Origin of the sequence: Granulicella pectinivorans, from assembly GCF_900114625.1 — a bacterium.
Classification (GTDB): domain Bacteria; phylum Acidobacteriota; class Terriglobia; order Terriglobales; family Acidobacteriaceae; genus Edaphobacter; species Edaphobacter pectinivorans.
Genome location: NZ_FOZL01000001.1, coordinates 1,723,867 through 1,954,552, shown reverse-complemented (window position 1 = coordinate 1,954,552; position 230,686 = coordinate 1,723,867). Strand labels below are relative to the sequence as shown.

194 protein-coding genes, 2 tRNA genes, 1 pseudogene and 1 CRISPR repeat array (2 of these 198 running past the window's edge) are annotated in these 230,686 nt (G+C 60.6%); of the genes and pseudogenes, 101 read left to right on the top strand and 96 right to left on the bottom strand.

Annotation, left to right across the window (positions count from 1 at the left end; translation table 11 throughout):
- A protein-coding gene (locus BM400_RS07890) for an energy transducer TonB (protein ID WP_245781748.1) crosses the window boundary here: on the bottom strand, window positions 1-627 show its 5' portion. It extends 321 nt beyond the left edge of the window; 627 of the gene's 948 nt are visible here — the first part of the coding sequence; it begins with the start codon at window positions 625-627; its stop codon lies beyond the left edge, outside the window.
- Entirely contained in the window at window positions 624-1,142 is a 519-nt protein-coding gene (locus BM400_RS07885) for an RNA polymerase sigma factor (protein WP_245781747.1), read from the bottom strand. Before BM400_RS07885 ends, BM400_RS07890 begins: the two co-directional genes overlap by 4 nt.
- Before the next feature lie 137 nt (window positions 1,143-1,279).
- Here BM400_RS07885 and ggt point away from each other — a divergent pair, with 137 nt between their 5' ends.
- Together ggt and BM400_RS07875 are read left to right on the top strand one after the other, a co-directional pair.
- Complete coding sequence (gene ggt / locus BM400_RS07880; protein ID WP_245781746.1) at window positions 1,280-3,064, top strand: gamma-glutamyltransferase; 1,785 nt, start codon at window positions 1,280-1,282, stop codon at window positions 3,062-3,064.
- 417 nt (window positions 3,065-3,481) lie between these two features.
- Window positions 3,482-6,715: an outer membrane beta-barrel protein gene (locus BM400_RS07875; protein ID WP_175528922.1), complete on the top strand. Its 3,234-nt coding sequence runs from the start codon at window positions 3,482-3,484 to the stop codon at window positions 6,713-6,715.
- Between the two features lie 76 nt (window positions 6,716-6,791).
- On the opposite strand, the gene BM400_RS07870 is transcribed toward BM400_RS07875, so the two are convergent.
- The gene (locus tag BM400_RS07870; protein ID WP_089838234.1) at window positions 6,792-7,508 is read right to left on the bottom strand and encodes an SGNH/GDSL hydrolase family protein; all 717 of its coding nucleotides are present in this window, start codon (window positions 7,506-7,508) and stop codon (window positions 6,792-6,794) included.
- Between the two features lie 103 nt (window positions 7,509-7,611).
- Here BM400_RS07870 and BM400_RS07865 point away from each other — a divergent pair, with 103 nt between their 5' ends.
- The gene (locus tag BM400_RS07865) at window positions 7,612-8,469 is read left to right on the top strand and encodes a sugar phosphate isomerase/epimerase family protein (protein ID WP_089838232.1); all 858 of its coding nucleotides are present in this window, start codon (window positions 7,612-7,614) and stop codon (window positions 8,467-8,469) included.
- Window positions 8,470-8,526: 57 nt separating this feature from the next.
- Here BM400_RS07865 and BM400_RS07860 read toward each other — a convergent pair whose 3' ends face one another.
- Window positions 8,527-9,591, bottom strand: a complete 1,065-nt coding sequence (locus BM400_RS07860; RefSeq protein WP_089838229.1) for a glycoside hydrolase family 76 protein — start codon at window positions 9,589-9,591, stop codon at window positions 8,527-8,529.
- 27 nt (window positions 9,592-9,618) lie between these two features.
- A complete protein-coding gene (locus BM400_RS07855; protein WP_089838227.1) occupies window positions 9,619-11,487 on the bottom strand; it encodes an acyltransferase family protein in 1,869 nt (622 codons plus the stop codon).
- A 169-nt stretch (window positions 11,488-11,656) separates the two neighbouring features.
- On the opposite strand from BM400_RS07855, the gene asnS reads away from it, so the two are divergent.
- The 3 genes from asnS to BM400_RS07840 all read left to right on the top strand — a co-directional run bounded on the left by asnS (window position 11,657) and on the right by BM400_RS07840 (window position 14,246).
- Window positions 11,657-12,979, top strand: coding sequence for an asparagine--tRNA ligase (asnS, locus tag BM400_RS07850; RefSeq protein WP_089838226.1), 1,323 nt, complete (start codon window positions 11,657-11,659; stop codon window positions 12,977-12,979).
- Between the two features lie 483 nt (window positions 12,980-13,462).
- Window positions 13,463-13,666: a hypothetical protein gene (locus tag BM400_RS07845; RefSeq protein WP_089838224.1), complete on the top strand. Its 204-nt coding sequence runs from the start codon at window positions 13,463-13,465 to the stop codon at window positions 13,664-13,666.
- Window positions 13,659-14,246 carry a hypothetical protein gene (locus BM400_RS07840; RefSeq protein WP_089838222.1) on the top strand — a complete coding sequence of 196 codons (588 nt, stop codon included), beginning with the start codon at window positions 13,659-13,661 and terminating at the stop codon, window positions 14,244-14,246. The genes BM400_RS07845 and BM400_RS07840 overlap by 8 nt, the downstream gene beginning before the upstream one ends.
- Here the strand turns inward: BM400_RS07840 and BM400_RS07835 are convergent.
- Complete coding sequence (locus BM400_RS07835; RefSeq protein WP_089838220.1) at window positions 14,243-14,497, bottom strand: FliM/FliN family flagellar motor switch protein; 255 nt, start codon at window positions 14,495-14,497, stop codon at window positions 14,243-14,245. The genes BM400_RS07840 and BM400_RS07835 overlap by 4 nt on opposite strands.
- Complete coding sequence (locus BM400_RS07830; RefSeq protein ID WP_089838218.1) at window positions 14,497-14,877, bottom strand: FliM/FliN family flagellar motor C-terminal domain-containing protein; 381 nt, start codon at window positions 14,875-14,877, stop codon at window positions 14,497-14,499. The genes BM400_RS07835 and BM400_RS07830 overlap by 1 nt, the downstream gene beginning before the upstream one ends.
- 91 nt (window positions 14,878-14,968) lie before the next feature.
- Here BM400_RS07830 and BM400_RS07825 point away from each other — a divergent pair, with 91 nt between their 5' ends.
- The 4 genes from BM400_RS07825 to BM400_RS07810 all read left to right on the top strand — a co-directional run bounded on the left by BM400_RS07825 (window position 14,969) and on the right by BM400_RS07810 (window position 19,919).
- Window positions 14,969-15,940 carry a flagellar motor switch protein FliM gene (locus tag BM400_RS07825; protein ID WP_175528921.1) on the top strand — a complete coding sequence of 324 codons (972 nt, stop codon included), beginning with the start codon at window positions 14,969-14,971 and terminating at the stop codon, window positions 15,938-15,940.
- A gap of 94 nt (window positions 15,941-16,034) precedes the next feature.
- A complete protein-coding gene (locus BM400_RS07820) occupies window positions 16,035-17,396 on the top strand; it encodes a TonB family protein (RefSeq protein WP_089838214.1) in 1,362 nt (453 codons plus the stop codon).
- A 36-nt stretch (window positions 17,397-17,432) separates the two neighbouring features.
- Window positions 17,433-18,608 carry an acetate/propionate family kinase gene (locus BM400_RS07815; protein WP_089838211.1) on the top strand — a complete coding sequence of 392 codons (1,176 nt, stop codon included), beginning with the start codon at window positions 17,433-17,435 and terminating at the stop codon, window positions 18,606-18,608.
- 114 nt (window positions 18,609-18,722) lie between these two features.
- Window positions 18,723-19,919 (top strand): Gfo/Idh/MocA family protein, encoded by a 1,197-nt coding sequence (locus BM400_RS07810; RefSeq protein WP_141223843.1) that lies wholly within the window; start codon window positions 18,723-18,725, stop codon window positions 19,917-19,919.
- Window positions 19,920-20,319: 400 nt separating this feature from the next.
- On the opposite strand, the gene BM400_RS07805 is transcribed toward BM400_RS07810, so the two are convergent.
- From BM400_RS07805 to BM400_RS07795, 3 genes are all read right to left on the bottom strand, one after another.
- Entirely contained in the window at window positions 20,320-23,583 is a 3,264-nt protein-coding gene (locus BM400_RS07805; protein ID WP_089838208.1) for a TonB-dependent receptor, read from the bottom strand.
- A 125-nt stretch (window positions 23,584-23,708) separates the two neighbouring features.
- Entirely contained in the window at window positions 23,709-24,608 is a 900-nt protein-coding gene (rbsK, locus tag BM400_RS07800) for a ribokinase (protein WP_089838206.1), read from the bottom strand.
- A 16-nt stretch (window positions 24,609-24,624) separates the two neighbouring features.
- Window positions 24,625-25,617, bottom strand: coding sequence for a GRP family sugar transporter (locus tag BM400_RS07795; protein ID WP_089838204.1), 993 nt, complete (start codon window positions 25,615-25,617; stop codon window positions 24,625-24,627).
- Between the two features lie 112 nt (window positions 25,618-25,729).
- Here BM400_RS07795 and BM400_RS07790 point away from each other — a divergent pair, with 112 nt between their 5' ends.
- Window positions 25,730-26,767, top strand: a complete 1,038-nt coding sequence (locus tag BM400_RS07790) for a LacI family DNA-binding transcriptional regulator (protein WP_245781745.1) — start codon at window positions 25,730-25,732, stop codon at window positions 26,765-26,767.
- Between the two features lie 11 nt (window positions 26,768-26,778).
- On the opposite strand, the gene BM400_RS07785 is transcribed toward BM400_RS07790, so the two are convergent.
- The 6 genes from BM400_RS07785 to BM400_RS07760 all read right to left on the bottom strand — a co-directional run bounded on the left by BM400_RS07785 (window position 26,779) and on the right by BM400_RS07760 (window position 34,678).
- Window positions 26,779-27,525: a glutamine amidotransferase gene (locus BM400_RS07785; RefSeq protein WP_089838202.1), complete on the bottom strand. Its 747-nt coding sequence runs from the start codon at window positions 27,523-27,525 to the stop codon at window positions 26,779-26,781.
- Between the two features lie 32 nt (window positions 27,526-27,557).
- Window positions 27,558-29,435, bottom strand: a complete 1,878-nt coding sequence (locus BM400_RS07780) for an adenine deaminase (RefSeq protein WP_089838199.1) — start codon at window positions 29,433-29,435, stop codon at window positions 27,558-27,560.
- 45 nt (window positions 29,436-29,480) lie between these two features.
- Window positions 29,481-31,232, bottom strand: coding sequence for an ArnT family glycosyltransferase (locus BM400_RS07775; protein ID WP_089838197.1), 1,752 nt, complete (start codon window positions 31,230-31,232; stop codon window positions 29,481-29,483).
- A gap of 38 nt (window positions 31,233-31,270) precedes the next feature.
- Window positions 31,271-32,215, bottom strand: coding sequence for a PfkB family carbohydrate kinase (locus tag BM400_RS07770; RefSeq protein WP_089838195.1), 945 nt, complete (start codon window positions 32,213-32,215; stop codon window positions 31,271-31,273).
- Window positions 32,216-32,299: 84 nt separating this feature from the next.
- Window positions 32,300-33,163 carry an S-methyl-5'-thioadenosine phosphorylase gene (mtnP, locus tag BM400_RS07765; protein WP_089838192.1) on the bottom strand — a complete coding sequence of 288 codons (864 nt, stop codon included), beginning with the start codon at window positions 33,161-33,163 and terminating at the stop codon, window positions 32,300-32,302.
- Window positions 33,164-33,184: 21 nt separating this feature from the next.
- Window positions 33,185-34,678 (bottom strand): hypothetical protein, encoded by a 1,494-nt coding sequence (locus BM400_RS07760; RefSeq protein WP_089838190.1) that lies wholly within the window; start codon window positions 34,676-34,678, stop codon window positions 33,185-33,187.
- 93 nt (window positions 34,679-34,771) lie between these two features.
- Between BM400_RS07760 and ygfZ the strand changes: the two genes are divergently transcribed.
- Genes ygfZ through ribF form a run of 4 tightly spaced genes read left to right on the top strand, consistent with a single transcriptional unit; the run spans window position 34,772 to window position 38,147 of the window.
- Window positions 34,772-35,737, top strand: coding sequence for a CAF17-like 4Fe-4S cluster assembly/insertion protein YgfZ (ygfZ, locus tag BM400_RS07755; RefSeq protein WP_089838188.1), 966 nt, complete (start codon window positions 34,772-34,774; stop codon window positions 35,735-35,737).
- 28 nt (window positions 35,738-35,765) lie between these two features.
- Window positions 35,766-36,410: a DUF1844 domain-containing protein gene (locus BM400_RS07750; RefSeq protein ID WP_089838186.1), complete on the top strand. Its 645-nt coding sequence runs from the start codon at window positions 35,766-35,768 to the stop codon at window positions 36,408-36,410.
- Window positions 36,400-37,212: an MBL fold metallo-hydrolase gene (locus tag BM400_RS07745; RefSeq protein ID WP_342714566.1), complete on the top strand. Its 813-nt coding sequence runs from the start codon at window positions 36,400-36,402 to the stop codon at window positions 37,210-37,212. Before BM400_RS07750 ends, BM400_RS07745 begins: the two co-directional genes overlap by 11 nt.
- The gene (gene ribF / locus BM400_RS07740; protein WP_089838181.1) at window positions 37,209-38,147 is read left to right on the top strand and encodes a bifunctional riboflavin kinase/FMN adenylyltransferase; all 939 of its coding nucleotides are present in this window, start codon (window positions 37,209-37,211) and stop codon (window positions 38,145-38,147) included. The genes BM400_RS07745 and ribF overlap by 4 nt, the downstream gene beginning before the upstream one ends.
- 15 nt (window positions 38,148-38,162) lie before the next feature.
- On the opposite strand, the gene BM400_RS07735 is transcribed toward ribF, so the two are convergent.
- From BM400_RS07735 to BM400_RS07715, 5 genes are all read right to left on the bottom strand, one after another.
- The gene (locus BM400_RS07735; RefSeq protein ID WP_425432388.1) at window positions 38,163-40,682 is read right to left on the bottom strand and encodes a penicillin-binding protein 1A; all 2,520 of its coding nucleotides are present in this window, start codon (window positions 40,680-40,682) and stop codon (window positions 38,163-38,165) included.
- Window positions 40,683-40,853: 171 nt separating this feature from the next.
- The gene (locus BM400_RS07730) at window positions 40,854-42,083 is read right to left on the bottom strand and encodes a S41 family peptidase (protein ID WP_089838179.1); all 1,230 of its coding nucleotides are present in this window, start codon (window positions 42,081-42,083) and stop codon (window positions 40,854-40,856) included.
- A gap of 206 nt (window positions 42,084-42,289) precedes the next feature.
- Entirely contained in the window at window positions 42,290-43,630 is a 1,341-nt protein-coding gene (argG, locus tag BM400_RS07725; RefSeq protein WP_089838177.1) for an argininosuccinate synthase, read from the bottom strand.
- 178 nt (window positions 43,631-43,808) lie between these two features.
- Entirely contained in the window at window positions 43,809-45,602 is a 1,794-nt protein-coding gene (locus BM400_RS07720) for an APC family permease (RefSeq protein WP_245781744.1), read from the bottom strand.
- Between the two features lie 258 nt (window positions 45,603-45,860).
- A tRNA-Met gene (locus tag BM400_RS07715) sits at window positions 45,861-45,937 on the bottom strand.
- Window positions 45,938-46,078: 141 nt separating this feature from the next.
- Here BM400_RS07715 and kdsB point away from each other — a divergent pair.
- Window positions 46,079-46,804: a 3-deoxy-manno-octulosonate cytidylyltransferase gene (gene kdsB, locus BM400_RS07710; protein ID WP_089838174.1), complete on the top strand. Its 726-nt coding sequence runs from the start codon at window positions 46,079-46,081 to the stop codon at window positions 46,802-46,804.
- Window positions 46,805-46,813: 9 nt separating this feature from the next.
- Here the strand turns inward: kdsB and msrB are convergent, their stop codons facing one another.
- The 7 genes from msrB to coaD all read right to left on the bottom strand — a co-directional run bounded on the left by msrB (window position 46,814) and on the right by coaD (window position 53,349).
- Window positions 46,814-47,392, bottom strand: coding sequence for a peptide-methionine (R)-S-oxide reductase MsrB (msrB, locus tag BM400_RS07705; RefSeq protein ID WP_089838172.1), 579 nt, complete (start codon window positions 47,390-47,392; stop codon window positions 46,814-46,816).
- A gap of 77 nt (window positions 47,393-47,469) precedes the next feature.
- On the bottom strand, window positions 47,470-47,673 hold the full coding sequence (locus BM400_RS07700) for a hypothetical protein (protein ID WP_089838170.1): 204 nt from the start codon (window positions 47,671-47,673) through the stop codon (window positions 47,470-47,472).
- A gap of 82 nt (window positions 47,674-47,755) precedes the next feature.
- Window positions 47,756-48,418, bottom strand: coding sequence for an HAD-IA family hydrolase (locus BM400_RS07695; protein ID WP_089838168.1), 663 nt, complete (start codon window positions 48,416-48,418; stop codon window positions 47,756-47,758).
- A complete protein-coding gene (locus tag BM400_RS07690) occupies window positions 48,419-49,864 on the bottom strand; it encodes a phosphoglucomutase/phosphomannomutase family protein (protein ID WP_089838165.1) in 1,446 nt (481 codons plus the stop codon).
- A 347-nt stretch (window positions 49,865-50,211) separates the two neighbouring features.
- A complete protein-coding gene (locus BM400_RS07685) occupies window positions 50,212-51,372 on the bottom strand; it encodes a mannose-1-phosphate guanylyltransferase (protein WP_089838163.1) in 1,161 nt (386 codons plus the stop codon).
- Window positions 51,373-51,478: 106 nt separating this feature from the next.
- Window positions 51,479-52,711 (bottom strand): pyridoxal phosphate-dependent aminotransferase, encoded by a 1,233-nt coding sequence (locus BM400_RS07680; RefSeq protein WP_089838161.1) that lies wholly within the window; start codon window positions 52,709-52,711, stop codon window positions 51,479-51,481.
- Window positions 52,712-52,860: 149 nt separating this feature from the next.
- A complete protein-coding gene (coaD, locus tag BM400_RS07675) occupies window positions 52,861-53,349 on the bottom strand; it encodes a pantetheine-phosphate adenylyltransferase (protein WP_089838159.1) in 489 nt (162 codons plus the stop codon).
- A gap of 215 nt (window positions 53,350-53,564) precedes the next feature.
- Between coaD and BM400_RS07670 the strand changes: the two genes are divergently transcribed.
- The 3 genes from BM400_RS07670 (at window position 53,565) to BM400_RS07660 (ending at window position 55,473) form a co-directional block, all read left to right on the top strand.
- On the top strand, window positions 53,565-54,134 hold the full coding sequence (locus tag BM400_RS07670; RefSeq protein WP_089838157.1) for an RNA polymerase sigma factor: 570 nt from the start codon (window positions 53,565-53,567) through the stop codon (window positions 54,132-54,134).
- Between the two features lie 5 nt (window positions 54,135-54,139).
- Window positions 54,140-54,634 carry an anti-sigma factor gene (locus BM400_RS07665; protein WP_089838155.1) on the top strand — a complete coding sequence of 165 codons (495 nt, stop codon included), beginning with the start codon at window positions 54,140-54,142 and terminating at the stop codon, window positions 54,632-54,634.
- A 197-nt stretch (window positions 54,635-54,831) separates the two neighbouring features.
- Window positions 54,832-55,473, top strand: a complete 642-nt coding sequence (locus BM400_RS07660) for a Spy/CpxP family protein refolding chaperone (protein ID WP_089838153.1) — start codon at window positions 54,832-54,834, stop codon at window positions 55,471-55,473.
- Window positions 55,474-55,674: 201 nt separating this feature from the next.
- Here the strand turns inward: BM400_RS07660 and recA are convergent, their stop codons facing one another.
- From recA to fabG, 3 genes are all read right to left on the bottom strand, one after another.
- A complete protein-coding gene (gene recA, locus BM400_RS07655) occupies window positions 55,675-56,745 on the bottom strand; it encodes a recombinase RecA (protein WP_089838151.1) in 1,071 nt (356 codons plus the stop codon).
- Window positions 56,746-56,997: 252 nt separating this feature from the next.
- Entirely contained in the window at window positions 56,998-57,642 is a 645-nt protein-coding gene (locus BM400_RS07650; RefSeq protein WP_089838149.1) for a DsbA family protein, read from the bottom strand.
- Window positions 57,643-57,740: 98 nt separating this feature from the next.
- A complete protein-coding gene (fabG, locus tag BM400_RS07645) occupies window positions 57,741-58,490 on the bottom strand; it encodes a 3-oxoacyl-[acyl-carrier-protein] reductase (RefSeq protein ID WP_425432387.1) in 750 nt (249 codons plus the stop codon).
- 135 nt (window positions 58,491-58,625) lie between these two features.
- Here fabG and BM400_RS22910 point away from each other — a divergent pair.
- A pseudogene (locus tag BM400_RS22910) lies at window positions 58,626-59,576 on the top strand (GNAT family N-acetyltransferase); the annotation flags it as partial.
- Between the two features lie 267 nt (window positions 59,577-59,843).
- Here BM400_RS22910 and BM400_RS22465 read toward each other — a convergent pair.
- Genes BM400_RS22465 through BM400_RS21990 form a run of 3 tightly spaced genes read right to left on the bottom strand, consistent with a single transcriptional unit; the run spans window position 59,844 to window position 61,347 of the window.
- Window positions 59,844-60,629, bottom strand: a complete 786-nt coding sequence (locus tag BM400_RS22465; RefSeq protein ID WP_245781743.1) for a YqjF family protein — start codon at window positions 60,627-60,629, stop codon at window positions 59,844-59,846.
- A 40-nt stretch (window positions 60,630-60,669) separates the two neighbouring features.
- Complete coding sequence (locus BM400_RS21605) at window positions 60,670-61,182, bottom strand: hypothetical protein (protein WP_141223841.1); 513 nt, start codon at window positions 61,180-61,182, stop codon at window positions 60,670-60,672.
- Between the two features lie 21 nt (window positions 61,183-61,203).
- Window positions 61,204-61,347 carry a hypothetical protein gene (locus BM400_RS21990; protein WP_175528919.1) on the bottom strand — a complete coding sequence of 48 codons (144 nt, stop codon included), beginning with the start codon at window positions 61,345-61,347 and terminating at the stop codon, window positions 61,204-61,206.
- A gap of 75 nt (window positions 61,348-61,422) precedes the next feature.
- Here BM400_RS21990 and BM400_RS07625 point away from each other — a divergent pair, with 75 nt between their 5' ends.
- The 3 genes from BM400_RS07625 to BM400_RS07615 all read left to right on the top strand — a co-directional run bounded on the left by BM400_RS07625 (window position 61,423) and on the right by BM400_RS07615 (window position 64,927).
- Window positions 61,423-62,970 carry an FAD-dependent thymidylate synthase gene (locus BM400_RS07625; protein WP_089838140.1) on the top strand — a complete coding sequence of 516 codons (1,548 nt, stop codon included), beginning with the start codon at window positions 61,423-61,425 and terminating at the stop codon, window positions 62,968-62,970.
- 181 nt (window positions 62,971-63,151) lie between these two features.
- Window positions 63,152-64,456, top strand: coding sequence for a collagen binding domain-containing protein (locus BM400_RS07620; protein WP_141223840.1), 1,305 nt, complete (start codon window positions 63,152-63,154; stop codon window positions 64,454-64,456).
- Window positions 64,457-64,927: a GNAT family N-acetyltransferase gene (locus BM400_RS07615; RefSeq protein WP_089838137.1), complete on the top strand. Its 471-nt coding sequence runs from the start codon at window positions 64,457-64,459 to the stop codon at window positions 64,925-64,927.
- Between the two features lie 92 nt (window positions 64,928-65,019).
- Here BM400_RS07615 and BM400_RS07610 read toward each other — a convergent pair whose 3' ends face one another.
- Entirely contained in the window at window positions 65,020-65,553 is a 534-nt protein-coding gene (locus BM400_RS07610; RefSeq protein ID WP_089838135.1) for a hypothetical protein, read from the bottom strand.
- Window positions 65,554-65,780: 227 nt separating this feature from the next.
- Between BM400_RS07610 and BM400_RS07605 the strand changes: the two genes are divergently transcribed.
- Window positions 65,781-66,170: a helix-turn-helix domain-containing protein gene (locus BM400_RS07605; RefSeq protein WP_245781972.1), complete on the top strand. Its 390-nt coding sequence runs from the start codon at window positions 65,781-65,783 to the stop codon at window positions 66,168-66,170.
- Window positions 66,171-66,274: 104 nt separating this feature from the next.
- On the opposite strand, the gene BM400_RS07600 is transcribed toward BM400_RS07605, so the two are convergent.
- The 9 genes from BM400_RS07600 to BM400_RS07560 form a co-directional block, all read right to left on the bottom strand.
- Window positions 66,275-67,126: a rhomboid family intramembrane serine protease gene (locus BM400_RS07600; RefSeq protein ID WP_245781742.1), complete on the bottom strand. Its 852-nt coding sequence runs from the start codon at window positions 67,124-67,126 to the stop codon at window positions 66,275-66,277.
- A 36-nt stretch (window positions 67,127-67,162) separates the two neighbouring features.
- Window positions 67,163-67,627: a hypothetical protein gene (locus BM400_RS07595; RefSeq protein ID WP_089838133.1), complete on the bottom strand. Its 465-nt coding sequence runs from the start codon at window positions 67,625-67,627 to the stop codon at window positions 67,163-67,165.
- A gap of 168 nt (window positions 67,628-67,795) precedes the next feature.
- Window positions 67,796-68,854, bottom strand: a complete 1,059-nt coding sequence (locus BM400_RS07590; RefSeq protein ID WP_089838130.1) for an MBL fold metallo-hydrolase — start codon at window positions 68,852-68,854, stop codon at window positions 67,796-67,798.
- A gap of 276 nt (window positions 68,855-69,130) precedes the next feature.
- Window positions 69,131-69,808: a MarC family protein gene (locus BM400_RS07585; protein WP_089838129.1), complete on the bottom strand. Its 678-nt coding sequence runs from the start codon at window positions 69,806-69,808 to the stop codon at window positions 69,131-69,133.
- 138 nt (window positions 69,809-69,946) lie between these two features.
- On the bottom strand, window positions 69,947-70,177 hold the full coding sequence (locus BM400_RS07580) for a hypothetical protein (protein ID WP_089838127.1): 231 nt from the start codon (window positions 70,175-70,177) through the stop codon (window positions 69,947-69,949).
- Between the two features lie 271 nt (window positions 70,178-70,448).
- On the bottom strand, window positions 70,449-71,366 hold the full coding sequence (locus BM400_RS07575) for an alpha/beta hydrolase family protein (protein WP_089838125.1): 918 nt from the start codon (window positions 71,364-71,366) through the stop codon (window positions 70,449-70,451).
- A gap of 8 nt (window positions 71,367-71,374) precedes the next feature.
- Window positions 71,375-71,827, bottom strand: coding sequence for a MaoC family dehydratase (locus BM400_RS07570; protein ID WP_089838123.1), 453 nt, complete (start codon window positions 71,825-71,827; stop codon window positions 71,375-71,377).
- A 16-nt stretch (window positions 71,828-71,843) separates the two neighbouring features.
- Window positions 71,844-72,899: a hypothetical protein gene (locus BM400_RS07565; RefSeq protein WP_141223839.1), complete on the bottom strand. Its 1,056-nt coding sequence runs from the start codon at window positions 72,897-72,899 to the stop codon at window positions 71,844-71,846.
- Between the two features lie 29 nt (window positions 72,900-72,928).
- Window positions 72,929-73,780 (bottom strand): 3-hydroxybutyryl-CoA dehydrogenase, encoded by an 852-nt coding sequence (locus BM400_RS07560; RefSeq protein WP_089838119.1) that lies wholly within the window; start codon window positions 73,778-73,780, stop codon window positions 72,929-72,931.
- A 232-nt stretch (window positions 73,781-74,012) separates the two neighbouring features.
- On the opposite strand from BM400_RS07560, the gene BM400_RS07555 reads away from it, so the two are divergent.
- Window positions 74,013-74,306: an ArsR/SmtB family transcription factor gene (locus BM400_RS07555; protein ID WP_245781741.1), complete on the top strand. Its 294-nt coding sequence runs from the start codon at window positions 74,013-74,015 to the stop codon at window positions 74,304-74,306.
- Window positions 74,287-74,796, top strand: coding sequence for an SRPBCC family protein (locus BM400_RS07550; protein WP_089838114.1), 510 nt, complete (start codon window positions 74,287-74,289; stop codon window positions 74,794-74,796). Before BM400_RS07555 ends, BM400_RS07550 begins: the two co-directional genes overlap by 20 nt.
- A 96-nt stretch (window positions 74,797-74,892) precedes the next feature.
- Here BM400_RS07550 and BM400_RS07545 read toward each other — a convergent pair whose 3' ends face one another.
- Both BM400_RS07545 and BM400_RS07540 read right to left on the bottom strand, forming a co-directional pair.
- Complete coding sequence (locus BM400_RS07545) at window positions 74,893-76,275, bottom strand: outer membrane beta-barrel protein (RefSeq protein WP_245781740.1); 1,383 nt, start codon at window positions 76,273-76,275, stop codon at window positions 74,893-74,895.
- Window positions 76,276-76,495: 220 nt separating this feature from the next.
- Window positions 76,496-77,317: a PP2C family protein-serine/threonine phosphatase gene (locus tag BM400_RS07540; protein WP_089841597.1), complete on the bottom strand. Its 822-nt coding sequence runs from the start codon at window positions 77,315-77,317 to the stop codon at window positions 76,496-76,498.
- A 76-nt stretch (window positions 77,318-77,393) separates the two neighbouring features.
- Between BM400_RS07540 and BM400_RS07535 the strand changes: the two genes are divergently transcribed.
- The 4 genes from BM400_RS07535 (at window position 77,394) to BM400_RS22460 (ending at window position 79,787) form a co-directional block, all read left to right on the top strand.
- Window positions 77,394-78,305, top strand: coding sequence for a DNA-methyltransferase (locus tag BM400_RS07535; RefSeq protein WP_089838110.1), 912 nt, complete (start codon window positions 77,394-77,396; stop codon window positions 78,303-78,305).
- Window positions 78,306-78,655: 350 nt separating this feature from the next.
- Window positions 78,656-79,096 (top strand): hypothetical protein, encoded by a 441-nt coding sequence (locus BM400_RS07530; RefSeq protein WP_089838108.1) that lies wholly within the window; start codon window positions 78,656-78,658, stop codon window positions 79,094-79,096.
- Between the two features lie 71 nt (window positions 79,097-79,167).
- On the top strand, window positions 79,168-79,422 hold the full coding sequence (locus BM400_RS07525; RefSeq protein ID WP_175528918.1) for a hypothetical protein: 255 nt from the start codon (window positions 79,168-79,170) through the stop codon (window positions 79,420-79,422).
- The gene (locus BM400_RS22460) at window positions 79,419-79,787 is read left to right on the top strand and encodes a site-specific integrase (RefSeq protein ID WP_245781739.1); all 369 of its coding nucleotides are present in this window, start codon (window positions 79,419-79,421) and stop codon (window positions 79,785-79,787) included. Before BM400_RS07525 ends, BM400_RS22460 begins: the two co-directional genes overlap by 4 nt.
- A gap of 403 nt (window positions 79,788-80,190) precedes the next feature.
- Here BM400_RS22460 and BM400_RS21985 read toward each other — a convergent pair whose 3' ends face one another.
- The gene (locus BM400_RS21985) at window positions 80,191-80,334 is read right to left on the bottom strand and encodes a hypothetical protein (RefSeq protein ID WP_175528917.1); all 144 of its coding nucleotides are present in this window, start codon (window positions 80,332-80,334) and stop codon (window positions 80,191-80,193) included.
- Window positions 80,335-80,579: 245 nt separating this feature from the next.
- Between BM400_RS21985 and BM400_RS07510 the strand changes: the two genes are divergently transcribed.
- The 7 genes from BM400_RS07510 (at window position 80,580) to cas2 (ending at window position 88,346) form a co-directional block, all read left to right on the top strand.
- Window positions 80,580-82,811, top strand: coding sequence for a CRISPR-associated endonuclease Cas3'' (locus tag BM400_RS07510; RefSeq protein ID WP_089838102.1), 2,232 nt, complete (start codon window positions 80,580-80,582; stop codon window positions 82,809-82,811).
- A 103-nt stretch (window positions 82,812-82,914) separates the two neighbouring features.
- Entirely contained in the window at window positions 82,915-83,574 is a 660-nt protein-coding gene (cas5c, locus tag BM400_RS07505) for a type I-C CRISPR-associated protein Cas5c (RefSeq protein ID WP_089838100.1), read from the top strand.
- Window positions 83,571-85,403: a type I-C CRISPR-associated protein Cas8c/Csd1 gene (gene cas8c, locus BM400_RS07500; RefSeq protein WP_089838097.1), complete on the top strand. Its 1,833-nt coding sequence runs from the start codon at window positions 83,571-83,573 to the stop codon at window positions 85,401-85,403. Before cas5c ends, cas8c begins: the two co-directional genes overlap by 4 nt.
- Window positions 85,400-86,377 carry a type I-C CRISPR-associated protein Cas7/Csd2 gene (gene cas7c, locus BM400_RS07495; RefSeq protein ID WP_089838095.1) on the top strand — a complete coding sequence of 326 codons (978 nt, stop codon included), beginning with the start codon at window positions 85,400-85,402 and terminating at the stop codon, window positions 86,375-86,377. The genes cas8c and cas7c overlap by 4 nt, the downstream gene beginning before the upstream one ends.
- On the top strand, window positions 86,370-87,014 hold the full coding sequence (gene cas4 / locus BM400_RS07490; RefSeq protein WP_245781738.1) for a CRISPR-associated protein Cas4: 645 nt from the start codon (window positions 86,370-86,372) through the stop codon (window positions 87,012-87,014). Before cas7c ends, cas4 begins: the two co-directional genes overlap by 8 nt.
- Before the next feature lie 3 nt (window positions 87,015-87,017).
- On the top strand, window positions 87,018-88,049 hold the full coding sequence (gene cas1c, locus BM400_RS07485; RefSeq protein WP_175528916.1) for a type I-C CRISPR-associated endonuclease Cas1c: 1,032 nt from the start codon (window positions 87,018-87,020) through the stop codon (window positions 88,047-88,049).
- 6 nt (window positions 88,050-88,055) lie between these two features.
- A complete protein-coding gene (cas2, locus tag BM400_RS21980) occupies window positions 88,056-88,346 on the top strand; it encodes a CRISPR-associated endonuclease Cas2 (RefSeq protein ID WP_175528915.1) in 291 nt (96 codons plus the stop codon).
- Between the two features lie 233 nt (window positions 88,347-88,579).
- Window positions 88,580-92,190: a CRISPR direct-repeat array (repeat unit 32 nt; unit sequence GTCGCTCCCCTCGTAGGAGCGTGGATTGAAAC).
- A 685-nt stretch (window positions 92,191-92,875) separates the two neighbouring features.
- Here the strand turns inward: cas2 and BM400_RS07480 are convergent.
- The 6 genes from BM400_RS07480 to BM400_RS07455 form a co-directional block, all read right to left on the bottom strand.
- Window positions 92,876-93,451, bottom strand: a complete 576-nt coding sequence (locus tag BM400_RS07480) for a hypothetical protein (RefSeq protein WP_089838090.1) — start codon at window positions 93,449-93,451, stop codon at window positions 92,876-92,878.
- A 106-nt stretch (window positions 93,452-93,557) separates the two neighbouring features.
- Window positions 93,558-94,820, bottom strand: coding sequence for a hypothetical protein (locus BM400_RS07475; protein ID WP_089838087.1), 1,263 nt, complete (start codon window positions 94,818-94,820; stop codon window positions 93,558-93,560).
- Window positions 94,821-95,330: 510 nt separating this feature from the next.
- Window positions 95,331-96,491, bottom strand: a complete 1,161-nt coding sequence (locus tag BM400_RS07470) for a tetratricopeptide repeat protein (RefSeq protein WP_175528914.1) — start codon at window positions 96,489-96,491, stop codon at window positions 95,331-95,333.
- 333 nt (window positions 96,492-96,824) lie between these two features.
- Window positions 96,825-99,500: a serine/threonine-protein kinase gene (locus BM400_RS07465; protein ID WP_089838084.1), complete on the bottom strand. Its 2,676-nt coding sequence runs from the start codon at window positions 99,498-99,500 to the stop codon at window positions 96,825-96,827.
- 8 nt (window positions 99,501-99,508) lie between these two features.
- Entirely contained in the window at window positions 99,509-100,090 is a 582-nt protein-coding gene (locus tag BM400_RS07460) for an ECF-type sigma factor (protein WP_175528913.1), read from the bottom strand.
- A 695-nt stretch (window positions 100,091-100,785) separates the two neighbouring features.
- Window positions 100,786-101,640, bottom strand: a complete 855-nt coding sequence (locus BM400_RS07455) for an IS30 family transposase (protein ID WP_141223837.1) — start codon at window positions 101,638-101,640, stop codon at window positions 100,786-100,788.
- 247 nt (window positions 101,641-101,887) lie between these two features.
- Between BM400_RS07455 and BM400_RS07450 the strand changes: the two genes are divergently transcribed.
- Window positions 101,888-102,985, top strand: coding sequence for an ABC transporter permease (locus tag BM400_RS07450; RefSeq protein WP_089838077.1), 1,098 nt, complete (start codon window positions 101,888-101,890; stop codon window positions 102,983-102,985).
- A complete protein-coding gene (locus BM400_RS07445) occupies window positions 102,978-103,664 on the top strand; it encodes an ABC transporter ATP-binding protein (RefSeq protein WP_089838075.1) in 687 nt (228 codons plus the stop codon). Before BM400_RS07450 ends, BM400_RS07445 begins: the two co-directional genes overlap by 8 nt.
- Before the next feature lie 54 nt (window positions 103,665-103,718).
- Here BM400_RS07445 and BM400_RS07440 read toward each other — a convergent pair whose 3' ends face one another.
- Together BM400_RS07440 and BM400_RS07435 are read right to left on the bottom strand one after the other, a co-directional pair.
- Window positions 103,719-104,657, bottom strand: a complete 939-nt coding sequence (locus tag BM400_RS07440) for a metallophosphoesterase family protein (RefSeq protein WP_089838073.1) — start codon at window positions 104,655-104,657, stop codon at window positions 103,719-103,721.
- Window positions 104,658-104,761: 104 nt separating this feature from the next.
- Window positions 104,762-105,679, bottom strand: coding sequence for a metallophosphoesterase family protein (locus BM400_RS07435; RefSeq protein WP_175528912.1), 918 nt, complete (start codon window positions 105,677-105,679; stop codon window positions 104,762-104,764).
- Window positions 105,680-105,720: 41 nt separating this feature from the next.
- Between BM400_RS07435 and BM400_RS07430 the strand changes: the two genes are divergently transcribed.
- The 3 genes from BM400_RS07430 (at window position 105,721) to mqnC (ending at window position 107,825) form a co-directional block, all read left to right on the top strand.
- A complete protein-coding gene (locus BM400_RS07430) occupies window positions 105,721-106,200 on the top strand; it encodes a vitamin K epoxide reductase family protein (RefSeq protein ID WP_089838072.1) in 480 nt (159 codons plus the stop codon).
- A 114-nt stretch (window positions 106,201-106,314) separates the two neighbouring features.
- Window positions 106,315-106,695: a hypothetical protein gene (locus BM400_RS07425; RefSeq protein ID WP_089838070.1), complete on the top strand. Its 381-nt coding sequence runs from the start codon at window positions 106,315-106,317 to the stop codon at window positions 106,693-106,695.
- Between the two features lie 83 nt (window positions 106,696-106,778).
- Complete coding sequence (gene mqnC, locus BM400_RS07420) at window positions 106,779-107,825, top strand: cyclic dehypoxanthinyl futalosine synthase (RefSeq protein ID WP_089838068.1); 1,047 nt, start codon at window positions 106,779-106,781, stop codon at window positions 107,823-107,825.
- Window positions 107,826-107,827: 2 nt separating this feature from the next.
- On the opposite strand, the gene BM400_RS07415 is transcribed toward mqnC, so the two are convergent.
- On the bottom strand, window positions 107,828-108,154 hold the full coding sequence (locus BM400_RS07415) for a hypothetical protein (RefSeq protein WP_245781736.1): 327 nt from the start codon (window positions 108,152-108,154) through the stop codon (window positions 107,828-107,830).
- A gap of 398 nt (window positions 108,155-108,552) precedes the next feature.
- Between BM400_RS07415 and BM400_RS07405 the strand changes: the two genes are divergently transcribed.
- Together BM400_RS07405 and BM400_RS07400 are read left to right on the top strand one after the other, a co-directional pair.
- Window positions 108,553-110,193: a cellulose synthase family protein gene (locus BM400_RS07405; RefSeq protein WP_089838063.1), complete on the top strand. Its 1,641-nt coding sequence runs from the start codon at window positions 108,553-108,555 to the stop codon at window positions 110,191-110,193.
- A gap of 23 nt (window positions 110,194-110,216) precedes the next feature.
- Entirely contained in the window at window positions 110,217-110,609 is a 393-nt protein-coding gene (locus BM400_RS07400) for a hypothetical protein (protein WP_089838061.1), read from the top strand.
- 73 nt (window positions 110,610-110,682) lie between these two features.
- On the opposite strand, the gene BM400_RS07395 is transcribed toward BM400_RS07400, so the two are convergent.
- The 7 genes from BM400_RS07395 to mreC form a co-directional block, all read right to left on the bottom strand.
- Window positions 110,683-111,654 carry a porin family protein gene (locus tag BM400_RS07395; RefSeq protein WP_141223836.1) on the bottom strand — a complete coding sequence of 324 codons (972 nt, stop codon included), beginning with the start codon at window positions 111,652-111,654 and terminating at the stop codon, window positions 110,683-110,685.
- Between the two features lie 200 nt (window positions 111,655-111,854).
- Window positions 111,855-115,826: an Rne/Rng family ribonuclease gene (locus BM400_RS07390; RefSeq protein WP_089838057.1), complete on the bottom strand. Its 3,972-nt coding sequence runs from the start codon at window positions 115,824-115,826 to the stop codon at window positions 111,855-111,857.
- Between the two features lie 660 nt (window positions 115,827-116,486).
- Window positions 116,487-117,587, bottom strand: coding sequence for a rod shape-determining protein RodA (rodA, locus tag BM400_RS07385; protein WP_089838055.1), 1,101 nt, complete (start codon window positions 117,585-117,587; stop codon window positions 116,487-116,489).
- A gap of 107 nt (window positions 117,588-117,694) precedes the next feature.
- Window positions 117,695-118,000 (bottom strand): YciI family protein, encoded by a 306-nt coding sequence (locus BM400_RS07380; RefSeq protein WP_089838053.1) that lies wholly within the window; start codon window positions 117,998-118,000, stop codon window positions 117,695-117,697.
- Between the two features lie 3 nt (window positions 118,001-118,003).
- Window positions 118,004-119,938 (bottom strand): penicillin-binding protein 2, encoded by a 1,935-nt coding sequence (gene mrdA, locus BM400_RS07375; RefSeq protein WP_089838051.1) that lies wholly within the window; start codon window positions 119,936-119,938, stop codon window positions 118,004-118,006.
- A gap of 51 nt (window positions 119,939-119,989) precedes the next feature.
- On the bottom strand, window positions 119,990-120,514 hold the full coding sequence (mreD, locus tag BM400_RS07370) for a rod shape-determining protein MreD (RefSeq protein WP_089838049.1): 525 nt from the start codon (window positions 120,512-120,514) through the stop codon (window positions 119,990-119,992).
- Complete coding sequence (gene mreC, locus BM400_RS07365; RefSeq protein ID WP_089838047.1) at window positions 120,514-121,695, bottom strand: rod shape-determining protein MreC; 1,182 nt, start codon at window positions 121,693-121,695, stop codon at window positions 120,514-120,516. Before mreC ends, mreD begins: the two co-directional genes overlap by 1 nt.
- A gap of 122 nt (window positions 121,696-121,817) precedes the next feature.
- On the opposite strand from mreC, the gene BM400_RS07360 reads away from it, so the two are divergent.
- Both BM400_RS07360 and BM400_RS07355 read left to right on the top strand, forming a co-directional pair.
- Complete coding sequence (locus BM400_RS07360; RefSeq protein ID WP_175528911.1) at window positions 121,818-122,687, top strand: alpha/beta hydrolase; 870 nt, start codon at window positions 121,818-121,820, stop codon at window positions 122,685-122,687.
- A 2-nt stretch (window positions 122,688-122,689) separates the two neighbouring features.
- Window positions 122,690-123,340 carry a trimeric intracellular cation channel family protein gene (locus tag BM400_RS07355; protein WP_089838042.1) on the top strand — a complete coding sequence of 217 codons (651 nt, stop codon included), beginning with the start codon at window positions 122,690-122,692 and terminating at the stop codon, window positions 123,338-123,340.
- Window positions 123,341-123,342: 2 nt separating this feature from the next.
- Here the strand turns inward: BM400_RS07355 and BM400_RS07350 are convergent, their stop codons facing one another.
- On the bottom strand, window positions 123,343-123,900 hold the full coding sequence (locus tag BM400_RS07350) for a hypothetical protein (protein ID WP_089838039.1): 558 nt from the start codon (window positions 123,898-123,900) through the stop codon (window positions 123,343-123,345).
- A gap of 235 nt (window positions 123,901-124,135) precedes the next feature.
- On the bottom strand, window positions 124,136-125,188 hold the full coding sequence (locus tag BM400_RS07345) for a rod shape-determining protein (RefSeq protein WP_089838037.1): 1,053 nt from the start codon (window positions 125,186-125,188) through the stop codon (window positions 124,136-124,138).
- A 197-nt stretch (window positions 125,189-125,385) separates the two neighbouring features.
- Between BM400_RS07345 and ald the strand changes: the two genes are divergently transcribed.
- The 4 genes from ald to BM400_RS07325 all read left to right on the top strand — a co-directional run bounded on the left by ald (window position 125,386) and on the right by BM400_RS07325 (window position 131,976).
- Entirely contained in the window at window positions 125,386-126,498 is a 1,113-nt protein-coding gene (gene ald, locus BM400_RS07340) for an alanine dehydrogenase (protein WP_089838035.1), read from the top strand.
- 91 nt (window positions 126,499-126,589) lie between these two features.
- On the top strand, window positions 126,590-128,182 hold the full coding sequence (locus BM400_RS07335; protein ID WP_141223835.1) for a bifunctional metallophosphatase/5'-nucleotidase: 1,593 nt from the start codon (window positions 126,590-126,592) through the stop codon (window positions 128,180-128,182).
- Window positions 128,183-128,212: 30 nt separating this feature from the next.
- Window positions 128,213-130,621 carry a sensor histidine kinase gene (locus BM400_RS07330; RefSeq protein WP_089838032.1) on the top strand — a complete coding sequence of 803 codons (2,409 nt, stop codon included), beginning with the start codon at window positions 128,213-128,215 and terminating at the stop codon, window positions 130,619-130,621.
- Entirely contained in the window at window positions 130,618-131,976 is a 1,359-nt protein-coding gene (locus BM400_RS07325) for a sigma-54-dependent transcriptional regulator (RefSeq protein WP_089838029.1), read from the top strand. The genes BM400_RS07330 and BM400_RS07325 overlap by 4 nt, the downstream gene beginning before the upstream one ends.
- Window positions 131,977-132,101: 125 nt before the next feature.
- On the opposite strand, the gene BM400_RS07320 is transcribed toward BM400_RS07325, so the two are convergent.
- Together BM400_RS07320 and era are read right to left on the bottom strand one after the other, a co-directional pair.
- Entirely contained in the window at window positions 132,102-133,652 is a 1,551-nt protein-coding gene (locus tag BM400_RS07320) for a GGDEF domain-containing protein (protein WP_089838027.1), read from the bottom strand.
- Between the two features lie 276 nt (window positions 133,653-133,928).
- Window positions 133,929-135,011: a GTPase Era gene (era, locus tag BM400_RS07315; RefSeq protein ID WP_089838025.1), complete on the bottom strand. Its 1,083-nt coding sequence runs from the start codon at window positions 135,009-135,011 to the stop codon at window positions 133,929-133,931.
- Window positions 135,012-135,063: 52 nt separating this feature from the next.
- On the opposite strand from era, the gene BM400_RS07310 reads away from it, so the two are divergent.
- Complete coding sequence (locus BM400_RS07310; protein ID WP_089838023.1) at window positions 135,064-135,795, top strand: TIGR03435 family protein; 732 nt, start codon at window positions 135,064-135,066, stop codon at window positions 135,793-135,795.
- Window positions 135,796-135,865: 70 nt separating this feature from the next.
- Window positions 135,866-137,338 carry a SulP family inorganic anion transporter gene (locus tag BM400_RS07305; RefSeq protein ID WP_245781734.1) on the top strand — a complete coding sequence of 491 codons (1,473 nt, stop codon included), beginning with the start codon at window positions 135,866-135,868 and terminating at the stop codon, window positions 137,336-137,338.
- Window positions 137,339-137,350: 12 nt separating this feature from the next.
- Here the strand turns inward: BM400_RS07305 and BM400_RS07300 are convergent, their stop codons facing one another.
- The 5 genes from BM400_RS07300 to BM400_RS07280 form a co-directional block, all read right to left on the bottom strand.
- Complete coding sequence (locus BM400_RS07300) at window positions 137,351-137,827, bottom strand: RidA family protein (protein ID WP_175528910.1); 477 nt, start codon at window positions 137,825-137,827, stop codon at window positions 137,351-137,353.
- A gap of 29 nt (window positions 137,828-137,856) precedes the next feature.
- Window positions 137,857-139,230 (bottom strand): hemolysin family protein, encoded by a 1,374-nt coding sequence (locus tag BM400_RS07295; protein ID WP_245781733.1) that lies wholly within the window; start codon window positions 139,228-139,230, stop codon window positions 137,857-137,859.
- Window positions 139,231-139,235: 5 nt separating this feature from the next.
- Window positions 139,236-139,694 (bottom strand): rRNA maturation RNase YbeY, encoded by a 459-nt coding sequence (gene ybeY / locus BM400_RS07290; RefSeq protein ID WP_089838019.1) that lies wholly within the window; start codon window positions 139,692-139,694, stop codon window positions 139,236-139,238.
- Window positions 139,695-139,748: 54 nt separating this feature from the next.
- Window positions 139,749-140,789, bottom strand: a complete 1,041-nt coding sequence (locus BM400_RS07285; protein WP_089838017.1) for a PhoH family protein — start codon at window positions 140,787-140,789, stop codon at window positions 139,749-139,751.
- A gap of 313 nt (window positions 140,790-141,102) precedes the next feature.
- Window positions 141,103-142,386, bottom strand: coding sequence for an MFS transporter (locus BM400_RS07280; RefSeq protein ID WP_089838015.1), 1,284 nt, complete (start codon window positions 142,384-142,386; stop codon window positions 141,103-141,105).
- Between the two features lie 297 nt (window positions 142,387-142,683).
- Between BM400_RS07280 and rpsT the strand changes: the two genes are divergently transcribed.
- Complete coding sequence (gene rpsT, locus BM400_RS07275; protein WP_089838013.1) at window positions 142,684-142,956, top strand: 30S ribosomal protein S20; 273 nt, start codon at window positions 142,684-142,686, stop codon at window positions 142,954-142,956.
- 354 nt (window positions 142,957-143,310) lie between these two features.
- Here the strand turns inward: rpsT and BM400_RS07270 are convergent, their stop codons facing one another.
- Window positions 143,311-144,861 (bottom strand): hypothetical protein, encoded by a 1,551-nt coding sequence (locus tag BM400_RS07270; RefSeq protein ID WP_089838011.1) that lies wholly within the window; start codon window positions 144,859-144,861, stop codon window positions 143,311-143,313.
- Window positions 144,862-145,004: 143 nt separating this feature from the next.
- Here BM400_RS07270 and BM400_RS07265 point away from each other — a divergent pair, with 143 nt between their 5' ends.
- The 18 genes from BM400_RS07265 (at window position 145,005) to BM400_RS07180 (ending at window position 168,725) form a co-directional block, all read left to right on the top strand.
- Window positions 145,005-147,071, top strand: a complete 2,067-nt coding sequence (locus BM400_RS07265; RefSeq protein WP_089838009.1) for a M13 family metallopeptidase — start codon at window positions 145,005-145,007, stop codon at window positions 147,069-147,071.
- A 74-nt stretch (window positions 147,072-147,145) separates the two neighbouring features.
- Window positions 147,146-148,066 (top strand): DMT family transporter, encoded by a 921-nt coding sequence (locus BM400_RS07260; protein WP_089838007.1) that lies wholly within the window; start codon window positions 147,146-147,148, stop codon window positions 148,064-148,066.
- 33 nt (window positions 148,067-148,099) lie between these two features.
- Entirely contained in the window at window positions 148,100-150,256 is a 2,157-nt protein-coding gene (locus BM400_RS07255) for an FUSC family protein (protein ID WP_089838005.1), read from the top strand.
- A gap of 76 nt (window positions 150,257-150,332) precedes the next feature.
- Window positions 150,333-152,471, top strand: a complete 2,139-nt coding sequence (locus tag BM400_RS07250; RefSeq protein WP_175528909.1) for a chemotaxis protein CheA — start codon at window positions 150,333-150,335, stop codon at window positions 152,469-152,471.
- On the top strand, window positions 152,468-152,902 hold the full coding sequence (locus tag BM400_RS07245) for a chemotaxis protein CheW (RefSeq protein WP_089838001.1): 435 nt from the start codon (window positions 152,468-152,470) through the stop codon (window positions 152,900-152,902). The genes BM400_RS07250 and BM400_RS07245 overlap by 4 nt, the downstream gene beginning before the upstream one ends.
- A 31-nt stretch (window positions 152,903-152,933) precedes the next feature.
- Window positions 152,934-155,735: a methyl-accepting chemotaxis protein gene (locus tag BM400_RS07240; protein ID WP_089837999.1), complete on the top strand. Its 2,802-nt coding sequence runs from the start codon at window positions 152,934-152,936 to the stop codon at window positions 155,733-155,735.
- 15 nt (window positions 155,736-155,750) lie between these two features.
- Window positions 155,751-156,866, top strand: a complete 1,116-nt coding sequence (gene cheB, locus BM400_RS07235) for a chemotaxis-specific protein-glutamate methyltransferase CheB (RefSeq protein WP_089837997.1) — start codon at window positions 155,751-155,753, stop codon at window positions 156,864-156,866.
- Window positions 156,863-157,708: a CheR family methyltransferase gene (locus BM400_RS07230; RefSeq protein ID WP_089837996.1), complete on the top strand. Its 846-nt coding sequence runs from the start codon at window positions 156,863-156,865 to the stop codon at window positions 157,706-157,708. Before cheB ends, BM400_RS07230 begins: the two co-directional genes overlap by 4 nt.
- A gap of 48 nt (window positions 157,709-157,756) precedes the next feature.
- On the top strand, window positions 157,757-158,017 hold the full coding sequence (locus BM400_RS07225; RefSeq protein WP_089837993.1) for an STAS domain-containing protein: 261 nt from the start codon (window positions 157,757-157,759) through the stop codon (window positions 158,015-158,017).
- A complete protein-coding gene (locus BM400_RS07220; RefSeq protein ID WP_089837992.1) occupies window positions 158,014-158,373 on the top strand; it encodes a response regulator in 360 nt (119 codons plus the stop codon). The genes BM400_RS07225 and BM400_RS07220 overlap by 4 nt, the downstream gene beginning before the upstream one ends.
- A 32-nt stretch (window positions 158,374-158,405) precedes the next feature.
- Window positions 158,406-159,443 carry an Hpt domain-containing protein gene (locus BM400_RS07215; protein ID WP_175528908.1) on the top strand — a complete coding sequence of 346 codons (1,038 nt, stop codon included), beginning with the start codon at window positions 158,406-158,408 and terminating at the stop codon, window positions 159,441-159,443.
- Window positions 159,440-161,203, top strand: a complete 1,764-nt coding sequence (locus BM400_RS07210) for a hypothetical protein (protein WP_089837988.1) — start codon at window positions 159,440-159,442, stop codon at window positions 161,201-161,203. Before BM400_RS07215 ends, BM400_RS07210 begins: the two co-directional genes overlap by 4 nt.
- 56 nt (window positions 161,204-161,259) lie before the next feature.
- The gene (locus BM400_RS07205; RefSeq protein WP_089837986.1) at window positions 161,260-162,675 is read left to right on the top strand and encodes an alpha/beta hydrolase family protein; all 1,416 of its coding nucleotides are present in this window, start codon (window positions 161,260-161,262) and stop codon (window positions 162,673-162,675) included.
- A 452-nt stretch (window positions 162,676-163,127) separates the two neighbouring features.
- Window positions 163,128-164,513, top strand: coding sequence for an NAD-dependent succinate-semialdehyde dehydrogenase (locus BM400_RS07200; RefSeq protein ID WP_089837984.1), 1,386 nt, complete (start codon window positions 163,128-163,130; stop codon window positions 164,511-164,513).
- A gap of 124 nt (window positions 164,514-164,637) precedes the next feature.
- On the top strand, window positions 164,638-165,771 hold the full coding sequence (locus BM400_RS07195) for an NAD(P) transhydrogenase subunit alpha (protein ID WP_217644089.1): 1,134 nt from the start codon (window positions 164,638-164,640) through the stop codon (window positions 165,769-165,771).
- Between the two features lie 34 nt (window positions 165,772-165,805).
- Window positions 165,806-166,138 carry an NAD(P) transhydrogenase subunit alpha part 2 gene (locus BM400_RS07190; RefSeq protein WP_217644088.1) on the top strand — a complete coding sequence of 111 codons (333 nt, stop codon included), beginning with the start codon at window positions 165,806-165,808 and terminating at the stop codon, window positions 166,136-166,138.
- Window positions 166,139-166,146: 8 nt separating this feature from the next.
- Window positions 166,147-167,595, top strand: coding sequence for an NAD(P)(+) transhydrogenase (Re/Si-specific) subunit beta (locus BM400_RS07185; protein WP_089837978.1), 1,449 nt, complete (start codon window positions 166,147-166,149; stop codon window positions 167,593-167,595).
- A gap of 53 nt (window positions 167,596-167,648) precedes the next feature.
- The gene (locus BM400_RS07180) at window positions 167,649-168,725 is read left to right on the top strand and encodes a zinc-dependent alcohol dehydrogenase (RefSeq protein WP_245781732.1); all 1,077 of its coding nucleotides are present in this window, start codon (window positions 167,649-167,651) and stop codon (window positions 168,723-168,725) included.
- Between the two features lie 80 nt (window positions 168,726-168,805).
- Here the strand turns inward: BM400_RS07180 and BM400_RS07175 are convergent, their stop codons facing one another.
- Entirely contained in the window at window positions 168,806-169,711 is a 906-nt protein-coding gene (locus tag BM400_RS07175) for a DUF3034 family protein (RefSeq protein ID WP_175528907.1), read from the bottom strand.
- Window positions 169,712-170,070: 359 nt separating this feature from the next.
- Between BM400_RS07175 and BM400_RS21975 the strand changes: the two genes are divergently transcribed.
- The 6 genes from BM400_RS21975 (at window position 170,071) to BM400_RS07150 (ending at window position 181,942) form a co-directional block, all read left to right on the top strand.
- Window positions 170,071-170,238, top strand: a complete 168-nt coding sequence (locus tag BM400_RS21975) for a hypothetical protein (protein WP_175528906.1) — start codon at window positions 170,071-170,073, stop codon at window positions 170,236-170,238.
- Between the two features lie 189 nt (window positions 170,239-170,427).
- A complete protein-coding gene (locus BM400_RS07170; RefSeq protein WP_089837974.1) occupies window positions 170,428-173,412 on the top strand; it encodes a sensor histidine kinase in 2,985 nt (994 codons plus the stop codon).
- Window positions 173,413-173,435: 23 nt separating this feature from the next.
- Window positions 173,436-174,038: a response regulator gene (locus BM400_RS07165; RefSeq protein WP_342714603.1), complete on the top strand. Its 603-nt coding sequence runs from the start codon at window positions 173,436-173,438 to the stop codon at window positions 174,036-174,038.
- A 163-nt stretch (window positions 174,039-174,201) separates the two neighbouring features.
- Window positions 174,202-178,044: a TonB-dependent receptor gene (locus BM400_RS07160; RefSeq protein ID WP_089837970.1), complete on the top strand. Its 3,843-nt coding sequence runs from the start codon at window positions 174,202-174,204 to the stop codon at window positions 178,042-178,044.
- A 331-nt stretch (window positions 178,045-178,375) separates the two neighbouring features.
- Complete coding sequence (locus BM400_RS07155) at window positions 178,376-181,426, top strand: glycoside hydrolase family 2 protein (protein WP_245781731.1); 3,051 nt, start codon at window positions 178,376-178,378, stop codon at window positions 181,424-181,426.
- 90 nt (window positions 181,427-181,516) lie between these two features.
- Window positions 181,517-181,942, top strand: a complete 426-nt coding sequence (locus tag BM400_RS07150; protein ID WP_089837968.1) for a nucleotidyl transferase AbiEii/AbiGii toxin family protein — start codon at window positions 181,517-181,519, stop codon at window positions 181,940-181,942.
- A gap of 75 nt (window positions 181,943-182,017) precedes the next feature.
- Here BM400_RS07150 and BM400_RS07145 read toward each other — a convergent pair whose 3' ends face one another.
- The 4 genes from BM400_RS07145 to arsM form a co-directional block, all read right to left on the bottom strand.
- On the bottom strand, window positions 182,018-182,419 hold the full coding sequence (locus tag BM400_RS07145; RefSeq protein ID WP_089837966.1) for an arsenate reductase ArsC: 402 nt from the start codon (window positions 182,417-182,419) through the stop codon (window positions 182,018-182,020).
- A 97-nt stretch (window positions 182,420-182,516) separates the two neighbouring features.
- Window positions 182,517-182,702 carry a low molecular weight phosphatase family protein gene (locus tag BM400_RS22955; protein WP_245781730.1) on the bottom strand — a complete coding sequence of 62 codons (186 nt, stop codon included), beginning with the start codon at window positions 182,700-182,702 and terminating at the stop codon, window positions 182,517-182,519.
- A 100-nt stretch (window positions 182,703-182,802) separates the two neighbouring features.
- Window positions 182,803-182,952, bottom strand: a complete 150-nt coding sequence (locus BM400_RS22950) for a low molecular weight phosphatase family protein (RefSeq protein WP_245781729.1) — start codon at window positions 182,950-182,952, stop codon at window positions 182,803-182,805.
- A 91-nt stretch (window positions 182,953-183,043) separates the two neighbouring features.
- Window positions 183,044-183,964 carry an arsenite methyltransferase gene (arsM, locus tag BM400_RS07135; RefSeq protein ID WP_089837964.1) on the bottom strand — a complete coding sequence of 307 codons (921 nt, stop codon included), beginning with the start codon at window positions 183,962-183,964 and terminating at the stop codon, window positions 183,044-183,046.
- Window positions 183,965-184,036: 72 nt separating this feature from the next.
- Here arsM and BM400_RS07130 point away from each other — a divergent pair, with 72 nt between their 5' ends.
- Window positions 184,037-184,447 carry a metalloregulator ArsR/SmtB family transcription factor gene (locus tag BM400_RS07130; protein ID WP_089837962.1) on the top strand — a complete coding sequence of 137 codons (411 nt, stop codon included), beginning with the start codon at window positions 184,037-184,039 and terminating at the stop codon, window positions 184,445-184,447.
- The gene (gene arsB / locus BM400_RS07125) at window positions 184,447-185,568 is read left to right on the top strand and encodes an ACR3 family arsenite efflux transporter (RefSeq protein ID WP_089837959.1); all 1,122 of its coding nucleotides are present in this window, start codon (window positions 184,447-184,449) and stop codon (window positions 185,566-185,568) included. The genes BM400_RS07130 and arsB overlap by 1 nt, the downstream gene beginning before the upstream one ends.
- Window positions 185,569-185,831: 263 nt before the next feature.
- On the opposite strand, the gene BM400_RS07120 is transcribed toward arsB, so the two are convergent.
- From BM400_RS07120 to BM400_RS07100, 4 genes are all read right to left on the bottom strand, one after another.
- Window positions 185,832-187,133: an aminotransferase class V-fold PLP-dependent enzyme gene (locus BM400_RS07120; RefSeq protein WP_089837958.1), complete on the bottom strand. Its 1,302-nt coding sequence runs from the start codon at window positions 187,131-187,133 to the stop codon at window positions 185,832-185,834.
- Between the two features lie 56 nt (window positions 187,134-187,189).
- Window positions 187,190-187,729 carry a PepSY domain-containing protein gene (locus BM400_RS07115; RefSeq protein WP_089837956.1) on the bottom strand — a complete coding sequence of 180 codons (540 nt, stop codon included), beginning with the start codon at window positions 187,727-187,729 and terminating at the stop codon, window positions 187,190-187,192.
- A gap of 55 nt (window positions 187,730-187,784) precedes the next feature.
- The gene (locus BM400_RS07110) at window positions 187,785-190,298 is read right to left on the bottom strand and encodes a TonB-dependent receptor (RefSeq protein ID WP_089837953.1); all 2,514 of its coding nucleotides are present in this window, start codon (window positions 190,296-190,298) and stop codon (window positions 187,785-187,787) included.
- Between the two features lie 864 nt (window positions 190,299-191,162).
- Entirely contained in the window at window positions 191,163-191,543 is a 381-nt protein-coding gene (locus tag BM400_RS07100; RefSeq protein ID WP_089837948.1) for a hypothetical protein, read from the bottom strand.
- Window positions 191,544-191,836: 293 nt separating this feature from the next.
- Between BM400_RS07100 and BM400_RS07095 the strand changes: the two genes are divergently transcribed.
- On the top strand, window positions 191,837-194,257 hold the full coding sequence (locus tag BM400_RS07095; RefSeq protein ID WP_089837946.1) for a TonB-dependent receptor: 2,421 nt from the start codon (window positions 191,837-191,839) through the stop codon (window positions 194,255-194,257).
- Between the two features lie 530 nt (window positions 194,258-194,787).
- Here BM400_RS07095 and BM400_RS07090 read toward each other — a convergent pair.
- From BM400_RS07090 to BM400_RS22940, 8 genes are all read right to left on the bottom strand, one after another.
- Complete coding sequence (locus BM400_RS07090) at window positions 194,788-195,366, bottom strand: cytochrome d ubiquinol oxidase subunit II (protein ID WP_089837944.1); 579 nt, start codon at window positions 195,364-195,366, stop codon at window positions 194,788-194,790.
- Window positions 195,367-195,986: 620 nt separating this feature from the next.
- Window positions 195,987-199,061, bottom strand: coding sequence for a sensor histidine kinase (locus BM400_RS07085; RefSeq protein ID WP_175528905.1), 3,075 nt, complete (start codon window positions 199,059-199,061; stop codon window positions 195,987-195,989).
- A gap of 288 nt (window positions 199,062-199,349) precedes the next feature.
- Window positions 199,350-199,646, bottom strand: coding sequence for a hypothetical protein (locus BM400_RS21600; protein WP_141223834.1), 297 nt, complete (start codon window positions 199,644-199,646; stop codon window positions 199,350-199,352).
- A gap of 99 nt (window positions 199,647-199,745) precedes the next feature.
- Window positions 199,746-200,264 carry a Dps family protein gene (locus BM400_RS07075; RefSeq protein ID WP_089841585.1) on the bottom strand — a complete coding sequence of 173 codons (519 nt, stop codon included), beginning with the start codon at window positions 200,262-200,264 and terminating at the stop codon, window positions 199,746-199,748.
- Window positions 200,265-200,390: 126 nt separating this feature from the next.
- Window positions 200,391-200,759: a hypothetical protein gene (locus tag BM400_RS07070; RefSeq protein WP_089837939.1), complete on the bottom strand. Its 369-nt coding sequence runs from the start codon at window positions 200,757-200,759 to the stop codon at window positions 200,391-200,393.
- Between the two features lie 127 nt (window positions 200,760-200,886).
- A complete protein-coding gene (locus tag BM400_RS07065) occupies window positions 200,887-201,657 on the bottom strand; it encodes an alpha/beta fold hydrolase (RefSeq protein WP_089837938.1) in 771 nt (256 codons plus the stop codon).
- Window positions 201,658-202,240: 583 nt separating this feature from the next.
- Window positions 202,241-202,711 carry a helix-turn-helix transcriptional regulator gene (locus BM400_RS22945; RefSeq protein WP_425432402.1) on the bottom strand — a complete coding sequence of 157 codons (471 nt, stop codon included), beginning with the start codon at window positions 202,709-202,711 and terminating at the stop codon, window positions 202,241-202,243.
- Window positions 202,712-203,178: 467 nt separating this feature from the next.
- Window positions 203,179-203,619, bottom strand: coding sequence for a helix-turn-helix domain-containing protein (locus BM400_RS22940; protein ID WP_425432401.1), 441 nt, complete (start codon window positions 203,617-203,619; stop codon window positions 203,179-203,181).
- A gap of 780 nt (window positions 203,620-204,399) precedes the next feature.
- Here BM400_RS22940 and BM400_RS07045 point away from each other — a divergent pair.
- A complete protein-coding gene (locus BM400_RS07045; protein ID WP_089837932.1) occupies window positions 204,400-205,023 on the top strand; it encodes a response regulator in 624 nt (207 codons plus the stop codon).
- A gap of 162 nt (window positions 205,024-205,185) precedes the next feature.
- Window positions 205,186-205,821, top strand: coding sequence for a response regulator transcription factor (locus BM400_RS07040; RefSeq protein ID WP_089841582.1), 636 nt, complete (start codon window positions 205,186-205,188; stop codon window positions 205,819-205,821).
- An 80-nt stretch (window positions 205,822-205,901) separates the two neighbouring features.
- Here BM400_RS07040 and BM400_RS07035 read toward each other — a convergent pair whose 3' ends face one another.
- Window positions 205,902-206,678, bottom strand: coding sequence for an alpha/beta fold hydrolase (locus BM400_RS07035; protein WP_089837930.1), 777 nt, complete (start codon window positions 206,676-206,678; stop codon window positions 205,902-205,904).
- A 460-nt stretch (window positions 206,679-207,138) separates the two neighbouring features.
- Between BM400_RS07035 and BM400_RS07030 the strand changes: the two genes are divergently transcribed.
- From BM400_RS07030 to BM400_RS07015, 4 genes are all read left to right on the top strand, one after another.
- A complete protein-coding gene (locus tag BM400_RS07030; RefSeq protein WP_089837928.1) occupies window positions 207,139-208,248 on the top strand; it encodes a DUF5700 domain-containing putative Zn-dependent protease in 1,110 nt (369 codons plus the stop codon).
- 413 nt (window positions 208,249-208,661) lie between these two features.
- Entirely contained in the window at window positions 208,662-210,590 is a 1,929-nt protein-coding gene (locus BM400_RS07025; protein ID WP_175528903.1) for a M13 family metallopeptidase, read from the top strand.
- Window positions 210,591-210,661: 71 nt separating this feature from the next.
- On the top strand, window positions 210,662-211,324 hold the full coding sequence (locus tag BM400_RS07020; protein ID WP_089837924.1) for an HD domain-containing protein: 663 nt from the start codon (window positions 210,662-210,664) through the stop codon (window positions 211,322-211,324).
- Window positions 211,325-211,409: 85 nt separating this feature from the next.
- Window positions 211,410-212,123: an MBL fold metallo-hydrolase gene (locus BM400_RS07015; RefSeq protein WP_089837922.1), complete on the top strand. Its 714-nt coding sequence runs from the start codon at window positions 211,410-211,412 to the stop codon at window positions 212,121-212,123.
- A gap of 111 nt (window positions 212,124-212,234) precedes the next feature.
- Here BM400_RS07015 and BM400_RS07010 read toward each other — a convergent pair whose 3' ends face one another.
- Complete coding sequence (locus BM400_RS07010; protein WP_425432400.1) at window positions 212,235-213,188, bottom strand: TolC family protein; 954 nt, start codon at window positions 213,186-213,188, stop codon at window positions 212,235-212,237.
- Between the two features lie 380 nt (window positions 213,189-213,568).
- On the opposite strand from BM400_RS07010, the gene BM400_RS21965 reads away from it, so the two are divergent.
- Window positions 213,569-213,988: a hypothetical protein gene (locus BM400_RS21965; RefSeq protein WP_089837917.1), complete on the top strand. Its 420-nt coding sequence runs from the start codon at window positions 213,569-213,571 to the stop codon at window positions 213,986-213,988.
- 16 nt (window positions 213,989-214,004) lie between these two features.
- On the opposite strand, the gene BM400_RS07000 is transcribed toward BM400_RS21965, so the two are convergent.
- Window positions 214,005-214,080, bottom strand: a tRNA-Ala gene (locus tag BM400_RS07000).
- Between the two features lie 245 nt (window positions 214,081-214,325).
- Between BM400_RS07000 and BM400_RS06995 the strand changes: the two genes are divergently transcribed.
- The 10 genes from BM400_RS06995 to BM400_RS06950 all read left to right on the top strand — a co-directional run bounded on the left by BM400_RS06995 (window position 214,326) and on the right by BM400_RS06950 (window position 224,359).
- Entirely contained in the window at window positions 214,326-214,985 is a 660-nt protein-coding gene (locus BM400_RS06995; protein ID WP_425432386.1) for a sigma-70 family RNA polymerase sigma factor, read from the top strand.
- Window positions 214,982-215,695, top strand: coding sequence for an anti-sigma factor (locus BM400_RS06990; protein WP_089837914.1), 714 nt, complete (start codon window positions 214,982-214,984; stop codon window positions 215,693-215,695). Before BM400_RS06995 ends, BM400_RS06990 begins: the two co-directional genes overlap by 4 nt.
- Before the next feature lie 44 nt (window positions 215,696-215,739).
- Window positions 215,740-217,515, top strand: coding sequence for a hypothetical protein (locus tag BM400_RS06985; protein WP_089837912.1), 1,776 nt, complete (start codon window positions 215,740-215,742; stop codon window positions 217,513-217,515).
- A gap of 51 nt (window positions 217,516-217,566) precedes the next feature.
- Window positions 217,567-218,442 (top strand): TIGR03435 family protein, encoded by an 876-nt coding sequence (locus BM400_RS06980; RefSeq protein WP_175528902.1) that lies wholly within the window; start codon window positions 217,567-217,569, stop codon window positions 218,440-218,442.
- Window positions 218,443-218,453: 11 nt separating this feature from the next.
- Window positions 218,454-219,338 carry a TIGR03435 family protein gene (locus BM400_RS06975; protein WP_089837908.1) on the top strand — a complete coding sequence of 295 codons (885 nt, stop codon included), beginning with the start codon at window positions 218,454-218,456 and terminating at the stop codon, window positions 219,336-219,338.
- Window positions 219,339-219,387: 49 nt separating this feature from the next.
- The gene (gene rnc / locus BM400_RS06970) at window positions 219,388-220,182 is read left to right on the top strand and encodes a ribonuclease III (RefSeq protein ID WP_089837906.1); all 795 of its coding nucleotides are present in this window, start codon (window positions 219,388-219,390) and stop codon (window positions 220,180-220,182) included.
- A complete protein-coding gene (gene lepB / locus BM400_RS06965; RefSeq protein ID WP_089837905.1) occupies window positions 220,179-220,970 on the top strand; it encodes a signal peptidase I in 792 nt (263 codons plus the stop codon). The genes rnc and lepB (BM400_RS06965) overlap by 4 nt, the downstream gene beginning before the upstream one ends.
- Before the next feature lie 29 nt (window positions 220,971-220,999).
- Window positions 221,000-221,815 carry a signal peptidase I gene (gene lepB / locus BM400_RS06960; protein WP_089837903.1) on the top strand — a complete coding sequence of 272 codons (816 nt, stop codon included), beginning with the start codon at window positions 221,000-221,002 and terminating at the stop codon, window positions 221,813-221,815.
- A 61-nt stretch (window positions 221,816-221,876) separates the two neighbouring features.
- On the top strand, window positions 221,877-222,698 hold the full coding sequence (lepB, locus tag BM400_RS06955) for a signal peptidase I (protein WP_245781728.1): 822 nt from the start codon (window positions 221,877-221,879) through the stop codon (window positions 222,696-222,698).
- Window positions 222,698-224,359, top strand: a complete 1,662-nt coding sequence (locus tag BM400_RS06950) for a DUF748 domain-containing protein (RefSeq protein WP_175528901.1) — start codon at window positions 222,698-222,700, stop codon at window positions 224,357-224,359. The genes lepB (BM400_RS06955) and BM400_RS06950 overlap by 1 nt, the downstream gene beginning before the upstream one ends.
- Before the next feature lie 323 nt (window positions 224,360-224,682).
- On the opposite strand, the gene BM400_RS06945 is transcribed toward BM400_RS06950, so the two are convergent.
- Window positions 224,683-226,692, bottom strand: a complete 2,010-nt coding sequence (locus BM400_RS06945; protein ID WP_089837897.1) for a M1 aminopeptidase family protein — start codon at window positions 226,690-226,692, stop codon at window positions 224,683-224,685.
- The gene (gene rlmB, locus BM400_RS06940) at window positions 226,689-227,477 is read right to left on the bottom strand and encodes a 23S rRNA (guanosine(2251)-2'-O)-methyltransferase RlmB (protein ID WP_089837895.1); all 789 of its coding nucleotides are present in this window, start codon (window positions 227,475-227,477) and stop codon (window positions 226,689-226,691) included. Before rlmB ends, BM400_RS06945 begins: the two co-directional genes overlap by 4 nt.
- Before the next feature lie 178 nt (window positions 227,478-227,655).
- Between rlmB and BM400_RS06935 the strand changes: the two genes are divergently transcribed.
- The 4 genes from BM400_RS06935 to BM400_RS06920 are packed head-to-tail and all read left to right on the top strand — an operon-like array spanning window position 227,656 to window position 229,965.
- Window positions 227,656-228,258 (top strand): RNA polymerase sigma factor, encoded by a 603-nt coding sequence (locus BM400_RS06935; protein WP_089841580.1) that lies wholly within the window; start codon window positions 227,656-227,658, stop codon window positions 228,256-228,258.
- Window positions 228,255-228,608, top strand: coding sequence for a hypothetical protein (locus BM400_RS06930; RefSeq protein WP_089837893.1), 354 nt, complete (start codon window positions 228,255-228,257; stop codon window positions 228,606-228,608). Before BM400_RS06935 ends, BM400_RS06930 begins: the two co-directional genes overlap by 4 nt.
- On the top strand, window positions 228,609-229,148 hold the full coding sequence (locus BM400_RS06925; RefSeq protein ID WP_089837891.1) for a zinc ribbon domain-containing protein: 540 nt from the start codon (window positions 228,609-228,611) through the stop codon (window positions 229,146-229,148). It begins immediately after the preceding gene.
- The gene (locus BM400_RS06920; protein WP_245781727.1) at window positions 229,141-229,965 is read left to right on the top strand and encodes a LytR/AlgR family response regulator transcription factor; all 825 of its coding nucleotides are present in this window, start codon (window positions 229,141-229,143) and stop codon (window positions 229,963-229,965) included. Before BM400_RS06925 ends, BM400_RS06920 begins: the two co-directional genes overlap by 8 nt.
- A 73-nt stretch (window positions 229,966-230,038) precedes the next feature.
- On the opposite strand, the gene BM400_RS06915 is transcribed toward BM400_RS06920, so the two are convergent.
- Window positions 230,039-230,686, bottom strand: the 3' portion of a protein-coding gene (locus BM400_RS06915) for a hypothetical protein (RefSeq protein WP_089837886.1). It continues 51 nt past the right edge of the window; the window shows 648 of its 699 coding nt (coding positions 52-699); the start codon falls outside the window, past its right edge; it ends in the stop codon at window positions 230,039-230,041.

Sequence of the window (230,686 nt, the reverse complement as noted above, 5' to 3'; positions counted from 1 at the left end):
AACACCGGCACCATCGCCTGAGCCGATCCCGGTCCCACGCCCGTTGCCCAGTGATCCCGTACCCACGATCGGCGAGTTCGGCATGCCCAGGTTTGGCATATCGTTGTTCGCCATCTTCAAATCCCTCTGCATCACCACCGTCGGCTCCACGGCGATCTTCGGCTGCTCCATCGGAGGCGCTTTCGGTGGCGTGATCTGTGTCTCGGCAAACTTCGGCATGCGTCCCTGAGCCGCGGGCGTCGGATTCGCCTGCCCCCCGCCACCGCCCGCCGTCAAAGCCTTCGGCGTCATCTTTATCGGCATAGGAACCTCCAACGTCGCCACCGCCACCGGGCGCAAAACCTGAACGACATGGCTCTTTGCCGCCCACCCGAACCCAACCAGAAGCAGCACCGCCGCGTGAGCCGCCATCGCCCATCCAAATGGACCAAATCCCCGCTCCTTGCGCACCAGCAACCCAAACGAGCCGCCGAACGCAGTCACTGACCCCCTGGGGCTGATGCCCACCACATCACTCTCGTACGCCGTCATCATCCGCATCGCGAAACCCTCCTTGACTTCCACGTCCGCCATCTCCCGCAAAACCCCGTCCAGCAAGACCTCAAAGTCGTCCGGCCGATTCGTCATCGCGCCACCTCCGCCCGTAGCCTCTGCATGGCCTCGAACCGCCGCTTCAGCTCCGCCCGCGCCCGCATCACGCGCCCTCGCACCGTCGCCTCGGGAATCCCCATCGCCACCCCCACCTCGCGGGACGTCATCTCCTCGATCGCCGACAGCACCAGCGGCCTTCGCAACTCCTCCGGCAAACCCTCGATCAACCTCCTCAGCACCGCGCGCTCGCCTTCGCCCACCATCGCATCCTCGACCGTCTCGCCCGTCGCGGCGACCTCCATCTCCGTCACATCCATGTGCACCCTCCGCGCCGCAATCCGATCGAGCCCAACACGCCAGACGACCCGCGCCAGAAACGCACGTTCGTCCGACATCTCCCGCCATCCCTCGCCGCGAAAGAGCTTTAGGAGTGCCTCCTGCACGACATCCTCCGCGTCTTCGGGGTTCCGCATCAGCCCAAGCGCAACCCGGTACAGGAACCGTCCCTGCCGGTCCACCACCGCACCGAAGGCCATCTCGCGATCCGTCACGTTTCCCGTCACACTCCTAAGACCGGAGCCACCGCAAAACCGTTCACTTTTCTTTCCACGCCTGAAATTCCAGATACGCTATCCTCCAAACACACCCACCCCACAGGGGAAATCCACTCCAAGAAGGTCCAAGCCGAGTGATCTCGATCGCCGCCATCCGTCGCCCCCTCCCGTTGGTCCTCGTCTCCCTCGCCGTCCCTCTGTTTGCGCAGACAGCAGCTCCCTACACCCCCACGACCGCGAAGCACGCCATGGTGGTCACCATCCAGCACGACGCCTCCGACGCCGGCCTCGAGATCCTTAAGCAGGGCGGCAATGCCGTGGACGCGGCCGTGGCCGTAGGCTTCGCCCTCGCCGTTACCTATCCCGTGGCCGGCAACCTCGGCGGCGGCGGCTTCATGCTCGTCCGCATGCGCACCGACAAGCACGGCAAATTGCTCAAGACGCCCGAGGCCCACTTCCTCGACTACCGCGAGCGCGCCCCCGGCGCAGCCACCGCCGACATGTACCTCGATAAGGACAAGAACGTCATCAAGGGCATGTCCACCTCGGGCTACAAGGCCATCGGAGTTCCCGGCACAGTTGCCGGACTCACCTACGCCCAGAAGACCTACGGCCGCCTCACGCTCGCGCAGGACATGGCCCCTGCCATCCGGCTGGCCACCAACGGCTTCGTCCTGTCGGCCGAAGAGACGAAGTTTCTTCAGACCAAGTACATCGAAAAGGACCCCGAGTCCCACCGCATCTATCAACGCAACGGCGACTTCTACAAACCTGGCGAGACCTTCGCACAGCCCGAACTCGCCAAGACCCTCACCATCATCGCCACGCACCCCGACGACTTCTATCACGGCGACATCGCAAAACGCCTGGCCGCCTTCGTCCAGGCCGGTGGCGGCCTCATCACAGAGGCCGATCTCGCCTCGTACCAGGTGAAGGACCGCACGCCGATCTACGGCAAGTACCACGGCTACGACATCATCACCTCCCCGCCGCCGTCGTCGGGTGGCATCGTCCTCGTCGAGATCCTCAACATCCTCTCCACGTACGACCTGCCCAAGCTTGGGCCCGACCGCTCCGCCGCCCAGATCCACATCATTACGGAGGCCTTCCGCCGCGCGTACATGGATCGCTCCGACTATCTCGGGGATCCCGACTTCAACACCATGCCCCTGGCCCAGATGGCCGACATGAAGTACGCCGACGCATGGCGTGCCTCGATCGATCCGGTGAAACCCACACCGTCCGATGTGCTCAAGCGCCCGGCCGGCTTCCTGCCTCCACCGCCCGCCGTCCTGCCCGCGCATGAGTCGCCCCAGACCACCCACTTCTCGGTCGTCGACAAGGATGGCAACGCAGCCTCCAGCACCTACACGCTGAACGCCTTCTTCGGCGCGGGCATCACCGCCGGCAACGGCCTCGGCTTCGCGCTCAACGACGAGATGGACGACTTCACCTCCAAGGTAGGCGTGCCCAATATGTTCCGTCTCATCCAGGGGCCGGCCAACTCCATCGCGGCGGGCAAGCGTCCGCTCTCGGCGATGACCCCAACCATGGTTCTCAAGGACGGTAAGCTGATCCTCGTTCTCGGCTCACCCGGCGGTTCGACGATCATCACCACCGTCGCAAACGACATCATCTCGATCCTCGACAATGGCCTTCCGGTCCAGCAGGCCGCCGACGCACCCCGCTTTCATCACCAGTACCTGCCGGATCGCCTTGACCTCGAGAAGAAGTTCCCCCGCACCGTCGCCGAACAGCTCAAGGCGGAGGGTTATGTCGTGAATCAGGCGGCCGAGTTCGACGAGAAAACCTCCGGCGTGTGGGGCGACTCCGAACTCATCGCCATCGACCCCAAGACCGGGGTTCTCACCGGCGGTCAGGATCAGCGGAGACACTTCGGCAAAGCCGCCGGATACTAAATCCTCAAGCCATCCAAGGCCCTGGCGCGACAGAACCCTGTCTGGCCGGGGCCTTTTCTTATGAACTTTTTTCTTGCAATCTTCACAGATCTCCTCTACGTTGGTTCAAATCCTTGTCCCAATCGACGGTTTTCAGGCCCTTGCCAGGCCGTCGGTCTCAGCTACGGCGGCTCACCATCCCGCTTATGCCGGCCAATGGACCCATAGTTCAACTCCTGTTTCCACAAGACTTTGCGCCTCCCAGCGCAGTGTTTTCGCTAAACATCTGTACAAACTCACGGTCCGGCAACACGTAACAAGGTTCGCTTCACAACCAGATTGAGCTTCGCCCAAAACAGGGCGATGCCCCCTTGCGTCCGCACATCTTCCCCTTGTGCGGAGATAACCCCGTTTTGCCTCATTTTTCGGAGACCATCTATGAGAAACATCCCCAAAATTCTTCTGGCGTTACTGCTCTTCGCCACAGCATCGGTACTCTCCGCGCAAACCTTCCGCGGAGGCATTAACGGTACAGTCCTCGATCCCTCCGGTGCTGGTATTCCGGGCGCTGCGGTCGTCGCCACCGCCGTCGCCACCGGCGTAGCCCACAATACCGTGACCTCCTCCTCAGGCGACTTCCTCTTCCAGGATCTCCCTCTCGGCAACTACTCCGTCACCGTCACCTTCGCCGGCTTCTCCACCGCGAAGTACGACAAGATCGCCGTCTCCGCGGGATCCATCTATACCCTCCCGGTCAAGCTCGCCCTCTCGAGCACCGGCACCATCGTCGAGGTCACTGCGTCAGCAATCGCGCTCGACACCACCACCGTCACACAAAACACAGTCGTCGACGCCAAAACCGTCGAAGACATGCCTCTCAACGGACGCGACTTCACCCAGATGATCTCCCTCAGCCCCGGCTTCGGTGGCTACTCCGGCGGCGGCTTCGGATCGCTGAACGGCACGCGCGCCAACCAGGTAAACTGGCAGATCGACGGCGTCGACAACAACGACCTCTGGCACAATGTCCCCGCCGTCAACCAGGGCGGCGTCTCCGGCATCGCCGGCATCATCCTGCCCATCGACGCGGTCGACCAGTTCTCCGCCCAGACACAGTCCGGCCCCGAAGGCGGCCGCAACCCAGGCGGCACCGTCAACCTCACGCTCCGCGCCGGAACCAACTCCCTTCACGGAACCGTCTACTACTTCAATCGCAACGAACTCTTCGGTGCCAAGAGCCCCTTCTCCGACACCAAGCAGAAGGTCCGTAACTACAACACCGGCTTCTCTGTCGGCGGCCCCTTCATCAAGGACAAGCTATTCGGCTTCCTGACCTTCGAACATCAGCGCTTCGTCATCGGCCAGTCCGGCACCGCGACCGAGCCCTCCATCGGCTGGCAGAATCAGGCCAAGGCGCTCCTGGCCGCCAACAACGTCGCCGTCAACCCGGTCATGCAGAACGTTCTCAACACCCTGTGGGGATCGAGCGTGCTCGCGCAGGATACCGTCGGCACGGTCAACAACTTCCACTCCTCCGACCCCGAGTTCGGCTATAGCTGGAACGGCCTCGCCAAGGTCGACTACAACCTCACCCCCAAGGACACCCTCAGCGCCCACTGGTTCGTCGGCCAGGGTAACCAGGTGGCGCCCGTTGGCTCGCAACTGCTCGCCTACTACGAGGTTGCTCCAATCCATGTGCAGAACATCGCCATTGTCTACAACCGCGTCATCTCCAACTCCATCACCAACCAGCTCCTCGCAGGCGTCAACTACTTCAACCAGGTCTTCAACGACTACCAGACCAACCAGAATGTGCAGAGCATCGGCTTCGTCACCGGCGCCACCTTCCCCAACGCGCCCAACATCACCATCAAGGGCTTCGATCCCGTCGGCCTGACGCCTCCCGAAGGCCGTAACGACATCACCGGACACCTCACCGACCAACTCTCCTGGGTGAAGGGCAAGCACCAGTTCCGCTTCGGCGGCGAATACCGCAATGCCCGCCTTGACGAGTTCTACCACCGCCACGCCACCGGATCCTTCACCTTCGATGGCAGCCGCGTCAGCAGCGGCTCCGGTCGCGTCAACGCCCTCGCCGACTTCCTCGCCGGTCAATCCTCCGCCGCCAACATCACCATCGGCGACCCCGAGCGCAAGGTGCTGGTCAACACCTGGTTCCTGAATGCCGGCGACTCCTGGCAGCTCAGCCCCAAGCTCAACGTCAACTACGGTATCCGCTACGACTATGAAGGCCCGCTCCACGACGGCCTGAAGGACATGTCCGTCTTCCGTCCGGAGCTGACCTCCACCCAGGGCCTCGCCTTCCAGGGCGCGCAGATCGACTCGCTCTATCCCAAGTACTACAAGAACATCAGCCCACGCATCGGAGCCAGCTACTCGCTCGACGACAACACCGTCGTTCACCTCGCCTATGGCTGGTACGCCGACACCCCGAACCTGAATCCCTTCCTCGACAACCGTCCCGGCAATCAGGCCCCCAACGGCGTCGAAGGAAACCCCGGAGGCCCGAACCCGGTCTACTCGGTAAGCGCCAATCCTGCCGCGCAGGTCGCGATCCAGTCCGGCGTTCCGATCTTCCCCTCTTCCATCGGCTACCCCTGCGCTCCCACCTCCACCTGCGGCGTCTTCTCAGTCGCGCCTAACTTCCGTCCCTCGTACAACGAGAACTACAGCCTCAATGTAGAGCGCACGCTGAACAAGTTCACCATCGCGCAGGTCGGCTACGTCGGTTCGAGCGCTCGTCACCTGCTCAGCCTCCTCGACATCAACCAGGCGAAGACGGCATCGGCCAGCCAGCAACCCGGCGGTGTCTATGCCAACGATTTCCTGCGCCAGCAGACACGCCCCTACTTCAGCACCTACGGCCAGTACAACAACATCAACCAGATCTCTTCGATCGGCACGGCCAACTACAACTCGCTGCAGGCTCAGCTCCGCATCAACGGCTGGCACCACATCACCACCCAGGCCGTATACACCTGGGCGCACAATCTCGACGAGGTCTCGCAGTACCGCGGCACCCTCCCGCAGGACAGCACCAACTTCAAGGGCGACTACGGAAACTCCGACTACGACACCCGCCACAACTTCACCGCCTATGCGAGCTATGAGATTCCAGGCTCCATCCACGTTCCTCTGCTCACACGCGGATGGCAGGTCAACGCGCTGGCCAACTTCCACGGCGGCCAGCCGTTCCAGATCTTTGCCGGCCTCGACAACAGCGGAACCAATGAAGGCCTCGATCGCCTGAACCAGGTATCGAAGGCCACCACCGGCATCCAGGGACAGAAGCCCAACGCCACTTGGATTGATCTCTCCCACTTCGTCCTGCCCGCCGCCGGCACCTTCGGCTCGCAGCGACGCAACCAGTACTACGGCCCTGGCTACTCGGATGTTGACCTTTCGGTCTTCAAGAACACGAAGATCTACGAGCGCCTCACCCTCCAGTTCCGCGCCGAGCTCTTCAACACCTTCAACCGCATCAACTACGCGCCACCCAATGTCAGCTTCGCTTCGCTGCCCAACGGTCAGTTCGACCCCTCCAACGGCAGCGCAACCCTCTTCGACACCATCGGCGACTACAACGGAGCCCCCGGCATCGGAGCAGGCGAACCCTTCAACGCGCAGTTCGGCGTGAAGATCATCTTCTAACGAAGGTGTTTCTCAAACTGGAAGCCCCTGCCCAGGTCACCGGGCAGGGGTTCTTTTTCTACCGTAAAGCTTCTGTCTACTTCGCCGCGATCCCAGCCAGCGCCAAAGGTTCCATCAGCGTATAGCCCTCTGCCGTGGGATGAACACCGTCCTTCGTCAGCCCTGCCTTCGCCGCTCCCGTGCCATCGTCCATGGCAGAGTAGTAATCCACATAGGTGAATCCTGACTTCTTCGCATACGCCTTCATCCACGTGTTAATCGCCTGGATCTTCGGCGACGGCTCCATGCCGCGCCTCCATGGATAGTCCAGCACCGGCATGATGGAACACAGCACCACCTTGATGTGGTTCACCTTGGCGAGTTCGGCCATCGACATGAAGTTCTCTTCCGTCTGCTCCACCGTCATCGGCCCGGTGTTGCCCGCGACATCATTGGTCCCGGCGAGGATCACAACAGCCTCGGGATGCAGATCGATCACATCCTGCCTGAACCGGACAAGCATTTGCGGAGTCGTTTGACCGCTGATACCGCGACCGACGAAGGGCTTGCCGGGGAAAAAGACCGCCGGATCCTTGGCCCACGCGTCGGTGATCGAGTCGCCGTAGAAGACCACGCGGCCAGCCTCATGCGCCGGCAGCGTCGCGTTCGCGTCCTTGTACCGTCCCAGCTGCGCCCAGTCCGGGTTTGGCTTCGGAGCCGCCACCGGAGCCGGTGCCGCCGTTGGAGCCGTTTGGCCGAACGCACTTCCCACACCCACCATCAAGACACACCCAAGCAACATCCTTCGCGTCATCCCAAATCCTCCGAAAAACATCGTCGCCAGTCTAACCGATCTCGCGTATCCGCTATCCTGTCGGTACAAGCAAAATCCCTAGCGACACCGGACCCCTATCACCATGCAACTTGGAATCTCGTCTCACGTTCTTCTTCAGCAGCGCCTGCACCCCACGCACCTTGACGCCTTCGCCGCCGCCGGCGCGCGTCACATCGAACTCTTTGCCGCACGGAACCACTTCGACTACACCGATCGCAACGCCGTCAAGGAGATCGCAGCTTGGTTCCGCTCCAGCGAGATCAAGCCGAGCCTGCACCAGCCCACCGACGCCGAATCCCGCTGGACCCGCCACTCCGCGCCCACACTCAACCTCGTCGCGCCCGACAAGTTTCGGCGCATCGAGGCCCAGGACGAGATCAAGCGTGCCCTCGAGACCGCCGAACAGATCCCCTTCACCACCCTGACGCTGCATCTCGGCCTCAACCACGACGCCTGGGACGACACCATCCTCGAGCACTGCCTCACCACCGTCGAACACCTCAAGGCCTTCGCTGGCCCCCTCGGCGTAAAACTTCTCATCGAAAACCTCTACAACGACGTGGCCACGCCCGCGCACCTGATGAGCATCCTGAAGATCGGCCACTTCGACTCCGTCAACATCGCCTTCGACCTCGGCCACGCACACCTCGCACCCAACCAGCCCCTCGACGGCATCGAGCCCGCCCTCAAGCTCATCAAACCCCGCATCGGTGCCCTCCATCTGCACGACAACGACGCCAACACCGACCAGCACCTGTGGCCTCTTACTATGGAGAAGGGAGGCATCGACTGGGCCAAGGTCCTGCCGCAGCTCCCCACCAACGTCCCCGCCATCGTCGAGATCGCCCACGACCCACCCCTCGACATCGACACCATCGTGACGAAGTTCACAGCCACCTTCGACACCATCCGCAGCCTAGAAGACGCCGCAAGCGCCTAGCAGAAAAGTCGGGCATCCCACATCTCGCTGCTGAGATGTGGGATGTCGCCTCGAAAACTACCGTTTCTCCGACTGTTGCGCGGCCACCAACACATCCAGCCCCGAACTCGTCGTCGAAGCATCCCCCGCAGCATAGGGACCCGCCCAGTCGACCCCTAACACCCCGCCCTCGCCGCGAGCCTTTCCCCAGACCGCATCCGCGTTCCGTCTGATGAACCGTTCATACGCCTCCTCCGGATGAGTCCTATCCAGCTCCCCCAGGTTTCGCGCGAAGATGCCCTTAAACTGCGTAGCATCCTCTCCGCACTTCGCCGGCTCGCACCCATCCCGCATCACACCGTCCTGATCCGAAAGTCCCGCAATTGCCGCCAGAGCGATCCTCTTCGCCGAAGCCTTCAGCCACGCGTCCGGATTTATCTGCGCAAGCTCAACCAGCCCACCCAGCACCACACCCTGGTTATAGCTCCACGTCTTCTGCCCATTGCTGCGGCAGACCTTCGTGGCGGGATCGATCGTCAACCCATCATTGACCAGCCCTTTCTCGTTGATCATCCCCGAAGCCGCAAACCACGCCCACTCCCGGTCCGCCCATTTGCGATACTCATCCTTCTTCCCGGGGACTCGATTCGCCAGATGCGCCGCGGCCGAGAGAAACAACTCATTCGCAATCGCGTTCTTGTACTTCTTCTCCTTGCTCCACCAGATCCCACCCGAGCAGGTGTCATCCCAGGACGCCGCCATGTCCGCGAAGATCGACTCCCCCATCGCCAGATACGCCTTGTTCCCGGTCAGGTCATATGCGTCGATCCACGCCAGCGCCCACCATCCCTCATCGTCGTAGTACTCGTTCAAGAAGCCAGGAAACTTGTTCTGTGCCATGACAAACGTGTTGGTGAGAACCGGCAAATACTCCTTCGATCCGAAGACGCGGCTGTAGTCGACCAGCGTCGTGGTGGCGTTGGCAGAGTTCCACCAGCCCGTGGTCTTGTAGAGACCAGAGGGCGTGTCGTACCAGCCCTGCAGGGTCTTGATGCTCTGCGTCGCACGCGCGGTATCGCTCTGTGCCAAACCACTCGCTCCACTGGCAAGGAGCACCAAAATAAGCCAAAGTCCACGACGCATGAAATCCCTCCGGTTCCGAAGATCATCCTAACGAATCTCCCCGCTCGTCTTTACGTCCGCGAGAAACACCTTCGCTCCGGCTGCGGTCAGGTGGTTCGCATCAAAGCCCATCGGCATCCCGGGCGCAGCGTAAACTGGACAGCCTCCCGCGCAGACATCGTCGAAGAACGAGATGTACTCCACGCCCCAGCGATCCTTCGCCATCTGCTTCATCCGCAGGTCCATCGCGCGCGGCCATCCGACTTCCTGCTCGTGAGCATCCGCGCCCATGGCCAGCAGACGAGGCAACGCGATAGCGTACTCCACACTGGGACCGAACAAGATCACGTTCACATGGTGCGCCCTTCCGTAGGCCACCAGCGCCTCCGCATCCGGCAGGCTGCCCTCGGTCCAACGATACGAGACCAGCAGCGCGTCCACAGGATGGTGCGGGAGCCAGTCTTCGAAGATGAAGCGCGACATCGCTCCGCATGCCTTGGGAGCAGTATCCATCCCGGCGAGGATGGGGCACTCCGACATGTTGACCTGCGACACCTCGAACTCCGGAAAGACAGCGGCAAACCCAGGCCAGAGATGCGCCGCGTGACTATCGCCGACCAGAAGAAGATGCTTCTTGCCCTCCGAGTAAGGAAGACAGGCCGTCCGATCGAGCATCGACACCGTGGTCAGCAGAGGCCCAAACGCGCATCGCCCCCAACGATCTTCGTCATGGTTGTCATAGTCCAGATACCGGGCCATCGCGACGGTTTCAGCGGAGAACCGCTTTGGCGCACCCTCGCTCCTGACAACACCCGCCGCAAGCAGAAGGGCCACTCCCGCGAACGCTCCGCTACCAAGAAATAGCCTCCCCCGCGAAGGCCAAAGCCGCCCCGCGCGCACTGGCCTTTCGACAAATGCCCAGGAGAGAACGGCCACCACAAACGAGATCGTGAAGACGAAGCCGACGGCGCGCCAGTCATCTTCGTGCCTTCCCGTCAGCAGGTGCGCGTAGTCATAGAAGACCTGCACGGGCCAGTGCCACAGGTAGAGCGAGTAGGAGATGAGACCGACGAAGACCATGGGGCGCAGGCTAAGGAATTGCCCGACAAACGACGTGCCTGTCTCACCCGCCGCGATGATCAGCGCCGCCCCCAGGCATGGCGGCAAGGCTCCGAGGCCGGGAAAGGAGGTCTTCGCGGTGTAGAGCAGGCCCGTCGCCAGGATCATCGCAAGACCTGCACAGGCGGCAACATTGCGGCCCGCGCTGGTGCGGATCGAAGGAACGTAGGCCTGCGAGACGAGGATGCCGAGAAGAAGCTCCCAGGCGCGCAACGGAGCGAAGTAGAAGGCGTCCGAGGGCAGATACAGCGTCATGCCACATGCGGCCACGAAGCTCACGACCGTCAACCCACACACCCATCGTTTGAAGGCCGTCACGCCCAACCGCCGGCCCGCCAGAAGAAGTAGAGGAAAGCACAGGTAGAACTGTTCCTCCACGCCCAGCGACCAGGTATGCAGCAAAGGCTTCAGCTCGTTCGGCCCGTCGAAGTAACCCACCCAGTTCCAGAAGACCACGTTCGAGAAGCCGAACAGGGCTCCAACCATCGACCGCGCATACCCCACCATCTCCGACGGAAGAAGATACTTCCACGCGAGCAGAGAGGACACCGCGAGCATGACCGCCAGAGCCGGGAAGATGCGACGGATTCGCCGCTCGTAGAAGCCTGTGAGCGAGAACGTCCCATCCAGAATCTGAGGCATGATGATCGAGCTGATCAGGTACCCCGAGATCACAAAAAAGACATCCACACCGACAAACCCGCCGCTCAGCCAGCTCACCCGCAAATGCCGCCCCACCACTAGCAGTACGGCCACCGCACGCAACCCATCCACATCCGGTCTGTAGCCCCGCGCCATCCGGCGAGTCTACCAGCCTGTCCTGCCGCCTGCGGCAGAACCGTTGGTCAAGAACAAAATTCCACGCCGACCAACGGAAGGCCCACGCGAAGCAGTAAAAAAGCATGTGAACGCCCGCCCCGCGCACAGCGGGCCCGTCCGGCAGGACAGGCAGTAAACTAGCAAGGCTATGTCAAACCTAACCACCATCGCCACCATTGGCTCCCACGAAGGCCAGACCATCACCCTCCGCGGCTGGCTCTACAACCTCCGCGCCTCGGGCAAGCTGCTCTTCCCCATCTTCCGCGACGGCTCCGGCACCATCCAGGGCATCGTCCCCAAGGCCGCCGTCCCCGAAGAAGTGTTCGAGACCTTGAAGAGCCTCACCCTCGAGTCCAGCGTCATCGTCACCGGCAAGGTCCGCGCCGACAGCCGCGCACCCTCCGGATACGAGATCGACGTCGAGAACGTCGAAGTCATCCAGCGCGTCGCCGACGAGACCCCCTTCCCCATCCAGCTCAAAGAAGCAGGCGTCGACTTCCTCATGGAGCACCGCCACCTCTGGATCCGCACCCCCCGCCAGTCCGCCATCCTGCGCGTCCGCGCCACGATCATGCGCGCCGCCGCCGAGTACTTCGACACCAACGGCTTCACCCGCACCGATCCGCCAATTCTGACGCCCGCCGCCTGCGAAGGCACCAGCGAGCTCTTCGAGATGGACTACTTCGACGAGAAGGCCTACCTCACGCAGTCCGGCCAGCTCTACATCGAGAGCACCGCCCTCGCCCTCGGAAAGGTCTACAGCTTCGGCCCGACGTTCCGTGCCGAAAAATCCAAAACCCGCCGTCACCTGACCGAGTTCTGGATGATCGAACCGGAAGTCGCCTTCTGCGAGCTCCCCGAGCTCATGGAGCTCGCCGAAAACTTCATCTCGCACATCGTCCAGACGGTCCTCAAGCATCACCAGGCCGACCTCAAGGTCATTGGCCGCGATGTCACCAAGCTCGAGACCATCCAGGCCCCGTTCCCCAAGATCAGCTACGACGAAGCCCACCAGATGCTCGAAGACGCCTTCGAAAAGGGCCTCATCGAGAACCGTCACACCTACGGCGACGACTTCGGTTCACCCGACGAGACTTACATCTCCAACCAGTACGACCGCCCGGTGATGGTCCACCGTTACCCGGCCGCGGTGAAGGCCTTCTACATGCAGCCCGACGCCGAAGATCCGACAAAGGCTCTTTGCGTGGACGTGCTGGCCCCCGAGGGCTACGGCGAAATCATCGGCGGAAGCCAGCGCGTGGACTCGTACAACCTCCTCCGCCAGCGCATCCTCGACCACAACCTGCCCCTCGAAGCCTTCGAGTGGTACCTCGACCTCCGCCGCTACGGCTCCGTCCCACACTCAGGTTTCGGCATGGGCATCGAGCGCGCCGTGGCCTGGATCTGCGGCCTAGACCACGTCCGCGAAACTATCCCCTTCGCCCGTACCCTCAACCGCATTTATCCTTAGCCCGATGAATCGCTATGAACAGCAAGGCGACCCAAACCGCATTGATGAAAGCCAGCCCCCGCCCACCCCGGTCCGAGGCTGGCTGCTTTTCTTTTGCATCCTTTTCGCAATCGTCCAACCAGCACTTGTCATCCGTTCCTTTTCCTACCCTGTGATCTCCTCATAACTGTCATTCACGTCTTTCTGCTCCTTGCTGTCTTCGCGAGCGGATTCTTGACGTGGTCCAAATCACCATACGCCTTTCGCGGTCTCCAGCTTATGCTCGGAGTTCGCACGCTACATGCCTGTTTCCAGATATATTTGGGCGTGCTTAGCCTGAGCGAGCGTATGCCGTCCGAGTTCTACATGCAAAACTTCATCTCTTCCGCCACAAACCTGGCTTCAGTCTTGCTCATCTACTTCTACTTCCACCTCTCCACACGGGTCCGTGAAACTCTCGGGCGCAATCTCTAATCTCTTGACGCCCAGTCGTATAATTTCTCTATGGCAGAGCCGAAGAAAAAATTCGAGCGCATTCTTCTCATGACGGATGCTGATCGCGCCCACCTCGCCGACTGGGAGCAGGCTGCTGACGCTCACATGGCGCGCATCATGGTCTCCAAAGAAACCGCGCTTCAAGACCTCGTCGATGCAGGAATCTGTGATCCCGACGGCCAACTGAGCGAGCGTTACCGCGGCGTTGCATAACCTATCGGCCTCATTCATCCTCGGCTATCATGGCTGCGACGCCGCAGTCGCTGAGAGGCTTCTGCGCAACGAGCCTTTCCTTCCCTCAACCAATCAGTACGACTGGCTGGGCACCGGCATCTATTTCTGGGAAGCCAACCCCCTTCGCGGTCTGGAATTCGCCACCGAAACTGCGGCTCGGCGTCCCGATCAGATCGAGACGCCAGCCGTCATCGGAGCTGTCATCGATCTGGGATATTGTCTCGACCTGACCACAAGCCTAGGACTGCGGGAAGCTGGGTCCGCCTTTCTCCGCCTTCGGTCGGCCCTCGAACAGGCCGACTCTACCATACCGAAGAACCGCCCGGAGCTCTTCCTTCACGACCGCGACTGCGCCGTCCTCAACTATCTCCACTGGATCCGCAAAGAAGAAGGCCGCCATGCCTTCGACACTGTCAAAGGCATCTTCATCGAGCAACCACTCCTCTACGAGGGCTCCGCCTTCGGCACCAAGAACCACATCCAGATCGCTGTCCGCAATCCCGCCTGCATCAAAGGCGTATTCCGCGTGCCCGATATGCACCTCGACCCACGCGTTTAGCCCTCCCCCGGCAGATGCATCGACATCCCCGAAACCTCCGTCACCTGCACCGCAAAGCACCCATCCACCAGCACCAACTCCCCGGTAGCCACCGTCCGTCCCCCAGCGATCACCTCCACTGTCCCCACCAGAGGCCGGTCCAGCGCCACCACCTCGCCCACCTTGATATTCAGAATGCTCCGCAGCGGAAGCGTCGTCGCCCCGATCCGCAGCATCGCATCAACCGACAGATCCTCCAGCGCATGTTCCATCACAGAGCCCCCGCCGTCTGATCGAATCCGTTGATCCTCACCCCCAGCCTGTCCCCCGCTGGCTCGCAGCTCACAAACGCCAGGAACACATCCCCCACCCGCAACGACACGTCCTGCGAGATCTGCCAGTCCGAGCGCAGCAGCGTCCCCGGCTTCATCGCCAGCAGCTCCTTCAGCGACATCCTCGGCAACGGCACCTCCACCGAAAGCCTCGCCTCCACCTCCGCATACGCTCCCCATCGCTCCTTCGAGAGCGGACTCCCCAGCGCAGGCACCGCCTCCCCCTGCAAAGCCAGTGCCATCCTCCGCACCTCCGACGTATCCAGCCCATTCGCCGGCCACGCCGCGTCTTCGTTCCCAAGCCTCATCTCGTCGCTCATACTCCTGCCTATGCAACTCCCCTGCCAAACCTCTCAGACCTGTCTAAGAACTCCCTCACCCGTTTGGCAGACAAAATGCTTCCCCCTCGACATGGCCGAAGAACTGGACCAAAACGCAATCAACAACCTCTTCCGCGCCGCCGCCGCCGAAGCCGAGGCCGCCCGAGCCGCCGCCCCAGAATCCAACGCCATCAACTTCGGCCGCCGCGCCTCCATCTCCGCCGAACAGATGCAGATGCTCGTCTCCGTCAACCAGATCTTCTCCCAGTCCCTCGGCATCACCCTGTCCGCGCGCCTCAACGCGCCCGTCACCCTCACCATGGTCGCCACCGAGCGCTCGCTCTACCACAACCTCCTCGATACCATCGACCTCGACGCCTCCTACCTCGCCCAGTCGCGCTTCCGCGCCCCCGACGCCCGGTCCCTCATCGCCATGGACCTCGCCCTCGTAGAGCCCCTCGTCCACCTCGCCCTCGGCGGTCTCACCACCATCCCCCCCACCCGAACCCCACGCGAACTCACCCAGATCGACACCGCCATCATGGAGATTCTCATGGGCATCGTCTGCACTGAGATGAACCTCATGTGGGCGCCCTTCGGCCTCCAGGCGCTCTACGACGGACGCGTCGTCCCCATTCACGCCCGCCGCTTCTACCCCCAGTCCGAGTACGTTCTCTCTTTCACGTATGAGGTCCACGTCGGCGACCGCACCGGCTCCCTCCAGATCGCGCTCGCCACCGTCATCGCCTCCGCTCTCCTCCGCGAGGTCGACCGCCGCGACCACGAACGCGTCCAGCCGCCCGCCACCCGCAAACTCCTCCAGGACCGCATCGCTGCCCTCGGCGTCCGCACCACGCTACGCCTGCCGCCGTTCAAGGTGCTCGCCTCCGAAATCCTCAACCTGCAACCCGGCCAGCTCCTCGAATCCTCACTCCCCACCACCACCCCATGCCTCCTCGGCATGTCCGACGGGCCCCTCTGGGAGGCGCAGCCCATGCTCGCAGACGAGCGCATCGCCGCCAAACTCATCCGCCCACACCCCCCGTCGCTCCCGCAGCGTTAGCCACCACGTCTTGGGCATCAATTTTCGCTGCGTTAATGTGTCTCATCGTGTAGCCTCGTCGAGAAGGGCACGGCAGGAGAGATACGATCTAAGCATGCTGCAGCCACTGCAACTCCAAGAGGTGTCGGACCGCTATCCCAGTGAGATCGCGGAACTGCGCGACTTCCTCCTCAAGGCTGGCTCCGTGCCGGCAACGGAGCAATCCCTCCCGGCCATCGTCCTTCGCCTCCAGCGCGACCGCGCCTTTCATCGTGATCTCACCTCCCACCTCTGGGTCGTCATCCATCTCGCCGACCGCACGATCAGCTACGCCGACCTCCTGGGCATACTGGCCATTGCCTCTGCCGGTCCACAGTTCGCAGCCCACGCGCACGAAGACGATGCCCACGCCCTTCTCAAATTTGTGATGGAAGCCCGGCGCGCCCTCGACCACGGCGCAGGCCCGGGAACGGACCACGCCGTCGTTCCATCCCTCGTCGATCCAGTGCCTCTGCGTCAAACTCAGCCCGTCCACCCCCCTCCCGTCTTCATCGCGCCAGTGCCGCCGGCGCATCCAGCCCAGTTGGCGATTGCACGCGAAGAAGAAAACGGCGTCTGGCAAACCAGAACGTCACCGATCCGGTTCTCCTCTCTCGACAACGAAGAACCGGAGAACGCGCGAAGGCCAGTCCTTTGGATTGCTGCCGTGTGCGTCCTCGTCGCTCTGTCCGTCGGCCTTTACCACTTCCGCGCCGCACTGTACCGATCAGCCTCAACCACTCCTGAACTCAGCCCCGCACCGGTCGCAAAAGAAGCAAATCCGACCCCCGCCCCCAGTGCCACCGTGTCTCCAGCCATCCCCCAGGTGATACCCGCGCCCCCCACCACCGCCGCTCACCATCACCCCGCCAAGAAGCATCTCCCCGCCCGATCACACGTCGCCACAGCTTCCCCCGCGCCAGCGCCTCCTTTCACCGCCGCCGCTCCCCCACACCCCGCCACCAGCCAACCTCCCCCGCCACGGCCAAATCCAGCAGCAATAGCCAAGACCACGCCTAAACCTGCTCCGGCCGCAGCGAACTCCTCGGAGTCGGACCGCAGTCACATCGCCCTCACCACCCAGCCTCCTCGTCTCGAGCGCCGAACCCCGGAGCAGCGGGCAGAGCTGAATCCAGGCACCCTCAACAGCACGATCCATGCCACTACCCTGGGAGCGGGTGCCTCCAGCGTCCTCTACAGCCCCGTGCCAGCCTACCCCCAGGCCGCCTCTGACGCTCATGTCCAGGGAGAAGTGAAGGTCCAGGCCCACGTCGACCCCCAGGGCAACGTCGCCTCCGTCCGTGTCATCAGCGGCCCCCCGTTGCTGCGGGAGGCTGCGCTTGAAGCCGCCCAACGCTGGCGCTACCGTCCCAACATGGAAGACGGAGAACCGAACTCCATGAGTGTCATCACCGTCTTCGCCTTCCATCTCCCCTGACCCACCCCGTTCCCCCTTTCCGACATCCAACCTGCCATGATCGTCCTGGCCCTTAACCCCGGTAGCAACTCTCTCAAATTCGACCTCGTCGACGTGTCCCCCCACCAGACCCACGCCGCCGAAGCAAAGAAACTCCTCTCCGGAACCATCGACAACATCGGCAAGCCCACCACACTCGTCCTCACAGAGGGCGACCGGACTCGCGAGATAGAAGGCGACTTCAAAGACTTCACCGCCGCAACCCAGGAATCCCTCAAAGCCCTCGCCGATCGCACATTCGAACTCGCCGCAGTCAGAGTGGTCCACGGCGGCGACACCTTCACCCAAGCCGTCCCCTACGACAGCCATGTTCGAGCCGAAATAGAGCGCCGCGAGCCCCTCGCCCCCCTCCACAACGCCAACTCGCTCAAGGTCATGGATGCGCTCCACGGCGAGTTCCCTGTATCGGTAGCCTTCGACACCGCCTTCCACCACACTCTCCCTGAGATCGCATGGCGCTATCCCATCGACCGCGCCCTTGCCGATCACCTCGGTATCCGCCGCTTCGGCTTCCATGGCCTCTCACATCGCTTCCAGCTCGAACGCTACGCCCACCTGCGCGGCAAGCGCCCCGAAGACTGCATCCTCATCACCACCCATCTCGAAAGCGGCTCCTCCGCCTGCGCCATCCTCAACGGTCGCTCCATCGACACGTCCATGGGCTTCACTCCGCTCGAAGGTCTCATGATGGGTACGCGGTCGGGCTCCGTCGACCCCGCCATCCTCCCCTTCCTGATGAAGCAGCTCAACCTATCCGCCAAGGACGCCCTCAACATCCTCGAAAAGAAGTCCGGTCTCCAAGGCCTATCGGGCATCTCGCTGGACACGCGCATCCTGCGCAAAAGCGACGAACCCGCCGCAAAGTTCGCGCTGGAGCTGTTCGCCTACCGCGCCCTGCACTTTGTAGCGGCCTACCTTGCCGTCCTGGCTTCCACCGGCACACCGGCGGAGGCCGTGATCTTCGGTGGAGGCATCGGGGAAAACACGCCCGAGGTGCGAGCCGGTATCGCTGCAGGCCTCGCTCCGTTTGGCCTGCACTTCGATCCAATCAGGAACGGAAGCGCCACGTCCGGCGACAACCCCCTGCACAGCGAAGCCTCTCTGCTGCAGGCATGGTCCATGAAAGTGGAAGAGGGGCTGCAACTTGCCTACGAGTGCGCCCAAACACTCTGAGCCTCTGCCGCTCCGCATCCGCCCGAGATAAGAGTTTTCCAAACCATAAATCCGCAGCATGACATCCGTACCATAGAGCATCTAGACTGATCCGGCAGCCTCACAGGAGCTTTCATGAATAAGATCGACGCCGTCAACCGCCGCGCCTTCCTCAAAACCGCCGGTCTCGGAGCAGGCATGCTCGCAAGCCTCCCCGCTTCGTCGTTTGGTGAGGGGCATATCATCCACGAGACCGTCGCGCCCTCACAGGACATTGCCCCGACCGCGACGCTCAACTTCGCTGTCTGCGGCATGAGCCACGATCACATCTACGGCATGGTCGGTGCCATCCAGCGCGGAGGCGGTAAATTGGTCGCCTGGTTCGGCGAGGAGCCGGACAAGATCGCGCTCTTCAAGTCACGCTTCCCCGACGTGAAGCAGGTGATGAGCGAACAGGCCATCCTCGACGATCCCAACATCCAGCTCGTCCTCTCCTCCACCGTTGCCAGCCACCGCGCCCAACGCGGAGTCCGCGTGATGAAGCACGGTAAGGACTATCTCTCCGACAAGCCCGGCATCACCACGCTCGCCGACCTCGCCGATATACGCGCCACCATCGCGTCGACCAAACGTATCTACGGCATCATGTACTCCGAGCTGCTCGAGGTGAAGGGTGCCATCAAGGCCGGTGAGCTCGTCCGCGCAGGTGCGATCGGCAAGGTGATCCAGACCATCAACATCGCGCCCCACCAGATCGAGCAGGGAGCCAGCGGCGACAAGTTCGCTGGCGGTGCTTCGAAACGGCCCGACTGGTTCTGGAAGCCGGAGCTCTACGGCGGCATCCTCTGCGACATTGGCTCGCACCAGGTCGAGCAGTTCCTCTACTACACCGGCTCCACGTCGGCTGAGATCGTGGAGTCGCAGGTCGCAAACATCAACCACCCTGGACACCCCGCGTTCCAGGACTTCGGCGACATGGTCCTTCGCGGCGATAAGGGCTTCGGCTATGTCCGGCTCGACTGGTTCACGCCCGATGGCCTCGGCACATGGGGTGATGGACGCCTGTTCATCCTCGGCACACAGGGCTATATCGAGGTGCGCAAGTACACCAACGTTGCCGTCAACAAGTCGGGCAACAACCTGTTCATCGTCGACAAGGACTCGTCGCGCTACATCGACTGCAACAACGTGCCGCTCCCCTTCGGCCCGCAGTTCGTAGCCGACTGCGTGAACCGGACCCACATCGCGCAGGATCAGACCCAGGCCCTGCTTGCCGCCGAACTGGTCATCAAAGCCCAGTTGGCCGCCAAGCACGTAACCATCAAAGCCTAAGCAGAGCAACAGCCCCGGGACGGACATCTTTCGTATGACCCGGGGCCTTTTCTGTTCACATCTGCGCACCCCGCCATCTTCCATCCACGACAGTCCGACGATGCGCGAGCCAAGCGCGTTGCAAAACAAACTTGATCCACGCCAGCGGAAGCAGCCAAGTGAAGGGCGGGTAGCTGTCTCAAATAAACCCTGCAACCCCGCAAAATCGTGTGTCAACCCCCGAAACGACCTAATTCGCTCATTTCAGGACTCTTCCCCATGAACCATCAGTTTCAACCCATCATTTAAAATAGAGACGAAGGGCCCGGCTGCTGCCGGGCCCTTCGTCGTCACTCCTGGAGAAGTCCAGATCTAAGTCCTTATTTTTGAAGACTTTGACAATCTTGGGGAGGGGGAGTGTCTAGAAGTGCAACCGCACCGCAAGTTGCATCTGCCGCGGGCTGTACACGTTGTTGTTGTTCGCTGCGGTGGTCGTCCCGAAGGCCGAGTTGTAGGTCATCCCAGCCGTGTTCGGAGTAGCCGCCGTCCCAGCCGTCAGCGTATAGCCTACCGTGTTCACGCCGGTCACATTGACATGATTCAGGAAGTTGAAGGCCTCGGCCAGCAACTCCAGTTGATACTTGTCCGCGAACGTGATGCTCTTCGAAAGCCGCGTATCCAGCACCTGATCGTTCCGGAAGTGATACTGGTTGCGCCCGGTGATCAGGGTGCGCAACTGGTTGTTGCCCGAGCCATTCACGCTGCCGCCGATGCCGGTGGTCGCCTTCGTCGCGCCCGTGGCAAAGAAGGTCGGCGTGCCACTCGTTGTGAGCGAAAACGGCAGCCCGGTCTGCGCCTGGAAGACAGGAGCGATCTGGAAGCCGTTGAGCAGATACCCCCTCCAGCCCGCAAACTTCCACGGCGCGGAGTACACCGCCGCGAAGACAAACCGGTTCGGCACGTTCTGGTTGGAGTTGCCGTAGTCGAACTTCAGCGTCGTCGGCACAAGCAGATCGTTCACATCGTTCGAGGTCGACGAGTTCTGTCCATAGTCCAGCGCGTGCGACCACGTGTAGTTCGTCATCACCTGCAGGTTATGCGACAAGCGATGATTCAACGCCACCGACAACGCATGATAGCTCGAGGTCACACCGCTGAAGACACGCGTCAGAGAGCCATAGCTGCTATTGAGACGGGCGGTATAGACAATGGAACTGTACGCACTCTTGATAGGGCCCGCGCCCGTGGTATCTGTAATGTTGTACGTTACATTTGCGGTGTTGGTCGTATCGATGTTGGTATCGACGAAGTTCGGCAGTTGCCGTCCGAGGCTGCCGAGATAGGTCACCGAGAACGAGGTATTCCAGCCAAGATCCTGTTGCACCGTCAGGTCCATCTGGTGCACCTGCGGAGCCTGGTAGCCGGTGTCGAAGTAGAACGCATTGGGTTTTGAAGCCGTGCCATTCGGCGTGCTCGCGAAGACATTCGGGAAAGCCGGTGCGCCTGCCGTCGAGGCCGTAAAGGTATAGCTCGTCTGCCCAGCGAGTGAACCAGTGTTCGTCCGTGCGTAGTAGATGGTCGCGTTCAGGATGCGGCCATACAGAAGACCGTAGCCGCCACGCACCGCCGTCTTGCCGTTGCCGAAGACATCGTACGCAAAGCCAACGCGAGGCCCAAGGTTGTTCTTGTCGCTGGGCACAAAACCCGCTCCAGGAGCGGCTCCAACACTGAGCCCTGCCTGCACCGGCGGAAGCCGCTCAAACTCATAGCGCACGCCGAGGTTCAGCGTGAGACGCGGCGTAACCTTCCAGTCGTCGCTGGCAAAGAAGCCGTAGTCGGTTGTCGTGAAGTCGAAGGCAAGCGGCCCGAACGCCTGCACAAAGCTCGCATAACAAGGCAGGCCGGCGCAGGAGTTGGGCTTGTAGTAGTCGGAGAGGAAGGTAGCCGCTGAGGCATAGGTGTAGACGCCATAGGCTGAGCGCTCGAAGTTGGTCTTATCCTGCGTGCGCAGAATGTCGAGGCCGGCCTTGAAGGTATGACGGCCACGCGCGAGCGTTACGGTATCGGCGAACTGCGTCTTGAACTCATTAGGATAGTTTGCGCGAGGCAGAAAGCTTGGCGTGCCCAGCGCAAAGCCGGTCGAGCTTGCGATGGATACTTGCGGCGGCAAACCGAAGACGTTATTCGCAAACGGCTTCTCGAACGCGGGCAGAGGCGTCTGCGCGGTCTGGTAGTCGAGCTCGCGCCCATACTGCGCGCGCAGCTCATTCGCCATGCGTGGCGACAGGACGCTCTGCAGCTTCGCAACCGCCCAGTCTTCCTTCACGTAGTCGTTACCGATGTTGTTCGTGCCCTGCGAGGTTGCGGTGGACGTAGTCGCAACGCCCCCCGGCGATGCCCAGCGCAGCCGGTTGTATTCGATGCTGAAGTGCTGCGACGACGTGATGATCCAGTCGAGCTTCGGAAAGTTGATCACCTGATCCGCGTGTCGCGGCACGATGCCAACTTCAGTCAGCAGACCGGCAAGACCAGCGTTATACTGCGCCGAGCCGCCGGCATAGGTCGTCGCCAGATTAGTCGCCAGCGTGCAGGCCGCGGCATCCGCCGTGGAAGGAGCAGCCGCCCCCGTTCCACCGCACGCCTTGCCTGCAGGCAAAGCGGCATCGGCAGCCGCAAAGAACGTGTTCGGGCTGCCGGCCTGTGCCACCAGAGGGAAGTTCCTCTTGTAGTCGTCGAACGCATAGAACCAGAACAGGCGGTCGTGCAGGAGCGCCCCGCCAACGCCGAAACCGAACTGCTTGCGCCAGTCTTTGATCTTTTGCGGCGCACTGACAAACGCACCGGTCGCGGCCTGCGTCGTGATCAGAGTGTAGGGATTCGTCGCACCACCGAATCCGTTGTCGCGGTCATAGAAGAACAACTCGCCATGGAGTTGATTTGCGCCACTTTTCGTTACAGTATTTACGACTCCGCCCGCAGCGCGCCCATACTCCACCGAATAGTTGGAGTTGTTGACCTGGAACTCCTGGATCGCGGCCTGCGTGGTCGAGTAGCCGGCGCGCGTGCCTCCACGCTCCTGCGCGAAGAAGACCTGGTTGTTGTCAGCGCCATCCACCGTGTTGTTGTTCTGCGTCAACGCCATACCGCGAAAGCTGAGCTGCCCGAAGCCGGTCGAATCGGACGTCACACCCGGCGTGAGCACCGCGAAGTTCGACCAGCGACGCCCGTTGATCGGCAGACTGTCGATCACGGTCTGATTCACATTCGCGGTGAAGTCCGAACTCTCCGTATTGACCGCGCTGCCGGCGCTCGTCACATCCACCACCGCTGAGGTGCCCGCAACGCCAAGCACAGGCCGCAGTTCTGTAATCACACCCACCTGCACCATCACATGCGCGGCTGAATACCCAGCAAAGCCAGGAGCCGCCACGCTGACCGTATACTCTCCCGGAGCAAGCTGCCCCAAGCGAAAATATCCCCGCGCATTGGCCGGCGCCTTCATCTCGGCGCCCGTTCCGTTGTTATGGACGACCACGCCGGCCCCTGCGACAAATGCGCCTTGCGCATCCATGACCGTTGCAGCAATCGCGCCCTCGGTGGAGGACTGCGCATTTCCATTCAAACCAGAGCCCGAGAGTATGAGAACGACAAGGAAGAGCCAGAACTGGAAGCGTGCGGTAGTCATATGGATTCTCCATGAAAGCTTTCATTTGAAAAGCTCAATCTGGCAGGATCAGCCGAATGAAACCTTTCATTGTTCGTTTCACGGAGAATAGTATGGGACCTGCCGCGTGTCAAAACATTTCTTCGTTACAAAATCGCCTCGACCTCAGCACGCGTCGGCATCGACGCCTGCGCACCCGGCTTAGTTACCGAAAGTGCGGCGGCCCTGGCGGCAAACGCGCCTGCCTTCGCGATCCCCATGTCCTCACTCAAACCCGCGGCGAGCGCGCCATTGAAGGTATCTCCCGCCGCCGTCGTGTCCTTCGCCTGCACTGCAACCGGATCGATGGAATACGTATCCCCATCCAGCACATCGATCAACGCGCCACGCTCTCCCAGCTTCAGCACCACGTTACGCGCCCCGAGCCCGCGCAGTTCCGCGACCATGCCGTCACTCGAAACAGCCGCTCCGCCCATATAGAACTCCGCTTCAGTTTCGTTCGGCGTGAACCACTCACAGAGTGCCATCAGACCCGCCGGAAGATCCTGGGCCGGAGCTGGATCGAGCATCAGCGGCACGCCTTCCTCGCGGCAGATCTCCGCAAGCGTCAGCACCGCGCTCAGCGGAATCTCCAACTGCGCGAGTACCAGCCCCGCCTCACGAATCACCGTCCTCTTCGTCGCGATGAACTCGCTCGATACCGCGCCATTCGCGCCCGGAACAACCACGATGGTGTTCTGACCGCCCTCCGCTACCGTGATCACCGCGATTCCCGAAGGCCCGTATTCGATGCCTACATGCGAGCAGTCGACGCCGTGGCCCTCGAGCTGGCGGATCGACTCCGACCCAAACGAGTCCGACCCAACTTTGCCGATCATCGCGACCTTCGCGCCCAGCCTCGCAGCCGCCACAGCCTGGTTTGCACCCTTGCCGCCCTGATACGTATCGAACGTGCGCCCGGTGATCGTCTCGCCCTTTAGCGGCAGGTGCTTCGTCGTTACAACAAGATCCGAATTGATACTTCCCACGACAACAATCGGCTTCATCCAGGCTCCCAGACAATCAATAAATCGGACTCAACGCCAGAGCACCAAGCCCCAGCACAAACAACACGAACATCGCCGCAAGATACATCTTCGCTTTGAACGAGGCACCCGCAAACTCGTGCCAGATAAAGACTCCCCAGATCGCCGAGATCATCGTCGCGCCCTGTCCCAGAGCATACGACACCGCCGACCCCACCGAGTGCGCACGCGACGCCGTAAAGCTGGCCACACCACCCGTGGCCCAGATGATGCCGCCAAGAATGCCGCACAAATGCCACGCAGGCCGTGCGGCGAAGTACTCCGACATGGACAGTGGCGCGCTTCCATTCACCGGCTTCTTCATCAGAATCAGGTTTACAGGAATGTTCGAAATCACCGCGCCGCAGATAAACAGAAATGCAATGGTGTACGGCCCGGCGATGTAGCCCGGCCCGGACATCGACCGTGTCACCAGCGGGTAAAACGTCCCCATCAGCGCGCCCGCGATCAAGCTGACAACGATGCCGCGGGTCTGAACCTTGCCTGCTCCGCCGGAGCGTTGCCGGTACGCCATCGCATCGCACACGATCGCCGCGGCCACCAGCACCACACCGCCCAGCACAAGCTTCGGGTTGCCTGCGGGAGCAAGCAAGTAGCCTCCCGCAGATCCAATAACCAGCGCGAGCCCAATGCCGATGGGGAACGCCACCGCCATGCCCGCGATGTCGATCGCAGCCACCAAGAGGAGGTTGGCGACGTTGAATACCGCTCCACCCGCCGCCGCCCACACGATACTCGCAAGCCCAACCTTGCCCAGGTCCTCGAGAAACGGAACGCCACTCGTACCCATGCTGCCAAGCGTGAACGCCCACACCAGTGCACCCACCACCAGGCCAATCGTGTAGTCCCAGTAAAACAACGGAAAGGGAAACTTGGGGCACAGCTTCAGCGTATTCGCCCACGATCCCCAGCACACCATGCTGACAACCATGAACGCCAGAACCACTCCGTACTGCTCAGGCTGATACATCGCAAACGACCTTTCGACTACTCCACCGTGAAACCTTTCAACCGATAGAACCATAAGGCTCTATACTGGCCGGAGTCAACACGTTTCGATGAAGTAGGGGTCCAGAGCACAGATGGCAAACATGAAAGAGATCGCCCGTCTCTCCAGGGTCTCTCTCGGCACCGTATCCAACGTCCTCAGCGGCCTCCCAACCGTCAGCGAACCCCTTCGGCTGCGCGTCATGGCCGCCGTTGAGTCGCTGGGCTACCAGCCCAACCAGCTCGCCCGCGGACTGCGACGCGACAAGACCAACATCATCGGGATGATCATCTCCGATGTTTCGAACCCCTTCTTCCCTGCCGTCGTCAAAGGCGCCGAAGACACCGCGTTCAACAACGGCTATCGCCTGTTTCTTTGCAACTCCGACAACAACTTCGCCAAGGAAGAAACGTATCTTCGCGAGTTACAAACGTATCTGCCCTCCGGACTCATCATCATGACGTCCGATATCAAGGGGTCAACCAAACTCGCCGAGGCCTATCGTGCAGCGGGATCCCATGTCGTGTACGTCGACCGCCTTCCGCATCAGTGGGACGGCGACACCGTCACCAGCATGAACGAGCAGGGTTCCTACGACGCAACGAAGTACCTGCTCTCTCTCGGCCACAAACGTCTCGCCATGATCAGCGGACCTTCGCTCCTCACCAACTCCGGCGAGCGAGTCGCCGGCTTTCGGCACGCCCTCGAAGAGGCGAAGATCAAGCTGCCTGCGAAGTACATCCAGGAAGGCGACTTCAACAAGCAAAGCGGCTACGAGAAGGCCTGCTTCCTGCTCCAGATGGACCCGCGCCCGACCGCGATCTTCGCCGCAAACGACCTATTAGCCTTCGGAGCGATGAACGCGATCCGCGACATGGGATTGCGGTGCCCGGAGGATATATCGGTGATCGGCTTCGACAACCTCGACCTCGCCGAAGTGGTCACGCCTCCCCTGACATCCGTCGAACAGTCTGGCTACAACCTCGGCGCCGTCGCCGCGCAGTTGATCGCGGACCGCATCCGTGGCGACGGGAGTCCCCGCCGCGCGCACGTGCTGCCCACAACGCTGAAGCTACGGGCGTCCGTCGCGAAAGTTCCCAAAGAAAAAGCAACCAGAAAAATCACAAAATGAGGAACGGCCGATCACGCCGCTCCAGCAGCCCATCCGGCAATCTGGTTCCAAAGCCGCCCATAGTGCTCCCAGGCCACAAACTCGGGTGGAGCCCAATGAGGCGCACAGTCCGATGTGAACGCCACGCCGCGCCCTTTGCCAAAGCGCCCCGCTACAAGCAGTGGATACCCACCCGCAGACGCGACCGTCTCCGCTTCAGGAGCGGCCTCCACCGCGTTCAGCCCAAGCAGGTGTGGCCATGCGCCGGTTACCCCTGCCAGCATGGCGTGCGTGTCCATCTCCGCACGCGGAGCAAGCCCCTGCGGAGCTTCCACACGATCGTCCCCCGCCCTCATCTTCACCGGTAGCACATCTTCCACGGGAGAGCCCTGGTAACGCGCCTTGCCTTCGATCCCCTGGAAGGTCATATACCCGCCAATCATGACCAGGCCGCCGCCCGCGACAACATACTCGCGGATCGCCTCCAGCCGGTTCGGCAGCGCCTTCGACTTCGAAAACGTCTCCGGATGCAACAGCAGCGTATTGGCCCCGATATCGCTCAGCATCACGCAATCGTACTCGCCCAGCTCCTCTGCAGTCATTGGAAAGCTCCGCGCCGCCACGTGCGCCGGCTGGTAGACGACCGTGTGCCCATGCGCCTCGAGCGCACGCCGTAGCGCGTCGATTCCCTCCGCATACTCCGTCGTTGTAAAACTGTCGAAGCCCTTCTGATGAATGCTGTGTACCGTCCACGACTCGCCCGCGATCAAAATCTTCATAGGTACCTTTCCCTGTTATCAATCAAAAGCACTTACCAGACGACCGGGTGCGTCTCGCCCGTCTGCACATTGACGAATCCCTGGGGAGCGAGTTCGCACGGCGCTACCAGCACCCATCTCCACGGGCTGCACGTCAACGTCGCGAACTTCAGGAACTCCGGAAACCCCGGCTGCCAGAGGCTCTCCGCGCTCGGCTCGTACATCCATTCGATCTCATTCGCGACCTCGTAGAACGCCTGCATCTCCGCGTCGAGCACTTCGGCAGGCCGCGCCGTCATCAAGCCTCCGATCTCGAAACTGACGTTCGCCACGACGACGCCGTCACGCACAAGGGCGTAACCTCCGCCCGTCTCGCGCAGATGATTCACCGCCATCGCCATCGCCTCATCACACGACCCGACAGCCCAAATGTTGTGTGAATCATGTGCCACCGAGCACGCAACGGCAACACGCTCCGTCTTCGGCCCGCAGCCCAGCCAGAACATCGAGGCTGTCTTCGCGTCGCCATGGTAACGGTCGACGATCGCGAACTTCGTAATGCCACGCGAGGTATCGCGCAGGACCGCGCCATCCGCCACCGGAAGCTCATACGTCATGAAGTCCGCATTCCAGTGGAAGGGCCGAATCACCACAGCCTGCATCGTCTCGCGCCCCGGTGCAGCGGCGATACGAAAGTCATCCGCGGTCATGGAGCGGTCGATGCGAATCGTATCCGTCGCCCACCCCGGCCACGCGATCTTCGGCAGCGGCCCAACATACTTTCCCGCCTCGGCAGCGAGCTTGCCATCCGCGTACACCGCAGCGATGTGCAACGTGCTCACATCGTCGAGAAGCACGATATCCGCAAACCGTCCCGGCGCAATGCTTCCCACCCATGCATCGATCCGCATATGCCGGGCCGGATGCAGCGTCACGCACTGAATGGCGATCTCTGGAGCCAGACCGAGCGCCATCGCAGCCCGCGCATTGTGATCCGTCGCCCCAAGCCTCAACGTGTCCGATGCACTGCGGTCGTCCGTGGTGAAGGCTACGTTCGACCAGTCCTTCAACTGCTCGATCAACGTTGGCAGAACCTTCGTGAAACAGAAGTACCGCATCTCGACAAACAGCCCGCAGGCAAGCTTGTCGAGCACCTCCTGCGCCTCCCACACTTCATGGTCCGAACTCAGACCCGCCGCCGCAAACCCCGCGATCTCATGCCTCTCCCGCAGGCCGGAACCATGCCCCTCGACCACACCGCGCTGCTCGATCGTCGCCTCAATCATCCCCCAGATGCGCTGATACGAGGGGTTCGCTGGATCCCACACCGCAGGCCAGTCCATCACCTCATCGAGCCCCGTCGCAGTAATGTCCTCACGCAGAAAGCGGCTCTGCTCCTCGTAACCGTAGTGCCCGCCGCTCGACTCATACGCCGTCGGAGGCACCGCCGAACCCGGCTGCAGAAAGATCTTCAGCGGCGATCCCGCCTCGCGCGCCTTCCTCCAGAACTCCGCGTTCTTCGCGCCGTTCACATTCGCGAACTCGTGGCTTGCCTCGCACGTCCACGTGTTGCCGTGCCGAATCACAAGAGCGGCTTCATACTCGGGCGTCAGGTACGTGCTCTCAATGTGCTTGTGTACCTCCCCAAACCCAGGCACAGCGCTCAGATGCGGGTACTCGACACGCCCACGCACCTCACCCCGATATGTCCCTGCCGGTCCGACCCACGCGATGCGACGTCCGCTGATGACAATCTCCTGATCGTCAAGCCAGGTCCGCGAATGGACAGCCAGCAGACGTCCCACGCGAATCGCCAGATCCGCCGGACGTTTGCCCAGCGCGACCAATGTCAGGTGCTGCCGAATCGCCACATCGGAGGCTGCGGTCAGGATCAAATCGTCAGGAAGTGCCTGCTGAATGAAAGCTTTCATTTGATGACAACCGTATGCAATCACACGGTCCCTGTCAACTTCCATTTACTGAGGCTTGTAAATCTCCGACTGGTAAACGCGCGCACACGACTGTCCATACGTGCACAGAACAACCAGTTCGTTCAGGTTCTCCGGATGCTCCGCCACGGCCTTCGCCACCTGGTCATCCCCGATCGCGACCACATACGCCGCATGCTGCGCCGGAGACGCGAGCGCCGCGTGGAAGCTGTCGTAGTCGGTCTCATTGATCGTCTGCTTCAGCGGAATCTTCGCCATCTGCAGCGCGCCCACATGATCCGACTCATACATCAGGATCGGCACGCCGGCCTGGAATGTGCCCAGCTCACGCGCGATGGACTCCTCGAACGGTATGCGCGTCTTCGAGTTGTTCAGCGCCTCTGCGAGTACCAGCGGAACCTTATACGTCATAACCACCGCACTCACCGCAACAAGAGCCAGCGTAATCGGCTGCAGCAGACGAGCAACAAGCGGCTTCGTCGCCGTCAGTCGAGCCTCAAGCGCAGCTAGCGCAAACACGGAAAACAATGCGAGCGCGGGCAGAAGCTCCATCCCGTAGCGCGAATTGTAGTACGCATGCGGCCACAGGTTCGGGATAAAAATCGGCACCGATCCCCACGAGATGGAATACATGTAAAACGGCAGAGGCAGCCACAACAGGAGCGTCATCAGCACCTCACGCCCGTACGGCTGGCTCTCGCCCAGCAATCCATGCAACGCCCCATCGCGCGTCACCATCGCCGCCTCGCGCATGAACGCCGCAGCCCGCCGCACCACCAGCACTAGTCCGGCAAGAGCAGCAGTCATCGTGACAAACCCGAACTCCCACGCCGTCGAATCCACCTGCGCGGTGCGGGTGTAGAACAGCAGACTCCATCCGGGATTGTGCCATCCACGATGATGCTGCGCGCCCGGAGCCTTGGTCCTCAGATCGATAGCATAGGCCGAGTAAGGCCCGCGCATGAAGTCCAGCGGATCGTGAAAGTAGTGGGCGTTGAAGACCAGCCACGAGATCGGCCCGAATATGGTGATCAGCGTGAACAGCGCGAACGCGCCCATGTTGCGCCGCAGCAGGTCGCGGTCGCGACTCAGTTGCCATGTCAGAATCAGCCATACAACCGCGCCCAGGATCCATCCGTCGTAGCGCGTATAGACCGCCGCCAAAATCAGCAGGCCAATCACGATGAGCTTTCCGCCGAGCTTCGCCTGCTTGGCGCGAATGGCCGCCACGGTCTCGAGCGTCAGCAGCGTCATCCAGATAAGCAACGCCAGAAACAGCGGCTCGGTCATCGCCGTCGTCGCCAGATACAGCAGGTTCGGATTCAGCGCATAGAAGCACGTCGCCGCAAACGCCCAACGTGGCACCAGCAAGCGCCGGCACAACCGGTAGAAACCCACCACGCCCAGCATGTAGAACAGCATCGACGGAAATGCGCCCGCCAGGCCATTCTGCCACCAGTCGATTCTCTGCACGAAGGGCAGCATTACGAGGTGCGGCAGCGGAAGCCAAACGCCGCCAAACTGCTCCAGCCCCGGGTTGCGCGTGTCGATGATCCGGCGAGCAATGCCAAGATGCGCAACGGCATCACCATACAACAACAGATAGCCTTTGCTCACACATACCAGCAGAGCCACGAAGGCCAGCACGGTCGCGGCCAGCGCCACCGGCATCGTCTCCTCGCGCGTTGCTGGACGGATCAGGTTTGGAAAGGGATCGGGCTTATAGCGACTGCTGCGGTACGACGCGGGCTTGGAGGTGGAGGACTTTGGACGGGCCATATCTAAGTTCCATTCTAGTCCTCCACCCATCCCCAGATTTAGGACAGGTGAGAGATCTCGCGGAAGAGCTCGAACCGCGCGTCGATCTCTTCCTTCGTCAGCGTCTCCAACCGTTTCGTGCCGAACTGCTCGCACGTGAACGATCCCATGACGCCGCCATAGAACATTGCCGTCCGAAACCCCTCGGGCGAGAACACCGGCTGCGAAGCCAGGTATCCATAGAATCCACCGGCAAATGAGTCACCAGCTCCCGTAGGGTCCACGACCTCAGCCAGAGGCATCGCAGGTGCCCGGAATGGAGCGGGAGTCTTACCTGGAGTGCCTGCAATCGGCGGAAACGCCCGGTCCGAGAAGTATCCCGTTGCGCCATACTCGCCGTGCTTGACGACCACCGACTTCGGCCCCAGCTTCATCACCTTCTCCGCCGCCTTGAAGCCGTTTGTCTCACCCGACAACATCCGTGCCTCGCCGTCGTTGATCAGCAGGACGTCGAGCTCCTTCAGCACCAACTTCAGGTTCTCCGTATGGTCGGCGATCCAGTAGTTCATCGTGTCGCCGCACACCATCTTCACCCCTGGCATGGCCTTGCGTACCTCGGCCTGCAGCACCGGGTCGATATTCGCGAGGAACAGGTAGTCCGAATCCGCATACGCTGCGGGGATCTTTGGCGAGAACGTAGCGAACACGTTCAGGTCCGTACCCAGCGTCTTGGCCTCGGCCAGATTGCCCGAGTAAGAGCCTGTCCAGTGAAAGGTAAGTCCCGGCGCATGCTCGATGCCGGTCGTATCGACGCCACGCTTCGTCATCACGGCTTCGTGCTCGACGGTAAAGTCCTCACCGACCACGCCAATGACGCGTACATCGGTAAAGAAGCTCGCGGCGAGTGAGAAGTACGTCGCAGCACCGCCAAGAATCTTTTCAGCCTTGCCCGAAGGCGTCTCTAATGTATCGAACGCCACCGAACCAACAACGAGAATCGACATGTAAACCCCAGTTCTAAGTTGTGCGTTGTCAGTTCTAAGTTTTAGCGATTACTAACAACTGGCAACTTAGAACTGACAACTGTCTTACAGATACTTCCCGAACAGCACCTTCAGCTTGGCCTTCGCGGCCTCCGGAATCACACTGCGGTCCGTCATAATCGCGAACTTTGCGGCGGTCTGCGCAGGGCTAGCGCTCAGGTCCGTAGGCAGCAGACGAATCGCCGCCTTCACCACCTTCTGCGCGTTCTCCGAGTTCTGATGCATCACCGCGATCACCTGATCGACCGTGACATCATCATGCCCTTCGCGCCAGCAGTCGTAGTCGGTCACCATCGCCAGCGTCGCATAGCTGATCTCGGCCTCGCGAGCCAGCTTTGCCTCCTGCAAATTCGTCATGCCGATCACATCCGCACCCCAACTCCGGTACAGGTTCGACTCGGCGCGCGTCGAAAACTGCGGCCCTTCCATGCAGATGTAAGTGCCGCCCTTCTTACCGACGACCCCCACCTCTTCGCACGCCTTCACAAACGTATCGACGACCAGCGGACACACCGGATCACCAAACCCAACATGCCCCACGATGCCGTCCCCAAAGAACGTAGCGCTCCTTGCGAACGTGCGGTCGATGAACTGGTCGGGAATGACAAAATCCGTCGGCTTATGCTCCTCCTTCAGCGACCCAACGGCCGACACCGAAAGAATGCTCGTCACGCCCAGTGACTTCAGCGCGTAGATGTTCGCTTTGAAGTTCAGCTCCGACGGCAGAATGCGGTGTCCCTTGCCGTGCCGCGCCAGAAACGCAACTTTGCGCCCTTCGAGGGTGCCCAACACCAGCGGGTCGCTCGGTGCTCCAAACGGTGTCTCAATGGCAACTTCTTCAATGCCGGTAAGCCCAGGCATCGAGTAAAGCCCGCTGCCTCCGATGATTCCAATCTCTGCCGTATGCACGTGCCATCTCCTTCGTAGCGACTAGCGCTGTAAGCCTTGTGAAGTATACCGTTCCTCCGACCGCAGCATCCCGAAGGAAGCCCCCAGATGCGTGAGCGAATGTGTCAGATCGTGCACAGGCTCCTGAGCCTGCATGATCGGTCCGCTCGACTGCACCTCACCGATCGCGTCCCGCATCGCCCTTGCCTTCGCGAGCGGAAAGCCCTCAAATGTAAAAACCGTGTTGCCCTGAATCGTCAGCAGCACGTCGCCTTCGGTCGTCGTGTATACCTGCTCCGAGTCATCCGCTTCATCCTTCTCACGCCTCTTCAGCCCGGAGTACTTCCGCGCCAGTTGCCCCGCATACACCCGGAGAAACGACCGCGCCGAATCCTCGTTCTGCCACCGCGAGACGTACAACAACGCGATCGAAGCAGGCGACTGCTTATCCGCCGCATCGTTCCTCTGCGCCGCGTAGTACATGCCTCCGTACCACTGCGTCGAGAGGGCATCCGCAATCTGCCGTCCCCCGAAGAGCTCGGTCAAAATACGCACATCCAGCTCGCCCATCACGCCAATGTCGTAGAAGCTATAGTCCGGCGCGAGCATGGGCCTCAGGTCCGGCAGGCGCAGCATCGGCACCGCGGCATGGCTCAGGTACGCCTGCGGATGAATGACCTCAAACGTCGAACTCGGCGGATTCGCCAGTGTCCCGGCAAACGCCGCCTCGCGCCCACCCTTGGCCAGCACCGCAGCCTCAAACGCCAGACCCGCGGAGTAAGGGAACATCAGCGTCTGCTGCAGCAACAGAGGAGCCCGCGCCATCACCGGCGAGTCCGCATTGTCCGCCACAGTATCCTTCAGCCGCTCGCCCATCTCGGGTGCGTCCGCCAGCGTCTTCCCCGTCGGCTTCAGCGAATAGTCGATGAACGTGACCATCGCCTGGCCCTCCGTCACCGACTCCCGCGCCGCGCCCGATTCATCGACGGCCAGCCTCTGGTTGTCCTCGAGCATCGTCTTCGGCGGAGCATCCGGCGTCAGGTCCGACCATGTCACCAGGTCCACCTTCATGTCCTGCAGAGCGTGCGTCAGCTCATGCGCCAGCACCGGCTTCTGCTCGTCGGGCGCCACATAGTCCAGCAGGTTCACGGTCTTCGTCTTCTCGTCATAGAATCCCGCAATCTGCTCGGTCAGCAGACGGATCAGGAACGGCCGCAACTGAAAGTCCCGCTCCAGCAGACCGAACTTCTTCAGCACAATCTCGCCGTGCTCCATTCGTTTGGTCGCTTCGTCTTCATCGAACTTCTTCTGCAGATACTTCGTCACCTCGGCCCGCGACACCAGCTTCCGTTTCACCGGATGCGTGATCGGCAGCTTCGTATCTTTGCTCACGAAGTCCAGAATTTCGTCCACCGAGGCAAGCAGCGCCTTCGCCTGCTCCCTGGTCAGCGGGGCCTGTGGCGTATCCGCCTTCTGTGCTGGAGCGGAGAGGGAAAAAACTGCGGCGGCAAAGAAAGCGGCGGCAAATCGTCTCATTCGGACCGGCCCTAAGCCGGGTACTGCGGGCAATGCCACCGTGTGGGCCTCCGTGATTGCTATCATTACAGTGTACTTTGACGTTTGGTGGCTATGAACCTTTCCCATGAAGTTCGGTACCTGTTGGAGGCCGCTGGCGTCTGGTCCCTCGACGATCTCGGCTGGATCCGCATCACCGGCGAAGACCGTGTTCGCTGGCTCAACGGGATGGTGACCAACTCCATCCAGGACCTCAAGCCCGGTCACGGCAACTATAGCTTCGCGCTCAACGCCCAGGGACGCATCCAGGGTGACCTCAACACCTACGCCGAAGCCGACGCCCTGATGCTCGAAACCGCCCGCACCCAGGTGCCTGCGCTGATGACCCTCCTCGACAAGTTCATCATCATGGACGACGTGGAGCTCGCCGACGTTTCACTTGGACGCGTAGGAATCGGTCTTGCCGGGCCAAAGGCCCTCAAGGTCCTTGAAATCTCCGGTCACCACGTACCGCTTCCCGGCCAGCGCCTTCAGACCCTCTCCGACGGCGTCGTCATTGACATCATCGGCACCTACAGCCCGCTCGTCCCCCGCTTCGAGATCTGGGCCGACGAGCTGACCATCTCCCGTATCCTCCCCCTGCTTGCCGCCGCGGCCCAGGTTGAGGACGGAGGCCCCGTCTCGGCGGAGGCCGTCGAATCCCTCCGGCTCCTCGAAGTCACGCCGAAATACGGCACCGATATTCGCGACAAGGACCTACCACAGGAGACCAACCAGACCCGCGCCCTGCACTTCGCCAAGGGCTGCTACCTTGGCCAGGAGATCGTCGAGCGCATCCGCTCCCGTGGTGCCGTTCATCGCAGTTTTCAAGCCTTCCGCCTCGAAGGCACCCTACCCGCCCCCGGCACGCCGCTCGAAGTGGACGGTAAAGTCGTCGGCGAACTCACCAGCACCGGCGACGTCCCGGGCCACGGCCTCATCGGCCTCGGCTTCGTCCGCCGCGAGTTCGTCGAGCGCAACGCCGCTATCCTCTACGCTGGTGGCCGCGCCGCACCCACCGCCTCCCCCAAAGCATCTTAAAGTTCCAAAGCACCGAAAGAGAGAACCAATGGCCGATCAGCCCAAGCCCTTCGTCGTCACCGACCGCCGCCGCCACACCATGGACGGCGAACTCCGCCCCGACGCCGACCCCTCCCCCGAAAAACCCTCGCGCGCCATCGAGCAGGTCCCCGAACCAGTGGCCGTCGCCGCACCTGAGTCCGAAGAGCCCACGCTTAATGCTCAGGACGAGGAGCAGGAGCTCCCTCAGGGCCCCGATGCCGAGCAGATGGAGCACGCCCGCCTGGCCTACACCCAGACAGCCGAGCGCCTCTCCATCGCCATCCGATCCGCGAACCCCGGCATGGACCACCCGCCCGCCATGAGCTTCGACGGCGTCATCCAGTCCGTCTACATGTCCGCCATCATGCAGCTTGGTGGAGGCACCCCCGAGGGCCAGCAGCCACAGGTCGACCTCATGGGAGCCCAGCAGTCCATCGAGATGCTCGACGTTCTCAAGACCAAATCCGAGGGCAACCGCACCGAGGCCGAAACTGCTCTCATCGAACGCGCTACTTTCGAGCTTCAGGTCGCCTTCCTCGAGATCACCCAGGCCCTCGCCCGCTCCGCAGCCGCCAAGCAGCAGCAGGCCCAGCAGCCGGGCGCCCCTTTCGGAGCTCCCACGCCGGGTGGCCGGCCCAGCATTGTCCGCTAAGCCTGCCACACTGACGTTCCTCGGCAGCGGCACGTCCATGGGCGTGCCGACGCTGGGCTGCGGCTGTGCAGTCTGCAACTCTTCAGACCCGCACAACCGCCGCACCCGCCCATCGGTCATGATCGCGTACGACGGCCACATCGTCTTGATCGACACCGGCCCGGACTTCCATGCACAGGCTCTTCGCGAAGGAATTACCCGGCTGGACGCCGTTCTCTACACGCACTCCCATGCCGACCACATACTCGGAATGGACGATCTGCGTCCCCTCAGCTTCAAAAACCCCGAATTCCTCCCCCTCTACGCCGACAACCCCACCGCCGACGCCATCGAGCGCGTCTTCGACTATACCTTCCGTACCACCAACCGCTACCCCACCAGCGCCCGCGTCAAGCTCCACCGCATCGACGAGAAACCCGGTGCCCCCACACCTCTCTTCGGTGCCTGTTTCCGCCGTATCCCCGTCACCCACGGCCGCCAGGAAATCACCGGCTACCGCTTCGGCTCCGCGGCCTACCTTACCGACATGAGCACCCTGACCGAAACCGCCATGGGCCTCCTCCAGGGCCTCGACGTCCTCATCCTCGACGCACTCCGGCGCGAGCCTCACCCCAGCCACTCGCATCTCGCCAACTCCATCGCCATCGTCGAAAAGCTGAAGCCCAAACGCGCCTTCTTCACCCACATCGGTCACGACCTGGACCACGCCGTGACCGAAGCCGAGCTTCCCTCCGGCGTGCACATGGCCTACGACGGCCTCAAGATCGACTTCGACATCACCGACCTCGAGGGCTGCGCGTGAAGATCTACCGCGGCATCTACGAGCTCCCCACCGGCTTCGGCCCCGTCGTCGCAACCATCGGCAACTTCGACGGCGTACACCGTGGCCATCGCATGGTCATCGACGAAGTGACGACGCGCGCCCGCGCTCTCGGCGTCTCTTCCCTTGCCATCACCTTCGAGCCTCATCCGGTCAAGTTCCTCCGGCCCGGATCCAACTTCAAGCTCATCACGCCGCTGAAGCGCAAGCTCGAACTGATGGCCGAGACCGGCATCGACGCCACCCTCGTTCTGCCCTTCAACGCCGAACTCTCCCACATGTCGGCCCGCTCCTTCGCCGCTGAGATCCTCGCCGGAGCAGCACAAGCCATTGAGGTCCACGAGGGGGAGAATTTCCGCTTCGGCTTCAACGCCGAGGCAGGCATCGACGGCCTCGAAATCCTCGGACGCGAACTGCACTTCGCCGTAAAGTGCTACGCACCGAGAGCCCTTCGCGGCGGTCCCGTCTCTTCCAGCCGCATCCGCACCCTGATCGCGGCCGGCGAGATGAACCAGGCCCGCGCTCTCCTGAGCCGCCCCTTTGCCGTCGATTCCACCCCAGCCCACGGACGCGGCTTCGGCACCAAATACGCCGTGCCCACAATCAACCTGGCCCCCTACGCCGAACTGCTCCCCGCTCATGGCGTCTACGCGACCGTCCTCACCGTGGCGGGAGAGCCCTTCCGCGCTGTCACCAACGTGGGGAACCGTCCCACCTTCGGCGAGGACTCCTTTGCCGTCGAAAGCTACCTCTTGAACTTTCACCCGTTGGACCTGCAGCCAGACACACCCCTGTGCCTGGCGTTCTACAAGTTCCTACGCGGCGAAAAGAAGTGGCCCAGCCCCGAAGCGCTCAAGGCGCAAATCGGCCTGGACGTAAAACGCGCCCAACGCTTCTTCTCCCTCGCTGGCCTCTAAGAGGACAGGAGAAGACTAATCCTGAGGCGGATGAGAGACGCCATGCGTCTCACTTGCCGGAGGAGTCACCGGCTTCGCCACAGGCGTCTGCCGCACCACAGGAGCAGGAGCCGCCACAGGAGCATCCGGCAACGGAACGGTCTTCGGTGCCGGCACAGGCTTCGGCGCATCCGGATCGGGTGCATCCGCATCCGGGTCCACATCCGTATCCGCCGGTGCCTTGACCGGAGCAGCTGCAGGCGTCATCGGCACATCCAGCACCTTCTTCGGAGCCGTCGCACTCGGGAACGTCTCATTCGGCTTATCCGCGATCGCCGCCCGCATGAAGTCCATCCACATCGGCAACGCTGCCTTCGCGCCCGTCTCCTTCGACCCCAACGACGTCCGGTCGTCAAACCCGATCCACGTCCCGCACGTCACCGATGGAGAAAATCCAATAAACCACGCATCCGTGTAGTCATTCGTCGTTCCCGTCTTGCCGCCCAGAGGATGTTTCAGCGACGAAGCCGCTGCGCCCGTTCCCGCCTTCACCACACCCTGCAACAGCGTCATCATCGTGCGAGCCGTCTCGACGGAGATTACTTCCTTCACCTCGGGGAGCTTGTCCTCGAGCGGCTGTCCATCCGCCTGCGTCACCTTGCGGATAAAGTGCGGCTGAATCCTCACACCGTCGTTCGGAAAAACCGTATACGCGCCCACCTGCTCGAATAAAGTGATGTCCGCCGCGCCCAGCGCGATCGGCAGAAACGCCGGAATATTGCTCGTCAGCCCAAACCGGTGCGCCACCTCGATCACCTTCGTGATCCCCACCTTCGCCGCCAGCTTCAGCGCCGGAATGTTTCGCGACTCCTCGAACGCCGCCAGGATACTCATGTTGCCCTTATAGTCGGGCTCATAGTTATGCGGGGTATAGGGCCCGTTCGGCGTTGGAAAGGTGACCGGGCCATCCACGATATTGTCCGTCGGCTTCGTTCCCGCCTCCACCGCTGCGGTGTACACGTATGGCTTGAACGACGATCCCACCTGCCTCTGTGCCTGCGTGGCGCGGTTGAACTGCGACAGCGCAAAGTCCCTGCCGCCCACCATCGCCAGCACCTCGCCGTTGGCATTATCGACCGCCATCATCGAGGCCTGCGCGCCCGTATCCTGCTCCAGCTTCACATGCAGATTTCCGTCCGGCAGCGGAGCCGGCTCCACCCGCACGTACGCCACATCGCCCGTCTTCAGAATGCTGTTGGCCTTCACGGCCTGCGTCCACGTCCAATCGCCGGGCACCATCTCGGTGTTCCTGGCCCCGATCTTCAGCATCACCTTCGCCGGCGTCGCGGACATCACCAGCGCATGGACGTACGATCCCGGCTCGGGCGTCTGCGCCCAGTCCGGGTGCCGGTACGTATCCAGATCCTGCCCGGAAGACAGCACATTCGCCAGCCGGCCCTTCCAGCCATGACGCCGCTCATACGCCGCGGTCCCCTCCATCACGGCCTTGTTCGCCACCTTCTGCAGGTCTAGGTCGAGCGTCGTGTACACCTTCAGCCCGGCGCCATGTACCAGGTCCGCCCCGTACTCTTTCTCCAACTGCCGCCGCACCTCCTCCACGAAGTACGGCGCCACCGAGTTCGGCGGTGTCTCGATATGCAGACCAAGCGGCGCGGCCTTCGCGGCATTCGCCTGGTCCAGCGTAATCTTGCCGTCCTCCAGCATCTCGTTCAACACCAGGTTCCGCCGCCGCATCGCCCTCTCCGGATGACGGATTGGCGAATAATACTCCGGCCCCTTCGGCAGACCGGCCAACAGAGCGCACTCCTGCAGCGTCAGGTCCTTCGCCCGCTTCGAGAAGTAGAACTCCGCGCCGGCCTCAAAACCATACGTCCCATGCCCCAGATAGATCTGGTTCGCATACATCTCGAAGATCTGAGACTTCGTAAACCGCCGCTCGATCTGCACCGACAGGAAGATCTCCTGCAGCTTGCGTCCATACGTCTTCTGCGACGAGAGAAACAGGTTGCGCGCCAACTGCATCGTCAGCGTCGACGAGCCCTGCGCCCGCGTATGCGTATGCAGATCCTTGTACGCCGCACCGAACGCACGGATCAGGTTCACGCCCCAGTTGCGCTGGAAGCTCTTGTCTTCAATGGAGATGATCGCTTGCCGCAGCGCAGGCGGAAAGTCGCTGTACCTGACCACCACACGCCGCTCCAGCGCAAACGACCCAAACACCTTGCCATGCACATCCAGCAGTTCGGTCGTCGTATTCGGCCGGTAGTGCGCAAGATCTTCCATCTGCGGCAGGTCGATCGAGTACACAAACGTCAGCCCGGCCATAATTCCAACCAGCGCCGAGATGCCGAGCAGCGCGAAAAAGCCCATCCGCCGCGCAATCCGGCGGCTTTTGAACTGTGGTCCATGGAAGCTGAAATTGAGGATCAGGTGCCGCAGCAGAGCCCAGGCACGCCGCATAAACGCGACGAACCGGTTTTCCGGCTCGGGATCGGGACTCTCGAAGGAGTCGTTCTCGGAAGATGCGGGAAACATGGTCTGCACTGCCTCTTCACCATAGCATGGCGATTCCTACAGGCCGCGTCCAGGCAAACTGAAGGGTTCCTCTCATCTGAGGCCTTTACCGCCAATTTGGTTGTCATCCCCGCAGACGCCAAAAGGTCCAAGCCGAAGCCCGGACCCTTCAGAAGTCAACGCACCACAGACTCAGGCGGCCTTGGCCTTCAGCACATCGATCGCCTTCTTCAACTGCTCATCCGACTGCGAAGCCTTGGGCGTCGCCGGTGCCGGAGCAGCTGTGCCATCCCCATCGTCATCCACTACGGGAAGGTCATCCGCCGCCGAAGCGACCATCAGCCCAGGAGTCACCCCCTCGTCCTCAATCTTCTTGCCCGCCGGCGTCTGGTACTTGCCGACCGAAAGAATCAGCGCCGCGCCATCCGGCAGCTCGAACGTCTTCGTCTGCGCACCTGCGCCAAAGGTCTTCTCGCCAATCACGTCCGCCCGCTTGTTATCCAGCAGCGCAGCCGCCACCAGCTCCGCCGGACCGGCCGTGCCATGGTTTACCAGCACCGCCAGCGGAGCCGTCGGAGCAATCACCTTGTTCGCATCCGCCGCCATCAACTGCGTCGTAATCTTCTGGCCCACCAGCGTGGCGATCGTGCCCGACTTTAAAAAGAAGTTCGTCAAACGAGCAGCCTCGGCGTTGTCGCCCGCGGCAACCTCACGCAGATCCAACAGAACCTTCTTGTTCCCGGCCTTGTTCATGCCCTTCAGCTTGGCTTCGATCTGCTGTACATGCTCGTGATCCAGAATCCCCGGCTTAAGGTACAGAATCGACGAGTTCTCATACATCGTCTCCGAGGTCGCCGGCACGGAAACAACCAGTCGCGACATCGTAATCTTTTCCGGTGTCTGCTTACCGCGCGGCCTGACCACTGAAACCGAAAGTTCGCTCCCCGGAGCGCCCATCAGCAGCGTCTGAATCATCGCCAGCGACATATCCCGCGTGTCCTGCGTGCCGATCGCCTCCAGAATGTCGCCATCATTGATGTTGGCCTTATCCGCCGGGCTGCCCGGAACCACCGAGACGACCGTCGCATAGCCGTAGCGCTTGGAGACGTTGATCCCCACCTGCGCCTTGGCCGTATTCGCCTTGTAAGCCTTGTAATCGTCCGCCGTCAGGTAGCTCGAATCCGAATCCAGCGACTCCAGCAGCCCGCGCAGCGCGCCATTCGTCACCGCGTCGATATTCGGCGTCACGACATAGTCCGACTGGATATGCCGCAGAACCTCGGAGTACACGTTAATCTGCCGGTAAGCGCCATCCTGGGGCTCCGTAGCCGCCGACACCCCCGAGGAGTTCACTCCCAGAAAGATCGTCAGGACAAGCGCAACGGAAACGGCAAGAAGGAGAATCTTCGAACTCTTCGGCATAGGTGGGCAGCTCCCTGGACGCACAGACAAGTCTTCGTTAGACGCGAGCCGCAAGCGTCCGATAGCGAAATCATACGCCAAAGCGGCGCCGCTGGTCCCGCGTCGACAGGAAGCCAATTCCCGAGCAACGCGAGGACCAGCACATTTTGAGTCGGCACCACCGGTATACGCGTCACGAAGTGACCGCCGCCCGCGCAGGGCGCTTTTTAGTCTTTGTCCGTCCCTGACTTGAGCTGCGGCATAGTCGCCCCCGAGCTCAGCGTCATCAATCCACTCTTGGCGTAGGTCAGCAGCTTTTCCCGCGTGTCCTGAATATCCAGATTCCGCATCGTCAACTGCCCGATCCGGTCCCGCGGTGAGAACGTCGACTCACCCTTCTCCATCGTCAGCCGCTCCGGCTTGAACGTGAGGTTATCGGACTCCGTGTTCAGAATCGAGTAATCGTTCCCCCGCCGCAGCTCGACCGTCACCGTCCCGGTGACCGGCTTCGCCACCCACCGCTGCGCGGCCTCCCGCAGCATGATCGCCTGCGGATCGAACCAGCGGCCCTGGTACAGCAAACGCCCCAGCTTGCGGCCATTCTCCCGATACTGCTCAATCGTGTCCTCGTTATGAATGCCCGTAATCAAACGCTCATACGCGATATACAACAGCGCCAGCCCCGGCGACTCATAGATGCCGCGGCTCTTCGCTTCGATAATCCGGTTCTCGATCTGGTCACTCATACCCAAACCATGCCGCCCGCCAATCCGGTTGGCCTCCAGCATCAGCTCGACGATATCGGAGTACTCCACGCCGTTCAGCGCCACCGGCCAGCCCTCTTCGAACCGGACCGTGATCTCCTCGCGCTGGACCTCGACATCGTCCTTCCAGAACGCCACGCCCATGATCGGCACCACGATCTTCATGCTGCTGTTCAGGTGCTCCAGGTCCTTCGCCTCATGCGTAGCGCCCAGGATATTCGAGTCCGTCGAATACGCCTTCTCGGCCGACATCTTGTACCCAAACCCGGCCTTGGTCATAAACGCGGACATCTCCGCGCGACCGCCGAGTTCATCGATAAACATCTGGTCCAGCCACGGCTTGTAGACCTTCAGCTCCGGATTCACCAGCAATCCATACCGGTAGAACCGCTCGATATCGTTGCCTTTGTATGTGCTGCCATCGCCCCAGATGTTGACGCCATCTTCCTTCATCGCCGTCACCAGCATCGTGCCGGTCACAGCCCGCCCAATGGGAGTCGTATTGAAGTACGTCACACCAGCGGTCGTAATATGAAACGCCCCGGACTGGAGTGCAGCGAGCCCTTCCCTCACCAACGGTTCCCGGCAGTCGATCAGCCGCGCCTTTTCCGCTCCATACTCCATCGCCTTGCGCGGAATCTCGTCGTAGTCGCTCTCGTCCGGCTGGCCCAGGTTGGCCGTATACGCATACGGCACCGCGCCCTTCTGCTTCATCCAGTGGAGGGCGGCGCTGGTGTCCAGCCCTCCCGAAAACGCGATACCGACTTTCTGCCCCGCGGGCAGATGCTCAAGAATGGTGGACATAGTGTGGTAAGAACCTCAGAAAAATCACAACTTTCAGACCCAATTTTACATCCCCGCACCGGTCACCGCCCCGTAACAAAGGTCTACGCCGGCCAACGGAAGACCCAGCATGCTTTGAGTCGGCAACATCGGTATACAAGTCACGCAGTGACCGCCACAGGGCAGGGCGCACTTTTCTTTAGCTGACGTGAATAATCGGTCGCCGGCTGGGATTCTTGATCGCCCTCCGCAGCACCTCATGCGTCAGCGGAGCCGTATCGCCCTCGCCCAGAAAGATAAACCGAATGACATTCATCACCGGATTACCCTCCTTCCACTTGAAATAGGCATGCGGCGTACGTCCCGTCTGCTTCTCCAAGTGGATCAGCAGAGCGGCAATCGAGTTCGCCACAACCGGGCTGCTCGCACAGAGAATCCGGTGCGACCCCACCTGACGCCCATCGATGGACAAACTATGTTCAAACTCCGAGGCATCCGTCCTATCCACCTCCAGAAAGTAGAGACACTCCGTAGGATCCATCCCGTAGCGCTCCCGAACGAACGCGTCCAGCGCATCCAGCTCCCGGATGCAGTGTTTATCGTCCTCATCCTTGGGGCTGCGCGCAATCAGCCGGATCGTCTGGTCCTCATCGTCCCCCAGCAGCGCCACCGCCGCAGGCAGGAGAATGACCTTGGAGATCCGCAGCTCCGTCGAGCGCAACGCCCGCGAAAGAATTGAAGTCAGAATAATCGCCAGGATGAAGAACGAGGAGATCTTGATTCCTTCCGGCCTCTCATAGATGTTCAGCCCCGTCGTGTAGACAAAAATAGCCGTGATCAGCACAAACGCAACACGCAGCACCTTGTTGGCCCAGACATGCAACGTCACCGCGAACGCAGCGGACGTAATCAGCACCAGCACGCCCGTGGCATAGGCTCCGCCTTGCGCGTCCACATCGGCGTGGAAGGCGATCGTCACAAAGATCGCCGTGGCCATGAACACCAGCACCAGCGGACGCGAAGCCAGGGCCCACTCCGGCGCCATGCCAAACCGGGGTAGGTAACGCGGAATCAGATTCAGCAGCCCAGCCATCGCGGACGCACCGGCGAAGGCAAGAATCAGGATGGTCGAGATGTCGTACAGCGTGCCAAAGCCGTTCCCCAGATATTGATGGGCAAGGTAGGCCATCGCACGCCCATTGGCCTCGCCCCCCTCGGCGAACGCCTTCGCCGGGATCAGCATGGTCGTCACAATGCTCGTCGACATCAGGAAGACGCTCATCACGATGGCCGCGGTCGAGAGCAGCTTCCGCGTATTGCGCACCCTCTCCTTGATATCGTTGCCAGCAATCAACGGCATCACCGCGACCCCGGTCTCAAAACCCGAAAGCCCCAACGCCAGCTTCGGAAAGAGCAGCAACGCCATCCCGAACATGCCCAGCACGTTGGTGTGCTGGGCAAACACCGCATGCTTCCAGGCTGGAAGAGCCTCCGGATGGTGGAATAGCGCGTCGAGCGCCACCACGGTCACAACGGCGTTCAGCGCTAGGTACACACCCACCAGCACCACCGCGATCCCGATCGCCTCCTTGAAGCCCTTCAGGAAGATCGCGCTCAGCAGCGCAAGCAAAAGGAGCGTCACCAGCATCTGGCTCGAAAGCCAGTGCGGCGCGTACGGATTATGAATAAAGTGTGCAGCCGCATCGGCGGCCGAGAGCGTCATCGTAATGATGAAATCGGTCGATGCAAATCCAAGCAGAATAAGGACGAAAGCCTTCCCACCCCACTTCGGAAACAGCTTCTCCAGCATCGCGATGGAGCCCTGCCCATTCGGACTGACGCCAGCTACACGGCTGTACAGCGGCAAAGCCGCAAACAGCGTGACCAGCACAAGCACAAAAGTCGCAATCGGAGACAGAACCCCAGCCGCAAGAAACGCAATACCCGGCTGATACCCCAGTGTCGAAAAGTAATCGACGCCCGTCAGGCACATCACACGCCACCATGGGTGAACAGGTTCGGGCGCGCTGTGCACCCCTTTGGGGAGCCGTATATCGGAGAGCAGCCAATCGGCAAAGGAGTTCCTGGTCAACAGTCTCTTCCCGGCTGATCCGGATTCTGGCTCCGGGAGCAGCTTCAGCAATCGGAGTGGAATCTTTACGCCGTTACAAGCTTACTCCTGCTGCCACCCGATCCAGTGCCCAGCGCAATCCAGGAATGAATCAGCATGGACGACATCAATGAAAGTTATTGGTGGCGGTGACTGGAATCGAACCAGTGACCTACGGGTTATGAGTCCGTCGCTCTAACCATCTGAGCTACACCGCCTGGTGTTGGTGGAACATCAAGGAGCTTCGCAGGGAGCTTTGACTGCAAGCCGCACATCCGCCGAACCATTCCTTGTGCCAAGATCAATGATACTTGATTTATCGCTCGAAGCCTACCGCTCGGCCCTCCAAGGAAAACGATTTGCTCGAAACATTAGGTGTCATCCCCGCCCGTCTGGCCTCCACCCGCCTTCCCCGCAAGGTTCTCCGCGAGGTCGCGGGGCGTCCCATGCTCGCCTGGGTCTACGAGGCCGCCCGAGCATGCCCCCAGCTCGATGACCTCGTCATCGCCACGGACTCCGAAGAAGTCGCCGCCCTCTGCCACACCAACGGCTGGCCATGCCAGCTCACCTCGCCCGATCTCCCCAGCGGCTCCGACCGCGTCCACGCCGTCGCCCAGCAGATCGACGCCCAGATCTACGTCAACATCCAGGGCGACGAGCCCATGCTCAAACCCGAGCACGTAGCCTCCCTTTTGGCGCCATTCGCCCGCCCCCACGTCGAAGTTTCCACCCTGAAAGTCCTCTGCACCCCCGAAAACGTCACCAACCCCAACGCCGTCAAGGTCGTCACCGCCACCGACGGACGCGCCCTCTACTTCTCACGCGCCACCATCCCCTACGACCGTGACGCAACCGGCAGCGCCGTCTACTGGAAGCACATCGGCCTCTACGCCTATCGCAAGGAAGCCCTCAACCGCTTCCCGTCGCTGTCCCCGTCCATGCTCGAACGCACCGAAAAGCTCGAGCAGCTCCGCTTCCTCGAAAACGGCTTCTCCCTCTACGTCGAACCCACCGACTACGACACCGTAGGGGTCGACACCGAAGAGGATCTCCGCCGCGTCGAGCAGATCCTTCTCGCCCGATAAATCCGGCTGCTACGCTGTCTTCACAAATTTCATCGCCGCTGCATTCATGCAGTACCGCAGCCCCGTAGGAGCTGGCCCATCATCGAATACATGCCCGAGGTGCGCATCGCATTCCCGGCATGACACCGCCGTCCGCGCCATCCCAAAGCTCCGGTCCGTAATCTCAACCATGTTCTCCTTCGCGATCGGCTCCCAGAAGCTCGGCCATCCCGTTCCCGAATCGAACTTCGTCGTCGAAGAAAAAAGCGCGTTCAAGCAGCAGATACACCGAAACAGTCCGGCATCATGCACGTCCAGCATGTTGTGCGTATACGGCCTCTCGGTCCCCTCCCGGCGGGTCACGTCGTACGACAGCGGCGAAAGCTGACTCCGCCACTCCGCATCCGTCTTGATCACCCGCGGAACCGTCACCTTCCCCACGGCCTTCCCATCATCTCCAAACTGCACCACCGTCACCGGTCCCTCCGGATTCTTCGGGGCAGACGGTGCCGCAAGCACGGCATGCCTTTCCAACAGCACATACCCGGCCACGGCTGTCGCGGCGGTAGCGAAAAAGACCCTGCGGCTCAACGAATTGGAGATCGGCATGATGTCACCTCATCCGTAAGATGCTCCAGCCCCCTGGAGGTTACAGGAGCACCCACTCCTCAGACCCCCCGATAGACTCACCCACTGCACTCGGCGCACGTCTCGCGATGCCGAGCCAGAGCCAGCACAGCCTCATACCAGACCATCACAGCATGAATAAAGTTCTGTTCCCGCCGCGGAAATGGTGGCGTCGTCCCCGTTAACGCCTCTTCCGCCGCCACTCGCTCCGTAAGAGCATCCTCGACGATCTTTTCCAGGGCCTGATATCGCTCGCAACACATCCGGGAACACTAGCACCAGAAGGTGTTAATAATCCATAAACTCAGCGAAACGGCACATTACCTACGCGCCACCAACAAACGTTCAGCCCCCAATGCTCACCGGCTCGAACTCCACCGATAGCACTCCATCCACTTCCGTCACCCTCACATCCGCCAGCGACCGCACCACCCACGTCGCTGCGCTCAACTCCTCGGCCGAATGCGTGCCCAGCACTGCCAGCACACGACTCCCCGCCGCGATTCCAGCCCCAACACCCGAAGGAGCATCCTCAACCACAATGCAGTCCGCGCTTGCGAAACCAAGCAGCGCCGCACCCTTCCGGTAAGGCTCCGGATCCGGCTTGCCGTTCACCACGTCGTCGGCCGTAATCAGACGCTCCGGGAGCGGGAGCTGTGCGACCTTCAGGCGCCCCTCAATCAGACGCCGCGTCCCCGAAGTCACAATCGCCCAGCGATCGGCCGGAAGGCTCGCCAGCAGCGCCCTCACCCCCGGAAGCACCTCGAGATCCGCCACATCCTCAAGCTCAATGTCTTCGATCACCTTCAGCCCCGCAGCCGCGTCGATATCGGGCCTCAGCGCCTTGATCACATCCATCGCCCGCACGCCATGCGGTACCTCGTACCCATCCGCGTTCGGAACGTCGTACATCGCCGCCCACTTCCGCCACGACCGCACCACCGACCCGATCGACGAAATCAGCACTCCATCGTTGTCGAACAGAATCCCCTGCGTCTCAACAATCATTTAAACCGAGCCTTCCAACACAAACTGTTTCGCCGCCGCCAGAATCCGCTCCACCGAAGCAACGGAGCAACTTTCGCAGTACACCCGCAACAGAGGCTCCGTCCCCGAAGCCCGTAACAGCAGCCACGTCTCCGCCGCATTCGGCCTCGCCGCGCAGTCCGGGTCTTCCAGGAAGAACTTGATCCCGTCCAGCGTCTCCATGTTCAGCACCTTGAAGCCCGCAATCTCCGTCAGCCCCGCCCGCGCCCGCGTAATCGCACTCTGCTTCAACGCCTCGTCGATATGCATATCGATGCGCCCATACTGATGCTCGCCGAACTCATCCTGCAGCGCCTGCACCAGCTCACCCAGCGTCTTCTTCTCGTCCGCCATCACATTGGCCAGCAGCAACGAGTTCAACAACCCATCCCGCTCCGGAAGATGCCGGCTGATCCCCACACCGCCCGACTCCTCGCCGCCGATCAGAATGTCCTTCTCCAGCATCAGGTCGCACACATACTTGAACCCGATCCCATGCTCATGCAGCACGCGTCCATACTTCGCCGCGATGCGGTCCAGCATCTTCGTCGTGTTGAACGCCCGCGTCACATCCCCCGGCCACTTCTTCCGCTCCAGCAGCCAGTACAGCAAAATCGCAAAGATCTTATGCGCGTCGACGACATGGCCATGCTCATCCACCGACCCAATACGATCCGCATCGCCATCCGTAATCAGGCCCGCATCGCACTTTTCGGCAACCACCGCCACCTGCGTCGCCGCGATATGCGGCAGAATCGGCTCCGGATTGATCCCCGGAAAGTTCGGATTGATCTCCGACCGGATCGCCACGCACGGAATCCCCGCACGCTCAAAGATCCCCTGGATAATCCCGTGTCCCGCGCCATACATCGTGTCGATCAGAAACCGGTACCCCGAAGCCTTGATCGCCGCCAGGTCCACAAACTTCTCGATCGCCGCAATGTACTCCGGGTTGAAGTCCACCTCGACAATTGCCGCCGGCGTAGCCGCGACCGGCAGAGGCACATCCAGATACCCCTCAATCGCCGAGATAATCGAAGGCTTGCCGCTCCCGCCATAGCTCGCCTTGTACTTCACGCCGTTCCACTGCGCGGGGTTGTGGCTGGACGTAATCATCACGCCGCCCGCCGCCTTCCGCTCCCGCACCGCATAGCTCAACGCCGGCGTAGGCGTAATCCCCTGCGCCAACTGCACCGGAATCCCCGCGCCGGCCAGCACCTCGGCCACCACGCGCGCAAACGCCTGCGACGCAAACCGCGTATCCCACCCGATGCACACACCCGCAGCCGGGTCTTCCTGCTGGATCACATAGTGCGCAATCGCCGCCGCAGCCGCCCGCACATTCTCGTACGTAAAGTCGTCAGCGATAATCCCACGCCAACCATCCGTCCCAAACTTCACCGCAGAGGTCTTCTTCGTATCCGTCATAGGCTCCAATACACTCGTCATCACGAAAACAGCGACCGATCCAGAATACGTTGCCCAACCCAACTTTCGCCAATGTGAGAGCATGTCATCGATGGAGAAGCCGCTAAAATCGACATCACACCCGATTCCCTGGGGCCGAATCGCGGGCATAGTGCTCGTGTGCCTCGCAGGCGCCTACGCCAGCCAGCACCCCCATACCTTCCTCTATCACTTCGTAAAATTCATCTTCCTGCCCGTCCCATAACGGAATAGCCCCAACGGACAAAGGACCCAGCGATCCGCTGAGTCCTTGCCGTTGCCTGTCCTTATCCCGCTTTTATCCTTCTGATCCCCGTTACGCCTTGCTTTTAGACCAGGTCTTCCCGCCCAGCCTCGATCAGCTTCCGCACAACCTTGCCCACGTCCTGCGACCGTTCCCGCGTCGTAATCAGCAGCGCATCCTTGGTCTGCACAATCACCAGGTTCTCAACGCCTACCAGAGCCACGACCTTGCCCGGTGCGAACACGTAGTTCCCCTTCGAATCCAACTCCACATGCAGCGGGTCGGTCGCCTCGAAGATATTGCACTCCTCCACCTCGTCGAAGTCCCTGCCTGCCACATGCTCATGCAGTGCAGCCCACGACCCCAGATCGTTCCACGAGAAATCCCCCGGCAGACAGTAGATCCCCGAAGCCTCTTCCCCCCGCGCCGACCGTGGCTCCAGCACCGCATAGTCGATCGAGATGTTCTCGCACAGCGGATAGTGCGACGCCAGTACCTCTTCAAACTCGTCCGTTCCCCACGCCGCCGCAATACGCTCCAACTGAAACGCCATATCTGGACAATACTCGCGAATCGCATTCGCCAGCGTGCTTGCGCTCCAAAGGAAGATGCCGCCGTTCCACCGGTAGTTCCCCGACGTAAAAAACTGCTGCGCAAAGTGCTTGTTCGGCTTCTCCGTAAACCGCTTCACGCGGTGTACCGGAACGCCATCCGGTCCCTCCACCGGCCCACCCAGCTCAATGTACCCGTAACCCGTCTCAGCCCGCGTCGGCGTGATCCCCAACACCACGATCGCCTCGCCCTTGGCCGCAATCTTCACCCCGGCGCGCAGAATATCCGCAAACCTGGCCTTGTCCTTCACCACCTGGTCCGACGGGAAGATGCCGATGACCGTATCCGGCTCCGTCTTCTCCAGCAGAAACGCCGTCAGCGCGCAAGCCGGAGCCGTATTCCGCGCCGCCGGCTCCGACAAAATCCTTTCCCGCCGCACCGCAGGAAGCTGATCCGCAATCGTGTCATCCAGCAGATTGTTCGTAATCACCCAGACGTCTTCCGCGGCCGCCACAGGCAAAAGTCGCTCCAGCGTCTGCTGAATCATCGTCTGCTCGCCATCCAGCGCCAGCACCTGTTTCGCGCTTGCCTTGCGGCTCCGTGGCCAGAAGCGCGTTCCCGAGCCTCCCGCCAGAATCACGGCCGCAAACTTCGGTGCGGCCGTCTCTGCATGCTTCGGTTGGTTCTCATCCATAGGGGTTAATCTCAGCCAGCGTAGCTTTGGCGGCAGAACAGACCTCAAGCCCATCCCGCCGCCATCTTGAAACATTGCTTCCCGTAAAACCTAGTCAAGCACAACCCTATTTCAGGCCGGCAAAGAACTCCCGCATCCGCTTCAAGCCTTCATCGACGACCGACTCGCTCACTGCATACGACAGCCGGATATGCTCCGACGTGCCAAACGGCTCGCCCGGAACGCACACCACATGCGCCTCGCTCAGCAGCTTCGCCGCCACATCCGACGCTGTCTCGATCCCACCCTTGCCAAAGAAAGCCGACACATTCGGATACACATAGAACGCTCCCTGCGGCACCGTGCACGTGAGCCCCGGAATCGTCTTGAAACCCTCCAGGATGCGGTCGCGCAGCTTGATGTAGTCCGCCCGCATCTCCGCAACGCACTCCTGCGGACCCGCCACGGCCGCAATCGAAGCCTTCTGCACCATGCTCGCCGAGTTCGACGTGCTCTGCGACTGCAGCTTGCTCATCGCCGCGATAATCGGCTTTGGCCCCAGCGCATACCCAGCCCTCCAGCCCGTCATCGCATACGTCTTCGACAACGAACCCAGGATGATGATGTGCTCCTTGCAATCCGTGAACTTGCCCGCCGAGATCACTTCACCCGAGAACGTCAGGTACACATAGCACTCGTCGATCAGCAGGTAGATCCCACGCGAATGCGCCAGGCGAACGATCGCTTCGACGTCTTCCGGGGCAATAATCGCCCCGGAAGGATTCGAAGGCGTATTCAAAATAATGCACTTTGTCTTAGGCGTAATCGCCGCCTCGATCATCTCGGCCGTGATCCGGAAGTTTTCGCTCTCCAGGCTCTCCACGTACACCGGAACGCCGCCAGCGTACTGGATGATGTCCTTGTACGAAACCCAGTACGGAACCGGCAGAATCACCTCATCGCCATGGTCCACCAGCACCTGGATCGCGTTGAACAGAGCCAGCTTTCCGCCTGTCGTAAACACGCACTCATCGACAGCATAACTCGACCCGAAGTCCGCCGCATGACGGTCCACAATCGCCTTGCGCACTTCCGGCACGCCGGCCACATTCGTATACCGCGTAAAGTTCTTCTCGATGGCCTCGATCGCGGCCTGCTTGATGTGCTCAGGCGTCGAAAAGTGCGGCTCACCCGCACCAAAGTCGGCAAGGTCGACACCCTGGCTCTTCAGCTTCAGCGCCTCGGCCGTAATGGCCATCGTGGCGGAGACTTCAATGCGGTTGATGCGATCGGTCAGAATCTTGCGCGCGGGCGAAGAAGCGGCCACGGGGGTCGTGAGGGTTGCGGAGGAGGCGCTCATGCTTCTAGTGTGGCAGATTTGCCTCCCGAGATAAAGCCACCCACGCCCACCAGCGCAAAGCCTATCCCCGCCATTGCTGTTTTGACGAATCGACCCACTTGCTTTGCACCTTTGTCTCGCCAACGGAGCCGAGTGTCCCACGGCCAACCCTATTCCCTGTTCTTAGCCTTCAACCTCTCCACCACCAGCGGAGGCACCAGAGCCGTCACATCCCCGCCCAACTGAAACACCCCTTTGATCAGCCGTGAGCTCACATACGTGTACTTCTCCGCCGGCATCATGAACAGTGTCTCGATATTCGGGTCCAGCTTCCGGTTCATCATGGCCATCTGGAACTCATACTCGTAGTCCGAGATCGCCCGAATTCCCCTCAACACCGCCTTCGCCCCCTGAGCCTTGCAAAACTCCACCAAAAGCCCGTTGAACGTCATCACCGACACATTCCCGAAGTGCGCCGTCGCCTCCGAGATCATCTCCAGCCGTTCCTCAACCGAAAACAGCGGATTCCCCTTCTCCGAGTTCCGGAGGATACCGACCACAAGCTCATCCACAATCTGCGCCCCTCGCGCAATCAGGTCGAGGTGCCCATTGGTCAGAGGATCGAACGTTCCGGGATAAACAGCCTTCACAGTATGCATGCAGAAAGAAGCATACCGATTCCCGAAGAAAACTTCGCCTACCCTGTAGGCTCCGCGTCCTACCCGCGCGTCAGTTAGGGTGTAAGCGAGAGAGTCCAACCACCTCCGCGAAGCTGTTGCCGTTGCGTTTTCGGCTGTCATTCCCGAAGGGGATCTGCTTCTGCCATTGCAGTCGCATTTCCTGATCTTTAATCCCCTGTTCCCGGCTCCCTCGTATGAAGACCATCATCGCCGAACACGATCTCGAGATTCCAGCCGCGCCGTCGCAAACCTTCGACGACATGGACGCCATGATCGCCCTCTACGAGGTGCGCATTTTCCGCTTCCTCATGGCCTCCATCCGCGATCGCGACCTCGCCCAAACCATGACGCAAGAGACCTTCTTTCGCGCCTGGAACGCTCGAGAATCCTTCCGCGGCGACTGCGCCCCGCAAACATGGCTCATGCGCATCGCCGTCAACCTCGTCCGCGACCACACCCGCACCGGACGATTCAAGTTCTGGAAGAAAACCGCCACGGTCGAAGTCTCCGACGTCGCCCACTGGCTCCCGAATCACGCCAGCTCCGCCGAATCCGGCCTCATCGCCCGCCAGCAGCTCGAATCCATCTGGCAAACGGTCGCCGGACTGTCCGACCGACAGCGAACCATCTTCCTCCTACGCTTCGTCGAGGAGCTTGAACTTCCCGAGATCGCCGAGGCTACCAACCTCCCCGTCTCGACCGTAAAAAGTCATCTCTACCGCGCGCTTGAAACCGTGCGCAAACGCGCCACAGAAAGGAGTTAAACGAAATGAACACAATCTCTCATCTCACCCCTGGCCAGCTCGACGCCCTGCTCATCGGCGACCGCAACGATGCCGCCACACGCCACCTTGAAGCCTGCCCCTCCTGCGCAGCCGAGGTCGCCGAGATGCGCACCTCTCTCACCCTGCTCAGCGAAGCTATCACCAGCATGGCCAAAGCCGAGCTCTTCCACCACAACACCCGAACCTCGCTCCTGACTTCCACGACCAAACGCCCCGTCTTCCGCCTGGTCGCCACCTTCGCTCTTGCCGCCTCGGTCGCCGTCGTCGCCGCGATCCTGCCCGTCGGACGCCTCATGCACCCACCCGCGGCCCACCCCGCCATCACCGCCACGGCAAACACCGTAGAGTCCGACGAGGCCCTCCTCACCGAGATCGACCAGCAGCTCTCCGCCTCCGTCCCCGAAGCCCTCGAACCCCTCCAGGATCCCACCGGAGGGCAGACCAAAACCGTCACCCCCACGACCAGCAAGAAGGACTAACGGTTGCCCTTTTTCGTTGTCATCCCCGAAGGGGATCTAGTTCTACCGTTGGCTTCTTCTTGTCTTTTGCCTTTCGGATGCGTGTGGGGCTTTACCCCCACACGCATACCAGTCCGCGCTTCAAGGGGCTTGAACCCCGGGCCTGTTGCCCGCACCACCCAAAACATTGATCGCCATCACCCAGGAGAACCAGAAAAATGAATCACATCGCCCGCCTCATCGCCCTGACCACCCTCACCGGCAGCATCGCCTTCGCCCAGCAGGCACCCCCGCCGCCTCCCGCCCAGGGAGCCCCAGATCAGCAGCCCCACGGTCGCATGGGCGGCGGTCCCGGTGGCCCGGCCCGCGGCATGGAAGGCCGACATGAAGGCATGCGCGGCGGCATGCGTGGCGAAGGCCGCATCGTCCCCCCGGGCATGTGGTGGAAGAACCCCGAACTCGCCACCCGCATCGGCCTCACCGCAGACCAGACCAAGAAGATGGACGATATCTTCCTTCAGGCACGCATCAAGCTCATCCACATGAAGGCGTCGCTCGAAGAAGAAGAACTCCTGCTTGAGCCCCTTATCAACGCCAACCCGCCCGACTCCGCCAAGGCTCTCGCACAGATCGGCCGCATCGCCGACACCCGCGCCGACCTGGAGAAAGCCAATGCCGGCATGCTCCTCTCGATCCGCGCCGTCCTCACCCCTGACCAGTGGACCAAGCTCCACGAACACAGCGAGCGCGAACACCGTGGACCCGGTGGACCCGGCCGTCCCGGCATGGGCATGCTCGAAGTCCCCAACGGCCCCGCAATGGCCATGATGCCCCCATCCGATGCTGAGTCTGCCCAATAGTCCCGAATGTGCAGCACTGCCACTCTTTGGCTAAGAAGGCGTCCGGCAACGGACGCCTTTCTTTCTTCCGAGACAGATCCCAATTCCAAAGGGCGGGGTATCAAGCGGAGCGAGACCGCCTTTACAGCTCTCCTCTTCCCACCAAAACAAAACCCCGCCTCCAACAAAGGAGGCGGGGTCGTCGATTGAAAAGCTCTTTCTTTACTTTTTTCCACGCACTACAGCCGTGGCTTCAGCCGCCCCATTGGTAGGAGCCTCAGGCACCACCGCAGCCGTCGAAGGAGCGATATTCATCTTCTTGCGCAGCTCCACATCGATCCGCGCGAAGATGTCCTTGTTCTCCTTCAGGAAGTTCCGGACATTCTCGCGTCCTTGTCCGATCCGCTCGCCCTGGAAGCTGTACCAGGCGCCGCTCTTGTCGACGATGGTATGCGTCACCGCCAGGTCCAGCATGTCGCCTTCCCGCGAGATACCTTCCCCGTAAAGAATGTCGAACTCGGCATCGCGGAACGGAGCAGCGACCTTATTCTTCACGATCTTCACTTTGGTGCGCGAGCCGACAACAACGTCGCCTTCCTTCACCGCCCCAATCCGTCGGATATCGATACGCACCGACGAATAGAACTTCAGCGCACGTCCACCGGTCGTCGTCTCCGGGTTACCAAACATGACGCCAATCTTGTCGCGAATCTGGTTAATAAAAATCAAGCAAGTCCTGGACTTCGCCACCGTACCGGTCAGCTTACGCAGAGCCTGCGACATCAACCGCGCCTGCAGACCCATATGCGAATCGCCCATCTCGCCGTCGAGTTCAGCCTTCGGCACCAGGGCCGCTACCGAATCCACCACCAGCACGTCGATCGCGTTCGACCGAACCAGCGCCTCGACGATCTCCAGCGCCTGTTCGCCATAGTCCGGCTGCGAGATCAGCAGGTTATCGATATCCACGCCCAGCTTCCGCGCATACGCTGGATCGAGCGCATGCTCCGCATCCACAAACGCCGCCAGACCGCCCGCCTTCTGGGCCTCAGCGATAATCTGCAGCGTAATCGTCGTCTTACCCGAGGACTCAGGACCAAAGATCTCGATGACGCGTCCACGCGGCACGCCACCCACACCCAGTGCTGCATCGAACGAGATCGATCCCGTCGAGATCACCGCAATCGGCCCAATGGCTTCCTTGGACCCCAACCGCATGATGGAACCCTTGCCAAACTGCTTTTCTAGCTGTGAAAGTGCGGTCTCAATTGCTTTGCTGCGGTCATCTGCCACGTAGTGCTCCTTTTGAGCGGTCCGATGAAGCCGGTGTGGACCAGGGGTGTTGCCGAATGACCGGATTCTAGCACCACCACCTACACCAAAGCAAAGAAAAAGCGAAGGAGACTACAAGCGCCCTGCGCGGACACATGTCACTTCGTGACCTGTATACCGATGTGACCGACCCAGAATATGCTCGATCGTTGGGAGAGCCACGCGAAGCGGTAAAAGAGGCGTGCCCCCCCCCGCCGCCCGCGCAGGGCGAACTTAGCTCTTTTTCTTCCCCGCAGTCTCCGCCAAAGCCACATCAATCACCTTGTAAAGCTGATTGATATCTACCACCTGCACCCAGCGCTTCTCCGTCACGACAAAGATGCACGGCGTCGCCAGCCGCCCGATCCGGTCCCCCAGCGCATGGTCCGCCTGCACTTCCTTCTTGCAGGCCCCGTTCGCATCCATCACGAACGGCAACGCCTGCTGGTGGCTCTTGAACCACGCCTGCGTAAACCGCTGCAGGTCGTCGCGCCCCGCAATCCGATTCTGCGCCGCGAACACATCCCGCCTGAACCCCTCCGCCACATCCGGCGAAACCCGGTCCTGCAAATACCGCGCCGTCACCGCCGCATCGAAGCTCCACACATGAATCTCGCTCAGCGGATAGTCATGCCGCACGATCGGAATCCTGTAGTGTGCCGCCGCCTGATGCACGATCGGGTACACATGCGAGCAGTACGGGCACTCCAGGTCCTCAAACTCCCAGATCGCCACCTTCGCCCCCGCCGGAGGCTTCAGCATCGACGTGTCCTTGAACTTTCCCATCTGGTCCTGCGGCACCGCCGTCTGTGCCCCGGACGTAAACGTGATCAGAGTCAGAAATCCCAGTATAACGATGGAGGCGAGGTGCTTCAGCATGGCATTCTCCCGGCAGTAATGAGCAATAGACGCCCCAACCCGAACAAAGCCAACCGCCATCTCAAAATAAAGCTGGGCCCGGAAACCCGAGCCCAGCTTTATCCCATATACATCCCGCCGTTCACATCCAGCGTATGCCCCGTAATGTATCCCGCTTCCTCTGAAGCCAGGAACGCAACGGCATGCGCGATATCCAAATCCGTCCCTACCCGCCCCAGCGGAATATGCTGCGTCATCCCCGTCTTCTGCTCTTCCGTCAAAACAGCCGTCATCGCCGTCTCAATGTACCCCGGAGCCACCGCATTCACCGTAATCGCCCTGCCCGCAAGCTCCCGAGCCAGCGACTTCGTCACGCCAATCATCCCAGCCTTCGAAGCAGCATAGTTCGCCTGCCCCGCCTGCCCCGTCTCCCCCACCACGGACGTAATATTGATCACTCGCCCCCACTTCGCCTTCAGCATCGGCGAAATAGCCGCCTGCGTCATCAAAAACGCACCCGTCAGGTTAGTGGTCAGGACATCGTCCCAGTCCTTCCGCTTCATTCGCAGCGACAGCACATCCCGCGTGATCCCGGCGTTATTCACCAGAATCTCCAGCTTCCCAAAGTGCGCCACCACGGCCTTCGCGCACGCCTTGATCGACTCTTCATCCGCAATATCCAGCACAAACGCACGCGCCGTACCGCCTGCCGCAGCAATTTCCGCGGCCACCTCGGCCAGCTTCTCCGCATTCCGTGCTGCCAGCGCCACCTGAGCGCCCTGCGCCGCCAAAGTCAGTGCGCACGCGCGTCCAATTCCCTGTGAAGCTCCGGTCACCAGCGCCACGCGCCCGGTAAGAGTCGTCGTCAAAATCAGTCCCTCCGTCTCGCATCGATTATACGGAGCCCTCATCCCACCCGTCTCTCCCCCAAATCACCTCGACCGCATCGAAAAACCTCCCGGCAACCGGCATCCCCTGAACAAAAGTTACCCAAGGTTACCGTTATGTCACCGCAAGCACTCAGCCGGGGGACGATAAATTCATCTCACTCAGTCAGGATGAGGGTTATGTCGAAAAAGACCATTTCGTCGCGCATGGAGGGCCGCCTATGGCGCAAGCCCGGGGACTTTGTCGCGGCATGGCAGCAGATCCAGACTCTCCGCCAACAGCTCCATGTCGAAGACGATGTTCTCCTGAACCCCCTGCATTTCCTTACGGCTATCGATGACACCCGACGCTCCTGCTCCATCGCCTGCTGGCGTGGCCCCCGCCTCATCGGAGTCGTCTTCGCCACCGAACACTACATCCGCAGCATCGGCACCGGATACGCCATCGCCGGCGACTTCGCCGGTCGCGGTGCCATCCTCTGCCGTCCTCAGGACGAGTCCGAAGTCCTCAAATGCGCCATTGAGACCATGACCTCCCATGGCATCCACTCACTTCACCTGCGCCTCCTCCCCACCGACCAGCGCCAGGTCCGCATTCCTCAGCTCAAAATCGAATGCATGGAAGCCCTCACCCCGGGCGACCGCATGCTCCTTCCCCCCACCTTCGACGCCTTCCTCGCCACCCTCGGCAAACACACCCGCCGGAACGTCCGTTACTACTCCCGCAAGGCCCAGGCCGAAGGCATTGAGTTCGTCTCCTGCCTCACCCAGCAGCAGTTCGACGACGCCGTCGTCCGCCTCAACGCCGCCACCGACTTCCCCGCCGAACCCCTCCGGCTCACCCGCGACGCGCGCCTCATGCAGCTCCACGACGGATGCCAGCGCTTCGGTCTCCGCACCGCCGACGGCACCTTCATCGCCATCCTCAGCGGCTTCACCCAGGGCAACCGCTTCCACGTCCTCACCCAGCTTAACGACGCCAGCTACGAGCACCTCTCGCTCTCACTCGTTCTCCGCGGCTACACGGTCGAGCACCTCATCGGCAGCGGACACACCTCACTCCAGTTCATGGGAGGAACCTCCCTCAGCTTCGGACGCTTCTGCATCCCGCAGTTCTACCGGTCTCTCTTCATCGACCGCCCCCGCGGCCTCTTTGCCATCGCCAAGTCCGCCCTCGCCACCTTCATCCTGCACCGCGAACGCGCTGGCAAGCATATCCCCGAGTCCATTCGCATCCTCGCCGGCAGCTATCTCCCGCAGGAGACCCTCGCCGCCCGTACCGCCATCGCCCCCGCAGCCGTAGCCTTCGCCCGCGACAACGCGCCCACCACCGACTCAAACCCTTACGAGCCAGTCATCGCGATCCGGTCGCAGGCCCCACAGGATCACCTCGATCGAGCCGGCATAGTGCAGGATAGGCGCGCAAAGCGGCAGAGCAATGCCATGCGCCGCGGCGACGTCATTGAAACGAATCTCCGCCACGGCCGGCTGCAACGGCCACGGCAGGTGTTGAATGTGCCCCACCGCAAAGCGTCCTCCGCGTAGCGTAAACAGCGCATACCGCTCCGTCAGAAAGTGTTCGATCGACCCCGGGAGACTCGCCGCCATCACCGGCCCATCCCCCCGATAGCTCGCCTCGAACCGTGCCGATGTCCGCGTGAAAAGCCGGCGGCTCGCATACTCCACCCCCTCCTCCGTGGTCACCCGAGACATCTCCGCCCAGTAATACGGCAGCGAAAACAGCGTCCGAGCCCCCACCACGGCCAGCAGGCTCGCCGCATCCAGCGAAAAGAAGAACACCCCCACCAGCCCTGTAGCCTTCGACCGCACATAGGTCCGCACATTCAGTTCCGGAAACGAACTCGCCCCCGGCGTCCCCAGCGCCACCTCCCCCACCGTCCGCGTCTTCACCCTATCCATCCAGAAAGGCACCACCCCCACCCACGCCCATCCATCGAAAGTGTCGACCTCCAATCCCTCCGGCAGCAGCCGCGCCATCTCCTCCACCGCCACCGGCCAATGCGCAAACAAAAGATCGTTCCAACGCTGCGTCAAACGCCACTGCCCCGAGGGCAGAGGATAAGGCCGGTGCGCAACACTCATCAGGATCGAGGACATCATTCCCCATTCTCTCCCTGAACGCATGACGCAAGAGCCTTGCTTACGCTGCTGCGCGAGCTTCACCGGACGAGAATCGCACCTCAAGAACGATTCCTTCCATCTTTTGCAGGTAAGCAAAGATCTGGAAAAGATCACGCGTCTGGGGATTTCTCTGCGGACCAAGCATCCTCATCAGGCTCTTTGGAGAACGCTCAAGCGCCGCACCAGGAGCCGTGAAACCGATCGTGCCGTGAATACACTCGCGAAGCATGATCTTGCCACTTCCGAATGCTCCGGATGCCATCTCGGCGAAGGCTTCCGCAGGAATCCCCCTGCGAAACTCCGAACTCGCTCGCATATCGTCTCGAAGGGAATCGCTGAAAGGACGTGGGCCCGTTTTCATCGCTGAGTCTCTCCTCTCATCCCGCTTGGAGAGACGCCAATGGCTCTGCGCCGCCTCAACATCTGCCTGTTGTCTTCGTATCGTGCCACCGGCAAGAAGGATCACCAGCCTTTCGCCATCTTTTCCGAAATAGAATCCCGTATCCGGGACCGAAATCCAGTCTGATCTCAAAGATCCCTCCGTTAACGCCTTTCACAGAGGCAACATCCCAGCCGCAAGTCGAGTAATCGCCCACAGAACTCGCAGCCGCGCCGTCGTGTCGAGGGAGCCGCGCCACGGACCAGATGGCGACACACCGGTCGAATTCACGTACTCGACAACCTCGAGATCGAACACGATGAGACGGTAAGATATCGGTTCCCCAAACGAAGGAAAACTCCTCCACAGGCGACCTTGTATCCTTGAACAACCATGCCCGAGGACTCCAAGCTCCCCTCCACCGATGTCTACGCCATCCACGGCGCCGAGCCAGAAGTCCTCGCCTACGCCATGGCCAAGTACTCCCGCTCCGCCCTCAATCTCCGTGACTCCCTCGCCGAGATCAGCTCCCAGCGTGCCGAGCAGTTCCTCAACACCTTCTACTTCCAGTACGGCCACCGCTCCATCGCCGACCTCGCCCACATCCCCTTCGCCATCGAGCGACTCAGTCTCCTTGCCGCCATCTCCCTGGTGGACGAACAGCGCTGGGACGGCCAGGAGCGCTCCACCCGCTACCAGGACTTCCGCAAGTCCGGCTGGTATACCCCTGCCAACGCCGGCCCCGCCTACACCGCAGGCGTCGAAGGCCTCTTCGGAGCCTACGACCGCATCGGCGCCGGCATGCTCGAAGCCCTGCAAAAGGCCATCCCCTGCCCCGAGAGCATGAAGCAGGACGCCTACGTCCGCACTCTCAAGGCACGCGCCTTCGACGTCGCTCGCTATGTCCTTCCCCTCGCGACCAACACGTCCCTCGGTCAGATCGTCAACGCACGCACCCTCGAAACCCAGGTCTCCCGCCTCCTCACCAGCTCCTTCGGCGAGATCCGCATGATCGGCGAAAAGCTCCGCGACGCCGCCAGCGAGCCCGCCTGGAACGTCCAGCACGCCACCGCCGCCCAGCTCGTCGAAGAGGCCCAGGCCCTCGATCCTGCCTTCGCCGCCCGTCTCGCCGAGCAAATCCTCCGCCCCGTCAAGACGGCCCCCACCCTCGTCAAATACGCCACCCCGTCCGACTATCAGGCAAAGAGCTGCAACGAGCTTGAACACGCCGCGCATGAGCTCATGGATGGCCAGCCTATCTACCCCGCGCCCGTCGTCGACCTCCTCGAAGACGACGAACCCCTCGAGGTCGAGCTCGCCACCTCCCTCCTCTATCCGCACTGCCACTTCTCCTACCGCCAGCTCCGCGGCACCGTGGGCGCACTCACCGAGCAACAGCGCGCCGAGATCATCGCCCTCGGCATGAAGCATCGCGGCCGCCATGACGAGCTGCTCCGCGCCTTCCACTCCGGCCAGGGCCTCCGCTTCGACCTCCTCATGGACATCGGCGGCTTCCGCGACATGCACCGCCACCGCCGCTGCACCCAGCTCCTTCAGGGCTTCACCGACCTCCACGGCTACGAGCAGCCCATCTGCCCCGGCCAGCCCACACTCGAAGAAGCCGGCTTGGCCGCCGACTACGAGGCCTCCATGACCGCAGCCCTCGAAGCCTACCGCCAGGTCCGCGACTCCGGTACCCCCGAAGCCCACCAAACCGCCCAGTACCTCCTGCCGCTGGGCATGCGCTGCCGAGCCATGTTCAAGATGGACTTCGCCGAAGCCCTCTACATCTCCGAACTCCGCTCCGGAGTCGCCGGCCACTTCAGCTACCGCCGCGTCGCCTGGGACATGTATCAGGCCGCCTCCCGCCGCCACCCTGCCCTCGCCCCCTACTTCCGCGTCGAAGACGTCAACACCCCCATCGACCTCCTCCGCCGCTAGAAGCACCGGAGCATCGAAAACGATGGCTGCCCACCCTTGCCCACTCTCCTCGGGCAGGGTGGGTAGAGCCGCCAGGGACTCAAAGCCAAGCCCCCAAATCCCAACCCTCCGCGTCCAAAAACAAAAATTCGCGTTCCCCATGGTGTACCGTCTTCCCATACGATCCATCAGGAGTCCTCCCGTGATCAGCACTCTCCCCAGAGTCGTTCTCTGCCTTGCCCTGTGCGTGCCCCTCACCCACGCCCAAACCATCTCTGGTCACGTCTCCCTCTCCGACACCAGCGGCCCCGCCCGCTTCGCCCACGTCCTCCTCAAGCGCCTCCCGGATCCTCCCGCCGCCGCCGCAAAGCCCGCCAAGCCCGTCGACCCCGAAAGCGCCGAGGCCCTCTTCAGCGAGGACTCCAATCAAAAGACCCCAGCCGATCCCGATGCCAGGGCGGCCGCCGGAAGCCTCAGCAAGCTCTTCACCTCCATCGGCGACGTCCTCTCCTCCGCCACCGTCGGCCCCAACGGCGACTACACCCTCGGCGGCATCAAGCCCGGCGTCTACTACGTCCACGCCGTCCTCCCCGGCTACATCGACCCACTCGCCGCCTTCACCGCAGAGGAGCTCGCCAGCCCTGACCCAGCCGTCCAGAAACGCATCCGCGCCGCCGTCCCCACCATCAGCATCCAGGGCACCGAATCCGCCCATCTCGACCTCAGGCTCGAGCTCGGAGCCGCCATCTCGGGCCGCATCCTCTTCGAAGACGGTAGCCCCGCCGCCGGCTGGAAGGTCAGCGCCATCCCCTATACCGGCGTCGAGACCGCTCCCGCCGCCGGCACCAGCCTGGGCCTCGCCACCGCCGACATGCCCGGCATGACCGACATGCTCTTCCAGACCACCCACATCACCGACGACCGCGGCACCTACCGACTCTCCGGCCTCGCCCCCGGCCCCTATCTCATCCGTGCCATCCTCACCGTCGGCAGCGCCACCGCCGGCAGCGCCCGAGCCTCCGGCACCATGCACCTTACCGTCTACAGCGGAAACGCCACCCGCGCCGAAGACGCGAAACCCGTCACTGTCGCCACCCGGGAAGACCGCAAGGGCGAAGACCTGACCATGCCCCTCAGCCGCCTCCACACCCTCTCCGGAACCGTCATGGCCAAACTCGACGGCAAGACCGCCAACTCCGGCACGGTCCAACTTCGCGAAGACGCCGACACCTCCCTCTCCCAGCTCCAGGTGGCCGGCATCCAGACCGACGGCACCTTCCGCTTCGACTACGTCTCAAGCGGCCACTACACGCTCAAGATCAAGCAGGCAGCCGTCACCGAACCCACCGGGACCACCAAGAAGCTCTTCGGCATGGAGATCCCCGACACCAAAACCCTGCGATCTTTCGCTCCCGGCGAACAGAAGGCCACCGTCACCAACGGCGACGTCGCCAATCTCACCTTCTCGCTCGAAGACGTCCCCGTGAAAGCCAAGAAGGACGAGTAAATGACCACCATCGAACCAGCCGCCACCGCAGCCGACCTCGACCACATCCGCACCCTCATGCGGGCCTATGGTGCCTATCTCGCGCAGAATCCCACCGGGGCCGCGAACATCTGCATCCAGGGCTTCGAAAACGAGATCGTGGCGCTCCCTGCCCCCTACAAACTCATCCTGCTGGCAAAGGTAGCCGCCCAGCCCGCCGGCTGCGTAGCCCTGAAGCCAATCCCCGGCGGCATCGAGATGAAGCGTCTCTACGTAGACCCCACCCATCGCGGCCACAGCCTGGGCCGCAAGCTCATCCAGCAGTCCATCGCCTGGGCCCGCACCCAAAACTACGAAACCATGTACCTCGACACCGTTCCCGCCGCCATGCCCGAGGCCAATGCCTTATACGAGCGTCTGGGCTTCCAGCGGGTAGAGCGCTACAACGACAACCGCGTCCCGGACGTCGTCTTCTACCGCCTCATCCTATGACGAGCACCTCAAGACCGGGTGCGTCGTCCGCGCACCACAAAATCACCACCCGATCCATACATTTGCCCACGTTCTACTGCACTAAAAACGCACTATTCGCCAAGAATATCAAGGATGCGGCCGCTCGGAGTCAGCACCCCGACCGAAGACCCCGGCATCTCCTCAGCAGCCTCCTGAATCGCGGCCGTTGCCGCGGCAAACTGCTCCTCCAGATGCCCCGGATCGGGGTTTTCCCAACCGTCTGCCTCATCCTGTATGTCCAACATCTCAAACAGGTTCTCAGTCTTCCGAAAGAGATCGAGAATCGCCGCATGCACCATGGGCCCGGCAAACTGGGTCTTGCAAAAGTCCTGCATGAATAGATCGGTATCGAACTCGAAGCTCAGCGGTTCACACTCCGGGTGCGGCAGAAGATACACACCCTTCACCGGCCCCACATAAACATCTTCATATTCATCGGCTTCCGGGTCTTCCGGCTGAAGATATCGCGTCATCTCCCGCTCCGCCTCCGCAACCGCGTGTACAGCCCATTTCCGCGCCTCGGCGAACGCCGTAACTTCAGCAATAAAAGACACATACGCCTCATCCGAAGCAAGCTGTCCCTGGTAGTGAATCGTAAGCCCCATGCGCCGATTGTAACGGCCCGAGGGTTTACCCTTTGGCTAATACTGGCTCTGCTAATGTTTTTCGTGGTTCGGAGTCTACACAGGGGTAAAGGATCACTTGAGGTGTTGGCCGCTAAGTCCCATCGCATGAACCACGGATGGTTCGCGCATCCAGCTCGCCATCCCCTTTCACCTTGACCGCCGGCACGCCGGTGATTACTTTCAAGTTAATGGCGAACGTACAAACTATGACCTCCACCGCGACTCTCCCCATCGATTCCCCCATCTCCTCGAATATCGGGACTACAATCCGCGGCTATCGGCTGCAAAAGGGCATGTCGCAGGGAGACATCGAAAAGCGTACCGGCCTCCTGCGCTGCTACCTCTCGCGCGTGGAAAACGGCCATACGATCCCTTCGCTCGAGACCCTGCAAAAGATCGCCCGCGCCCTCGATCTCCAATTGGCTCAGTTCTTTGCGGAGGAGACGGTCGGCAAGGAGATGTCGTCGCTGCACCTCAGCGAAGAGGAGATCCGCTTCCTCACGCAGGTCCAGCGTTACTCGTCGCATCTCTCCGACTCCGATCGCAAACTGCTTCTCGCGATGGTCCGCAAGTTCGCCCAGACCTCGCTGGGATAAACAGAGCAGGAAAACCGGATGAAACCGAAAGCGGGATAAGTACAAGCAAAGGCTTTGCTTATCCCGCTTTATCTCTTGGATCCAGTCTTCTTTCTTTCAAGGGACTACCGCAGATTCGAAATCCAGTACCCGAACAGCACCAGTACGAACGCCGCCGAGCCGAAGACCAGTCTCTGACGCGCCAAGTACAGGACCCGCCCCGAGGTCATCTGCGGCACCAACCCGGGTCCCAGCAGGAGACCGAACCCAAACCCTCCGAGGTGCGCCGAATTGTCGATCCGGACCGTGTCGAGCGGGATGAACTTGTTGATTTGAGGGAACATCTGACTCAGCGGCAACATCGTCGCCGCACCGATCACCAGGTTCAGGAACGCAAAGATGATGACCGCACGGCGCATCTCCCGCAGCTCCGACCACGGTGCCCGCAGCCTGCGGTTCGAAAGCAGCACGATCAGCAATCCGGAGATCCCGAACACCGCCCCCGACGCCCCCGCCAACACCCCAAAACTCTCCAACGGCCGGTGATACCAAAGAGATTCGAAGACATCCCACCCAGCCGAGAGCAGGTTTCCGGCGGCTCCCGTCAGCACGTAGGTAGCGAGCAGCCCGAATGTACCCAGCAGAGGCTCCCCGAGCAACCCTAAGTTCCATAAACACCACATGTTACCGGCCAGATGCAGGATGCCCACGTGGACGAACATCGCCGTCACCAGCCGATACCATTCCTGATTCAGCACTTCGAGCGGCGTCGAACCAGCCCCGAAGCGCAGCAGATCCTCCGGCGTCGGGCTCGTCGCCGAGACGCCGCTATGCTTCATCCAGAGGAAAATTCCAATGTTGATGGCGAGCAGGAGATAGGTTGCGGGGTAGTTTCTTGGGTCCCAGTCCCGCGCGCCGTTGTCTTCAGGCAGCGCGGGCTTCTCTTGATCGGGATCGCCTTGAGGAAGAGAGGACATGCTTAGGTTTTACGCTAAAACGATGAAAACTCAGAATCAGGCGTGATTCTTGGTGATACGGTCACGCAGGTTTTCAGGAAGGCGCTCGACCGGAATCCGCCTCAGGACGATTCCGCTCAGGAAGCCCGGCAGAGGCGTCGCCACGGCGACCAGAACCCAAAGCAGCATTGAAAAGAAGAGTCCAGCAAACGCGACGGCCTCGAGCGAGATCGCCACCGGCGTCCGCATCAACTGGACATGGACCGAACCTAGGTGAAGCGCAGAATCGATGCGGTGGATGACCGAAACAGCCAGCAGAAACGCCATGATGGAGAGCGTCGAAACCGAGATCAGAAGCACGTCGATGGTGCGGTGCAGTCGCTCCTTGGAGCGGCAATGCTGGCAGGTATTCAGATGACTTTCGTAGTCGGTGCGCATGTCGGGAGAAAGACCCGAAATGTCGTACCTCCATCCGGACAGAATGGCCCCGACGACGGGGTCGATGCAGTGAGTTGTGGGCATGCGTCGATTCCTTTTCTTCGATGGATTCACGAAGATTGTGTGTGCGCTCGGGCCATGAGCTGATGGCCTTATTCTATTCCTCTTAGATCGAGGGGGAAAGGGAAAGATTCATGGAATCGCGCCTCGCTTGGAGTGTTTTCCCTCATCGGTTTCTATGGATCCTTTTGTTTAGAGCGAGATAGGCTCCATGGGAACGGCCTGATCGGCGGTCAGAACACGGTTACCAAGCAGCGTCATCCTGCCCCCAATCGCCTGCTCAGCCGCAAGAAGCGCCAGCGCAGGGTTGTTGTTCGACGCCGAGATATGGCCAAGGATGATGTACGCGGAACCTCCGTCGTAGTCGCGCGCCAGAAACTCGGCAGTAGCATCGTTCGACAGGTGACCGACACGCGAGAGTACACGCTGTTTGACGCTCCAGGGGTAAGGTCCGTCACGCAGCATCTCAAGATCGTGATTTGACTCCAGCAAAAGCACGTCAATCCGCTTGAGCGCGGCCTTCACGTTGGGCGGCATATAGCCCAGATCCGTCGCGATCGCCATGCGGATTCCCTCGGACTCAAAGACGAAGCCGCAGGGATCGGCGGCGTCGTGCGGCGTCGTGAAGGGCGAGATATCGATGTCTCCGATGGAAAACGGCGTTCCGGCACGAAAGTATTCGACGGCGGGAAGGTAGGTCGGATCGGCTTTGACGGAAGAAGGCAGGGCGGCAGTCGCCTCTTCGTCGCAAACGTCTTCGTTTTCTTCGACTTCCACATCCGCCGAGGAGTGGTTTACCAGCGGGTCGAGCGTCGCGGCCTCGGCGGAGATGCTGGCGATCGCCTCAAACTGAGCCGCGCCCGTCGCCGCGGCATCGAGTTCCTGCACGGGAATGGCTGCGGTCGTAGCTTGCGCACGGGCTGCCTTTTCCTTTTGCAGATGATCGAGCCACTTGGCGTAAGTCATGGTGGTCTTTGGAGTTAGCATCCGAACCCAGGCCCGGTGCGTGGGCTCGGTGAAGAAGACGGGGATGCGCAGACGACGCGCGAGGACGGCAAGGCCGTCGATGTGGTCATGGTGCTCGTGCGTGATGAGGATGGCGTTGAGCTGGGCTGGGTCTTCGCCGGCGATGGCCATGCGGCGCAGCAACTCCCGGCAGGAGAGCCCTGCGTCCACCAGGACGCGGGTGCGGCCTGACGAGATGACTGTGCTGTTGCCTTTTGAGCCCGAGGCTAGGACGGTCATGCGCATTTGGTTAACAATACGCCGTCCGCGAAGGGGGAACAAACGGTTGCAATCGGGCGTGTGGACGAGGTTAATTGTGTCGATTCCGAACGTTTTGCGAGCATTTCAGGAAATGGCTCACTCACTCCTTGTCAGAATGTTGGCATTTGTGGGGTTTTGTGGTCATTTTCGGGTTTTTATGGGGTTTTCTTTGGGTTTCTTCGGGGTTTACCTGCAATTTTCGGGACGGTAAAACGTGGGCAAATGGATGGATTCTGTGGCCAGAGGTACGGTAAATGACGGTCAGTGTTTGAGGACAGTTGCGAGCAACGTTGCGAGACCGTTCCAGGCGATCTGAACGCCGATACAGACCAGGATGAAGGCGACGACGCGCAGGATGCCGTGGGCCGTCGCGGGGGAGATTTTCCGGGTGACCGCGGGGGCGTAGGCGTAGCAGACGTAGACGAGGCCGCTGAGCAGAAGGACCGCGAGGAAGATGCCCAGATGACCGAGGAGGGAGTTGGTCAGAGTGTGGTTGTCGACGCGGGCGGTGAGGGTGAGCATCGCAACGAGGGTGCCGGGGCCGGAGGTGACGGGGAAGGTGAAGGGGTAGAAGGCCTTCTGCTCGAGGGCCCGAGTGCCGAACTCGTCGACGGCTTCTGTCTCGTCGCGTTTATCGCGAATGCTTGCGGTGGAGTCGGGCTCGTTGAGAACGGACCACCCGATGGAGGCGATGACGATGCCCCCCGAGAGCTGCACGATGGGCAGCGAGATGCCGAAGAACTTGAGGATCGCCGAGCCGAGAAGCTCAATGATGGCGAGGAAGATGACGTTGTTGATGGCGATGCGGCGCGCGAGGGAGCGGTAGGTCTGCTGGGGCGCGTCGCCTACCAGACCGAGGAAGACCAGGGCCGAACTGAAGGGATTGATGAGGGGCAAAAGGGCCGAAAAGGCCAGTAAGAACGACTCCCAGACTTGCATGACTCTTCCCCCCTTTCTGTCCTGCCGGACGGGACCGCTCCGCGCGGTGCGGTCCCTGTGTGACATGTATGCCGGTTTTGCCGGTTCAAGAGGTGCCGGTCCTCGCGTTGCTCGACGTTTCGCTTCCGCGGAGGTGCTTCAGGGTTTGCGGACGGCCTGGATGTCTTCGAGGAGGATGGATTGGCCGGCTTCCGCGGTCTTCAGCGTGCCGTCGGGGAGACGCTCGACGGGGAGGAAGAAGACGTCGGGGTTGTCCTCTCCCTCGTAGACGAAGAGGGGCGTGGCGAGGAAACGGGTTCCATCGAGGGCCTCGATCTCGATGACCTGGTCAATGCTGGCGTTGAGTAGGGCTTGGTGTTCAGGGGTCATGGTTCGTTGGTTCCTTGAAGGGTGAGTCTATCAGGGGGCAGTTCCACAGTGCTGAAGCGCGGCCTCATCGTCTTCGATACTTTTCCCTGCAGAGAGGATCGTCGGCCCCGAGTGTTCCGCGAGTGGCTGCTGAGGATGTCGATGGAGCCGCCCGGCCTCGGGTACCGTGGTGGAGAAGGGATGAACGGCTGAGGCAGGTGGAACGCGCCGGGGTCCTTCGACTGCGTCGTTCGCGATGAAACTGCGAACGACTTCGCTCAGGGTGACAGGGTTATGGGGTTGTGGGCTTGAGAGGTGCGAGGAAGGTGAGGACGGCTTGCTGAAGGGCGATGCGCTGGCCGGAGTAGGAATGGTCCGTGGTGAGATGGAGCGTCTGGACCCTGGTGCCGCCGGCCTGCCGGATGGCGGCGGTGACGGCGTCGTTCGAGGGCGCCAGGCCGTCGTCGGAGGTGAGGACGAGGACCGGGCGGGTGGCGAGCAGAGGAGCGAGTTGGACGGGAGTCCAGTCGGCGCGGTTGGCGAGGACCTCTTTGGCGAGTGCCTCGGGGCTGGTACCGGCGAGGGGCGCCATGCCTTCGGCTGCCAGGCCTTTGGCGATCATCGGGATGGCCATGGTTTCCATCTCGGGGGTGACCTTCGCGGCGCGGCCGACCATGTCGGCGGCGGAGAGGAGGACGATGGCCTTGATGGCGGGATCGTGCGCGCCGACGTAGCGGGCTACGAAGCCGCCCATGCTGTGGCCCACGAGCGCGATGTTTGCGGGATCGGAGTGGAGGCGTTTGGCGTTGGCCGGATCGCGGAGGTAGGCGATGGCGGTCTGGGCGTCTTCGAGGCAGTGGGTGAAGGAGAATTCGCCGGGCGAGCCCCAGGAGCCTCGGTAGTTGAAGAAGAGGACGTTCCACCCGGCGCGGCGGAGGCTCTGGGCGAGGTCGAGGTTCTTCTCGTTGCCGGGGAAGCCGTGAAGCAGGACGACGGTGGGGTGGGACGAGGGGCCGGCGGCTACGTAGACGATCGCGTTGAGGAGGGCTCCGTGGCTGGGGAGCTGGAAGGTCTCGAAGCGGGCTGGGTTGGCCTTGTCGGGGGCCGGATCCTGCGTGATGGCGGCCATGACCGCCGCCGAGGGCTGCTGGGCGTGGAGGGTGGGGGTGGCCAGGAGCACGAGGGCGGCGATCAGGGGATGCAGACGCATGGAATCTCTCAGATGGCGGCTTTGACGGGCGCGAGGAAGTTGACGACCGAGCGCATGACGATCTCGTTGCGTTGATTGTAGGTCAGGGTGCGGGTGCGGACGATGCCGAACTCCTTGCGGGACTGGGAGTGGCGGACGCCGAGGACTTCGATCTCGGAGCGGATGGTGTCGCCGGGGCGGACGGGCTGGGTCCAGCGGATCTCTTCGACACCGGCGCCGATCATGCCGCCGAAGACCTGAATGGTCTGCACGCGCATGCGCATGACGATGGCGGCGGTGAGCCATCCGGAGGCGGCGAGCCCCTTGAAGAAGCTGCCCTCGCCGGCGGCCTCATCGAGGTGGAAGGGTTGCGGGTCGTACTTGGTCCCAAACTCTTTGATCTCTTCGGCGGTGATCTTGGTGCCGCCGGTGGATGCGAACTGCTGGCCGACGTAAAAGTCTTCGAAGTAGAGCTCTTTCATCGCGCCATCATAGCAGCTAGGCGTGTGCGTCTTTCGGAGAAGAGGCGTAGGTCTCAAGCAGAAGCGTGCAAGCGACAGCGACGAGGGTACAGAGTTCGCCATAGATGCGGGTCTCTGTGAGCACACCGTAGAAGCACATGACGATAAACCAGATCGGGATGATCAGCATATAGGCCGCAACGCGCGTGTCCGGAATACGCCTGCGCAACAAGAAGACGACCGGAAGCAGGAAACCGCAGCCGCTGAGAAGTTGGGGCCAGTTGTTGGGATACAGGAGATAGGGCCTGTTGTAGCCGAGGCGCAGGAAGTCCTGGCTGCGGTCGTTGAGCTGGAAGAAGTGGCCCAGGAGGAGCTTGACACCGATCCAGATGGCGGAGAGGAGGGCTAGCTTAAGCCAGGGGAGGCGCTTCCACGGCAACCTTGCCGGGTTGAGCGTCGTCATCGGAGCGAGAGCGTCCAGCGCGACGAGAGGGATGAGGAACATGGTCGTTTCGCGGTTGAAAGAACCCACGAGCATGACGAGGAGCAGAGGGAGGAACTTGCGTTGGTAGACGAAGAATAGCCCGGCGGTGAAGAACGCCACGGACAGCATGTCGTAGGGATAGTAGAGATTCGCCTCAGAATGGAGGACGTAGCTCCAGACCAAGGCGAAGATGAGGATGGGGTACCAGAGCAGGGAGAACATGCCGTTTTTGGTCGTGGCTCGGTAGAAACGATGGCAGAAGAAGGAGAAGACGGCAAAGGCGACCAGGTCGATGAGGAGGAGCCAGATCTGGTTCGCGTTGGCGAAGGCTCCGGCATGTCCCTTGACGATGGAGGCTGGAATCGGAATGTGTTCCAACAATCGGATCAAGAAGATGGGAAGAACGCGCCGCTGGAAGGGAAGGCGTTCGGTGCCTGCGAGGTAACTGGAGATCTTGAGGTATTGCACCGGAATGAGCAGGTGAACCCGGACGAAGAAGTAGCCGACGAAAGCAAACAAAGCATAGACGCCAGCGCGACCCCATGCACTGACACACCATGGACGCGTGGAGTTTGGGGCTCCCAGGCTCGAATCCGGCTCGGATGACATGGGTAGAGTATGCCATGGAGACGATGCTTCTAATACCGGTAAAAGCCTCTGCCGGATTTGCGGCCGAGCCAGCCGGCGTCGACCATGCGGACGAGGAGCGGGCAGGGGCGGTATTTGGGGTCGCCGAGGCCTTCGTGGAGGACACGGAGGATGTCGAGGCAGACGTCGAGGCCGATGAAGTCTGCGAGGGCGAGCGGGCCCATGGGATGGGCCATGCCGAGCTGGAAGACCTGATCGATGGCCGCAGGGGTGGCGACGCCCTCCATGACGGAGAAGACAGCTTCGTTGATCATCGGCATGAGGACGCGGTTGGAGACGAAACCGGGGGCGTCGTTGACCTCGACGGGGGTCTTGCCGAGCTGGAGGGCGAGGGCATGGACGCGGTCGTAGGTGTCCTGTGAGGTTTGCAGGCCGCGGATGACTTCGACGAGCGCCATGACGGGGACGGGGTTGAAGAAGTGCATGCCGATGACCTTGTCCGGGCGCTGGGTCTGGGCGGCGAGTTTGGTGATGGAGATGGAGCTGGTGTTGCTGGCGAGGATGGCTTCTTCCGGGAGGATCTTGTCGAGGGCGCGGAAGAGCTCGGATTTGATGGGGAACTGTTCGGTGGCGGCTTCGACGAGGAGGGTGGCGGGGGCCAGGGCTTCGCGGTCGAGGGTGGGGATGATACGGGAGAGCGCGACGACGGATTCGGCGGGGGTGAGTTTGGATTTGGCGACTTCGCGGGCGAGGTTTTTCTCAATGGCGGCGAGGCCACGGTCCAGGAAAGACTGCTGGATGTCGTAGAGGAGGACCGGGAAGCCGGCGCGGGCGAAGACGTGGGCGATTCCGTTGCCCATGGTTCCTGCTCCGGCGACGGCAATGGTGGGCGTTGGCTCCATTGGGGGGAGTTTAGCAGGGTGAGGGGTGGGTTGGCCTGTGGGGGAGCGTTGGTGCCTTCCTTGGAATCAGGCTTATTTTGACTGCGGACGAGATGACGATTTCGCGGATATAGGTTGCGGGAACAGGAGTTGCGAACTTTCTTCTTGACCGTGGGGGAAAACCCACTACTATTTGGTTGTGGATCAATTGGGTACTACCTTTGCAGCTTTATCGGATCCCACCCGTCGGGCGATGATCGAACGTCTCTCGGTTGGGCCTGCTTCGGTACGTGGATTGACGGAACCGTTTGCACTCTCGCAGCAGATGATTTCAAAACATATCGCCTCCCTGGTACGGGCGCGGATTGTCGTGAAGACGAAGCGTGGGCGAGAGAGTGTGTGCATGCTGCGGCCGGAGGCGATCAAGACGGTCAGCGAGTGGGCGATGAGCTATCGGCGGTTCTGGGAAGAGAGTTTCGACAAGCTGGATGTGGTCGTGAGTGAAATGAAAAAGGCGGAGGCCAAAGATGCAAGAGAGCGCAGGTAACGAGATAGAGCGGATGGTCGTTACACGAATTTACGATGCCCCACGCGAGCTGGTTTGGAAGGCGTGGACGGACCCGAAGTACGTGATGCAGTGGTGGGGGCCGAAGGGCTTTACGGCACCCGTTTGCAAGATGGATTTTCGTGTGGGGGGAAGACTTCTCTGCTGCATGAGAGCTCCGGATGGGCAGGAGTTCTGGAATGCGAGTGAGTACCACGAGATTGTGGTGCACGAGAAGATCGTTTCCTCGATGTACTTTTCGGACGCGGAGGGAAACAAGATCGATCCTGCGGAGCTGGGCATCGAACACGAGGCCATCGACGGGGCGTACGACGTGACCCTCTTTGAGGATCTTGGAAACGGCCAGACGAGGCTCACCTTCATTGGCAATGAGCCGCTGGAGAGCGCGAAGAACAGCGGTCAGATGGAGGGCTGGATCCAGATACTCGACAAACTTGCCGAGGTTCTTGCGGGGCTCGTGCAGGCGCAGTAGTCCGTTGCCAAGGGTTGGGCCGGGCGCAGAACAGATGTTCTGTGCCCGGGCTTTTTGGGCTTCTGAGGGATAAAGGGATGGCAGGGAGAGGCGCGCCTAGAACTTGTAGATGAGGTCGGCTCCGGCGAAGAACTGGTTGCGGGCTGCGCCGTTGTCGTAGGCTTTCTTGTCCCAGGAGTGGTCGAAGCGGATTTCGGGGCGGAGCATGACGCTCGAGCCGAAGTACTTCGTCGCGTAGAGGGTGTTTTCGGTGTACTTGGTGGCGATGCCGGTGCGCTGGCCCTTCTTGTCGTTGAGCAGGTCGGAGCGGAAGCCGATCATCAGGTGGGGGTTCACTTCCCTGTTGACGTAGTTGACGATGGCGTACTCGGGCGCGGTGCAGGTGAGCTGTCCGGGGGCGCAGAAGGCTCCGTTGGCACCGATCTCGGGTGTGATGGGGTTGACTACGTTGCCGGCTACGTTGGGGACCTGACGCTCGTACATGTACCAGGACTCGGTGGCCATGTGCCACTTGGCGTTGAAGCGGTGGTACCAGGTGGCGTCGTAGTCCTGCAGGTTGTTGTAGGCGTACTTGCCGTCGTTGATGCCGTTGGCGCAGACGTAGACGTTGTCGTGGTTGGTGCCGGTGGAGTAGTTGAGGCAGGCGATGCCGGAGGCCTTGCGGTCGTCGGACCAGGGGGCTACGTCGTGGCCGGCGGAGACGCCGAGCTGGACGATCCACTGTTTCGAGAGCTTCAGGGTTCCGTAGATGCCGGTGTCGGTGAAGGGATCAATGCTGTAGAGGAGCGAGTGGGTCATGTTGTAGTTGTTGGGCGCGAGCTGAGCCTCGATACCGGGGACGGAGAGGAAGCGTCCGATGCGGATGTTGAGGCCCTGCTTCACCGGGAAATAGAGGTCCAGGTACTCGAGGACGGGGTCGAAGCCGTAGCGGCGATTCTTTTGGAGGAGCTGCTGCGAGAAGTAATCCTTGGCGGTGGTGAAGCGGTAGTCGTTGCCGTAGAGGGCAGTGAGGTGGAAGCCGTAGTCGAAGTGGGTGTTCTGGACGGTGTCGGGTTGACGTTCTACGTAGACGACGGCCTGATTCAAGACGACGGAGTTGGGGAAGACGTCGTAGGTGACGGGGAAGTTGTTCTTGTGCGAGGTGCTGTAGTTGAAGCTTGGGGCGATCCAGCCATAGACCTTGACGCGGCTGTTGGGGTGCTTGAGCGCGGTCATGAGGGGGTAGCTGTTGCCGTCGGGGGTGCCGATGATCGGGGATCCGCCGTAGCCCCAGTCGGAGCTGGGAAAGGGTGCGGCGTCGAGGGGAGCGTCAAGGGCCCTGCGGGTGGCGGGGGCCGAGGCGGGGAGGGTATTGTTCCAGTCGTGTTTGTAGTAGCTGGCGATGCGCTCGAAGACGTTTCCGGTGGGTTCCGTCTGGCTTTGGGGGAGGGCTGGGGAGGAGAGTACCAGGGTGGAGGCTAAGGCAAAAAGCGTAGTCATTCCTGCGGAAAAGCGTTTCATACATTCCAATCTGGCCCTCGAACGGTTGTGTTCACGGCCAGACACAACGCTATGCCGAAGTTTGTAAGAAAGGCGTAAGGGATTTGTTTTGAATAAGTAAAGTGCGGTCCTGCCGACGGGCCCTGTGCGTGCGAGAGATCACTTCGCGACTCGTGACTGCTTCGCGTGGGCCTCCGTTGGTCGGCGTGGAATTCAGCGCCTAGCGGACGTGGACGAGGAGGACGGTGACGTTGTCGTGGCCGCCGTTGTAGTTCACGGCCTCGATAAGCTGCTGGCAGCAGGCATTGAGATCGGCCTTGGTGGGAGGCTGAGGGACCTGGGCGAGGAAGTGGTCGATATCCTCGTCGGTGAGTTCGCGGTTGAGGCCGTCGGAGGCGAGCAGGAGGAGGTCGCCGGAGTAGGCGTCGACGGTCTGGATCTCGGGGTCGACGCGGTGGCTGGAGCCCACGGCGCGGGTGATGACGTGGCGGAGGGGGGAGGTTTCGGCCTCGGCGCGGGTGATCATGCCGGCGCGGACCTGCTCCTCGACGACGGAGTGGTCGAAGGTGATGAGGTGGGTGAGGCGGGAGCGGTGGAGGTAGCAGCGGGAGTCGCCGACGTGGGCGATCCAGAGGGTGCCGACGGGGTCGGGGAAGCCCTCTTCGCTGGGGGCGGTGGGGGCGCGGAGCTCGATGGTGAGGCTGACGAGGGTGGTGCCCATGCCCTCGAACTCGTAGGAGGAGTGGGCCTTGCGGTAGACGGTGATGTTGGCGGTACGGATGGCGTCGCGGAGGCGGTCGCCGGGGGTGACGTTGCCGCCCTGCGCCGAGGAGGGCTCCATGGGGGGCATGGCGCCGGAGAGGACGGCGAAGAAGGTCTGAGTGGCGAGATGCGAGGCGATTTCGCCGGCCAGGGCACCACCCATGCCGTCGCAGACGACGAAGGTGGCGAGGTCGGGAGCTGCGTCGCAGGCGTCCTCGTTACCGGCGCGGACGCGACCGCGATGGGTGGACATGGCGAAGACGAAGTCGTTGAGGCCCATAAGTCGGAAGAGGGTACAGGGGGAAACGATACACGGAAGGACGTCCGGATGAAAGCGTGCCGTATTCTGGGGGTCCATGACCACGATTGGGAACAGGATTGTGCAGGGCGAGAATCTTTCGGTGCTGGTGGGGCTCGAGGACGCGTCGGCGGAACTGATCTACGTCGATCCGCCGTTTAACACGGGGCGGCAGCAGATGCGGAAGTCGATGAAGGTGATTACGGATGCGGACGGGGATCGCACCGGGTTTGGCGGGAGGCGGTTCAAGACGGTCGCGGGCGAGCGGCTGGCGGGCTATGCGGATACGTTCGACGACTACCTGGGGTTTCTACGGCCGCGGATGGTGGAGGCGCACCGGATTCTGACGAAGACGGGGTCGCTGTTCTTCCATATCGACTATCGCGAGGTGCATTACTGCAAGGTGATGCTGGATGGGATCTTCGGGCGGGAGTGTTTTCAGAACGAGATCATCTGGGCGTACGACTATGGGGCGCGGTCGAAGACGAAGTGGCCGGCGAAGCACGACACGATTCTCTGGTACACGAAGGACCCGAAGAAGTACACGTTCCACCTGGACGAGTGCGACCGCATTGAGTACATGGCTCCGAAGCTGGTGGGGGCGAAGAAGGCGGCGAAGGGGAAGCTGCCGACGGATGTGTGGTGGCATACGATCGTGTCTCCTACGGGCAAGGAGAAGACGGGGTATGCGACGCAGAAGCCTCTGGGGGTGCTGGAGAGGATTGTGCGGGTGCATTCCAGTCCGGGGGATCGGGTGCTGGATTTCTTTGCGGGGAGCGGGACGACGGGGGAGGCGGCGGGTAAGCTGGGGCGAAGCTTTTTGATGGTGGATGAGAGTAAGGACGCCGTGGCGGTAATGGGGAAGAGGCTGGAGAGGTTTGGGGCCGCGGTGGATGTGGTGAAGAAGCGGGTGGCTAAGGCAAAGGCAAGAACAACTGCGAAGGCAAAAGCAGATCCCTCGCGGGGATGACAAAAAAAGGCAACAGCAAGAACAGACAACAACACGAGCGAAATACGAGATTCAAACGGTTATCGCAGAGGGAGATTGTCCGCTCCGTTCGATGATCTGTGCCTGCATTTCGCTTCGCTCAGGACGAGAAATGTGTCATAAATAACTAGAAATAAAGCACATCATTTTCTGTAAGAGTATGCACGGCTACGAAGAATCAATGGCTTGCACGACTAATCTACACGGAATCTGTACAGAACCAGTCAAACGATGGAGGCGAATACGCCTTTGTTACCGAGAAAGAGGAGCTGAAACCCGGCCTGATTCTTTTCCGACGCGGCGACGTGGACCACCGGATGTGGTACTGCCGCATGAAGATGCCGAAGGCCGACCGCTACAAGACGGTTTCGCTCAAAACAACTGATAGAGAAGCGGCGCGGGAACGCGCCTTCGATCAAGACGCTGACGTGCGGTTCCGTATCCAGCATGACGTTCCTGTGTTCAATCGTCCCTTCCGTGACGTGGCTCGGGAGTATCTGCTGACGCAGGAAGCGCGGGCGAAGCGTGGAGAGATCAGCTCCGCTCGGCCCAAGAAACTCCGTGCCGTCATCGAGAGCACCCTAGATCGGTACGCGGCTTCCACGCAGATCCATCTTATCGGTGACGAACGCTGGGGCGGCTATCCGGCATGGCGGCGGGAGACCGGCGCAACGGCGTCCGGGAAGTTACCGCCGACGCAGTGCAATCCTTCGCGGACCATGAAGCAGAGCGCCGCACCAAGGTTTAACGAACCTTGGGCATCAGAGTACTGAAGCCAATTGAAATCAAACCTTCCGAAGAACGGGTAGTTCCTTTCATCAGCGACTCCACCATCCGCTTCGAGATGTCCATCTTCGGCGCGGTGATGAACTACGCGGTGAAGAAACGCTATGTCCCAGCAAGCCAGCGTTTCGACGAGCGCCCGAAGCTCAAGACTATGCGGCGTGACGAGTTCACGCTGGAGGAATATCGCAAGCTCCACACCGTAGGCCGAAAGTGGATGGGCGAGGCTGACAAGCCTTCGAGCGTCTGGTATCGGACTGTTACCTACAACATGATTTTGATCGCCTGCAATACCGGCATGGGGCGGCGGAGATGAAGAATCTCCGCTGGCGCGACATCATGCCTGCAAAAGACCGGGAGGGCCGCGAGATTGTTGTCTTGTTCGTGCAAGGCAAGGGCAAATCGCGCAAGCTGGTAGCTCCCAAGAGCGTCGGAGAATATTTAGAAGGCATCCGTGCGATTTCCAAAGCTACGGAAAAGGACGACCGCGTGTCTACCAACATCACAGGCAAGCCTGCAAAAACTCTTTGCAGCAGCCTGATTGCCGACTTACTGAACGAAGCAAATCTGCGCGAAGGCACGCAGGGTGTGCCACGCTCGACTTATTGCTTCCGGCACACGTATGCCACACTCCGCTTGCAGGAAGGCGTGGACGTGTATTTCCTTGCGAGCAGATGGTAACCTCCGTCCACATGATCGAAAGCCACTATGGACATGTGAACACCATCAAGCATGCCGATCGCGTGTTGCAGGGCATGGCTGGATGGGAACTGCCGCAGCCGGACGAGACCAAGCCAGGGCATCGAAGGCGGCGGAGACGCACGATAAAGGCAACCGAGGTCAGCGCCAGAGGCCGCGCTGACCGTGAACCTCCCGAAGCCGTCTTTAGCCGGAGCCGCTGGCGGAGACTGACGCAGGGAGGTAATAGTCCCCATGTCCGGCCCGGACTCTCCTCACTGAAATTTTTGATTTGCCGCTGCCCCGCCGGGGCGTTCTAGCGGCAAATCTCCGCGCACGAGCCGCCGCTGGCGGCTGTTGTTAGTGCAGCGTGAAATTGATTCGATCTATCGGTAATCCAGGCCGCTCAATCCAGGATGAAGTGGTGGGCGACATTGAGACATTCGATCCGCCGAAGCAAAGAGTCGCGGCACTGCCCCGACTTGCAACGGGCGGCGCGGATAGAGAGAAGGTCGAACTGGCGATTGATGTGGTACAGTCTCAGGTTCATAAAGCCTCCGAGGTGACCCAAAGGGGTCCCTGCTAGAGGCATCCGGAAGTTCAAGAAAGCCAAAACGCTGCTTCGCATCGGGAGAAGAAATGACACACCATCCCCGAAGATCCAATCTTCACCCTAGCGTCGAGCAGCGTGGTCCTCACCATGGCACCCGTCTCGAGTGCCATGGGACAGTCTGCCGGAGAGTAAAACATCGTCACTTCAGTATCTCTGAATGTTAACGCCCTAGACTATGATCCATGCTCACCTTCGCGCACACCCGATCGGATCGAGACCCTTCTACCTGGCAGCTCTTGGAAGAACATCTGCAAAGAGTTGGAGATCTAGCGAGTCGCTTCGCCCCTCCGGATCTGCAATCGCTCGCGCTCACCGCTGGGCGGTGGCATGATCTCGGAAAATATCAATCTGCGTTTCAGCTCTATCTAGGCTCTCAGCCCGAGGCCTCGAACGAGAGCAACCTGAAATTCTCTTCGGTACCTCATTCTGCGGCTGGTGCGGCACTGGCGCTCGAACGCTTCTCAGACACCGATGCGCGCGCTTTGCTGCTGGCGCTGGCAATCGAGGCGCATCATGGCGCTCTGAAATCTTCCCATGCGATCTTCGACGTAACCCGGCAGCGCGGTATGCCGCTGCTTGAGGCTGCGCGCCGGGGTGGTGTTCCCGCGGAGTTGGAGTTGGAGTTCCCAACCTCGCCGAGGACGCTCTCCGCACTTGCCGTGCGTATGCTCTTCTCCGCGCTGATCGACGCGGATCTTCTCGACACAGAGCGGTGGGATAGAGGGTACGAACGTGCCGCAAACGGCGATTCCTTGCCGGCGCTCCGAGATCTCGTCCGTGCCGCCTGCGAAGCGAGGATCGCAGACTCGGCGACGAGAGCAGGCAGCCCCGCCGAACACGCACTCGCCGACATGCGCCGGCAAGTCTACAAAGCCTGCGTTACAAACGCCGCTGCGCCCGTCGGAGCCTTTACGCTTACGGTCCCAACCGGCGGAGGCAAGACGCTGAGCGGGCTGGCCTTCGCGTTGCATCATGCCGTAGAGCATGGACTACGACGCGTCATTGTGGTGGCTCCCTATACCTCCATCCTCGAGCAGACGGCAAAGGTCTATCGGCAGACGCTGGGTGAGCATAATGTCCTGGAGCACCACTCCAACCTCACGCCCACGCAGGATACGGACCGCAATCGCCAAGCCTCCGAGAACTGGGACGCACCGGTGATCGTCACAACCAACGTGCAGTTACTCGAGAGCCTTCACGCGGCGCATAAGAGACCGTGCCGCAAGCTGCATCGCATCGCTCAAAGCGTCGTCCTGCTTGACGAGGTGCAAACCTTTCCCGTCGGGCTGCTACAGCCGATCCATGCCGTGCTGAAGCGTCTGGTGGAGCAGTTTGGCACGACCGTGGTGCATATGACCGCGACCCAGCCCTTGCTGACCAGCGCAAAGAGCATTCTCAATCCTTCAGTCCAGATGTCGATGACGGAGATAGTCCCAGAGCCCGAACGGCACTTTGCCTCAGTCCGGAACCGCTTCACGATGGAGCGGCTCGGCGACCTGTGTGTTCCGCTGGCTCCGGAGGATCTCGCCGTTGCGGTCGGTATGCATCCGACCGCTCTCGTCATCACACACCGTCGGGAGGATGCGGCCGATCTGGCGGAGTTGTTAGGTCACGACTGTCTTCATCTTTCGGCTGCGATGTGTGCGGAGCATCGTACGGTGGTGCTTGATGAGGCGCGCCGCCGTCTTCTGCATGGCAAGCCCTGTCTGCTGGTGGCGACGCAGCTCATTGAGGCCGGCGTCGATATTGATTTTCCCGTTGTCTTCCGCGCGCTTGCGGGGCTGGAGACGTTGGCCCAAGCCGCAGGCCGCTGCAACCGGGAGCTTCGCTTGTCATCCCCAGGCCGCTTCCTGGTGTATCGAGCGGGTAAACGCACCGCGGAAGGTACGGTCGTTGACTCGCCACCACCACCGGGTTCGCCGAGACTGGGTCGCGATGTAGCGCTGACTTACTTTGAAGGCACCGATCCGGATCTGCAGGACCCGCACCTCTTCCCCGCGTACGCTCGTCGCGTCTTCAGGAAGCAGGAGACCGACTTGCATGGTCTTCTCAAGATGGAGGACGATCTCGACTTTCCTGCTGTCGCCGAGCACTTTCGCATGATCGATGAGGCGACGATCAGCGTGGTGGCTTCGTATGGCGAGGCTCACGGGCTGGTAGCGGAGATGCGCCGTTCCGGCCCGACGCGCGATGGATTTCGCACGCTTCAACGGTTCACGGTGGGGCTGCGCGAACGGCAGTTCGATGCAATCTTCGCCGCCGGCTGGCTTGAACCCGTATTCGAACCGGGCAGGGAGAGCACACGCTTCGAGACGCTGTGGACCCTCCGCGAGGGGGCGAGCAACGTGTACGATTCGCGCTTCGGTTTCTATGCCAAGGATGGCAAGGTAGCTTTGCGCCCCTTGATCGCCTAGCAAGTAAGGTTTCGCTACGGTACTGGACAGCGAACCTACTTTGCTACTCCTCCTACGCACCTCTGCCCCGTACAGTCCTCTCATTACGGAAAACAAGGAACGTATGCACTCCAGAGATTTTCATGTGCGCATCCACGGTTCGCTGGCATGCTTTTCGCGACCGGAGTTTTCGACCGAACGAGTCTCCTACGATCTGATTACGCCCTCTGCTGCGCGCGGGGTGATTGAGGCCGTGCTCTGGAAGCCGGCGATCCGCTGGCAGATTCTCAGCGTCGCCCTGCTCAGGACGGTGCGATGGTTGCCGTTCCGGCGCAACGAGGTCAACTCACGCGTCTCCACGCGCAACGCACTGTCTGCTTCAAACGGCGGCCCGGCGATGCCGGATTTCTACGCAGATGAAGACCGTGCGCAGCGCAATACACTCGCCCTGCGCGATGTCGACTACGGCGTGGTCGCGCGGTTCACGATGACTGCGAAGGCCGGGTCCGGTGACAATGTGCGCAAGTTCGAGGAGATGTTCGAGCGGCGCCTGGAGCGTGGGCAGCAGCACTTCCAGCCCTATCTTGGGTGTCGTGAGTTTCCGGCCTCGGTCGAGCCCTGGGACGGGAGTGGCATTCTGGAAGACGAGTCGCGCGATCTCGGCTGGATGCTCCACGACATCGACTTCGGCGCGATCCACGCCGGAACGATCGCGAACGAGGCCTACTTCTTCCCCGCGGCACTGCGCCACGGGGTGGTCACGGTTCCGGAGCGGCGCGCATGATTCTGCAATCGCTGCGCGAACTCGCCCTGCGCGAGGGCCTGGTCGACGATCCCGCCTTCGAGAGCAAACCGGTGCGCTGGGTCATCGAACTGCATCGCGATGGCCGTTTCCGCCAGCTCTACGACACAAACACACCGGAGACGCTGCCCGCCGGCAGCAAGAAGAGGCCGCGCTCGGAGGCCAAGTTGATGGTCATTCCTCGGCGGCAGGTTCGATCCTCGAGGGTCAAGGCGAACTTTCTCGTTGACAATGCCAAATATGTGCTTGGCCTTGACGCTACAGGAGCCTCAGACGATCCGAAGAATATCGAGCGTCACGCAGCCTACCGCCAGCTGCTGGAGCGCGCTGCAGGAACCGACGCGCCGCCCGAGCTTGCGTCACTGCTTGCGTTTCTTTCCAACGAGACCGAGCGTGCCAAGTGTACCGTCGCCCTCCTCGGCTATAAGGATTTCGCCGACAACGATCTCTTTACCTTCAGCGTTGAAGACGAAGAACTGCACGAGCTTGAGGCGTTGCGGTTGCACTGGAGCGAGAGCGTTGGTCCGGAGCAGGAAGATCCTGCGAAGATCCAGTGCCTGGTTTGCGGCGAGGCGCGTACGCCCGCCGCCATCCACAATCAAATCCAGATCCGAGGTGGCTCTACCAGCGGTGTTCCGATGGTTAGCTTTAACTCGGAGGCTTTCGAGAGCTACGGCTGGTCCGGCAACGCCAACGCCCCCGTATGTAGCGAGTGCATGACCGCCTATGTTGAGAGCCTGCGCCGACTCACCCGGCAGCGCTACATCAACCCGCGCACGGGCAACCTTGCGGGAGCGCTCAACACCGTGTTGAACGGCGACACTACAGCCGTCTACTGGGGGGACAACGATGATCCACTCATCGAAGGGCTCGCCTTGCTTCGCGACGAGCCGAAACGGGTCACCGAGTTGCTAAGCACGCCGCGCGAGGGAACAAAGCTCGCACTCTCGAATGCCGCGCGGTTCTATTGCCTCATCCTGACCGGGGTGCAGGGCCGGGCTATCGTACGGCGCATCCATACCGGCACGGTAGACGAGGTCGACCGCAACCTCCGCCTCTACTTCGCGGCCATCGATGTGGATCGTTTCGATCGTGATACGCCATTGCCACAGTTCCGTTTGTTGAAGTCGATGGTGCTGAACGGCGAGCTCGACCGCCTGCCTGCGGAGTTGGCGACCGAGCTATGGCTCGCCGCACTCTTCGCGCAACCGCTCTCGCGCAGCTTCCTGACTGGGGTGGTCACGCGCATTCGTGTCGAGCAGCAGGACCTCCGCAAAGGCCAGCGCAAGCTAAGCCCCGAGAGGGCCGCGCTGCTGCATTTTTACTTTGTCAGCAACGGCCTATCCGCATCGACCGGAGAAAAGATCACGCACACCGAGGAGACCATGAAAAAGGGACTTGACGTAGACAGCACGGAGAAGGCCTATGTCTTCGGCCGTGTGCTGGCCGTGTCGGAGCGTATGCAGGCGCTGGCGCAATCGCAGGGCCTCAACCGTACCGTGGTCGATCGCTTTTACAGTATGGCCTCGATACGGCCCGGTGTCGTGCTGACCGAATTGCTGAAGCTTTACCGCTACCACCTGGCCAAGGCAAAACGAGACATTCCGGGAATGGCCATTAAGACCGACCGTGAGTTTGGCAGGTTGTTGTCTCTTCTCAGTCCGGAAGAGTTGCAGGATGCACTGACTTTGGAAGAACAGGGTCGCTTCGGCCTGGGCTACTACCACCAAAGGCAAAGCTTCTTCCGCAAGGCCGACGGCGTCGCGCCCACTGATAACGCACCATCCACTGAAGAGGAGACCGCAGCATGAACCGCCCCGAGTTCACACAGGATACCGTCCTTGAGAAGCGCTACGAAATCGTTCTGCTGTTCGACGTGCGCCATGGCAATCCCAACGGCGACCCCGACGCCGATAACGCGCCACGGGTCGACCCCGAGACTGGTACAGGCCTCGTCACCGATGTGGCGATCAAACGCAAGATTCGCAACTATGTCGGATTGACACGCGAATTTGCAGCGCCGAACAATATCTTCGTCAAAGAACGCGGCATTCTCGCGAACGAGCAACGCGAGGCCTACAAGGCGTTGGGCGTGGAGCCGGACGGCAAGTCTGTCGACAAGGCCCGCGCCTGGATGTGCCAGAACTACTTCGACATTCGCACCTTCGGAGCGGTGATGACGACCGGCAAGGCGGAGGCAGAAGCCGATGCCGCCATCGGGGCCGGCAAGAAGGCGAAGGGGCAGACCCGTTTGTGGAACTGCGGACAGGTGCGCGGTCCTGTGCAGTTCGGTTTCGCAACCTCCATCGACCCCATCACCAGCATCGCCCACACCATCACGCGCGTTGCCCTCACCAACCCCGGCGATGCGGGTGGCGAAGCCGTGATCAACGAGGCCGGCGAGGAGAAGGCGTCCTCCGGACAGATGGGTCGGAAGCACGGCGTCGCCTATGGACTCTATCGCATGCACGGCTTCATCTCGCCCTTTCTTGCAACGCAGACCGGCTTCACCGAGAAGGATCTGGGCACACTGCTGGAAGCGTTGACCAACCTCTTCGATCATGACCGCTCCGCGACGCGCGGCGAGATGTCGGTGTGCGGTCTCTGGCTCTTTGAGCACAAGGACAAGCTGGGCAATGCCCCGGCCCACAAGGTTCTCGCGACGGTCGAACTACCAAGCGTCCCAAATGCCCGCAGCTTCGCCGAGTACCAAGCCAAGGGGATCACCGAGCCGGTAGAGGGTGCGGAGGCTCTGTCCGGCGTCACCGCCTGGCGCTATGTTTGAAGCCTCACCCATGACGGTGCTGCAGGAGCCCCTGCCTCTCAGTGGCTTGCAACATCTTGCCTTCTGCCCACGTCAGTGGGCGCTCATCCACCTGGAGCAGGCGTGGGCGGAGAACCGGTTGACCGCCGAAGGCCGCCTGCTGCACGAGCGTGCGGACCTTCCTGGACAGGTGCGCAGGCGTGATCTGCGCACCGTACGCGGTCTCGCGCTCGAAAGCCGCCGCTTGCGGCTGACCGGCCGGGCCGATGTCGTCGAGTTCCGTCCGGAGCCCTTTCCCGTAGAGTACAAACGCGGCAAGCGCAAGCCGACCGACTGCGACCTAGTACAGCTCTGCGCGCAGGCTCTTTGTCTTGAAGAGATGCTTGCCTGCGCCGTGCCGCGCGGTGCCATCTTTTATGGTGAGCCACGCCGGCGCATCGACGTGGACTTTACACCGGAGCTTCGCGCCCGGACCGAAACGTTAGCGGCTACGATGCACGGTCTCTATGACGCACGCATCACGCCGCCCGCACAACCAAGCAGGCACTGCCGCAGTTGCTCCCTGGTCGACGTATGCCTGCCGGAGTCCACAGCAACCACCGCTGTTGCCGCGCGCTGGCAGGCCGCCCAACTTCGCGCGTTGCGCCAAAGCGAGTAATCGATGCGCAAACTCCTCAATACGCTGCATGTCATGACACAGGGTGCCTATCTTCATCGAGACGGCGAAACCGTATCGGTCAGGGTGAATGCAGAGTACAAACTACGCATTCCTGTCCACACGTTAGAGGGCCTTGTCTGCTGGGGCCAAGTCTCCTGCTCTCCGCCCGTACTCGCGCTCTGCTGCGAACAAGGGGTGTGCATCACCTTCCTCACAGAGCAAGGGCGCTTTCTGGCGCGCGTCAACGGCCCGGTCAGCGGCAACGTCCTGCTCCGTCGCCAGCAGTATCGTATGTCCGACGGAGGCGAAGCGGCCCTCCCTCTGGTTCGGAGCATCGTCACCGCCAAGATTGCTAACAGCCGCACCGTGCTCATGCGCGCCGCGCGAGAGAGCGCCGACAGCGAGCGCCAACTCGCCCTGCGCGAAGCCGCAAGCCGCCTCTTGTGGATTGGACTCGATGCAAACCGTGCCGCTTCGATCGACGAGGCACGTGGTCATGAAGGGCTGGCCGGACAGATCTACTTCTCGACCTTCGACGCCATGATCGCCGGAGAGCCGGAGGCCTTTCACTTTGGCGGACGCTCCCGTCGCCCTCCGCTAGACCGTGTCAACGCTCTGCTTTCCTTCGTCTACGCCCTATTGCGCCACGATATCGAGTCTGCGCTTGAGTCCGTGGGTCTGGACCCAGCTGTCGGATTCCTGCACACCGACCGCCCCGGCCGGCCAAGCCTCGCGCTTGACATGATGGAAGAGCTGCGCAGTTCGCTGGCCGATCGCCTGGTACTGACGCTCATCAATCGTCGCCAGGTGCAGTCCGACGACTTCACTCTGCAGGATGGAGGGGGCGTGCTACTGGAAGAAGCCACGCGCAAGGCTGTCGTGGCCGCATGGCAGACACGCAAACAGGAGGAGATTGAGCACCCCTTCCTGAATGAACGCATCCCGCTTGGTCTCGTCCCCTACACGCAGGCCCTGCTCTTGGCCAGGCACATTCGCGGCGGCCTCGATGGCTACCCAGCCTTTCTCTGGAGGTAAGAAACGGTGCTCGTTTTAGTCAGCTATGATGTGAGCACACGGGACGAAGCTGGCCGCCGAAGGCTGCGACGCGTTGCCAGACTATGTGAGGATCGCGGGCAACGCGTGCAGAACTCAGTATTCGAATGCCTCGTCGATGCAGCCCAGTGGGTCACTTTCCGCGCCTCGCTAGTCAAGGAGGCGGACGCGCAACAGGATAGTCTGCGCTTTTACTTTCTTGGAAACGAATGGAAACGGCGCGTAGAACATGTAGGCGCCAAACCCTCGTATGACCCGCAAGGCCCCATGATTCTATGAAACCAAGGATCTTTGGTCACGGTTTGGTGATCATCCATTGCGACTTCGTGTGATGCGCGGACCACAAGCGAACACCCTCTGAGTGAGAGATCCGCGTTTGTACGAACTCATTTGAAGTCAGCACCTTTGCTTGTGGCAAGCATAAATTGATCCATGACGACCAAGCTTCTTGCCATCGATCCGCGAAAGCTGCATCCTAAGTACGCACGGCTGAATGAGTTAGAGAAGCCGACGTCGCTCCCCTCGTAGGAGCGTGGATTGAAACTCGCCGTGAATCTTCCGATCACACAGAACTACGAACGTCGCTCCCCTCGTAGGAGCGTGGATTGAAACTCATCAATTCAGTTGTATGTTTCAATCCGCGCCGGTCGCTCCCCTCGTAGGAGCGTGGATTGAAACTTCTTCGAGCATTTGCTGGAGCCAATCCTCGTGAGTCGCTCCCCTCGTAGGAGCGTGGATTGAAACCGAAAAAGAAAAAGACCGCGTCGGCGGCCTTCCGTCGCTCCCCTCGTAGGAGCGTGGATTGAAACGGTTCAGGCAGTTAATTAGGGCACTTAAAAAGTGTCGCTCCCCTCGTAGGAGCGTGGATTGAAACACTCATCGTGGCGATGGCCTGCCGGTTGCCCGTCGTCGCTCCCCTCGTAGGAGCGTGGATTGAAACCATGCAAATACGCCGTGAGATAAAAGGTGAAGAATGTCGCTCCCCTCGTAGGAGCGTGGATTGAAACATCGCATTCGGCTTGTGCTTCCTCTTTCGTAGCGTCGCTCCCCTCGTAGGAGCGTGGATTGAAACATGGAGTGCCTGATCGAGCGCAAAGACAGGCGCAAGTCGCTCCCCTCGTAGGAGCGTGGATTGAAACGCATCCAACCGCAACATTATTGTGTTTGCATGTTGTCGCTCCCCTCGTAGGAGCGTGGATTGAAACCGATTGTCTGGTCTGCCACTCCCGCAATCTTCACGTCGCTCCCCTCGTAGGAGCGTGGATTGAAACTCAACAGTTTACGATTGGGAGATAAAGGATGAATTGTCGCTCCCCTCGTAGGAGCGTGGATTGAAACATGAATTTGGGGGTCGCAGATTCTGTGCAGAGCGGTCGCTCCCCTCGTAGGAGCGTGGATTGAAACATGAAATCTCCTTAGAACACGATCCATCGTACATTGTCGCTCCCCTCGTAGGAGCGTGGATTGAAACTTGGGTTATCGGGAGCGCCTATGCAGTCGGGGATGTCGCTCCCCTCGTAGGAGCGTGGATTGAAACCCGCGTGCAAGGGACGCAAGTAAGTAATTCCCCGTCGCTCCCCTCGTAGGAGCGTGGATTGAAACGCGCTCAGTAAGGACGGCTTTCCGTGGCTAAGCTGTCGCTCCCCTCGTAGGAGCGTGGATTGAAACTTCGAACCCGCGTGACGGGCCATGAATGTTTTTCGTCGCTCCCCTCGTAGGAGCGTGGATTGAAACAGTTCGTGGTGTTTGAAGGATTTCGGGAGATACAGGTCGCTCCCCTCGTAGGAGCGTGGATTGAAACACCTCGCGCAGCGGAGACTCGCAGGATAGGCATGTCGCTCCCCTCGTAGGAGCGTGGATTGAAACACCTCCGAGCAGATGGACAAGGCCATTGCCGATGTCGCTCCCCTCGTAGGAGCGTGGATTGAAACAGGCTGAGGCGCGGGACAAGCAGTTAATGGAGATTGTCGCTCCCCTCGTAGGAGCGTGGATTGAAACCCGAGCATCCCGATGGTTGGCCAGCAGACATCGGTCGCTCCCCTCGTAGGAGCGTGGATTGAAACCCTTTGGCCGCGCCGAGAATCGCCGTTGCGGTCGGTCGCTCCCCTCGTAGGAGCGTGGATTGAAACGTCAACACCTGGAACGTATGCTGCGGGCACAGCGTCGCTCCCCTCGTAGGAGCGTGGATTGAAACAATCGCGTCACTGGAACCTACACTGCCCCCAATTGTCGCTCCCCTCGTAGGAGCGTGGATTGAAACTACGTGGCCCCGAACCACGACGCGAACAACAACGGTCGCTCCCCTCGTAGGAGCGTGGATTGAAACTGCCAGACATCTGAGTTGTCGGTGTGGCTCAGTTGGTCGTCGCTCCCCTCGTAGGAGCGTGGATTGAAACAGAGAGTCACGGCGGGCCTCACACCCGCCGCCTCGGTCGCTCCCCTCGTAGGAGCGTGGATTGAAACCTTCCTTGAAGTGAAGGCAGAGCCCAGAGGTCTTCGTCGCTCCCCTCGTAGGAGCGTGGATTGAAACAGTACGGGGAGAGGATGCTTCGGTTCCACCGGCCGTCGCTCCCCTCGTAGGAGCGTGGATTGAAACCACAACCCCAATGAGGTAACGATGCCCGCATATTGTCGCTCCCCTCGTAGGAGCGTGGATTGAAACACATGTGCGGCCATACTAAGGCCGTCGAACAGCAGTCGCTCCCCTCGTAGGAGCGTGGATTGAAACCAAAGTCCACAGGGACCGCTTGGGACACGCCCATGTCGCTCCCCTCGTAGGAGCGTGGATTGAAACGGTAACGCTCACAGGATTGTCTCCGAGCACTTTGGTCGCTCCCCTCGTAGGAGCGTGGATTGAAACCCAATGCTGCTCATCATCGCGGCGAAGCTCCGGTGGTCGCTCCCCTCGTAGGAGCGTGGATTGAAACAGCGGTTCGGTCCAATCAACCGTTGGAAACCAGGTCGCTCCCCTCGTAGGAGCGTGGATTGAAACTCGGTGATGCTCGATTTGCCGTAAATCAGAAGTTGTCGCTCCCCTCGTAGGAGCGTGGATTGAAACCTTGAATGCGTTGCGCTCATACCAAGCATCCTTAGTCGCTCCCCTCGTAGGAGCGTGGATTGAAACATCGTCCATCACGTCGCACATCGACCCGCAGAACACGTCGCTCCCCTCGTAGGAGCGTGGATTGAAACAGCTTCAACGCAGCCACCAAGCGCAAGTTCGTAGTCGCTCCCCTCGTAGGAGCGTGGATTGAAACCTGAATCGGAACCAGATCATGCAAAAGCGAAGGTCGTCGCTCCCCTCGTAGGAGCGTGGATTGAAACAACGCTCGGTCAAGCAGTGCGGGGTGGCGATCACGGTCGCTCCCCTCGTAGGAGCGTGGATTGAAACAAGCGGTACTCCCTCAACATCCGCATAGGCGGTAAAGTCGCTCCCCTCGTAGGAGCGTGGATTGAAACCTTTGATCGGCCTCCGGGCGGCGGTTAACGAAGGCGTCGCTCCCCTCGTAGGAGCGTGGATTGAAACCAGCTCATCACGACGGCCCCGGCAGACGACGACGTCGCTCCCCTCGTAGGAGCGTGGATTGAAACTTCCACAGCAAGGAAAAGGAACAGAAGAAGGACGCGTCGCTCCCCTCGTAGGAGCGTGGATTGAAACTCGTATATCACCGCAGGGAAAGGAGTTAAACCAGCGTCGCTCCCCTCGTAGGAGCGTGGATTGAAACACTCGGATTGCCGAGGAAGATCAGCATCTCAGGCTCGTCGCTCCCCTCGTAGGAGCGTGGATTGAAACATTCGGCGCATGGCCGAGCAGTACGGATTTGAGAGTCGCTCCCCTCGTAGGAGCGTGGATTGAAACATGGTCGTCGTGCAGACCCATGTGGATGGCGTGGCGTCGCTCCCCTCGTAGGAGCGTGGATTGAAACTTTTGAGGACGCGCGGGTTCGCCGTGCTGGCCGTGGTCGCTCCCCTCGTAGGAGCGTGGATTGAAACGACAGGAAAGACGGAATAGGAGCTACGTAACCAGTCGCTCCCCTCGTAGGAGCGTGGATTGAAACTGAAATTGGCTGTTGTGGGTTGGGCTGGGCACGGTCGCTCCCCTCGTAGGAGCGTGGATTGAAACGCACACGCGGCCATCATCGCGACGTGGCCCGAGCAGTCGCTCCCTCGTAGGAGCGTGGATTGAAACATCTGCACGGCGTGCGGCGTCAGCATGGCCTGGGTCGCTCCCCTCGTAGGAGCGTGGATTGAAACACGGTGGTGATCGTGACGTTGTTGTCACCCGACGCGTCGCTCCCCTCGTAGGAGCGTGGATTGAAACTAGAGTCTGGGTTGACGACGAACATGCAAGCCCTGTCGCTCCCCTCGTAGGAGCGTGGATTGAAACAGGTCAGCCTCAGCAATCGTTTTGCGGAGGCTTTCGTCGCTCCCCTCGCAGGAGCGTGGACGCTGTTCCTGGTCGAGCTAAACAAGGGTTCGGCGACGACGCAGTGTTCCAAAGCTAAACGGTTGTATACGCGCTCAGTTAGGCGTGTCCGAGCTGAGCGATGATGACCTTCAGTATCTCCGAGATTCGGGGGCGAAGCCGCGGTGAAGTTTTCCGAGATCGCAAATCGCTTGAGGGGTATCTCAACACCGTTCGGTGGAGCATCGTGGCAGCCCGCTGAGTTGGAGATCCGCTCCAACTGCGTGGTGAGTTCTTCGATCTGTTGTTCAACAGTCTTCGACCACGGTTTGTTGTTAACATCTGCATCTGTGAAAAGCGCACATTCATCTAAACCGAGCACGATGCAGACAATTGCAATGCGTTAGTGCCCAAATATCGCAATGACTGCGAATAGAACTGCCAGAACGAAGAATGTCGCGACAATCTTCGAGGCCCACCACATGCCGTTATCGACATTTTCGCGGAGCCGGGTTGTGTAACTCGCGGACCGCACGTAAGCGTTACTCGATGACGTTGGGTTGCTACCCCCGGAGTAGCGGGCGCGGACCTGAGCGCGATAACGCTCTTCTTCCTCGATGCGCGCCTTTTCCTGCGCCGAGAGTGTGGACGATGGGGATGTCTTGTTCGGTTGGTTCATGGCTGCGTTTCCTCCTTGAATATTCGTTGCACTCGCGACCCTCGACGGAGCTGGCTTGGATAGGGAGGAGCCGGAAGGCGATTTCGCAAGGTTCTGCAAATAAGAGATGGCTTCGGGAATTTCCTCGAAGGCAATCATGCTGAAGGCCGCCCAGACCATTGAGCCCAGGATGAGCCCCGCGAGCCACTTCGGCCCCAGTTGCGGATGCTGGAAGTACTGCGCTCCGAAGAGAGAGTAGGCCGCGCAGAGCGATACGCAGAGCGGACCGAGTGCAACAACTCTAACCAGAATGGAATTCATGGTGCCGATACCCCCTCGAACGATTGGATTTCATTGGAGTCTGGGATCCGGCGACGATACGGCTCATGGTCCCGCAATCCCCGTCCTGCACTGCGACGCCAGCGGCCTAAGGATGGGCGATCGGTCCATTGGGCCACACCCGCATGAGTATGCTGTCGTACTGCGCACGCGCGCCGGGAAGCGCACAGTATCCGTAGATACGTTTCGCGCCGAGGAGGGAATACTCCCTCGCCACCACGGAGTCCCACTCCTGCCTTTCCTGCGGTGTCCCCGTGCTGTGGATGCGGCTCTCCATCGTCTGAAGGGCAGTCAACTGATAGCCGCTCATGTCCCAATGGCAGACGGTTTCTCTCTCATAGACAAAAGCCGCATCGCGTGTAGCTGCCAGTTTTTCGGCTGGCGAGCTTGGAGCCGCGGGTACAACTGGAAGCGGCAGCGAATGGTCGTCGGCCAGAAAGCCGAGCGGCAGAGCGCTGGAGTCGATCACCGTGACCCGCGCTATCTTGCCCGGGAAGGTCACCGACGAGATGCCTCTTCCGCCAAAACCTGCGGCTCTGACGTCGGCTTTATTCTGTAGGTGAAAGTCGATGGAAAGCATCACGGTCCGGTGTAAGGCAGGATGGCTGTTGATGTACGTTCGTGCCGCATCGACGTCCATGGGAAGGGTGTCGAAGCCTGTCCGGTCATACAACACGGTGTAGGTCGGCATCATCACTTGAGGGCCACTCCAGGACCGAAGCACGCGGTCGGCCACTGGGCAACTCGCCAGACTGCGCGCCCGATTGAGACCAACCCCGATATTGCCACTCAGATTGACGGCGTGGTTTTGCTGGGCCGCTTCCTGATGGCGCTTGAAAAGACTGCCCAGGGAGACGGTCGTTTGACCGTTTGCGGAACCCTGATTGTCTCTTTTCGTGTCGAGAATGATCGGAAAGCTGCCTGTGCTTGTGTCGTACTCGCCCAACTTGAGCTGCTCCTCGAACATACCGGCCAACATGCGGCCCGACCCTCCGTAGAGCGAAAGCTCGACCGTATCGGGCAAAGCGCCGAGAATCTCGGCGGCGTGTGTCTGGTAATAGGAGGCCAGCGCCGGATAATCGAGTTCGTTATCCAGGGCTTTCTCGACGGCGGTGTTGTTGCAGTTGTTGAGCGCAATGAAGTAGCGGAGGAAGAACTTTTCCTGAAGAACCGCCGGATTCGCACGGAAGAGATAGAGATCGAGACGAACACCCGGGTCGGGAATCCGGTTGAGCGTCTCATTGGTGAGTGTGCCGTATTGCTGGGCGGGCATCGGCTGAACGAGGGAAAGGGCGAGAGACGCGAGAGCGGCGCTGACGAGCAGAAAGCGGCGATTTCCATTTGTAGGCATGAGAACTCCTTGATGGGATTTCTTCACCTGCTATTGCGTAAACGGAGGCGAAACCCCTTCACGGAATCTATTTTTGTTTGGCGCGCGCGACGGCGGTCATCTCGGTCCGGTAAACGGCGGCCTTCTCGGGCTCATGGAGTGCGTCGTAATCTTCCACCAGATCGGTTCGGGCGGCCTGGAGCCAGCTCGAGGCATGTCATCTTCATCGACACTCGCGCACCGCCCAATCCAGCGATGGGCGAGGTAGCCGTGACGGGAGGCAGAGCGTTCTTGTCCGCAAACACATCGGAATGCGATTGCCAGTTGGTCAAGTGGGTAATCTCCTGCGCACATGCAAGACCACCGATATTCATGGCCGTGATTATGAGGACAAATGCCCAAGCAGAACTGCACCCCATCCTCCAGGACGCACGACGGAAAAAAACTATTCGATTCATAGACACAAACACCTTTCCTGCGCGATGACTGCATGTCCAGCAGCGATAGACCAGAGCAAAGAGAGCAGACGCGCTATTTATCGCTGCAAACGATGACTTCGTTGTAGTTCTTCCAAAAGAGTTCGTCGTAGGGATGCGACACAAAAAACGTATGTTGATATCTGATCTGGATCTTGTCTTTATAGACCCGTTCCACATACCCCCACACCACCCCATCCGCATTGCATACGAGATCGCCCACCTCCTTGCGCTTCGCCAGCAGGGCGGCTTGCCTCGTCTCCTGGGCCGCCGTCTCTTGATTCACCTGAGCTAGATTCGCCAATCCTTTGAGTTTGGACTGCGCGACGGTGTTACCCTGGGCGGCAGCCTTGCGGTACCAGAACTCTGCCTTGCCATTGTCCTTTGGGACGCCCTCTCCGTCGACATACATCGCCCCGAGAGCGGTCTGCGCATCTGCATCGCCCTGGTCGGCAGCCTTGCGAAACCAGGAAGCGGCCTGGGCGTTGTCCTTGGGCACACCGATGCCCTCCCAATACATCCAGCCAAGCATGGACTGTGAATCTACATTGCCCTGCTCCGCCGCCTTGCGGAACCAATCGAACGCCTGCGAAGGGTCTTTTTGTACGCCTCTACCGTTGAAGTACATCTCCCCGAGCTTGGCCTGTCCGTCCTGATCGCCTTGGTCGGCTGCCCTGCGATACCACTTCATCGCCTCGGCATAGTTCTTCGCTACACCATCGCCCTCATAGTACAGATGCCCCACGTTGACCTGTGCACTCGCCAACCCCTGATCGGCAGCCTTTCGGTACCACGCCATTGACTTGACGTAATCCTTGGGTACGCCCTCACCGAGGCGGTAAAGAGTCGCCAGATTCGCCTCCGCGAGCGCAAAATCCTTCGCGGCAGCTCTTTCATAAGCGGCTCGTGCCTCTCCGAGACGTTTGGCCGCTTCAAGAGCCCTTCCCAATTCAAACTGGAGGCGCGCCACGCCGGGGTTGGCCGAAACGGCCGCTTCACAGGCCGGAACCGCGACCGCCGGATTGATCTGGTCGAAAGCCACTCCGGGAATGTCGTGAGGACGGGTAACATCGTCCGCACTTGCTGTTGCAAGATTGCACCTCCGAACCATGTCACTCTGCGCAAAAGCCGGCTGTAATCCGAGTGTCGTCCAGAAAACCAGAAGCAAAGACATTTTCACAGTAAACTCCCCTTGCCGTTGATATCTGCGGCACATAAGAACGATCGGAGACAACCCAAAAAGCAACCACACCGCTCACGTCCTTGTAAGTTTCAAACAAAGCCAGTTATTCGTTGGCATTCAGACATCCCCAACCGCGCTCTTATCGAACCAGACATCTCCGAGACCGATAATGTTCCCGCTATAGCGGCCGCTCTATTCCGATTGCAGAACAGGGCGGCCGTCGTGGTTGAGCACTCCATCACTTGGAGCGTGTGAACTCTCAAACGCAATTTCAGCGGCGATTTCCATTTGCAGGCATGGTAACTCCATAAAAGGGATTTCTTCACCTGCTATTGCGTAAACGGAGGCGAAACCCCTTCAAGGAATCTATTTCTGCTGGCCGCGTGCGACGGCGGTCATGTCGGCCCGGTAAACGGCGGCCTTCTCGGGCTCGTGGAGTGCGTCGTAATCTTCCACCAGATCGGTTCGGGCGGCCTGGAGCCAGCTGGAGGTTGGCTCGGCCTCTTTTGCCACCAGCTTGTATCCGGCTAGCGACTCGACTGCACCATCCTGGTAGCGCTTTTCGCGCACAAGCGCCCGGCCCAGTTTGATATGCGCGATGCCGACGTTCATCGGGTCGGCTGCGGACGCGCGCGCGTACCGTGCCAAGGCATCCCGGAAGTATTGCTCGGCCATGGGATAGTTCTTCACCTGCAAATAAGCAGTCCCGATGTTCGCGACCGCCAGGGCCGTCTCCCAGTGATCTCTTCCATAGACGGCTTCGTAGATCGATGCCGAACGTTTGAAATCGGCCTCGGCTGCGTCCGGGTCGTGCTCCAGATTCTCGACCACGCCAAGCTGATTCAGCACATGCGCGACTCTCATCTGGGGAGGACCGCCGGATCGGTCGAGCGAGGCAAGCGCCTGCTGCAGCAGTGTTTGGGCGTCTTTCAGCTTATTTTCCGCCTGCAGAGCCTGAGCCACATAGGTCACGGCATCCGCCGTCTGCGGATGGTCCGGGCCATACCACGCCCGCTTGATGTCGAGAGCCTGCCGGTAGGCGGTCTCCGCTTCCGCGAAATGCTCAAGGTTCAGGGAGATGTTCCCCAAGCTGATGAGATCCTCCGCGACCGCAGGATGCCGGTCGCCATGAAGTGCCCTATCGAGCTCCAAAGCCTGCCGGGTCAACTGCTCGGACTCAGCGTAATGGCCCAGGTAAAACTGAGCTCCCGCAAGCAGACCGACACTTTCCGATAGATCGCTCCTCAACGCCGGGCTGCGACTCTGAATCTGAATGGCATGTCGCACAGCAGAGATAGCCTCGTCCTGCCGTCCCAGCCGCTGCAGGATGTCTCCCAGCACCGTGAGCGCTCGCGCAATCGCAGGATCGTCAGCCGCCAGGCGACGCCGCTGCATGGCAAGCGCGAGGTTGATCGTCTGTTCCGCCTTTGGCAATTGATCCTGATGGTTGTACCACATGGCCAGATGCACGAGACCTTCGGCAACCTGGGGACTATCCGCGCCAAAGATCGACTTGCGCCGTTCCAGCGAGGCATTCAGAAGCTCCTCAGCCGGAACGGACTTCCCCCATGACTCGTAGATGTCTCCAAGCGTCTGGTAGAGATCGACCTGAAATCGCGGCTCGCTGCCGAGCCCGTGTGCCTCCTTGACGCCACGGTCGATCAGCTCCGAAACATGCATCTGCTCCGGCGGACCGCCTTCAGAGTCGCCATTCCGCAGCATCTCCACCATGAACTTTTCAATCCGCTCCGACCGCGCGGCCTCGGCGACCGCCGCGTTCCGTGCTCTCGCAAGGCGCAGCGTGTAATACGCCACCAACGACACGATAGAGAAAACCACAACGGCTGACACGGCGATGGCACGGCGGTTGCGCCGCACGAACTTTCCCGCGCGATAACCGAAGCCATCCGGCCTCGCCTTCAACGGCCTGCCGGCAAGAAAGGAGTCGATATCGTCGATCATCGCTCCGACGGTCGCATAGCGCATCTCCGGATCCTTGTGCATCGCCTTCCGGCACAGAGCATCCAGGTCAGCCCATCGCGATTTGTCCGTCAGGGAGAAGTTCCCCGTCGTTCGAGCTGCGGCGGAGGGTTTGCGCGGTTCTACCTCAAGAATCTTTTGCTCTGCCTGCGGCGTGGAACACCCCGCAAGATCGAAGGGGTGCGCCCCCGCGAGCAGCTCATACAGAATCACCCCGAGCGAGTAGATGTCCGTCGCCGGAAGAGCGGGTGCGCCTTGCAATTGTTCCGGCGCGGCATAGGCGATGGTCATCAATCGCAGGCCCGGCTCAGTTCGGTCAGAAGGCGTGTCTTCGTCTTCCTGTTCCTTGCCGATGCCGAAATCGATCAGCTTGGGCGTTCCATCCGCCGCAACCAAAATGTTCGAGGGCTTCAGATCGCGATGGACCAGCATATGGCTATGCACATGCTGCACGCCTTCGCAGACGGATCGCATCAACCGTATCCGTTGCTCGATAGAGCACTGATGCTGGCGGCAATACTCGTCGATGGAAAGAGCCTTTGCGACAACGCCGTCATCTTCTGGAACCGCGCCGATAAACTCCATCGCAAACCACGGCGTCTCGTCCGCCAGCAGGTCGGAGTGGTAGAGATGAGCGATGTTGCGATGATTGAGACTGGCAAGCATCCGCTGCTCCCGCGCGAACCGCTTGCGACGAGCGGGCGACAGCCGGGCATCCAGGAGAATCTTGATGGCGACCAGCTTGCCGTTCTCTCTGTGGCGTGCAAGATAGACAATGCCCATGCCGCCCTCGCCAAGGAAATCCTTGAGGGCGTAGGGTCCAAACTCCATTGCCGCCAGGGACTCGCGAGCCGAACCAAGCATGGTCGCCGCGATCGCCGCGATACCGTCATCGACGATGGCATTCGCCTCGCTTTCGCTGGCTAGCATGGCCCGAACTTGCCGCATCAGGTCCTCGTCGCCGGAACATGACTCATGGATTGCGCCCTCGCGCTCGCCCTCCGGAAGATCGAGTGCTGCGAAGAAGGCTCGCTGGATTCTCTGCCACCGTTGACTGTCCATGGAACAGGTTACCGGCCTCCTGCGATCAAGGTGGATTGATTTGAAGAGAGCTGCGCTTTCAACCAGGCCTTGGCGACGCGCCAGTCTCTCTCGACGCTGCTAAGACTGACCTGTAGCTCGACAGCAACTTCGGGATTCGACAGCTCCGAGAAGATCTTAAACTCGGCAACCTGCGCCTGACGTCGGTCTACTTCCGCCAACTGGTTCAGGAATTGATCGATCTGAAGGACCCCCAGCGTGGGATCGGCAAAGCTCTTCAGGGACTCGTCAAGGGGAACCCTTACGGCGGCGGGCCCACCTCGCTTCAGTGCGTTCCGCTCGCGCGCAGCCTCGACAAGAACCTGACGAATGACCCGGGCCGCAATGCGCTTGAAGTGCTGCGGCGAGGTGGAAGCTAGGTGTGGTGATTCCTTGAGACGTATCCAGGCTTCGTGCACCAACGCCGTCGCGCCGAGCGTGGAATGGGCCTCCATGCGCCGGACGGAGACGGCGATACGCCAGAGCTCTTCGTAGACCATGCTGAAAAGCCGGTCGAAATCTTGCGTTCCAAAATCCGCCTCAACCACAGGTCCCCCATGCGGAACGTCCACGATCCCAATTCCTCTTGGACTTTGAGGCTTTCTCCCAATCCAGCAAGAATCCATTGCTGAAGGAACCGAAACGCCGATTCCGATCCTCTTCCACACGGGTTGACTTGCTCATGCTTGATCGAGAGTTGCCCTGTTGCGATCTAGTTTAGCGTAGCGGTCATCTCTCCTCCACAGTGGCTCTCTCGCTACGGACGGAGTCGATTGCAATTTTCGCAAGGGCGAGAACAGACTCTCTAAAACGTACGCCGTCTGTAAGAACAGATAATGTGAGGCCGCTCTCCGCGCATGGATCGCCACTCAAGTGCGTTCCCTCGTTCGGAGGGGCCTTCGTCCTTGACGGCTCCGACAGAATCCGAGGAATGCGCTCACTGGATGGTCGAGTTTCGGCTTGCCGGAAGATCTCCACCATCCGCGCCACTCCGCTTCAAGCGCGTGGACATCGTATCCGGCGCAAGCGAACGGCAGGCCTCATATGTTTCGGGCGGTAGCGTACTGCCCAGAGCCGAAAATAGCCCAATCCGTACCAGGCAATCCTAAAGGTGAAACCCGGTACTATTTTTATCAAGCAGAGACGTTGATTCTAAAACCGCTTATGCGATCCGGTAGGCGACTCTGAAAAGGCCGACGTAGGCGGTTCAATCCCGTCTCTGGCCACCACCAGCGTTACACACCCCTCACGGTTCCTCTCACTGGCATCATTCTGCGGCCAGCAGCTTGAAAGTGCCTTCGACGCAAGCTAGAGTTGCAACATACGGTGAAACGATCCCGCGCATCGGGCAGCCTTGCTTCACCCGTTTCCAGATAAGTGGTTCAGATCTGCGCCTTCCGCATAGCAACGTTGTCCATGGTGAGGGTAAGGACTTTTGAGCTGTCTTTCCGAGACAGGGTTGATTCGCCTCGGCAACCGTGACGGATTTAGATTCCTGAACTAGGGCGAGGCGCACAAGCTTCGATCCGCGTCCGACCATGCTGACCACCACACCGCGGCGCTGGCTGCCGACGATTGTATCGAGTTCCCAGTCTCCGACGCGTGACTTTTCCGCAACAACGGCAGGGCGTTGATCGATGTCCACGCGGTCCGCGATCGGCCCGGATCTCTTGGGTACGAATCGAACCTTGCGCCGAAACGCCGGTAACGGCGGCCCTTGCGGGAGATGGCGATAGAGGTGGCCACCATCGAACTTGTTGTGCCAGGACGTGCCCGTAGATGCGTTCGTAGCTGATTGGGGCAAGCTCGGTCTGGCGGTCTTTGAATCACCGCCGATCTGCTGCGGGCTCCAGCCGAGACGCAGCTTCTCTTCGACGAAGGCCATCATCGAGGGCGTCATCTTCGACGGTCGTCGTCTCCTTTTGCGGTGACGTTTCTCGCGCACTCCTGCGCAAAGTGGTAAGAGTACCTCCCGTCCACCATGTTGCGCCGCCGTTCCCGCCCGACGGTGGAACGGTGGATCTTCAGCTCCCGAGCGATCTCGGCGTCGGGAAACGCCCCGCTTCGTAAGAACTTGAATCTGAACCCGGTCGTCCAGACCCAGGCGTTTGTACGCTGCCATAAATCACCTCCAGTGGCTTAAGCCTCTGGAGGTGATTTACCCGGTCTGTTAGCTTCAGAACAGCCTTGTTGCACTGACAACTTGAAGATGCGGCACAATCATCCTGCACAATTCCTACACAGCTAAAATTTAGCGTCTCAGGCCAAATGGAATCAAAAGCGTCTGAATTCTTTTTCATCTGCTCAGAATGACAGGAGTTTGTGGCGAGATCGGCGAACGAACGGGCCGCTCGGGTAGAATGGCGTGATTGCTCAATAAACTTACCTTCGCGAATCTTGCTCATCGTCCCGTGCGGACGCTTTTGAGCGTTGTGGCCATTGCGGTTGAAGTGACGATGATTCTTACGCTGGTTGGCGTGAGCAACGGCACGCTGCATGAGTCGGCTCGACGGGCCAAGGGGACCGGTGCGGACATCCTGGTGCGGCCTCCGGGGACTTCGGCGCTCTCGTCGCTGAGCTCGGCGCCCATGAACGACAAGCTGCTGCCGGTGTTTGCCGCGGAGCCGCATGTGGTGATCGCCACCGGGACCATGGTGCAGCCGCTGGAGCTGTTCGACACCATCACGGGGCTGGATATGGAACAGTTCTCGAAGATGAGTGGCGGGTTCCGGTTTCTGGCTGGCGGGCCTCCGGTCGAGAAGACGGACATGATCGTCGATGAGCCGTATGCGCGGGAGAAGCATCTGACTGTGGGCAGCACGGTGCGGCTGATCAGCCAGGATTGGAAGATCTCGGGGATCTTTGAGCCGGGCAAGCTGGCTCGCATCGCGGTGAAGGTGGACGCGTTGCAGGAGTTTACGGCGAATCCGCACCGGTTGAGCCAGATCTACCTGAAGCTGGATGATCCGAAGCAGGCGCAGGCGGTGGTGGACGCGATGCGCATCAAGTATCCGGGGTACCAGATTTATACGGTGGAGTACTTCACTTCCCTGCTTTCGGTGAACAGCATTGGGCTGCTTCGGAACTTTACGTATGTCGTGATTGGGATCGCGATGATCGTGGGTTTCATTGTCGTGTTCATGGCGATGTATACGGCGGTGCTCGAGAGAACGAGGGAGATCGGGATTCTGAAGGCGGTGGGAAGCTCGTCGGGGTTGATCCTGAGCATGCTGGTGCGGGAGACGCTGCTGCTGGCGGTGCTGGGGACGATGCTGGGGATCGTGATGACGTACGGGACGCAGTGGATCATGCTGCATGTGGTGCCGAACAGCCTGGTGCAGGAGACGGTGTACGGATGGTGGCCGATTACGGCGGCTGTCGCGATCGCGGGCGCGCTGATCGGGGCGATCATTCCGGGGATCAAGGCTGTGCGGCAGGATGCTACGGAGGCTCTTTCGTATGAGTGAGACTCCCATCATTCAGATCAGGGATTTGACGAAGACGTACCGGGCGGGCGATGTGGATGTCCATGCGCTGCGCGGGGTGAACCTGGACGTGGCGAAGGGCGAGTTTATTGCCGTGGTGGGGTCTTCGGGGTCGGGTAAGTCGACGCTGTTCAATGTGCTGGGCGGGCTGACGCCGCCGACGAGCGGGAGCGTTCATATCGGCGGGAAAGACCTGTCGCATATGACGAACGCCGAGCGGACGAAGCTGCGCAAGGATACGGTGGGGTTTGTGTTTCAGAAGTACAACCTGCTGCCCACGCTGACGGCGGAAGACAACATCAAGATTGTGAAGTATATCGGCGGGCATGCGACTTCCTTCGACGATTCCTTTGAAGAGGTGCTTCGGCTGCTGGGGATCGTGGACCGGATGAAACATAAGCCGAGGGCTCTGTCGGGCGGGCAGCAGCAGCGGGTGGCGATTGCGCGGGCGGTGGCGAACCAGCCGGCGATTCTGCTGGCGGATGAGCCTACGGGGAATCTGGATAGCCAGAACTCGGCGGCGGTGCTGAACCTGTTGAAGGATTTGAATGAGCGGCTGGGGCAGACGATTCTGATGATCACGCATGATCCCGAGGCGGCGGCGTATGCGCACCGGCGGGTGCATATGCGGGATGGGCAGATGACGCCCGGAGCGGTCTAGGCGGCATATCCCACATCTCAGAATCGAGATGTGGGGCACCCGGTTTCGCGGCGCTCAGGTGTTGTGGGGATCGCTGGATTGGAAGCCGTAGGTTTCGTAGTGGGTGGTGAGTTTGCCGTCTTCGACGCGGACGACGGTGAAGCCCTCCGGGGTGCCGAGGCGGGTGCCCTTCCACCAGTTGCCGCAGATGGCTCCGGAGGTGAGGTAGGGGATGCCGTGCCAGTCGACACGCTCGTTGACGTGGGTGTGTCCCTGGAGGACGCCGATGACGTTGTATCCGGCGAAGAGGGGCCAGACCTGTTCGGAGTTGATGAGGGCAACCCAGAGCTTGGGGTCGGGGCTGGGGCGCCAGGCCTCGTACTGAATGATGGCCGAGACGATGGGATAGTGGGTGACCACGATGATGGGCGTGCCATGGGGCTGGGCGGCGAGATCGGCGGCTAGCCACTTCAACTGGTCGGGGTCGATGCGGCCCTGGTAGATGCCGGTGGGCATGATCTGGATGGAGTCGAGGACGATGAAGTGGTGGCCTTTGTGGTCGAAAGAGTAGTACGTCTTGCCGAAGCGGTCTTCGAAGAGGCGCTTGCCGAAGAGCGTGCTGTCGGCGGGTGAGGCGATGCTGGTGTTGGGGTCGGTGCCGATGGCGAAGATGTCGTGATTGCCGAGGGTGTGGTGGACCTTGAGGCCGAGGTCCTGCTCGGTCTTGCCGTAGAGGTCGAAGAGCTGCGAGGCGCGGGCGAGGGTGACCTTGTTGGCGTCGAAGACGTGGTCGCCGCCGTTGATGGCGAAGTCGGCTCGGGCGCCCATGGTGCGGGCGTGACGGAAGGCCATGTCCGTGCCGAGGACGCCGTTGAGTTCCGGCTGGAGATGGGCGTCGGTGAAGAAGAGGAAGGTGAAGGGCTCGGGCTTGGGCGGGAGGGCCAGAGCACGGGGCGCGAGGGCGGCGGCGGTGGCCAGGGCGGCGAAGCGGCGGCGGGAGATGGAAGAAATCATCACCCGCGATGATAAATGGGCGCGCTGGATTGCCTTGGGATTTCGCGGCGCTCCTTCCCACATTGCAGCATCGAGCTTTGGGGAACGCGGATTGTGCGCTCGTTTTAGGTGTTGTGGGGGTCGATGCTCTTGAATCCGTAGGTTTCGTAGCGGGTGGTGAGCTTGTTGTCGGCGACTTCGACCACGGTGAAGCCTTCGGGTGTGCCCATGCGGATGCCCTTCCACCAGTTGCCGCTGACTGCGCCGGAGGTGATGTAAGGGATGCCATGCCACTCGATGCGCTCGTTGATGTGGGTGTGGCCCTGCAGGACGCCGAGGACATTGTGGCCTTCGAAGAGCTTGATGACGGCGGGACCGTTGATGAAGGCGGTGCTTTTGGCGGCGACCGGTTCGGGCGGCAGGTAACTGTAGAAGGCCGTCACGAGGGGGATGTGGGTGGTGACGATGATGGGCGTGCCCTGGGGTTGGGCGGCGAGGTCTTTGGCGAGCCACTGGAGCTGGTCGTCGTCAATGCGGGCTTCGTAGTGGTGATCGTCGGTGATGCCGATGGAGTCGAGGGTGATGAAGTGGTGGCCTTTGTGATCGAAGGAGTACCAGGTGGGCCCGAAGCGGTCGGCGAAGAGCTTTTTGCCATAGAGGGGGTCGGTGGGAGGGGTGCCGCTGGCGGTGTAGACGCCGAGGCAATCGTGGTTGCCGAGGGTGTGGTGGACCTTGAGGCCGAGGTCCTGCTCGGTTTTGGCGTAGAGGTCGAGGTTGCGGATGGCGGTGGCCCTGGGGGTACCGAGGGCGTCGAAGATGTGATCGCCTCCCTGAATGGCAAAGTCGGCCGGGATGGTGCGGGCGTGCTTCATGGCCATGTCCGTGCCCTGGACGGCGTTGAGTTCGGGCTGGAGATGGGTGTCTGTGAGGAAGAGGAAGGTGAAGGAGCCGGGTTTCGGCGCGAGGGCCAGGGCTGCACGGGGCGCGAGGCTGGCGGCGGCGGCGAGGGTAACGAAGCGGCGGCGGGTTATCGAAGGGGTCACCCCGTGATGATAATCACGGACGAAGACGATACGATGAACGCATGAGATATGTTCTTGCTTTGCTGGCTCTGGCGGGACTGGTGGTAAGCGTATTGGCGCTGCGGGTACACAACATGGACCCGGGGCTGGCTCCGCCGTGCGCGGTGACCGAGCACTGGGACTGCGGTGCGGTGAACCATAGCCGGTTCGCGGTGTTTCCGCCACGGTCGTTCGACGAGGACGAGCACTCGGGCAAGATTCATGTGCCGGTGGCGGCGATTGGCATTGCGGGGTACTCGGTGATGCTGGTGCTTTCGCTGTTCGGGCTGGTGAAGGTGGTCCGGGAGCTGGCGCTGGTGGGTTTTCTGTGCGCGGGGATGCTGACGTATCTCGAGGCGTATGTGCTGGAGAAGTGGTGCATCTACTGCGTGTGGTCGCAGGGGATTATCACGGTGCTGCTTCTGGTGGCGATTGTGGCGGCGCTGATGGATGGAAAGAGCTGGTCCAGGACGTACCAGTGGAAGGGGACGCCTTCGCACTGAGGGGGCGTGCCGGAGTCCCGAGAGCAACCGTAGACCTCCTGCGGGGGATGACAACCGATCGCAGCAGATGCGTCCGCGGGGCGGTCTGCATCTGAATGGGTTGGGAGATTGTTTATGTGGCCTAAGTTGTTGGAGTTGCTGCCTCACCTGACGCGTCTGGTGCCGATGCTGGAACGGTATCTGAACTCTCGACAGGTGAAGGACAGGGAAAACGAAGCGGCGCTGATGGCGCTGGCGGAAACGGTGCGGGGTGACCTGGGGCAGGTGACGGCGGCGCACGCTGGGCTGTACCGTCAGTTGCAGGGTCTGAGCGCGCAAATAGCGGTGCTGGAAGAGGAACTGAAAGCCACACGGGCAGCGGCGGAACGGGCTGAGGCGGCAGCGTTTCTTCCGGACAAGAACCTGGAATCGATGATGGTTTGGGTGAAGGGCGGCGTGCTGGGGATTGGCGGGATGATGATTCTGGCCCTGATTCTGTTGATCGCGCGACATTAAGGAGTGGTGGAAACCCACACCCCGGAATCGGGATGTGGAGCACCCGTCTTGTAGCCGCTTCGCACCGGCGTAGAATTATTTGTATGGGAATTACGCGCGCGCAGGCTTTGGATTGCTTCAACTCAGACGATCTGATCGGGATTGGCATGGAGGCCGACGCGGTGCGGCGGCGGCTGCATCCTGAGGGCGTGGTGAGCTACATCATCGACCGCAACATCAACTACACGAACTTCTGCACGGAGTACTGCACGTTCTGCGCGTTTTACCGCCCGTTGAAGGGCAAGCTGGCCGCGGAGGGGTACATCCTGTCGTTCGAGACGATCTACGAGAAGATCCGCGAGACGCTGGAGATGGGCGGGACGGGCGTGCTGATGCAGGGCGGGATCCATCCGGACCTGAAGATCGACTGGTTCGAGAGCCTGTTTACGGGGATCAAGACGCGGTTTCCTTCGATCTGGCTGCACTGCCTTTCGGCGAGTGAGATTCTGGCGATCGCGGAGTACTCGGAGATCAGCCTGCGGGATACGATCATGCGGCTGCGGGATGCGGGTCTGGACTCGATTCCGGGCGGCGGCGCGGAGATTCTGGATGACGAGGTACGGCACAAGATTGCACGGCTGAAGTGCAAGACGCAGGACTGGGTGGACGTCCACCGGACGGCACATGAGCTGGGCATGCGGACGACGGCGACGATGATGTTTGGCGTCGGCGAGACCTTTGAGCATCGGGTGAACCATTTCGAGGTCGTCCGGCGGCTGCAGGAAGAGACCGGCGGGTTCACGGCGTTTATTCCTTGGAGCTTTCAGCCGAACAACACGGCTCTGGGCGGGCGCGGCTGGGATGAGGCCACTTCGGTGGAGTATCTGAAGACGCTGGCGATCTCGCGGATGTATCTGGACAACATCGAGAATGTGCAGTCGAGCTGGGTGACGCAGGGGCTGAAGGTGCTGCAGATGGGGCTTCGGTTCGGCGGGAACGATGTTGGGTCGGTGATGCTCGAAGAGAACGTGGTGCGGGCGGCCGGGACGGCGAACTGCACGACGGAGGAAGAGTTGCGACGGATTATTCGGGATGCAGGGTTCAAGCCGGTGCAGCGGGATACGCTGTACCGGACGATGTTCCTGAACTAAGGCTACGCGGTGATTAGGCCAGCCTCTTCGATGGCGGCCGAGATTGCCTCGTCAGCCACACCTCGCTTGCGGAGGCTTTCGGTGAGAGCTTGCACCTGAGAGCCACTGAGTCTTTCCAGATCTCTGCGCAGAGCCTGCCCGATATAAGCCTTCATCAGCGGCTGGTATCCCGAAAAGCCCAACGCCGGAGCGATCTCCTTGAGATCGTCGATGACGTCCTGGGGCATGCGGATGCTGATGGTCGTCATTTGCCTATCCTTGGACAGGCGCTGCTTGATTCTTTCAGTGACCGTCTTCATCGAGTCTTCTTTCTTTTGCGGTGGCTTCACGCGCTGAGACGATGCGACTCCAGTCGTCCCTGCGGATGAGGTGTACGACAAACATGAGCTTCCAATCTTCATTGACGCCGATGGCCGCGTCTCGCGTCTCTATCCTCCACGCTCGCATCGGTCTGACGAACAAACGGATCGAAGAAGACATCGCATGCTGTCTCAAAGCGAATGCCGTGCTTCGCCAGGTTCGCTGCGGCTTTGTCCCCGTCCCAGATGAACTGCTGGCCGCGATGGGAAGAAGAGAACATCCACAATGCAGGTATATACTTTGCATATACCTGCGTCAATCCGGAGCAGGAATTTGCCTCTGCGTGCAAGTGGGAACGGTCACGTACAATTCTTGTTGATCGACCACTTCTGATTCTGGGGTTCTGCTTCTGTCTCTTCTCTTTCATGTGCAGTCGGTTTGTGCGAGCGCTTTGGTGCTGGCTCCGAAGGGGCTGGGCGGTTATCTGCGGTCGCACTACCTCGACAAGACGTTTCAGGGGATTTACAAGCTGGACTGGTTCGACCTTTCGCTGCTGATTCCCTACTTCGTGGTGATGGTGATTCTGGCGTTTTACGGTATTCACCGGTATCAACTGGTGTGGCTGTACTACCGGAACAAGAAGAACGCCTCGAAGTGGAATGAGCCTGTGGCACGGTTTGGCGAGGGCCAACTTCCGTTTGTGACGATCCAACTGCCGATTTATAACGAGCAGTTCGTGATCGACCGGCTGATCGAGGCGTGCTGCCGGATCGACTATCCGCGGGACCGGTTCGAGATCCAGGTGCTGGATGACTCGACCGACGAGACCGTGGAGGTGGCGCGCGGGATCGTGGAGAAGTATGCGGCTGGGTTTGGGGATCTGGCGCCGCAGCCGATTGTGTATCTGCACAGGACCAACCGGTATGGGTATAAGGCCGGGGCGCTCGATGAGGGGCTGAAGGTCGCCAAGGGCGATCTGATCGCGATCTTCGATGCGGATTTTGTGCCTCCGCCGGAGTGGGTGATGCAGGTGGTGCATCACTTCGCCGAGCCGGGGATTGGCATGGTGCAGACGCGATGGACGCACCTGAACCGCGACTACAGCTTCCTGACGCAGGTGGAGGCGATCCTGCTGGATGGGCACTTTGTGCTGGAGCACGGCGGGCGGTCGCGCGCTGGGGTTTTCTTCAACTTCAATGGAACCGCGGGCATGTGGCGGCGGGAGACGATCGGCGAGGCGGGCGGATGGCAACATGACACGCTGACCGAGGACACCGACCTGAGCTACCGGGCGCAGATGGTGGGCTGGAAGTTCAAGTATCTGCAGGATGTCGAATGTCCGGCGGAGCTGCCGATCGAGATGACGGCTTTCAAGACGCAGCAGGCGCGCTGGGCAAAGGGCCTGATCCAGACGGGGAAGAAGATTCTGCCGCGGGTACTGAAGAGCGATGCCCCGTTCCATACGAAGCTGGAGGCCTGGTATCACCTGACGGCGAACCTGAGCTATCCGCTGATGATTGTGCTGAGCACGCTGCTGATGCCGGCGATGATCATCCGTAGCTACCAGGGCTGGGTGCAGATGCTGCTGATCGACTTTCCGCTGTTCATGGCGAGCACGATGTCGGTCTCGAGCTTCTACCTGGTGAGCCAGAAGGAGCTCTTCCCGAAGACGTGGTGGAAGACGTTTCTGTATCTGCCGTTCCTGATGGCGCTGGGCGTAGGCCTGACGATTACCAACACGAAGGCGGTGCTGGAGGCGTTGTTCGGGGTGAAGTCGGCGTTTGCGCGAACGCCGAAGTACCGGGTGTCGGCGAAGGGCGAGAAGTCGCAGGCGAAGGTGTACCGGAAGCGGCTGGGGATTGTGCCGTGGATCGAGCTGGCGATCGGATGCTACTTTACGGCGACGGTCTGGTATGCGATCTCGAGCGAGAATTACTTTACCGTGCCGTTCCTGCTGCTGTTCGTGCTGGGGTACTGGTACACGGGACTGCTGAGCCTGCTGCAGGGACGCTTCGAGCGGAACAGCGGGACTTCGGTTCACGAGAAGCCGTATCCTGTTGGAATCTAAGGTTGATGTGAGAGCATAGCGCTATGCTCCCGTTCCTGCTCGTTGCGCTGTCTCTCATTCCCGGTTACCTGATTCCGGTGCTGGCATCGCTTTTCTTCTCCCTGCTGATGGGCCGCATGGCTCCGGAGAAGCTGCACTCTCACGGGCGGATCAAGACGGGGTTCGTGGTTGCCCACACGGTGGTGTGGGGGTTGGCCTCGGTGGGGTCAGGATATGTGATCGCGGCGGTATGTCCGGAGTTCAAGATACTGGCTTGTCTGCTGGGAGCGATGCTTCTGATTGGAGCTCTGTTCTCCAATGTGACGCTGATGAAAAAGAAGCAGTCCACGGCACAGATTGGCGGGATGGTCGTGGCAACGGTGCTGGGAATTGCGGCTGGGCTGACGGTCTTTCTGAAGACCGCACCGACTGCCTGAAGGGTAGGCGTCACAACAAAGGCCCGGCTTGATCGCCGGGCCTTTCTGTTTGTCGATTGCTTTGACGCTGCGTTTAGAAGCGGATGCCGATCGTTACCGGGATGTAGCTGGTGGTGCTGCTGTTCCCCGGATAGAGGTTGGTGGCGGCCACGCTGTAGGCGCGGGCGCTGTTGAAGTTGTGCACGAAGCGGGCCTCGGCGTAGAACTTCTGGTTGGCGAAGCGGGAGGGCTTCCAGGTCATGCCGAGACCGCCGTTGATGCCAGGTGCATTCGAGGTGTACTGGTCGAAGGTCTGGTTCGCGCTGTAGGTGTAGCAGTAGCCGTAGTAGTCGCAGTACTGCCCGGTGGCAGGCAGGGTGAACTGGGTGACCTTGTGATAGAAACCAGCGCCGACGACGGCGTAGGCACCGTAGCTGTCACCCTGGTAGAAGTTGTAGGTCGGGTTGAGGGTGAAGGACCAGACGTGGGTGTTGCCATCGAGGCCGGTGAGGTCCGCCGTGTTGCCGAAATAGCTGCTGTAGATGGAGTACTGATTGGTGATGACCTGGCCGGGAAGGCCGAACTGATCCCAGTCGAACTGGGCGATGATGCCGAACTTCTTGTTGAAGTTGTAGCCGACGCCGACCTGCGCCTTCCAACTGATTTTGAGGTAGTTGGTGCTGACGTCAACGGGGTTGGTGAAGCCTCCGCCGGCGAGGAAGGCGAGCTTGGAGCTGCCATCGGCGTTGTGCATGCGGTCGGAGTAGTTGGGGCGGCCATAGCGGCGGCGTGGCGGAGGCTGAAGAGCATCGTCCGCCTTGAAGCTGAGAGCATCGGGCGACACGGTGGAGTCGGAGCCTACGCTTGAGGAGTAGCCGATGCCATCGTCGGAGAGACGGGGAGTAGCGGCGGCGAGATTGAAGAGAGCGGGCTGGTGCAGTTCAGCGATGACCGTTCCGGTCGCGGCGGTCTGCTGGGCGTGAAGCACAACGGAACCAGAGGCAGCAAAGAGGGCGACAGCCGACACGCGGCAAAGGGCGGCAGAAAAGCTCCGATTGATTCTCATTCTGGTGAACTCCTGGAGAAGACTTCTATCCGGGTTTGAACCCGGTTCATCTCAATTTGTTTTGTTAGACGCTTCCGGCAGGGGCCGGGTAACGTGAATGCGATGCAAGGTTTCGATAGGGTGAAGGAGCTGGGGAGTGAAAAACAGAGGCGTCCCTATGGTACCGGGACGCCTCTGCGTTTGGCTGTGAAGACCTGTTTTTAGTGAATATCGAACTGCTCCGGATGGAGGCTGGGATCGCTCTTGATGAGGATGGTCTTGCCGCACATCTCTTCCATCTCCTGCAGCCACTTGGATCCGGAGACCTTGAGCTGCTTGACGACATCGGGATGCACGCGCAGCATAACGTCGCCGCGGTCCAGATGCTTGTGCATCTTGCGCATCTCGATATAGATGTCGTTGCAGACGGTGATGGGCGATTTGACCATACCGGTGCCGGTGCAGACGTTGCAGGTGGTCGAGAGGGTGCGCTCGAGGGACTGCTTGACGCGCTTGCGGGTGATGGCGACGAGGCCGAAGTCGTTGAACGGCAGCACCTTGGATGGGGCGCGATCGTTCTTGAGCTCGTCTTCGAGAGCCTGCATGACGCGGTTGCGGTTCTTGCGCTCATCCATATCGATGAAGTCGATGATGATGATGCCGCCGAGGTCGCGCAGACGGATCTGGCGGACGATCTCGGGGATGGCGTCGAGGTTGGTCTTGACGATGGTGTCTTCGAGGCGGGCAGTCTTGCCGACGAACTTGCCGGTGTTGATGTCGATCGCGACGAGGGCCTCGGTCTGGTTGATGACGATGGATCCGCCGGACTTGAGCCAGACCTTCGAGCGCAGGGCCTTGTTGATCTCCTCCGTGATGCCGAACTGCTCGAAGAGGGGGGTCTCCTTCGAGTAGAGCTTGACGCGGCGGATGAGCGACGGCTGGAAGCGCTGGAGGAAGCGGAGGATGCGCTCGTAGTCGGTCTCGGTGTCGACCCAGATGGCGGAGAAGTTATCCGTGACCTGGTCGCGCAGGATGCGCTCGACGAGGTTGAGATCGTGATAGATGAGGGCAGGCGACTTCGAGGACTCGGAGCGGGTCTTGATGTCGGCCCAGAGGTTGAGGAGGAAGCGGAGGTCGGAGCGGAGCTCCTCTTCGCTGGCGCCCGCGGCGGCGGTGCGGACGATGAAGCCGCCGGCTGCGTCACCCTTTTCGGAGAGCAGAATCTCCTTCAGGCGGCGGCGCTCGCCGTCGGACTCGATCTTGCGGGAGACGCCGGTGTGGGCGACGGTGGGCATGAAGACCAGGAAACGGCCGGGAAGGGCGATGTGCGAGGTGATGCGCGCACCCTTCTTGGCGATGGGCTCCTTGGCGATCTGGCAGAGGAGCTCCTGTCCGGGCTTGAGGAGGTCGGAGATGGCGGGGAGGTTGGTGGCCTGCATGGACTGGCGTCCGCCGGAGCGGTTGGAACGGCCACGATCGCGGTCGCCGGAGCCGCCGGTGTTGCGAGCGCGCTCGCCGAGGCCACTGCGGTCGCGGTCGGAGCCGCGATCTGAACTGCGATCTGAGCCACGATCGGGGCTGGAGGAGGAGCCTTCGCGGTTTCCGCTGTTGCGGTCGCGATCACGGCCTCCGCGGCCACGGTCGCGGTCGCGTCCACGGCCACCCTCGCGGCGGCGGCGAACGTCACCGTTGGGGCTGGAGGGGATGCGGCCTTCGGGGCGGGACTCGCCGCCTTCGGCGTTGGCGTAGGAGGGGTCGCTGTCGGCGGACTGGCTGAAGGGCTGGTCTTCGGAGGATTCGGACTGCTCTTCCTGGCCCTCTTCGAATTCTTCGTCGTCGCCGAGTTCGGAGTCCTGGAAGGCGTCTTCTTCAAGGGTGTCTTCCTCGAAGTCTTCGTCGTCTTCCTCGATGGTAGGCTCGGTGCGCGTGATGTGGTCGATGGACATCTCGCGGATCATGGTGCCGAGGTCGGCGGCGTTGTCCAGCGGCTCCTGCTCGGCGTCGTCCTCGAGATCCTCGTAGGCGTGGGCGTGGAGGGTGTGGGCGGTGTCGAGCTCTTCTTCCTCGAGGAAGTCCTCTTCGAGAACGCCCTGGCCGGGAGCGAAGTGCTGGGGCTCGGGGGCTGCTTCCGCGACCGGCGCTGCGGAGAGCATGTCGCCGGAGGGCTCGATGGTGGTGACGTTGGGCTCGACTTCGGAATCAGCACGGTAGTTGCCGGTTCCCTCGGGGTGCAGGGGCTCGGGGATCGTGTCCTCATCGGCCTGATCGGCGGGGATGGCTTCTTCCGTCGCCGGTGCTTCACTGGCGTAGAGGGATTCGAGGTGCTCGGGGGTGGCCTCGTGGACCGGCTCCGGAACGAAGACTTCGCCGGACGGGGCTACTTCGAGGTGCTGGACTGGCTCGGGCGCGGCCTCGACCTCGGGGGGCGGGGGTGCGCTCTGGCGGAACTCGCTGGGGGCCACGGGATCGATGCGATAGGAGGCGGAGGCCTCTTCAGGCTCGTACTCCTGCTCGACCTTCGGCTGCTCGGGCTCGGCGTAGGCGAGCTCTACGGTTTCGACGGGCTGCGTCTCAGCGGCTTCGTTGTGGGGATGCTCGACCGTCGGCTCGGGGAGGTTGTGCACGGGCTCGGCGATGATGTGCTGGGCGGTCTCCTCGGCGTGCGCGTAACCGGAGACGGGTCCACCGGACTGAAGGTCGGGGGCGGGCTCGGTTGCGGGGACGACGTAGGAGGCTACCGGGGTGGGCGCGGAGTGCTCGGCGTAGTTTTCGCGGTTGTCGCGACGAGGGCCACGGTCACGGTCGCGTCCGTCGCGGCGGCCATCACGGCCTCCACGGTCGCGTCCGCCGCGGTCGTTGCGGTCGGTACGGTCATTACGGTCACTGAAACCGCCGGTGGATCCGCCGGTGGATCCACCGGAGCGGGGACGGATGGTCTCGCCGGGGAGAACGGCGCCGCCATCCCATCCGCTGACGACGAAGTCAGAGACAGGCGGGGCTGCGGGAGCGGAAGATGCCTGGGGGCTGGAGGCCTGGTCGTCGCCCTTGCGGTACTTGCCGAGGGACTCGCCGGGAAGGATGAGGGGCTCGATGGCCGGGCCGAGATCGGCGGCGGCTTCGATGGGCTGCTCGGGCTCGCCGTCCACGATGTAGGAGCCGCGGGGGGCGAAGCCACGGGGAACGCGGGGTCCGCGATCGCCACGGTCGTTGCGGTTGCCACGGTCGCGTCCGTTACGGTCGCTACGGTCGCCGCGGGGGCGGTCCTGGCGAGTAAAGTTTTCAGGCTCAGCGACGGGGGCTGCTTCTACGGGAGCGGCACTGCCGTCGATATCGAAGGTTGCGGGCTCGTCGAACTCTTCTGCCTCGAAGGCGGGCTCGATCGGAGCGCCCGGGGCGAGGATCGCGTCGGTGGACGGCGTGCCCTCGGGGCGGTTTCCACCGCGTCCGCGACGGCGGCCACGGCGACCGCGCCAGCGGCGGCTCCCGTCGGCTCCGGGTGCGCCTTCGCCGATGGCGGCATCGGTTGCCGGGGATTCGTCGAGCTCGGACTCAGCGAGAACGGGGCGGGGCTCGAGCTCGCGGGGAGCTTCGACAGGGGTCTGGGCGAAGCGGGGCGCGTCGCCGTTCTGAGGCTGACGGTCGCCGCGATCTCCACGGCCACGACCACGGCCGCGACCACGGCCACCACGGTCGTTGCGTTCGCGGTTGCCGCCGAATTCGCCTTCGCGGCCTTCGCTGGCCTGGGCGATGTCGCCCTGGGGGGTGGCGGACTGCTGCTCCTGGTTGCGCTCGGAGACGTAGCCCGCGTTCCGGTCGCGATCGCCACGGTCGTTGCGGTTGCCACGGTCGCGGTTTCCGCCTTCCCGGTTGCCCCCCTCACGGGGCGCGCTGTCGCGATTTCCCTCGAGGGTGCGGGGTGCGCGGGGCGCGGCGTCGCCGTGATCGAAGTCGGCGGAGTCGCCTGCTTCTTCCATGAAATCAGTGATGTAGAGGAAGGCGTCGCGCTCGAGGCCGATGTCCACGAAGCTGGACTGCATGCCGGGGAGGACGCGGGTGACTTTACCGTTGTAGATGGAGCCGGCGAGGGTGTATTCGTTCTCGCGCTCGTAGTAGATCTCGGTGAGTTCGTCGTTTTCGACGATGGCAAGCCGCGTCTCGTGCGGCGTACTGGAGATGTAAATTTCTTTCGACATTCTGCTCTGTCCGTTTCTGCCGTTTTCGGCAGGCCGTACAGGCGAAAGTTTCTTTCCGCGATGCTCCCGATCAATCAGGAGCTAGGCGCGGAGCCCCGGGGGTGCGGACAAGTTGCGGGATGCAGAAGCGACGGCGTTCAAGACCAAACCTGCGGGATGCGCTGGACGACCGGAACCTGAGCCTGCGCGTGGCGCGGCCGGAAGGTGGGCAGAACAGGGGAAATCCTGGAGGGGGAGACCGGAGACGCGTACCTTTGCTTCAAACGAAGGGCATAACACGGAGTTTGTGGCCAGTACAGCCTCAGTCAGAGGCGGGGCCGTTATCCTTCCGGTTACGATCATTCCCTGGAACCTATCCGGCCATCGGAGCTTGAACTCTTTTGCCTGGCCGGCCTTTTTTTCTAAAAATAAACTCGGTGTTAGCCGCTCTCGCCCTGCGCGGTGCGCCAAAGAGGGGGAGCGGGGTGGAGCGCTGAACCGGCGTCTGGCCGATCAGGTGCTGAAAATAGTATGCACTAAAGCGAGTGCGTTTGCTTGCGTGGAATTCATCGGGTTTTCATGGAGCGGGTTCGCGGGTGGTTGGATTGAGGCGAAAAGCAAGGATTGGGGGATCCCAAGGATGAAGGACGGATATGGAAAGACAACGGCGATCGCTCAGGCCTAGTTGACGAAGCGCCGCATGCGGATGTTCATCACGATTCCCAGGGACAGGAAGGTGAAGAGGACCGAGGAGCCTCCGTAACTCAAGAGAGGGAGCGGGATTCCTGTGACGGGCATCAACCCCAGGACCATACCTATATTGACGGCGATCTGGAAGACGATGACCGCCACGATGCCCATGATGATGAAGGTTCCGGGCACGTCCTTGGCGGTTTGGGCGTTTTGAATCAAGCGCATGAGGATGAAGAAGTAGAGGAGAAGGACGCCGAGGGCGCCGATAAAGCCGTGCTCCTCGCAGAGGGCGGCGAAGATGAAGTCGGTGTAAGGGATGGGCAGGAAGTCGCCCTGGGTCTGGGTGCCCTTGTTGGCCCCCTTGCCCCAGATGCCTCCGGAGCCGACGGCGATCTTGGACTGGATGAGCTGGTATCCGGATCCCTTGGGATCGTCCGCGGGATTGATGAAGCTGGTGAGGCGGGCCTTCTGGTAGGGCTTGAGCAGCTTGCCGGAGCTCCAGGCGACGGTGCCGAGGGCGAGGAAGCCGACGATGAGGATGGCCGCCTGTTTGAAGCGGATGCCGCCAAGGAAGAGGCCGACGATGAGCACAGGGAGGTAGGTGAGGGAGGTGCCGAGGTCGGGCTGCTTGAGGACCATCGCCATGGGGACGCAGACGATGGCGAAGGCCTTGCCGATGTCGCGCCAGGTCAGTTCCCTGCCGGCGAGCCCCCAGAAGTACTGGGCGAGGGTGACGATGAGGACGAGTTTGACCCACTCCGATGGCTGAAAGTGAATGCCGCCGGGAAACTTGATCCAGCGGCGCGCGCCGAGGTGCTTGGTGCCGACCACCAGCACGGCAAGCAGCGCCACGAAGCTGACGGCGTAGGCGGTTCGGGAGATTTCGACCAGCCAGTGGTAATCGACCAGCGACATGAGAAACATGAGCACGAGGCCGATGACGAGGAAGCCGACCTGTTTATGGTCGAAGCCGTGGAACTTGGTCATGGCCGTGGCGGAACGGATCTCCAACACGCTGACGAGCGAGAGGAGGGAGACGAAGCCCAGAAGGACCCAATCGAAGTCGCGGAAAGAGGAGAAACGGGCCATGTGTCTTTTTCTATCCTACGGCGCTGGCTCGGTTCGAGAGCGCCACGAGTGCAAAAGGCAAGAACAACCGCAGATCCCCTGCGGGATGACAACCAGAGATGCAAGCGCTAATCGGTGCGGGGCAGTTCGCGGATCTCGACGGTGCCTCCGGCCTCGTAGACGGGGTTGCCGACCAGGTAGGTGCGGGCCTCGTCCAGGTCTTCGGCCTGGATGCGGAGATAGCCGGAGAGGTGCGCAGCGATGGGTGGCGCTACGCCCTGCTTACGGACGCAGATGCCGGTGCCGATGGCGCTTCCGCCCTCGAGGATGTCGGCGGCCTGGAGACCACCGAGATAGTCGCCCCAGGCGTTGGCATTCCCCTCTTCGCCGCGCTGGGGGATGTCGTTGTGCATGAGGAGGAGGTATTCGGGCATGATTTACTCCGCGGCCGGAACGTGCGGCGCTGCATTGGAGGCGGTGGGTGTGGTGTCGGGGGCGGGAGCCGCCTTGGGAGCTTCGGCCAGACGGAGGTTATTGGCGAGACGGCGCTGCTTGGTCACGAAAGCATTGACGATCTGCGCGGCGAGACGGGCGGAGTTGTTGCCCCAGTAGCCATGCTCCCAAAGCACCGCGACGACGATGTCGGGGTTGCGGCGGGGTGCGACCCCGACGAACCACGCGTTGGGAATCGTGCGCTTGTCGGAGCTGTTTTTGACGCGTCCACCAACCACGTCGGCGGTGCCGGTCTTGCCGGCGAAGTCGATGCCATCCAGCCGAGCGGCGGCGGCAGTGTGGAAGGCTCCGGGCTGCACGGTCTGGGCCATGCCGTCGGTGATGGTCTCCCAGTTGGCGGCGGTGAGCGGGACGGTCTTTTCGCCGGAGCCGGGGTGGTTTTCAGAGAGCGAGGTAAATACGTCCGCGGGCACTTCGTCGGGAAAGACGAGGTGAGGGCGGTGCATGACACCGCCGGAGGCGATGCCGCCGATGGCGCGTGCCATTTGGATGGGGGTGACGGTGACGGCGCCCTGTCCGATGCCGACCGAGATGGTCTCGCCGGCATACCACTTGCGGTGAAAGTTCTTGAGCGCCCACATGGTGGAGGGGACGGTTCCGAGGGCCTCTTCGGGAAGATCGACGCCGGTGCGCTGGCCAAGGCCGAACTCGTTCGCGTACCGGGCGATGGTGTCGATACCGAGCCTGTTGGCAAGCGTGTAGTAGAAGGTGTCGCAGGAATAGGGGATGGCGTTGTCGATATTGACCATGCCGTGGTGTACGTCGCACTTGAAGTAGTGGCCGTAGAAGTCGGCTCCGCCATTGCAGACAACGTGCATGTCCTGGGCGACGTTCTCCTGGAGGCCGGCGGCGGACATGATGATCTTGAAGGTGGATCCCGGCGCGAGTTGAGCCTGAATCGCTTTATTCATCAGCGGGTGGTCGGGGTTGTTGAGGATCTCATTCCAGTAGCTGCGGGTGAGGCGGACGGCGAACTGGTTGGGGTCGAAGGCGGGGCGGGAGACCATGGCGAGGATCTCGCCGGTGTGGGGGTCCATGGCGACGATGGCGCCGTTCTTGCCGTCGAGCGCCTTCTCTGCCGCGCGCTGGATGTCGAGATCGATGGTCAGGCGGAGGTCCTTGCCGGGAATGGCCATCTCCTGCCCGTGGAGGCCGACCTCCTTGCCGTGGGAGTTGACGAGTATGTCGCGGGAGCCGTCGGTGCCGCGGAGCAGCGCATCGTAGGTCTGCTCGACGCCGGACTGGCCGACGACGTCGCCGGGCGAGTAGAAGGCGTAGCGGGAGTCGTTGTTGAGCATCGCCTCCGACACTTCGCCGACGTAGCCGATGAGGTGGGCGGCGAAGCCGTCGCGGGGGTAGAGGCGGCGCTGCTCGTCGTGGGTTTCGAGCTCGGGGAGTTCGTTGCGGTGGGCCTCGATGAAGGCCTCTTCGTCGGGGGTGACATCCTGCTTGAGGGGTATGGGCTGGTACTTGGCAGCGCCCTTGTAGCGGTTGAGGATGGTCTGGATCTGCGCGACAGTAAGATGCAGGCCCTTCGCGATGAGGGGAAGATCGACGTTGGGGTCGTGTAACTGCTCAGGAAGGAGGTAGCAGGTGACGGAGGGGTAGTTGTCGACGAGGAGGCGGCCTTCGCGGTCGAAGATCTTGCCGCGCGGCGCGAGGACGGGCACCTTCTTGATGCGGTTGGCCTCTGCGAGGACCTTCCAGTTGTCGGAGCCGAGCACCTGGAGACGCCACAAGCCAGCGACGAGCACAGCAAGAACGAGCACGATGACGTACTGGACGCCGGCGAGCTTGGTGGGCGAGATCTTTTCGTCGTTATGGAGCTGACGGGGTAGGGGCGGGCCCGCTAATGACATCGTCGTCGGTCCTCCTGTTTAGTGTAGCGCTCTGTCTATGCAGACGAACGCCTAGATCATGCGTTTCCCGCGATCCAGCAGCAGGAAGATGGGCAACGAGATCGCTGTGTTGGCGGCGGCGCGGATCAACTCATGCACCCAGAGCAGATGGAAGCCGGGCTGGCCGAGCAGGCCGCGCTGAATGCCGTACAGCAGAATGCTCTGCAGGATGGAAAACCCAAAGTTCATGAGGACGCGCGTGCCGATGTTTTCGACATCGACCTTGACCCCGATGCTGGCAGCCGTATAGCCGACGACGCACTTCGCCATGCCGTTGACGCCGATGGGCTGGTTGGTGAGGGCGTCCTGGCAGAGGCCGATGATGGCTCCGGTGAGGGTGCCGGCGATGGGCGAACGGCGGGCGACGGCGAAGAAGATCGTCGCGATGAGAGGCAGGTCGACGATCGCGAACTTCGCGAAGGGCTTGGTGATGAGCACCTGGAGCACGATGGCGGCGAGAGGGACGAGCAGCGTCATCGCTGGATGGAAGCTGTACTGCTCGAGTTCGCGGCGGGAGGTGTAGCTACGGTTCGCCATTAGAGATTCGCCTCCGGAGTTTTTGCAGGAGGAGGCTGCACAGGCGGCGGGTCTGCCGATTTCTTCGCACCGGGGGTAAGGTCGGTCGCCGGGGGCGCGGTGCCGTAGGTGTAGCGGTCGGGGTGGAGGGCTGGGGCAGGCTTGGGGACGAGGCCCGGAGCGTTCTCGGCCGGGGCGGGCTGGACGGGCGCGTTGGGATCGATGGGCGCGTTATCGGCACCGGTGAGGTCGAGTCCACGGGGAACGGCGGCCTTGGCCTTGGCGGCGGCATCGAGATCGGCGGCGTGCTGCACCTCGGCGGCGGCGAGGTCGGCGGCGGCCTGCGCGGGCAGGGTCTGCTGCATGCCGGTGATGACGAGGACTTCTTCGAGTTGCGTGAGCTTGGCGGCGGGGTGCACGACGATGGCGGTGTAGGGCTGGTGGTCGGGATCGGGCGCGATGGACTCGACGGTCCCGACGGGAAGGCCGCGGGGGTAGACCTGATCGCCACCGGAGGTGAGGACCTTTTCGCCGGGCTGGATGCGGGAGTCGGCGGTGAGATTGCCGATCTGGATGCGGCCGGAGGGGGTACCCTTGAGGATGGCACGGATGCGGGTGGATTCGAGGATGACGCCGGCCCCGGCGGTCTGGTCGGAGATGAGGAGAAGCTGCGCGGAGTGGGGGAAGACGTCGCGGAGCTTGCCGACGATGCCATCGGGGGTGATGACCGGCATATCGGGCCTGAGGCCGGCGTCCGCGCCCTTATCGATCAACAACATACGGGACTGGTCGGTGCCGCTGGTTCCGATGACCTGGGCAGCGACGGTGGAGGAGATGTAGTGCTCGCGGAAGGCAACGAGCGCCTGGAGGCGGCGGCCTTCGAGGATGTCCTCGACCTGCGCGGCCTGTTGAAGGCGGATGTCGGCGAGCTGCTTGCGGAGCTCTTCATTCTGCTGGCGGACGTGCCAGAGGGCGACGTAGTTCGACCAGCCGCCGCGGATGCCGCCGGAGAAGAAGTGGGTCGTGCGGGCGAGGGGGACGACGACGCTGGCTGCCCAGAGGCGGAGCAGGCGCACCTGATGCGAATCGGGCTCACCGGGCTTTGCGACGCGCTGCACCTGCATCGCCAGACCGATGGTCTGGGCGAGCAGGACTCCAATGAGGACAAGCGCGTTTTTGTACCGGGAGAAGAAGGATTCCATCGCGAGTTCAGTTCGACCAAATCCCATTATCGGCGATGTGGGTGTGGAGAGGAAAAAAGCGAGGGGGAGTATTCGTTTCGCCAAGGGCGCGATTGGGCGCGGGTCGCGATAGACTTCTTTCCATGAACCGGTACGCGCTGCTTCTCTCTCTTTGCCTGCTTCCCTGCCCGTCGTTTGGCCAGACGGCTCCGGCCGATGCGACTCCGGGCCTGGCGGCAACGGACGTTATTCCGCATGGAGCGGTGCATCGCGAGAGCTATACGACGAAGTTCGTCAAGGGGCTGGACGGAGACCAGGGTACGTTCCTGGTGTATACGCCTCCGGGGTACGACGCGGCGAAGAAGCCGGGGTATCCGGTGCTGTATCTGCTGCATGGCTGGGGCGGCAATGCGGACGCTTGGATCAAAACGGGCAAGGCCGACCTGATGTACGAGCGCCTGCTGGCAAGTGGCAAGGCCAAGCCCATGGTGATTGTGATGCCTCTCGGTTACGGGGATATGACCTTTCTTTCCAATGGCTTCGAGGTGTGGCGAGACCAGGCGCAGATCTCCAACAATGTGAATCTGTTCGCGGAGACGCTGTTGAAGGAGATCATGCCGCAGGTGCAGACCCACTACGACGTTGCGACGGACCGGGAGCATACGGCGATTGCAGGGCTTTCGATGGGCGGATTGGAGTCGCTGACGATCGGGTTGCGGCATCCGGAGCTATTTGCTTCGATTGGGGGGTTCAGCTCGGCGATGTTTCCCGTCGCGGGGCAGGATCTGACGAAGCTCGATCCGAAGAAGGAGAATTTGAAGCTGCTTTGGGTGGCGTGCGGGACGGATGACGACCTGCTGTCGGTGAACCGGATCTTCGAGATGCATCTGCGGGACGAGGGGCTGCCGGTGACGGTTGTGGAGACGCCCGGGAAGCATGCGTGGGGGGTGTGGAAGAACAACTTCCGGGTGTTTGTGCCGCTTCTGTTTCAGGACGATACGGCGAAGCGATAGCGATGGCTCTTCCGGTGGCTCCCATTCATCCGCAGACGTTGTTTTCGGTGCTCGACTTTCTGGGTGTCGCAGTGGCGAGCGCGGGCGGGGCGCTGGCGGCGAGGCAGCACAGGAAACATACGTACGATATTGTGGGGGCGCTTGGGCTTGCGCTGGCTTCGGGGCTGGGCGGCGGGATTGCGCGCGATGTGCTGCTGCAGCATGGAACACCGCTCTCGCTGATGAACGTGAACTATCTATACACGGCGCTGGGTGGGGCGGTGCTGGCGCTTTGGCTGGGTGAGGCGATCGGGGACCGGGCACAGCGGTGGATGCTCTGGATCGATGCGGCTTCGCTGGGGCTGTTTGCCGTGGCGGGGACGAGCCGGGCGGACTCGTTCGGGCTGAATTGGCTGCCGGCGGTGATGCTGGGGATTACGACAGCGGTTGGGGGTGGATCGCTGCGAGATGTGCTGAGCGGGATGACACCGCGGGTGTTTGAGCGGGGAAACTTCTATGCGATCGCGGCATTCTGGGCGGCGCTGGTCTATCTGGGGATGAAGAGGCTGGGGATGCCGGATCTGGCGTGCGTGACCGCGGGGGTGGTGGGCGGTTTTGTGCTGCGGATGCTGAGCGTGGTGTTTGACTGGAAGACGGCGAAGCTGCGGGATTAAGTCTATTCGGCAAGTTTGAGGCGGGCTACGGCGGCGGTGCGGACGCCTTCGAGCAATTCGGTGCGGTTGATGTCGATAAAAAAGACTCCACCATCGTACTCGTAGACTCTGCCGTGAGCCTGAGAGCCTGGTTTCCCTTCGGAGCGGGTGTAATAAAGAACAATCAGGAGCTTGTCGGGACGCACGAGTTCCGAGTTGCGAGCTGTTGCACCGAACACAGACGTCACAATCTCTTCTTTTTGAGGCTGGTTGCCTACCACCGGCGGGGGTGCTTCAGGATCTGGCAACGTCTTGGAGACGAAACCGTGGGCACCGGGGATCAGTACAAATCCATGGAAGTTATGATCTTCGGCGGAGTTTCGGTACGTCACCACATTCACCTTGCCCACGGCGGGCAGGTGAAGAACAAGAGGCTTTTGGACCTCGGTCGCTCCGGCGGGGAGGGCTTTGTGGATGGCCTGGGTGAGGGATGCGTCGGCGGGGCGGTGGCCCTTGGGTTGGGCCTGCGCGGCGGCCGTGCAGAAGACGAGGGTGAGGATGGCTTGGCGGATTCTGGTCATGGGGAGCCTGCTTCCGACAGTATCGCTCAGGTGGAGCGGGGACGGGAGTAGCTGGGGCGCTTCGCCCACCTGAGCGACGATACAACTGTCGCGAAGGTGGGCACGGTCTTTGTTTACGTGTGGGTTGGGGGCGGTGAAGGAGACGGTCTCGCTACGCTCGGAACCCCACCCTTTCTCGATGAGACTGAGAAAGGATGGGGCGCGCGGGACTTGATTTTTGTTGAGCAGTTTTTATTTAGTCGATCGAAATTTTGCGGAGGAGCTTGAAGTCGGAGAGCATCTTGCCGGTTCCGAGAACGACCGAGGCGAGGGGGTCGTCGGCGATGGAGACGGGCAGGCCTGTTTCTTCGCGGATGCGCTTGTCGAGGTTCTTGATGAGGGCGCCGCCGCCGGTGAGGACGATGCCACGGTCGGAGATGTCGGCGGAGAGCTCGGGCGGGGTGCGCTCGAGGGCTACGCGGATGGCGTTGATGATCGTCGCGATGCACTCTCCGAGGGCCTCGCGGATCTCGGAGTCTTCGATGGTGATGGTCTTCGGCACGCCCTCGATGAGGTTGCGGCCCTTGATCTCCATGGTGATGGGCCGGTCGAGCGGGTAGGCGGAGCCGAGCTGCATCTTGATCTGCTCGGCGGTGCGCTCGCCGATGAGGAGGTTGTACTTGCGCTTCAGGTAGGTGACGACCGCCTCGTCCATCTGGTTGCCGGCCATGCGGACCGAGCGGGAGTAGACGATGCCGGCCAGCGAGATGACGGCGATATCGGTGGTTCCGCCGCCGATGTCGACGACCATGTTGCCGCCGGGTTCGGTGATGGGCAGGCCGGCGCCGATGGCGGCGACCATGGCCTGTTCGACGAGATGCACTTCAGAAGCTTTGGCGCGGTAGGCCGAGTCCATGACGGCGCGCTTTTCCACCTGCGTGATCTCGGACGGCACACCGATGACGATGCGGGGATGGACCATGCGCTTGCGGTTGTTGTGCGCCTTCATAATGAAGTAGTTCAACATCTTTTCGGTGTGGCGGAAGTCGGCGATGACGCCGTCCTTCATGGGCTTGATGGCGACGATGTTGCCCGGGGTGCGGCCGAGCATCTCCTTGGCCTCTTTGCCGACGGCCTCGACTTCATTCGTCACGGTGTTGACGGCGATGATGGAGGGCTCGTTGACGATGATGCCCTTGCCCGCGGCGTAGACGAGGGTGTTGGCCGTTCCGAGGTCGATAGCGAGATCGCTCGAGAAGAGGCTGAAGAGCGAGCGCATGTTGTGGATACGGGAGCTGTTGAAGGCCATGCTAAGGGTCGGTTCCTGACGCTAGGGAAGATGAAATACCGCTAGGGGACTATTGTACTGCTTGCAGGGAATGGGCGTATGCGCATGAGAGCAGCGCCCGCATGGTCTATCGATATCACAAGAGGCGCGGGTAGAATGAGGGGGAGCGGTGTCGATGTTGGTACATCGCACGAAATAGAGGAAGAAGAGGACAGAACATGATCGTTGGCGTTCCCAAGGAAGTAAAGGATCACGAGAGCAGGGTGGGGGTAACGCCGGCGGGCGTCAAGGCACTGGTTGAGGCCGGGCATAAAGTCTTGGTAGAGCACGACGCGGGTGCGCTTTCGGCGATGCCGGACGACGACTACCAGGCAGCGGGCGCGGAGATCGTGGGATCGGCCTATGACGTGTGGCGCCTGGCGGACATGATCGTCAAGGTGAAGGAGCCGGTCGAGAAGGAGTACAGGCACTTCCGCGAAGGGCTGGTGCTGTTTACGTATTTGCACCTGGCTCCGCTGCGCGATCTGACCGATGCGCTACTTGAGAAGAAGGTGACCGGCATTGCGTACGAGACGGTGCGCGACAAGGCAGGCACGCTTCCCCTGCTGACGCCGATGAGCGAGGTCGCGGGTAGGATGAGCGTGCAGGTTGGCGCGGCATACCTTGAGAAGGAGCATGGGGGACGCGGTGTGTTGTTGGGCGGCGTTCCGGGTGTGGCTCCGGGGAATGTGTGCGTGATCGGCGGCGGGATCGTCGGGACGAATGCGGCGAAGATCGCGCTCGGCATGGGCGCGAAGGTGACGCTGCTGGATTTGAGCCTGAACCGGCTGCGCGAGATCGACGACATTTTTGGCGGACGGGTCTCTACCGTGGCCTCGAACAGCTATAACGTCGAGCGCGCGGTGTGCGAGGCGGACCTGGTGATCGGCGGCGTGTTGATTCCGGGCGCGGCGGCCCCGAAGATCGTGACCAAGGCGATGGTTTCAAAGATGAAGAAGGGCGCGGTGATTGTGGATGTCGCGATCGACCAGGGCGGATGCATCGAGACGGCTCGTCCGACGACGCACTCCGACCCCTCGTACCTCGTTGACGGCGTGGTTCACTACTGCGTGACGAACATGCCGGCGGCGGTGCCGAACACGTCCACGCTGGCGCTGACGAACGCTACGTTCCCGTACGTGCTGAAGATCGCGAACATTGGCGCTGCGGCGGCGATCAAATCCGACAAGGGCATCGCCGAGGGCGTCAACACCTTCGACGGCACGCTGACCTATGGAGCGGTTGCCGGAGCGCAGAGCCGGGAGTGGACGGCGATTGCGGATCTGGTCTAACGGCACATTGAAGAAGTAGAAGACATCCCCACCTGCGCGACGAGAACACTGTCGCGCAGGTGGGGTACGATCTTTGGGGGTTCCTCTCGTGATGGATTGGACGCGTTCTGCGGTGATGGCGGCGGTGTTTCTGGCCGCGAATGGGCTGGGGGCACAGGCGCATCCGGTGTCGGTGCAGGTGCTGGCGATCAACGATCTGCATGGGAACCTGGAGCCGCCTCGAGGGAATGACGGGCGCGTAAACGGCGTTGCCGCAGGGGGTACGGAGTACCTGGCGACGCACCTGAAGAACGCCGAGAAGGAAAATCCGAACTCCATCGTGGTGGCGGGCGGGGATCTGTTTGGCGCCTCGCCTCTGCTTTCGGCGCTCTCGGAGGAGAAGCCGGCCATCGAGGCGATCGAGGCGATGCATGTTGCGGTGACTGCGCTGGGGAATCATGAGCTGGACCACGGCCCGGACGTACTGCTGGAGAGGCTGAAGGGCGCGAAGATCGAATACCTGGCGGCGAATGTCGTTCGGGAGAAGAGCTTTATGCCCTCGACGACGGTGCGGACCGTGGGTGGGGTGAAGATCGGCTTCATTGGCGAGATTCTGGAGGACGCGCCCTCGGTGATCGCCGCGCAATCGATCCGGGGGATGAAGTTCCTCGAAGAGAGCAGGGTTGCGAATGAGGCGGCGGCGAAGCTCGAACGGCAGGGAGTTCATACGATTGTGCTGCTGATCCATGAGGGCGGATTCCAGCATCCGGAGGGCGGCGCGCCGGTTGACCCCAACGGATGCGTGCATTTCAAGGGCGAGATTGCCGATCTCGCGGAAAAGCTGTCTCCCTCGATCAAGGTCGTCATCAGCGCCCACACCCACGCGAACTACAACTGCCAGATCGCGGGACACACCGTTACCAGTGCGGGGGCTTATGGACGGCTGTTCACCAAGCTGAATCTTTCCATCGACCCGAAGACCGACCAACTGCTGAGCGTCAATGCGACGAACGTGGTCGTTACCCGCGATGTGGAGAAGGATGCGGAGCAGACGGCTATCATCGCGAAGTACAAGCCGGTTGTCGATCAGGTGTCGAGGCGGCCAGAGGGGTCGATCACGGCGGCGATCTCACGCAAAGCGCGCTCGTCGGACGGCGAAAGCGAGTCGGGCGAGTCGCAGATGGGAGACGTGATCGCCGATGCGCAACTGGCGGCGACCAGCGCACCGGATAAGGGTGGCGCGGTGATCGCATTCATGAACTCGGGCGGGATCCGCGCGGAACTGCCGGGGCCGGCTCGCGATGTGTCGTTCGGAGAGCTCTATGCCGTGCAGCCTTTCGGCAACCACCTTACGGTTCACACCATGACGGGCGCCGCGCTGAAGAGGCTTCTGGAAGGCCAGTTTGCAGGCTCAGGCAATGCGCAGATCATGCAGGTTTCCGATGGCTTTACGTACCAATACCGGACGCATGCTGCCCCGGGCGAGCACATCGTTCCGGGGTCGGTGAAGCTGAACGGCAAACCCATTGGCGATACGGATGTATTGCGGATCGAAGCGAGCGACTTTATGGCGGGTGGACCGGCGTTTCACGAGGCAACCGACGGGATGATCGGGCCGGTGGATGTGGACGCCCTGGTCGAATACTTCAAGGCTCATTCGCCTGTGGCGCCGGGACCGCAAAACCGGATTGTACGGGTCGATTGATGTAAGCTGGCCGTTACGGGAGGGTTGACGATGGGGACGACCGCAAGCCGCCGCAGGGTGTGGACGATCGTCTTCGGCTCGCTCTCGATTCTGCTTCTCGCGGTGCTGGCAGTGTTGAACGCCTTCAGCCTGCGCTCGCTCAAGCCTGAGTCGCCGGAGCAGATCCTGATTTACTACGGCCTTTCGGTCATCGCGTTTCTGCTCTTCGTGGCGGTGCTGGTCCTGCTCGTCCGCAATGTGCTGAAGCTGTACGCGGAGCAGAGGAGCCGCGTGCTGGGCACAAGGCTGCGCACCAGGATGCTGTGGGGCTCGCTGCTGGTGAGCGTGGTGCCGATCGTCTTCATGATCCTGTGGAGCTATGGTTTGATGAACCGGTCGGTGGATCGCTGGTTCTCGCAGCCGGTGGCCGATATGCGCGACGACGCGAACGAGATGGCGACCAAGCTGGCACTGTACGTCGGCGCGAACGCCCGTTCGGAGGCGGATTCCATTGCGGCGGTGTTGCCGGTGGAGACGCTGGCGCAGGGGCGGGTCGATGAGATCAACGTGGTCTTGCTGCAGCATGAGATGACGCTGCAGGGCGGTTTCGCGATCGTGTTTCGCGATGGCAAGCCAATTGCGTCCTACGACATGCCGCCGCAGACGGGCATGCAGGTGCGGGAGTGGATGCCACCGCGTCTGCCCAGCGACGATGAGATTACCGGGGCGGCAACGACGAAGCTGATTCCGTCACCCGCGGCTCCGCGTGGAGCCGATGCGCTGGCGGCCATGACCACCGGTCAGGCGATTCTGGAGACGGCGGAACGCAGCGATGGTCCTATCCTGACGATTGGCCAGAAGGACTATGCGCTGGGTCGCGCGGCGGTGAAGGGCGGCGCAACCGTCGTGGCGGGGCTTCCGCTGCCGGACGGGCTTGCGCACACGATGGCGCGGATGCGGCTTTCGACGGACGCGTACTGGAAGTTGTTCCGCGGACGGCGTGAGTTGCGGAATTTGTATCTGATTCTGCTGGCGATGATGACCAGCCTGGCGCTGTTTGCCTCAGGCTGGCTGGCGCTGCATCTGTCGAAACAGGTAACCAAGCCGGTCGAAAGTCTTGCCGACGCGATGCAGGCCGTGGCCGCGGGCGACTATGCGCGGCGCGTGGAACAGGGCGCGACCGACGAGATGGGCGAGTTGATCAACAGCTTCAACCACATGGCGGGCGATCTGGAGAACAGCCGCGCGCAGGTGGAGCGGTCGACGATCGCGCTGAACGCGGTGAATGCAACGCTGGAAGCTCGACGGTCGGAGCTGGAGACGATGCTGGAGACGATTCCAAACGGTGTGGCGACGCTCGACGCCGAGGGGCGGGTCGTGCTGGCTAACCGGGCGCTCTCGGAGATGATGGACCCGGGTGGACAAAGGCCGTTTATCGGGCTTGCGATGGCCGAGATCTTTCCGGCAGAGATGCTGGAGGTGCTGGAACGGCTGATGCGGCGGAGCCATCGGATGGGAACGGCGTCGGGCGAGATGGAGCTGGGGAGCGGGGCGATTCCGGGAAGCAACGGCACGATGAATCTGCTGGTGACGGTGGCGCTGCTGGAAGGCTCAGGCAGTGAGCGCACGGGTGCTCCGAAGCTGCACCAGGGATATGTGATTGTTCTTGAAAATGCGACGGAGCTGCTGCGGGCGCAGAAGCAGTCGGCCTGGAAGGAAGTGGCGCGGCGAGTGGCGCATGAGATCAAGAATCCGCTGACGCCGATCTCTCTCTCCGCCGAACAGATCCGCAGACACATCGACCGGCTGGGCGGGGTGCTGGAGGCGGAAAGCGTACAAAGCCCTTCGGTGGCCGTGATCAAGCGCTGCTCCGAGGTGATTACCAGCTCGGTGGAAAGCATGCGGGGACTGGTGGATCAGTTTGCGTCGCTGGCCGAGTTCCCTACAGCGCGACCGCGACCGGCGGATTTAAATACGATTGTGGAGAATTCGCTGGCGCTGTTCGCGGGCAGGCTGCAATCGATCCGGATGGTGAAGAAGATGGCTCCGGGGCTGCCGTTGGTGCTGGCCGATCCGGAGGCGATGAAGAGGGCGCTGGGCAACCTGATCGACAATGCGGCAGAGGCGATGCAGACGAGCCTGCTGAAGGAGATTCGGGTGGAGACGTGCCAGTTGGAGAGCGGGATGATCGAGTTGACCATCGCCGATACGGGTTCCGGACTGACGGACGAGATGCGCGAGAGGCTGTTTCTGCCTTACTTCTCGACGAAGCAGCGTGGCACGGGTCTTGGTCTGGCGATTGCCGCGAAGATTATCCAGGAGCACCAGGGGACGATTCGCGCGGAAGGCAATATTCCTGCAGGGGCAAAGTTCATCATCGAGCTCAAACCTGCATCCATGATGGAAGGTGTGGTTTCCGATTCAGGACAACGGGCCGCGGTAGTTGGGGGTAAAGGTTGAATCACGTATTGATCGTGGATGATGAGGCGGAGATCCGGACGTCGCTCGAGAGCATTTTGAGCGAAGAGGGATATACCGTGACGACGGCGGCGACGGCGGGCGAGGCGCTGGAGCTGATCCGCGACGCGGACTATGGGGTGGTGCTGCTCGATATCTGGCTGCCGGACAAGGATGGGCTGGAGACGCTGGGGGAGATTCGGCGCGTGGAGGGTGCGCCCGAGGTGGTGATCATCTCGGGGCACGGGACGATCGAGGCGGCGGTGCGAGCGACCAAGCTGGGGGCTTACGACTTTTTGGAAAAGCCGCTTTCGCTGGATCGTACCCTGATCGTGCTGAAGAACGCGATGAAGGCCCGGCAGATGCGGGACGACAACCAGGAGTTCGCGCGGCAGTTGGCTGTCAAAGGGCCGGTGACGGGGCAGAGCGTGCCGATGAAGGCGCTGCGCCAGCAGATTAAGCTGATGGCCCCGACGAATGGGCGGGTGCTGATCTTCGGCGAGAGCGGGACGGGGAAGGAACTGATCGGACGGGCGATGCATGCCGAAAGCCTGCGGAAGGACCGGGTGTTCGTCGAGTTGAATTGCGCAGCTATTCCCGAGGACTACATCGAGAGCGAGCTGTTTGGATATCGCAATAGTGCGGTCCCGGGTGGGCCGGCGGAGAAGCGGGGGACCTTCGAGCGGGCGGATGGAGGCACCTTGTTTCTGGATGAGGTCGGCGACATGAGCCTGAAGACGCAGGCGAAGGTACTGCGGGCGCTCGATGAGCAGAGATTTTTGCCGGTGGGAGCCTCGCACCCGGTGCATGTGGATGTGCGGGTGATTGCGGCGACGAACAAGGACCTGGAGGAGGAGATTGCGCGGGGGAACTTTCGCGAGGATCTCTTCTACCGGCTGAATGTGATTCCCTTCTACGTGCCTCCGCTGCGCGACCGCAAGGAGGATATTCCGCTGCTGGTGAAGGAGTTTCTGCAGGAGTTCGGCGCGCAGTATGGGCGGCCTCGCGTGGAGATGAGCGAGGAGGCACTGGGAGCGCTGAAGCAGTATCACTGGCCGGGGAATGTGCGGGAGTTGCGGAATCTGGTGGAGCGGGTGCTGATCCTGAACCCGAAGGCGAACCGGATTGAGAAGAAGCATCTGCCGATGCTGGTGTATCGGGAGAGTCCGAAGAATGCGGTCAGGGGCGAGGAGTTTGCGACGCTGCTGGAGGCTCGGGAGGCTTACGAGAGGGATTACATTCTGAAGAAGCTCGACGAGTGCCATGGCAATGTGACGCGTGCGGCGGAGGGGTTGGGGCTGGAGCGGAGCCACCTTTACCGGAAGATGAAGACGCTTGGAGTGAGTGTGAAGGAGTAGTGATCAGCGGGCCTTCCTGGCACCGTTACGGAATGGCGATCCGATTAAGATTTGGTTCCTGCTCGGGCGTGAGATCGACGATCGTGGCCGGAGCATAGACAACGGTATTCTCCGTGTCAAAACAGTTATGAAGCTACGGCGGTGTGTTCTACCGGCTCATGCTCGCGGTCGTCGTAGACGTGGCAGCGGTTGCGACCTTGTCGTTTGGCGGTGTAGAGAGCCTCGTCGGCGGCGGCAATCAGGACCGAGGGATGTTCTGCGTCGTGGATCCCTTCGGCGGGGGGCATGGGGATGATGCTGGCGATACCGATGCTGACCGACAGGAGCGGACCGGCTTCGCCGCCCCGGAGCTCGAAGCGGTGTTTTTCGATGTTCCGGCGGAGCATCTCGGCCGTCGTCCAAGCCTCGTCGGGGCCTGTACCGGCGAGGAGCACGGCGAACTCTTCGCCTCCGTAACGGGCGGCGAAGTCTACCTCGCGGGCGAGCGAGGTGCGCAGAATGCCGGCGATTTCGACGAGACAGACGTCACCGGTGAGGTGCCCGTAGGTATCGTTCAAGCGCTTGAAGAAGTCGACGTCCAGCAGAAGCAACGCCATGGGCTGCGCGGTGCGCTGGGCGCGCTTCCACTCCCGGGAAAGCGTCTGGTCGAAGCTGCGGCGATTCGGGATGCCCGTTAACCCGTCGAGCAGCGCCTGGTCACGTACGCGTTCGTTCGCGGTGCGCAATTGTTCCTGGACCGCGAGATAGCGGGTTTGGAGAATCGTCGAACGGACGGCGTAGAGGACGAACGAGAGGGTCACGCAGATCATGCCGAGATAGAAGTGGATGGGCACGATGGATGCCGCCATGAGGAAGATGGCGAAGGGAAAGAGGAAGGAGCTGCCGCTCTCGAGGAAAGACGGCCTGCTCCGATCGGAGTGGGAGTGCTCGCGGGGAGCCTCGGGCAGGCTGCAGACCACGGCCATCGCGAGGACGGGAATATCGCCGAGGACGAGAAGCGCGGAGCCTGGGGAGGCTTGCCAACGATGGATGACGATGAGATTGACGAAGCCGGTGAGTAGGGCGTTCGACCAGAGAAAGCCGCAGACGATGCGGATGAAGCGGCGCTCGGATGTGTCGCCGGCGGCGAAGAGGCGGAAGGTGGCGGCGAGGGCAATGATGAGGTTTGCCGCGGCGAGGCGGTCGATGACGAGAAGCGATGAGACGGGGGTGAAACCTCCCTCGGGATTGGGGAAGGCGAAGAGAAAGGCGATGAACGCGACCGCGATGGCCAAGGCTCCCTGCGCGAAGTCGAGACGCACGAAGATGGGCGAACGCTCTCGCTTGGAGAGGACAACCGCCATGAGAAATGGGAGACCGCGCAATAGCAGCGCGACATGCTGCAGGCTGGCGATGCCGTCCGGCAGGTAGAGCACACACTGACGGTAGAGTGTGAGCGAGAAACCAAGGACACCGAGCGCGAAACCCACGGAGACAAGCGTCCAGCGGCGGCGCATGGTGCCCGAGACTCGCGACGACTGACGGATGGCGACATACCAGGCCAGGGTATGGCAGGCGATCAGGCCGATCGAAGTTACAAAAATACCGTCAGGAACGAAGAGGGCCGCGACGATATGCAGGCCGAAGATTGCCGCCGCAAGGCTGATGACCAGACGCGGGCTTACTTTGGAACGCAAGGCGATGGACTCTCCAGGTATGAATTGCTTACGAGAAGCCCCGCGGTAAGCCGACTGGTTGTTTGATGCAGGCCGGAAGCCGTAAACGATTGATTTTGCGCAGACATGCGTACTTTTCCAGCAGAGCGATGTCCTGCCCCACGATCGAGTCTTTGCTTCCAGAACGGAAAGCAAGGGGAAGACTGGATCGAACGACCGGGTGCTGAAACCCAATTTCGCTGGTACGTCCTGTTTAACGTTTCAGGATCTCGGCTGGATTTTGGTTTTTGAGATTTTTTATTCTTTTTCTTCCGCAGCCTGCTTAGCCGCGATGTGTTCGAGCTCCCGCCGCCAGTCGAGGTCTTCAATGAAGTTCGCCTTGGAGCGCCAGTCGTCCTTCACCTTCACAAAAAGCTCCAGGAAGACGCGCGTGCCGAGCATGGACTCGATATCCTTGCGGGCGGCAGTGCCGATCTCCTTGAGCATGGTTCCCTGCTTGCCGATGAGGATCGCCTTCTGGCCGGCACGCTCGCAGAAGATGGCGGCGGCGATCTTGGTAAGGGGCGTCTTGGCTCCTGCAGGACGCTTCTTGGGCTCACCCTTGTCGTTCGTGTAGACCATGGGCTCTTCGTACTTTTCGATCACGACGGCGGTCGCGTACGGAACCTCTTCGCCGGTCAGCAGGAGGATCTTTTCGCGGATGAGCTCGGCGACGAGGAAGCGCTCGGGCTGGTCGGTGAGCTGGTGCTTGGGGAAGTAGCGCTGGCCTTCGGGCAGGATGTTGACCACTTTTTCCAGCAACAGGTCGAGGTTGATCTTCTTCCGCGCGGAGATCGGGATCACCTCGGCGAATGGATAGAGCGACGACCAATGGGCGATCAGCGGCATGATCTCCGCCGTGGAGATGGTATCGATCTTGTTCAGCAGAAGAATGACGGGGCATCCGCCTTCGACCTGCTTGAGGCGCTGGATGAGCTGGAGGGCGAAGTCGTCCTCGGCCTTGGAGAGCGCCATGCGACCGGTGGCCTTGCCGGTGGGGTTCTCCTTGGGGAGCTGGTGGGTGACATCGACGATGAAGAGGACGGCGTCGCGGGCTTCGAGGGCGTCGTGGACCTCCTGCATCATGCGCTTGTCGAGCTGGGTATCGGGCTTGTGGATGCCGGGGGTATCGACGAGCACGACCTGCGCGGCGGGGTGGCCGGGGTCGGTAGCGGTCTTCTTCTTGAGCGGCACCTCGACGACACCCTGGATACGGGTGCGCGTGGTCTGCGGCTTATGGGTGACGATGGCGAGCTTCTGGCCAAGAAGAGCATTCAGCAAGGTGGACTTGCCTGCATTGGGACGGCCGACGATAGAGACAAAACCGGAGCGAAAGGGCATCTCTTCTATTATGCGCTGAACTTTGTGGCCGGAGCCTCCGTAAAGGCTTGGTATGAGAATGCTTGGTGCGGTGGTTCTGGCGATAGCGGCAGGTTCAGCAGGTGCGCAGACGACGTTTGCGGTGGCTTCCATCCACCCCAGCTCGGAGGCGGTGAAGTTCGAGCGCGACGGCAAGACGGACGTGACGCCAATGGCGCTCCGCATGCGCGACGTCACCGTCCAGACCTGCATCAAGTGGGCCTACGGGGTGCAGCGGGCGCAGGTCGTCGGATCGGACGATCTGGAGCAGATCCACTACGATATCGACGCCAAGGTCGAGGAACCCACCAAACCGGAGCAGATGAAGCTGATGATGCAGGCCCTGCTGGCCGACCGTTTCAAGCTGAAGTTCCATCGTGCGCAGAAGGAGATGCGGCGCTATGCCATGGTCGTATTGCCGACAGGAAGCAAGAACCTGAAGGTCTCCGAGCCCGGCGCAGAGCCGTACCGGCAGAACTCCGCGAGGGGGACGGTGGTGCGGGCGACAACCATGCAGGAGTGGGCGGACTTTCTCTCCGGACCGTTGGAGACACCGGTGGTCGACAAGACCGGGCTGCCGGGGCGGTACGACTTTTCCATCGACTTTACGCCCTATCTGCCAAAAGACCAGGTGCCGATGCAGCAGGATCCCGGGTACATCGTGAACATCACCCTGCAAGGCGACTTGGGGCTGAAGCTGGAGCCGGGGAAGGGACCGATCGAGGTCATGGTGGTGGATCACGTGGAGAAACCCAGCGAGAACTAGGCCCCGCCAGGGCAAACCTGCGAGGATGGGAGATGTACCAATTCTCCCTGGGGGCTGTCCTTTGCTGGCGATGCGTGATGTGAAAGTGGAGCTTTTGGCCGGATTGACGGCTGCGTTGTCGCTGGTTCCGGAGGTCGTCGGCTTTGCCCTAGTGGCGCACGTCAATCCGCTCACCGGGCTGTATGCGGCGTTCATCATCTGCCTGGTGGCCGCAATCTGGGGCGGCCGTCCGGGCATGATATCAGGCGCGGCGGGGTCGATGGCCGTGGTCTCGGCCGGGCTCGTGGTGCAGCATGGCGTGGAGTATCTGTTTGCGACCATCGTGTTGACGGGTCTTTTGCAGATGGCCTTCGCGTGGTTCCGGCTGGGCAAGCTCATTCGCATGGTGCCGCATCCGGTGATGCTGGGGTTTGTGAATGGGCTGGCCATCATTATCGCTTCGGCGCAGATACAGCACTTCCACATGCACCGCGCGGACGGGAGTGTGGGCTGGCTGGACTCCTCTTCCCTGCTGGGGATGATTGGTCTGGTCGCGGTGACCGTTCTGGTGACCGTCTTTCTGCCGAAGCTGACCAACTCGTTTCCTTCCGCGCTGGCTGGGATTCTGGCGGCGACCGGCGTGGCGCTTGCGCTGGGGATCAGGACGCGGACGGTGGGAGATCTGGCGTCCATCCACGGGACGCTGCCACGCTTTCATATACCGCAGATTCCCTACACCTTCGAGACGCTGCGAATTATTCTGCCGTATGCGCTGGTGCTGGCCGTGATTGGCCTGGTCGAGACGCTGCTGACCCTGAACCTGATCGACGAGATCACCGACACCGGCGGTCGTCCTAACCGCGAGTCCATGGCGCAGGGCGTGGGAAACTTCGTGGGCGCGTTGTTTGGCGGCATGGGCGGATGCGCCATGATCGGGCAGAGCATGATCAACCTGAATGCGGGCGGGCGGCGGCGGCTCTCGGGGATTGCTGCGGGGAGCTTTCTGCTCTCCTTCATTCTTGTTGGGTCGAAGCTGATTGAGCGGATTCCGCTGGCGGCGCTGGTCGGCGTCATGTTCGTGGTGTCGGCCGAGACCTTCAACTGGAAGAGCCTGCGCGGCATGGCGAAGGTGCCGAAGCACGACACGATGGTGATGATTGTAGTCACGCTGGTGACGGTGCTGACCAACCTTGCCGTGGCTGTCGTCGCCGGGATTGTGATCGCGGCGCTGGTGTTTGCGTGGGACCATGCGCAGCAGTTGGAGATCGAGATCGAGGGGATGGCTGAAGGGAAGCTGTATCGTCTGCATGGAAGCTTGTTCTTTGCCTCCGCGACGCAGTTCACACGTTTCTTTACGCCGAAGGAAGATCCGGCTGAGGTGTATCTGGAGTTCGATCACGCGCGGATTATGGACTCGTCCGCGCTCGAGGCGATCGAGGCGCTGGCGGGACGATACCGCGACCTCGGCAAGACGCTGCATGTGCGTGGGTTGAGTGAGCACTGCGATCGTCTGCTGCGGCGGAAGGATGGGTCGGTCACGATGCTGCCGCTTGGGAACTCCTAGAGGACATTTCGCTCAGCCGAGGGACGGGCGTTCGATGCCTGCGATGATGTCGATCTCCACGGAGACCCCACGGGGCACGGCTGCAGAGACGGTGGTACGGGCCGGAGGTACGTCGCCAAAGGCACCCCGAAAGACCTCGTTCATGGCGGCGTAGTCCTTGATGTCGTTCAGATAGACCGTCACCTTGAGGACGTTCGCCATAGACGAACCGGCGTTGAGGAGATCCTTCTCGATCTCAGCGAGAACGAACTTCACGTCGGACTTGATGTCTCCAGGAGGCGCGTCCTTCGAGCTCTTTCCAGACAGATATAGCGTATTTCCCCATGAGATCGCCGGCGAATAGAGAGGAGTCTGTGCCGGCTTTGGCCCGCGCGTGTGGACGACCTTTGTCAGGCCGTTTTTCGCTGGTGTTTCAGAGTCGGCACGGGTGGAGAACGTAGTGGCCAGTGCGGCGAAGAAGGACTGGATGGCAGTGCGGCGCGTTTGCAAGGGGTAACTCCGGAGCGAGGATTTCAAGGTCAAGCGGCGGCGTCGGATGGCGACACAAACGAGACGCGGATACGATCGATGCGGCGGTCCGTCGAAGCGAGGACCTCCATGCGGAGTCCGTCCTCTTCGACGACTTCGCCCGGCAAGGGGATGTGGCCGGCGATCTCGGAGACGAGGCCGCCGAGGGTGGTCGATTCGTAGTCTTCGGACAGGCGCAGTGGCTCGGGTTCGGGCTTCTCGGGTTCCTCCTCGGAGTCGAGAGGCTCGTAGTCCTCGGGCTTCGCGGATTCGGGTTTCGGATCGACCTCGAAGAGGTCGCGCAGGCGTGAGACCTCGAAGCTGCCGTTTACGATGTAGCTTCCGTCTTCCTGGCGGACGGGCGCGTCGTCGGCCTCGGTCTCGTCGTGCTCGTCGGCGATGTTGCCTACGATGGCCTCGAGGAGGTCTTCGATGGTGACGAGGCCGGCGGTGCCGCCGTATTCGTCGATCACGATGCGCATGTGCTGCTTTTCGCGCTGCATCTCGCGGAGGAGCTCGGGAACCTTCTTGGTCTCGGGCACGAACGCCGCAGGACGCTGGAGCTGGGCGACCGTGATCTGGCCGGCGTCGGTATCGAGGACCTGCAGGAGGTCGTGCGCGAAGACGATGCCGGTGATGTGGTCGAGCGAGCCGGAGAAGACCGGGACGCGGGAGAACTTGTGTTCGTCGATCTGGGCGGTGAACTCTTCTAGCGAGAGCGAGCCGGGGACGGCGAAGAGCTGGGGACGCGGCGTCATGACCTCGCGGACGACCTTGTCGCCGAACTCGACGACGGAGCGGACGAGGTCACGGTCGGACTCCTCGAAGATGCCCTCTTCCTCGCCGGCTTCGAGGAGCGCTTCCATGGCCTCGGAGGGGTGGTCGACCTCGGCGGATGGTTCGGGATCGGCGAGGGCCGCGATGGAGAGCAGAAGACTGCAGAAGAGGGTGATCGGCGAGATGAGGTACAGGACCGCGACGATGAGGTAGCGGAGCTTGACGATCCAGCGGCCACGGGTGCGGGTGAAGAGGAGTTGGGGGATGAGGCGGTCGAAGACGACGATGATCAGAATGAGTTCAAAGCCGGTGATCGCAATCTTGCTCCAGGCCGCTCCCGCTTCGAAGGCAAGTGAACCAAAGAGGCTGAGGCCGAACAGGACGCCGATGATCGCGATGGCAAGCTGACGCAGGATCGAAGCCGAAAGCCCGATGGACTCGCGCGCGAGGCGAAGGCGGGGCTCCACGAACTCTTCCCAGGAATCGATGTTGTCCTGGTACTCGCGGGCGAGGAATTTGCCCATCTCAGAGTAGACGCGGTCGATATACGACGCGATGACCAGGGCAAACATGAGCAGAATCAGGGGAGCCGTGAAGAACATGCTCATCTCTCTCATCGGCTGGCTTTCTTCTGGACGCGCGCAATGAGGCTGACGGGCAGTTTGAGCTGGCTGCGCAGCTCGGCCTCGCGCGCGGCCATCTCCCCGGAGTCGGTTTCGTGGTCCATGCCGTTGAGATGCAGGAGGCCGTGAAGGAGCAGGATCCGCACCTCATCGCGAAGCGTGTGGCCGAAACGGGTCGCGGCACGAGCGGCGGTATCGAGCGAGATGGCGATATCGCCGGCATAGTCGGCGGCACCGCCCTCGTCCTCGGTGGGCGCGGGAAAGCTGAGAACGTCGGTGGCCTTGTTTTTGCCGCGAAAGTCACGGTTGAGGCGCTTGAGCGTGGGGTCGTCGGCGAGCAGCACGGTGACTTCACCGGCAATACCGACTGCAGCCTGGGCGCGATGGAGGAAGCGCGAAAGGCCGGACTTTGAGATTTCTACACTAGATGGAGGGTCGATGTTGATCATCGGAAAACGCGCACAGGCGACAGAGAAAAGCCTCTGTCGCCTATGGTATCGCGTTTACTGGGGTTTCTGAACGGGTTTCGGTGCGTCGAGCGGACGAAGCGCGGGATCGGACAGGCCCGGCTCGGTGAGGGTGAGGGGAATCTGCTGGGCGCGGTTATGGCTATCGTAGGCCCGGACGATGCGCTGAACGAGCGTATGCCGGACGACATCCACGTCCTCGAAGGTGCAGAACTTGATGCCTTCGACACCGTCGAGGATGTTCATCGCCTCGAAGAGGCCGGACTTCTTCGGGTTGGGAAGGTCGATCTGGGTGAGATCGCCCGTAATGACCGCCTTGGAGTTTTGCCCCAGACGGGTGACGAACATCTTCATTTGTTCCTGCGTGGTGTTTTGCGCCTCGTCCATAATGATGAACGCGTCGGACAGGGTACGCCCGCGCATGAAGGCGAGGGGGGCTACCTCGATGACGTTGCGTTCGAGCAGCTTGTCGACGCGCTCCTGATCGAGGAGGTCGTAGAGGGCGTCGTAGAGCGGACGGAGGTAAGGGTCGACCTTCTCCTGGAGCGAACCGGGGAGGAAGCCGAGGCGTTCTCCGGCTTCGACCGCAGGCCGGACGAGGATGATGCGGCTGACCTTCTTGGCCATGAGCGCGGCGACGGCCATGGCGACGGCGAGGTAGGTTTTGCCGGTACCGGCGGGTCCGAGGCCGAAGACCATATCGTTCTGCTCGATGGCCTCGACGTACTTGCGCTGGTTGGGCGAACGGGGCTGCACGGTGCGTTTTACGCCAACCGAGCGTTGCTTGCCGGAGTCGGCAAGGCCGCGCAGGGTGGTGGCGGGATCGGAGACGACGAGTTTGAGCATGCCGTGGAGCTCGCCGTTGTGGAGGTTGACGCCGCCTTTGCGGAGTGCGTCGAAGTCCTGAAAGATGCGTTCGACGCGGGCGATGGCTTCAGGTTCACCCACGACCCGGAGGCCGTCGGAGCGGAGATCGATAGTGACGTGGAGGCTGTCTTCCATAAGACGGAGGTTCTCATCGCGCGTGCCGAAGAGAGGCTCGATACCGGGAGTGATGGGAAGCGTTTTTGTCGTCAAGCTTTTGGCTGACCTCCGTCAGTGAGAGCGGGTTGAACGAGCCGTGAGAGGACACGGGCGGATCTTCTCGCCTGCAGATTTGATTCAGTTGTCGGGGTGTTGGGTTCGTTCGAGACGTTGGCGAAGCGCCGCCTGGTGGGCTTGGTGGGCTGGGCCGGGATGGCGTTAGGTGCCGTCAATGGGTGAACGATGGGCATAGGCTATGCCCGGGACGAACCGTCGTCAAGGCAATTCTTGGCCAATTGCGGTGCAAAACCGGGGTAAAACCCAAGATGTTGATCGGGCAGAACCCCGGTTGGTCTGGGAAGACTCGTCATGCGTTCGCAAGCTTCCGTGTTTTCGGCTTCTTGCGCTCTACGTCCGGCAGAAACCCTGTGAGCAGGCCGATGGCCGGGAGGTAGGCGCAGAGGTGATAGACGGTGATGATGCTGGTGCGGTCGGCGATCTTGCCGAGAACGGCCGCACCGATGCCTCCCATGCCGAAGGCGACGCCGAAGAAGAGCCCGGAGACCATGCCGACGCGGCCGGGGAGAAGCTCCTGCGCGTAGACAAGGATGGCCGAGAAGGCGGAGGCGATGATGAAGCCGATGATGACGGAGAGGACGCCTGTCCAGAAGAGCGAGGCGTAAGGGAGGATGAGTGTGAACGGAAGCACGCCGAGGATGGAGATCCAGATGACGAGTTTGCGGCCCCAGCGGTCGCCGGCGGAGCCTCCGATGAGGGTTCCGGCGGCCACGGCTCCAAGGAAGGCGAAGAGCATGATCTGGGAGGTGCGGACGGAGACCTGGAAGCGCTGGATGAGATAGAAGGTGTAGTAACTGGAGAGGCTGGCGAGGTAAAAGTACTTCGAAAAGATGAGGGCGATGAGGATGGCAAGGGCCATGATGACGCGTCCCCGGGAGAGGTGCGCCACCGTGCTGTTTTCGACGCCTTTTCTTGTGGAAGCTTCGGCATGGCGCTGCTTGTACCAACGACCGATGCGATAGAGGATCGCGATGCCGACGATGGCGGGGATGGTGAACCAGGCCATTCCCTTCTGTCCCAGGGGGAGAACGATAAATGCCGCGAGGAGAGGTCCGATGGCCGAACCGGAGTTTCCACCGACCTGGAAGAAGGACTGGGCAAAGCCATGCTTTCCGCCCGAGGCCATGCGTGCGATTCTCGAGCTTTCCGGGTGGAAGATCGCGGAACCGACACCAACCAGGGATGCAGCGACGATGAGCCAGGTGAAGGTGGGCGCGAAGGCCAGGAGGATGAGACCGATGAGGGTAAAGGTCATACCAGTGGGGAGGGCGAAGGGCATGGGGTGCTTGTCGGTGTACTGGCCGACGAGGGGCTGCAGCATGGAGGCCACCACCTGATAGGTGAAGGTGAGGAGGCCGAGGTGGGCGAAGTCGAGGTGGAACTGGCTCTTGAGGATCGGGTAGATCGAGGGCAGGAGCGACTGCACCATGTCGTTGAGGAGATGGCAGAAGCTGATGGCGCCGAGCACGCGAAGGAGTGTGCCTTCGTTTCGCTGCGGGGGGGCATCGTATTGCACCGGGGTGGCGGGGAGGATGGCGGCGGGTGTGAGGCTGGACAGGGTATTTTCGCTCATAAGGATGGGGAGCCAGACGCGATGCTCGGGGTCTGGACTTTCTTAAGTCTATGGTTTCCGACCGGTTCCTTCGGGCCTTATAACAAATGGATATATGGGGATAAAGGCGAGGCGGCTGCCGGAGTCGTGCTGCTTCCGGTTGCGGGTTGACCTTCGCGGAGGATTCCCGTAAACTTCATAGTTGCAGGGATGCGGTCCGATGAACCTCCTTTTATGACGAGGTGAGTGACGTCAGCCTCCGCCGTCTGCATCCCCAAATTTCCCGGCTACGGCCTGGGCATACGAGAAGAGAGTTCAATGGCAAATCATGTTTCGTCCCTGAAGCGCGCACGTCAGACCGTCGTCAAGACCGCAGTGAATCGCGCCAACAAGAGCAAGCTCCGCGGCACCCTGCGCTCGTTGCGCGAGGCCATTGCCACGGGCGACCTGAAGGCTGCCGCCGAGCAGTACCGCCTGACCGCGTCGATCCTCGACAAGAGCGTCCAGAAGGGCGTGCTACACAAGAACACCGCGAGCCGCTACAAGAGCCGCCTCAACGCACGCGTGAAGGCTGTCGCCGTCAAGGCGTAAGCACACGCTTCAACCGTTTCGAAGGGCCAGCAGAGACTCTGCTGGCCCTTTGTGCTGTCCGAGAGGTTGGACCTCTGAACTTTCAACGTGGTATGAAGTGCACCCTTTTTGGTGCATTTTTTCTTTGCCCGTATCCTGGCGATCTAAAGGGCTTACGGGAGAGCGATGCGAACATCCCCAATGTTTCACCATGAACATCCGGGCCGGTACAACGTGGGAAATTGCATGGAAAATGTGGAGATTTTGCGGTCAAAGCGCAATACGGGAAAGTGGTCTGTTTCCGCTTCGATTACCGCGCGGGGGACCGGGTGCTTCCGGTGTTTTGGAGCAGGCCTACTGGCCTGAGGGTGTGTCTTATTTGGGGGCGGACTCGTCGGGCCCGTAGAGGGTGGGGCGCTTGCGGCCCTCGGGGGTGGGGACGTCGCCTACCGGAATTGGGTTCTCGATGACCTGTGGCTTGCCCGGCGTGGCGGCCTGAGCCGATGCAGCGGGCGCAGGCGGCGGTGGTGCTGACGGCACGGGAGGTGGCGTGGCTTCGGCCACGGCGGCGGCGACACGGGTACGGGTCGGAAGACGGATGGGTCCGGTTGCGTGCTCGAGGGCGAACTCGCGGTTGGCCTTGACCTCCTGCTTGTCGTGGCTGGAGAGAGCTGGAAGCTGGTAGATCTCGATCGCCGCGTCGCGTATGACGGCGATCTGCATGCCGTCGGCGGAGAGGGAAAAGTTCTGGCCGGTGCGCTGGACGGGCGTGACGACGGTGTGGAAGACGGCGCGACCGGTGCCGGCCTGGTAGACCTGGATATCCTGCCCGGTGAGCAGGTCGCCTACGGGTTCCTGATCCTGCCCCAACATGCTGAGTGAGACGGAGGTAAGGGCGCGGCCCAGGGCGAAGCGGCCCGAGGCCGGGGCGAAGGAGAAGTTGGGATAGGCGAAGTTGTCGGTGAAGCCCTGCTCCCACATCTCCTCGGCCTTCATGTTGAAGCCTCCGATTTCGACCTTGTCGAGGGAGCCACGGCAGCCGAAGGCGACGAACTCGCTCCGGCTGACGAAGACGGCGCGCGGGAAGCAGGTGGTGTCGTAGGGGGAGAGCTCCAGCTTCTTGCCCTCGTGGGGAAGATAGTCGAAGAGCCAACGGCCCTTCGATTCCTCGCTGATGTCGAGGTATCCGTCGGCGGTCAGCGGCAGAGCGAGCGGGATGGAGGAGCGCACGGAGCCGGCGTGGGACACGATCACGGTCTCGGGGGTGTAGGTGAGGCGGAAGAAGCTGATGATGACATCGGCGTCGCTGGTCTTGATGGCGACCTTGGTGACGTCTTCGAGGGGGCGGCTGGTGGTTTCGACCGTGAGGAGGTCGGATTCGGCGGAGACGATGAGGCCGACGATGCGGTCGTCGAAGGTGAGGAGCTTGTGTTCTTCAAAGGGATCGGACTTGGAGAGGTTGGCGAGGGGCTCGACCGTGACGAGGCGCGAACGGAAGCGCAGCATGAAGCGTCCGCCGCCGAGATCCCACAGGTACTGGCCGGCGTCGTGGACGCGCCAGGTGGTGCGAGCGGCGACCTTGCCGGATGGGATATCGACGAGGACGGCTTCGATCATGCGGTCGTCGTCGGTGGGGAGGGTGTCGGGGAGGCGCTTCATGAGTCTGCGGACGGGGAAGGTGACGAGAAGATGATGCTCTCCCGCGAAATGGACGGTTGCGACGGTGTTTCCGGGGGTCTGGGGCCTTCCGCCGGTGGCCTGCTGCCCGAGATCGGCGAGGGCGATCACCTTCAGCTTCTCGGGTCCCTTGGCCGATGCCGGAGTGGGAGCAAGAGCGGGGGCCAGACAGACGCAGAGGATCCACCCGATTCGACGGAACCGTGGAGGGGGCGTTCTGCGTAGAGAGATGAAAGGAAAGGTCGGCATGGCGGGATCGAAAGGATGTTGGTCCGATGCTGGCTTTACTGTTTCACAGACGCGGGCGGCGCGCCAAAGTTGCACTTCGCTGGCGCACCGTCCCATAGAATAGTGCGAGCCCCGGGAAGCCCGGGACGAAGGGATTGACACGCATGAAGGCAGCTTCGACGACACGCATGGTTTGTTTTGGGATGGCGATGATGGCCACCTCGGTATCCGGCTGGGCGCAACAACAGCAGACGTATCTGCCGGTTCCGGCCTTCGACGCGACCTCGATGGACACGACGGCGGATCCCTGCTCGGACTTCTACAAGTTCTCGTGCGGGCGTTTTGCGGCGAATCACCCGATTCCCGCGGACCAGGCAGGCTCCAACCAGTTTTCGGCGTTGCAGAACGTGAACACGCAGGCGCTGAGCGGCATTCTGACCAAGGCCGCGGCGGGTGGCGCAGGCCGCAAGCCGAACGAGCAGAAGATTGGCGACTTCTACGCCGCGTGCATGGATACGGCAGCGATCGACGCCAAGGGACTGGCACCGCTGCAGCCGCTGCTGGGTGAGATCGATGGGCTTGGCAATGGCATGCGGGCTAAGCTGGAGCTGGCGCCGCTGATCGGCAAACTGCAGCGCGTGGGCGTCGACGTGTTCTTCTCGTTTGGCGAACAGCAGGACTTCAAGGACGCGTCCAAGCAGATTGCCTCGGTCGACCAGGGTGGGCTGGGGATGCCGGAGCGCGACTACTACTTCCGTCCGGGAGCAAAGGACGAAGAGCTGCGCCAGAAGTACGTCGCCCACGTGGCGAAGATGCTGACGCTGGCGGGCGCTACGCCGGAGGTAGCGGCGAAGGAAGCCAAAGACATCATGACGTTCGAGACGGCGCTGGCCAAGGCTTCGATGACGGTGACGGAACGCCGCGATCCGGAGAAGACGTACCATCTGCAGCCGATCGCCACCTTCCGTGCGGGCGTCCCGGGGTTCGATTTCGATGCGTTTGAAGCGCAGGTGCATGCGCCGAAGCTTACCGAGATCAACAACGCGAATCCCGCGTATGGACCGGCGCTCTCGCATGCCGTGCGCGATACCGATATGGCCACGCTGAAGGCCTATATGAAGTACCACCTGCTGACGACGTTTGCAGGGCGTCTGCCGACGAAGTTCGACGATGAGAACTTCGACTTTTACGCACGCACACTGCGTGGACAGCAGGAGCAGGCGGCACGGTGGAAGCGCTGCTCCAATGGCGTGAACGGCGCGCTGGGCGAGGCGCTGGGTGAGGTGTATGTCTCGCAGTACTTTGCCGGGGACAGCAAGGCGAAGATGCTGGAGATGGTGCATGACATTGAGCACGCGATGGATACGGACCTGACCCAGATTGCGTGGATGTCGGACGCGACGAAGGTGAAGGCGCGGGAGAAGCTGCATGCGATTGCGAACAAGATCGGCTATCCGGACACGTTCCGCGATTACAGTGCGCTGACGATTGCGCGGGACGACGCTGCGGGCAACCAGTTGCGGGCGAATGCGTTTGAGAATGACCGGCAGTTGAACAAGATCGGCAAGCCGGTGGACCACAGCGAATGGGGCATGACGCCGCCGACGGTGAACGCGTATTACGACCCGAGCATGAACGATATCAACTTCCCTGCCGGGATTCTGCAGCCTGCGTTCTACGATCCGAAGGCGGATGATGCCGTGAACTATGGGCATATCGGCGTGGTGATTGGGCACGAGTTGACGCATGGGTTCGACGACGAAGGCCGCAAGTTTGGGCCGACCGGCAACCTGGACGACTGGTGGACGGCGGCGGATGCGAAGAACTTCGAGACGAAGGCGAACTGCCTTGCGGATCAGTACAGCAGCTATGTGGCGGTCGACGATGTGCATGTGAACGGCAAACTGACGTTGGGGGAGAACACGGCGGACAATGGAGGGCTGTTGCTGGGATACATCGCCTATATGGAGCGGGCGAAGCAGAACAACGTGGACCTGACCAAGAAGGTGGATGGATATACGCCGGCGCAGCGGTTCTATATCGCGTACGCGCAGAACTGGTGCGAAAACGACCGTCCGGAAAACGTGCGGGCGCAGGTGTTGACGAACGAGCACTCGCCAGGACACTTCCGGGCGAACGGCGCGATTGTGAATCAGCCGGCGTTTGGGGCGGCGTTTGGATGCAAGGCAGGAGCGCCGATGGTGCCGGTGAATAGCTGCCGGATCTGGTAGAGCAGGCAGTATCGAGGAGCGGGCGCGGAGATGGATTCCGCGCCCGCTTTCTTTTGAGTGTGCGACCATAAAGCATGCCTTCCCAACCCATTCAGAACAGAACGCTCGGCTTTGCGGCGTGCGCTCTGGCGAGCTCGCTGTGGGGATGCGGCTTCTTCTTCGGCAAGATTGCGCTTGCCGAGATGAACCCCGGCGCGATGGTGTTCTATCGCTTCGCGTTCGCGTGCCTGGTGCTGGTGCCGATCCTGTTTACGCATCGTCCACACTTCAGCGGGCGCGAGTGGGGCGTGCTTGCGTTCTCCGCGTTTCTGGGTGTGCCGGTGCAGTTCCTGCTGCAGTTTGAAGGATTGAAGCTGACCACGGTTTCGCATGCTGCGTTGATGGTTGGGCTGATGCCCGTGATTCTTGCGTTGGGCGCGGCGATCTGGGCGCATGAACGGATGGATCTGATTGGATGGATCGCGATCAGCGCCTCGACGACCGGGGCGGCACTGATCGCACTGGGAGGCCACCGGGGCGCGGGCGGATCGTCGCTGACGGGCGACATGATGGTCGTTGCGTCGCTCATCATTGCGCTGTTCTGGATTTTGATGAACAAGCAGATGATGGAGCGTCATAATCATCTGACGGTTACGGTGTATGGACTGATGATCGGCATGCTGATGCTGGGCGTGATTGTGCCGCTGCGCTATGGCATGCCTCCGGTGCATGGCGTCTCGTGGAAGGCGTGGGCGGCGCTGGCGGCGTCTGGCGTGCTGTGTACCGCGACGACGACGAGCCTGTGGAACTGGGGTTTGACGCAGGTGCCGGCGTCGCAGGCAGGGGTGCTGCTGAACATGGAGCCTCTGCTGGGTTCGCTGCTGGGTGTGTTTGTGCTGTCGGAGAAGCTGGGGCCGAGTGCGTGGGCCGGCGGAGGGCTGATTCTGGCCTCGGCCATTACGCTGACGACGCAGTCGAAGACGCGCGTGCAGGAGATGGAGCATGCCGTTCTGTAGAGGAACGGCGGGGACGGCACTACACTGGATCGCATGAAGATGATGGTCGACCTCCGCGAGCTGGCGATGCGCATGCAGTGGCGTCGAGGACTGAGGGCGGCGATTGCCGTTGCCGGTGCGATGCTGGTCTGCGAGGCGTTCGGGAGGCCGTTCGGATGGGCGGCGCTTGGGGCGTTCGAGGCGATCCTGGTCGACAATGGCGGGCCGTATCGGTCGCGGCTGAACACCATTCTGACGGTGCTTGCGGGGGGCGCTTTCGCTGGGATTCTGGGCTCGCTGGTGGGGATGCTGCTGCATACAGGGGCGTCGCTGCTGGAGGTGGCTCTGGCTGCGCTTGCCACGGGAGTCGCGTGCTTCGCGATCACGTTCGCACGGGTGGCCACGCAGCCGCTGGCTTCGACTTCGGTGATTATTCTGGTGCTTTACTTCGCGGGGTTGGGCAGCAGCCAGACGACGCTCGCCGGCGGGGCTGTCAACGCGGCGCTGTTTGTCGCGGGAGGCATGGGAGCGGCGGCGATCTCGCTGGTGCTGTGGCCTCTCGATCCGTTTCGGCCGGCGCGGCGGTCGGTGGCACATACGTATGCGCTTCTGGCTGCGGCGACCGGCAAGATCGCCGCGGTGCAGGCGACCGGCGAGCGCGGCCCGCTGGAAGAGCACGATTGGAAGCGCCAGATACGGATGCATCTTGAAGAGGCTCGCATCGCGCTGGGCAAGACCGCGGCGCGAGCTCCGGCACGAACGCACCGGGCGAGGAACCTGACGGTTCTGCTCGAGACCGCGGACATGCTGTTCGCGCGTGCGATGCGGCTGAATGAGCTGACGGAGATTGCCGATGAGGCCGGACGTGCGCGACTTTATGCGACCACCGCGTGGCTGAGTGAGGCGGAGAACGCCATCGCGCATGCGCTCGAACAGAAGCCGGCCGATAGCGGATCCTCGTTCTCGCGCCATGGCTCGCATCGCGTGCAGTTCCTGATGCGCAGGGCGATCCCCGACGCGACGGAGGGACATGACGTGCCGGCACATCTGGCCGACGAAGAGCGGGATGCGCGGCAGGAGCTGGAGATCGCGTTTGAGGCGATACGGGCGATCTGGAGCGGTGTGGATCGCACCGGAGCCGCTCGCAAGGAAGCGCGGATCGAAGCCATTCCAGCGGCTGCGGAGGATAGCATCGTTGAGCGGATACGCGCCGACTTCTCCTTTGGCTCCATCATGCTGCGGCATGCGCTGCGCATGGGGATTGTGGGCGTGGTCGATGTCGCGCTTCTGCACGAGCTGCACCTGGCGCATGGGTTCTGGCTGGCGATGACGAGCATCATCGTGCTGCAACCGAGTGGGTCCGGCACGATGCGGCGCGGGCTGCAACGCGTGGGCGGCACGATCGCGGGAGGCATGCTCGCAGCTCTGCTTGCGGCGCTGGTCCACAATCGGGCGGGCATCATCGTGGTGATCACGGTGTGCGCCGGACTTACGCTGGCGAGCTTCGCGGTCGACTACGGGATTTATGCGTTCTTTCTTACGCCGACGTTTGTCCTGATGTCGCTTCCCTATCTGCGTGACTGGCGCTATGCAAGTGTGCGGGTGATTACGACTATTCTGGGGGCGCTCGTTGCTGTGCTTGCGATGCGCTTTCTGTGGCCCGAGCAGGAAGAGCATGAGTTGAGCAATCTGCTGCATGCGGGTGCGCTGGCCGATGCGGCTTATCTCCGTGCGGTGCTGAGGTTCTGGAAGACACCGGCGAAGGACAGCCGGGCTCGCCTCGAGCTCGAACGGCGGATGCTTGCGCCGGCACGACGCGCCTGCGGCCTTGCTTCGAATGCCGCGGAAGAGACGCTGGACCGTCTGCTTCTCGAACCCTCCTTCAGCCGGAGGGCCGGGAGCAGCACCGAGCATGCGCTGGCCTTTACGACGTATCTGCGCAGACTGGCACAAACGGTGACGACGCTGGCGGCACTTGTGCATCCTGACGATGAGTCATGCTGCGATGAAGCCCGCGTCGAGGCTCTCGCCGCGCGGCTGGAAGCGCTGCCGGGAGATGCACGCCGGTCATTGGAGGCGGTTCCTTCGTTTGAGCCGACCAACGTGCAGGACGTCGTGGAACTCCAGATGAAGCGCATGGAGCGACAGGTGCTGGTGCTTGAACGGGCTGCCACAGCCATGACTGGCAGGGATACAACGATAGCTCGCTAAGCGCGAGATGACGTGCGGGCTCATGTTCCGCAGGTGATGGCCGATGAACGCGGGGACGGAAGGATTGCCCCCGACGATGACCGCGTCTGAAACCTGCCATGAAGATATCGCCGTGATGGTGCAGCAAACGCTGGCACACCTGAACGCGATCGAGCCTGACCTGATGGCGATGGAGCGCGATGTCGCGGCGACACCGGTCGACGCGCTGGATCGCATGCAGCGCGCGCTGGATACGATCCGAAGCGCAGCCGGGCTGTTCGGTCTCGATCCACTCCAGCACCTTGCCGCTGGGCTTGCCAGCGCGTTTGCGGAGATCCGCGAGGGGCGCCTCACCATTGCTACGCCCGTGGTGGATGTATTGATCACGAGCATCGATCATCTGCGCGTGCTTCTCGATACGCTTCCGTCGTCCGATCGCGACGAGATTGGGGTGGTGCTTGGGTCACTCAACACGCTCATCAAGCCTGTTCCCTCAACGACCGAAGACAAGCCCCAAAGCATCGAAGCGAAGGCGGAGAAAGCCGGAGCGTCGGAGACACTGCGAATCCGGGTCGATCTCTTGACGGATCTGATGAACCTTGCGGGTGAGCTTGTGCTTGGCCGCAACCAACTGATGCGCGCGCTTGCCGGAGAAGCACGCGAGAGCGGTCTTGGCCTGATTCTGCAGAACATCAACCAGGTGACCACGGCGCTGCAGGAGGGCATCATGCAGACTCGCATGCAGCCGGCTGAAACCGTGTTCCATCGCTTCCCGCGCATCATCCGTGACGTCTCCCGGCAGCTTGGGAAGCGGATTGAGCTTGAGATCTTGGGCAGTGAGGTGGAGCTCGATCGATCGCTGGTCGAACTGCTCACCGATCCACTCACACACATCCTCCGCAACAGCGCCGACCATGCCATCGAGATGCCGGAGGAACGAAGACGTGCCGGCAAGCCCATCACCGGTCGCATCGTGTTGAAGGCATGCCATCAGGATGGGCAGGTGAACATCTCCATTCAGGACGATGGACGAGGCATCGATTCAGCCAAGGTGCGGCGCAAAGCTCTCGATCGCGGACTCATCAGTGAGTCGCAAGCCGAGCAGATGACGGAGCGCGAGCTTGTATCGCTTATCTTTACACCAGGCTTCAGCACGATGGATGCGGTCTCGGAGCTTTCGGGACGCGGCGTGGGCATGGATGTCGTGCGTTCGAACACGGAGCGCATGGGCGGCACAGTCGAGGTCGACACGGTGCTCGGCAGAGGCACCACCCTTACCATGCGGCTTCCGCTGACGCTTGCCATCATCCCCTCAATGATCGTCGGCGTTGGAGGTCAGCGCTTCGCCATCCCGCAGGTGCATGTCGTCGAATTCGTCTCAGTGCAAGCATGTGATGTTGCCGAGCGCTTGGAGCGCATCAAGAACTCCGCGGTCCTTCGCCTTCGCGACCGGCTTCTTCCCCTGATACGGCTTGGGGATGTCTTGCGGCTTGGAACGGAGAGACGAGAGGGCGACTACGACATTGTCGTGTTGCAGATTGGTACCAACCAGTTTGGTGTCGTGGTCGATGAACTCTTCGATATCGAGGAGATCGTCGTCAAGCCCGTCTCGGCGTGTGCGCAGAGCGCGCGCTGCTTCTCCGGTGCGACGATCATCGGGGACGGACGTGTGATCATGATTCTCGACGTCAGCGGCCTTGTCGCGCTGGCCGGCATGCAGTTTGCCGATACCAAGGCCGAGAACGAGCGGCGCTTTGCGCTGGAGAGACAACGCACGGCGGCGACCGCTTCGCGCCTTCTTTCTGTGTTACTTTGCACCGGCGCTCCCGATGAATACCTGGCGATCCCGCAGGACAGCATTCTGCGTCTCGAGATGTTTGCCGTCTCGGCCATTCAACGGATTGGCCATCAAGAGTATGTGAACTACCGCGGCCATGGGCTTCCTCTGGTTCGCCTGGAGAAGCACATCCGGGTGCGTCCCCTGGCATCCGATCTCGCCGAGATCTTCGTGATCATCCCCAAGCTTCTGGTCGATGGGAGGGTGGTCGCAGGGCAGGCAGGCATCGTCATCTCCAGCATTCTCGATGCGCTCGACGCGGATGTTGTACTTGAACGCATTGACCCTGGGGGTCCGGGCGTCATGGGTTCAGCGATTGTCAACGACCGTCTCACACTCTTTCTCGAACCCGGCGAGATTCTTGCTGCCGCGGGGTACCGCACAGGAGGCCCGCAATGATGCAGTTCTCCACCTTTCGCGTCGGCGAGCGATTGCTCGGTCTCGACATCCGCATGATTCAGGAGATCAACCGCATCCCCGAGATTACGCCACTTCCCCTGTCTGCCGAGTATGTGCGGGGCTTCATCAACCTGCGCGGACAGATTGTGACTCTTTTCGATCTTGGCGTGCGCCTTGGGTTGCCGCGAAAGCAGATCGACGATGAGAGTCACAATATCATCCTTCATCCACGTGCCGGGGCACGCGCACAAGACCCCGTGGGCCTGCTCGCGGACGGCATCGGCGACGTCGTCGAGGTGGACGTATCGCAGATTGAGCCATTGCCCGCGAACGTTGGCGAAATGGATGGACGCTACCTTTCCGGAGTGATCAAGTTTCAGGATGAGCTGATGGTCCTTTTCGATCTGAAGCGCGTTCTGCATATCGACTAATGCAACCGCATTTCCTACCAGGAGATATCTCATGCACGCTCTCAACAACATCAGGATCCGCACACGGCTGCAGATCGCTTTCTTTCTTCTCGCCGCCTTCATCGCGTGCGTTGCGTATGCGGGCATCGATCACGCATCGAGCCGGATGATGATCGCACTGGGAGCCATGGGAACCGTGCTTGCCCCCACGCTGGGGTTCGTCCTTGCGAGCTCGATCTTCGATCCGCTCGAGGGGATCAATCGGCAGATTGCCGCGATGCGCCAAGGCGATCTGAGTTCACGACTGAAGATGAATCGCAAGGATGAGATGGGCCTTCTGGCGGAGTCACTGGATGGTTTTGCATCGGATCTGAAGAGCGATATCTTCAGCAAGCTGAGCCAGATTGCGGTGGGCGATATGAGCGCGCGGGCCACCAGCCGCGGCAACAACGACGAGATGACGCCAGCGATCAATACGATCATCGAGACGCTCAAGGATTTTATTCAGGAGATGCGCCACATGTCCGCGCAGCACGATGCGGGAGACATCGATGTCATCATGCCTGTTGAGCACTTCCACGGCGAATTCCGTTCGATGGCCTCGGGCGTAAACAGGATGGTGGCCGGACATATCGACGTGAAGAAGAAAGCGATGGCGTGTGTCGCCGAGTTCGGCAAAGGCAACTTTGAAGCCAAACTGGAAGTGTTTCCGGGCAAGAAATTCTTTATCAACGAAACGATGGAGCTGTTGCGGTCGAACCTCACCAATCTTATCCGCGAGATGAACGAGATGTCTTCGCAACACGACGCGGGAGACATCGATGTCATCATGACCGTTGAGCGCTTTCATGGTGATTTCCGCACGATGGCGGCGGGCGTCAACAAGATGGTCAAAGGCCACATCGACGTCAAGAAGAAGGCGATGGCATGCGTTGCCGAGTTCGGACGAGGCAACTTTGAAGCCAAGCTGGAGGTGTTCCCGGGCAAGAAATTCTTTATCAACGAGACGATGGAACTGCTGCGTTCGAACCTTACCAGCCTGATCCGCGAGATGAACTACATGTCCGCGCAGCACGATGCAGGCGACATCGATGTGATTATGGCGGTCGACCGCTTCCACGGCGATTTTCGAACGATGGCGGCAGGCGTAAACAAGATGGTCAACGGGCACATCGACGTCAAGAAGAAGGCGATGGCGTGCGTCGCCGAGTTCGGTCGCGGCAATTTCGAAGCGCCGCTCGAAGTTTTTCCCGGCAAGAAAGTCTTCATCAACGAAACCATCGAGAGAGTCCGCGGGAACCTGAAGGCTCTGATTGCCGACACGGCCATGCTGTCCGAAGCAGCAGTCGCCGGCAAGCTTGCGACGCGTGCCGATGCCGCCATGCACCAGGGTGACTTCCGCAAGATTATCCAGGGCATCGACGATACGCTCGACGCCGTGATCGGCCCGTTGAATGTGACCGCCGACTACGTCGACAGCATCTCGCGTGGCGTGATTCCGGGCAAGATCGAGACGCAGTACAACGGCGATTTCAACACCATCAAGAACAACCTAAACAACTGCGTAGAAGGGCTGCAAGGCCTTGTCGAAGCGAACCAGGTACTGCAACAAATGGCGGCCAACAACCTTACGGCACGGGTGGAAGGGCGTTATAAGGGCATCTTCGCCGAGGTCGCAAAAGCGATCAACGTGACGGTGACGAACCAGGCGAACGTGCTGCTCAGCATCCAACAGAATGCGGAGACGCTGGCACAATCATCGGTTGGTCTGACGAGTTCTTCGAGTACCATGTCGGTGAACTCCGAGGCGATGACCGCGCAGGCTCACACGGCCGCGGCGGCCACCGAGCAGGCATCGGCGAGCGTGAAGAATATGGCTGCGGGGATCGAGCAGGTGAGCGCGAACTCGCAATCCGTTGCCGGTGCCTCCGAGAAGATTTCCATGAACCTGGGCGTCGTCGGCAACTCGGTTGAGGTGATGTCCTCGCGGATGAAGACCGCAGCCTCGACATCCGAGGCCGTCACTGGTGCGGTGAATTCCGTTGCGGCGGCCATCGAAGAGATGAGTGCGTCGCTCAACGAGGTTTCGAAGAACACGGGACAGGCGGCTCGCGTGAGTGGGCGCGCGGCGAAGTCGGCGACGTGCACCGCTGAGATTGTCAACAACCTCGGCACGAGCGCAGTCGAGATCGGCAAGGTCGTCGAGATGATCAAAGGCATCGCCGCGCAGACCAATCTGCTGGCCCTGAACGCGACCATTGAAGCGGCCAGCGCGGGCGAGGCCGGAAAGGGATTTGCCGTCGTCGCCAACGAGGTGAAGACACTGGCGAAACAGACGGCTTCCGCCACGGAAGACATCCGGAAACAGGTGGCGGCGATGCAGTCAAACACCTCGGCGGCGGTCAAAGCCATCGAGGAGATTGTGACGGTGATCAACGAGATCAATGGGATTTCCGGCACGATTGCCGCGGCTGTCGAAGAGCAGACGGCGACTACGAACGAGATCGCGAAGAACGTGGGCAATGCTGCGCGTGGCGCTGCCGAGCTCTTCAGGAATGTGAATGAAAGTTCGCAGTCCGCGACGACGATCTCCAGCAATGTGCAGGAGGCAGTGCGCGGGGTCAGTGAGATTACGCGGAACATCAGCCAGCTTGCCACTGGAGCGAACGATGTAGCTCGCAACGCAGGGGAGGCGGCGAAGGGCATGAGCGAGGTTGCACAGAATGTTGCCGTCGTCAGCGATCGTTCGACTCAGACGACGCGTGGTGCCGCTGAGACCAATGCGTCGGCGCTTGAACTGGGCCGGCTCGCCGAGAGCCTGCAGCATGCCGTGACCAGCTTCCGGATCATGTAGTCGAGGAGAACGGCTATGCTGCAGAGAAAACTTCGTGTGCTGGTGGTCGATGATGCCGTCGACTACCGGCGCATCTTGTGCGACTTCATCGAGACGATGGAAGACTGCGAACTCGCGGGCACATCGGCACGCGGCGCCCTTGCACTTGGAAAGATGACGCAGACCGCCGTGGACCTTGTGCTGCTCGATTGCGAGATGCCCGAGATGAGTGGCTTCGAAACACTGCGCGCGATTGTCCGGCATCACGGTTCCACCAGCGTCATCCTGCTGAGCGATGGAAGCACACGTTCTGAAGACGCCGAGGCTATTGCGAAAGAACTCGGCGCACTCGGCCTCTTGCAGAAGCCCGTCTCTCCGGCAGACGGTACCGAGCTGTTCTCGAAGATTCGAGCCTTGATGCAGAAGGCACACATACGCCGCAACCTGCGGGGTACGGCAACACCCGTTGCGACCAGGCCGGCAATCGCACCCGCGGCCATCGTACCGGCGCCAATTGTTTTGGCCAAGCCGACGCGATTTCCAAAGCCGGGTAGGATCGATGCTGTCTTCATCGGGGTTTCTACCGGTGGGCCAGAGGCTCTGATGCAACTGCTTCCGAGCCTTCCGGTGGATCTTGGCGTTCCTGTGTTGATCGTGCAGCATATGCCTCCACTGTTCACGGCATCCCTGGCGCACGACCTCGACCGCAGAAGTGCGCTCTCGGTCAGGGAGGCGCTCCACGGTGAGAGCATTCGACCAAACGTGGTGCTCATTGCTCCGGGCGGGCGTCATATGATTGTGCGTTCGAGGCCCGCCGTCACTCGTGGGCAACAAGAACTTCTGATCGGTCTCGATGATGGTCCACCTGAGAATAGTTGCCGGCCGGCGGTTGATGTTCTGTTCCGCTCCGCGGCAAAACACTACGCAGGGCGAGCGCTTGCCATTGTGATGACCGGGATGGGCAGCGATGGATGCGAGGGCATGCGTGCCTTGAAGCAGGCCGGCTGTCTCGCCCTCACGCAGAGCGAGAGGACATGCGTGGTTTACGGGATGCCGCTTGCTGTTGATGAAGCTGGACTTTCCGACGAGCAGGTGCCTCTTCCCCTGCTTGCCGCACGAATCACACGAGCCGTGATGGGAGAACGCGCATGAGCACGACACCCCCGATCAAGCCTGCTGAGTTCAAAGTTTTACGTGACTATATTGAAGAACACTGCGGGATCTCTCTCAGCGAAGACAAGAGCTACCTGGTAGACACGCGGCTTTCGAGCATCGTCGTTGAAGCGGGCTGTACCGACTTTGCAGGACTGCACCAGCGTGCTTTGATCGATCCGACCAAGCAACTGCGCGACCGGATGATCGATGCTATGACCACGAACGAGACGCTGTGGTTTCGCGACCAGCATCCGTTCACTATTCTGAGAGAGAAGCTGATTCCGCCACTCGCCGCGGAACTACGTGGCGGGACACGACGGCAGATTCGCATCTGGTCGGCGGCCAGTTCGACCGGGCAGGAACCCTACTCCATTGCCATTGCAGTGCGTGAGCTGTGCCGGACGGAGGCTGGACTCCGGCCCGAAATGGTGGAGATTGTCGCGACCGATATCTCCCCTACGGTGCTGAAGGCGGCACGCTCCGGTCTCTATGACAACGCAGCACTCCAGCGCGGCATGCCGCCGGATCTCAAGGCGCGCTACTTTCGCCACGAGGGTGAGATGTGGCTCGTCGACGAAGAGATTCGCGACATGGTGCGCTTTGAAGAGTTCAACCTGCAGGACTCCCCCGCGCGCCTGGGGCGTTTCGACATCGTCTTCTGCCGCTACGTTGCCATCTACTTTTCGGAGACGATGAAGAAGAAGCTCTATGCGCGTATCGCGGATGCGGTTGGCCCCGGAGGTCATTTGATCATCAGCGCCATTGAGAACCTACGTGGACTATCCACACGCTTCGAGCCGCAAGAGCATGCGGGCGGTAGCTACTATCGTTGCTCATGACTGGCTTCAGACCGCCGATATCCAGTGCAGACAGGAAGGACCACACCGATGAAGCTCCCAAAGAAAGCGACTGTTCGCGAGGCTGTCATGCTTGCATCCACGATGCGGACTATGAGTTGCATGAGCGACCTGCGTATCGACGCAAGCGCTGTCGAGAGTATCGATAGCAGCATTCTGCAGCTCCTCTGGGCACTCCGGAGAGCGGTGCCCTCAAGCACCATTCTGAGTCCTTCGGATGCATTCCTCGATGCAGCCGAGCGTTGCGGCGCGGAGCATCTACTCCACGACGAACCTGTGGAGGCTGCATGAAGAGAATCATGACAGTCGACGACTCGGCAAGCATGCGCCAGATGATAGCTTTCACCCTCGAACAGGCGGGCTATGAGGTGATGCAGGCCGAAGACGGGAGGGACGGTCTTGCCAAGGTTACGGGTGATATCGATTTGTTTCTGACCGATCTCAACATGCCTCACATGGACGGCATCGAGTTTACGCTTCAGATACGTGCCGATGCGCGTTACAAATTTACGCCTGTCGTTCTACTGACCACAGAGTCGCAGGCGGAGAAGAAGCTGGAAGGCAAAGCAGCCGGTGCCACTGGCTGGATCGTGAAGCCGTTCGACCCCGAGAAGCTGCTTGCGGTAGTCAACAAGGTGATCCGGTGATGGTCGCCAACCGGTCTGAGATTATGGAGCGGATGCGCACGGCTTTCCGGGCCGAGGCGCTCGATCTCTTGCCGGAGCTGGACGGAGCGCTGCTTGCGATGGAGATGGAGCCGCAGAACACCGCGCTGGTCCATCGCGCGTTTCGTGCGATGCATACGATCAAGGGTTCCGGGGCTACGGCAGGCTTCGCCCATCTCGCTCGTTTCGCACACGGTGTGGAAGAAGCCTTCGACCTTGCCCGCGCCGGAAAGCTAGCCATCACCTCGGAGCTGATCGATTGCGGACTGAAGGCCTGCGACGTTATCCGCGAGATCCTCGACATGGAAGACGATGAGCGCGAGGCGAGCGGGGAACGCTCGGTGAGCGAGGCAGTCCTGCGGCTTCTTCCTGCAGCCGGACAGGCAACCCGGCATGAGCTTCCTGCTGCGAGTTCGGCCACGGTGCCGATAGCGTACGAGATCCTCTTCAAGCCGCATGTGGATCTCTTCCGATCGGGCACGGATCCACTCTCCTTGCTCGATGAGCTGCGTGATTTCGGAGCGACCAGGGTTAAAGCACACTTCGATGCTCTCCCCCCTCTCGCGGAGTTTGACCCTGAAGGTTGCTATCTCTGGTGGCATGTTCTGCTTATCACCGAACGAAGTGCTGAGGCGATCCGCGATGTCTTTGTTTTTGTGGAAGACGATTGTCGCATCGAGATCCGCGTGCTGCCTCGTCAGTCCGAGAGCATCGCTTTTTTGATGCTTCCGCGTGCGGATCAGGCGGCTGCCTGGCAACGCCTGCAGCACGCCTATCTCGCCGTCGCAGAGGCATCTCTCCGGCAGATGAAGAGCTCATCCGCCAACGCACCGGACGAGATTCGAGCGTATCTGGACGCGATGCATCATCTCGCCGCTGTTGCCTTGTGCGGTCAGTCCTTCGTGGCGGCGGAATGTGCCCAGGCGCAAGCACGCATCCTCGAGAGAATGCTGCGTGTGGGGCGCCCCATGAGCGCGCAGGATGGGGTGCGTCTTCAACAGGCTCTTGCCGTTCTCCACCAGCAGGGTTCACGGAAAGAGAGTCACGCATGAGCCTCATTACAACCGTTCAGACATTCGTTCGCTCCCTGGTCTCCGATCGAAGCGGCAAGCCGGGACGCGCTGTTTCCTGCGCGGCGCTCGATCGTGTCGCCGATCTGCTCGATACCATGAACCGCGACACCGAACAGGATTTCCTCCGCATTGGCGGGCGGCTCATGGATTTTCTGCAAAGCGCCGGCGGCATCGCAGCAGAGATTGATGGCGTCATCCGATCAACCGCTGGGGGCGGCGGCGCAGAGGCTTCGGCGACGCTGACCGATGCGCTCGAACGCTGCCGTCGTCTTGTCGCCAGCGCGACCGCAGATCGCTCGTATCTTACAACGCTGCGTACAGAAGCTGGGCAGGTCAGCAGCATTTTCGGTGGGTTCCGGCAGGCCGTGGCGAGCTTCCATGTGGTCTGCACCATGACGCGTATCGAGTCCGCGCGGCTGGGCGGTGCGGGCGATGAACTCAGTTCGCTGACGGATGAGGTGCTGACGCTGGCGCGGCGCATGCAGGCGCAGGTGGAGCATGTGCTTGACGCGGCCTCCGCTGTCGGCCGCCAGGTGACGCAGCTTGCGCTGAGTCTTCGCGGGACGGATCAATTGCTCGATCATCTCGCGCGTGTCGTTCCGCATGTGCTGCACAGTCTCGATGCCTTCTCCGCGCAGCAGGAGGCAGCGGCAACACTTTCCACGCAGCTTGCACAAGACTCGCGCGCCATCTCCCGTTCCATGATGCATGCCGTGACCTCCATCCAGTTTCACGACATCACGCGACAGCAGGTTGAGCATATCGTTGCAGCCCTGCGTCATCTTTCGGCGCAGACGGTCGGGGAACAGATGCCGGAGAGTACGCGCACAGCCCTGAATCTTGAAGCCACACAGCTCGTCTCCGCGGGAGATATCTTCGACCGCTCGGTCTTGCGTCTCTGGCACGACCTGGAAGCGATTGCCGTTTCGGTGGAGGGCATGGCAGCCAAAGGACACGCGCTTGTTCGCGATCATGGAGATGACAGCGCGTTCTTCCTTGAGGTGAAGCATTGCGTCGATGCGATTGCCGAGGCAGTTACCAGTCACCGCGGCGCCGAGGCTGCCAGTCAGGCGGCCGCACGCGATCTCGGCGCAACCCTGACGATGATGAACGAGGCGGCGGCAGAGATTCGCGGCCTTGACGTGCAGCTTCTTCGCGTGGCGCTGAACGCCAGCGTCCGCGCGGCGCACCTTGGCGCGCGTGGAGACACGCTATCCGTGCTCGCATCGACGCTCCGGGAGCTCGCAGCGAGTGCCGATGAGCGCTCGCGCCATGCGGCACTGTCACTCCGTTCGATGGACGTGGCCGTTGCTTTGCTCGTCTCTCCTCGTGCGGTGGAGGACGATGCCGGTCTGACGCGCACGATGCAGACGACGATGGAAACAATGAAGGCAGCAAGCGAGCAGGGAGCGGCACGTCTGCGGGAGGTGGCGTTGTCGGCCTCTGCGCTGGGTGAAGAGATCCTGGCGGCACGCAACCGCTTCCGTGCGGGCGATGTCTTCGCGGAAACCGTATCCGTCTGTCTCACGCAATTGCATCGGACCGCAGAGGAAGCGGTCGTGATAGGGCGCGGGGTCGCTGCTGCGGATGAGGCGAGAGTGCTGGAGACGTGTGCGCGACGTTACACGATGCAGTCGGAGCGGGACATTCACGCTTCGCTCACGACAGGTTCGATGGCTGCTCCACATTTGGTCCCAGCGGGCGATGCGGAGCTTGGCGACGATATCGAACTCTTCTAGCGGGGGGGGGGGAGGGAGTCGACCTGCGGCCTGTACCCCCTGTATGCTTTGCGTGCATGCACATCAGCCTTCCTTCCCCGCTCCTTCGCGTATCGGTCCTCGGCTCGCTCCTGCTTGCTTGTGGCATCACGCTTGCCCAGACGCCCGATCCCGATGGGCGTATGACGCCCGCGCAACGTTCCGCTGCCGGCATCGGTGCGCCCGTCGCGCCTCTTCCTGCGGCAGCTACGCTGACACCTGCTGCCCAGAAGGCCCGCATCGCGGCATGGCGGGCCGAAATTCGTCATCAGCTTTTCGTTCCTGCCAAGCTGCCTGCGCTCGAGCCACATACGTGGTCTACCTTCTCGCCCACGCCGGGCGTGATTGCCGACCGCGTGACCTACAACACGGCTGACGGCATGATCGTTCCCGCGATCGTCTATCGGCCCGACCCCAAACGATTGAAGCCACGCCAGAAGCTGCCGGGGCTGGTAATCGTCAACGGGCATGGGAGCGACAAGTTCGGTTGGTACGCCTTCTACAGCGGCATGCTCTTCGCCAGAATGGGCGCGGTCGTTGTGACGTATGACATGATCGGCGAAGGCGAGCGCAGCGTTGTCAAGGAGTCGCACACCGGCGAGCATGATGCGTGGGTGAGTCCGCCTGCGGGCCTGGCACGCACCGATTGGGGACAGCGTCTTGCGGGCCTGATGCAGGTCGACGCGATGCAGGCCGTCAGCTATCTGCTGGCGCAGCCCGAGGTGGATGCGAGCCGCATCGGTGTTGCGGGTTATTCGATGGGAGGCTTTGTCTCGGGGATTACTGGTGCCATCGACACGCGCATCCATGCGGTGCTGCTCAGCGGTGGAGGCGTCTACGACGGACCGGGCGGATACTTCGATGCGAACCCGCTGCCGTGCCAGATGCCACCTTACAAGTCTCTGCTGCCGTTGGGCGATCGCGGCGGAGTTCTCTATGCGCTGAACGCAGAACGCGGCCCGATGCTGGTGATGAATGGGTCGCACGATACGGTGATGGATATGCCGCACCATCCGCCAGAGTGGTTTGCGGAGATGCATGATCGCACACTGGCGCTGGTTGGACCTGTGTCGCCGGCGGCGAAGAATCTGTTCACCACGGTGCTCTATCCTGGCATCAGCCACCGGACTTCGTGGGTAGATCGCAAGGGCGTCGTCTGGCTGGATCAGCAACTCCACTTCCCGCTTACGACGCCGGAGCGCATCGCCAACGAACCGACCACGCACATCGGCGACTGGATCAAAGCGAATGGAGTCTACCTGGCCAAGAGCTATGCAGCAGAAGACCGTGAGGCGGGCCTGGATGCACTGGGGATAGGGCTTCCAGGCATCCAACGCGAAGACCTGATGGTGCTGCCCGATGCGGATTGGCAACGCATGAAGGATCGCCTGACCTATGCCGGATGGGCGGAGAAGACCAAAGCCGCTGAAGCAGAGGCCGTGGTGAAGAAGTAGCGTTGTCGCGCATGAGCTAACCCCGAAGCGGGCGGGATGGGTGAACCTACCCGCGAGGCGTGCTTTGATTGGGCCGCATACTTTCGAAGGCGTGACCGAGGTGGCGACCAGTTCATCGCCTCGGTCACGCCCTCTCTTTATTGATTAGCCGCCGACCAATAGGACGCAGTGGCCCGATCTCGTTGTCGCCGCTGTTGCCGTATTGCCGTTCCCAGTCTGAGCATTTGGGCACATCACTTAAGCGGCAACGCGTGAGCACCTGCGCTCATTTTTTGAATTTTCGAGCCTCGTTTTTCGCTAGAGCAATATGTTGCGGCGGTGGAGAGCAATGCGACTCTACATTCGCTTCCCCATCAAGCACAGACTCGTCTCAGCCTCGATTCACGCGATCATCGCGGCTGAAGGACAACCATTCGATTCGCACACACCCGCGTTGAGAAGAGGAAATACAGATGGCCTACGAGAGCGTAAATCCGTACGACGGCAAGACAGTCAAGACATTCCCGGAGTTGACCGACGAACAGCTCGAAGCGAAGATTGCCACCGCATCCGCCTGTTATGAGACATGGAAGAAGACCCCCTACGTCAAGCGCGCCGTGATCGTCGCCAAGGCCGGTGAGTTGATGCGTCAGCATGTCGATCGCTTTGCCAAACACGCGACCCTCGAGATGGGCAAGCTCATCAACGAGGCGCGCGGTGAGGTCAACTTCAGCGCCAACATCCTTTCCTACTACGCCAAGAACGGCGAGCGCTTTCTGGCTCCGGTCAAGTTGAATCCGGAACACGGCGAGGCCCACATGGAGTCCAGTCCCATTGGCGTTATCTTCGGCGTGGAGCCGTGGAACTTCCCCTACTATCAACTGGCTCGCGTCGCCGGTCCGCATCTGATGGCGGGCAACACGCTGATGGTCAAGCATGCCGGCTGTGTGCCGCAGTGCGCCATCGAGTTTGAGAAGCTGTGGATCGAGGCCGGTGCGCCCGAAGGTCTTTACACCAACCTGCTTATCTCCCACGCGCAGTCGGACAAAGTGATCGACGATCCACGCATCAAGGGCGTCGCCCTCACGGGCAGCGTGGCAGCGGGCCGCAGCATTTCGGCTCGCGCCGGCACCAACCTGAAGGTCTCTTCGATGGAGCTGGGCGGCAGCGATGCCTTCATCGTTCTCGAAGACGCCGACCTGGAGAAGACGATCCCGTGGGCTGTATGGGGACGCATGTACAACGCCGGCCAGACCTGCTGCGCGTCGAAGCGCTTCATCGTCGTCGAGGAGATCGCGGACAAGTTCCTCGCGCAGTTCAAGGCGGCGCTCGAAGCGTTGAAGCCCGGCGACCCGATGGATGAGAGGACGACGCACGGTCCTCTCTCCACGGAGTCCGCGCTCCAGGACATCCTCAAGCAGGTGAATGCGGCGGTCAAGCACGGCGCGAAGGTCGTACTGGGCGGAAAGCGCATCGACCGTCCCGGCTCGTTCATGCAAACCACCATCCTGACCGATGTTAAGCCCGGGAACCCCGCCTTCCGCGACGAGTTTTTCGGGCCCGTCGCCATGTTCTTCCGTGTAAAGGACGAGGCCGCCGCGATTGCGTTGGCAAACGACTCCGACTTCGGTCTGGGCGGTTCGGTGTTCACCAGGGATGTGGAGCGCGGCAAGCGCGTCGCCACCGAGGTCGAGACCGGCATGATGTTCATCAACAACATCGACTGGAGCGACGCCGAGCTTCCCTTCGGCGGCATCAAGGACTCCGGCTATGGACGCGAGCTTGGCAACATGGGCATCCAGGAGTTCGTCAACAAGAAGCTGGTGCGCACCCACGATATGGCCGCACCGCTCGTCTAGTCGTACGCCCATGCATGGTGCAGCGTGGCACTCGTTCCCCACTGGAGTGCCGCGCTACGACCATGTCACTCCTTATGCAGTGCAAAAGAGATGCCAGCGGAATCGCCGGGAGAGTCCGATGTATGTGAATGTTGCAGTCCTGAAGGAAACGGCACCACACGAACTGCGGGTTGCTCTCGTTCCTTCCGTCACGGAGGGTCTGGTGAAGCTGGGCGCCAAGCTACACATGCAGACTGGTGCGGGGAAGGCGAGTCGCTTCCCCGATGAATCCTATCAAGACGTCACCTTCTTTGCGGACCGCGCGACACTCCTCGCGGAAGCTGATGTTGTCCTCGCGGTGCAGCCTCCGTCGCTCGACGTCATCGACGCGATGAAGGAGGGTGCCATCCTCATCTGTTTCGTCTATGCCGGGCATGAGCATCCTCTGGTCAAGCGCATGCTGGAGAAGAAGATCACCTGCTTCGCCATGGAGCGCATCCCTCGCATCACACGCGCACAGTCCATGGATGCGCTCTCCAGCCAGTCTGCATTGGCCGGATACTATGCGGTGCAGCTTGGCGCGACGCACATGGCTCGCGTGCTGCCGAAGATCACGACAGCGGCCGGAGCGATCGGCCCCGCGCATGTACTCGTGATGGGGCTTGGCGTCGCCGGTCTTGAGGCGGTCGCTACCGCGCATCGCCTCGGCGCGGTCGTTGAAGGGTATGACGTTCGTCCCGACACCGAGGAACAGGTTCTCTCGCTCGGAGCTACGTTCGTTGAGACTGGCGTGGATGCGCAGGGCAGCGGCGGTTACGCCCGAGAGCTCACGCCCGCGGAGAAGACCAAGGTTGCGGCTGTCCTGACCACGCACATCCAGCAGTCCGATCTCATCATCACCACGGCCGCGATTCCCGGCAAGCCCTCGCCCAAGCTCATCAGCAGCGCGCAGGTCAAAGGGATGAAGGCCGGCGCGGTGATCGTGGACCTCTCTGCCGAGGGCGGCGGCAACTGCGACGACACCGTGCCGGGCCAGACGACGGAGATTGGACTCGTGACGATTGTTGCGCCGCTCAACGTTCCCTCGCTGCTCGCGCAGGATGCCAGTGAGCTCTATGCGAAGAACCAGTTCGCGTTGCTCAAGCTGATGTTGAAAGAGAACGTCATCACCGTCGACTGGACCGATCCGGTCATTGCCGGTACGGTATTGACCCATGCGGGCAAGCTCTCAGCCGGGGTCGTCAAGCCGTCCGCACCAGCACCCAAGCAAGCAGCCTAACCACAGACCAAGGGGAGTTCCGATGCACTTCGACATGGCAATCACGGGTTTTGTCGCACTTTATATCTTCATGCTCGCAGCCTTCGGGGGATGGGTCATCATCGGCAACGTGCCTGCCATCCTGCACACGCCTCTTATGTCCGGCTCCAACTTCGTCCATGGAATCGTCGTCATCGGCGGCATCATGGCTCTGCTGAACGCCAGCACGGTTACCGAACAGATCATCGGCTTCTTCGCGGTGCTGCTGGGTGCGGGCAATGCCGCGGGCGGATACGCGGTTACCGACCGCATGCTCGCCATGTTCAAGACCAGCGGACAGCAGCCGGTTCGTATCCTTCACGCAAGACATCCGGCGAAGAAGAGCTAGGGGACACCATGTATCCGACCATCGCACATCTCATCACAGGCGCGGCCGATCTCATCGCTGCCTTCCTCTTCATGTACGGCCTCAAGCGGATGTCCTCCCCGGTCTCAGCCCCATCGGGCATTCGACTCGCGGGTTATGGCATGCTACTGGCCGTCACCGCAAGCTTCCTCAACGTCTTCACGGTGGACGCAGCAGCCAAACCGCATCTCTGGATCAACCTCGCTCTCGCCATCGTCGCTCTGCTCCTTGGTGCGTCCGCCGCATGGTTCAAGGGCCGCTCAGTGGCCATGACCGAGATGCCGCAGATGGTGGCCATCTACAACGGCCTCGGCGGCGGTGCGGCGGGTGCGATCGCCGCCGTGGAACTGTTCGGGAACAAGACACACGGCACCGGGCAACTCGTCGTGACGCTCCTCGGCGGCCTTATCGGCGCCATCTCCATGTCAGGCTCCGTCATCGCATGGGCCAAGCTCGATGAGGTGCTCAAGAAGCCAATGCGCTTCCCCGGCCAGCGGCTTGTGAACGCGCTGGTCCTTATCGCATCGCTCGCAATCGGCGGCTACATCGTCGTCATCGCGCAGACCGGTGCGACGCCGCTGCTCCCCATCGCCTCCGTACTTTGGATTTTCTTCGGCACCACGCTGCTCTTCGGCATACTCATGACGCTTCCCATCGGCGGAGCGGACATGCCGGTGGTTATCTCCATCTACAACGCGGCAACCGGCCTGGCTGTTGGCCTGGATGGCTATGTGATGCAGGAGCCTGCCCTCATGATCGCGGGCATGGTCGTCGGCGCGGCTGGCACCCTGCTCACGCTTCTGATGGCCAAGGCCATGAATCGCTCCGTCAGCAATGTGCTCTTCTCGAACTTCGGCGAGGCGAGCACGAAGAAGCTGAGCCAGATGAAGGGCGAAGAGAAGCCGGTCGAGGCAAGCGATGCGGGTATCGCCATGCGCTATGCCAAGAGCGTCATCATCATCCCCGGATACGGTCTGGCCGTCGCTCAGGCGCAGGAGAAGCTCTACGAGTTCGTGAAGCTGCTGCAGTCTGCAGGCGTGAGCGTCAAGTTTGCTATCCATCCCGTCGCGGGCCGCATGCCGGGACAGATGGATGTGCTGCTCGCCGAGGCAGGCGTGCCGTATGACCTCATCCATCAACTCGACGACATCAACGACGAATTCGCCTCTACGGATGTAGCCCTGGTGATTGGAGCCAACGACGTCGTCAACCCCGCCGCGCGCACCGACAAATCCTCGCCCATTTACGGCATGCCCATCCTCAACGCGGACAAGGCGAGGAAGTGCTACGTCGTCAAACGCGGACAAGGCAAGGGCTACTCGGGCATCGAGAATGAACTCTTCTACGAGGACAACACCTTCATGGTCTACGGCGATGCGCAGGCCGTACTGGTCAAGATGATCGAGGCGGTACGCGGCCTCGGCGCTGCCGCGGCGTAGAGCGGCAACATAACGCACGTCAACCGCATGAAAGAGATTGAGAAGGGGAACCCATGAGCACAGCCATCCTTGAGCCAAAGACTGGATCCACGTCCTCCAAGCACAAAGCCACTATGCAGGCCGCGGTCGTCGAAGCATTCGGCAAGCCGCTCGTCCTGCGCGAGTGGGAGATTCCCACCGCGGGGCCTGGCCAGATCGTGGTCAAGACCGAGGCCTGCGGCGTCTGTCATACGGACCTGCATGCCGCCAATGGTGATTGGCCCCTGAAGCCTGTGCCGCCCTTTATCCCGGGTCACGAGGCCATCGGCATCGTCACCGAGGTTGGGGCCGGCGTGACGATCGTCAAAGAGGGCGATCGCGTCGGTGTGCCATGGCTCTACTCTGCCTGCGGCCACTGCGAGTATTGCCTCTCCGCATGGGAGACGGTCTGTCCGGACGCGCAGTTCGGCGGCTACACCAAGAATGGCGGCTTCGCCGAGTACATCCTCGCGGACCCCAACTACGTTGCCCACATCCCCAAGGGACTCTCGCCCGTGGAGGCTGCACCGCTGATCTGCGCCGGCATCACCACCTACAAGGGCATCAAGCAGACCGAGGCGCGGCCCGGCGAATGGATCGCGATCTCCGGCTGTGGCGGACTCGGCCATCTCGCCATTCAGTACGCCAAGGCGATGGGGCTTCTGGTCGCCGCGGTCGACATCGACGACGGCAAGCTCGCCCACGCGAAGGCGCTCGGTGCGGATCTGATCTTCAACGCGAAGACCAGCGATCCCGCGGTTGCGTTGAAGAAGGAGACCGGCGGTGGTGCTCACGGTGTGTTGATCACGGCGCCGTCTCTGCCTGCCTTCAAGCAGGGCATTGCGATGGCGCGTAAACGCGGCATCTGCGCTCTGGTTGGGCTTCCCCCCGGCGACTTCCCTGTGCCGCTGTTCGATGTCGTGGCCAACTGCATCACCATTCGCGGCTCGTTCGTCGGCACCCGCGAGGACATGGCACAAGCGCTCGACTTCGCTGTACGCGGCAAGGTCAAGGCGGACATCGAACTGCAGCCGCTCTCCGAGATCAACAACATCTTCAAGCGCCTGCAGCATGGGGACGTCCCCGCTCGTGTCGTCCTCGAATTCAAATAGAGCGACGCGATAGACCGACGCAACAAGGGGAGAGCTCAGGCTCTCCCCTTGTTGCGTTGGGTGCGTTGCGATGCCATCGGCTAGAAAGCATACGAGATTGCAACACCCTGGCAGTCCTTCGCCTTCAGGTCCACTCCGGTGGCAATCTGCCCCGGCCCTTGCAGAATCCCGAAGTCCACGTTCAACTTCAGCCTTGGGCTTGGAATCACGCGTAGCGCATAGACGAAGACCGTTCGGATTACGGCGTTCGGCAACTGGTCCGGATGCCGCGGCTGCTGAGCCATCTCGACTCCAAGCACGATCGCGCTCTTGGCCGGCCCCTGAAAGACAACGGCCGCGGCGCCAAAGCCTACCGGATCCCAATGGCTCGCGTTGCCACCGAGCCCGATCAGCTCCGCGTTCGTGCCCTGCACACCGCCCGAGAGGATCAGCGACATCGGCTTGAGCTGCGTGATCGTCTTCGTCGCCACAAGATAGACGTCGGCGTTGGTGGTGTCCTTGTTCTGCATCTGCCCGCCCACGTTGCGGACCTGTGTCCGCAGCATAAAGCCGGTCGAGACCTGCGGCATCCAGGCCTTCTTCCAGGCGTTCTCCGGGATCAGCGAACCTTTCGCATGAAACGTGTTGAAGCCTTCCGTCCACAGAGGACTCAGGGTCGCATCGCTGCCACCCTCATGGATCGTGCGCGTATAGCCGAACTCGACGCGCTTCGCGAATCCGCTGGTGATGCTGAGCTGGTTGAACCGGCCGATGACGCTGCCCGCATTCAGAAAGTGATACGCAATCACGGGTGGAGCGAACTTACATTCCGGGGTCGCAACCGTGTACGCCAGAGGCGTCACAAAGACGCCCGTCTCTCCCTCCCAGCCAAGCTGCTGCGCGTGCGCCGTCGGACCGAACAACGCGAAACAGACGATAGAGAGCAGGAAGATGCGAAGTCTAAGAATGTGCCACCGGAAGTTGATAGGGACAGAAGAAGAGTTCATGAGGAGAATGCTCCAGACCAGGGAAGAACAGTAGGGGAGTGTGATCGTCATCGGCAGGCTCTACTCTGCGGAACCGCGTGACGGTCACATGCTCAGCGGATGGAATGAAACAAGGGGGAACGCTCCCGCCCATGCCTGGGGAGTCATCGGCGGATGAGGTTGTTCGCTCATCCGCTTACGCTTGTGCTGCCGGTGATCGGAGTGCGCCTTCTCTGTCACTCAGCGGGGGAGCGAAAGCGGGTAGATGGATAGACCCATCTCGCCGTTCGGGGAGTCGACAGATCGATTGTCTCCCCGCCTTGCCGCCCAAGTAGAGTCGCGTTGCTCACACGTCATCGCGGGGATAGAAGTTCCTTCCCATGACGGTATTTCAACCGACGGAGACGAGCGGAAGAACACGTGTATCCATCCATGCGGCACCCAGAAAAGCCATGGTCAACAGTTACGGCGCCCACGATCTGCATGTTCTCAAGGGAGACCTGTCGTCACCGGGGATCGTAGCCTCCGGCGTGAAGGTATCGGCGTGATCGAGAAAGTGCTGCAGACGTTCGCCTGTCCGGGCGTGGCGAGAAAGACGGATTGACTGGTTCGCCCAGCGTCGAAAGAGGCTCGAGCAAGCCTGGCGGGTTGGCAGCTCGTCCTAAGATGAACGGACACCGATTAGAATCGTGCCAACTCGTTCTCGGACGGTGGATGTTCGTCGGACGGGAAACACTATGGAAAAATTTCTTCTTACAATCCTGCTTACGTCTTTCTTCTTTGGAACTTCGCCTTATGCCCGCACGCAGGAAGGCGTCGATGGGTTGACACAGCATACCTGGCGCACGGAAGACGGTCTTCCCGATCAAGAGATTCAAGCCATCGTGCAGACGGCCGATCACTTTCTCTGGTTGGGGACCCCCCATGGTCTGGTTCGTTTTGACGGCTACCACTTTCGCGATGAGATCAACACGCGGGTTCCGATGCTGCGTCAGTTTGGAGTTTCCTGTCTCCTTGCGGCACGAGACGGTAGCCTGTGGGTCGGGGCGAATAACGGCGGCATCGTGCGCATCACACCCGATGGGGTCCGCATCTTTGCCCTCGGGGACGGCCGGGGAACACTGACCGTGCGAGTGCTCTATGAAGATCGCTCCGGCGATATCTGGACCGGAACTGACCACGGCATCTTTCGGCTCAAGGAGGACCGATTTCAAAGCGTACCGGGTTTGAAGGATCCCAGTGTCTCCGCGATTGTGGCCGATGGTGCAGGAGGTCTGTGGTTCGGCGGGCATCGGCTGCTCCACTATCAGGCGAACCGCTTCCAGGAGATCGCGGTGCCTCGTCAGCAAGGAGGCCTGCGGATTCGCAGCTTGTCGCAGGCGGCCGATGGCACCCTTTGGATCGGGACCAGTTATGGGCTCTTACAACGCACCGAAGCTGGAGTTTTACAAACAGTTCCAGACGCTCCATGGGACGTTAGAAACATGTTGCAAGACTCTCGCGGCCGACTGTGGATCGCCACGGCGGGAAATGGACTGCTGGTCTCGCGAGGGGATTTGAAATTCGTTCCCGTCGGTCCCACGGAAGCACACGTTAGCCGCGTGATTCTTGCTTTGGCTCTCGATACTGATCGAGACCTTTGGATTGGAACCCAAGCCGGCCTGACACGATTCAGTGATTCCGGAATGACTCTTTGGGACGTCTCCAGCGCGGTCAAGACCGATTTCGCCAGTGTCTTTCTCGATCGCGATGGATCGGTATGGCTCAACGCCGGCGACGTGACGCGTCTGGTCGAAGGCAAACAAACTTCATTGCATTTCCCTTCCCTGGGGAGCTTTCGCATCCGATCCGTCCTGCGCGCTGCTCAAGGTGCATTGTGGGTAGGAACCATGGGTCATGGCGCCTACCGTTTCGGTAGCGGCAAAGTGGAGAATCACTCTTCCGACCTCGGAACCGGCTATGTCAGAGGCTTTCTGCAGGGTGAAGGGAACAGCATCTGGATCGCAACAGACAGCGGGGTCGCACTCTGGCGGGATGGCGCGGCGACCTCATACCAACGATCGGCGCGTGCTCCGCACCAGCCGGTTTACTCCATGGCGCTGGCGCCCAAGGGCGGTCTCTGGACGGGCACGGCAAACGGCTTGTTCCTTCTGCGCGACGGACAATATCAGGACTGTGCTCCCTGTACCTTGCTCGGCCAGCAGCGCGTGTGGTCACTTTTTCGTGAGGCAGAGGATCGACTCTGGATCGGCGCGGAGTCCGGCTTGTATCTGCTTTCCGGAGATCGTCTTCGCCGGCTTGTTCTGCCCGACCAGGGTTCAACGACACAGGCGGTGCTGTCGGTACTCAAAGACGCCCGCGGGCGGCTTCTGGTCGCGCAGCCCGGTACCATCTTCCGTTTTTCTCCTGCAGAGGTTGCGGAGTCACAGCCGATGACAAAGCAAGGCAGAGGAGAAGCGATGCGCACCATGCGGCTGGAGCATCTGCCGGAGATCTTCAGTGTCTCGCGTGAAACCGCGACGGAGTTAAGCGGTGGATTACCTGCCAACGGACAGACGGATCAAGAAGGTGGCGCTTGGTACGGCACCCATCTCGGGCTGCTTCATCTCTCGGCAGACAGAGCCGCCATAACGCAGGCACCACCGCCCGTGAATATCGAACAGATCACGGTCGATGGCACTCCCGTGGCAACGACACGTTCACTTACGTTGATGCCCTCCACCCACAACCTTCAGATCATGGCGTCTCCTGTGCTGTTGAGTTCCCGGCGGGGCCTGCAGATTCGACGCCGTCTCCTGGGGCTCGAAGATCGATGGAGCGAACTCGAGCCGGGCGCCTCGTCCAGCTACTCCGGACTTCCAGCAGGGACCTATCACTTCCAGGTCGAGACGCGCTGGCCGGATGACGATCGAGTCTTCCAAGACGAATTGGAGATCGTCCAGATTGGCCCATTGTGGCAGCGGCCCTGGTTTCTGCTGCTGTGTGCCCTGGCTGTTCCCTTGGCCGCATGGGCCTGGCATGCGTTCCGGATACGGCAAATCGCCTTACGCTTTCAAGCTGTCGCCGAGGAGCGCAATCGTGTCGCGAGAGAGATGCACGATACATTGCTGCAGGGCTGCATTGGCGTCTCTTCCCTGCTCGAAGCTGCATCCCTGAACGAGTCCCCCATGACAAGCGTGGAGGGCAACGCTTTGCAAGTCCGATCCCCCTTGCAGTACGCACGGGAAGAGGTCACGAAGACCATCCAGGATGCTCGGGCGGCGATCTCCGACTTGCGACGGACGGAAGAGTTGCGCGAACTCGGAGCGGAGTTGGATGCACTGATTCGACAGCAACCGCGGGGCTCCAATCTACGGATCGCGTTCACACGCAGCGGTCCGGAGATCACTCTTCAACCCAGTGTGCAGCACGAGTTGTTTATGTCTACTCGCGAGGCGATCTTCAACGCCGTTGCGCACGCCGATGCAACCAGCCTGCATGTGAAGCTACAGACGAGTTCTACTCGACTGGCGATTGACGTGGTCGATGATGGAAAGGGCTTCGATCCTGTAGAGCGCTCGCAGTCCTCTGGCCATTTTGGGCTCGTCAGCATGTACGAGCGGCTTCAGCGAATCGGTGGATCCATCGATATTCATTCCGGTGAGGGTCGAGGAAGCACAGTACGTCTTATACTGCCGTTACAGGCAAGGATGGTACGAAGAACCACGGTGAAGACAGATTGATCGAGGACGCGGGCCCAATACGAGTGGTTGTCGTGGACGATCATCCCGTGGTCAGGGCGGGGTTGTGCGCTATCATCAGTTCGCAAAAGGACATGGTTGTCTTCGGAGAGCACAGTACGGCCATCGATGCCTTACGATCCTTTGAGAAGGCTCGTCCAGATGTGGTTCTCATGGACCTTCGGCTTCCCGGCCTAAGCGGTCTTGAAGCTATCCGCACATTGAATATAGTCCATGGTTTCACCCAGGTTCTTGTCTTGACGACCTATGAGGGCGATGAGGATATTCATCAGGCGCTCCAGGCTGGGGCAGCCGCCTACATCATCAAAGGCATGAGCTCCGATCGCCTGTTACAGGGCATCCGGCGTGTCTATGCGGGCAAGACCTATATGCCTCCGGAGGTATCGCAAGCCGTCATGGACCGTTCGGCGGGGAAACTGAGCCCTCGCGAACAAGAGGTGCTGACACTCATTGGACAAGGCAAGAGCAATCGCGCCATCGCCGCAGACCTTGGGATTTCCGAAGGCACGGTGAAATGCCACGTCGGTGTCATTCTTTCGCACTTCGGCGTCACAGACCGCACACAAGCCGTACTCCAGGCACTCCGCCGAGGCTACGTTCGCCTCTAGAGCCATGCGAACTTTCTTCCCGGCACTCCGACTTTAGTCAGATCACAATCCTTGTTTTGGCACTCTAGACTTCTCCTGCAATTCAAACGAGAAACTATTGCTCATTCGGTTTTTACCGGAGGGTTGAGTTTCCACGATTTGTTCTTTCGAGGAGTCCAGGGTAATGAGATTGAAAAGAACTGCGTGGTTCACGCAGCGTGTCGTCTTTTTTCTGTCGGCGTTCGTTCTGTTTTTGAGTGTGACCAGTATGCGGTCTCAGACAACGGGCCAGGGAGCGCTCGAAGGGTCGGTGCTTGATGCGACGGGTTCCGTCATTCCAAATGCCATCGTCACCGCCACCAATCAAGCGTCCGGGGTGGCAAGCGTTCGCAAGAGCTCCGGTGCGGGACTTTACAACGTCACGCCGCTGCTTCCAGGCGTGTACACCGTGACGGCGACTGCCCCGGGATTCCAGACGTTGAAGCAGGAGAACATCGAGGTCAACGGTCTGACGACGACCGGTCTGAACCTGATGCTGCAGGTCGGCAGCGCCAGTGACAGCGTTACGGTCACGACAGCACCACCGTTGATGCAGACGACCAGCGCTACAGTCGGTGCCGTTATCACGAATGAGACCTATGAGTCTCTCCCTCTCGTGATGGGTGGTCAGCAGCGTGATCCGACCTCTTTCGCGACTCTCACCGTTGGCGCGCAGAGCGGCACCCGCGCTCCGATCTTTTCCGGCACCGGCGACTACCTCGCGGAAGTCTACATCGACGGCATTCCAACCACGACCATTCAACAGCAGGGCGATAACCGTGTCGTCAGCAACGGTGTTCCCGTCGAGGCCGTTGAACAGTTGCAGGTCATCTCCAGCGCACCTTCTGCCGAGTACCAGGGCGCAGGCGCCATCAACCTCGCCATCAAGACGGGCGGGGACCGCTATCATGGCCAACTCGTCACGGTGATTCGCAATACCGCGTTTGATACCTGGGGCTTTGCCGGCAATCAGAGGACGCAGTACGCCATCATCAACGGCGTGGCGACACAGGTGCCCGCCGGCAAGGCTGCCGAGCATCAACTGGAGGTCTCGGCCTCGGCTGGTGGCCCCATTCCCTTCACGCACAAGAAGGGATTTTTCTTCGCGAACTACGACCAGTTCCACGGCACCAGCAGCGGATCCTCCGCGCTCTTTACCGTCCCCACTCCGTTGATGAGGACGGGCGACTTCACCGAGCTCGGCACCGGCACTTATCTGTACAACCCCACCACCAACGCTTGTCCTACGGCCACCACATGCAGCCGCCAGCCCTTTCAAGCCCTGAAGAACGGCGTGCTCACCAACAACATCCTCCCAACTAACTACCTCTCATCGATCTCGCAGTATGAGCAGAAATTTCTTCCGAACCCAAACCTGCCGGGATTGGTCAACAACTACCTGACCACAGGCGCTTCCGGTTACGCCAACCACGAGATCGTCGCCAAGGTTACCTATGACCTAACTCCCAGACAGCGCCTTGCCTTCGCTTTCGTGCATGGCGTGCGAGGTTCGATCGGCTACGGAGCGACGCTGCCCCTGCCCTACACCGCCGCGACGAGCTCCGTCCTCGCACCGACTTTCATGTTTGTGGAACACAACTGGGTGATCACCAGTCGCATGGTCAACCAGTTCACCTATGGGTACACGCGGTTTGCCATGCCGGTGAACGCTCCAACCTACGAGCTGGCACCGTATCGCGCAGGACCTGACGTGGGCATCGGTGGCCTTCCTGAAGGCCAGGCGGGAGGCAATTTTCCGAGCACGTCCTTTTCGACGTCGGCCGGGTTCGTCAACTCGCCGACAACCTGGGTCAATTCTCAACGGTCCTATGTGACCGTGCCGAACTCCTTCGATATTGTCGACAACTTCGTCTGGACCAAGGGACAGCACAACCTGACGATCGGCTTCCTGATGCAGTGGCTACAGAGCAACGCGGTCGCCCAACTTGGCGCCTCCGGGATCTACACCCAAGCGTTTTCGCCGATCTCGACAGCGAACTTCAGCGGCACCACGCTGAACACGGGAACTGCCGCTGCGCCGTCCGGATACGGTTACGCCAGCTTTCTGCTTGGAGCAGTCAACAGCGGCTCTACCAGCGTGCCATCCTTCACGGAGACTGGCAGCCGCTTCCGTCCCATCTCTCCTTACATTCAGGATGACTGGAAGATCACACCGAAGCTCACCGCCAACCTCGGTCTCCGGTGGGACTACCTGCCTTCGTATCGTGAGGTTCTCGACCGCTGGAGCTTTCTGAATCCGTCCGCGATCAATCCCTTGACGAACAGCCCCGGACAGTTGGAGTTCGCAGGTTACCGCGGCTCAGCCATCAGTTGCGAGTGCCACTCGCCGGTGCCGACCTGGAAGAAGAACTTTGGGCCGCGCCTGGGTATCGAGTACGCTCCAACCAGCAAGACGGTCTTTCGTGTTGGCTATGCGATCGCCTACTCCCATGCAGGCGGCGTTGGTGGCCGCGGATCCGGTGGCCCCAGCACCCTCGGTTACAGCTCCAACATCATTCTGCCAACGGCTGTGACCACGGGAGCCGGAGCGGGCCCCAGCTACTACCTGAACAATAGTCAAGCTTTCCAGGCAACCGGCCTGGCAAACACCAACTTCGGCGGTCCTGGCTACGTCGTCCCTCTGCCGACCCAGCCCAATGCCTCCGCCCTGACGCTGAACACCGGCAACTATGTGAGCGGCGGAAAGTACGTCACACCCTCCGGCGCTCCTCCGTTCGTCGATCCCTACCTTTCGAGCCGCGCTCCAATGTTCGAGTTCTATAACCTCGGCGTCCAACAGGCCGTTACCAGAGACCTGACGGTGACGCTGAACTACTCCGGCAGTCAATCCCATTTCGTCGCAGGCGCCACGGTTCCGGGCTATTGGTCGGGTCAGATCGATCCCGCTTATGTCGCTGCGCTGGGATCGACGCTTGCGACCGACAGGGCGACCAACATCCTCAACGCGCAAGCAACGGCTGCCAACATCGCCATCGCGCAGGCAGCCGATCCGGCCGTGACCGTGCCCTATCCCGGGTATGCCGCGGCAGGAGCCATCAGCACCACCCCGAAGATCGGCCGCATGCTTCAGCCATTTCCGCAGTACTCCTCCCCACCGTCCAGCACGTACGCCAATATCGCCAATATCAGCTACAACGCGCTCGAATTGACGGTGAAGATGCGTGCCTACAAGGGCATCAATTTCACCGCGAACTACACCTGGTCACGCAACATCGGCGATGACGGAACCACGCGAAGTGCCTTTCCGGTTCCGGCAGTAGCCTCATCCAACGGCGTCGCCATCCCCGGCAATAACCGGTCCGACCGTGATGTGGTCACGACTAACCTTCCACACAACCTGAATATCTTCGGTGTCTTCAAGTCGCCATTCGGAAAGAACAAGATAGGGAGCGACAACTGGATCGCGCGTAACATCGCAGGTGGATGGGACTTGTCTGAGATCTTCACCTATCGCTCAGGCACTGGCATCTATGTCGTCGGCTCCGGATGCACCTTCCCATCCACCGGGACCTGCATGCCCGATCTTGTGGCCAACCGCAAGGACTCCATCCGCAAGAACGGCAACTATAACGTCAACCAAACCTACACGGGCTACTCGCAGACCTCCTATCTCGATGGGACAGCCTTCTCGACGCCGAACAGCTTTCCACTTCCGTCCGGCGCTGCAAGTACCGCCGTCCCAATCACAAAGATCGGGGGCGCACCACGATTCCTCGGCTTGCGGAATCCTGCCGCTTACAACCTGAATGCCTCACTGTCACGCACGTTTCCCTTGATGAAGGAGCGTTTGAAGTTCGTCTTCCGCGCCGATTGTCTGGATGTCACCAATCACGTCACCTTCTCGATGTCACAGTCGCAAACATGGTCTGCCGCTGATGTCACCAACCCGGGATCGACCTCCTTCGGCAAACTGACCAGCGCCAGTGGGAATCGTCAGTTCCAGTTCACCGGGCGTCTCGTCTTCTAACCCGGAGATGTGCGTCTTTACCCCCAAAGGCGCACATCCTTTTTGTCTTGAAGAAGGGATGAAGAATCATCTCGTCCCATGCGCGGTCCGGGATGAGATCCTACCTCCAGACAGTGCGTTGAAGCTGGACGTTGTTGAACAACTCAAAGGCAACCTGCCACGATCAGGTTGCTCCATGAAGGGATCACACATGATGGGAATTTCAGCAGCTTTTGGAGTCGGTGTAGTTGACAGGGCTGCAGCTTCACGCTGCAAACTGAAGGGAACCTGGCATCCCGCTCCACTTGCTGCACGCCGCACTATTCGACGAATCTGCGGTTTTCTCATTTGGGTGCTTGCTATCGCACTGGCGACATCTCCAGGGCTTGCCCAGAGAGCGAACTACAACTTCAACGAAGGATGGCGGCTGGATGTCGGCGATCCCTCGGGCGCCGAGAAGCCTCTCTTCGACGATGCCAGTTGGAAGAGCGTGACGTTGCCGCATGCCTGGAACGAGGACTATGCCTACCGTGTGTCCATTCACGATCAGCCGACGGGGATCGCGTGGTACCGCAAGCACTTCCGTCTTCCGGCGATGGCTCCGGATAGCCGAGTTCTGATCGAGTTTCAGGGAGTGCGACTCGCCGCGGAGGTGTATCTCAATGGCGAATGGCTCGGCCGCAGCGAGAACGGCGTCATGGCCTTCGGTTTCGACCTGACATCGCATCTGAAACCCGGCGAGAACATACTGGCGGTCCGCACCGACAATCGGTGGGACTATCGCGAGAAGGCGACGAACTCTCCTATCCAATGGAATAACAGCAACTTCTATTCCAACTTCGGCGGCATCAATAAGAACGTGCGACTGCATATCGTACCGGCCGTCCATCAGACGCTTCCGCTATACAGTTCGCTTGGCACCATCGGGCAGTACGTCTGGGCAGAGGGCTTCGACCTCGCGAAGCATCTCGCCACCGTTCACGTGGAATCGCAGATACGCAACGACAGCAAGGCGGCGCGGACTGTGCGCTTGTATGCCGAGGTGCGGGAGTTGAACGGCAAGCTGGTTGCATCCTCCACCTCGGCCGCGGTCACTCTCGATGCAGGAGGCATCGGCGTCTTGAAGACGCAGACCGTGGCACACGACCTCCACTTCTGGAGTTGGGGCTATGGCTATCTGTACGACGTCGTGACCGCGTTGCTGATCGATGGCAAGCCCTCCGATGCGGTCACTACGCGCACAGGCTTCCGGCAGACCGCATTCCATGACGGCATGATTTTTCTGAATGGACGGGTTATGCAGATCCACGGATATGCAGCGCGTTCTACGAATGAATGGCCGGGATTGGGCACAGATGTTCCGCCCTGGGTGTCGGACTTTTCGAATGGTCTCATGGTGTCTGACAACGCAAACCTGGTTCGCTGGATGCACGTCACGCCCAGCAAGCAGGATATTGAATCGTGCGATCGCGTCGGTCTACCGCAGTCCATGCCCGCAGGAGATGCGGAGGGCGATCCCAAGGGACGTGAATGGGAGGCGCGCGTGGAACTGATGCGGGACAGCATCGTCTACAACCGCAACAATCCTTCGATTCTTTTCTACGAATCCGGAAACAAGGGGATTCGCGAGGAGCATATGCAGGATATGCTCCAGGTTCGCAATCAGTTCGACCCCCACGGAGGACGCGCGATTGGCTCGCGCGAGATGCTGGCCTCGCATAGCGCGGAGTACGGCGGCGAAATGTTGTATATCGACAAGTCGGCCACGAAACCACTGTGGGCACACGAGTACAACCGCGATGAGGGCGCTCGTAAATTCTGGAATGAGGCAACACCCCCCTTTCACAAGGATTCGCCGCTTTACAACCGGAACCAGGACAGCTTCACGCTTGAGGACATCAGGCGCTGGGATGACTACTTTCGCGTGCGCCCGGGAACGGGGAAGCGGGTTTCAGCAGGTGGAGTGAACATAAGCTGGATCGACGAGAACTCGCACTTCCGCGGGGATAACAACTACCGCCGCTCTGGTGAGGTGGACGCAATGCGTCTGCCCAAGGACGCCTTCTATGCCCACCAAACGATGTGGGACGGCTGGGTCACTCCGGAGCGGCCGCATATCCACATCACAGGGCATTGGAACTATGCGGCGGGGACGGTGCGGACGGTGTATGTGGTCGCCACCACGGCGGAGGTCGAACTCAAACTGAATGGCCGCTCGCTTGGCCGGCAGAAACCGACACACGACTTCCTGTTTACGTTCGCGGATATTCCCTTTCAAGCGGGTGCACTGGAGGCGGTCGGCTATGACACTCGAGGCAAGACTGTGTTGAAGGATCATCTTGCCAGCACCGGGCAACCAGTCGCTCTCCGCCTGACGAGGCATATCGCGCCGGGCGGTATGCACGCGGACGGATCGGATCTTGCGCTGGTCGACGTCGAAGCCATCGATGTCCTGGGACGTCGCGTTCCTACTGCGCTCAACATGGTTCATTTTCGGATCACAGGTAACGGAGAGTGGCGCGGTGGCATTGCAGAGGGTTCGTCGCAACCGGTGCCGGTCAACACGCAGACGAGCAACGCACCAGGGATGAGCCCGACGCCAGTGGCGCCGTTTCTACACGATGACAATTTCATCCTGTCGCCGAATTTGCCCGTGGAAGGTGGTATCAATCGCGTCTCAGTGCGCTCCACCACGCAACCCGGGACGATCCGCTTGATCGCGGAGTCCGATGGGCTGAAGTCGGCGGAGGTTACGCTCACAACCTTGCCCGTTATCCAGAAGGATGGTCTGAGCCGTTTCGAGCCAACCTCTTCCCTGCCTGTTCGTCTGGAACGTGGACCGACCCCGCTGGGTGCTTCCTTCACCATCACTCGAACGCCGATTGAGATTGTCGCTTCGGACGCCGGCCGCAATTCTGAGAGTGCCCGGAGATCTTACGACGACAATGAGACAACTTTCTGGAGCAACGCCTCAGTGACACGCACGGACATGGACACCGACGGATATCCAATCCGGCATGCTGAGCCGGACGCGCGACCTGTCAGTGCCATGCTTGATCAGGCATGGATCGAGTACACGCTTGCAGAGCCATCGATACCGGAGTCGATGGACCTGAAACTAGGCAGCTTCCGACTGCGACGGTATCCGCTCCGCATCACCCTGGACGGCGACACGGTCTACCAGGGACTGACTCCTACTAGCCTCGGCTACATCACGCTGCCGCTGCATACGGCGAAGCCCGGCACTCACTTGCGCATTCAGCTTACGGATTCTCCGATGGATGTTGAAGAGGTGCATCAACTTGTCGAAGTGAACGGCAAGGTTGACCAGGCTGAGCCAACCGGCAAACAGAGCGCTCCTGTGCTCAGCATTCTGGAGGCGGAGATCTATACGACAAAGTAAATCTGGCACAGTACGACGACATCGCAATGGCGAATCCGATATCGCATTTGAGGGACGGGAGGAGGGTGGGCGTTTTCACCCAGAGACTTCCTGGACCTTGGTGGGTGCCCAACTGTTCTTGAGGTCATCGCTATTGATGCAAAGCGGACGTTCTGGGAGAAGGCAACGATCCTCCAACAAGAAGCCCATCGTCCAGGGGCGATTCCTGCCCGGGACTCGCGGCACTATTACGACCTCTACAAGCTGAGCGAGAGTCCGATCAGGCGTGCTGCACTTTCCGACTTGGCATTGCTGAAATCAGTCGTCGAATTCAAGGAACGCTTTTACTATTCTTCCTGGGCACGTTACGACTTGGCCGTGCCCGGCTCATTCCGCTTGAGTCCTCCCGAAAGCCAGTTCCCCGCACTCGAAAGGGACTACCGTGCCATGGGCGAAATGTTCTACCGCGAGCCTCCAACATTTGAGGCGATTCTGGCTGGCCTGACGTTGGAACATGAAATCAACACTAAGAAATGAGCCTGTTACCCATTGCTCCAAAGGCATCGCCGGGGGTCGGAGAGAAGAAGCACAATCGCCAAGGGTGCGCTTCTTCTATGTCCCTAAGCTCTCTGCCGCGATGATATTCTGCACCCTCGCTCTTACCTCATCCCGAATTGCCCTTACCTCTTCGATAGGTAGGCCCTTTGGGTCACGTAGCGGCCAGTCGTCTCGGCACAAGCCCGGAACGTAAGGGCACTTGTCCCCGCACCCCATTGTGATGAGCAATGCCGCATCATTTGCGAGTTCTTGAGTCAGCTTCTGAGGCTTAGCGAAACTGAGGTCGATTCCAACCTCTTGCATGACGGATAAAACTTCCGGATGCACGCGCGATCCCGGCTCCGTTCCCGCAGATACCGCTTGCGCCTTCGTAGGATCGGCAAGCACGTTGAAGAAAGCCGCCGCCATCTGGGAGCGACCGGCATTGTGGACGCAGGCGAAGATTACCTTGTGCATTCTGTTTCCCTTCGTTGTTCGATCTGTTTTAGGCTCCATGCCTGGCTCGCCATCTGAACTGGTTCCCACGGGCTACTCAGGTGAGTTGTATAGATGCCTAACTCTTTCCTATTTCGCTGAGCTTTTCTAGGAGGGCGAAGGTATCGATCGTAGCAAACGGCAGGCAGAGAAAGAGACTCATGCGCCGGTCGAGAGACTGGAAAGCCTGACTGCAAGCGCGTTCGATCTCCGCCGGGCTCCCCTGCGCCGTGGCCGGATCGGGGATGCCCCAATGCGCCGTCATAGGCTGTCCTGGCCATAATGGGCAGACTTCGCTTGCAGCCTTGTCGCAGACCGTGAACACAAAAGCTAAGGTATGGTGCGTCCGATTTCGAGAATTCGTCTCAAGATTTGCTGCGTGCCTCCGCCGCGCTGAGCCCCGCCATCTCAATCTGGCGAATGGCTTCCGGCCGCACCACGCCAGTTGGGTGACTGCCCGCGCTAAAGGCTGTGAAGTGCTCGAGCCCTTTCCGGTTCATCATCGCCTCGGCCATGATCGAACGGGCGGAGTTGCCGGGCAGAGAAAGAGAACGTTGTAGTGCGGCATGGAAGCTCCTTATGATTCATTCGGTTCGCTACGAGTCTTCAAGCACAGCAGTTCGGACCGCAGCAGGCTTTGGAGTCTCCAACATGAGGCTTGATTGCATACACCTTAACGCTCGCAGCGGCTGCATTCACATCATGCTGCGAGAGAAGAGTCGTCAGATCGTCATGCAGCGAAGGCTCAACCAGCGCTGGGGTACAGCAAGCCCCCTCGACTACCTGGAGCGGGTTCGTCGTGTCCATTGCAGGGGAGCAGCAACCGGCCTGATTTTCAACCTTGGCATAAGCGTTCAGGTCCGCGCCACTGTCCACAATCTCGACGTGTTCGAAGCCAGCTGAGAGCAAACCATTCTTGTAGTCGTCCATCTTGATGGCCCCGGCGATGCAGCCAACGTACGCGGCCATGCTTTGCGCGACGGCCTCGGGAAGGTCGTGCTTCAGCGCGATGTCGCTGACAGCGACTCTCCCGCCTGGCTTGAGGACGCGGGCAATTTCACGGAAGACGGCGGGCTTATCGGGAGCGAGGTTCAGGACGCAATTCGAAATGACGCAATCGACCGACGCGTTGGGAAGCGGAATCTTATCGATCGTGGACTGGTAGAAATCGACATTGGTGTAGCCACCCGACTGAGCATTGGCCCTAGCGCGTTCGATCATGGCCGTGGTCATGTCGATGCCAATCGCGCGGCCTGTTGGCCCAACCATCCTGGCCGCCAGGAACACATCAAGACCTCCCCCTGAACCAAGATCGACGACCACTTCCCCAGGCCGGAGATGCGCCGTAGCAGTCGGATTGCCGCAGGAAAGGCCCATGTTGGCCTCAGCAGGAATCGAGGTCAGTTCCTCGGCGGTGTAACCGAAGGCCTCGGCGACAGCTTGCACCCCTGCATTGTTGTTCGACAAAGTGCTTTCCGCGACTGCCCCGTACTTCGACTTCACCGAATCCAAAAGCTCCTCTGACATATTGTCTCCTCATATCTGCTTAGGTGAATATATTTTTTGCTTTCGCATTCGTCAAGGCGTATACATTCAGATATGGCAAAACAGAAATTCAATGTCGAGCGGTTCTTTCAAGCTCTCGGCGACAATACACGGCTCCGCCTCCTGAACCTGCTGGGAGATCAGGAGATTTGCGTCTGCTACTTCGTTGAGATTCTTGGCGGACCCCAGCCAAAGATTTCAAGACACCTCGCCTACCTGCGGAGCGCGGGTATTGTCGCGGCACGGCGCGAGGGAAAGTGGATGCACTATCGGATCGTCATGCCGCCGCACATCGGGGCCGCGCAAATCCTGAAACAGACCCTGGGCTGGCTCAAGGAAGACAAGGCGATGATGTATGATCAGGCGCACCTCTCAAAGGCTTGTTGTTCTCCATCCAAATACGCATTGCTCGACGGCGCACCCATTCCGACAACGCTTCAGCAAACTTCCTGCGAGGACTGCTAATGTCTAGCAGCCCTTTCACTCAGGGGCGAATTTGTGTTCCTGCGGCCCGCAAGCAGCTCTCGTTTCTTGATCGACTCCTAACACTTTGGATCTTCCTTGCGATGGCGATTGGCGTGGCCATCGGCCACTTCATTCCATCGACTGCCGGATTCGTCAGTCGCTTCCAAACCGGCACGACGAATATACCGATCGCCATCGGCCTCATCATCATGATGTTTCCGCCTTTAGCGAAAGTCAGATACGAGAAGCTCGGCGAGGTCTTTCGCAACAAACGTGTCCTCGGCCTGTCTCTGGCACAGAACTGGCTCATCGGCCCGATACTGATGTTCCTTTTGGCAATTGTCTTTCTGCGCGGTGAGCCTGCCTATGTGAGAGGGTTGATCCTGATCGGCATCGCACGCTGCATCGCTATGGTGCTGGTCTGGAACGAACTGGCGGAAGGCGACACCGATTATGTTGCCGGCCTCGTGGCAATCAACAGTGTCTTTCAGGTGCTCTTCTACAGCCTTTATGCCTGGGCATTTCTGACGGCGCTACCGAAGTGGTTTGGTTTTGAAGGAAGTGTCGTTCAGATCGGCATCGGACAGATTGCCAAGAGCGTCGGTCTTTACCTTGGAGTTCCATTTGTCGCTGGCTTTTTAACCCGGTTCCTTCTTATCCGGCTTAGGGGCGAGGAGTGGTATCGCACACGTTTCGTCCCCTGTATCAGCCCCCTCACTCTTGTCGCTCTGCTGTTTACCATCCTCGTGATGTTCTCGCTCAAGGGCGACCTGATTGTTCGCTTGCCGCTCGACGTGGTGAAAATCGCCGTCCCCCTGGTCATCTACTTCCTCATCATGTTCCTCGTGAGCTTCTGGATGGGCAAGAAGTTGGGGGCGAACTATGCCCAATCCGCAACGCTCTCTTTCACCGCCGCAGGAAATAACTTCGAACTGGCGATTGCTGTTTCCGTGGCCGTCTTCGGCTTGAACTCGGGAGAGGCTTTTGTAGGGGTCGTGGGTCCTCTGATTGAGGTGCCCGCGCTCATCGGCCTGGTCAATGTCGCATTCTGGGTGCGCCGCCGTTACTTTGGCAGCGAGACAGCGGCGTTTCAAGTGCGACCAGTCGAAGACGCCCTGTAGCGCTGATCCGCCACTCTGTACCACCGCGCGAAGCATCAGGAAGCGCAGAACGTCTCTCCCGCGAAGTTGACGAGCGGTGGCCGGAAAGGCAGCGGCCGGAAGCTGAATCGCACAACCTCCGTCCGCTGCGGCAGCATTAGCGTTTCTTCGCAAAGGAACGCGTCTCGGCTTCGCACGACTCCGTGACATGTCCATAGCTTCTGAAGCAGGCACAGAGCTTAACGCCGAGACTATCCAGAGAGTGGAAACATTGTTTTGACCAGCTATACGAACATTGAGTTCTCTAGTTGCAAAGCCTTAGCGAGAGCATCGGAATCAGCCATCGTACTGTACAGGCCCGGTGTCACCCGGATGACCGGTCCCTTCGCAATGCCATGTCGCCAAACTGTATGAACGCGGTACTTCTCAAAGAGGACGTGTTGCAGGCGCTGGGCTTGCTCGTCTGTTTGCATGCCCTTCAATCGAAAGCTCGTAATCGCGCAGTATCTCTTCGGATCATCCGGCACGCAGATCTCGACGTTGCGCACGCCACGAACCTGGTCAACCCAGCGGTTCCGAAGATCACGCAAATGCTTCTCCTTTGCCGCGCCACCGACTGCGAAGTGAAACTTTACTGCAGTAGGAATGGTGAGTAAAGCGGCAAAGTTCACCGTTCCGGCGGGTACACGTGCGGTGATGTCGGTCGCAGGAATGTCGTGATTGTCATAGGCTACGTCGATTGCATCGAGTCGGCTTTTGCGGATGTACATGGCACCTGTGCCGAGCGGGGCGGAAGTCCACTTATGCACCGACCAACCGGCAAAATCACATCCAAGATCATCGATCTGGAAGTCGAGACACGCGACGCCGTGAGCGATGTCCACGACCGTATCGACTCCCCGTCCACGGGCCATGGCGACGATTTTCTTGACCGGCGTCACGAGTCCGGTCCGGTTCGATACCTGGGTGACCAGCAGGAGCTTCGCATTTGGCGTCCGTTTGAGTACAGCATCGTACGCGGCAAGAATATTCTCGGTCGTGGCTGGCTCCGGCATAGCGAACTTCGCCACTTGAGCACCGCGATGATCGCCAAGCCAATCCATCGCTGCAATCATCGCGTCATAGTCGAGGTCACAGTAGATGACTGCGTCGCCCGGATGAATGTCTTTGTAGTTGGTGATCAACGCTTGCAAAGCGTCCGAACCACTGCGTGTGATGGCAATCTCCTCTGTCGCACAACCGACCATCTTCGCGACCGCTTCCCTAGCCTCGCGCCCACCGGCGGCCAAACAGGCTCCTCCAGGTAGAACGTTCCTCGCCCAGATGGAGTTGTTTCGATTCACGTACATCGTCTGTTCGGCATAAATCTGGGCAACCGCACGCGGCATGATTCCCCAGTAGCCGTTCTCCAGATTGTGGATGCCCGGTTCGACGTCGAAATGCTGCGGCAAGGTGCCGACAGGAATGGAATTCGGCGTGAGTGCGGGCCTAGGTTTTACTGCCTGCTCCGCGCGCCCTCTCGCGGATACGACGGCAGAGGTGGCAGACAGTGCAGCAGCTTTCAGGAAAGTACGTCGATTGTTCATGCCACTCCCTTTCACATACAGTTCAGGATGCGATCCAACGATTTGGGACCACTCGGTCATGCCCGAACCAATCCCAGCCAGCGGCTGACAGACGGAATCCGGGAAAGCACAAACTTTTCAACCAGTAGCACAAGGATAAGCGAGGCTGCCATCTCGGGCAGGTAAACCGCAAGAGCCCATGTCTCTCCGGGCCTCATCGCAGGCATGACCTCAACCGGGTCTGCCAGGCGCAGCGAATAGGCCGTCGAGACAAGGACATTGAACGGTGCGTTGTTCGGAGTGCCAATCGTCAATGGCATCGTGTGCCCCATATGTCCGGCGTACTCCATCCCCGGCATGCCGTCCTGCGACCCTAGCACGTTTCTGTTGGAAGAGGCTCGTTCGGCAAGCTCCGACGAACGGCCGTTCGTCCAATCCTGATGAAGGGCTGCAGCGCCCGTCATCTGCCGGACTTTCTTGAAGTACGATCCGGTGCAGGCCAGCCAGACGACAAAGGGGATACAGAAGATTCCCGCGTAGAAGTGCCATCGCCATACGGCACGGTAGTGCCGGCGGCCCTGTTCGTGCGTCTCTTCGCTCTTTGTTGCGTTGCTCATGATGCCTCCTTTTGCGGGGAGCAGAGACACTCTGCCCCCCGCTGGTCATGGACTACTAGAAACGGACGCGCACTCCACCGTAGGAAGCCCGCGGCGTTCCTGCGTAGATGGAGCCAGTGGAGTTTGCGAGTACGCTGGCCCCGTTTTGTTGCCCCGATGTGTTCAGAGAATCCGTAATGTTTCCAGCTGAGCCGACATACGTCTTGTTCGCAAGGTTCTGCAGATCGAAGAAGAACCGAAGGCGCGATGTGAAGCCGTGCCCGACGGGCGGGTCGTAATGCAAGCTGAGGTTGAGCAGCGTGTATCCGGGAGCCGTGAGCAGGTTCGCGTTATCCAGGAAGTACTGGTCACGCCAGGTGGCTTCGACATATCCACCCAAGCCGCGCAGCGAGCCCGTGGACTGATCGTAGATCACGCGCCCATCCAGGAAGTGCGGCTGCACACCGGGGATGCGATTGTTCGAGCGAGCGAATGTATTGGTCACACTTCCGGTCGTGAGCTGCTCCGTGTAGTCTGTGTAGATTTGGTTGTCGTAGGTGTATGCGGTCCGAAGACGCAGGCCCGTGAGCCGCTGCGGCAATGGATGCCAATCGAGGCTCGCTTCCACTCCGCGATGCGCCGATGCGGGCGCGTTGAAGGTGAAGCTCTGGAGGTTTACGCCCGGCGATTGCGTCACTTGCTCGTTGCGGAACCACTCGTAGAAGAAAGTTCCGGAAAGCTGCAGCGTGGAACTCAACGCCCAGTCCGCACCGGTGTCGATGCCGATGTTCCTTTGCGTCTTCAACGTGGTGTTATTGCCGAAGGCGCCCTGCGGTGTCGTGAAGAGCTGTGTGGCCTGCGGCGTGCCATACCCAGTCCCAACGCGGGCATGCAGACGCCAGGCATTGTCCGGGCGGAACTGCACACCCACCTCCGGCGCGACATTGAAGAAGGGACGATTGGCAGTCACCGGCGAGATCGTCGGTGTGCCTCCAACCGGATACGAGAAGTTGTTCGCCAGCGCACTGAGTTTCGTGTACTCGCCGCCCAGACCCGCTACAAGAGTCCATCGTTCGCCCAAAGACATCTCCTGTCGTGCGTGGAACCCGGAGTTGAGGTGACTTCCCTGAACCGTCTGCGTCGCGCCGCCGATGGTCGCGTTTCCACCAGGCATCAGGTTCGCACTGGTCGAGTTGATGTTCTCGTAGTTGAAGAAGCCGCCCACGACGGTCGTCGACGAGCGGCCCAAGGTAGAACCGTGGCGCAGCAGGTCACTCATCACATTGAATGACGGCAACGTTCCACGATAGGCAGAGGAACTCGTTGGCTGATTGGCGTCACGGTTATCCCAGACGAACTGCGTCTGCCAAGTCGTCTTCTCCGTCAGATCGTGCTCATACCTCGCGCCGACGATCGTGCGGCGGTCGTGGCGGTTTAAGCCTGCCTCCGCAGCTCCGAGCGACTGCCTTGTTCCGTTGTATCCATTGACGTAGACACTGACGCTGGCGCAACCATTGGTCGCGAAGGCCACGCTATACGTCTGGCAGCCAAGCTGGTACGGATTCAATTGATACTGCGCGCGCGACAAACGAATGGAGAGATTCGTATCCAGGTCGTTGTTGATGAACTTGAACGTCATACGATCATGCGGCGTTGCGGCAAAGCTGGCGAGGATATTTGCGGTCACCGTATTGAACTGGTTGTTGACCGTGGCCTGATCCGCGCGCACGTTGCTCAGAAACACCGACAGCTGATAGCGATCATCTCCAGCGCCATACGTTGCATAGTCGTTGAAGTAGTTGAAGCTGCCAAAGTCTGCCCCGACTTCAAGCCCCTTGATCTCGCTGCCAGAGCGCGTGTGGAAGTTAATCGCGCCTCCCGTGGCGTAGTTTCCGTAGAGCGCCGAAGACGGTCCGCGAACGACGTCGACACTGCTATAGGCGTGTGGGTCGGTGAGGTCGGTTCGCGCCAGGCCATCGGGCTGCGTGACAGGAAAGCCATCCTCGAAGACCTTGATGTTGCGTACGCCATAGGTCTGTCTCGTGCTCGATCCACGTACCGAGATCGCAACGTCGCGGGGACCATTTCCAGGGACGAAGGTTACGCCCGGCATCATGCTCACGATATCGGCCACCGTAATTGCGGGAGAGTTCTTGAAGTCCTCACGGCTTACCTCAGCCTGACTTTGGCTTACCGGAGTTTCTGTCGCCAGCGCGGGGCTCGCGGAAACGGTCACACTCTGGGTCAGCGTAGAAACAGGCATCTGGACTCGTGTGGCCTCCATAACGTTGCCGGATAACACCAGCGTTTGCTTGGTTTCCTGAAAACCATCGTGCAGCACGTCTAATACGTAACGTCCTCCAGAGAGACCGCGAAGCATAAATCGCCCCTGGGAGTCCGAGGTTGTGCGGAGCACCTTCGCCCCGTTGCTTGTGCGCAGGTCGATCTGCGCACCGACGATGGCGGCATCGCCGGGATCGACGACTTGCCCCGTTACAGTCGATGTCGTGTCCTGAGCTGCGACGACGGTCGCGTGCAGGCTTGTCAGCACCACGGCAGCGACAAGCAAGGTCTTCCAATGTCTATTCATCTCTCTTCATCTCTTCTCCGCTCGGGGCGGTTTTCTCGCGGAAGTGCAGGGACATCCAATTCACGATAGGCGTGATGGAGTATCCGTAACTGCGAGTTCCGAGTTCAGGCGTAAGCATGTCTCGCGTAGGCAGCGGCGCACACTAAGGTCCGACTTCAAAAGAGGAAGCGAGCGGGAGGACCACGTTTACAGTGTGCTCGGTCACGGGCTACGTGCAACTTAGTAGTGCCTGTATCCCCTACAGCGTAGGTGGCGAAATCCGCATGGATCATCTGCCATGCCGGGTACGCGAGCTTGGACGGATGGTTCGTACCCAGGATGGCTGCAGGCGAGTATGGGCATCTTTCAAGCGGTGCGGTAAACGCAGGCTTGCCATCATTCAGAAGATCGCGTTCCACCGCGCTCATCATGCAGTGGTGTTTGCCATGCTTCCTGCAGCACGCAGGCAGATTCGCCTCACTTCTCGCGGTCATCGCGAGGAGAGGAGAGACGAACGGCAAGCCGAAGACGGCAAGCAACGCAATGGCTAAGAACTTACGCAATCTCTTCTTCAACACTCCTTGCCTGTTGAACGAACATCTACAGCGATTCGCCGCTTCGCATTGCTCCCTGAGCAGGAGCGAAAACGAGAGAGAATCTCAACTGATTTCTCCCGAGGGCCATTGAAGTGGAATCCTCCAGAGACCTACTTGAAGACGGGGACACCAACCAGCTACGTCATGCACAACAGGGACAGGATGAGAGAATTCCCCACTTTGCACATGGCCTTCTCCCGAAATCAGCCATTCACCGGCGAGAACATGCACGACGACGTGTCTCCCCGTAAGGGAGGCTGTTCATGCTGCTATGAATTCGGGGACGATTTCAGGCGGTCGGGGGGCCGCGCTTCTGATTCGAACGTTCGCGGTTGATGCGCCACTGGGCCAGAACCTGCGGATAGACTGCAGGATGGCTGATGAGGCCCGCGAAGATTGCACTGCCGGGTAACAGACCAACTTGATCGCGGTTTGGTGCAATGAGCGCATGAGACGGCGCGAACGGACACTTATCGGGGGGTGATACAAAAGCTGGCTTATCGCCGGCCAACTTTTCACGCTCCGCCATACTCATCATGCAGTGGTGCTTGCCATTGCGTCGGCAGCACGCAGGCAGGTTTGGTTCACTCTTCGGCGTGAGCGCGAGGAGCGTGGAGGCAAACGGCAGGCCGAAGAAGGCCAGCAACGCAATGGCGATAAGCTTCCGCAATTACACCATTGAAGCATCTCTGTCTCGTCCCGGCAAATTTTGCGCAGAGCCCCATGCTCTTGCCGCAGTTGCCCATGTGTCTTCGTGGGAATAAGTGAGTGCATTCCCTCAATCCCATGTTGCATCCCCCACAAGGCGTTTGCTTGCAATGGACTTTGCCCTGAGGAACGAAGCGGGAGTTGAACCGAATACGATTGAAATATGACTTCGGCGCACTTGCTGTATCCGGTTCGATCTTGCTTTGGAGTATCTCTCAGCTTTGTCGTCATCCTGGAACTGACCTGGAAGGCCCTATGAGGTATCTCACCGCAGCCCTGCTGGTGATCGTTCCTTTCTGCGCGCTCCACCCCCGACAGGCGAGCGCCCTCCAGAAAGCAACGCCGGACGCTGTCACAAGAAGGGCTCTCCCCTTGAATATCTCAGGAACGGTGATGGACACTACCGGAGCACTCGTAGCCCGCGCTACCGTGCAGGTTCAGAGTGCAAACGGGACTGTAACGAGCACAACGCAGACGGACAGGAACGGAGCCTTCGATCTGCCCGGACTGCCGCCAGGGGCGTACCGCCTCGCGGCCTCTAAAACGGATTTTGAGACCCAAGAAATCAGGTTCACTTTGGGCCTCACCGAGCCGCAAACGTCGCTGCGTATCGTTCTGACCGTAAGCGCCGTGACCTCCATGATCGAGGTGGAAGGCCGAGACGACGACCTTACCGGAATTGCAAATTCCGCGACTCAAGGAACGGTGGGCGCATCGGAGATCCAGGATCGTCCGATTCTTCGTTCGGGTGAGGTTCTGGAGACGGTCCCCGGGGTCATCATCACGCAACACGCCGGTGGCGGGAAGGCAAACCAGTACTTTCTCCGTGGCTTCAATCTCGACCATGGCACGGATTTCGCGATCTTCATCGACGGTATGCCGCTCAACCTGCCCTCACACGCGCACGGCGAAGGGTATGCGGACATGAATACCGTGATCCCGGAGTTTGTGCAGCGGGTGAATTACGAAAAGGGCCCCTATTACGCCGATGTCGGAAACTATGGCTCGGCTGGTTCGGCCCATCTGGAATTCTTCAAGACGCTCCCCCAGAACTTCGTTCAGGTGGAAGGCGGGATGTACGGCTATGGGCGTGCCGTTTTCGGAGCATCGCAAAAGCTAGGTTTGGGCAATCTGCTGTACGGCGGAGAAGCGTATCACGATGATGGTCCATGGACGCATCCTGACAATTACTCCAAGTTCAACGGGCTTCTCACCTACAGCCAAGGAGACGATGCCAATGGCTTCAGCATCACGGCACGTGGCTATCACGGACGATGGAACTCAAGCGATCAGATTCCCGAAAGTGCCGTACCGCTGGTCGGATTCTTCGGCACCCTGAATCCGACTGAAGGTGGTCATTCCCAGCGATACAGCCTGCAGTCTGAATGGCAACGGCAAAACGCTCACTCCGACACCAGGATCACCGCTTACGGCTTTTACTACGATCTCGATCTGTTCTCTGATTTCACCTACTTCCTCACCGACCCCAATCGCGGCGACCAGTTCGAACAGAAAGATCGTCGCTGGGTGGCCGGCCTGGACGCACACCACAGGATCTTCAGCCGATGGTTTGGTCGCAGGGTTGAAAACACCTTCGGCCTACAGGTCCGCAACGATTGGATTCAAAATGGTCTTTTCCAATCGGAGGATCGCATTCGGGTGGATAAGACGGATTCCTCCACCGGCAACACACTTCCGGCGACGACGGAAGCGGATCGTTTCACGGAGACGCAGCCTGGTTTCTATGTGGAGAACAAAATCCAGTGGGCGGAACGGTTCCGCTCTGTCATCGCCATGCGCGGCGACGTAGAGCACTTCGACGTGACCAGCCTGGTGACGGCGGCAAACTCCGGCACTGCAATCAAGGTGCTGCCCAGCCCGAAGGCGAGTTTGATCTTCGGTCCGTGGGCGAACACCGAGTTCTATGCGCAGAGCGGATTCAGTTTTCACAGCAACGACGGGCGTGGAGCAACGCAAACGGTCGAACCGGTCTCGGCGGACAATCCTTACCCCAACACGCCTGCCTCAAGGATTCCGGCACTGATCCCCACCAAGGGGGGTGAGATCGGCGTTCGCACGACGGCCCTGCCACATCTCCAAAGCACCGTCTCCGTCTGGTATTTCCACAGTACTTCCGAACTACAGCAGTCCGGCGATACCGGAGACACGGTGGCCTCAAAGCAGCCGAGCAATCGCTATGGCGTGGAGTGGGCGAACTACTACACGCCTCTGAAGCACCTGGCCTTTGACTTCGATCTGGCGAACTCTAGGTCACTGTTCACAGCCATCGATGAAGACGATGCAGCGCCGGAGAGCCTGGGCGGTAAGCGTGTGCCTGAAGCGGTTGGCTTAGTGATTTCTTCGGGCGTCACGCTGCACGACTACAAAGGCTTCACGGCGAGTTTGCGCCTGCGTTACTTCGGTCCGCGCGATCTCACCTCCGACGGAGCGTACCGCTCACAGGCAACGGCGTTGCTCAATGGGGAGATCGGCTACCGATTCAACCATCGATGGCGCGTGGCGGTCGAGCTACTAAATTTGCCGAACCGCCGTGACCACGACATCGACTACGCCTATACCTCTCAGATAACCCCGGCCGCTACTCCAGCATTCACAGACGTGTTCCACCCCGTCGAACCATTCCAGGCACGATTCGGTTTAGTAAGGACCTTTTGAGCAAGGAGTCGGCTTCTGGCCAGCGGAGATTCTAAACAACTTTCAGGCAAGTTGTTCAGGAGAGATGCTGAGCTTGGCAGCTCTGGACAGCGTCGACGGCGGGGAGGCCGTTAAGCATTAGGGAAACCAAGAGATGCTTCTGGCATAGGTTTCTATAGATCGAATCGCCCTCTACTTCGGATCGCTGGTGCGACCTGAACTCCAGAGGAGCTAATGTGAGCGAGTATAGATGATCCAAAGAACGAGTCCCGGGATGAGGACGAGCAAGCTCAGAAGCGCACAAATGAAAAGAGTTGCCCGTTTCTTGGCCTTCTCATCAGGCTGAGTGATACCGAAGAAGTCGATAAACGCTTGCGACAAGAATTCCAACAGGCTCATTTAACTCTTTCCTCGGATATCGCTACCCGACCGCGCTGTCGCCTCCGTGACTCTACAGAACGATGCGGTCTTGAACGGAGACGAAGTTCCTGCCAAAGTTCCGAGAAACGGCCGCTCTGATCGGTCAGCGTCAGGAGGGACAATCAAGGCTTCTACTGAACTTGCAAATAGAGAGCTCTAATGAGAGAGCTGTCGAACGTTGTTGCCAGAGCGAAACCAATCGGCCACCAGAACGATGCGAGAAGCAAAGCGGTGGGACTGGATGCGACCGCGTAGGCGTCCAGAGAATATTGCGGTGCTAGCGTCGAATAGAGCATTACCGGGAAGATAGCCGCGCCGCCGATGGCAAGCAGGCCAATGATCAGGATTGTCGAGCCCAGGAACGCCCACAGCTCATGGCGAGCAAAGAGACCGAAAATACGTGCGGTGGTGGCTCCGAGAAGAACCACGAGTCCGAGCCAGCACACAGGATTTCCCAAGGCGCGGTACAGGACGGCAGGACGTACCGCGAAGGATTCCAGCGAGATTGCGACAAAGAGAGGGATCACACTGAGCCAGAGATACCTGGCATAGGTGGCGCTGCGGTCGTGCACCCGGCCTTCCGTCTTCCACTCAAGGTAGGTTGCACCGTGAGCGGCCAACAAGACAACCGCAAACACGGCTATAGATACTGTGTACCAGTCGAGCAACCCCACATTGCCACGCACACCGAAGTTCGTGAAGAAAGCCATCGCAAAATTTCCGTCTGCATCGAGTGGAACGCCACGCCCCACGTCTTAGGCCTAATCTAGGGCGTAGGTGAGCTCGTCTTCTCTACACAAAAAGGCGCTTTTTGGTCAAATGCACCTCGAGCTCACACGCACCATGCCAAGATTGTCAGAGCCACGTGGGCCTCTGCAATGCCCCGGAATGCGTCTAATCCTCGCGCAAATGACAAACTCCCTATCTCGTCGCGAATGTACCAGAGAAATCATGCTTTCCAGTTGCGTTCGAGGATTGAGAGGAAGGAGTCCTAACGCCTCAGAAATTTCCGAATTACGGACGCGGCAAAGGGTTCGATTAACAACATCGAAGCGCGGTCTCGAAGCTACTGGCTACGAATCAACTCGATGCATACGACAACATGGGGATAACAACGGATGTTCGCCCGAAATAATTAGGCAACATCAGTCTCATAGAAATCGGCCTCGTTTACGACATAAATTCTTGGCTCGATACCACATCAGAAGCGGAGCCTTGATTGCGTCCGAAAAGACTCCGATGCAATCTCGCTAAGCAGGGAAATCGGGTACTGAAAAGACCTCCGATTGATTATGAAAATCTTTTCACTCCAACGGCGCCACGTAACTGTTCACGCCGTCGTGCCTGTCGTATTGCTATTTCGCACCAGCAATTTTGCAAGAAACTCAACCGTACGGGAACGGAATGCGCGGGAAGCAGGAATCTTGATGCGGACCTCAGTTCCTCCGACAGGACGTCTTGATACCTTGACCTGGCCGCCAATTTTAACTGCACGCTGGCGCATACTGGACAAGCCCCAGTGACCCCGCTTGCCCCCCTCCTCCATAATGATCGGATCGATACCAACTCCGTCGTCACATATACAAATCTCGAGTGCATTGCTCGAATAGAGAATCTGCACCTCGATTTGTTTCGCATTTGCATGCCGAAACGCGTTCGACAGGCTCTCCTTGATGATCTTGAGCACTTCCTCGCTCACTGCGGGTTGAAGCTCTCGCTTTTTCCCCAAGTTCGCAACACTGAAGCGGCTAACTGATAGGAGGCCGACTTGTTGTCCATATGCAACGATGGTCTCTTCAAAATCTAGAGATCGAGCTGGCGTGCTTTGGTCAAAGATCAAACTCCTTGCCGAGGCCATCACTTGATTCACCTCATCGAAAGCCCCATTCAGCTTGTCCTTTGCTGCTGGCTCCATGGGTATCCGTGATGTAACGGCATTGATGTGCAGTAGGCCCCCTTCGACTCCCTGAAAGAGAGTGTCATGGAGATCGCGCGCGATCCGTTCCCGTTCCGAAAAGCGTTCGGTGAGGCGTTCGGTAAGGCTGCGTTTCATCGTTCGCATACGAAGGACGAATCCTAGATACAAAAGAGCCCCGAGACTCGCAGCTACGGCGATCTTAAACCAAATGGTTTCGAGCCATGTCGGTTCCACTGTCAAGTTGACGCTAGCTCCAGACGGACTCCAGAGTCCCGAATTATTGCAGGCAACGACACGAAAGGTATATGTTCCAGCCGGGACTTTGGGATATAACGCCTGACGCCTCGTACCAGCATCGATCCAATCTTTGTCATAGCCGACCAATTGATATCGGAACCGAACTCTCTCGGGAATCAACAGGCTCGTGGCCGTATAACTTATCTCTAGTCCCCTCGTAGCCGGCCCCAAACGAACATTGGAGGCCATGGACTTGCTTCCTTCCGTGGTTCGAATCGTCGTAATCCATACCGGCGGCGCGACGTGATTACTTGGGATATGAAGAGCATCGATTCGCTGGAGGGGAGACCCGGTCGTCAAATAGAGCATCCCGTCCGCCGCGACCGCTGCAGTGGGATTCCCTGACAACATTCCCGGTATGCCGTTTAGCCCGTCCAAGTAATCAAAGAGCTTCCACTTAACCGGGTATTCCGCATTACGATCCCAGCCGGAGATTTCGTCGTGAGCTATCTGAAAGACGCCGCTGCCAGAATTAATCCAGAGATCGCCATTCGATAAGAAGACCAGACCGCTGACACCTCGAATGCGTTGTTCATCACTGAACATGAAGGGTCGGAACTTCCCATGATTGAAGACCTCTATTCCATAATCCCCTCCCAGCCAGAGAGAACCGTTTCGTTCCGCCAACACCCGCACGTCGCCAATGTTCAAGCCGTGGGAAGAACCGAACAGCGTCACTTGTCCAGACGAGATCGTGGCAAGAGTGTTCTTTCGGAAGCCGAACCACAAATCCCCTCGGAGGTCACGGAGGGCCACTTGGGCCATGGTGTCGGGCAGTCCGGCGAGTCCTCCCCGTCTGCTCCATCCATGCTTATCCAGCCGGTAGAGACCGTTGCTTCCGATCGAGGCCCATAGCTCATGTGAAGAATCCTCAATCACCGTTTGTACGTTGCGGGAAATCCCGTTCAACGACCCGGGCAACGGGACAGCGTGAAGCTGACCGTTCTGAAAGTGCCATAATCCGCGAGTTGCTCCAACCCAAACGGTACCGTCGTCGGCTTGGTAAACGCACTTTGCATCGGATAAATTAAACTTCTGTGAAAGATACGTCACGGTACCCTGGATCACTTCCGCGAGGCGATCAGTACCAATCAGAAGTCGAGGAAGGGAGCGGCTTGCCGGGAGCGTGATCTTCGGATAGTTGATCGGTACCTCTTGAAACGGAACTGAGCGAAACTGATCGAGACCTCGATTCGTGACAACCCACACGCTCCCTTCCTTGTCCTCGAGCACGATATATGCCCATCGGTCTGAAAGACCCTCCCCCCGTCCAAACATCTCAACTTTCGGCACGCTGCGGGGGGACGCAAGTTGCGAAAAGCCCGTGAAGCGCTGTATACCATCCTTTTCAGTTCCCACCCAGATCGCTCCGTCTCTGGTACCGTACGCGTCGTATGGATGCGAGCTAGGTTTCATCAGCGTGTGACTGATAATTGTTGAATGGCTCATGCTGAAACTCATGATTGATTTCATGCCACTCCAGCACAATATGCCCGGGCCAGCTGCCAGATCACATCCGTCGAAGCTCATCCCCTTGAAGCCGGCTATAAAATCCTTAGCACCGCGCCCAAGGACTCTCAGCCCCTCGCCAGAACGAGATGGTAACCACAAATTGCCATCCCGGTCGACGGTGAAGCTTCCTTCTGCTCGCTTACCGAAGCCGTTCCCGTCGACAAAGGAAATTACATGATTGTCCTGGATGTACTGTAGACCTCCGGCTCCGACAATCCACATTCGCCCATCGTTGTCTTCCGCCATCTCTGGATGCTGGCCCGAATGAAGTCCATCCATTTCAGTAAAATTCGTTATCTGATCGCCCTCAATGCGGGTCACGCCGCCGCTTGCGTAGGTGATCCAAAGGCTACCGTCATGCGCAACAAGAATTAAGTACATGCGGTCAGCAAGCAAAGAGCGGCCAGCCGGCGGTTGATATCGCTCAAAGGCTACACCGTCAAATCGATAAAGACCATCATCAGTGGTGAACCAGAGGAAGCCATCTTTTCCTTGCACCGCACCGTTGATACCGTTCGGGACGCCATCCCGAACGGTCCACGATCTGTGGTACATCCCCGCTAGAGGAGTCTGGCCAAGCAGCGGATAAAAAGAAGGTACGGCGATCCAGCAGATCATCGCCAGACCCAGCAAAGTCCACCCACGGCTCACTCGTTCCGCCGTTGCAGATGTGCTCATGCCGTCCTCGTTATTCGAGCGAGCTCTTTGGTTGCCCCTCCCGACGATCGTTGACGGTAAATTTGGACCGGCCATCCGACAACCCTCCGCAGAATTTAGAGAGCAGAGAGCGAGACCTGCGCCTGGAGCGTTCGCTAGCTCATTCTGGACATTATTGTAACTTTGATAAGGCACACCCTCGTCAAGATCTTCTGTCCGCGACAGCTCACGAGCTGTCGTCGGTTACAGGAGCAATTGGCGCATCGCTAAGAGGATCGGGCCATTCTTATTACGCGTCAATTGGCGCTCTTAACTTGAAGATTCCGCAGAATCCTCGAGGGAACGGACGAACCCGAAAGACTGGGCAAGCCGGCTGGCCGCAGCTATCGTGACAGATCGCCAGCACATTGTTGTTTCTGGAGCAAGCGACGTCAGTTCTTCAAGCCAAAGATGACAAGCACGACGCGCCACCTCCTCGCCATACAGCTGACGAACGGAGAGATGGAAGGCACCGAGTTCTGCCTCTGCTTCCCGGATTATCTGCTGACAACCCGCATCAGCTTGATCGATTCTTTCGAATGCGTGGCTGAAAATCGCAAGAGTCATCGGCCCCTCTCTTTTCATGGATCACGAGCAGACCTATTCGCTGACGAATAGGCCACATTGCGGACCACGTTTCACATGACGCCTGGATCTCATGATTCTTCAGGCGCGGGTACTCTCAAACAGAAACCACGATCGGCGCTGCGCCTGGTCAATCCAGTTCTCAAGAAGGCTCGCAGTTGCGACGTCCCCAGCAAGATCACAGAGCTCGTGCGTTGAAAGCATCCTGAGCGTAAGCGCCTTCTCATCTTCATGAAGCTCTGCCAACATGTCGGCTGGAGCTACATGATCAGATTCGTTATCAACGACAGTCTGCAGCCGGGAGATTTGCCCGATGGAGCGAATTGTTGTCCCCCCCGTCTTGCGCACACGTTCGGCGATCTCATCGGTCATAGAGAACAGCTGATCCGCATGTTCATCAAGCATGAGATGAAAGTCTCTGAAATGAGGCCCTGACATGTGCCAATGAAAGTTCTTGTTCTTGATATAGAGAGCGAATACATCGGCAAGAAGAACGGTGAGCGCCGAGGCCACCGCCACCGAGGCCCCGATCTGGGTTTCTGCAGATTGCAACAAAGGCGTATCGCGCTTAACCGCAACAACATTCGCATCAGACTTCATAGACTCACTCCAAGAGATCAAGGTCCAGATTTACTGGCGTTCTCGAAACGGCAAGTTGCATGGGGGACTTCACACGACGCTGGCGGACCGCATCTGGTGTTGGCACGCCACTGATCCGGCTTCCCGCTATTTCAGCGCGTCGCCCGTCTTCTCCGTTGCGTCTCTAAAGGCAATTGCGGTCTTGTTCCCGGCCTTCACCGTATACCGCACGGTGACCTTCGCCCCATCCTTCGTGCCAAGCCATGAATCGACGGCACCCTTCTTAGAGACCTTGCCAATTTCCACGGTGGTCTTGTCCGTGTACTTGATCGTCTGCTCGCTGCGGTCCTTCACTTTGACGACTACCTTCCTGGATCCGTGATCGACGTGTTTGACGATTCCGGTCACTGCGTGAGCCACGTCCTGGGCTAGACATGTGGGAACTGTCATCATGCAAGTCACCGCGAATGCAAGACCCACAACGAGTTTCACTGAAAACGATGCGCTCTTTCTCATCTGTTTATCCTTGCATTGAATCGTTTGAATACGGAATATTGACGGAGCCGGTTGCCGACATCTCCGGTTTGCGAAGATGTCGGCATGGTCGAAGGGAATCATCTGCAACTTCTACAGGGTGCCGAGCTCACTTCGATAGCGTGATGGCCTTCTCGATAACCGCAGCGACCTCTTTGGGGTGCGACAGCATCACAACATGGCTCGCCGGCAATACGGTCGTCGCCGCATTCATCTGCTTGGCCATGCTCTTCTCTTGCTCGGGCGAGATCATGCGATCATTGCTGGAAACGATGTATGACGTGGGCTTGTCGTGCCACGCGGCCTTTGTCACCTTGGCTCCAAAGATCGCTCCGGCGGTATACGGCTGTACCGCAACCAGAATGTTCTTTTCGGATTCGGTGAGATCCTGAGCGAAGTTTTCCTTGACGCCCTGTGGGGTGAGAAGGAGGAAGCCATCGGCCTGGGGAGCCAGCGTATCCATTCCCGGCGGCTTGGGGAATGACTTGCTGATCTCGACGATGTTCTCGCCGCTATCGGGAGCGAATGCGGCGACGTAAACGAGGCCGGCCACCTTCGGCTCATTGCCGGCTTCGCTAATCACTACGCCGCCGTATGAGTGTCCGACCAGAAGGACTGGCCCGTCCTGAGCTTCAATGACACGTTTCGTGGCAGCCACGTCGTCGTCGAATGATGTCAATGGAATCTGCACCGAGACTACATGCAATCCCTTGGCCTGTAGAAGCGGGATCACTTTGGACCAACTTGAGCCATCGGCAAAGGCTCCGTGAATAAGAACGACGTTCTTGATGGGGGCTGGTGTTGATTGTGCCATGAGATTTCCTCCGTGGTTGAATAGGGTGATTGCGGCAGCGAGCGCTGCCCGAGCGAACGACTTCATGATTCCTCCTTCGGCAAGTGCTGCTCCCCTACTTGTAGAGGATTGCCTCAATGCTTCTAACCTAGAGGACGTCGATTCGATTCCTCTTGTCAGATCAGATCGGTCTTTGGGGAATAGGTGAGAACTATTTGCCTTACAGATCCCGCAAGAGAGGTGGTGGCGATCGTGAGGCTGCAACGACATCCATTGGGAAGGCAGCACTACCTGCTCGCGAACGCATATATGAGCGTCTTCGTCTGCGCTCCACGAGAGAGAAAGAGGTTACTCTTTGCCGACTAAGTCATGCGGACGCGCAAGAGTCATACCACCGCAGGAGCGCCTATAGATTCTCCTGCAACGGCGGGCGTTAGCAGCGGCTATGGCATGCGAGATGCCAGCAGGAGAAAAATATGCAAGAGAACGGGTTGTAAGTATGTGGCAGCCCAATTGCGAGCAAGTCGGCAGCGTGGATGGAGACGTCACAACAGGCTTCCGAAATCGTTCCAATGTTTCTATGAGTCTGCGCCCCACCCTGTGTTGAGTTCCACGAATCAGCGCCTGAATTCGTCTGGCCGAATTCATTGCTTGTGCATATTAGAACTGCCTATGCGAATCTTGCAGCCAAGTGTTCACGGCGAAATCGCCCTGGCGATACTCGTGTCGCACGAGTGAAGCTTTCGGTGAAAGTCGCTTGGTCTGCATAGCCAATCGTCTGTGAGATCTGGCCGAGGGATAGATCGGACGTTAACAGAAGTTCCTTGGCACGCTGTATGCGTATCTTCATGATGTGCTGATGAAATGGGCTTCCGAAAGTTTGACGAAATACCCTCGCGAAATGGCCAACTGAGAGCCCGCACTGGTCCGCTACGGACTTGATTTTGATTTCCCTACGGGATGAACATGATAATGCTTCTTCCACAATTCGCTTATGACGCGGAGATAATCCTCCCGAGAACTCAGTTGCAGTCTCGTTTCGGTTGCCGTATTGCTGGAGGAGATGAAAATAGAACGAGTGAACAAAGTGGTCCGCTATTGTTGTTTGGGATACTGGCGTTCGCTCAAGCAGCCGACACATCACTCGTGAGAGATGAATTAGAACAGGATCGCAGTCAAGGTAGGGGCTCTTCAAAGAATCAACTTCGCCGAGTTTCCAATGCGCGGCCAAACATCGAATCGCGGCGATAGGCACACGGTACTGGATGATCGGAGTCTCCAGTAATTGCGAAAGGACCATTAAGGAGCGCGGTCCAAGGATGCTAACCTCTCCCGGTGTCTGTGTGAACGCCCCGTCTGCCTCGCTCCGAGTTGTACCGGTCCCCTCTAATGTCGTCCCCGTCCCGATATACACCGTGACTAAGAATTCATCGCGAGGCACCGAGATTCGGTCGCCATGTCTTGGCACTAATGCAATGAGGGTTACATCATGGAGACCATCAGTCGATGAGAAGAGTGGCCCTTGATGCCCGCGGCCAAGGCTTGGATGTAGTCTCAGCTTCCACATTGAATTTGTCCGAACTCCATCCATTGCCGGCTCACTCACCTTCAGCACGCCTGCGGCAATCCTGAAGCATGCGCTGGGTTGAGCCGTTGCGTCAGGAACTGTTTTCGCCACGTCGAAGGCGAGATACCAGTCGTTGCGCTGAATCTCCTCGTGAAGCTGGATTGATCGGAGAAGCCGCATTCAAGCGCAATCTGTGAGATCGATTCTTGGCTCTCAGACAGGAGAGAACAGGCGTGGGAGATTTTGCGCTGAACGACGTATTGATGAAAAGGCATTCCATAAGTCACTTTGAAGAGTCGTGCAAAGTGACAGATGGACAACCCACAGTGAGATGCAAACAGTTCGAGCGAAACCTCGTGTTTGCCAAGCTCCGAAAATGCTGTCTCCAGTTTTATCCGTTGCCAGTGCGCGAGGCCGACGACCCGGCAACGCGATGGCGTGGGACACGTTGATGCTCTTTCAGAGACGTGAGTACACAGCATGCTGACCATACACGACTTGGTGTAGTTGTCGATGTGTGGCGAGGAATGAGTTTGTACAATACCTAGCGTCATTTCGAAAGCCACCGGGTCCGCTATGACTCTTGTAGCGTGTAGATCGGCGTGTGCACACGTGCGGTGCATATCGAGCAGCGACGTCGAGACGTGTAATGAGAGATCACCGAGGGCGGTAGGCGCCCCTCGCTGGTTTCTTGAGGAGGGTCGCCCGATCGCATTCTCAGGTTCGCGAAGGGTGATTCCGATCGTTACAAAGCGTTCAGCACCATCCGATTGACAGCTCATTGACCGCGTCGCTATCCAGAGCGTGCTGAAGTCGTTCTCATGCCAAACGTGGATTCCCGCGGCTGACCGTCCAGCCAAAAATCGATCCGCAGTCAACTGCCCTTCAAGAATGGACATAAACGACTCCTTAAGTTCCGGCTCTCGCGCTGGCTCCTCGCTGTGTCGAATACTCCCATCTTCCTTTGTTCCCTACAGGTATGGAAGCCTCTATCAGGCGAAAGTTAGCTAGTGCATTCGAGGGGGGAGGGTGAGCCGCGGCAACCATTTCCGTCCTGGAGACAAAGCTGAAATAATGCTTTCGAGGGGGGTGGCGGCGATGGTGGCAGGAAGATGGAACCGCACGGGTCACGATCAAAGGGTGATCAGGGCCGATATTCGTCGATTTACCCCTCAGCAAGCATTGGCCCCCCGGCAGGGCTACCTTACGCCTGTGCGATTAACCTTCCAAGTCGAAATCTTGACGATTGGGGAGACTGGCGAATGAGTCGTGCCATTCGAATCCTAATCGCGGAAGATCACCCTCTTATGCGATCGGGGATCATTGCAGAAATTAGCGCCGAATCCGACCTGGAGGTGGTAGCTACAGCAGAAGATGGGCAACAGGCCGTCGAACTATTCCGAGTCCACCAGCCTGATATTTCGCTGATTGACATCAGGCTTCCCAAAATGAACGGCTTGCAGGTGATCGAAGCGATCCGCCTTGATCATCCGTCCGCCCGTGTCATCGTGCTGACGACAGCCGCAGGAGACGCCCACGCGGTGAGAGCCTTCAAGGCCGGCGCCGCGAGTTATCTTCTGAAGCACATGCTTCGGGACGAGCTGATCCAGGCCATCCGTGACGTCCATGCTGGCAAACGCCGAATTCCGACCGAAGTAGCGAAAATCATGGCTGAAAGCTCGCTTACTGATCCGATTACGGGGCGAGAGATCGAGGTTTTGGCTCGTGTGGCAGAAGGACTTTCAAACAAAGAAATAGCGGCAGTCCTTTTCATTTCGGAATATACGGTGAAGGCACATCTCAAGACGATTCTGCAGAAACTCGGAGCAAATGACCGCACTCACGCGGTCATGATTGCGTTGCAACGTGGGTTTCTAGACGCGTAGGTCTCTGTGTGGCCGAACGTGCTGAATGTCGAAATTTATGAATGCAGCGTAAATCTGTCAAGACCTTCGCGAGGGGATCGGCATAGCTTTGGGTTGTGGCGAGCGCGCCTAGACGATCGCGCGATGGTTACGACAGTTCCTGAGCTTTCCGTAGGAGTTCCCGTGTCGAAGATTCGCGTCTTGGTTGCAGAAGATCATCCGCTCATGAGAGCCGGAATCGCCGCAACAATCGATGCGGAACCAGACATGGAGATAGTCGGCTTGGCCCAAGATGGTGCTGAGGCCCTTACCTTGTTTCGGACGCTAAATCCCGACGTGTCCTTGACCGATCTTCGGATGCCTGTCCTCGATGGCCTGGGGCTCATAGAAGCCATACTCGCGGAGCAGCCTCACGCAAACATCGTCTTGCTGACGGCATCCGTCGCCGACATTTCAATTAAACAGGCTCTACGCGCCGGAGTTGCGAGCGTCCTACTCAAGCACATGTGCCGTACGGACCTGATTGAAACCATTCGTGCGGTTCATCGAGGAGAACGGCCTCTCTCGAGCGAAGTCAAAAGCCTCTTAGCGCACAACACGGTCGGCGAAGCGCTCACAACAAGAGAGATCGAAGTTGTCAGGCGAATCGCCAATGGCAAATCCAATCGAGAGGTAGGGGAAGAACTGGGGATCTCAGAATATACGGTTAAGGGGCATGTTAAGGCTGTCATGACGAAGCTAGGAGCAAGTGACCGAACGCATGCGGTGATCATCGCGCTCAGACGAGGCTTTCTCAACATGGATGCGCCGGAGTCGTAGATGAGCTTGGATCGGCAGAGAGGCTTAGATGCGCTAGTGAGATCTCGGGCTCATTAAAGGAGCTCGATCGTCGGTAACCATCACAATCGCTCGGACACAAAGCTCCTGATTGCTGCTGCCAGTTGTATCGGTTCATCAATTGGAATCAGGTGCCCGCTGTCAGCAATCACTACCAGCTCTGAATTGGGGATCCTCGAGAGCACTTCACGCTTATGCTGTTCGACGGAGTCGAGATTGTCAAGTCCACCGGCAACGACGAGCGTGGGAACGATGATCTTTGAAGCGTCAGACGAGATATCTTCGAGAATTCCGATGGTGGGCCAGGCTTGGGTAGCAGCAGGCGATCCAGAGAGGCTGTCCTCCACAATCCCCTCAACAATATCCGGGGCATGGCTCTTAGCACTGAGAAGGCTGATGGCTTGAAGAACCGTCTCGCGATTGTCATACGCATGGAGCTGTTGCTGGAGCGCCTCTTCAGGAAAGTGCCTCGGTACAGGAGCGGCTGGCGCGACAAGAATCAGACCGCGAAGGCCGCTTGGTCGCCGTGATGCGAGGAGTTGAGCTACTTTTCCTCCCATTGAGTGGCCAACGAGCACGTAGTTGCGGAGTTCGAGTTTGTCGATGATGCCAAGCGCCTCATTCGCCAGGTCGTCCACCGCAAACCCGGCCGTCGGTCCCTCGGACCGTCCCCATCCCCGCGAATCGTACGCTACGCAGCGGTAAGAGTCGCTCAGAGCTGATATGACTGCGCTCCAGGTCCGATGGGTTCCACCCCAGTAGTGCAGAAACAACAGGGCAGGATCGCCGGAACCCTCATCTTCGATGTTAATCGCGAGATGGCCGATTGTGAATTTCATACGTACCCTCCTTTTTCAGAGTGCTGGATCCGGAAATATTCTCACTCGCACTGGCGCGCATGCACGGTGCCAAGCAAGCAGCAGCGAACCGGCCTTACACCGGCACGCCAACATTTAACCATTCCAAGTTCGGGGCATCTTTGCGAATAGACGCTAATTTTGTCCAAATTCACACGGTGCGACGGATCGATGCATTCCCGCGCGCCTTCCTGTGCTTTCCTCGCGTAATTCGGCTGCGTGAGGCTTCCATCTCTATCCAGAGTGTTCCCAGGGGATATGCGATGTCTACTTTTCCAAATTTCGCGCTGGAATGACGCGCACAGCGCGAGTTCCGGGCGGTACCCTCCGTGGTGCATGAGTTCGCAAGCGAGTTTTCAAGGGTTGCGACGCTGATGTTCTTGTACCTCAAGACGCAGTACCTCCGCTGGTAAAAGGAACCGCCCTAGGGCAGCGCACAGATATGACACAGCTCATTACAAAGATCATCTCTCTTTTCGCACTCGGTCTGACCGTCGTCCAAGCGAACGCTGCCACCGTGTCCGTCTCCCTCGATGCGGAGTCAGCAAAGACGCTGCTCCATGCCTTACAGAACACTGGACTGTCGCACGAGGAGAGCTTCAGAATCGCGACCATGCCAGGAAACCAGGGCATCATCCGCAAGACAAGAGAGTTTGGATTCGACGCGAATACGCATAACTTCGCGGATGCTCTTTATGCCTCGGCTCACGGCCAAATATCTGACGATCGGGTGGCACAGTCCTACGACTTCGATGCACTCAAGCCAAGAGTGCCGCAGCTCCTGGCGTTCATTGAGCAGATCACGGCAAGTCCAGAGACCTTCCAACGTGTCATGGAAAAGCGCACAGAAGAGTTCACCCCGCAGGGTACTGATCTTCATCTGCAGGGCTACGTTGTTGCTGGCGGAGACGGTGGCGGGTATGCCTTCGGAGGGACCGACTTCTATCTGAATGTCCGGTACCAGGATGAATTCATCACCGCGCGGGTCAATACAACTCATGAGCTGTACCACGCGGTGCAAGGAGCATTTGCGACATCTCGCGGAACCATGGGAGATCTTCCTTCGCTCCAAGGCATGAGCAAGACGCAGCAGGCTTGTATCAAGACAAAGCAACTGTTCACGAATGTATACGAGGAAGGCTCTGCCACTTATGTCGAAGATCTCGCTCAACTGCGGACATCACACTCGGAAACAGCGATGAGGCAGAGTGCGGACCTGACCGATGGCATCAAACACGCTCGGTGGTCAGCTTCCCTCCTGGAGATGTCCGTCCTGTCCCTGAATGCGCCGAATGCCATGGACTTTGATGAGGTATACGGCGTCGACTTCTTTGGGCACGGCATTCTCTATAACATCGGATATGTCATGGCCAAGGGAATCGCGGATCAGGATGGGTCAGCTGGTCTGGCGGCATTTCTGAAGCTGCCCCCTGAACAATTCATCCTCCGCTATACCCAACTCGCGGCTTACGGCAAAGATCACGATCATCCAATGCTTGGGCCAAACACCATCCAGGCGGCGCGGCAGACGCTCAAGGGCTGTTCTCTTTAGACACGGACGCGATACGATCCGTTGACACTGCTGCATACCGGACGCATCTATCCAGCGCATCGCCTTCTCGCGCTTTGGAAGACCTGCGCACTCAAAGATGCGGTTGAGGCACATCATGTCGCGCATCTCACGTGGCAATCGTCCTGAAGACCGAAGCCGGGAGAGCCTTCATTCGAGTAAAGATTCCCCAAAGGTGCGTTCTTCTGCCAAGACCCGTTTACAGGCCTTTGTAGACTCGTGGAATGAGGGTTCCACGAAGGCGATATCAAGACCTATCTGGTAGAGCAAAGCTCCTTACTCACGCTGCGCTCGCAATGCGGCCAGGCATGTTGAAGCTCTGTGTCTTGCTTCTTTACTTCCCCTTCTGGCCGGTCTCTCATGCTCAGAGTGCATCTCACCTCGACAGCTCCGTAATGCGGAGCGACGCAGACCCATGCGTCGACTTTTACCGTTACGCCTGCGGACGTTTCGCCGAACAGAACCCACGCCACCCCGGCCAGACTTACCTCTTTCTGAATGAGCTTCAGGGACAGCCCACCTTTGAGTTGCTGGCAAGAACTCTGGGGCAAGAGACCCGCTCTGGCACTGGCACTCCCACCGAGAAGGCGCTTGCAGCCTACTACGATTCGTGCATGGATCGAACATCGATCGATCGCGAGGACCTGCGTGCCCTCGCCTCGCTCCGCTCGAAGATCGAAGACGCAACCACGCCAGCAGACTTCGGCAGAACTCTCGCGGCGCTCGCATCGGTACACACTATGCCGCTCTTCCGCGTCACACCGGAGGCTGATCAACGAGATACAAGGAGGCAGATACTCGCACTGAGTACGCCGACGCTAACTCTGCCAAGCGGTGGTTCTTATCTTCGCTCTGCGGACGCGGACCAGGTGCTCTTGAAGGCGTATCGACTTCACGTCCAGCAGGTTCTTTTTCTAAGCGGCTATTCCTCAAAGCGTGCTGTTGCCGGTGCCGCTCAGATCCAAGAGATAGAAACCGGCTTCGCAAGGGCGAGCGTTTCGGCGACAGCTGCCAGGGACCCTAGGAACCAATATCACATCACCTCGGTCGCGGACCTGAGCGCACTCGTACCCGGCATCGACTGGAACGTCTTCTTCGCAAGCGCAGGCGTCCCGACGCCGAAGGAGATCAACATCGTCTCCCCGACTTCCTTGAAGGCTGTCCAACAGCTCCTTGCCACGAAGGATCGCTCGGCGCTGCGTGCTTACCTCACGCTTCGCTTGATCGAGTCCATCCCGCCCATCTTGCAGCCATCGCGCCTGGCAGCGGAGAATCGCCTATTCGGAGCTCTCATCGGGAGCAACGCAGAGGGTTTGAGCAAAGCCGAAAGTTGCGCGATCGAGACCTATTACGCCAGGTCGGATGACATGGTGCGGCTCTTCCTTGCGCGCTTTGCCCCAGAGACCCTGAAGACCGATGCGACACCTCTCGTAGAAGAGATTGAAGCGCAGATGAAGATAGATATTCAGCGGGCAGAGTGGATGAGTCCGGGAACGAGGGAGCAGGCTCTACACAAGCTTTCGCTCATCGCGAATAACATCGCCTACTCCTCTCTCAGTGATGACTACAGCGCACAACCTGTCCTCCATCAACGCGCACTGCAGAACTACCTTGTAGCAGCAGAAGCCAAATTTCGGCGGCGTATGTCTAAGATTGGCGGCCCCACCGATCGTCTGGCTCCCAGCCTCGGCCCCCTGTCGGACGGCGCCGCCTACGAGCCGGACCGCAATGAAATCGAATTGCCGGCGGCCTCCCTCATGCCTCCCAGCTTTGACCCCAAAGCGTCACCTGCGGAAAACTATGCCCGCATCGGCTTCACAGCGGGGCATGAGATCGTGCACGGCTATGACGATGAGGGAAGGCAATATGACGGACTTGGCCAGCTCAAGCATTGGTGGACCAAGGAAGATGCTGCTCACTTCAACGACCGTGCAGCCTGCTTCGTCTCGGAATACGGCAGCTTCGCCATCGACGGAACCCACCATGTGAATGGAAGCCTGACCCTGGGGGAAAACATCGCAGATAACGGAGGACTCCACCTAGCCCTCGCCGCATTCCTATCAGCCGCTGCCCGTGAGGGTACGGACGTCAATCTTGCCGATGATGGGTACACCCCATTGCAACGCTTCTTTCTCTCCTATGCGCAGAGCACCTGCTCGTCCGTCGACCCGCAGGCCGAGCGAGTCCAGGTGGAGACCAATCCACACACCCCCGACCGGTTCCGCGCGAACGGTGTTCTACGGAATACCCCGGAGTTCGGAAAAGCTTTCTCCTGCAGTAAAGGCCAGCCCATGATGCCTGTGCAGACCTGCCGTATCTGGTAGCCCAGACGACTGCTTGATGAAGCCGTCGTATAGAACCTTTCGTTCGTTCCTATATTCCCGGAGGATCTGTCATGTCGAACCCACACTCTCACGAAGTTCCGCTTCTCGAAGCGATTGCAATCCCCTCATCGAAACTCACGCAGGAGATTACCGAATTGATCCGTGACACGGAGACCGAGCTTCTCTTCAACCACTCCAGCCGCGTGTACGCGTTTGCGGCACTCGCCGGAATACGCCGAGGTTTGAAATTCGATCGGGAACTGCTTTACGCCGGCTGCATGTTTCATGATCTGGGCTTAGTACCGGCTTACAGCAGCGTATCTGATCGCTTCGAGGTCGACGGCGCAAACGCGGCCCGCTCCTTCCTCAAGGAGCGTGGTATCGGAGTTACGGACTTAGATCATGTCTGGACGTCGATCGCCCTTCATACCACTCCCGGCATTCCCCAGTACATGCATCCCTTGGTCGCTCTGGTCACAGCGGGAGTCGAGATGGACGTTCTGGGCATCGGGTATGAATCACTGGAAGACGCAGCGCGTGAGGCAGTCGTGCAGCAATTCCCGAGGACACCGCACTTCAAAGAGGACATTCTGCAAGCGTTCTATGACGGCATCAAACAGAAGCCGGACACGACGTTCGGCAATGTGAAGGCGGATGTGCTGGCGGATAAAGATCCGGCGTTCATCAGAGGGAACTTCTGCACGGTGATTCGTCAGTCCGGCTGGGTAGGTTAGCGGGATTGCATCCGGGGAGTATGGAAGACCACTGGATTTCACACACTCTCGCCCTGAAACGAAGTTCCTTGCCCCGGAGAAAAGCATGTCCCGAATCGTACGTGTCCCCATCCTGCCGCTCAAAATTGTCAATGCGCACCTCCTCATTGGCGACAAGGGATGCCTTCTCATCGACGCCGGCTTGCCAGGGTCCGCGGCAAAGGTGGAGAAGGTTCTGTCGAAGAATGGTCTGACGTTCGGAGACATCAAGGCAATCGTCATTACTCATGCCCATGTCGACCACGCCGGGGGCGCCGCGGAACTTCGCGAGAAGACGCGCGCTCCCATCATTGCGCATAAGGATGACCTCCCCTACTACAAGCGGGAGATACCGATGACGTTCTGTCCCACGGGAAAGGTAGGACGGTATTTCCTCAAGACCCCTCTGCCCCACCAGAGCTACACCGCCTTTGAGCCCGACGTCCTGCTCTCCAACGGTAACTCCTTCGACCTCGCGGAGTTCGGTATTCAAGGGACCGTACGGCACACCCCTGGACACACCAAAGGGTCCATTTCGGTTGAGCTTGGAAGCAAAGAAGCCTTGGTTGGCGATCTAGTGGCATCGGGCCTATTGATCGGTGGTGTGATGCGTCTCAACCGCGCCATCAGGCCTCCGTTCGAAGACAATCCAGAAGCTGTCCGCAGCGAATTGCTTCGTCTGGTCGACGCAGGCATTGATCGGTTCTACATGGGGCACGGGGGACCACTCGACGCTCATGAGGTGCGTCGTCACGCCAAAACTCTTGTTCGGATGCCCTGACCACGTCTTGGTTGCTTCGAATCAAGGTTCGCGAAACGGGAAAGCCGCGCTTGGGGAAACGGTTATGGGAAAGCCTTTCGCCTAGCAATTAGAAACTCCGAAGACTTGGTTCTAGCGCGGAGCCTTCCCCATGATCCTCATCAGGTCTGCTTGCGCAAGAGACACGCCAAGCGTCGCTTCCAAGAGGCCTGCCTTGGCAGCCGTTACCTTCGCATGCGCCTCCGCTTGGTTCGACTCCAGCGCCGCATCTTGCTCGATCCGACGGTCTGCCAATCGCGCACTCTCGCTTCGTACGTCCAGCGATTCCTTTGCAACGTCGAGCACACCATGCAGTTGTTCCACTCGGTCATACGATGATTCCACCGCGACCTCCACCTCGTGTTGAATCTTATCGAGGTTCACTTGTGCTTCGGCGAGAGCTGTGCGGGCGACCTTAGTTTCAGCGCTTCTGCGACCACCATCAAAGAGGTCGTAGGTGAGGCTGAACCCAAAACTTCCAAAGTTGTGGACGAGAAGCGGGACACCGCTCTGATAGCTGTAACGCGCGAGCCCTGTCACATCGGGGACATATGCGTCCCGTGCGGCTGCAAGTCCCGCCTTCGCCTTCGTCACGGCTTGTTGTGCTTCGAGAACCCAAGTGCTCTGCGCAAGAGCGGCCCGGACACACTCCTCACGCGTTGGAAGTGAGAGGATGGCCTCGGACGTGTCGGCACTTAGAACCAACTGTGTCGATAAGGGTAGACCGAGAGCATCGTCGAGCGCGAGCATCAGATCGTGTAGTTGGAGTTTCTGCGTAAGAACCTCCTGCTTGGCATCGAGCATCGGGGCGTGGCCTTCGAGAGCAGTCACCTCAAGCATCCGGCCATTCCCAACGCTCTCAGCATCTTCCTGGTATGTCATCTCACTGGCTTTCAGTTGTTGTTGCGCGGCCTCGAACTTCAGTTGGGCGATCAGCGAGTTGAAATAAAGCTGTCGTACCCGGAGGATCACGTCGTTCTCGGCTTGCGTCACATGGATCTTCGACACCGCGACGTCAGCGGCAGCAGCGCGGTTCGACTCGCGGATTCGTAAGATCTGCGTCAGAGGCTGAGCGAGCTGCGTTCCGCTCGTATACGACGTGTCCGAACCTTGCCCGATAAACAGAGTCTTCCCAGGGATCGCTCCTGAAACGGATAAGACCGTCCTGACCTGGGATCAACTCAGAAGCGCTCTGGCTTGTCTTGAACTGCGCGACCGGATCATTCTCGAACTCGACATGACGAATGCACTTCGACCCAGCGAGTTGTTTGGACTGAGATGGAAGTGCTTTGATCGGTCCGCACGCGCGATGTCTCTCGTAGAGACGACCTACGTGGGAGAGATTCGCGATTGGGGAAAGACGAAGGGGAGTCTCCGAACCATTCCCCTTTCGAGAGACCTAACCAAAGAGTTGTGCGCATGGGAACTTGCGTGTCCTGAATACATCCCCGGACGCGTTCATCTTTCCGAACGCCAAGGGAGGGCTTATCGACACGGGCAACTACCGGAAGCGAGTGCTCCACAACATAGCAACCACCACGGACGTTTACATGCAGGAGATTCCAGAGGGTGTGCAAGCGACGATCGATTCGATCCATCGCGAGCTCAGGAAAAGCTCTAAACCTGACAACACCCGATCAGGAAAGAAGGAGGTTTCACCCCGGCCCATCGGTAAAACGACGGGTTCCGGAGTTGGCAGAGCCGGAGTTTCGGAAGGCCAGAAATTGCAGGAGAGGAGGAGCGCAAGCGATTTCAAAACCCATTCGCAGAAAGGTTTTGAAAATTTGCTACCAAATGCTACCAAAGTGCTTCGGATAGGGGTTACCCCCACTATCGCAAACACTTGATTTGTAAGGGGTTGTTTGGTGGACCTGATCGGGATCGAACCGATGACCTCTTCCATGCCATGGAAGCGCGCTCCCAGCTGCGCCACAGGCCCACTCTTAGGAAGGACTTCACTTATTCTCTCGCCTTCGAGGCCAAACGTCAACCACGTCCCGGTTTCCCACACAATTCCCGTTCAAACGGGAACTAAATCTATAGGCTGCGGTGTCTAAGTCTCTAACGGGTGAGCGAGCACCCGGGGCCGCCGGCGGCGCAGTTTCTTCGCTCTGTTTTTAGCCAACAGTTGCAGCACACGCGGCGCACGACGTACTGTAAAGGACACCCGATATGCAGGCGGGCATGGCAGTGGGCAATCTAGCTAGCGCGATAGGAATCCGCACAGACGATGCCGCACTCGTCGCCGAGCTCAAAGCCGGCAACGAGCAGGCATTCTCTCTGCTCATCGCCCAGTATCACCAGCAGATCTACTCTCTGATCTCCCGCTCGCTGCAGAATCCGAACGACGCTGCCGATATTACGCAGGACGTGTTCATCAAGGTGTTCCGGTCCATCTCCAGCTTTCACGGAGACTCCAGCCTGCGCACGTGGCTTTACCGCATCGCCTTGCATGAAGCATCGAACCAGCGGCGCTGGTGGTCGCGGCATAAGAAGCAGGAGGTCACCATCGACTCCAGCACGGCCTCGGATGAAGACGGCTCGAGCCTCTGCCTCGCCGCCACGCTTACATGCCAGCGCGACTCCCCCTTCGATCATGCCGCTCAGTCCCAGCTTCGCGAGCGGGTGGAAGCTGCTCTGCGCGAACTCCCCGAAGCCTTCCGCACCGTGGTTGTGCTTCGCGAGATCGAAGGCTTCGCCTACGAGGAGATCGCCGAGATCCTCGATACGAACCTCGGCACCATCAAGTCCAGACTCACCCGCGGCCGCAGCGCCCTGCGCGCGATCCTCGCCGCCGACGGAAGTCTTCAGGCTGTGGCGAAAAACGGAGCGAGCGCACGATGAATCCGATCTGCGACAACATCCGGAGCTCCTTCTCGGACTATCTCGACGGGGCCGTGAATGGCCACGAGATGCAGGCCATCGCTGCGCACCTAGCCTCCTGCACGACGTGCACGGAGGAGTTCGAGGGCTGGAAAGCCATGCAGCAGACGCTCTCCGCGCTGCGCACCGCCAAGGCTCCTGGAGACCTTGGACTCAAGCTTCGGCTCGCCATCTCTCGCGAGAAGGCGGCTCGTCAGGCAAACTGGCGCGATTCGCTCTCACTGTTCTGGGATAACAAGTTGCAGCCGTTCGTGTTGCAGGCTGCCGGCGGCGTCGCGTGCGCGGTCGGGCTGGTGGCTACGATTACGTTCCTGCTGGGCGTAGTGCCTCCGCCCAACGCCGTGCTGGCGAACGATGAACCACTCGGTGCGCTCACCGCGCCGCATTATCTCTACACCGCGGTTGCGCCTCGACCGATCGTCATCGCGAGCCATGATCCGCGGGCGTCCGATTCCAGCTCCACGATCGTGGTCGAAGCTATGATCGACGACGCTGGACGGGTCTACGACTACACCGTAATTTCGGCTCCGGACGGCCCGGATGCCCCTTCGATTCAGGCCCAGGTCGTCGATCAGTTGCTTCTTTCGGTCTTCAAACCTGGCAGTGCATTCGGCATTCCGGTTAAGGGTCGCCTGCTGATGACCTTCTCGGCAGTTTCGATCCACGCCTAAACGACGCTTGCTCCCGTAAGATATTGGGGAGCGTCGATCATACTGTGTCCATCCTGAAATCCACTCCCGCCCGCCTTGTCCTCTGCGTCCTCCTCACCGCATCCGTTTTTGCCCAGGATCCGCAACAGACCGGCTCGTCCAGTTCGTCGACCAACAATGGCAACGCTACCGGGCAGATTCAGGAGAGTTCCTCCCGGGCCCGGATCGCGCGGGCCGACGCAAATGGTTCGGCCATTACGCTTGAGACGAGCGAACCACTTTTCGATCTTGCGGTCGCGCTGAACGCCTGCGGCTACGACAACGATCTCCAGAATTCGAGTCCTGTCCGCGCCGTCATCCGGCAGGAGGTCGACGATGAACTTGCCGGCTCCGGGCCGGCGCGTGAGTCGCGCGACGCAATTTGCCAGTTCATCCATCAGCACGAGTTGACTGACCACGCGCTTGGCCTTGCCCAGTACGTGTCCCTGGCGCTCTATACGCTGCCGCCACCCAGCCTGACGCCTTCGGTCGGGCTGACGGAGCTTCCGCCGGATTCCACCCAGGTCGTCGAGATCCTGCCCCTGCTCCGCACCTTCAACGAGCAACTCCACCTGCATGCGCTGTGGGTCCACCACCTGCCCGACTACCAGAAGCTGACGGACCGTATCCACGATCCGCTCACGAAGATGATCTTTCAGACGAACGTCTATCTGCGCCTGCCGGTTTCCAGCTATGACGGCCGCCGCTTCCTCGTCCTGGTCGAGCCCATGCTGGCTCCCGCAGCCACCAACGCGCGCATCTACGCCGACGATTACATCGCGGTCGGCAGCCCCAACACGGCGGGCACGATCCACATGGAGACCGTCCGGCACATCTACCTGCAGTACATGGTCGAGCCGCTGATCTATGCCCGCGCCGCTGCCATGGACCGCCTCCTGCCGCTGCTGAAGCCGGTGCGCGAGGCGCCGATCGACTTCATCTACCGCTCCGACATCACCGCTTACATCACCGAGTGCCTGATTCGCGGCATCGAAGCCCGGACGCTGGAGTTCGACTTCCCCAAGCCCGTTCGCCCGTCGAACCCCGAGCGCACCGTACAGATCAAGTACGACGCCGACCTGGGCCTCTACGAGCGCAAGGCCGAGGCCGTCCGCCGCGAGCGTGTGCTGCGCGACCAGCGCGAGGGATGGGCGCTGACTGGCTATTTCTACGAAGAGCTCATCAAGAGCGAGCATGGCTCCGCCAGCCTGAAGGAGAACATCGGCCAGATGGTCTACGGCATGGACGTGGACCGCGAGCGCAAACACGAGGAACAGATCGTCTTCCTGCCTCCCTCCGCGACCGGCACCATCCGCCGCGCCCCGGCCCCGCTGACGGGCATCCAACTCGCCGAGCTGAAGTTGATGAAGGGTTCCCTTGACGAGGCGGAAGAGATTGCGAATCAGGTACTTGCAGACCCTCATGGAGATCACGCCGAGGCCCACTACGTGCTTGGGCAGGTGAATCTGCTCGAAAACGTCCCGGACGATGCCATCACGGAACTCACGGAGGCGGTCAAGACCTCGCGCAACCCGCGCACCGTGGCCTGGTCGCACATCTACCTGGGTCGCCTGTACGACATTCACGCCGAGCGTCCCAAAGCTGTGAACGAGTACAAAATGGCCCTGAACATCCCCGGCACCACGCCCGACGCGAAAATGGCTGCTGAAAAAGGGCTGAAGACGCCCTTCACCACACCCAAACGCGATGCGAACCCGACTCCCGACAAGGACGATGACAACGAGCCGCTGGATCCCAGCGGCAAAGCCGCGAAGGCCGCCTACAAGCCTGATCAGCAATAAGTTGACGCAACCTTAAGCAGAATGCTACATAGGGTGCAGAGGGATCTTCCCATGCACCCTGTTTTTCGTGCCCTGGCCTCCGTTCTGCTTCTCTCCGCGGCATGCGCTGCGCAACATCCCTCCTTCGATGTGGCGTCCATCCGGCCCAGCCCTCCGGGCACACGGAACAAGGGCATGGAGCTGCTGAGTCCCTTCACCGGCGGAGCGCCCAAGGGTGGCCTCTTCTCGGCCAACGCGCCGCTGTCGGTGTACATCATCTTCGCGTACCACATCACCGATTCCAGCCAGTACCGTCCGCTGTTCGCGAGCCTCCCAGCCTGGGCGCAGTCCGGCACCTACGATATCGAAGCCCGCATCGATGGCACGCCGGATACAGACCAGGTGCGCGCCATGGTCCGCTCCCTGCTGGAAGAACGCTTCAAGCTCGCGACCCATCTCGATACGCGCCCGCAACCGGTCTACGCGCTGGTCTTCGATAAACCCGGCCACCCCGGTCCGCAACTGCATCCTCACCCTGTCAGTTCGGCCTGTACCGAACGGCCTGTCGGGACGTCGCCCGCGGCGATCCCCACCAGCGCGCCGGCAGCGACCTGCGGCACCGCTCTCTACCAGCACGACGGGCGCCTCCACGTGCGGATGATCGACGAAAGCATCGAGCAGGCGGCGATCTCCATCGGCGGTGCAGCCGGGTTTATGGGCGGCATGGAGAGCCGCTCGGTCGTGAACCAGACCGGCCTTACCGGTCAGTTCGACCTCGATATCGAGTTTGCTCCCGAGACCCCGGCCGGCCCCGGCGCGCCCGTCGAAAGCACAGGTCCTACCTTCGAAGACGCGCTCAAGAGTCAACTCGGCCTGAAGCTCGTCAAACAGACGGGCACGGTCAGCACGCTGGTCGTCGATCACATTGAAAAGCCTTCAGAGAACTAAAGGAAGCCACGATGATGCAGCGCCTTGCCACGCTCGCCCTGCTTTTCCCGCTTGCCGCTGTGACCCAGGGGCCTGCCCACCGGCCTGAGTTCGACGTGGCCTCCGTGCGGCAGAGCGCGCCGGACGCTCCCACAAAGGGCTTCGGGCTGCTCAATCCGTTTCTCGATCTGGCGCCAAAGACCGGCCTCTTCTCCGCCAATCTGCGACTCTCCGACTACATCAGCTTTGCCTATAAGATCAACGATCCCAGCCAGTTACGCCCGCTCTTCGAGCAGATGCCCGGCTGGACCCGTACTGAGTTGTATGACATCGAGGCCCGCTCCGACGGCGCCACTACCCGCGACCAGCTTCGCCTCATGCTCCGAACGCTACTCGAGGATCGCTTCAAACTGAAGCTCCACACCGAGGAACACCAGCAGCCGGTGTACGATCTCGTCCTCGAGAAGGCGGGTAAGACCGGGCCCCAGCTCCGGCCCCACCCAGCCGACAAACCCTGCACCGAGCGCCCCGCAGGCGTCGGTGGAGGCATAACGAACGCAGAGCCACCCACCTTCTGTGGCGTCGATGTCTACCGCAACGAGGGCCGGTTCCACGTGCGGATGATCGACGGTTCGCTCGAAGAGGCGGCGCTGGCCCTGAGCGGCATCGCCAGCTTTATGGGGGGCCTCGAAAGCCACCCTGTCCAGGACCATACCGGCCTGACCGGTCACTACGACATGGACCTCGAATTCCTCGGGCAGCGCCCGCCCGACGCGCCGCCACCGACGGACGCCGATCCGACCGGACCTCCATTTTCCGACGCACTGAAGGTACAACTCGGCCTCAAACTCACGAAGCAATCCGGCACCGTGCAGACCTTCATCGTCGATCACGTGGAGAGGCCATCGGCAAACTGACCTGTTCCCCACATCTTCGCCCTCCAAAACGGGTAAAGTAGAACCCACGATGACCCGACGTCCTACGAAGCGTGCAGCCGAAAAAATAGAGGCTCCCACCAGCCTTCTCGGCCACACCTTCTCCTCTCCAGAGCTGCTGAGCCGGGCCCTGACGCACCGCTCCCTCTCCTCGGAGACCGCCCCGGAGTCGCTCTCAGACCCCACCGCCGATAACGAGCAACTCGAGTTCCTGGGCGACGCGGTGCTTGGCATGGTCGTCGCCGAGACCCTGCTGGCGCTTTTTCCGGGCTCCCGGGAGGGCGAACTGACGAGGATGAGAGCGTCGATCGTCAGCCGGAAACACTTGGGTGGGGTAGCTGCCCAGATTGGACTGGGGCCCCTGCTGCGGCTCGGCCGGGGCGAAGACCTGAGTGGTGGCCGCCAGAAACCAGCCATTCTGGCCGATGCTGTCGAAGCTGTAATCGCCGCGCTCTACCTCGACGGGGGACTTGAGCCCGCCCGGAGCTTTATCCGCAAATACGTCATCGAGCCTTCACTTCCCGCGCTGAAGGCTGCGCTCGACCCGGAAAATACGTTTTCGGGGGCGGTCGGCGACCACAAATCGGCGCTGCAGGAGTATCTGCAGGCGACCGGCCAGGGGCAGCCGCGTTATGTGCTGACCGCGCAGACCGGGCCGGACCACCAGAAGCGTTTTCGGGTGGAGGTGCGCATCCTCGCACCGCTGCCTGACGAGCCCGACCGCACCGTAGCGCTGGCCGAAGCCGAGGGGCAGACAAAGAAGCAGGCGCAGCAGTCCGCCGCACACCTGGCCCTGAAGTATCTGACCAAGGCAGGGCGGGCATGAGCGAATCCCCGGCCGACGCCCCAAAACCCGCCACAGCCGCGGAGATCGAGACCTCTGCTCCGCCGCTGGTTCCGGCTCACCACCATTTGCTGACCTCGCTGCAATCGATGCTGAATCTGACGGTGGTGGCGCTGTTCTTTATCACGTTTTCGTTCCAGCCGTTTCGCATCCCGTCGGCCTCCATGGAGCCTACGCTGCTCGTCGGGGATTTCCTGCTGGTCGACAAGCAGATCACGCACGATCCGCCGTTGCTGCCGCCGTCGAGCCTGCATCGGGGTGATGTCATCGTCTTTCACGACCCGATCGATCACACGCAGCACCTGGTGAAGCGCATTATCGGCGTACCCGGCGACCGTCTTCGCCTGCGGAGTGGGCGTGTGGTCCTCAACGGCCAGACGCTTGACGAGCCCTATGCGGTCTATCGCGGTGCAAGCCACAACCAGTATCGGGACAACTTTCCCAACGCCCAGACGCCGGACTCGGATGTGGATGCTAACTGGTGGATTCGGCTGCGGACGCTGGTGAATCATGGCGATCTGGTCGTACCACCCGACAGCTTCTTTGTGCTGGGGGACAATCGCAACGACTCGCTGGACAGCCGGTTCTGGGGTTTTGTGCCGCGATCTGCGGTGGTGGGACGGCCCTTTCTGATTTACCTGTCGCTGCGCATCCGCGATAACGATCCTTCGAGCGAGGCGAGCCCCACGTTTGCACCGGTCCAGCCTCGGACTACGCCGGGATTGTTGAACTTCGCGCGCTGGAATCGGACGCTTACGGTCGTCCACTAAGATTGGAACCACCACGGAGTACGAATATTATGTCCACGGAAGATCCAAGACCCACCGAGAAAGCGCAGCAGGAGCCCGAGGTCCGGAGCGAGACGCCTCTGGAGTCGCTCGCCTCCATTGCCAGCGTGCTCGCCATCGGCCTCTTCGTCATGGCCTTTATCTTCCAGAACTTCGAGATTCCGTCGGGTTCGATGGAGAAGACGCTTCTGGTCGGCGATCACGTTCTGGTCAATCGCACCGGCTTTCCCCCGCCGACAAAGTGGGCATTCTTCATGCCATACCGCGAGGTCCACCGCGGCGACGTGATCGTCTTCTTCAAGCCGAACCCTGTGCCGCCCGATCCCCCCGAGCTCTTCCTCGTCAAGCGTGCCATCGGACTTCCCGGCGATCGCATTCATCTCCGCAACGGCATCCTGTACCTGAACGGCGTCGCGCAGAACGAGCCCTTCGCCGCCAAACCAGGCGATACGAACGACCCCAACGATGCCTACACCCCCTATCGCGACGACTTTCCCTCCGTGCCCGCCAGCCAGGGCTACAACCTCACCGCCGAGTGGGCCGAAGACATGCCCTCCCACATCGTCGGCGAGGATCTCGTTGTGCCGCCGGGTAAGGTCTTCGCCATGGGCGACCACCGCACCCAGTCGCTCGACGCCCGTTTCTGGGGATTCGTCCCTCGCGAAAACATCGTAGGCACGCCGTTGTTCGTCTACTGGTCGTTCCGGACACCCCCCGAGCAGGCCGAAAAGCAAGGCGTCGGAGAGCGCATCGGCTTCATGTTCCACGTCATGCTGCACATCTTCGATGGAACCCGCTGGACCAGAACGCTCCACCGGATCACGTAGGCGCATCTACTCCGCGAGGCACCCACAAGGTACACTGACACAACAACCAACGGAGAGCGCCTTGGCCAGCCAGACGAACACAGCGACAGAAGAAATCGAACCGACTGCAGAAACGCCCCAGAAGAAAGACGAGACCGAGACCCCTCTCGAATCGCTTGCTTCGATCTCCAGCGTGCTCGCCGTCGGGCTGTTTGTGATGGCTTTTATCTTTCAGAACTTCGAGATTCCCTCCGCTTCCATGGTGAAGACGCTGCTCATCGGCGACCATGTGCTGGTCGATCGTGTGTCGTTCGCGCCGCCGACGAAGTGGGCTTTCTTTATGCATTACCGGGATATTCAGCGGGGCGATGTCATTGTTTTTCTGAAGCCGAATCCTGAGACGCCGGACCTCTTTCTGGTGAAGCGGGCCATCGGTCTGCCGGGAGACAGGATTCACCTGCGCAATGGCGTGTTGTTTCTGAATGGCGTGGCGCAGAACGAGCCGTTTGCCGCCAAGCCGGGGCAGACGGGCGATCCGAACGACGCGTACAACCCGTATCGCGATGACTTCCCTTCCGTTCCGCCCAGCCAGGGGTATGACATTACGGCGCAGTGGGCTGAGGATATGCCGACGCACATCGTGGGCGACGACCTTGTCGTGCCGCCCGGGAAGGTGTTCGCCATGGGCGACAACCGGACGGAATCGCTCGATGGGCGGTTCTGGGGGTTTGTGCCGCGGGAGAACATCGTCGGCAGGCCGCTTTTCGTGTACTGGTCGTTCCAGACGCCGGCTGACCAGATCGACAAGCAGGGCATGGGCGACCGTGTGGCGTTCATGTTCCACGTCGTCATTCACATCTTCGACGGAACACGCTGGAGCCGGACCCTCCACCTGATCAAATAGTGCCCGAACCGACCCAACTCGACCAGCCGACCCTCGCCCCGCGCACGCCCTTCTACCGGCGGCTCTGGGTGGTGCTCGGCGTGCTGGTGGCGCTTCTGCTGCTGGTGCTGATTCCGCCCTACGTGAACGTGAACCGCTACCAGAAGCGGATTACGACGAGCATCTCCGAGAGCCTGGGGCGGCCGGTGCATCTGGACAACGTGACGCTGAATCTTCTGCCTTTGCCGGGACTTACGCTGGATAACTTCGTCGTGAGCGAGGACCCGGCGTTTGGCAATGAGCCGACCATCCGGGCGAATTCGGTTCACGCCACGCTGCGGATTTCGAGCCTCTGGCGGCGGCGTGTGGAGTTCTCCACGATCTCGCTGACGGAACCGTCGATCAACCTGGTACACACGGCGCAGGGCGCGTGGAACGTCGACTCGATTCTGCTGCAGGCCGCGCATATCGAGGCGGCGCCGACCGCGCAGCCCAAGGCCGGACCACAGCCTCGATTCCCTTACATTGAAGCGACCGGAGCCCGGCTGAACCTGAAGCTGGACCAGTTGAAGAGCCCGTTTTCGCTGACCGATTCCGACTTTTCGCTGTGGCTGCCGGATCCGGGGACCTGGCACTTCCGGATTACGGCGCATCCTACGCGTACGGACCTCCCGGTGGGGTATGCAGGTGTGCTGCACCTGGATGGGACGTTGGGGCGCTCGACGAGGATCGACCAGATTCCAATCGACCTGCACGGCGAGTGGAAGGCTGCTCCGCTGGGCGAGGTGAGCCGCATCGTGCTGGGACGGGATGCGGACTGGCGGGGCGAGATGACGCTTTCGGCCTCCGCGCTGGGAACCATTGGAACCAACGAGATACATACCCGTTTGCATGTCGAGGACGCGCACCGCTCGGACTTCGTTCCGACGCATCCGCTGGCGATGACCACGGAGTGCACGGCGACGATCGCAAGCTCCTTCCACGCCATTACGACGGCGCAATGCGCGATTCCGAATGGCGGCAGTGCTCCGTACCTGACGGTCTCAGGATCGCTGCCCGACGTGCGGCAGCCGGGAAATGCGACGGTGAGCGTTGAGCTGCCTGCAACACCGGCGCGGGACCTGACCGGCATGCTGCAGACGCTGAGCCAGCGCATTCCCGAGCAACTGACGCTGGGTGGAAGCGTCAGCGGCAAGCTGATGTGGCAGCCGGGGACCAAGGATACTCCGGCGATTACGGGGGCCTTCACCTGGAAGGCAGGGACGATTCAGACGTCACCCGATGATAAGTCCCCTGTTTTGTTGGGCGATCTGACCGTGCAGCCTGCGGATGAGCCTGCCCCGGTGAAGGGACGGCATTCTGCTGCGGCGGGTTCGCCTTCCACGCTGTTGCTGCTGCCTACGACCATCACGCTTGGCGGGCGGGAGCCGGCGGTTGTGGAGGGACGTTTCGACCCTGCGGGGACGAGCTTCCATCTGACGGGGAACGCCACGGTACAGCGGATGGCGGCTCTTTCGGCGGCTCTGCCGCAGTTTGGGGATGGGCTGAACGACGTGCTTCCGGCGAGCGCGGCACCAACGACTCCGATCCATCTGGACATCACTTCGAGCCGTCCGTGGGGCGCTGCGCAGACGTGGCAGGCGGCTGCTGAGCGGACCATTCCGAAGCGTCGCCGGCGCTAAGAGGTCGGACCTCCGGGCTAAAAAAGGGTTCAACATTGGTATGGTTTGTGCCGAATCTTGTTGCTTCTTGTAAGTATGGTTTTCTACGCGAGTTAAGGGGTGGCGGCACGGATTTCCTGATGTTTTACCAGGGAGATTTGGTGCGGTCAAACGTGGGATTTTGCGTGGATTTTGTGGGCTTTTTGTGGTGAAACGCCGCTACCAAAAATTGGTTTGTTTTTGCTTCGATTACCGCACTGGGGTGCTTCAATTGGCTCTCTGGAAGAAACAGGCAACGGCAACTACAACTGCAGTAATCGCAAGGGCGACTGAGAGGGCTTCGGTTACTTGGTTGGCTCGATGGTGACCCGGCGGGTGTGGCGGCTGACGCGCATCTCGGGGACTTCGCCGTCGCCGACCACGACCTCTTCGGGAACCTTTTCGAAGAGGATGCGGGTGGAGGCGGAGGTCTTGCCGGGGATGCGGAGGCGCTCTGTGGCGGTGAGGGTTCCGGAGCGGACCGTGACCGGGACCTCGGCGATGGCGTCGCCCTCGTTCCGAACCTCGACCGCAACCAGCCAACTGCCCACGGCTCCCTGCTCGCGCATCTTGGCACCGGTTGCGGGAAGCTGGCGGGGGGTGACCTGCACGATGGAGAGATCGGGGAGGCCCTTATCGGCGTAGACCCAGTCGTCAAAGAACCAGGAGAGGCTGTTGCCGGTCTTGTGCTCGAGCATCTGCTGGAGGCGTTTGGGTTCGTCGTCGCCCTTGACCTCGCGCCGGTACGACTTGAGGACATCCTTGAGGACGTCGTCGCCAACGATGGAGCGGAGCATCCAGAAGATGGCGGCGGACTTGGCGCGCAGGTAGACCTCGTCGTGGGCCTGGGTGAGGGGTTGGCCTGTGCCGGTTCCGGCGGGTTCCACCAGGGCCAAGGGAACGAGTTCGCGGCTGAGTTCGCGGTCGGCGGTTTCGCGGCCGTCGGTGCGCTCGATCCAGAGAAGATAGTCGAACTGGGCGAGGCCTTCGGCGATCCAGGGCTGGCGGGAGTTGATCCAGACGTGGCTGAGTGCTTCGACCATGGCCGGGGCCATGGCCGCGGGTGCGGCGGCGGCCATGGGGGTGACGACCAGAGCGCCGTCTTCGAAGGGCTGGCCGGGGTGGTCGATCATGCGGAGGGGTTCGAGGGGGCCCTCGGCTCCGTACCACTCGGCGAGGAGGGGCTGGACGGTCTGGGCGGCGGCGACGGAGGCCTTGAAGGCCGCGTCGTTTTCCGTGACCGCGGAGAGGAGGTCGCCGTCGCTCATGGTCTCGGGCTTTTCGGTGACGAAGAGGCTCATGGTGCGGAAGCCGAGGGTCCGGGCGGGAAACTCGGCCGTGGCGATGCCGGGGGATTCGGCAACGGGAACGTCCTGATTTTCGCTGGTCGCAGTGAGGCGTTCGAGGCGTCCGCAGAAGTAGGCGGAGTGCGGGGCTTCGCCGATGTACTCGACGGTAAGGCGCAGGCGGGCGGTGGTGGTGCGGGCCTGGAGGCGGGCGAGGCCGATGGCCTCAAAGAGTTTGGCTCCGTCGCCGAGGAGGGCGGGCGCGGCGGCTACGGGGTACCAGAGGACCTCGCCGAAGCCGCGCAGGGCGGTTTCGCGGCCGATCTGATCCCAGTCGGTGCGCTCGGCCTGATCGGCTGGGGCCCCGATGCGATCGAGTCGGCCGGAGCTGCGCTCGATGGTGCCGGAGTAGAGGGCGCGGAGGACGATGGAGTCGCCGGGGGCGAGGGGCTCGGCGAGGGTGATGACGGCCTCGTCGGCACCGCCGGTGTGGTCGGCGTCGGTGTTGATGAGGTGCTGCTGGAAGGTGAGGGCAGCGGTGGCGGTCGAGATGCTCTCCCAGCGCAGGGTGGAGGAGATGGAGAGGACCAGACGGGTCATGGGTTGCGTGCCGTCGTTACGGATGGTGAGGCCTGCGCGGGTGGTGAGGCCGGATTTGGCGGCGGCGAGATGCAGATCGAGGTCGTACGCGGTGATGTGGGGTGCGGTGCGCTCGGCGTCGGTGACTTCGGGGAGGATCTCGGTGGCGAGGGTGGGCTTTTCGGGCTCGGCTTGCGGTGTGGCGGTCGCGGTGTCGCGGGAGAAGAGCACCTTGCCCTGCGGCGGGGCGGCAGGAGCGTCCTGTGCGAGGGCGCCGATCGAGATGGCGCAGGCGGCGATGGCGAGCAGGACTCTGTCGCGCGAGAGGTTTGCGCCAGGAGCTCGCAAACCTTCGCTCAGGATGACAGAGTTTTCTGGCGGGGCCGGCTTTTGTACGCGGGGGGAGACTTGGGTGACGCGTGGATCGGTGGTGCCGGGATACTCGTTCAAGAACCAAGACCTTTCAACTTCTTCTTTACCGGGTGAGGGGTGGGCGCGGCGGGTTGGCGGCGCTGCCGGACGGACTCGTACATGACGACGGCACCGGCGACGGACACGTTAAGAGACGAAACCATACCGGCCATGGGTATCCGGAGAAGGTGATCGCAGGTCTTTTTTACGAGATCGTGGAGACCGGCACCTTCGCGGCCGAGAACGAGGACACAGTCGGTCTTGAAGTCGAAGTCCATGTAGTCGGGGGAGCCGCGCTCGTCGAGGCCGACGACCCAGACGTTATTTTTCTTCATGACTTCGAGGGCGCGGACGAGGTTGGTGACGCGGGCGATGCGGACGTGTTCGCTGGCTCCGGCGGAGGTTTTGGCGACGGTGCCGGTGATGCCGACGGCGCGGCGCTCGGGGAGGATGACGCCGTCCACCCCTGCGGCGTCGGCGGTGCGTAAGAGGGCTCCGAGGTTGTGGGGGTCTTCGATGCCGTCGCAGGCGAGGAAGAAGCGGTTGCCTTCGTGTCCGGCGGGACGTTTGAGGAGGTCTTCGACGGAGAGGAAGGCGCGCTCCTTGACGATGGCGAGGATGCCCTGATGCTGGTCGGTGCGGGCGAGCTTGGTCATTTGCTCACGAGACTCTGTCGTGACGCTGACACCAGCGGCGCGGCAGAGGGCGATGAGCCGTTCGAGGCGCTCGTCGCGGCGCTCGCGGGAGACGACGACTGATTCCAAAGGCCTTGCGCCAGACCGTATTGCTTCTTCCACCGGATGCAGACCGAAGAGAACTTCCATCTATTCAGTTTACTGCCGAAATCGCCGTATTTTGTGGTTGACGACGTGCAGCGTTGTCGTAAGATTTCGAAAGAAGTCACCGTAATATCTAAAGATTAAGAGACTTTCTGAAGCACGGGGTCGTCGAACGACTGTGAACGCAGCTTCCATCACGTTGACCGCCGCACAGCAAGCCGCGATGGCTGCGGAGAACCAGCGTGAAAATGCGGCGATTGCGCGGGGTTTGAAGCGCCAGGACCCGGAGCTGCTGGACCATCTGATCGAGTTGTACCAGCACCGTCTGCTGCGCTACCTGATGTTCCTGACGGGCAAGCGCGAGATTGCGGAGGACCTTTTCCAGGAGACCTGGATGCGGGTTCTGATGCGGGGCGGACAGTACGACGGGCGGGCGCGGTTCGATACGTGGCTTTTTACGATTGCGCGCAACCTGGTGATCGACCTCTCGCGGAAGCGGACGATGAGTTCGCTGGACGAGATGCGCGAGGGTGGCGACGATGAGCGGCCGTTCGAGATTGTGATGGAAGGGCCATCGCCCCTGGAGCAGTTTCAATCGCGTGAGAACTCCGCGGAGCTGGCCGAGGTGATGCTGAGCCTGGAGCCGAACTATCGCGAAGTGCTTGTGCTGAGATTCCATGAAGAGTTGTCGCTGGAGGAGATTGCGGGGGTGACGCGGGCTCCGCTGTCGACCGTGAAGTCGAGGCTGTATCGCGGGCTGGCGGCGCTGAAGCCTCAGATCGAGCGGCTGCGGACGCTGAGGCAGTCTCGGGAGGCGACGCGATGAGCACAGCGGCGCGGAACCCGATCGCTTCGACGACGGTCAGGGCATCGGTGGTGAACCGTACGCATCGCGTGGTGCGGGAGCGGGCGCGGGTGATGCAGGCACAGAAGAGCAGGAACCGGTCGCTCTGGGCGCCGATCCTGGTGGCTTCCTCGCTGATCATCATGATTGTGTGCGCGTGCTGGTTCATGTTCGACGAGTACGAGATGCTCGCCGACAATGCATTGGACTCGAAGTTTCATCTCCCGATCCTGCTGATCTGGTTTCTGCCGGTGACCGGCGCGCTGTTGATTGTGGCGTTGCTGAAGCGGTTCAAGGGGAGCAATCTTTCCGGCCGACAGGAGAATCGATAGATGACCATTCCCTGGAAGCGCGGTACCGATCTGGACAATGCCGGCGGCGACAGCGAGCTGAACCTTATCCCGCGGTGGTCGATCTTTCTTTCCGTGATCGTCTTCGTGGCGACGCAGTACCTTTTCCATGGGTATCTGCCGCATAGCAAGCCGGGCATGCTGCCGATGCGGATGATGATGAGCTACTCATCGGGGACCGCGTTTGCGAGCTATGTGCTGCTGATCGGGTATGTGAGCCGGGATGTGAAGCGGCGCAAGATGTCGGCGAGCCTGTGGGTTCTGCTGGTGATCCTGATGCCGGGCGGGATTGGCGCGGTGGTTTACTTCCTGCTGCGTCAGCCGATCCTTTCGCGGTGCCCGAACTGCACGACCGAGTTGGCTTCCGACTTCCACTTCTGCCCGCAGTGCCAGTTCCAGATGGCTCCGGCGTGCGGCAAGTGCTTCCGCAGTGTGCAGATTACGGACGTATACTGTGTGCAGTGCGGACATGACCTCGCTGAGGATCATTCTCCGGCACGGCTCCAAGCGTACCGTGACTAGTGCCAACAAACCCACCCTCCGCGTAGTCCTGATCGACGACGAACCGCTCGCGCGTCAGGAGCTTGCCTACCTGCTGGAGGCGGCTACGGTCGAGGTGGTCGGGCAGGGGTCGAACGGCATCGACGCGGTGGAGCTGATTCGAACGCTGAAGCCTGACCTGGTGTTTCTGGATGTGCAGATGCCCGGGCTGGATGGGTTCGCGGTCCTGAAAAAGCTGCTGGATAAAAAGACCAAGATGCCGCAGGTGGTGTTTGCCACCGCGTACGACCAGTATGCTGTGCGGGCGTTCGAGGTGAATGCGGTCGATTATCTGCTGAAGCCGTTTGACCGGTCGAGGGTGCTGCAGACGATCGAGAAGGCTCGGGCTCGGATGGCGGCGGCTTCGGACCCCGATACGAGCGCGAAGCTGGATGCGCTGCTGCGGCTGGTGGGAGAGCAGGCCCAGGCGAGCGCGGCCCCGGTGTCTGCTCCGCGGGCGAACTCCAGCAAGGTGATTGTGCGGGCGCAGAACCGGCTTTTGCTGGTGGACCAGAGGGATATCTGCTTTGCTTCGATTGAAGAGGGGGCGATCTCGGTAGTGACGCCGACGATCGAAGGGCACTCCAACTGCCGGACGCTGGAGGAGCTGATGGATCAGCTCGATCCGGAGGCTTTCTGGCGGGCACACCGTTCGTATGTGGTGAATATTCAGCACATACGGGAGGTTGTGCCCTGGTTCAAATCGACCTATCAACTGCGGATGGACGACCCGAAGAAGACGGAGATTCCAGTAAGCCGGGCGCAGACGAAGCGGCTGCGGGATCTGTTCAATTTGTAGGCTTCTGAGATGTTTTGAGGCCTCCCCCCCACATCTCAAAAGCGAGATGTGGGGGCACCCGCGTGGGTGGCACTTAGAGGTTGGGGGCCGGGGACGTCGGGGGTGGCGGTGGGGGTGGGGCTACTTCCACGGACGGTGGGGGTGGTGCGTCGTAGACGCGGGCGGGGCGGGTGCGGTGCATCTTGTAGTGGTGATTGAAGTCGAAGTGGTAGGTTACGCCGAGGCTGACGGGCACGGGGTAGACCTTGCCGGAGTTGGTGACCGGCGTGGACCAGCGCTGGACCTGGGCGTCGGCCTTGATGCCGAAGTGGTTGGTGAGGCGGTAGTCGAAGCCACCGCCACCGGACCAGACGTTCGAGGTGGTGCGATCGTAGCGGAAGTTGCCGACGATGAAGCCGCCGACGTAGGTGATTTCGCCGCGACCCCAGAGGCCGTCGAGGTAGGGTTCGAAGCGGCCATAGCTCTTCATAAGCCGGACGCCGATGAGGCCATCCTTCAGGCCGAGTACCGCGCCTTTATCGAACGGGTAGGTTCCGCGGATCTCCAGGGCTGGGCGTACGCCGAAGAAGGGGCGGAAGGCGAGATCGGCTCCGGCCGTCATGCCGAAGTTGCGGGTATTTTCGAGCCCTGTAAACGTCCCCGTGGCGGCGCCAAAGGCGGAAAGCTCCATGGCCTGCGAGGCGGTAACCTCGGCCTGTCCGTATGCTGCGGTGCTGACGCC

What these genes read in the sequence shown, in the direction of transcription:
- BM400_RS07875 (WP_175528922.1), top strand. Translation starts at nt 3,482, where the DNA reads ATGAGAAACATCCCCAAAATTCTTCTGGCGTTACTGCTCTTCGCCACA.
- BM400_RS07870 (WP_089838234.1), bottom strand. Translation starts at nt 7,508, where the DNA reads ATGACGCGAAGGATGTTGCTTGGGTGTGTCTTGATGGTGGGTGTGGGA.
- BM400_RS07865 (WP_089838232.1), top strand. Translation starts at nt 7,612, where the DNA reads ATGCAACTTGGAATCTCGTCTCACGTTCTTCTTCAGCAGCGCCTGCAC.
- BM400_RS07860 (WP_089838229.1), bottom strand. Translation starts at nt 9,591, where the DNA reads ATGCGTCGTGGACTTTGGCTTATTTTGGTGCTCCTTGCCAGTGGAGCG.
- BM400_RS07855 (WP_089838227.1), bottom strand. Translation starts at nt 11,487, where the DNA reads ATGGCGCGGGGCTACAGACCGGATGTGGATGGGTTGCGTGCGGTGGCC.
- asnS (WP_089838226.1), top strand. Translation starts at nt 11,657, where the DNA reads ATGTCAAACCTAACCACCATCGCCACCATTGGCTCCCACGAAGGCCAG.
- BM400_RS07845 (WP_089838224.1), top strand. Translation starts at nt 13,463, where the DNA reads ATGGCAGAGCCGAAGAAAAAATTCGAGCGCATTCTTCTCATGACGGAT.
- BM400_RS07835 (WP_089838220.1), bottom strand. Translation starts at nt 14,497, where the DNA reads ATGGAACATGCGCTGGAGGATCTGTCGGTTGATGCGATGCTGCGGATC.
- BM400_RS07830 (WP_089838218.1), bottom strand. Translation starts at nt 14,877, where the DNA reads ATGAGCGACGAGATGAGGCTTGGGAACGAAGACGCGGCGTGGCCGGCG.
- BM400_RS07825 (WP_175528921.1), top strand. Translation starts at nt 14,969, where the DNA reads ATGGCCGAAGAACTGGACCAAAACGCAATCAACAACCTCTTCCGCGCC.
- BM400_RS07820 (WP_089838214.1), top strand. Translation starts at nt 16,035, where the DNA reads ATGCTGCAGCCACTGCAACTCCAAGAGGTGTCGGACCGCTATCCCAGT.
- BM400_RS07815 (WP_089838211.1), top strand. Translation starts at nt 17,433, where the DNA reads ATGATCGTCCTGGCCCTTAACCCCGGTAGCAACTCTCTCAAATTCGAC.
- BM400_RS07810 (WP_141223843.1), top strand. Translation starts at nt 18,723, where the DNA reads ATGAATAAGATCGACGCCGTCAACCGCCGCGCCTTCCTCAAAACCGCC.
- BM400_RS07805 (WP_089838208.1), bottom strand. Translation starts at nt 23,583, where the DNA reads ATGACTACCGCACGCTTCCAGTTCTGGCTCTTCCTTGTCGTTCTCATA.
- rbsK (WP_089838206.1), bottom strand. Translation starts at nt 24,608, where the DNA reads ATGAAGCCGATTGTTGTCGTGGGAAGTATCAATTCGGATCTTGTTGTA.
- BM400_RS07795 (WP_089838204.1), bottom strand. Translation starts at nt 25,617, where the DNA reads ATGTATCAGCCTGAGCAGTACGGAGTGGTTCTGGCGTTCATGGTTGTC.
- BM400_RS07790 (WP_245781745.1), top strand. Translation starts at nt 25,730, where the DNA reads ATGGCAAACATGAAAGAGATCGCCCGTCTCTCCAGGGTCTCTCTCGGC.
- BM400_RS07785 (WP_089838202.1), bottom strand. Translation starts at nt 27,525, where the DNA reads ATGAAGATTTTGATCGCGGGCGAGTCGTGGACGGTACACAGCATTCAT.
- BM400_RS07780 (WP_089838199.1), bottom strand. Translation starts at nt 29,435, where the DNA reads ATGAAAGCTTTCATTCAGCAGGCACTTCCTGACGATTTGATCCTGACC.
- BM400_RS07775 (WP_089838197.1), bottom strand. Translation starts at nt 31,232, where the DNA reads ATGGCCCGTCCAAAGTCCTCCACCTCCAAGCCCGCGTCGTACCGCAGC.
- BM400_RS07770 (WP_089838195.1), bottom strand. Translation starts at nt 32,215, where the DNA reads ATGTCGATTCTCGTTGTTGGTTCGGTGGCGTTCGATACATTAGAGACG.
- BM400_RS07760 (WP_089838190.1), bottom strand. Translation starts at nt 34,678, where the DNA reads ATGAGACGATTTGCCGCCGCTTTCTTTGCCGCCGCAGTTTTTTCCCTC.
- ygfZ (WP_089838188.1), top strand. Translation starts at nt 34,772, where the DNA reads ATGAACCTTTCCCATGAAGTTCGGTACCTGTTGGAGGCCGCTGGCGTC.
- BM400_RS07750 (WP_089838186.1), top strand. Translation starts at nt 35,766, where the DNA reads ATGGCCGATCAGCCCAAGCCCTTCGTCGTCACCGACCGCCGCCGCCAC.
- BM400_RS07735 (WP_425432388.1), bottom strand. Translation starts at nt 40,682, where the DNA reads ATGTTTCCCGCATCTTCCGAGAACGACTCCTTCGAGAGTCCCGATCCC.
- BM400_RS07730 (WP_089838179.1), bottom strand. Translation starts at nt 42,083, where the DNA reads ATGCCGAAGAGTTCGAAGATTCTCCTTCTTGCCGTTTCCGTTGCGCTT.
- argG (WP_089838177.1), bottom strand. Translation starts at nt 43,630, where the DNA reads ATGTCCACCATTCTTGAGCATCTGCCCGCGGGGCAGAAAGTCGGTATC.
- BM400_RS07720 (WP_245781744.1), bottom strand. Translation starts at nt 45,602, where the DNA reads ATGTGCCTGACGGGCGTCGATTACTTTTCGACACTGGGGTATCAGCCG.
- msrB (WP_089838172.1), bottom strand. Translation starts at nt 47,392, where the DNA reads ATGCCGATCTCCAATTCGTTGAGCCGCAGGGTCTTTTTCGCTACCGCC.
- BM400_RS07700 (WP_089838170.1), bottom strand. Translation starts at nt 47,673, where the DNA reads ATGTGTTGCGAGCGATATCAGGCCCTGGAAAAGATCGTCGAGGATGCT.
- BM400_RS07695 (WP_089838168.1), bottom strand. Translation starts at nt 48,418, where the DNA reads ATGATTGTTGAGACGCAGGGGATTCTGTTCGACAACGATGGAGTGCTG.
- BM400_RS07690 (WP_089838165.1), bottom strand. Translation starts at nt 49,864, where the DNA reads ATGACGGATACGAAGAAGACCTCTGCGGTGAAGTTTGGGACGGATGGT.
- BM400_RS07685 (WP_089838163.1), bottom strand. Translation starts at nt 51,372, where the DNA reads ATGGATGAGAACCAACCGAAGCATGCAGAGACGGCCGCACCGAAGTTT.
- BM400_RS07680 (WP_089838161.1), bottom strand. Translation starts at nt 52,711, where the DNA reads ATGAGCGCCTCCTCCGCAACCCTCACGACCCCCGTGGCCGCTTCTTCG.
- coaD (WP_089838159.1), bottom strand. Translation starts at nt 53,349, where the DNA reads ATGCATACTGTGAAGGCTGTTTATCCCGGAACGTTCGATCCTCTGACC.
- BM400_RS07670 (WP_089838157.1), top strand. Translation starts at nt 53,565, where the DNA reads ATGAAGACCATCATCGCCGAACACGATCTCGAGATTCCAGCCGCGCCG.
- BM400_RS07665 (WP_089838155.1), top strand. Translation starts at nt 54,140, where the DNA reads ATGAACACAATCTCTCATCTCACCCCTGGCCAGCTCGACGCCCTGCTC.
- BM400_RS07660 (WP_089838153.1), top strand. Translation starts at nt 54,832, where the DNA reads ATGAATCACATCGCCCGCCTCATCGCCCTGACCACCCTCACCGGCAGC.
- BM400_RS07650 (WP_089838149.1), bottom strand. Translation starts at nt 57,642, where the DNA reads ATGCTGAAGCACCTCGCCTCCATCGTTATACTGGGATTTCTGACTCTG.
- BM400_RS22465 (WP_245781743.1), bottom strand. Translation starts at nt 60,629, where the DNA reads ATGATGTCCTCGATCCTGATGAGTGTTGCGCACCGGCCTTATCCTCTG.
- BM400_RS07625 (WP_089838140.1), top strand. Translation starts at nt 61,423, where the DNA reads ATGCCCGAGGACTCCAAGCTCCCCTCCACCGATGTCTACGCCATCCAC.
- BM400_RS07615 (WP_089838137.1), top strand. Translation starts at nt 64,457, where the DNA reads ATGACCACCATCGAACCAGCCGCCACCGCAGCCGACCTCGACCACATC.
- BM400_RS07610 (WP_089838135.1), bottom strand. Translation starts at nt 65,553, where the DNA reads ATGGGGCTTACGATTCACTACCAGGGACAGCTTGCTTCGGATGAGGCG.
- BM400_RS07605 (WP_245781972.1), top strand. Translation starts at nt 65,781, where the DNA reads ATGACCTCCACCGCGACTCTCCCCATCGATTCCCCCATCTCCTCGAAT.
- BM400_RS07600 (WP_245781742.1), bottom strand. Translation starts at nt 67,126, where the DNA reads ATGTCCTCTCTTCCTCAAGGCGATCCCGATCAAGAGAAGCCCGCGCTG.
- BM400_RS07595 (WP_089838133.1), bottom strand. Translation starts at nt 67,627, where the DNA reads ATGCCCACAACTCACTGCATCGACCCCGTCGTCGGGGCCATTCTGTCC.
- BM400_RS07590 (WP_089838130.1), bottom strand. Translation starts at nt 68,854, where the DNA reads ATGCGCATGACCGTCCTAGCCTCGGGCTCAAAAGGCAACAGCACAGTC.
- BM400_RS07585 (WP_089838129.1), bottom strand. Translation starts at nt 69,808, where the DNA reads ATGCAAGTCTGGGAGTCGTTCTTACTGGCCTTTTCGGCCCTTTTGCCC.
- BM400_RS07580 (WP_089838127.1), bottom strand. Translation starts at nt 70,177, where the DNA reads ATGACCCCTGAACACCAAGCCCTACTCAACGCCAGCATTGACCAGGTC.
- BM400_RS07575 (WP_089838125.1), bottom strand. Translation starts at nt 71,366, where the DNA reads ATGCGTCTGCATCCCCTGATCGCCGCCCTCGTGCTCCTGGCCACCCCC.
- BM400_RS07570 (WP_089838123.1), bottom strand. Translation starts at nt 71,827, where the DNA reads ATGAAAGAGCTCTACTTCGAAGACTTTTACGTCGGCCAGCAGTTCGCA.
- BM400_RS07565 (WP_141223839.1), bottom strand. Translation starts at nt 72,899, where the DNA reads ATGTCATCCGAGCCGGATTCGAGCCTGGGAGCCCCAAACTCCACGCGT.
- BM400_RS07560 (WP_089838119.1), bottom strand. Translation starts at nt 73,780, where the DNA reads ATGGAGCCAACGCCCACCATTGCCGTCGCCGGAGCAGGAACCATGGGC.
- BM400_RS07555 (WP_245781741.1), top strand. Translation starts at nt 74,013, where the DNA reads ATGATCGAACGTCTCTCGGTTGGGCCTGCTTCGGTACGTGGATTGACG.
- BM400_RS07550 (WP_089838114.1), top strand. Translation starts at nt 74,287, where the DNA reads ATGCAAGAGAGCGCAGGTAACGAGATAGAGCGGATGGTCGTTACACGA.
- BM400_RS07545 (WP_245781740.1), bottom strand. Translation starts at nt 76,275, where the DNA reads ATGACTACGCTTTTTGCCTTAGCCTCCACCCTGGTACTCTCCTCCCCA.
- BM400_RS07540 (WP_089841597.1), bottom strand. Translation starts at nt 77,317, where the DNA reads ATGGGCCTCAACGACTTCGTCTTCGCCATGTCCACCCATCGCGGTCGC.
- BM400_RS07535 (WP_089838110.1), top strand. Translation starts at nt 77,394, where the DNA reads ATGACCACGATTGGGAACAGGATTGTGCAGGGCGAGAATCTTTCGGTG.
- BM400_RS07530 (WP_089838108.1), top strand. Translation starts at nt 78,656, where the DNA reads ATGAAGATGCCGAAGGCCGACCGCTACAAGACGGTTTCGCTCAAAACA.
- BM400_RS07525 (WP_175528918.1), top strand. Translation starts at nt 79,168, where the DNA reads ATGTCCATCTTCGGCGCGGTGATGAACTACGCGGTGAAGAAACGCTAT.
- BM400_RS22460 (WP_245781739.1), top strand. Translation starts at nt 79,419, where the DNA reads ATGAAGAATCTCCGCTGGCGCGACATCATGCCTGCAAAAGACCGGGAG.
- BM400_RS21985 (WP_175528917.1), bottom strand. Translation starts at nt 80,334, where the DNA reads ATGAACCTGAGACTGTACCACATCAATCGCCAGTTCGACCTTCTCTCT.
- BM400_RS07510 (WP_089838102.1), top strand. Translation starts at nt 80,580, where the DNA reads ATGCTCACCTTCGCGCACACCCGATCGGATCGAGACCCTTCTACCTGG.
- cas5c (WP_089838100.1), top strand. Translation starts at nt 82,915, where the DNA reads ATGCACTCCAGAGATTTTCATGTGCGCATCCACGGTTCGCTGGCATGC.
- cas8c (WP_089838097.1), top strand. Translation starts at nt 83,571, where the DNA reads ATGATTCTGCAATCGCTGCGCGAACTCGCCCTGCGCGAGGGCCTGGTC.
- cas7c (WP_089838095.1), top strand. Translation starts at nt 85,400, where the DNA reads ATGAACCGCCCCGAGTTCACACAGGATACCGTCCTTGAGAAGCGCTAC.
- cas4 (WP_245781738.1), top strand. Translation starts at nt 86,370, where the DNA reads ATGTTTGAAGCCTCACCCATGACGGTGCTGCAGGAGCCCCTGCCTCTC.
- cas1c (WP_175528916.1), top strand. Translation starts at nt 87,018, where the DNA reads ATGCGCAAACTCCTCAATACGCTGCATGTCATGACACAGGGTGCCTAT.
- BM400_RS07480 (WP_089838090.1), bottom strand. Translation starts at nt 93,451, where the DNA reads ATGAATTCCATTCTGGTTAGAGTTGTTGCACTCGGTCCGCTCTGCGTA.
- BM400_RS07475 (WP_089838087.1), bottom strand. Translation starts at nt 94,820, where the DNA reads ATGCCTACAAATGGAAATCGCCGCTTTCTGCTCGTCAGCGCCGCTCTC.
- BM400_RS07470 (WP_175528914.1), bottom strand. Translation starts at nt 96,491, where the DNA reads ATGTGCCGCAGATATCAACGGCAAGGGGAGTTTACTGTGAAAATGTCT.
- BM400_RS07465 (WP_089838084.1), bottom strand. Translation starts at nt 99,500, where the DNA reads ATGGACAGTCAACGGTGGCAGAGAATCCAGCGAGCCTTCTTCGCAGCA.
- BM400_RS07455 (WP_141223837.1), bottom strand. Translation starts at nt 101,640, where the DNA reads ATGGCAGCGTACAAACGCCTGGGTCTGGACGACCGGGTTCAGATTCAA.
- BM400_RS07445 (WP_089838075.1), top strand. Translation starts at nt 102,978, where the DNA reads ATGAGTGAGACTCCCATCATTCAGATCAGGGATTTGACGAAGACGTAC.
- BM400_RS07440 (WP_089838073.1), bottom strand. Translation starts at nt 104,657, where the DNA reads ATGATTTCTTCCATCTCCCGCCGCCGCTTCGCCGCCCTGGCCACCGCC.
- BM400_RS07430 (WP_089838072.1), top strand. Translation starts at nt 105,721, where the DNA reads ATGAGATATGTTCTTGCTTTGCTGGCTCTGGCGGGACTGGTGGTAAGC.
- BM400_RS07425 (WP_089838070.1), top strand. Translation starts at nt 106,315, where the DNA reads ATGTGGCCTAAGTTGTTGGAGTTGCTGCCTCACCTGACGCGTCTGGTG.
- mqnC (WP_089838068.1), top strand. Translation starts at nt 106,779, where the DNA reads ATGGGAATTACGCGCGCGCAGGCTTTGGATTGCTTCAACTCAGACGAT.
- BM400_RS07400 (WP_089838061.1), top strand. Translation starts at nt 110,217, where the DNA reads ATGCTCCCGTTCCTGCTCGTTGCGCTGTCTCTCATTCCCGGTTACCTG.
- BM400_RS07395 (WP_141223836.1), bottom strand. Translation starts at nt 111,654, where the DNA reads ATGAGAATCAATCGGAGCTTTTCTGCCGCCCTTTGCCGCGTGTCGGCT.
- BM400_RS07390 (WP_089838057.1), bottom strand. Translation starts at nt 115,826, where the DNA reads ATGTCGAAAGAAATTTACATCTCCAGTACGCCGCACGAGACGCGGCTT.
- rodA (WP_089838055.1), bottom strand. Translation starts at nt 117,587, where the DNA reads ATGGCCCGTTTCTCCTCTTTCCGCGACTTCGATTGGGTCCTTCTGGGC.
- BM400_RS07380 (WP_089838053.1), bottom strand. Translation starts at nt 118,000, where the DNA reads ATGCCCGAATACCTCCTCCTCATGCACAACGACATCCCCCAGCGCGGC.
- mrdA (WP_089838051.1), bottom strand. Translation starts at nt 119,938, where the DNA reads ATGTCATTAGCGGGCCCGCCCCTACCCCGTCAGCTCCATAACGACGAA.
- mreD (WP_089838049.1), bottom strand. Translation starts at nt 120,514, where the DNA reads ATGGCGAACCGTAGCTACACCTCCCGCCGCGAACTCGAGCAGTACAGC.
- mreC (WP_089838047.1), bottom strand. Translation starts at nt 121,695, where the DNA reads ATGGAATCCTTCTTCTCCCGGTACAAAAACGCGCTTGTCCTCATTGGA.
- BM400_RS07360 (WP_175528911.1), top strand. Translation starts at nt 121,818, where the DNA reads ATGAACCGGTACGCGCTGCTTCTCTCTCTTTGCCTGCTTCCCTGCCCG.
- BM400_RS07355 (WP_089838042.1), top strand. Translation starts at nt 122,690, where the DNA reads ATGGCTCTTCCGGTGGCTCCCATTCATCCGCAGACGTTGTTTTCGGTG.
- BM400_RS07350 (WP_089838039.1), bottom strand. Translation starts at nt 123,900, where the DNA reads ATGACCAGAATCCGCCAAGCCATCCTCACCCTCGTCTTCTGCACGGCC.
- BM400_RS07345 (WP_089838037.1), bottom strand. Translation starts at nt 125,188, where the DNA reads ATGGCCTTCAACAGCTCCCGTATCCACAACATGCGCTCGCTCTTCAGC.
- ald (WP_089838035.1), top strand. Translation starts at nt 125,386, where the DNA reads ATGATCGTTGGCGTTCCCAAGGAAGTAAAGGATCACGAGAGCAGGGTG.
- BM400_RS07335 (WP_141223835.1), top strand. Translation starts at nt 126,590, where the DNA reads ATGGATTGGACGCGTTCTGCGGTGATGGCGGCGGTGTTTCTGGCCGCG.
- BM400_RS07330 (WP_089838032.1), top strand. Translation starts at nt 128,213, where the DNA reads ATGGGGACGACCGCAAGCCGCCGCAGGGTGTGGACGATCGTCTTCGGC.
- era (WP_089838025.1), bottom strand. Translation starts at nt 135,011, where the DNA reads ATGCCCTTTCGCTCCGGTTTTGTCTCTATCGTCGGCCGTCCCAATGCA.
- BM400_RS07310 (WP_089838023.1), top strand. Translation starts at nt 135,064, where the DNA reads ATGAGAATGCTTGGTGCGGTGGTTCTGGCGATAGCGGCAGGTTCAGCA.
- BM400_RS07305 (WP_245781734.1), top strand. Translation starts at nt 135,866, where the DNA reads ATGCGTGATGTGAAAGTGGAGCTTTTGGCCGGATTGACGGCTGCGTTG.
- BM400_RS07295 (WP_245781733.1), bottom strand. Translation starts at nt 139,230, where the DNA reads ATGAGCATGTTCTTCACGGCTCCCCTGATTCTGCTCATGTTTGCCCTG.
- ybeY (WP_089838019.1), bottom strand. Translation starts at nt 139,694, where the DNA reads ATGATCAACATCGACCCTCCATCTAGTGTAGAAATCTCAAAGTCCGGC.
- BM400_RS07280 (WP_089838015.1), bottom strand. Translation starts at nt 142,386, where the DNA reads ATGAGCGAAAATACCCTGTCCAGCCTCACACCCGCCGCCATCCTCCCC.
- rpsT (WP_089838013.1), top strand. Translation starts at nt 142,684, where the DNA reads ATGGCAAATCATGTTTCGTCCCTGAAGCGCGCACGTCAGACCGTCGTC.
- BM400_RS07270 (WP_089838011.1), bottom strand. Translation starts at nt 144,861, where the DNA reads ATGCCGACCTTTCCTTTCATCTCTCTACGCAGAACGCCCCCTCCACGG.
- BM400_RS07265 (WP_089838009.1), top strand. Translation starts at nt 145,005, where the DNA reads ATGAAGGCAGCTTCGACGACACGCATGGTTTGTTTTGGGATGGCGATG.
- BM400_RS07260 (WP_089838007.1), top strand. Translation starts at nt 147,146, where the DNA reads ATGCCTTCCCAACCCATTCAGAACAGAACGCTCGGCTTTGCGGCGTGC.
- BM400_RS07255 (WP_089838005.1), top strand. Translation starts at nt 148,100, where the DNA reads ATGAAGATGATGGTCGACCTCCGCGAGCTGGCGATGCGCATGCAGTGG.
- BM400_RS07250 (WP_175528909.1), top strand. Translation starts at nt 150,333, where the DNA reads ATGACCGCGTCTGAAACCTGCCATGAAGATATCGCCGTGATGGTGCAG.
- BM400_RS07245 (WP_089838001.1), top strand. Translation starts at nt 152,468, where the DNA reads ATGATGCAGTTCTCCACCTTTCGCGTCGGCGAGCGATTGCTCGGTCTC.
- BM400_RS07240 (WP_089837999.1), top strand. Translation starts at nt 152,934, where the DNA reads ATGCACGCTCTCAACAACATCAGGATCCGCACACGGCTGCAGATCGCT.
- cheB (WP_089837997.1), top strand. Translation starts at nt 155,751, where the DNA reads ATGCTGCAGAGAAAACTTCGTGTGCTGGTGGTCGATGATGCCGTCGAC.
- BM400_RS07230 (WP_089837996.1), top strand. Translation starts at nt 156,863, where the DNA reads ATGAGCACGACACCCCCGATCAAGCCTGCTGAGTTCAAAGTTTTACGT.
- BM400_RS07225 (WP_089837993.1), top strand. Translation starts at nt 157,757, where the DNA reads ATGAAGCTCCCAAAGAAAGCGACTGTTCGCGAGGCTGTCATGCTTGCA.
- BM400_RS07220 (WP_089837992.1), top strand. Translation starts at nt 158,014, where the DNA reads ATGAAGAGAATCATGACAGTCGACGACTCGGCAAGCATGCGCCAGATG.
- BM400_RS07215 (WP_175528908.1), top strand. Translation starts at nt 158,406, where the DNA reads ATGCGCACGGCTTTCCGGGCCGAGGCGCTCGATCTCTTGCCGGAGCTG.
- BM400_RS07210 (WP_089837988.1), top strand. Translation starts at nt 159,440, where the DNA reads ATGAGCCTCATTACAACCGTTCAGACATTCGTTCGCTCCCTGGTCTCC.
- BM400_RS07205 (WP_089837986.1), top strand. Translation starts at nt 161,260, where the DNA reads ATGCACATCAGCCTTCCTTCCCCGCTCCTTCGCGTATCGGTCCTCGGC.
- BM400_RS07200 (WP_089837984.1), top strand. Translation starts at nt 163,128, where the DNA reads ATGGCCTACGAGAGCGTAAATCCGTACGACGGCAAGACAGTCAAGACA.
- BM400_RS07190 (WP_217644088.1), top strand. Translation starts at nt 165,806, where the DNA reads ATGGCAATCACGGGTTTTGTCGCACTTTATATCTTCATGCTCGCAGCC.
- BM400_RS07185 (WP_089837978.1), top strand. Translation starts at nt 166,147, where the DNA reads ATGTATCCGACCATCGCACATCTCATCACAGGCGCGGCCGATCTCATC.
- BM400_RS07180 (WP_245781732.1), top strand. Translation starts at nt 167,649, where the DNA reads ATGAGCACAGCCATCCTTGAGCCAAAGACTGGATCCACGTCCTCCAAG.
- BM400_RS07175 (WP_175528907.1), bottom strand. Translation starts at nt 169,711, where the DNA reads ATGAACTCTTCTTCTGTCCCTATCAACTTCCGGTGGCACATTCTTAGA.
- BM400_RS21975 (WP_175528906.1), top strand. Translation starts at nt 170,071, where the DNA reads ATGACGGTATTTCAACCGACGGAGACGAGCGGAAGAACACGTGTATCC.
- BM400_RS07170 (WP_089837974.1), top strand. Translation starts at nt 170,428, where the DNA reads ATGGAAAAATTTCTTCTTACAATCCTGCTTACGTCTTTCTTCTTTGGA.
- BM400_RS07160 (WP_089837970.1), top strand. Translation starts at nt 174,202, where the DNA reads ATGAGATTGAAAAGAACTGCGTGGTTCACGCAGCGTGTCGTCTTTTTT.
- BM400_RS07145 (WP_089837966.1), bottom strand. Translation starts at nt 182,419, where the DNA reads ATGCACAAGGTAATCTTCGCCTGCGTCCACAATGCCGGTCGCTCCCAG.
- BM400_RS22955 (WP_245781730.1), bottom strand. Translation starts at nt 182,702, where the DNA reads ATGACGGCGCATTGGGGCATCCCCGATCCGGCCACGGCGCAGGGGAGC.
- BM400_RS22950 (WP_245781729.1), bottom strand. Translation starts at nt 182,952, where the DNA reads ATGGCCGAGGCGATGATGAACCGGAAAGGGCTCGAGCACTTCACAGCC.
- arsM (WP_089837964.1), bottom strand. Translation starts at nt 183,964, where the DNA reads ATGTCAGAGGAGCTTTTGGATTCGGTGAAGTCGAAGTACGGGGCAGTC.
- BM400_RS07130 (WP_089837962.1), top strand. Translation starts at nt 184,037, where the DNA reads ATGGCAAAACAGAAATTCAATGTCGAGCGGTTCTTTCAAGCTCTCGGC.
- arsB (WP_089837959.1), top strand. Translation starts at nt 184,447, where the DNA reads ATGTCTAGCAGCCCTTTCACTCAGGGGCGAATTTGTGTTCCTGCGGCC.
- BM400_RS07120 (WP_089837958.1), bottom strand. Translation starts at nt 187,133, where the DNA reads ATGAACAATCGACGTACTTTCCTGAAAGCTGCTGCACTGTCTGCCACC.
- BM400_RS07115 (WP_089837956.1), bottom strand. Translation starts at nt 187,729, where the DNA reads ATGAGCAACGCAACAAAGAGCGAAGAGACGCACGAACAGGGCCGCCGG.
- BM400_RS07110 (WP_089837953.1), bottom strand. Translation starts at nt 190,298, where the DNA reads ATGAATAGACATTGGAAGACCTTGCTTGTCGCTGCCGTGGTGCTGACA.
- BM400_RS07095 (WP_089837946.1), top strand. Translation starts at nt 191,837, where the DNA reads ATGAGGTATCTCACCGCAGCCCTGCTGGTGATCGTTCCTTTCTGCGCG.
- BM400_RS07090 (WP_089837944.1), bottom strand. Translation starts at nt 195,366, where the DNA reads ATGGCTTTCTTCACGAACTTCGGTGTGCGTGGCAATGTGGGGTTGCTC.
- BM400_RS07085 (WP_175528905.1), bottom strand. Translation starts at nt 199,061, where the DNA reads ATGAGCACATCTGCAACGGCGGAACGAGTGAGCCGTGGGTGGACTTTG.
- BM400_RS21600 (WP_141223834.1), bottom strand. Translation starts at nt 199,646, where the DNA reads ATGACTCTTGCGATTTTCAGCCACGCATTCGAAAGAATCGATCAAGCT.
- BM400_RS07075 (WP_089841585.1), bottom strand. Translation starts at nt 200,264, where the DNA reads ATGAAGTCTGATGCGAATGTTGTTGCGGTTAAGCGCGATACGCCTTTG.
- BM400_RS07070 (WP_089837939.1), bottom strand. Translation starts at nt 200,759, where the DNA reads ATGAGAAAGAGCGCATCGTTTTCAGTGAAACTCGTTGTGGGTCTTGCA.
- BM400_RS07065 (WP_089837938.1), bottom strand. Translation starts at nt 201,657, where the DNA reads ATGAAGTCGTTCGCTCGGGCAGCGCTCGCTGCCGCAATCACCCTATTC.
- BM400_RS22945 (WP_425432402.1), bottom strand. Translation starts at nt 202,711, where the DNA reads ATGTGTCGGCTGCTTGAGCGAACGCCAGTATCCCAAACAACAATAGCG.
- BM400_RS22940 (WP_425432401.1), bottom strand. Translation starts at nt 203,619, where the DNA reads ATGCTGTGTACTCACGTCTCTGAAAGAGCATCAACGTGTCCCACGCCA.
- BM400_RS07045 (WP_089837932.1), top strand. Translation starts at nt 204,400, where the DNA reads ATGAGTCGTGCCATTCGAATCCTAATCGCGGAAGATCACCCTCTTATG.
- BM400_RS07035 (WP_089837930.1), bottom strand. Translation starts at nt 206,678, where the DNA reads ATGAAATTCACAATCGGCCATCTCGCGATTAACATCGAAGATGAGGGT.
- BM400_RS07030 (WP_089837928.1), top strand. Translation starts at nt 207,139, where the DNA reads ATGACACAGCTCATTACAAAGATCATCTCTCTTTTCGCACTCGGTCTG.
- BM400_RS07025 (WP_175528903.1), top strand. Translation starts at nt 208,662, where the DNA reads ATGCGGAGCGACGCAGACCCATGCGTCGACTTTTACCGTTACGCCTGC.
- BM400_RS07020 (WP_089837924.1), top strand. Translation starts at nt 210,662, where the DNA reads ATGTCGAACCCACACTCTCACGAAGTTCCGCTTCTCGAAGCGATTGCA.
- BM400_RS07015 (WP_089837922.1), top strand. Translation starts at nt 211,410, where the DNA reads ATGTCCCGAATCGTACGTGTCCCCATCCTGCCGCTCAAAATTGTCAAT.
- BM400_RS06995 (WP_425432386.1), top strand. Translation starts at nt 214,326, where the DNA reads ATGGCAGTGGGCAATCTAGCTAGCGCGATAGGAATCCGCACAGACGAT.
- BM400_RS06990 (WP_089837914.1), top strand. Translation starts at nt 214,982, where the DNA reads ATGAATCCGATCTGCGACAACATCCGGAGCTCCTTCTCGGACTATCTC.
- BM400_RS06980 (WP_175528902.1), top strand. Translation starts at nt 217,567, where the DNA reads ATGCACCCTGTTTTTCGTGCCCTGGCCTCCGTTCTGCTTCTCTCCGCG.
- BM400_RS06975 (WP_089837908.1), top strand. Translation starts at nt 218,454, where the DNA reads ATGATGCAGCGCCTTGCCACGCTCGCCCTGCTTTTCCCGCTTGCCGCT.
- rnc (WP_089837906.1), top strand. Translation starts at nt 219,388, where the DNA reads ATGACCCGACGTCCTACGAAGCGTGCAGCCGAAAAAATAGAGGCTCCC.
- lepB (WP_089837905.1), top strand. Translation starts at nt 220,179, where the DNA reads ATGAGCGAATCCCCGGCCGACGCCCCAAAACCCGCCACAGCCGCGGAG.
- lepB (WP_089837903.1), top strand. Translation starts at nt 221,000, where the DNA reads ATGTCCACGGAAGATCCAAGACCCACCGAGAAAGCGCAGCAGGAGCCC.
- rlmB (WP_089837895.1), bottom strand. Translation starts at nt 227,477, where the DNA reads ATGGAAGTTCTCTTCGGTCTGCATCCGGTGGAAGAAGCAATACGGTCT.
- BM400_RS06935 (WP_089841580.1), top strand. Translation starts at nt 227,656, where the DNA reads ATGGCTGCGGAGAACCAGCGTGAAAATGCGGCGATTGCGCGGGGTTTG.
- BM400_RS06930 (WP_089837893.1), top strand. Translation starts at nt 228,255, where the DNA reads ATGAGCACAGCGGCGCGGAACCCGATCGCTTCGACGACGGTCAGGGCA.
- BM400_RS06925 (WP_089837891.1), top strand. Translation starts at nt 228,609, where the DNA reads ATGACCATTCCCTGGAAGCGCGGTACCGATCTGGACAATGCCGGCGGC.